Below are 220,358 nucleotides of genomic sequence, written 5' to 3'. Positions count from 1 at the left end.
CGCACCTCGACCCGCTCGGCGAGGCCCTTGCACCGGGCGAGTTCAGCGCGCACCGCCGGCTCGTCCCCGTGCAGCAGGAAGCGCACGTTCGGCGGCAGCGCCTGGGCGGCCCTGGCGACGCCGGGCACCACCACGGGCGGCCCGTGGTCTCCGCCCATGGCGTCGATCGAAATCACCAGTGTTTGGGTCAAATGGCGCCTGGTCCCTGGGCCGCGCGGAATCGCTGCGAACGATACCGCCCGGCGTGTCTCCGTTGCAAACCGGACACCGGATTAGTCCTTGGTCTCTTTCAGCTTCTTCAACACCGCGAAGGGGGATTCCTCCTGAGTCGGCGGCGTGTACTCGAACTCGGCGCCCGGCTTGCGCGGGAAGGGATCCACCTCCAGCGCCAAGTGCTCCACCACATAGCCGGCCGCGTCGATGGCGTCCCCCGGCAGGACGTCCGGCGGATCCTCGGCGTCGGGGTCGAGCTCCACCTCGCCGCCTTCGTCGGCGGCCGCGTGCGGGCTGCCGGCGGGCACGACCCGCACGTGGATGTCGCCCGACAGCGGTTGTTCGAAGGGCTCCAGGGTGATCGAGCAGATCTGCTCCACCGTGGCCTCGAAGCGGCCGGTCACCTCGGCCCCGTCCAGCCAGGGCTTGACGGTGACCCGGGCGGTCAGCGCAGGCAGGCTCTCCAGGCGGAGGTCCTGGGCGACCTTGGCGCGCTGCGCCTCGTCGGGCCGGAACTCCAGGGTCACCGGGCCGCGGGCGACCTCGTGCAGGCGCACGGGCTTGGTCCAGTCGGCGCTCATGGGGCGCTCCAGGCGACGTCGGCGGCCAGCAGGCGCTCGATGGGTTGGGCGGCCAGCGCCTCGCGCTGGCGCACGGCGTAGCGCGCCAGCGCCGGGGCGTGCGCGGCGTCGCCGTCGGCGTAGACGGTGCGGGCGATCACCGCCTCCAGGTCGCCGTGGTCGGGCAGGCTCGCAAAGGCCGCCTGATAGTTCTTCACCCGGCCGAAGAAGGCCTCGCCCAGCCGGCGCATCTTCTTGCCCACCGACAGGTCGCCCACGCCCATCTCGCGCAGGGCGTCGTCCAGCGACTTCACGAAGGTGTCGAACACCGCCTGGGAGGTTTCGGCCGCCACCGGCCCCTCCCCCTGCAGCCGGTCGAGCAGCAGGATCACGTGGAGGCTGTAGGCCTCGAACCGGCCCTCGACGGTGTCGGGGACGCCGTACTCGCCGTAGAGGGCGGGCGCGCGCGACTGCGCCACCGCGCTGGCGTAGAGCGCCCGGCCCTTGTCGCGGGCGGGTCTTGGTCGGAACAGGCGCTGGAGCATGCGCGGCCTCGATTTCGCCCCAGGGGCGCGGCTAAAGCAGCCGTTGAACTAAGGGGCGGCGACGGATAGGTCAAAGCCTCGAACCAGGATTGGGTCCACACCGCACATGTTTCGCCGCGCCGCCTTCGCCGCCGTCGCCCTGGGTCTCCTGACCACGGCCGCCTGCGCGCCCATCACGACCTACTCGGGCTTCCAGGCCATCGAATCGGATCCGAAGGACGTGGCGATCGGCACGGACACCAAGTCCACGGTCCGCGCCAAGCTGGGCTCGCCGTCCACCACCTCGACCTTCGACCCGAACGTCTGGTTCTACATGAACCAGATCAAGCAGCGCGTGGCGTTCCGCAAGCCGCAGGTGACCGCCCGCAACGTGACGGCCATCACCTTCAACAAGGACACCGAGGTGGTCGAGAGCGTGAACCTCTACACGCTCAAGGACGGCAAGGTGATCGCCTACAACAACCGCGAAACCCCGACCCGCGGCCGCGAGATGACGGTGCTGGAGCAGCTGCTCGGCTCGGTCGGCCGCGGCGGCATGCTGCCCCGCGACGACGAGGGCGTCCCCGGCACTCGCCCGGGCGACCGCCGCTAGCGCCCGCGCGACCCCGCCTCACGGCCCTCAGGACCAAAGAGAACGCCCCGGAGATCGCTCTCCGGGGCGTTCGCCGTTTCAGGCTGCCACCGCCCCCGCGCGCCGGCGCGCGGGGGCGGCGCGGTCTAGCCGATCACCCCGTGGGCGAGCACTGCGAGCAGCAGCAGGGCCACGATGTTGGTGATCTTGATCATCGGGTTCACGGCGGGGCCCGCCGTGTCCTTGTAGGGGTCGCCGACGGTGTCGCCGGTGACCGCCGCCTTGTGGGCGTCGGACCCCTTACCGCCGAAGTGACCTTCCTCGATCAGCTTCTTGGCGTTGTCCCAGGCGCCGCCGCCGGAGGTCATCGAGATGGCCACGAAGAGGCCGGTCACGATGACGCCCATCAGCATGGCGCCCAGCGAGGCGAAGGCGTCAGCCTTGCCGGCGATGGCGTTGATCACGAAGAACAGCAGGATCGGCGAGACCACCGGCAGCAGCGATGGCACGATCATCTCGCGGATCGCCGAGCGGGTGAGGATGTCCACCGCACGGCCGTACTCCGGCTTCACCTCGCCGGTCATGATGCCCGGGTTCTCCCGGAACTGGCGGCGCACCTCGGCGACCACCGATTCCGCCGCCCGGCCGACCGCGGTCATGGACATGCCGCCGAACAGGAAGGGCAGCAGGCCGCCGAACAGCAGACCGACCACCACGTACGGGTTGGAGAGGTCGAACAGCACGTCGCCCAGGCCCTCGAAGAACGAGCCGGGCTCGGCGTTGGCCGAGAAGTACCGCAGGTCCTCGGTGTAGGCGGCGAACAGCACCAGCGCGCCGAGGCCCGCCGAGCCGATCGCATAGCCCTTGGTCACCGCCTTGGTGGTGTTGCCGACCGCGTCGAGGGCGTCGGTGGAGACGCGGACCTCGGGCGGCAGGCCCGCCATCTCGGCGATGCCCCCGGCGTTGTCGGTCACCGGGCCGAAGGCGTCGAGGGCGACGATGAAGCCGGCCAGCGACAGCATGGCGGTCGTGGCGATGGCGATGCCGAACAGGCCGGCGAGGCCATAGGTCACGATGATGCCGATGATGATCACCAGCGCCGGCAGGGCGGTGGACTCCAGGCTCATGGCGAGGCCCTGGATGACGTTGGTGCCGTGGCCGGAGACCGAGGCCTTGGCCACCGACTTCACCGGCCGGAAGCCGGTGCCGGTGTAGTATTCGGTGATCACGACGATGGCCGCGGTGACGGCCAGGCCGACCACGCTGCACCAGAACAGCTCCATGGCCCCGAAGGTCTCGCCGTCGGCCCGGGCGACGCTGTCGGGCGTCAGGCCGTTGATGACGAACCACAGGGCGACCAGCGAGGTCAGGCCGGTGACGACCAAGCCCTGGTAGAGCGCGCCCATGATGTTGCGGCTCTTGCCCAGCCGCACGAAGAAGGTGCCGATGATCGAGGTCACGATGCAGGCGGCGCAGATGGCCAGCGGCAGCAGCATCATGTTGCCGACCACGTCCGTGCCGCGGAAGAAGATCGCCGCCAGGACCATGGTGGCGACCGTGGTCACCGCATAGGTCTCGAACAGGTCGGCGGCCATGCCGGCGCAGTCGCCCACGTTGTCGCCCACGTTGTCGGCGATGGTGGCGGCGTTGCGCGGGTCATCCTCGGGGATGCCGGCCTCCACCTTGCCCACCATGTCGCCGCCGACGTCCGCGCCCTTGGTGAAGATCCCGCCGCCGAGGCGCGCGAAGATCGAGATCAGGGAGGCGCCGAAGCCGAGGGCGACGAGGCTGTCGACCACGTCGCGGCTGGTGGGATCGAGGTCGAGCACGCCCGTGAGGAAGGCGAAGTAGCCGGCGACGCCCAGCAGGGCGAGACCCGCGACCAGCATGCCGGTGACCGCGCCCGAGCGGAACGCCAGGGAGAGGCCCTTGTCGAGGCTCTCCGACGCGGCCTGGGCGGTGCGCACGTTGGCCCGCACCGAGATCAGCATTCCGGCGAAGCCCGCGAGCCCCGACAGGATCGCGCCGATGGCGAAGCCGACGGCCGCCAGCGGCCCGATCAGCAGGGCCACGATGATGAGGATGACGATGCCGACGATGGCGATCGTGGTGTATTGCCGCTTCAGGTAGGCCTGCGCCCCTTCCTGGATGGCGGCGGCGATCTCCTGCATGCGCGCCGAGCCGGCCGAAGCCTTCAGCAGCGCGCTGGTCTGCACCGCTGCGTAGAGGACAGCGAGCAGGCCGGCGATGATCACCAGCGTAAGCGTACTCATGTGTAGCGCACCCCTTTGCGTGTTGCGCGGAGGGGGACCTTGCCGGCGTGACCGTTGGGGCCCGCCGGGCTCTCCCTACCCCTGTGTTTCCCCTCGAACGGGGCGCGTCTTCTAAGCGGCGCCCCTGAACAGACGGCGGGACAGTGCCAAGGAAAGCCGGGCGGCGCAACGGGCGCGAGCAGCGCTCGGCGAACGCCCGTCAGACGGTGGGCGCGTTCTGGCGCGGCGCCGCGGGCCTGGGCGCCGACGCCCGGCCGCGCGGCGCCTGCGAGGTGACCACCACCGACTGCACCACGCCTGGACCGGCGATCCGCGCCGCGTCCTGCTTCAGCGAAGCGCTGAGCCGGACCGTGTCGATCTTCTGGTAGTCGTCCTTCAGCGTGAACGGCGTGCGGTGGCCCGCCCGCACCAGGGCGTCGCGGAAGTACGGCTCGCGGGCCCGCCACTGCGAGGTGTTGGCGCTCCCCGTCAGGTTGATGCGCACGTAGACGAAGACGTAGTTCACCAGGCGACCGTCCGCGACGATGGGCAGGCCCACCGGGGCGAGGTCGACGTACTGGCCCACCTCGACCTTCGCCTCCTTGGGCTTCTCCCCGCCGCCGGAGGCGACGGCCGGCCCGGCGGCGATCAGGACGAGGGCGGCGGTGACGGCGTGGCGCAGCATGCGTGAAGCCTGCCGCAATATGGTTGCCGCGCGGTTGAGACGGACCGGCGCGTGACCGGGCGACATAACGATGGTATTCCTCGCTTAGAAGATCCAGGGAGGATCCGGGGCCATGTCTCCCACCAGGCGTCAGGCGACGGCGGGCCTGTTCGCGGCGGCCGGCGCGGTCGCGCTCGGCGGGTCGGCGCGGGCCCAGGAGCCCGTGATCGAGGCCTCCGATGATCCCGGCGCGCCGCCGGTGGAGCTCGGCGCGGGCCAGACCCGCAACGAGCACCTGCTGGCGCCCGTCAGCATCAATGGCCACGGCCCCTATCACTTCCTGCTGGACACGGGAGCCAACGCCTCCTGCGTGTCGCACCGGCTGATGACCGAGCTCGCCCTCACCCCGGGTCCGCCGACCCGGGTGCACACCGTCGTCGGCGTGCGGACCCGGCCGAGCGTCCTTATCGACCGCCTGCAGGTCGGCCAGCGGGACCGGCGCAAGGTCAAGGCGCCCGCCCTGCCGATTCGCGGTTCGGAAGTGGACGGCGTGCTGGGGGTCGACTGGCTGAAGGGCCAGCGCCTGGTCCTCGACTTCAAGCGCAGCGCCATCGAGATCACCGCCAGCCGCGCCGAGCGCACCGAGACGGGCAGCGTCGTGGTTCCCGCCAAGCGGCGTCTGGGCCAGCTGACCATCGTCGACGCCGACCTGCGCGGCGAGCGGATCAGCGCGATGATCGATTCAGGCGCCCACGTCAGCCTCTGCAACGCCGCGCTGAGGCAGCTCGTGCTGGCCGCCGAGGCGAAGCAGGGCGTCGCCCAGCCGCCGCAGAAGGTGGAGCTGGAGACCCTGGCCGGCGAGCGGTTTGAGGGGCAGCTCTTCTACCTGCCGTTCCTGCGGCTGGGCGGGCTGCACCTGGGGAATGTGCCGGTGGTCTATGCCGACATGCACGTCTTCAAGGTCTGGGGCCTGGAGAGCACGCCCGCCCTGGTGCTCGGCATGGACCTCCTGAAGCAGTTCGACGCGGTCTCGCTCGACTTCGGCCGTTCGCGCGTGCGGTTCGACGTCTCGGAGACTCAGCGGCTGGCCGAAGCCTCCCGCAGCGCCGCGTCCTCGGTGCGGATCCGCACCCAAAGCACGGTGGCGTTCAGCGCCGAAAACGCGGCGGCGTAGGCGGGCAGGCCGAACACCAGCGGCAGGACGGCGATCTCCGCCACCACCACGGCGTAGTTGGGGTGCGGCAACAGCCGAAACGGACCTTTGGCCACCAAGGACTCACCGGGCAAGGTGATGATGCGCGTGGTCCAACGCTCGCCCAGGGTGGCGATAACCCAGACCCTCAGGGCCTGCAGCACGGCGAAGGCGGCCAGCCAGGCGAGGCTCGCCGGCCGGTCCCAGGCAAGCCACCACAGCCCCACCAGCCAGGCGGCGTGCAGGCCGACGATCAGCGGATAGTGCGAGGCGCCGCTCTCCACCCCGCCCCGGGCCAGCAGCCGCCGCGTGTTCCTCTGGGCCAGCGCCAGCTCGCCCAGCCGCTGCAGGGTGACAAAGGCCAGGATGGCGAGCGACAGGGTCATGCGGCGGCGAGCGTCACCGTGCTGGCCGTGAAGCCGGGGCCGAGGGCGGTGGCCACCGAGCGGCGCGGCAGGCCAGCCCGCCGTGCGCGGTCCAGAACGTAGAGCACCGTGGGCGCCGACATGTTGCCGTGGTCGGCCAGCACCGCCCGTTCGTGGTCCAGGGCCCCCTGGCCGAGATCGAGCGAGCCTTCCAGCGCCTCGATCACCTTCACCCCGCCGGGGTGGCAGACGAAGCGGTCCACGTCCTCGACGCCAAGCCCCTGCCCCGCCAGCATGGCGTCCATGGCCGGGCGCAGGTGCTGGCGGGCGAACGGCGGGATGGCGCGCGCGAAGATCACGCCCAGGCCCTGCGGGTCCACGCGCCAGCCCATGATGTCGAGGGTGTCGGGCCAGGTGTGCTCGGCGCTGGCCTCCACCTGCGCGAAGCCGTCGGCGCCGGCCTGCAGGACGCAGGCGGCCGCCCCGTCGCCGAACAGGGCCGTGGCCACGATGTCGGCCTTCGACGGCTCATCCATGCGGAACGACAGGGTGCAGAGCTCAACGGTGACGAACAGCACGCGGCAGCCCGGCTGGGCCGCCGCCAGGCGGGCCGCCAGGGCAAGCCCCGTCGCACCGCCCGCGCAGCCCAGGCCGAAGACCGGCACGCGGGCGGCGTCGGGCCGGAAGCCCAGAGCGCCCATGGCGCGGGCCTCGAGGCTCGGCGTGGCGATCCCGGTGGACGAGACCGTGACGATCACGTCGATGTCCGCGCCGGTCAGCCCCGCCTCGTCGAGCGCGGCGGCCGCGGCGCGGGTGAAGAGGTCCACCGCCGCTTCGGTGTAGGCGGCCGTCCGTTCGGGCCAGCCGCGCGGCTCCAGGTACCACTCCATCGGCATGGCCGCTTGCCGGCGGCGGATGCCGACGGTCTCGAACACGGGCGCCATGCGTTCGAACTGCGGGAAGCGGTCGAGGAACACCCCGCGCGCCGCTGCGGCCACGTCGGATTGCAGCAGCTCGTGCCGCGGCTCCGCCGTTGCGAGCGAGATCAGCCCCACGGGCCTTGGCATCGGACGGCCTCCCCGGCGCACACCGGCGCCGAAGCAGCAACCCTCCCGTGAGAACGTGGTTCCGCCCTATATCAAAGGTGACGCCAGCCGCCGTGGCCGATGTCAAGGAAGCGCCCGCCCATGCGGGTGGAGACCCCCTCCCCCACCGAGACCTCACCGATCACCGTGAAGCCAGCCGGCTTCGGCGCGTCGGCCGGCGCCGTGCAGATCACCTCGTAGTCGTCGCCCCCGGTGGCCAGGCGCACGAGCGCGGCCGTCGGGTCGGGCTGCGCCTCCAGCCAGGTGGCCGCGCCGCGCGACAGCGGGATCCGTTCCAGGTCGAGGGTCAGCCGCACGCCGCTGGCGCGAGCGATATGACGGGCGTCGGCCACCAGGCCGTCGGAGATGTCGGCCGCGGCCGTCGCATGCCGGCGCAGAGCCTGGCGCACGTCCAGCCTCGGCTGCGGCAGCTGATATCGGAACACCAGGTCCCCCTCGGGATCCTCGATCTCGCTCTTGAGGGCGGCGAGCCCGAGGACGCCATCGCCGATGGTGCCGGTGACCAGCACCAGGTCGCCGGGCCGGGCGCCCTTGCGCCGCACCATGCCGCCTTCGGGGACCCAGCCCATGGCCGTCAGGCTGGCCGTGAACGGACCGGTGGTGGAGACGGTGTCGCCGCCCAGCAGGTCGACCCCGAAGCCCTCGAGGTCCGCCGCCAGCCCCTTGGCGAAGCGCTCCCGGTCGCGCGGCTCGAAGCCCGTCGGCCAGCCCACCGCCAGGAAGCAGCCGAACGGCTCGGCCGCCTTGGCCGCCAGGTCCGACAGGTTCACCCGCAGGAGCTTGCGGGCCACCAGGTCCGGCGCCTCGCCATGCGGGAAGTGGACGCCTTCCACCAGGGCGTCCTTGGTGACCACCAGGTCGAAGCCGGGCCGCGCCGGGATCACCGCGGCGTCGTCGAGCAGGTCGAAGGCGCCGGCGGCGCCGTGGGTCAGCGGCCGGAAGAGCCGCTCGATCTCCCCGAACTCGTCAGCTCCGGACATCCTGGGCCACCGCGTCGAGGGCGCCGTTCACGAAGCCGGGCTCCGGCCCCTCGAAGAAGGACTTGGCGAGTTCCACGTACTCGTCGATGGCCACTTCGGTCGGCACGTCGGGCCGGTTCGCGAGCTCGAAGACGCCCGCCCGCAGGATGGCGCGGACCGTGGCGTCGAGCCGCTCGAGCCGCCAGCCCTGGGCGAGCCGCCGAGCGATGGCCGCGTCCACCCGCTTCTGCTCGGCGACGACGCCGCGGACGAGGTCGGCGAAGAAGGCCTCGTCCGCGCCGGCCAGCGTCATGTCCTCCACCCCGCGGTCGAAGCGGTGGTCGGAGAACTCGCGGATCACCGCCTCAGCCCCAGCCGACGAGAGCTCCATCTGGTAGAGCGCCTGCACCGCCGCCAGCCGGGCGACGGAGCGGGCTTGGCGCGGCGGGCTCATCGGCGGCCGCCCATCAGCTGCTGCTTCAGCTCGACCATGGTGAGGCAGGCGCGGGCCGCGCCGCCTCCCTTGTCGCCCTCGCTGATCCGGGCGCGCGCCCAGGCCTGCTCCTCGTCCTCGGTGGTGAGGATGCCGTTGCCGATGGCGAGGCGCTTGCCGACCGTCAGGTCCATGATCCCGCGGGCGCTCTCGTTCGAGACGATCTCGAAGTGGTAGGTCTCGCCGCGGATGACGGTTCCGAGCGCCACGTAGCCGTCGTAGTGCACGCCCTCGCGACCCCCCTCGGCGGCGAAGGCGATGGCCCCGGGAATCTCCAGGGCGCCCGGGACGGTGACGACGTCGTACTGCGCGCCGAACGCCTTGAGGGCGTCGGTCGCGCCCTCCAGCAGGGCGTCGGCCAGGTCGTCGTAGAAGCGCGCCTCCACGATCAGGATGCGGATCGGCTCGTCGCTCATCAGGGTCCCTTGCGAAGTTGGGAGGTCCCTTTAGGCCGTTTCGCGCCAGCGGGCGAGATAGCGCGCCAGCATATCGATCTCCAGATTGACGCGCGCTCCTGGGGCCAGCTGGCCGAGGGTTGTCACCTCCCAGGTGTGCGGGATCAGGTTCACCCCGAACACGTCGTCCTCCACCTCGTTCACCGTCAGGGACACCCCCTCGACGGTGATCGAGCCCTTTGGCGCGATGTAGCGGTGCAGCGGCCGCGGAACGCGGATGCGGACGCGGTGCGAGCCGCCCTCCTCCGACACTGAGACCACCTCGCCCACGCCGTCCACGTGACCGGAGACGATGTGCCCGCCCAGTTCGTCCCCGACGCGGGCGGCGCGCTCCAGGTTGACCCGCCGGCCCTCGGCCCAGTCGGCGAGCGTGGTCTTGTCGAGGGTCTCGCCCGACACCTCCACGGCGAACCACCCCTGGCCCTTCTCCACGACGGTCAGGCAGCAGCCCGCGTGGGCGATGGACGCGCCGATGTCGACCGTCGAAAGGTCGAACGCGGTCTCGATCTCGTACCGGCGGTCGCGGTTGGTCTCGCGCACGCTGCGGACGCGACCGACGTCGGTGACGATGCCCGTGAACATTCTAGATCCTCTCGTACCGCTCCCACAGGTCGTCGCCGACCTCACGGACCTCGACCCTGCGGAAATGGGGCGCGTCGGAAAGCCCGGCAATGGCCAGGGCGCCGACGCCCGGCCGCCCTTCGCCGCCGATCACGATCGGAGCCCGGAACCATTCGATGGCGTCCACCAGGCCGCAGCGCAGGAAGCTCGCCGCCACCTGGCCGCCGCCCTCGACGAACAGCCGCTGGAGACCCTCAGCCGCCAGGGTCTCGACAACCGTCTTCAGCTCGGGCCGGTCCTCGCCCACAGCCCGGACGTGCAGGACGCGCACGCCCAGCTCGACTAGCGCCGGATCGGGCTCGGTGGTCGCCACGACGTAGGTCGGGGTCTCGCGCGCTGTGGCGACCAGCTTGCACTCGGGCGACAGGCGCTGGCGGCTGTCCAGCACCACCCGCGCCGGCTGCGGCCCGTTGTAGCCCGGCGTGCGGACCGTCAGCTCAGGGTCGTCGGCGAGCGCCGTTTCCACGCCCACCAGCACCGCGTCATGCTCGGCCCTGAGGCGATGCACCTGCTCGCGGGCGGGCTGGCCGGTGATCCAGCGGCTCTGGCCCGAGGCGGTGGCGATGCGTCCGTCGAGCGACGTTGCGAGCTTCAGGGTGACGGACACGGCCTCAGCGCTCGTCCTGCTCGTTCAGCCCCTCCTCGCCCAGGAAGCGGGCGAAGTCGCCGGTCTCGCGGAAGTCGCGGTACACCGACGCGTAGCGGACATAGGCCACGTCATCGAGCTGCTTCAGCTGTTTCATGACCAGCTCCCCGATGGTGGAGGACGGCAGCTCGGTCTCGCCCATGCTCTCCAGCTGGCGCACGATGGTGGAGATCATCTTCTCCATCCGATCCGGCTCCACCGGCCGCTTGCGCAGCGCGATGGAGAGTGAGCGGGCGAGCTTGTCCCGGTCGAAGGGCGTGCGCCGCCCCGACCGCTTCAGGATGGTGATCTCGCGCAGCTGGACGCGCTCGAAGGTGGTGAAGCGTCCGGCGCACACCGGGCAGAGCCTGCGCCGCCGGATCGCCGCGCCGTCTTCCGACGGACGGCTGTCCTTCACCTGGGTTTCATCGTGGCTGCAGAACGGGCAACGCATATCTAGCCCCTTTCGCGGCCATCTACCCCAATTAGGAGTAGATGGGGAAGCGCCGCGTCAAGGCCACCACCTCGCTTCGCACCTTCTGTTCCACCGCCGTGTTGTCGGCGCCGGTGCCCAGGCCGTCGAGGACCTCGCCGATCCACTTGCCGACCTGCCGGAACTCGCCGGGCCCGAAGCCGCGGCTGGTGCCGGCCGGCGAGCCGACGCGCAGGCCCGAGGTCTGCATCGGCGGCAGGGGATCGCCGGGGATCGAGTTCTTGTTGGTGGTGATGCCCGCCCGCTCGAGCGCCACCTCGGCGTCGGCCCCCGACACGCCCTTCGGCGTCAGGTCGACCAGCATCAGGTGGCTGTCGGTGCCGTTCGAGACGATCTTGAAGCCGGCCTGCTGCAGGCTGTCGGCGAGCGCGCGGGCGTTTTCCACCACCTGCCGGGCGTAGAGCTTGAACTCCGGCTTGAGGGCCTCGCCGAACGCCACGGCCTTGGCCGCGATGACGTGCATGAGAGGTCCGCCCTGCAGGCCGGGGAAGACGGCGCTGTCGATCTTCTTCGCCAGCTTCTTGTCGTTCGTCATGATCATGCCGCCGCGCGGCCCGCGCAGGGTCTTGTGCGTCGTGGTGGTGACCACGTGGGCGTGCGGGAACGGGTTCGGATACTCGCCCGCCGCCACCAGGCCCGCGTAGTGGGCGATGTCGCACATCAGGATCGCACCGACGCTGTCGGCGATCTCGCGGAAGCGTGCGAAGTCGATATGCCGTGAATAGGCCGAGCCGCCGGCGATCACCACCTTGGGTTTGTGCTCGAGGGCCACGGCCGCGGCCTCGTCGTAGTCGATCAGGTGGTCCTGGGTGCGCACCCCGTAGGCCACCGGCCGGAACCACTTGCCCGACTGGTTGACGCTCTTGCCGTGGGTCAGGTGGCCGCCGTGGTCCAGGTTCATGCCCATGAAGGTGTCGCCCGGCGCCATGGTCGCCATGAACACCGCTTGGTTCGCCTGGCTGCCCGAGTGCGGCTGGACGTTGACGTACTCGCATCCGAACAGTCGCTTCGCCCGCTCGATCGCCAGGCTCTCGGCCTCGTCCACCACCTCGCAGCCGCCGTAGTAGCGCTTGCCGGGATAGCCCTCGGCGTACTTGTTGGTGAGCACCGAGCCCTGCGCCTCCAGCACCGCCTTCGAGACGATGTTCTCGGAAGCGATCAGCTCGATCTGCTCCTGCTGCCGTGTCATTTCGCGCCCGACGATGGCGGCGATGTCGGGGTCGCCGGCGGCCAGCGATTGGGTGAAGAACTCGTCGGTGGTGGCTTGCGGAGCGTGCACGTTCAAGGGCGTCGCCTTTCGAGCGGGGAGAATCCAGGGCGGGCGGAGTGGGCTGTTTACTCCGAACGCCGCTCGCTTCCAACGCCGGAACCAAAGCCCCGCCTGCTGCGTTCCCAGCTAACCCGACGTGCATGTGCAAGGCGGCGTGGGGGGTGTGCTGCGTATGACAAGGGGGACTGAATGAGCGTTGGACCCGACCCCGACAGCCGCTCGGGCGAGGAAATTCTGCGTCTGGGGGCCGGTATCGTCGCCGCCTATGTCAGCCGTAACGCCGTCTCGGCCGAGGCGGTGCCCGACATCATCCGCACCGTGCACCAGACGCTGGAAGGCCTGACCCGCGGCGGCGCGGCGGCCCAGCCGCAGCCCGAGGAGCGGCCCAAGCCCGCCGTGCCGATCAGCCGCTCGGTCCAGCACGACTACATCGTCTGCCTCGAGGACGGTAAGCGCCTGAAGATGCTGAAGCGCTACCTCCGCTCCCGCTACAACATGAGCCCCGACGAATATCGCCGGCGCTGGGGCCTGCCCCCGGACTACCCGATGGTGGCGCCCGCCTACGCCGCGCGCCGTTCCGACTTCGCCAAACAGATCGGCCTTGGCCGTGGCGTCCGGAGGCGCAAATGACCCAGAAGCTTCGCGACGCCGAGCTGCGGCCGTTCTCCAAGAGCGGCTACGAAATCCTCGACGAAGACCTGCACACCCGCGGTGAGGTGGTGATCTGGTCGGTCAGCCCGCTGACGCCGCGGCTGGGCGATTTCTTCACCATCGAGAGCGAGGGCGCGGTCCACGAAGTGGCGGTGGAAGAGCTGACCACCTTCAAGGGCGGCTGGTCCGCCCGCTGCCGTCTCGAGCAGGCCTACTGATCGGCCCCTCGCCCCAGGCGGCGCGCCCGGACCCAATCTGGGTCTCCCGGCGCGCGCGCCGCAGTTGAATAGGGACGACCCGGCGTTATCTCTCAGTCTGCTTCGGCGAGCCGGTCCGGGTCTTGTGAGTACGGCGACGGCCTGATCAACCGTCCCACCCGGCAAACGCCGCCAAGCCAGCCAGAACAGCGCGCAGCGGTGTTGGACCCGCCTCGTCCCGCCTCGGGATGCCGCTTGTTCTGGCGATGGCCGATCTTCCGACCACAACCAGCTGTCATCCCGGTTTCGCGAAGCGAAGACCGGGACCTCTGACGGCCCTGGTCCAGAGGTTCACACAAGCATCGCCGCCGCGGCGCGCCGGCAGCGCCTCGCTGGAGGTCCCGGTCTTCGGCTGCGCCGAAACCGGGATGACAGCCTGAGCTGTGGCGCCGGACGGCCTAGGCCGCGACGCCGCCGACGCGCTTGATGTTGCAGTGGACCCAGAGGGTCTCGAGCGCATCAGCCAGCTTGTCCATCATCTCGTCGGTGTGGGCCGGAGACGGCGTGAACCGCAGCCGCTCCGTGCCGCGCGGCACCGTCGGGTAGTTGATCGGCTGGACATAGATCCCGTGCTCCTCGAGCAGGATGTCCGAGATCATCTTGCAGTGGACCGGGTCGCCCACCAGCACCGGCACGATGTGGCTGACGCTCGGCATGACCGGCAGACCGGCCTTGGTCAGGCGTGTCTTGAGGGTCGCCGCGCGCTCCTGGTGGGCCCGGCGGACCTCGTCGTGCTCCTTGAGGTAGCGGATCGAGGCCACCGCGCCGGCGGCGAGCGCCGGCGGCAGGGAGGTGGTGAAGATGAAGCCGTCGGCGTAGCTGCGGATGGCGTCGACGATCACCGCGTCGGCGGCGATGTAACCGCCCATGACGCCGAACGCCTTGCCCAGCGTGCCTTCGATGATGTCGATCTCGGCCATCAGGCCGTCGCGCTCGGCGACGCCGGCTCCGCGCGGGCCGTACATGCCGACCGCGTGGACCTCGTCGATGTAGGTCATGGCGCCGTACTTCTTGGCCAGGGCCACGGTGCCGGCGATGTCGGCGATGTCGCCGTCCATGGAGTAGACGCTTTCGAAGGCGATCAGCTTCGGCGCGTCGGGGTCCGCCTCGATCAGCAGCTGTTCCAGGTGCTCGAGGTCGTTGTGCCGGAAGACCTTGCGCTGCTCGCGCTTGCCGGCCCGGATCCCCGAGATCATCGAGTTGTGGTTCAGCTCGTCGGAGAAGACGATCAGCCCCGGCAGGATCTTGTAGAGCGTCGACAGGGACGCCTCGTTGGACACGTAGCCCGAGGTGAACAGCAGGGCGGCTTCCTTGCCGTGCAGGTCGGCGAGCTCGCGCTCCAGCTCCACGTGATAGTGGGTCGTGCCCGAGATGTTGCGGGTGCCGCCAGAGCCGGCGCCGGCTTCCTCGATGGCCTGGTGCATGGCGTCCAGGACCACGGGGTTCTGGCCCTGGCCAAGGTAGTCGTTGGAGCACCAGACGGTGATTTCGGCGGTCGTGCCGTCCGCGCGCGTCCAGGTGGCGTTCGGGAACTCCCCGCGGTGCCGCTTCAGGTCGGCGAACACCCGGTAACGGCCCTCGGCGCGGACCTTCTCCAGCGCGGTGCGGAACGCGTCTCTGTAATCCATCGACCTGCAATCCCGTCGGCCAAGCACATAGTGCGCCCACGGTCCCCTTGAATCTAGCCGCGCTTTTCGCATCGCGGGTTCCGGATGTCTACTCGGCGGGCCGGCCCGGGCATTGACCTGGGTCAAGTCCGCGCCCGTCCGTGGACGGCGATATCGAAGCCGCTCCTCTCGCGATCAAGGACACAGAACCTGCGGCGCGCTGACGCGCTTTAGGTCCGGACCCACCACAGCACAGCAGAGGCGTGACCTTGGCGACCGTGATCCGCATCTACCCTGAGGCCGGGGACGCCGGCATTGGTCCGCACCTCGAGTTCAACCTCTCGGATTTCGGCGGCCAGTTGCCCAACTGCGGCGACCTGATCATCAAGCCGCAAGGCCAGGGCGCGCCGGGCGACGAGGTCTGGGAGGTCTCCACCCGCTACTTCGATCCGGGCCCGGGCTTCGACGCCGGCGCCTGCCTGCATGTCCTGGTGCGCAGCCGGCCGATGTCGCCTTCCGAACGCGCCCTGCACCAGGGGCTCTCGCCGCCGCTCCGGTCTTGACCGGGGCCGCCACGGCGTCGTCTCTGCGCGGCGGGAGGACGGATCGAGATGCGCGGAAGCTGTCACTGCGGGCGGATCGCCTACACCCTGGATGAGACGCCGACCCAGGCGATCGAGTGCAACTGCTCCATCTGCCGCCGGCGCGGGAGCATCCTCGCCTTCGCAAAGCCGGAGGGCTTTCACCTGGAGACCTCCCGGGACGAGATCGCCGTCTACACCTGGAACACGGGCGTCATCCGCCACCAGTTCTGCCGGACCTGCGGCTGCGCGCCCTTCGCCGAGGGGCTCGGCCCGAACGGCCCGATGGTGGCGATCAACTTGCGCTGCGCCGAGGACCTGGACCTCTCGTCCGTGACCGTCACCGCGTTCGACGGCGCCCACCAGATCCCCGGACCGGCGGATCAGCCCTAGGCCACGCTGCGGCCGCGCAGCATCTCGAGGATGGCGCTGAAGTCCTTGCCGCCGCCCCCCAGGCGGTCGAACAGGGCGTAGAGCCCCTCGGCCGCGGCGCCCAGCGGCGCGGCCGCGCCGGCGCGGGCGGCGGCCTCCTGGGCGAGCTTGAGGTCCTTCAGCATCATGGCGGTGGCGAAGCCGCCCTCGTACCCGCGGTTGGAGGGCGCCGTCGGCACCGGCCCGGGCCAGGGGCAGTAGCTGGTCAGGCTCCAGCACTGGCCGGACGACTGGGAGCTGATCTCGAAGAACTTCGCCGGATCGAGCCCCAGCTTCTCCGCCAGCGCCAGGGCCTCGCAGACCCCGATCATCGAGATGCCCAGCACCATGTTGTTGCAGATCTTGGCCGCCTGCCCTGCGCCGTGGTCGCCGGCCCGGAACACGACCCGGGCCATGGGCGAGATGGCGTGTTCGATCGCCGGGTAGTCCGGCTCGTCGCAGCCGACCATGAAGGCCAGCGTCCCGGCCTCGGCCGCCGCCGTGCCGCCGGAGACCGGGGCGTCGGCGAAGCGGAAGCCGGCCTCGCGGGCCTGGGCCGCCACGGCCCGGGCGCTGTCCACATCGATGGTGGAGCAGTCGATCAGCAGGGCGCCCTTCGGGGCGTGGGGGAACACCTGCTCGGCGTAGACCTGCCGCACGTGCGGGCCGGCCGGCAGCATGGTGATCACCACCTCGGCCTCACGCACCGCTTCCACGACCGACCCGGCGGCCGAGCAGCCGGCGGCGACGGCCTTGTCCACCGCCGCGGGGCTGAGGTCGAAGGCGCTCACGACCCGCCCGTCCTTCGCCTGGTTGGCGGCCATGCCGCCGCCCATGTTGCCGAGGCCGATGAAGGCGATGCGGGTCATGAGAACCTCTGACGCTGGAATGACTTACTTGGGTTTGCGGAACTTGTAGACGAACTGGTCCGTATGACCGCGCAGGGCCGGGTCGAACACCCCCTTGCTGCGGTCGTCCGCCGGGTTGGCGAGCGCCTTGCTCTCGCCCTCGAAGCGGAACCCCGCCGCTTCCAGATTGCGGCGCACGGCGGCCGGATCGATCCGGTGGAGGGTGTTGGCCGTCTCGGCCACCGGGGCCCCGGCCCTGGCCGCGTGGTCGAGGATGATCAGCACGCCGCCCGGCTTCACGGCGTTGAAGATCGCCTTGTCCACGGCGGGGACGTCGAGGTTGAAGCGGGTCAGGTAGAGGTCGTGGTAGTTCTGCGAGGTCCAGAACACATCCACCGGCTCAGGCAGGCTGAAGCTGCCGATCCCCGTCTGCACCAGCTTGATGTTGCCGTAGGCCGGATCCGCGGCGATGGCGGCGATCGGCGGCGGGCTGGCGGCGTTGGCCGGCGGCGGGTTGGTGACCGCGTAGACCACGCCCTTCGGACCCACCGCCTTGGCGAAGATGCGGGTGAAGTAGCCGCCGCCGGGGATGAAGTCCGCCACCCTATGGCCGGCCTTCACCCCTGCGAACTCCAGCATCTCGGCAGGCTTGCGATCGGCGTCGCGCCGGGTGTCGGCCTCGGGCCGGGCCTTGTCGGCGACGGCGGCGGCGACGTGCTTGCCGGGTTTGGCCTCGGCCACGCCGGCGGAGAGCGCCAGCGCCGCGCAGGCTGCGAGCAGCAGCTTGGTGTTCATGTTGCAACCTCCCAGGGCGGCCGGCCGGCCGCCATGCGGTCAAGGTAGAGGGGTCCAGGCCTCACCGGAAGGCAGGGGCGCGAAGATCTCGTCCAGCATGGCCTCCGTGACGCCCTCCACCGTGGCGGGCTCCCATCGCGGCTGGTTGTCCTTCTCCACGATGACCGCCCGCACGCCTTCCAGGAAGTCGTGCCGCTGCACCACCCGCGCGCCGATCCGGTATTCCAGCGCCATGTTCTCGGCGAACGACCGGGCCGCCCCGCCCAGCTTCAGCTGCCGGAAGGCGACCTTCATGGTCTGCGGCGACTTGGTCCCCATGACGGCCAGCTGCTCGCGCGCCCAGTCGCTGTCCTCGGCCCGCAGGGCGGCGAGGATCGCCTCCACCGAGCCCAGGCCGAAGATGCGCTTGATCTCGTCCTGGTGGGCGGCGAGCGGCGGCCGGCCGGGTTCGCCCTCGAGTTCGGTGAGCAGGGTCTCCATGGCGGCCGGGTCGGCGACCACCCCGGCCTTGAACCGCTCGACGTCCTTGCTCTCCAGATAGTCGGTGGCCACCCCCACCAGCTCGCAGTCGGCGGCCTTGATCCGGGCGCCGGTGAGCGCCAGCCACAGGCCGATGTGGTCCGGCATCCGCGGCAGGTACCAGCCGCCGCCCACGTCGGGGAACAGGCCGATGCCGGTCTCGGGCATGGCGAACACCGTCCGCTCGGTGGCGATCCGGAAGCGGCAGGGCCGCGACAGGCCCACGCCGCCGCCCATGGTCACCCCGTCCATCACCGCCACCGTGTATTTGGGGTAGTGGAACAGCAGGTGGTTCAGCCGGTATTCGGTGTGGAAGAACTCGCGGGCGGCCGCCCCGTCCCCCGCCCCGCTCTCGGCCAGCATGCGGATGTCGCCGCCGGCGCAGAAGCCGCGCTCGCCCGCGTGGTCGATCAGCACCAGCTTCACCGCCGGCTCGTCGCGCCAGGCCGCCAGCGCCTCGATCATCAGCCGGCACATGTTCGTCGTCAGCGCGTGCAGGGCCTTCGGGCGGTTCAGGGTGATCCGGCCGACGCCGTTCTCGATCCGCGTGAGGACTTCGGGCTCTTCGCTCATTGCCTAAGCAGCTCCCGCGCGGTGATCACGCGCATGATCTCGTTGGTGCCTTCAAGGATCTGGTGGACCCGCAGGTCGCGCACGATGCGCTCCAGCGGGAAGTCGCGCAGGTAGCCATAGCCGCCGTGCAGCTGGAGCGCCTGGTTGGCCACCTCGAACCCGGCGTCGGTGGCGAACCGCTTGGCCATGGCGCAATAGCGCGTGGCGTTGGGGTCGCGCTTGTCCAGGGCGTCGGCCGCCCGGCGGACCATCAGCCGCGCCGCCTCCAGCTCGGTGGCCATGTCCGCGAGCCGCCACTGCAGGCCCTGGAAGTCCTTCAGCGGGCTGCCGAACTGCTTGCGGGTCTCGAGGTGCGCCTTGGCGGTGTCCAGCGCCAGCCCGGCGCCGCCCAGGCTGCACGAGGCGATATTGATCCGCCCGCCGTCCAGGCCGGCCATGGCGAAGCGGAATCCCTCGCCCTCCTGGCCGATGCGGTTGGCCTCCGGCACCCGGCAGTCGTCGAAGTTCACCTGGGCGGTCGGCTGGGCGTTCCAGCCCATCTTGCGCTCCTGCGCCCCGAAGGACAGGCCGGCGGAGCCCTTCTCCACCACGAAGGCTGAGACGCCCTTGGGGCCCGGCCCGCCTGTCCGGGCCATCACCACATAGACGTCCGAGGTCCCCGCCCCCGAGATGAAAGCCTTGGAGCCGTTCAGCACATAGGCGTCGCCGTCCTTGCGCGCCGTCGTCTGCAGGGCCGCGGCGTCCGAGCCGGAGCCTGGCTCGGTGAGGCAGTAGGAGGCGATCAGCTCCATGGTGGTGAGCCGCGGGAGGTACCTGCGCCGCAGCTCGTCCGCACCGAAGCGGTCGATCATCCAGGCGGCCATGTTGTGGATCGAGATGAACGCCGCCGTGGCCACGTCGCCGTAGCTCAGCTGTTCGAAGACGATGGAGGCGTCCAGGCGGGTGAGGCCCGAGCCGCCGACGTCCTCCTGGACGTAGAGGCCGGCGAATCCCAGCTCGGCCGCCTTGCGCAGGACATCGACCGGAAAGTGCTTTTCCTCGTCCCAACGGGCGGAGTGGGGGGCGAGCTCTTCTGCGGCAAAGGCGCGCGCGGCGTCCTCGATCGCCCTCTGATCGTCGGTGAGGCTGAAGTCCATGATGTCGGGGTTCGATTGACGGGATTGAGGAATTCGCGCCAGTGACGCACCCTGTCAACATCGGACCGGTTGGCTTTGGGGGGCCACCATGACGACGGACTACCTCGCCGCCCCCGCGGGCGACAATTCGCAGAACCTGGCCATGTTGGGCTACGCGCTGCTGTTCGCCTCGATTTTCTTCGCCGGCTTCCCGGCGTTGATCGCGGTGGTGATCGCCTATTCGCAACGCGGCGCCGCGCGCTGCATGGTCAGCAGCCACTTCGCCTTCCAGATTCGCATCTTCTGGGTGGCCTTCGTCCTCAGCCTGGCCGCGGCGGGCTGCGCCCTGGCCGGGGTCATCGGCGGCCTGGGCGAGGTGCTCAGCATGGCCAGCATCACCGGCTGGGAGCACCTGGAGACGCTGCAGATCCAGCTGCAGGACATCACCATCGGCGCCCGGGTCATCGCGCTCCTGGCGCTCGCCGTGCTGCTGGGCTTCCTGTCCAGCCTGTGGCTGCTGATCGCGCCCGCCATCGGCTTCATCCGGCTTGCGTCCGAGCGCGGCATGGGCGACAGCGCGGCGGCATGAGCCCCGCCCCCCTCGCCGCCTATCCCGCCCTCCGTCTTCGCCGCCTGCGCCAGGCCGACTGGGTCCGCCGCCTGGTCCGCGAGACGGTGCTCACGCCGGCCGACCTGATCTGGTCCATGGTGGTGCATGAGGGCGAGGGCGAGGTCCCGGTGGGCTCGATGCCGGGCGTGGCCCGCCTGTCGGTGAAGGGCGCCGCCGCCGCCGCGAAGGAGGCCCGGGCGCTGGGCATTCCCGCCATCGCCGTCTTCCCGCACATCGACGGCGCCAAGAAGGACGCCCTAGGCACGCTGGCTCACGATCCGAACGGCCTCGTCTGCAACGCCGTCAAGGCGATGAAGGACGCCGCCCCTGAGGTAGGGATCATGTGCGACGTGGCCCTCGACCCCTTCACGGACCACGGCCACGATGGCCTGGTGGAAGGCGGCCGGATCCTCAACGACGCCACCATCGAGCGGCTCGTCATGCAGGGCCTCGTCCAGGCCAAGGCCGGTTGCGACATCCTCGCCCCTTCCGACATGATGGACGGCCGCTGTGGCGCGCTGCGCACGGCGCTCGAGGCCGAGGGCCTGCAGGACGTGATGATCATGTCCTACGCCGCCAAGTACGCTTCGGCCTTTTACGGCCCCTACCGGGAGGCCATCGGCTCAGGAAAGCTCGGCACGGGCTCGGTGGACAACCCCGGCGACAAGAAGACCTATCAGATGGACCCGGCGAACACCGAGGAGGCCCTGCGCGAGGTCGCCCTCGATATCGCCGAGGGGGCGGACATGGTCATGGTGAAGCCCGGCCTGCCCTACCTCGACATCGTCCGCCGCGTGGTCGACGAGTTCCGCCTGCCGACCTTCGCCTTCCAGGTCTCGGGCGAGTACGCCATGCTCATGGCCGCCGCCCAGAACGGCTGGCTCGACGAGGAGCGCGCCATCCTCGAGAGCCTGGGCGCCTTCAAGCGCGCCGGCGCCGCCGGGATCATCAGCTACTTCGCGCCCCGCGCTGCGCGCCTGCTCGGCGCATGACCATCGAGCCGCGGAAACCCGCCCTGCCTCACCCCATCACCGCTCTTCCCGGCGAAAGCCGGGATGAGCGGATTTTGGCCTAGGACCTCAGCCAGCCCTCCAGGATGGCGTTGACCCGCTCGGGCGCTTCCTGCTGCACCCAGTGGGAGACGCCGGGCAGGCGCTCGATGCGAAGGTCACGAACGAACGCCTCCGTCCCCTCGAGCGTCTCGAGCCCCAGTGCGGCGTCCTCCTCGCCCCAGACAATCAGCGTCGGGGTCTCGATCGCCGGCCACTGGCGATCCTGCACGCGATAGCGCACCGCCGCCCGGTACCAGTTGATCATCGCCCGCATGGCGCCCGGCCGGAGCGCATTGGCGGCGTAGCGGTCGAGGACCTCGTCGGGGAAGCGGCTCTTGTCCACCGCCATGCCGTGGAAGGCCCGGCGGATCGCCTGCGCCCTGCGCGCGGTCATCATCCGCTCCGGCAGCCAGGGGAGCTGGAAGAAGGCCACGTACCACGACCGCTTGCGCTGCGCCGGGGAGGTGCGGATCACGCGGGCGAACACCGCCGGGTGCGGCACGTTCATGATCACCAGCTGCTTCAGCGGCCGTACGCGGTCGGCGGCGAAGGTCCAGGCGACCAGTGCGCCCCAGTCGTGCGCCAGCAGGGTGACCTCCCTGGCGCCGCTGGCGTCGATCAGGGCGGCGACATCGTCCACCAGCCGGTCGATCCGATAGCTCGCCACGTCCTGCGGCCGGGGCGTGGTGTCGCCATAGCCCCGCAGGTCCGGCGCCCACGCGCGGTAACCCAGGCCCGCCAGCAGCGGCATCTGGTGGCGCCAGGAATAGCGGCTCTCCGGAAAGCCGTGCAGGCACAACGCCAGCCGATCCCCCTGCCCCGCCTCGTCCACGGCGAACCGGAAGCCGTTCGCCTCGACCGTGCGGGTGGTGATCATGCGGGCCTCCTAGATCACGAAGTAGGCGCTGGGCTCCTCCGACCCGGGCAGGTTGATCATCTGGACGAAGCGGAAGCCAAGCTTTTCCAGCACCCGCTGCGAGGCGGTGTTGGTGGGCGTGGTGATGGCGGCCAGCTTGGTCAGTCCCATGGTCTCGCGGGCGTGGCGCAGGACCGCCGCGGCGGCCTCGGTGGCGTAGCCCTGGCCCGAGTGCCGAGCCAGGAAGGCGTAGCCGATGTCGGGGGAGTCCAGGCCGTCGCGGCCGACGACGACGCCGCACATGCCAAGCGGCTGGCCCGCCGCGTCGCGGACCACGAACCAGGGGCTCTTCGAAAAGCGCTCCTCGATGTAGGCGCGCGCCCCGTCGAGGGTGCGCACGCCCCGGTCGCCGATGTTGGCGATCCAGCCCGGATCGTTCAGCAGCTCGAGCACGAAGCCCGCGTCGTCGGCGACCGGCGGCGTCAGCGTGAGGCGTTCGGTCCTCAACGCGGCGGCTCCAGCCGCGCCACCAGGCTGGAGGTGTCCCAGCGGCTTCCCCCAAGCGCCTGCACCTCGCCGTAGAAGCCATCCACCAGCGCCGTCATATCGAGCTTGGCGCCGTTGCGGCCGGCCTCCTCCAGCACCAAGCCCAGATCCTTCCGCATCCAGTCCACGGCGAAGCCGAAGTCGAACTTGCCCTCCGCCATGGTCTTCCAGCGGTTGTCCATCTGCCAGGACTGGGCGGCGCCCTTGGAGATCGCCTCATAGACGTCCTGCGGCTCCAGCCCCGCCCGCTTGGCGAAGTGCAGCGCCTCGGCCAGCCCCTGGACCACGCCGGCGATGCAGATCTGGTTGCACATCTTGGTCAGTTGGCCGGCCCCGGCCTCGCCCATTAGGCGGATCGCCTTCGTATAGGGGCCGACGACCGGCTGGATGCGGGCGAAGGCCTCGGCCGCGCCGCCGCACATGATGGTCAGCTGGCCGTTCTCCGCGCCGGCCTGGCCGCCGGACACCGGGGCGTCCACGAAGCCCACGCTGCGCTCGGCGGCCTTGGCCGCCATCTCGCGCGCCACCGCGGCGGACGCCGTGGTGTGGTCGACGATGATCGCGCCGGGCGCCAGCGCCGGCAACGCCTCGCCGACCACCTGGCGGACGTCGTCGTCGGCGCCCACGCAGAGCAGGAAGACCTCGGCGCCGCTCGCCGCCTCGGCCACGGTGGGCGCCGAGCGGCCGCCGTAGGTCTCCACCCAGCGGGCGGCCTTGTCGGGGCTGCGGTTGTAGACGGTGACCTCATGGCCGGCCCGGGCCAGGTGTCCCGCCATGGGGAAGCCCATCACCCCCAGGCCCGCGAACGCGACCTTCATCCCCTCGCACTCTCCGTAACCTTAGCCGCATCTTAACTGGCGGCCTTCACCTTGCTCCCCCTGTAACAGGCCCAGGTGGGGTGAGCCATGGCGGGTATGGGCGACCAGCCGATCGTCATCAAAAAGGTCAAGAAGGGGGGCGGACACGGCCACCACGGCGGCGCGTGGAAGGTCGCCTACGCCGACTTCGTGACCGCCATGATGGCCTTCTTCCTGCTGATGTGGCTGATCAACACCACCAGCCCCGAGCAGAAGCGCGGCATCGCCGACTACTTCGCGCCGGCCAGCGTGTCGGAGACCACCTCCGGCTCCGGCGGCATCCTGGGCGGCACGGCGCTGGGCGACGACGGCGCCAAGAGCGAAGGCTCCATGCCGATCATCGAGGCGCTGTCGCCCGAGAGCCCGAACCCCGACAACGGCAAGACCAGCGACGAGGGCTCCCCCGCCTCCGCCGACGAACTGACCACGGACGCCCTCCGCGACGCCCTGCAGAAGCGCGAGGAAGCCGCCTTCCAGTCGGCCGCCATGTCGCTGCGCCAGGCGCTCCAGGACATGCCCGAGCTCACGGAGCTGTCGAAGAACATCATCATCGACCAGACCCCCGAGGGCCTGCGCATCCAGCTGGTCGACCAGGAGGGGCGCTCGATGTTCAACCAGGGCTCCGCCCAGCTGAACGGCCGGGCGCAGCTGCTGCTGCGGGCCGTGTCGAAGGTGGTCAACCAGCTGCCCAACCGGGTGAACATCTACGGCCACACCAGCGCCAACGCCAACGGCGCCAAGGCGGAGGGGGACTGGAGCCTGTCGGCGGCCCGCGCGGACTCCGCCCGCCGGATCCTGCAGGGCTCAGGCGTCGATCCCGATCGCATCTACCAGGTGGCCGGGCGGGCCACGTCCGAGCCGCTCTACCCAGACGATCCCACGCTGCCCGGCAACCGTCGCATCGCCATCGTGTTGTTGCGTGAGGCGCCGGTCCTGCCGCCGGACCGCGGCCTTTAGCGCAGGCGCCTTGCGCTGGAGGCCCGCATGACGCCTAAATGGTTTCAGGCGCAGAGTTTTGGGGCAAGCGCAGGTCCGTGACGCAGCATTTCCCGACCCGACAGCTCAGGTTCTTCCTGACCGCGCCATCGCCCTGCCCCTATCTGCCCGAGCGGTTCGAACGGAAGGTGTTCGCCCACCTGCCCCTGTCGGACGGCGCCTCGGTCAACGACAGCCTGACCCAGGTGGGCTTCCGGCGCAGCCAGAACATCGCCTACCGCCCGGCTTGCGAGGCCTGCGCGGCGTGCGTCTCGGCGCGCATCCCGGCCGGCGACTACGTCTTCTCCCGCTCGGAGCGGAAGACGCTGTCGCGCAACGACGATCTCGAGCGCCACCTAGTGGAGGCCGAGGCCACGATGGAGCAGTTCGACCTGCTTCGCCGCTACCTCACCGCCCGCCACGCCGACGGCGGCATGGCCGAGATGACCTGGCCTGACTACGTGGCCATGGTCGAGGACACCGCTGTCCGCACCCACATCATCGAATACCGCACCCGCTCCCGGGATGGCGGCCCCGGCGACCTGATCGCCTGTGCGCTCGTGGACCTCATGAGCGACGGCCTGTCGCTGGTCTACAGCTTCTACGATCCCACCATGGCGCGCCGCAGCCTGGGCTCGTTCATGATCCTGGACCACGTGATCCAGGCCGGCCTGACCAGCCTGCCCTACGTCTACCTGGGCTACTGGGTGAGGGGTTCGGAGAAGATGGACTACAAGGTCCGCTTCACGCCCATCGAGCTGCTGAAGCCCGAGGGCTGGACGCTGCTGGCGGCGCGGGACATCAAGAGCGCCGGCAAGGCGGCCTGAGGCGCGCCTGTGTGACACGGGGATCGTTTCCCGGCCCCGCTGGCGGCCGCTCGCCGCCGCCGCTAGAACGCCGGCCGTGATCTCCGCAGCAGGACATGCGCATGGCGCGACAGCTCCGGCTGAGCCTTAGCGGCCCCACCTCCTACGCCCGTGACGCCTTCGTCCACGGGGACTCCAACCGTGAGGCCCGGCGCGCGGTGGAGGGTTGGCCGGCGTGGCACGGCGGCTGCCTCGTGCTGGCTGGGCCCGAAGGAGTCGGCAAGACCCACCTCGCGCGCGCCTGGGCCGACACGGCGGGCGCCGTCGTCCTCGACCGCTCGGCCCCGGAGGTGGACGCCGCCCGCGGCCGGCCCGTGCTGCTGGAGGACGTGGACCGGGGCGTGCCGGACGAGGCCCTGTTCCACCTGATCAACCTGGCGGCCCAGCCCGGCGGCGGCTTGCTGATGACGGCGCGCACGGCGCCCGCCGCCTGGCCCGCCGCCCTGCCCGACCTGCGCTCGCGCCTCAACGCCCTGCCCGTCGCCGAGATCGAGCCTCCCTGTGACCGGGTGCTGGAGGGGGTGCTGGAGAAATTCTTCCGGGAGAGGAGTATCCGCCCCCCCAAGGAGGTCTACGCCTATCTGCTCCGGCGCATGGAGCGGTCGATCCCGGGCGCGCGAGAGATCGTCCGCAGGCTCGACGAGGGCATCGACGGCGAACTTCGGCCGATCTCACGGGTTCTCGCCCGGGAGATCCTGGACGGCGATAATCAGAATTTAGACCTTTTCGAGTGATGACTTGCGGGTGTCACAGGCGAGGTCCAGATACGCTTGACCGCCTGGGACTGTCCGGAGCCGTCACGAGATGAGCCTTGCCGCGCCGATCGCCTCGAACCCCGCGACCGAGGCCGTGCGCGACCGTCTGGACTGGAACGAGGAGCTGGCCAGCTCGCCCGCCCGCTTCTTCAACCGTGAGCTCTCCTGGCTGGCGTTCAACCGCCGGGTGCTCGCCGAGAGCCAGAACCCGCGTCATCCGCTGCTGGAGCAGCTGAGATTCCTGGCCATCAGCGCCAGCAACCTCGACGAATTCTACATGGTCCGGGTGGCGGGCCTTAAGGCGCAGGTCCGCGAGGCCGTGCGAGTGGTCAGCCAGGACGGCCTGACCCCGGCCGAGCAGCTGGAACGCATCAACGCCGAGGCCGCCGACCTGATGGCTGACCAGCAGACCCGGTGGGCCGAGCTGCGCGACGGCCTGGCTCGGGAAGGCCTGCAGGTGGCGGTGATGGGCGACGTCACCGAGCCCGAGAAGGCGGCGCTGGAAGAGGCCTTCCTGGGTCAGCTGTTCCCGGTGCTGACGCCGATGGCCATCGATCCGGCCCACCCCTTCCCCTTCATCCCGAACCTGGCGTTCTCGCTGGTGCTGAAGCTGAAGCGGCTGTCCGACGGGCGGCTGCTCTACGCCCTGGTGCCGATCCCGGCCCAGGTGGCCAGGTTCTGGGAGATCTCGTCGCGCGGCCGCGGCCGCAAGGTGGAGCGGCGGGTGATTGCGCTGGAGAGCCTGGTCGCCCTCTTCCTCGACCACCTGTTCCCGGGCTGCGAGACCCTCGGCATGGGCGTGTTCCGGCTGATCCGCGACAGCGACGTGGAGATCGAGGAAGAAGCCGAGGACCTGGTCCGCGAGTTCGAGGCGGCGCTGAAGCAGCGGCGCATGGGCTCGGTGGTCCGCGTCGAGGTCGAGGCCGCCATGCCCGAAGAGCTGCGCGGCTTCATCTGCGAGAACCTGCACGCCCAGTCGGACGACATCGTGCTCATCGACGGGCTGCTGGGGCTGAACGAGCTGTCCCAGCTGATCCCCCGGGACCGCCCCGACCTGAAGTTCAAGCCGTTCGAGCCGCGCTTCCCCGAGCGCATCCGCGACCACGGCGGCGACTGCTTTGCGGCGATCCGCGAGAAGGACATCCTGGTCCACCACCCGTTCGAGAGCTTCGACGTGGTGGTCCAGTTCCTGCGGCAGGCGGCGCGGGACCCGAACGTGCTGGCGATCAAGCAGACCCTCTACCGGACCTCGTCCGACAGCCCGGTCGTCGCCGCCCTGATTGACGCCGCCGAAAACGGCAAGAACGTCACCGCTCTGGTGGAGATCAAGGCCCGGTTCGACGAGGCCGCGAACCTGAAGTGGGCGCGTGACCTGGAGCGCGCCGGGGTCCACGTCGTCTTTGGCTTCGTGGAATACAAGACCCACGCCAAGCTCTCGATGGTCGTGCGCAAGGAGGGCGACGGCCTGCGCACCTACTGCCACTTCGGGACCGGCAACTACCACCCGATCACCGCGCGCAGCTACACCGACCTGTCGCTGTTCACCACTGACCCGGCCCTGGGTCGCGACTCCGCCCGGCTGTTCAACTATGTCACCGGCTACGCCCGGCCCGAGCGGCTGGAGAAGCTGTCGTTCTCGCCGGTCACCATGAAGCGCGACCTGCTGGCCCTGATCGGCGCCGAGGTGGAGAACGCCCGCACCGGAAAGCCCGCCGCCATCTGGGCCAAGTTGAACTCCCTGGTGGACGCCCAGGTGATCGACGCCCTCTACGACGCGAGCCAGGCGGGCGTGGCCATCGACCTGGTGGTGCGCGGCATCTGCTGCCTTCGCCCTGGCGTGCCGGGGCTCTCGGAGAACATCCGGGTGAAGTCGATCGTCGGCCGCTTCCTGGAGCACTCCCGCATCGTGGCCTTCGCCAACGGGGCGCCCATGCCCTCGTCGGAAGCCCGCGTGTTCATCTCCTCGGCGGACTGGATGCCGAGAAATCTCGACCGCCGCGTCGAATGCCTGACGCCCATCGAGAACCCGACCGTCCACCAGCAGGTTCTCCAGCAGATCATGCTGGCGAACCTGAAGGACGAAGCGCAGAGCTGGACCTTGGATGCGGACGGCCGCTATAGGCGGGACCCGTCCTGGGACCACCCGAGCGCCTTTTCCGCGCACGAGTACTTCATGACCAACCCCAGCCTGTCCGGACGAGGCCAGAAGGTGAAGGACATGCCGCGCGCGATCGACCATGTGGCTTCGCGAGGATAGGCCCGAGCCGCGCCAGGCCGCGGTCATCGACCTGGGTTCCAACTCCGTCCGCCTCGTCGTTTACCGCATCGACGGCCGTGCGCTGTGGACGGTGTTCAACGAGAAGGCCCTGGCGGGCCTCGGCCGCGACCTGCCGGCCACCGGACGCCTCTCGCCGGATGGCGTTCGCACCGCCATGACCGCGCTTCGCCGCTTCCGAGTCCTGCTGGAAGGCTGGCCCGCGCAGGACATCACCGTGGCCGCCACCGCCGCCGTGCGCGAGGCGGCCGACGGGGCTGACTTCATCCGCCAGGTCAAGGCCGAGACCGGCTTTGACGTGCGCGTGCTCTCCGGCGAGGAGGAGGCCCACTACGCCGCCCTCGGGGTGCTGGCTGGCCATCCCGGCGCCAAGGGCGTGGTCGGCGACCTCGGCGGGTCGAGCCTGGAACTGGTGCGGCTGAAGGACGGCGGCGCGCAGGAGGGCGTGACCCTGCCGCTCGGCCCGTTCGCGCTCGGCGCGCCGCGGCCGCTGGACATCGATCGCACCTGGCGGGCCATCGGCAAGGCGCTGTCCCCCGTCGCCGGCCGCTTCGCCTCGAAAGAGTTCCACGCGGTCGGCGGGGCCTGGCGGAACATCGCGCTCCTGCACATGCAGCTCGCCGACTACCCGCTGCACGTCGCCCACCAGTACGAGATGAGCGCGTCCGACGCGGTCCAGCTCGCTCGCTTCGTCGAGCGGCAGTCGAAATCCTCGCTGGAGCGTATCGAGGGCGTCTCCAAGAAGCGCTTCGACACCCTGCCCTATTCCGCGCTCGTGCTGGACGCCCTCATCGAGCTGCTGGGCATCGAGCGCCTGGTGATCTCGGCCTATGGCGTGCGCGAAGGCCTGCTGCTCGACGCCATGCCGCCCGAGGTCCGCCGGCAGGACCCGCTGATCGCCGGCTGCGAGGCGCTCACCGCCGTCCGCGGCCTCTCGCCCGACCTGGGCGGGGCGCTGGAGGCCTGGCTGTCGCCGGTCTTCGAGCAGCTTTCGCCCTCGTTCGGCGACCGCGACCGTGTCCTGCTCGCCGCCGCCTGCCGGCTCGCCGACCTGGGGGCCCGGCTCCACCCCGACCACCGGGCCGACATCGCCTTCGAGCAGGTGCTGCGCGCGCCGATCGCCGGCATGACCCACCCCGAGCGCGCCTTCCTGGCCTGCGTGGCCTTCTCGCGCCACACCACCGCCACGACCACGCCCGAGCAGGGCGTCGTCGCCAAGCTGCTGACCGGCGAGCGGCAGAAGCGGGCCCGCGCGCTGGGCGCCGCGATCCGCCTGGGCTGCGACATCTCCGGGCGAAACGCCGGCCTGCTGGAGAAGTCCGCCCTGGTCTGCAAGGGCGACCGCCTGCGGCTGGCCGCGGCGCCCGGCTACGAGGACCTGCTGCTCGGCGAACAGACCCCCAAGCGCGCCCAGGCCCTGGCCCAGGCGTTGAAGCTCAAGCTCGAGCTGGGCTGAGCCCCATAGCAAGAGGGCGGCGCCCGGGTCGCCCCGAACACCGCCCGCTCAAACCAGATCCGTTGGGGGATCCAGGCCTTCAAGGTGGAGGGGGAGATCCCCTGGCGCCGGTCGCCCGCCGCCTGGTTGCCCGCCTCCGACACCCCGGGTCCGTTGAGATCGAGGTCGCCCTCTCCCTCGCCGCCTCCGGAGCCTACTGCCCGCTTCGGGTCCGGTGTCCCGGTCCGCCGCGCCGCAGTTCCTCTCGGCAAGGAGAGGTTCGCCCGATCCCGGCCGGCCGGCAAGCGACCGGCGTTCTCCCGATGTGGGAAACCCCGGCCGGACCTGTGCAGCGGCGGTGGACAACCCTGTGCAGCGGCCGAAAAGCCTCGCGGCGTCAGAGGCTTGCCTTATCCACAGTAAGCTTGGCGGCTCAGCCGGCGGCGGCCGCCTTGGGCGCACGCCGGACCTCGACCACCCGCACCCGGGTTCCGTCCAGCACCAGGGCCAGTTCGCCCCGCTTCAGCTTGAGCGCGTCCTCGCCGAACGCCTCGCGCCGCCAGCCCTTGAGGGCCGGCGTCGGCGCCTCGTCGTCGTTGGCGATCTGCTCCAGGTCGGCCACCGTCGCGATCAGCTTGGAGGCGACGCCGGCCTCCTCCGCCCGCGCCTTCAGCAGCACCTTCAGCAGCTCCACCACCGCGCCCGCGGCCGGCGACGGCGGCGTCTTGCTGCGCTCGATCACCGGCGCATAGGCCTCCGGGTCCTTCAGCGCCTCGCGCACCGCGCCCAGCAGGTCCGGCCCGAACCGGGAGCCGGAGAAGCCCTTGGGCACCGAGCGCAGCCGGTCGAGGGCGTCGGCGTCCGTGGGGGCCTGGGTGGCGATCTCGTCGATCGCCTCGTCCTTCAGGATCCGGCCGCGCGGCTGGTCGCGCAGCTGCGCCGTGCGCTCGCGCCAGGCGGCCACCGCCCGATAGACCGCCAGGTACTTGGCCGTATGCCGGCGCGGGCGCAGCCGCTTCCAGGCGTTGTCCGGCTCCACGTCGTAGTTGGCCGGGTCGGTCAGGCCCGACATCTCGTCGGTGACCCAGCCCAGCCGGCCCTCCTTCTCCAGCCGCTGGCGCAGCAGGGGGTAGAGGTCGGCCAGGTGGGTGACGTCGGCCAGGGCGTAGGTCAGCTGGTTGTCCGACAGCGGCCGGCGCGCCCAGTCGGTGAACCTGGAGCTCTTGTCGAGCTCGATCTTCAGCATCTGGCGGACAAGCGCGTCATAGGCGATCTGCTCGCCGAACCCGGCGGCCATCCCGGCCACCTGGGTGTCGAAAAGCGGCCGCGGCATGGCCTTCAGGTTGTTGAAGATCTCAACGTCCTGGCGCGCGGCGTGGAACACCTTCAGGATCGTCTCGTCGCGGAGGATCTCGAGGAAGGGCTCCAGGTCCATGCCGTCGGCCAGCGGGTCGATCACCGCGTGCGCGTTCGGCGCCGCGGCCTGGATCAGGCACAGCTTGGGCCAATAGGTCGTCTCGCGCATGAACTCGGTGTCCACGGCGACGAAGGGCTGGCCTTTGAGCTTGTCGCAAAACACCGCGAGTTCCGCGGTGGTCGTAATCGGCGTCATCGATTAGCTATAGCCCCGCGCGCGGCCGAGTCTGCAAGTCCGCGATACCGGCTCGTGCAAGTTTCTCAAGGGCTTTCCGTCATGTCAGAGCGGCCGAACGGTCTCACCTATGCGCAAGCCGGCGTCGACATCGACGCGGGCAACCAGCTGGTGGAACGCATCAAGCCGCTGGCCAGGTCCACCCGCCGCCCGGGCGCGGAGGCCTCGCTGGGCGGCTTCGGCGCGCTGTTTGACCTCAAGGCCGCCGGCTACGACGACCCGCTGCTGGTCACCACCACCGACGGCGTCGGCACCAAGCTCAAGGTGGCCATCGAGACCGGGATCCACGACACCGTGGGCGTCGACCTCGTGGGCATGTGCGTCAACGACCTGCTGGCGCAGGGCGCAGAGCCCCTGATGTTCCTGGACTACTTCGCCACCGGCAAGCTGGACGTCGAGGCCGCCGCCACCGTGGTCGAGGGGATCGCCGAGGGCTGCCGCCAAGCCGGCTGCGCCCTTGTGGGCGGCGAGACGGCCGAGATGCCGGGGATGTACGCCGCCGGCGACTACGACATGGCGGGCTTCTGCGTCGGCGCGGTCGACCGCGACAAGGTGCTGCCGAAGTTCGACGCGCAGAAGCCGGGCGACATCCTGATCGGCCTCGCCTCCACCGGCCCACACTCGAACGGATATTCGCTGGTCCGTCGGATCGTCGAGCGCTCGGGCCTGGCCTGGGACGCGCCGGCCCCCTTCGCCGACGGCCAGAGCCTCGCCCAGGCCCTGCTCGCCCCCACCCGGATCTATGTGAAGACCGTCCTGCCGCACTTGAAGGCCGGCCGGCTGTCCGGCCTCGCCCACATCACCGGCGGCGGCCTGGTCGAGAACCCGCCGCGCGCCATCCGCCCGGGCCTCATCCCCCGCTTCGACTGGAACGCCTGGGCGCCCCCGCCGGTCTTCCAGTGGCTGCAGGAGGTGGGCGGCGTCGCCGAGCACGAGATGCGCCGCACCTTCAACTGCGGCGTGGGCCTGATGCTGATCGTCGACCCGCACGACCTGCCCGACGTCCTGGAGGGCCTGGTCCGCGACGGCGAGGAGGCCTTCGTGATTGGCGAACTCGCCGGGGCCTGACGCGGCGGAAACAGGCGTCGCGCGTTGAGGTTGCAGACCTCCGTCGCGCGAAGGACCGTCATGAAAGCCGCCCTCGCCCTGCCCCTGCTCCTCGCGCTGGCCGCCTGCGCCACCCCGGCCCGGCAGTCCGGCTTCCTCACCACCTACAGTGGTCTGGCGCCGCGTGAAGGCACGCTGCGCGCCGCTATCCTGGAGAAGAAGGCGGGGCCAGAAGCGGCGACCATCCGCACCGTGCGCCTGCTGCCCAGCGAAGTCCGGGCCGCCACCGACTGGCTGAGCGATGGCGAGCGGCGCCTGCTGCAGCGCGAGGTGGACGCCCAGCTCTGCTTCGAGGTCTCCGAGCGCTACGCCATCGCCACGACCGAGCCCGCCGATGCCGAGGTCCGCGCCGCGATCACCCGGGTCGGCCGCACCGGCCGCGCCGGGTCGGTGGCCTCGGCCGCCGCCTCCTTCTTCATCCCCGGCCCGATCGGCCTGCGCGCGCCGGGGACCACCGGCGGGCTCACCGCCGAGGCCGAGATGGTGGCGAGCGACGGCCGCCAGTTCGCCGCCCTCGTCTGGAGTCGCGACGCGACGCCCATTGGCACCGACAACCCGTCGCTCAGCCGGGTCGGCGACGCCCTGCAGTTCGCCGAGCCCTTCGCCGACGCCGCCGCCGCGGCCATGACCCCGCCTGACGTGAAGCCGCCGGGTCCGGCCAAGCCCGACCCCTGCGCCGAATACGGCCCGCGGATCCGCCCTGAAGGCTGGCTCGCCAGGTTCGCCACCGGCCTCTACGTGCCCGAGATGAGCGGCGCCCGGCCGGAGACCCAGCCGTGAAGGATTACCACGGCGCCCTCTCGCGCGGCTGCTCAAGCTCGGCGTGATCGCCGTCGCTGTCTTGGCGATCGGATCGCCGATCCTGCAGGCGCAGCAGGACCTTGGGCTTTCCCCCGCCGAATTCGCCGACGGTGGCGACGAGACGCTGCGAGCGGCGGGTTACGCCTTCTCGATCTGGGGCCTCATCTATGCCGGTCTCCTGGCCTTCGCCGTCTACCAAGCCCTGCCTGGGCGCGCGTCTAGGGCGCTAGACGCCGCCTATGTTCCAGCCATCGGCGCCATGGGCCTGATCGGGGCCTGGATCTGGTGGAGCGCGACCGACCGCGGCTGGCTCAGCGTCGCCACCATCCTGCTGGCGACGATTTCAGCTATGTCTGCGGCTCGACGGGCGAGCGCGACCGCCGATTCTCGGACAGACCGGCTTCTCATCGCCTGGCCGTTCGCCGCACTCGCAGGCTGGCTGACGGTCGCCTCCGTCATTAATCTGCTGACCGTGCTGACCAAGAACGATCTCATCGCGCGGTCGGCCGCGACGCCGGCGGCGCTCGTCGGCCTGGTTTTCGCGGCGGGTGTTGCGCTCGGCTACCTGCGCTGGACACGCCTGTGGCTCTACGGCCTGCCGGTGGCTTGGGGGCTGGTGGCCGTGTTCGTCGCCGAGCGCGCCGACGCCCCGATCCCCGCCTGGACCGCCTTTGTCCTGGCTCTGGTGGTGCTCGCCGCCGCCTGGGTCTGGCGCAGGCCTACCGCAACGCGGCGTTGATCCGCTCCAGCGCCCCCTGGCCCGGGACCAGGTCGGCCGTCCCAAGCTCGTTCAGCGGCGTGTCCACGGTCTGCAGCCCGTCATGCAGATCTGAGGCGTCCGGGTCCACATAGAGCAGGCCGGTCACGATCTGCCCCCGCGCCTGCCGGGCCTGCAGGTAGCCCAGCGCCTGGGCGCGGTTGTTCGGGTTGTAGAGCTCGGCCAGCTTGTGGAGGCTGAGGATCGAGCCGTCGTGCTGCTGCACGCGGACGCTCTCGCCCGGCGCATAGTCCACCTGGATCGGCGCCCGGGGGCTGATCACGTCCAGCCGGTTCACCGCCTCGTTGTGCTCGCGCACATAGTCGAAACTCTTGGTCGAGCCGGGGTGGTTGTTGAACTGCACGCACGGGCTGATGCAGTCGATGAAGGCCGGCCCCTTGTGCGTCAGCCCCGCCTTGATCAGGGGCACCAGCTGCGCCTTGTCGCCGGAGAACGACCGGGCCACGTAGGTCGCGCCCAGTTGGAGGGCGATGGACACCAGGTCGATCCCGGCGTCGTGGTTCACCACCCCGCGCTTGGACTTCGAGCCCTTGTCGGAGGTCGCCGAGAACTGGCCCTTGGTGAGGCCGTACACCCCGTTGTTCTCGACGATGTAGAGCATGTTCACGCCGCGCCGCACCGCGTGCGCGAACTGCCCCAGCCCGATGGAGGCGGTATCCCCGTCGCCCGAGACGCCCAGGTAGACCAGATCCTTGTTCGCCAGGTTCGCCCCGGTCAGCACCGAGGGCATCCGCCCGTGCACGGTGTTGAAGCCGTGCGAGTTGCCCAGGAAGTAGTCCGGCGTCTTCGACGAGCAGCCGATCCCCGACAGCTTGGCGATCCGGTGCGGCGGGATCTCCAGCTCGTAGACCGCCTGGATGATCGCCGCCGAGATGCTGTCGTGGCCGCAGCCGGCGCACAGGGTCGAGACCGAGCCCTCGTAGTCGCGCCGGGTGTAGCCCAGGGCGTTCTTGGCGAGCAGCGGGTGGTGCAGCTGGGGCTTGGTGATCCAGGTCATTCCGCGGCCTCGGTGATGGAGCCCATGGCCATCAGCTGGCCGATCTCGCCGGCGATGAAGCGCGCGGTGATGGGGGTGCCGTCGTAGTGCAGCACCGGGACCAGCTTCGCGGGATCCGCCCCCAGCTCCGTGGTCAGCAGGGTGCGAAGCTGCGCGTCGCGGTTCTGCTCGACCACGAACACCCGCTCGTGACTGGCGATGAAGTCCTCCACCGCCTGTGGGAACGGGAAGGCGCGTAGCCTCAGCGCGTCCAGCCGCTTCCCCTGCCCCTCCAGGGCCTCCAGGGCCTCGTGCATGGCCGGGGTGGTGGAGCCGAAGTAGATCACCCCGTCCGGCGTCTTCCGCTTGGCCGGCGTGAGGATCGGCTGCGGAACCAGCGCCTTGGCCGTCTCGAACTTGCGCAGCAGGCGCTGCATGTTGTCGACGTAGACCGCGCCTTCCTCGGAATAGCGCGCATAGGGGTTGCGCGAGGTGCCGCGGGTGAAATACGCGCCCCGTGTCGGGTGGACGCCCGGATAGGTGCGGTACGGGATGCCGTCGCCGTCCACCTCCTTGTAGCGGCCGAAGTCCGCCCCGGCGTCCAGCGCCTCGAAGCTCATCACCTTGCCCCGGTCGAGCTGGCGCGTGTCGTCCCAGGCGAAGGGCCTGGTCAGCCACTCGTTCATGCCGATGTCGAGGTCGAGCATCACGAAGACGGTGGTCTGCAGCCGGTCCGCGAGGTCGAAGGCCTGGGCGCCCATCTCGAAGCACTCGCCGGGATCGGCCGGCAGCAGCAGCGGATGCTTGGTGTCCCCGTGGCTGGCGTAGGCCGCGGCCAGCAGGTCGGCCTGCTGGGTGCGCGTCGGCATCCCCGTGGAGGGTCCGCCCCGCTGCACGTCGAAGATCACCGCCGGGATCTCGGCGAAATAGGACAGGCCGATGAACTCGGTCATCAGCGAGATGCCCGGCCCGGAGGTCGCCGTGAAGGCGCGGCAGCCGTTCCAGCCGGCGCCCACCACCATCCCAATCGAGGCGATCTCGTCCTCGGCCTGCACGATCGCAAAGCGCGCCTTGCCGGTCTCCGGATCGGTCCGCAGGTCCTGGCAGTAGCCGCTGAAGGCCTCCGCCAGCGAGGTGGACGGCGTGATCGGGTACCAGGCGCAGACCGTCGCGCCGCCATAGACCGCCCCCAGGGCCGCCGCGGCGTTGCCCTCCACATAGATCCGGTCGCCCACCGCGTCGGCCGGCGCCACCCGCAGGCTCAGCGGCTCAAGCTCCTGCCTTGCGTAGTCGTAGCCCATGGCCAGCGCGGCCACGTTGGCGTCGATCAGCTTCTGGCGGCCGGCGAAGTCCTCCGCCAGCAACGCCTCGATGACCCGCGGGTCGATCCCCAGCAGGGCGCCCAGCGCCCCCACATAGACGATGTTCTTGAACAGCTGGCGCTCGCGCGGGACCTGATAGGCCCGATTGCACATGGCGGTCAGCGGCACGCCGATCACCGTCACGTCGTCGCGGAATCTCTCCGGCGGCAGGGGCTTGGTGCTGTCGTAGAAGAGGTAGCCACCGGGCTCGATCTCGGCCACGTCGCGGTCCCAGGTCTGCGGGTTCATGGCCACCATCAGGTCGACCCCGCCGCGGCGCCCGAGCCAGCCGGCCTCGGTGATCCGCACCTCGTACCAGGTGGGCAGGCCCTGGATGTTTGACGGGAAGATGTTGCGCGCCGCCACGGGCACGCCCATCCGGATGATCGAGCGGGCGAAGAGGCCGTTGGCGCTGGCTGAGCCCGATCCGTTGACGTTGGCGAACTTGACCACGAAGTCGTTCACGCGGGGCCCAGGCCCGTTCACTACCGGCTCGGGCATGCGTGCTCCGCCTGGGTGGTTTCGAGGAAGAACTTCTGCATGTCCCAGGCGCCGGTGGGACAGCGCTCGGCGCACAGCCCGCAGTGCAGGCAGACGTCCTCGTCCTTGACCATCACGCGGCCCGTCGGCAGGGCGCCGGACACATAGAGGTCCTGCGTCAGGTTCGGCGCGGGCGCCTTCAGCCGGGTGCGCAGCTCGCCCTCCTGCCCGCCCTCGGTGAAGGTGATGCAGTCCACGGGGCAGATGTCCGCGCAGGCGTCGCATTCGATGCACAGCGGGTCGGCGAAGACCGTCTGCACGTCACAGTTCAGGCACCGCTGCGCCTCGCGGAGGCCAAGCTCCCGGTCGAAGCCCAGCTCCACCTCCAGGCGCACGTCGCGCAGGGCCTCCGCTTTCGGGCGCAGCGGCACGCGGTAGCGGCGATCGTTGGAGACGTCGTTGTCGTAGCTCCACTCGTGGATGCCCATCTTCTGGCTGGTCAGACTCGCGGCCGGCCGTGGGCGCAGCTGCACGTCGTGGCCCTCGCAGAAGCGGTGGATCGAGACCGCCGCCTCGTGCCCATGCGCCACCGCCCAGATGATGTTCTTCGGTCCGAAGGCGGCGTCGCCGCCGAAGAAGACGTCGGGCCGGGTGGACTGGAAGGTGATCGGGTTCACCTTCGGCATGCCCCACTCGTCGAACTCGAGGCCGATGTCGCGCTCGATCCAGGGGAAGGCGTTCTCCTGGCCGACCGCCACCAGGACGTCGTCGCACTCGTGGTGCTCGTCGGGCGCGCCGGCCGGGACCAGGCGGCGGCGGCCGGCCTCGTCATAGACCGCCTCCACCACCTCGAAGAGCACGCCGGTGAGGCGGCCGCCTTCGTGGGTGAAGGCCTTGGGGACGCGGTAGTTGAGGATCGGGATGTCCTCGTGAAGCGCGTCCTCCTTCTCCCAGGGGGACGCCTTCATCTCCTCGAACCCGGAGCGGACGATGACCTTCACGTCCTCGCCGCCCAGGCGGCGAGAGGTGCGGCAGCAGTCCATGGCGGTGTTGCCGCCGCCCAGCACGATCACCCGGCGGCCGATCCGGTCGATGTGGCCGAACGAGACGGACGAGAGCCAGTCGATGCCGATGTGGATGTTGGCCGCCGCCTCGGCGCGGCCCGGCAGGTCCAGGTCGCGGCCGCGCGGCGCGCCCGAGCCCACGAAGACCGCGTCGTAGCCCGCCTCCAGCAGCGCCTGCAGGCTGTCCACCCGCTGGCCTAGACGCAGCTCGACGCCGCCGAGCCTAGTGACGTAGCCCACCTCCTCGTCGATCACCTCTTCCGGCAGGCGGAAGCGGGGGATCTGCGAGCGGATCATGCCGCCGCTCTTGGTCTCCGCGTCGAAGAGGGTGAGCTGGTAGCCCAGCGGGGCCAGGTCGCGGACCACGGTCAGCGACGCGGGCCCGCAGCCCACCAGGGCGATGCGGCGACCGTTCGGCGCTGCGGCGGGCTCGGGCATCAGGTCGGCCACGTCGCCCTTGTTGTCGGCCGCCACCCGCTTCAGCCGGCAGATCGCCACCGGCTCGTCCTCCACCCGTCGGCGGCGGCAGGCGGGCTCGCACGGCCGGTCGCAGGTGCGGCCCAGGACGCCCGGGAAGACGTTGGAGCGCCAGTTCACCATGTAGGCGTCGGCGTAGCGGCCGTCGGCGATCAGGCGGATGTATTCGGGGACGGGGGTGTGGGCCGGACAGGCCCACTGGCAATCGACGACCTTGTGGAAGTACTCCGGGGTCTCGGTACGCGTGCGCTGCAAGGCGGCTTCCTTCCCGACACGCTCTACTCCCGCGGCGGCGAAGGCGAACTCTGGTTGAACCAGAGAGGGCCCGCCGTCACGACGCGGCGTCCAGGAGAAAGGTTACGTCCCGTTTTCGAGCGAAGCCAACCGGAATCTGATCGGCGTTCGCCGATTTCTGTTCGAGGTTCGGCAAGAACCTGCCAGGGCGTGGCTCACAGCCTCGTCATGCGAGCGCGGTAAGCGGCGCTAGGCGGCAGGCTGCGGTAAATGATACCTTAAGGTCGGGAACCCCTTGAGGGAGGGGTCAGGGAGATCTGCCGATGAACGCCCCCAACGACGTCATCCCCGTGCCTGCGTCCCCCGCCATTCCGCCGATCGCGCCGCCCGCGGCGGAGGACCGCGTCCCGCCGAGCCTGTTCCAGGAGATCAACGCGCGCCGCGCCCAGGTCGAGAACCCCGAACTCCTCCGCCGCCTCCGCGGCCTCTGAGGGCCCCCGCCGAGGCGCTCCTGCCTGTCATCCCGGTTTCGCGGAACGCGAAGACCGGGACCTCCAGCTCCGCATTCGCTGTCTTCACGCCACCGCCCCCGCCACACCCACCATCGCCCGCCGCGTAGAGGAGTCCCGGTCTTCGGCTGCGCCGTAACCTGAATGACAGCCGAGGCGGCAGAGCGCGTGCGCGCCCTTCGTGATCTTGGTGTCCTTGGTGGTCCCCCTCACACACAAGCGCACACACGAAAACGCCCCCGACCTCAGGCCGGGGGCGCTTCGTTGTCGGCGGGGAACTCGCCCTTAGGCGGAATAGCCTTCCGGCAGGTCGTCGTCCTTCATCAGCTCGTCCTTGGACACCGGCTTGTCGGTGACCGAGGCCTTCTCGACGATCAGGTCCACCACCTTGTCCTCGAAGATCGGGGCGCGCAGCTGGGCCTGGGCGTTGGGGTTCTGGCGGAACAGGTCGAACACCTGCTGGGCCTGCGGGCCGTAGCGCATGGCCTCGCGGCGCATGGCCTCGGCGAGCTCCTGGTCGGTCACCTGGACATTGTTGGCCCGGCCGATCTCGGCCAGCACCAGGCCCAGGCGCACGCGGCGCTCGGCGATCTTGCGGTACTCGGTCTGCAGCTGCTCGTCCGTCTTGCCGGCGTCGTCTTCCGGCAGCGAGCCCTGCTCTTTGTCCTGCTGCACCTGTTGCCAGATCGAGGCGAACTCGGCCTCCACCATCTTCGGCGGCAGCGGGAAGTCGTGCTTGGTGTCCAGTTGGTCCAGCAGGGCGCGCTTCAGCTTGAAGCGGCTGGCGCCGGCGTACTGCTGCTCGAGGTTGGTCTTGATCAGCTCGCGAAGCTTCTCGAGGTTCTCGACCCCCAGGCGCTCGGCGAACGCGTCGTCAGCCGCGGACTCGGCCGGGGCCTTCACTTCCTTCACCTTGACCTCGAAGACGGCTTCCTTACCGGCCAGGTTGGCGGCCTGGTAGTTCTCGGGGAAGGTGACCTTCACCTCCACGTCGCTGTCCGGCTTGGCGCCGACCAGCTGCTCCTCGAAGCCCGGGATGAACTGGCCCGAGCCCAGCACCAGCTCGGCGTCGGTGGCCGTGCCGCCGGCGAAGGCCTCGCCATCCAGCTTGCCGACAAAGTCGATTACGACCATGTCGCCGTCCTGCGCCTTCACCGCCTTGCCGGTGCGCGGCTCGTAGGTCTTGTTCTGCGAGGCCAGCTCGTTCACCGCCTCGGTGACTTCCTCGTCGCTCGGCTCGTACACCGGGCGCTCCAGGGTCAGGGTCGCGGGGTCCACGGGCTCGAATTCCGGCATCAGGTCGACGGCGATCTCGTAGGTCAGGTCGGCCTTGCCCTCGATGACATCGTTGATGTCGCCTTCCGGCTTCAGGTCCGGGTCGCCCGCCGGCCGCAGGTTGTTGTCGGTCAGCACCTTCTGGGTGGTTTCGGTCAGCGTCTGCTCGACCACCTCGCCCATCAGGGCCTTGCCATAGAGGCGGCGGACGTGGGCCGGCGGCACCTTGCCCGGGCGGAAGCCCTTGATGTTGAGCGTCGGCGTGATCTCGGCGATCCGCGCCTCCAGCTTCTCGGTCAGGTCCTGCACCGGCACCGTCACGCCATAGACGCGGCTCAGGCCTTCACCGGACTTCTCAACGATCTGCATCGACATTCTGGAACTTCCGGACCGCCGCGTCGTCCCACGCGTTGCGTCCGCCTTCAGTGTGAAATGGTGAGCGCCGCCGGAGGGGCTCCAGCGGCGGGGCGGCGACTTATGTCACGCGCCACGCCCGTGTCCAAGTCTTTAGGCGCGGCCGGGCTGGCGGCCGCCGGGCTTCTGCCCTATGGGGGCGGGGTCGCCCCATGCGGATGTGGCGGAACTGGTAGACGCACTGGATTTAGGTTCCAGCGCCTAGAGGCGTGGAGGTTCGAGTCCTCTCATCCGCACCAGGGGCGGCCCTCACCCTGCGGGGTGACACCGCCGCCGGCGGCGCTATGAAGGCCTCATGGGGTCCAGCGTCCTCTTCGTGCACAACAACTTCCCGGCCCAGTTCCGGGCGCTTGCCGAGGACCTCATGGGCCGCGGCGTCACTTGCGCCGCCATCGGCGCCGCCGCTTCCCCCGGCCTGCCCGGCGTGATGCAGATGCGCTACAAGCTCGGCCGCGGCAGCACGCCCAACCTCCTGCCGCTGGCGGTGCGCGCCGAGGCCGATATGCTGCGCGGCCGGGGCGCCTACCAGGCGGCCAAGGGACTGAAGGCCGAGGGCTTCACGCCTGACGTGATCATCGCCCATTCGGGGTGGGGCGAGCCGCTGTTCCTGGACGAGGTCTGGCCCGACGCCCGGCGGGTGATGTTCGCCGAGTTCTTCTACCGCGGCCGCGGCCTCGACATCGGCTTCGACACCGAGTTCTTCGAGCACACCGAGCAGTCGATCCTGCTGGGCAAGACCAAGAACGCGGTCATGGCCCTGTGCTACAGCGACGCGCACGCCATCGTGGCCCCGACCCCCTTCCAGGCCTCGACCCTGCCCGCCGCCTTCCAGCCGCTGGCCCGCGTCATCCACGAAGGCGTCGACGTCGACGCCATCCGTCCCGGGCCGCCCCAGCCCTTCGCCCTGCCCGACGGGCGGGTGATCCAGCCGGGAACGCCGGTGATCACCCACATCAACAACCAGATGGAGCCCATGCGCGGGCTGCACATCTTCGCCCGCGCACTGCCCGAGCTGCTGCGCGCGGTGCCCGAGGCGCAGGTGCTGGTGATCGGAGAGGCGCGGCAGCAGGGCTACGGCGGCACGGCGCCGGACGGCCTGACCTGGAAGGACGTCTGCTTCCGAGGGGTGGAGATCGACCCGGCCCGCGTGCACTTCCTCGGCCGCGTGCCGCATCCGGTGATGCTCGCCGCCCTGCAGATCTCCACCGCCCACGTCTATTACAGCTACCCCTTCGTGCTCTCCTGGTCGTTGTCCGAGGCCATGGCCAGCGGCTGCTACGTCATCGGCTCGGACACCGCGCCGCTGCGCGACGCCGTCGAGGACGGGGTGAGCGGCCGGCTGCTGCCGTTCTTCGACCACCAGGCGCTGTCGCAGGCGATGATCGAAGCCTGCCGCGATCCGGCCGCCAGCGCGCCGATGCGGGCGGCCGCCCGCGCCGCCGCCGTTGAGAAGTTCGACCGCAACAAGGGCCGTGCGGCCTGGCTTGACCTGCTGCGCGACCTGGGCGTGCAGCTCCCCTAGCCGCAGCGGATCTCGCGGATCAGCCCCGTGTGTGCGTCGAAGAAGAAGTTCAGCCGGTCCGCCCGGAGGTCCTCGGTCACCGGGCAGGTGGTGCAGGCCACCCGCTGCCGCTCGGGGTGAACGGGCACAGGGATCTCGGACCGCGGACGGCCGACCAGCTTCTGCAGCTCGGCGGCGCCGCAACGATCGCGCGCCGGCGTGGCGACCGGCGGCGGGGTGGTGACGGTCCGCACGGGCGGCGGCGGCGCCTCGGCCGGCGGCGCGGCGCAGGCCGCCAGGGCCAGCAGGCCGATGACCGGAAGCGTCCTCATGCCTGTCGTTCCCACCCCCTCGCCTGCTGCTTCCAGTACGACACCGGCGCCCCGGTCGCCTTGATCCGGCTCCACTGCGCCCGGGCGGCGGCGAGCTGGGCCTCGTCGCCGCCGTCGAACAGCACGACGCAGCGGGCATAGCCGGTGAGGTCGCCGGCCTCCGCCCCGTCGACCAGGAAGAGCGCATGAGCCCCGTTGGGGTTCTCCTCGCCTGTGGTCAGCAGCACAGGCTGGCGGGCGGCGTTCGGCTCCCCGGCGGCCCCGTGCGCAAGAAAGCTCTCGTCACGATAGCTCCAGAGCCAGCCGTCGAGGTGCTCGACCCTGTCAGGAAGCGGCGTGCGCACGAGCGCGCGCCAACCCCGCTGCAGCGTCTTCTCCAGCAGCTCCGGCAGGGCCTGGTCGAGCCCGGTGCGCTCCAGGTGGTAGAACCAGACCTCGCAGGGTGTGTCGGTCATGCGCCTTCATACCGCCCTTTCCGGCGGCTGGGGAGGTCAGGCGGCGCGCGTGCGCGGCTTGGACCGGGCCGGCGCCGCGCGGTGCAGGGCGGCGAACAGGGCCTCGGCCTCCACGGGCTTGGTCACCAATCCCGCGAAGCCAAGCGCCCGGTACTCCGCCTCGCCGCGGGACACGACGTCGGCGGTCAGTGCGATCACCGGGGTGACGCGGTTGGCGCCTTCGGCGGTGCGCAGCGACTTCAACGCCTGCATGCCGCTCATCCGCGGCAGGTGGATGTCCATCAGGATCACGTCGAAGGCTTCGGCGCCGGCCAGCTTCAGGGCCTCGGCCGCCGTGGCCGCCTTGCTGACCCGGTGGCCTTGCGGGGACAGCAGCTGCTCCAGGACGAGCAGGTTCACGGCGTGATCGTCCACCGCGAGGATCCGCAGCCGGCGCTGGCGCCCGCGCCCTTTGGCGGGCCCCAAACCGCGCCGGTCAGGCGCCGCCACCTCGAGGACGAGGTCGAGCTGGAACGTGGAGCCAAGGCCAACGGCGCTCTCCGCCCGGATGCGGCCGCCCATCAACTCGGTGAGCTGCTGGCTGACCGCGAGGCCAAGGCCGGCGCCGTCGCGACGGGCGCGGGCGTCACCCTGGGCGTAGCGGTCGAAGATGGTCGGGAGGACTTCCGCGGGGATGCCCGTCCCCGTGTCGACGACCGCGATGGAGACGCGGCACCGGCCGTCACGCACCGGGCCGGCGCGGGCGCTGAGCGTGACGGAGCCCCCCTCCGTGAACTTCACCGCATTGCCGATCAGGTTGAACAGCACCTGCCGCAGGCGAACCGGGTCGAGTCGCACCACCGGCGGCAGGTCATCGGCAAGTTCGAGGCGCAGCTGGAGGCCTTTTGCCTCGGCTTGAGGCCGCCAGAACTCGGCCGTCTTGGCCAGCAGCCCGGGCAGGTCGGCGGGCTCGAACACCAGTTCCAGGCGACCGGCCTCAATGCGCGACATGTCGAGGACGTCATTGAGGATGGAGAGCAGGTACTCCCCGGAGTCGGTGAGGGTCTCCAGCCGCCGCAGCTGGTCAGGATCCGTCTCGGCGCGGCGGAGCACCTGGGCCATGCCGAGCACGCCGTTCATCGGGGTGCGGATCTCGTGCGACATGGTCGCCAGGAAGTTGGCCTTCGCCTGGCCGGCGCGGCGCGCTTCCTCCCGGGCGGCGTCGGCTGCGATGCGCTCGGCAAGCGCCCGGTCGCGGGCAAGCTCGAGGTCACGGATCAGCTCCACCGACGCGTCGTGGGTCCGCCGCCAGACGTCCAGCGACTGGCGCCAGGTGAGCGAGACCATGGCCAGCACCCAGACCGAGGCGGTGAGCGCGCCCATTAGAGCGAGCGCCGGTCCGACGCCCAGCAGGTCGATGGTGGCGACTGCGAACCCCACCAGCGGGGGGACCGCGAAGCCCCAGAACACCTTGGGCGAGAAGGCGCCATACGACAGCGCCACGGGCAGCAGCGAATAGCCGCCGATCACCGCCAGGAAGAGGATCTCGGCGACCTCGCCGGTCTGCAGGGCTGCGGCCACCGGCGCGGACATGTAAAGCGTCGAGCGGAATGCAGCCAGCAGGGTCATGGCCCAGGGGACCGTCGCCTGGCCGGTCTGGCGGGCCTGGCGGCTCCAATGGCCGAGGATCGCCTGGACGGCGATGTCGCCGGCCCAGGACGCCAGCATCCAGGCCAGCGCCAGCAGCGGGTGGCCGAGCAGCGCCAGGCATCCGGCGCGGACGGCTCCCAGCAGGCACATGCGCCAAGCCGGATAGGTCATGCCGGCGAGCGTCAGATGGTAGGTGTTGAACAGGTGCTCGCGATCGGGCTGCACGCGTGGGGCCCACCCCAGCCGCGCGGTTCCGCTCTCCGATCTTCCGCCCTGCGTTTCCACGCGCGGGAGGCTGGCCCGGAAAGGTGAAGATTTACGGAACGGCGTTCACTTACCGCTGGGCGGCAGGGCGGCCGCGAGGCTCGCGACAGCGGCGGCCACAGCGTCGGGTTGGGTGAGGATCGCCAGGTGGTTGAGCGGCAGGCGCACCACCGGCCAGCCCTGACGGCCAGCCAGCATGGCCTCGGTCTCGTAGGCGCCGCTCAGGCGCAGATAGGCCTGGGGTCCGTCGTAAGCGGCCTCGGGGGCGGGTTCCTCGAAGTAGTCGACCGGCAGGGGCTCCAGCTCCGCCAGCAGGCGCTCGCGAAGACAGTCGTCAGGCACCAGCCGATCCAGGGCGCCGGGCGGCCACCACTGGTCCCAGGCCGGCAGCCGCCCATCCTCAGCGCCGGAGCGCAGGTGGGCCCGCATCTCCGCCGGCGCGGTGTCGAACCAGCTCTGGCCGGGATGCGGCAGGATCGCGTCGCAGAAGACCACGCCCGACACGTGGCCGAGCCTGGCCGAGAGCGCCGGGATCAGGGCCCCCGCCCCGCTGTGCGCCACCAGCAGCGGCGGCTCCCCCGTCTGCGGCAGGCCGCCCGCCAAGCTGTCCGCAAGCGTGCGGTAGAAGTCGGACGACACGGAGGAGAGCCGCGGCCACGCGGCGGCTTCGGCCGTGTGGCCTGCGGCGTGCAGCGCCGCCGCCACGGCCCGCCAGCTCGACGGCCCGAGCAGCGGGCTGTGCAGCAGGACGAAGCGCATCAGCCCTCGTACTTGTCCTGCACCATGCGGTTCAGCAGGCGCACGCCGTAGCCGGTCGCGCCATCCGGGATGGTCGGAACGGCCGAGGGCTTCTTCCAGGCGGTGGACGCGATGTCGAGGTGCGCCCACGGGTAGTTGTTGACGAACTTCTGCAGGAACAGGGCCGCGGTGATCGAGCCGCCGGGACGGCCGCCGGTGTTCTTCACGTCGGCGATCATCGAGTCGATCTGCTTGTTGTACTGCTCGGGCAGCGGCATGCGCCAAAGCGGCTCGCCCTCCTTTGAGGAGGCGTCCAGCAGGTTGCCCGCCAGTTCGTCGTTGTTCGAGAAGCAGCCGGCGTAGTCGTTGCCCAGGCTGATGATGATCGCCCCGGTCAGCGTCGCCAGGTCGACCATGAACTTCGGCTTGAAGCGCTCCTGGCAGTACCAGAGCGCGTCGGCCAGCACGAGGCGGCCCTCGGCGTCGGTGTTGATGATCTCGATGGTCTGGCCGCTCATAGACGTGACCACGTCGCCCGGACGCTGGGCGTTGCCGTCGGGCATGTTCTCGACCAGGCCGAGGATGCCGATCGCGTTGACCTTCGCCTTGCGCCCGGCGAGGACGTGCATGAGGCCGGCGACCGCGCCCGCGCCGCCCATGTCCCACTTCATGTCTTCCATGCCGTCGGCGGGCTTGATGGAGATGCCGCCGGTGTCGAAGCAGACGCCCTTGCCGACGAACGCCACCGGCTGGGCGTTCGGGTCATCGGCGCCATTCCAGCGGATGATCACCAGCTGGCTCTCGCGGACCGACCCCTGGCCGACCCCCAGCAGGCTGCCCATGCCGAGTTCGGTCATCTCGGCTTCGCCGAGCACCTCGACCTCCAGGCCAAGCGTCTCGAGATCCTTCACCCGGCGGGCGAACTCGGCGGGGTAGAGCACATTGGCGGGTTCCGAGACCAGGTCGCGGGTGAAGCTCACCGCGTCGGCGAGAGCGGCCAGCGGCGGGAAGGCGGCGAGCGCGGCGTCGCCGTCCGCGGAGACCACCTGCGCCTTAGCCAGGGACGGCTTCTTGTCCGCGGTCTCCTTGGTCCGGTACTTGTCGAAGCGGTAGCACGCCAGCCGCACGCCGAGGGCGGCCCGGGCGGCGAGCTCCGGCCCCGCCTGCGGCAGCTCGATGCGCAGGGTCTCGAGGCCGGAGACGCTCATCGCCTTGTAGGCCGTGGCTGCGGCGTGCTCGGCCGCGATCGCGTCGAAACCGTCGGCCTTGCCCGCCCCGACCAGCACCAGACGATCGGCCCCACCCTCAGGCGCGAGCACGTCGAGGGTCTGACCCTTCGCGCCGGTGAAGCGGCTGGCGGCCACCGCACGGGCCAGGGCGCCCTCTTGGGCCTGCCCCTCGAACACGACGCGCGCCACAGCGGTCTTCGGACCCAGCGGGGCGTCGGCGGCGACGAACTCGATCTCCATCGGAACTCTCTTCTTCTGTCGTCTTCTGGCTTCAAGGCGCAGCCGCAGGCGGCCGGCGGGGGCGGCGGTTGTGCGCCGCGGCGACGCATGGTTTAGAACAGCTCCGCGGCCGGGGCGCGCCAAAATCTCCGGGTGAGCCGTAAATTTCGACGATGCGCCTGATCGACCGTTACCTGCTGCGCCAGCTCGCCGGCCCCACCCTGCTCGCCACTCTGGCGCTGACGGGCGTGGCGCTGCTGAGCCAGAGCCTGGCCGGGCTGGACCTGATCGTGAACCAGCGGCAGAGCGGGCTCGTTTTCCTCAAGATCACGCTGCTGTACATGCCGCAGCTGATCAACATCATCCTGCCCGTCGCCGTCTTCGTCGCCGCCTTGGTGGCGCTGAACCGCCTGCACACCGAGCAGGAGATCGTCGTCTGCTTCGCAGGCGGGATGAGCCGCTGGCGGGTGATCTCGCCGGCCATGCGGCTGGCCTGCACGATCGCCTTCGCCGCCCTGGTGATGAACCTCTTCGTGCAGCCGGCGGCCTTCCGGGAACTGCGGCGCGAGCTCTTCCAGGTGCGCACCGACCTGGCCTCCACCCTGGTGCGAGAAGGGGAGTTCACCGAGCCGGCAAAGGGGCTGACAGTCTACGCCCAGACGGTCGAGGGCGACGGCGACTTCCGGAACCTGTTCATCCACCAGGAGAAGGCGGACGGGACTTCCACCGTCTACACCGCCGACGAGGGCCGCATCGACACCCGCGCGGGGCGCACCGTGCTGCTGATGCGCAACGGCACCACCCAGGAGTTCTCCGAGCGCGGGGTGCTGAACTACCTGACCTTCAACGAGTACCCCTTCGAGCTCTCGGCCCTCACCGACTCCACCGAGCTGATCCACTACAAGCCGTCGGACCGCTGGCTCCACGAGCTGTTCTTCCCCGACCTGGCGCAGGACTGGGAGAAGAAAAACCGGCTGAGCCTGCTGGCGGAGGGGCACGCGCGCATCTCCACGCCGCTCTACAACATCGCTTTCATGGCCCTGGCGCTCTCGGCGATCATCGGCGGCGGGTTCTCACGGCTGGGCTACGCCCGCCGGATCGCCATGATGGGCGCGGTCGCGGCCGTCACCCGCATCTTCGGCTTCGTGGTGCAAGCCGCCTGCGAGGAGAACGCCTGGCTGAACGTCTTGCAGTACGTGATCCCCCTTGGCGCCATGGCCTTCGGCCTGAGGGCGATCTTCAAGCAGCGGGTGAGCCGCTTCATCGACATCCGCAGGCGCGCGCAGCCGGCGTTCGGAGCCGCCGCGTGATCCGCTTCGGCCGCCTGGAACGGTATGTGCTGGCCCGCACCATGGCCGGCGTCGGCGCGGCCCTGGCCGTCATCGGGGCGGTGATCCTGCTGATCCAGTTCGTGGACCTGTCGCGCTCGGTGGGCACCCGCGCCGATGTCGGCCCCGCCACCATCTTCGGCCTCACCCTGCTGCGGACGCCGTCGCTGCTGCAGGTGCTGCTGCCCTTCGTCGTGCTGTTCGGCGGGATCAGCGCCTATGTGGGTCTGAACCGGAAGAGCGAGCTGGTGGCCATGCGCGCCGCGGGGGTCTCGGCCTGGCGGTTCATCCTGCCCTTCGCCCTGGCGGCCTTCGTCGGCGGCGTGCTGGCGGTGACGGTGATCAACCCGCTCGCCGCCGCATTCAACGCCCGCTTCGAGGCGCAGCGCGCGCGGCTGATGGAGAACTACCTGGGCGACACGCCCGAGGACATCTGGCTGCGGCAGGGCGACGAGCGCACCCAGATCGTCATCCACGCGCGGGCCCGTGACACGGTGGACGGCTCGGTGCGGCTGCGGCGGGTGTCGCTGTTCGTCTATCAGAAGAGCCCGTCCGGCACCCTGGAGTTCCGCCGCCGGCTCGAGGCGGCCGAGGCGCGCCTGATGCCGGGCTTCTGGCAACTGAAGGACGTGCGCGAGGCCACGGCCGGAGAGAGTTCCGTGCGCTCGGAGAGCCTCTCCATCCGCTCCGCCCTGGACGCCGAGTCGGCCATGGAGCGTTTCGCCTCGCCCGAGGCGATCGCCTTCTGGCGCCTGCCTGCGGCGATCCGGCTCACCGAGCAGGCGGGTTTTTCGGCCTACGGCTACCGCCTGCGGTTCCAGCAGCTCCTGGCCACGCCGCTGCTGTTCGCCGCCATGGCCGTGCTGGCGGCGGCGTTCTCGCTCCGGCTGGCTCGTCTTGGCGGCCTGGCGGGCCTTGCGGGCGCGGGCGTCGGGCTCGGCTTTGTGATCTTCTTCTTCAATCAGTTCGCCGGGGCCCTGGCCCGGGCCGACATCATCCCGCTGTTCGCGGCGGCCTGGGCGCCGGCGGTGGTCGCCCTGCTGTCCGGACTCACCCTGTTGTTCTACACCGAAGACGGTTGAATTAGCGGCCTGCGCGGCTATGCATCGCGCAAGCCTTGCCGATGGCCCGGCCCTGCGCCGGAAAAGGGGATCTGAAGCGTAATGAGTCCGGGCCGGCGCATGCCGTCGAAAGCCAAGCGCGCCCTTCTCGCGGGGGCCGCCGTCGCCGCGGCCTGGGCGCACGGCCTGCCGCTCCACGCCCAGGCGGCCTCCCCCGCCCCGGCCGCCGCCGCCGCGCCCGACGGGCTCGCGCCTGGCGAGCTCTACCTGGAGGCGGACGAGATCGTCCGCGACGACGAGAACAAGATCACCACGGCCACGGGCAACGTCGAGGTGCGTTACGAAGGCCGCACGCTGCGCTCGGATCGCATGATCTACGAGGAAGGCGAGCAGGCCGGCCAGGGCGTGATCCGCGCCCGCGGCAACGTGCAGATCATCAACGACGACGGCAGCGTAGAATTCGCCGACGAGTTCGTGCTCGACGACGAGATGCGGGCGGGCGTGGCGCTGGGCTTCTCCGCGCGCATGCAGGAGAACATCAAGGTCGCCGCCGCCAGCGCCGCCCGGCGCAACGAGAACGTCCAGGAGCTGCGGCGGGCGATCTACACGCCGTGCGAGATTTGCGCCGCCGACGGCTCGCCGAAGACCCCCACCTGGTCGATCGCCGCCGAGCGGGTGATCCAGGACAAGAAGCGCCGGCTCGTCTACTACCGCAACGCCCGCATGCGGGTGTTCGGCGCCACGGTCCTCTACCTGCCCGTCTTCTGGCACGCCGATCCGCAGGCGCCGCGGACCTCGGGTTTCCTGGTGCCGCACGTCTCGGCCTCGGACCGGCGCGGGCTTTCATACGAGCAGCCCTACTACTGGGCGATCAGCCCCTACTCCGACCTGGTGATCAGCCCGCAGATCAACACCAGCGTGAACCCCTTCCTGAACGGGCAGTACCGCCGGCGCTTCTACTCGGGCGATATCGATTTCCGGTTCGGCTACACCTACGAGCAGGACTTCGACGGCCGCGGGGACCGGTTCGGAGAGACGACGCACCGCAGCTACATCCTCGGCCGCGGCAGCTTCCGACCGACCGAGAAGTGGCGCTGGGGCTTCACCGCCGAGCGCGCCTCCGACGACCTGATCTTCGACAAGTACGAGATCGGCGACGCCTTCGAATCGCGTGGCCCTTACGTGGCGGACGACCGCCGGCTGATCTCCCAGCTCTACGCGATCCGGCAGGATCGCCGCTCCTACGCTTCCGTGGCCGCCATGAGCATCCAGGGCCTGCGTCGCGGCGGCGACGAGACCAACAGCCTCGACGACGACAACGACCGCACCTTCCCGCTGATCGCGCCTCTGATCGAGACCCACTACGAGCCGCTGGCGACCCTGGCCGGCGGACGGCTGCGCTTCCACGGAAGCGCGGTGGCTCTGACCCGCGAACAGGCGCCCCTGCCCCTCGGCACGCGCCTCCCGGGGATCGACAGCCGCCGGGTGACCGGCGAGGTGGACTGGCAGCGGACCTTCACGTCGCAGGCCGGCCTGCGGGTCGAGCCCTTCGTGACCCTGCGGGCCGACGCCTACAGCCTATCGGATGTCCTGACGGGCGTGGGCGCGGAGACCACCGCCCGCAACACGTCCCGGGCGCTGGCCACCGCGGGCGCGACGGTGTCTTATCCGGTGTTCCGCCGCTTCAAGGACTCCACCGTGGTTCTCGAGCCCGTGGTGCAGGCGGCGGTCTCGCCCAACGCCAAGCAGGTCGTGGTGGGGCGGCGGGCCGACGGCTCGCCCGTCTACCTCAACGAGGACACGGTGGCGTTCGAGTTCGACGAGACCACCCTGTTCCGGGCCAACAAGTTCCCGGGCTTCGACCTCTATGAAGATGGCGCGCGGCTGAACGTCGCGGGCCGGGCCTCGGTGCTGTGGGATGACGGCCGCCGCGCCAACCTGCTCGTGGGCCGCAGCTTCCGCTCGGAAGAGAATGCGGTGTTCAGCGCGCGCTCCGGCCTGCGCCAGAAGGCGTCGGACTGGATCGTCGCCGCAGACGCCCAGCCGGTGCGCGGCGTCTCGGTGTTCGCCCGTACCCGGCTGGACAGCGACAGCCTGGACATCCACCGACTGGAAGCGGGGGCCAACGTCAATCGCCGCTGGGGCTCGGGCTTCGTCCGCTACTTCACCGACGATCTCGACATCAACGCCGACCGCCGCGAGAACCTGGATCTCGGCGGCGAGCTGTATCTGCGCAAGAACTGGGGCGTCTCGTTCTACGGCAACCGCGACCTGCAGCAGGAAGCCTGGGTGATCCGCGACGCGGGCGTGTTCTACCGCGACGATTGCCTGCGAGTCGACGTGATCTACAGGCGCGAGGACACCGTGATCGGCCGCCTCGGCCCCAGCGACTCCATCAACGTACGCCTAACGCTCGCCACATTGGGCGGACCACTTTATGGCAGGTAGGATCACGGGCCGTGGCTCGGGGAATGACCGACGGCTCCACCAGGGAATGACTTCGTCCATGATGCATCTGCGTTACGTCTCGGGCCGGGCGGCGCGCGGCGCGGCGGCCGTCGCCGCCTTGCTGTCGGCGCTGGCGCCCGTGGCGGCCGACGCCCAGGCCATGCGCGGCCCGATCGGCGGGCGGCAGGCCCCCGCGCCCGCGCAGGCGCCCGCCGCCGCCCAGCCGCCGGCGACCGCGCCGGCCCGGCCCCAGGGGCCCCAGCCGCTCTCGGAATCCGTCGCGGCCGTGGTCAACGACGAGATCATCTCCACCTACGACCTCGGCCAGCGTATGCGGCTGCTGATCGCCACCTCGGGCGTGCAGCCGACCGAACAGACCCTGCCGCAGTTCCAGCGCGAGGCGCTGATCTCCCTCGTGGACGAGCGCCTGCAGCTGCAGGAGCTCCGCCGCCAGGAGAAGGAGCAGAAGATCGACATCGTCGTCTCCGACCAGGAGGTGAACGAGGAGCTGGCCTCCATGGCCCAGCAGAACAACATGCGCGCCGAGCAATTCCTGGCCGCGCTGCGCGCCCAGGGTATCGGGGCCGACACCCTCCACCAGCAGATCCGCGCCCAGATGAGCTGGCAGCGCTGGATCCGCGGCCGCTACGGCTCGCGCCTGCGGATCGGCGAAGACCAGATCACCGCCACCCTGCAGCGCCTGCAGGCTGCGGCCTCCAAACCGCAGTACCAGGTGTCGGAAGTGTTCATCGACGCGAACCGCGTCGGCGGCATGCAGACCGCGGTGCAAGGCGCCCAGCAGCTGGTCACCCAGATGCAGCAGGGCGCGCCGTTCCCGGCGGTGGCTCGACAGTTCTCGGCGTCGGCGACGGCCGCTGCCGGCGGCGACGTGGGCTGGATCAGCCCGGGTGAGATGCCGCCGGAGGTGGATGCCGTGCTCGAACAGCTGCGCCCCGGTCAGCTGTCGCAGCCGATCCCCGTGCGCGACGGCGTTTACATCGTCTACCTGCGCGACAAGCGCTCCGGCGGCTCGGCCACCCTGGTGAGCCTGAAGCAGGCCGCCGTGCCGCTGGCCCAGGGCGCCAGCGCGGGCGACGAAGCCGCCGCCAGGGTGAAACTGGAGGCCGTGCGTGCGGCCGCCACGGGCTGCGGCGACATCGAGGCGGTGGCCCAGCGCACCCAGGGCGTGGTCGGGGGCGACCTCGGCGAAGCTGAAATCGCAGACCTGGCGCCGGCCTTCCGAGAGGCGGCCGAAGGCCTGCAGGTGGGCCAGGTGTCGGCGCCGATCCGTACCGCGGCCGGGCTCCACGTTCTGGCGGTCTGCGGCAAGCGCGGGGCGGGCGAGGCCCAGCTGAACCGCGACCAGATCGAGAACCGGCTCTACGGCCAGCAGCTTTCGATGATCGCCCGGCGTTACATGCGCGACCTGCGCAACTCCGCCACCATCGAGACCAGGTGAAGACAGGCCCGCTCGCGCTCACCCTCGGAGACCCGGCCGGCGTCGGCCCGGAGATCGTCGTCAAGGCGTGGGCCGAACTGCGCGGCAAGGGGCCGGCCTTCCTGGCCGTCGGCGACGCACAGGCCCTGGCCTCGGCGCCCGGCGGCGCCGCCGGGCTGGTGCGCCGGATCACCCGACCCGAGGAAGCGCTGCGGGTGTTCCCGGAGGCGCTTCCCGTCCTGGACCTGCCCCTGAAAGCCCCGGTGGTTGCGGGCCAGCCCTCGTCGTCCGCAGCGCCCGCGATCATCCAGTGGATCGAGACGGCCGTCGGCCTCGCCCTGCGCGGCGTCGTGGCCGGCCTGGTCACCGCGCCCATCGCCAAGGCGCCGCTCTACGACGCCGGCTTCCGTTTCCCCGGCCATACCGAGTTCCTGGGCGAGCTGACCCAGGCGGCGAGCTGGGACGGGGCGCGCGGCCCGATCATGATGCTCACCGCCCGGGACCTGCGGGTCACCCTGGTCACGGTGCACGAGCCGATCGCGCGGGTGTCGTCCCTGCTCACGGTGGAAAGGATCGTCAACGCCGGCCTCGTGACCGCCCAGGCCCTGCGCCGCGACTTCGGGGTGCGCGAGCCTCGGCTGGCGGTCGCGGGGCTCAACCCCCACGCCGGCGAGAGCGGAGCCATCGGGCGCGAGGAGGTGGAGATCGTCGAGCCGGCGATCCGCGCGTTGCGGGACCTGGGCGTCGACGCCGCCGGCCCCTACCCCGCCGACACCATGTTCCCGGACGCCATGCGGGCGCTCTACGACGCGGCGCTCTGCCTCTATCACGACCAGGCGCTGATCCCGGTGAAGATGCTCGACTTCTGGGGCGGCGTGAACGTGACCCTGGGCCTGCCGATCGTGCGCACCTCCCCCGATCATGGGACCGCCTTCGACATCGCCGGGCGGGGCGTCGCGCGGCCGGACAGCCTGATCGCCGCCATTCGCCTGGCGGACGAGATCGCCCGCACCCGGGGCGGCTGATGACCCTCGACGACCTGCCGCCGCTGCGCGATGTGCTCGCCGACCATGGGCTGATGGCGAAGAAGTCCTTCGGGCAGCACTTCCTGCTCGACCTCAACATCACGCGCAAGATCGCCCGCCTGGCGCAGGTCGGCGACGGGGATCGGGTCATCGAGGTGGGGCCGGGTCCCGGAGGCCTCACCCGCGCCCTGCTGGAGACCGGCGCCCGCGTGACCGTCGTGGAGAAGGACGAGCGCTTCCGCCCGCTGCTCGAGGAACTTGGGACCGTCGCGTCCAATCTGACGCTAGTGATGGCTGATGCACTCGAGGCGGACGAGGCGGCGCTGGCCGACGGGGCGCCGGCGCACCTGGTCTCGAACCTGCCCTACAACGTCGGCACGCCGCTGCTGATCAAGTGGCTGACGGGTCCGTGGCGGCCCGCCTCGCTGACCCTGATGTTCCAGAAGGAAGTGGCCGACCGGATCGTGGCGCGGCCCGACACCTCGGCGTACGGCCGCCTGGGGGTGATCGCCCAGGCGACGTGCCAAGCCCAGCTGGTGATGGACGTGCCGGCGCGCGCCTTCACCCCGCCGCCCAAGATCGACTCGGCGGTGGTGCGCCTGGTCCCGCGGCCTGACCGGCCGGCGCCGGACAGGCTGGACGCGCTGCAGAAGCTGACGGCCGCGGCCTTCGGTCAGCGCCGCAAGATGCTGCGGGCGAGCCTGAAGCCCCTGGGCGGCGAGGACTTGATCCGCGCCGCGGGCCTAGACCCTCAGGCCCGGGCCGAAGTGGTGGACGTGGACGGCTTCCTGCGCCTCGCCGACGCCTGGCTCGCGCGCCGCTAGCGCCACCGATCCAGGCCGCCTCACCTCGGCCGTTGCCGAAGCGGCCGGCAACGGCTCCTATGCCTGCCCGTCAGACGCAAGGAGCCCACATGTGGACGCTTGCGGGCGTGGCCGTGGTGGTCCTCGGCTTCGCCCTCCGCTTCAACCCGCTGCTAGTCGTGGTCGCCGCCGCCCTCGTCACCGGGCTCGCCGCCGGTCTTGGGCCGCTGGAGGTGCTCGCCGCCTTCGGCAAGGCGTTCAACGAGAACCGCTACGTCAGCGTCGCCCTGTTGGTCCTGCCTGTCGTCGGCGTCGTCGAGCGGGCCGGGCTGCAGGAGCGGGCGCGGACGCTGATCGGCCGGTTCCGCGGCGTCTCGGTCGGGCCACTGCTGATCGGCTACCTGGCGTTCCGGCAGATCACCTCGGCCCTGGGGCTGACCTCGATCGCCGGCCAGGCGCAGAGCATCCGGCCCATGGTCGCGCCCATGGCCGAAGGCGCCGTGGAGGTCCGCACGGGCGAGCTCAGCCCAGAGACCCGTCAGGCGGTCCGCGCCCAGGCGGCGGCCACTGACAACATCGGCCTGTTCTTCGGCGAGGACATCTTCATCGCCATCGGCTCGATCCTGCTGATGGTCGGCTTCCTCGAGGCCAGCGGGATCACCATGGATCCCATCCACCTCTCCATCTGGGCGATCCCGGCCGCGATCGCCGCCTTCCTGATCCATGGGGCGCGGCTGGTGCTGTTCGACAGGCGGCTGCGGCGCGAGGCCGGCCGGTGATCAAGCTCTCCGCCGTCTATGTGCTGGCCGGCTTGGTGTTCGCCGCCTTTGCGGTGCTGAGCGCCGGCGACCGCAACAACCCGAAGCGTTTCGGCAACGCGGCGTTCTGGGGGCTCGTGGCGCTGAGCTTCCTGGCCGGCGACCGACTGGGCGATCTCGGCAACGGCCTGCTGGTGGTGGGGCTGGCGCTGATCGCCGGCTTCGGCCTGCTCGGCCGCGGACAGCCGGCCACCACGTCCCCGGAAGAGCGTCGGGCTCTGGCGGAGCGATTCGGGGAAAAGCTGTTCATCCCCGCCCTCACCCTGCCGCTGGTGGTGATCTTCGGGGTGTTGGCGCTGAAGCCTCTGACCTTCGGCGGCCAGCCGCTGCTGGATCCGAAGCAAGCCACCCTGCTCTCGCTGGCTCTGGCGACCCTCGTCGCCGTGGCGGTTGGGCTCGTCCTGCTGCGCCAGCCGCTGATCAGCCCGCTGCAGGAGGGCCGTCGGCTGATGGACACCGTCGGCTGGGCGGCGCTGCTGCCGCAGACGCTTGCGGCCCTTGGAGCGGTGTTCGCCCTGGCCGGCGTGGGACAGGTGATCGGCGACCTGGTGACCGCCTCCATCCCCATGGACACCCGGCTGGCGGCGGTGGCGGTCTACTGCCTGGGAATGGCGGGCTTCACCATGATCATGGGCAACGCCTTCGCCGCCTTCCCGGTGCTGACCGCCGGGGTCGGACTGCCCATCCTGATCCGGCAGTTCGGCGGCGACCCGGCGGTGGTCTGCGCGATGGGCATGCTGTCGGGGTTCTGCGGGACGCTGATGACCCCGCTGGCGGCCAATTTCAACCTGGTGCCCCCGGCGCTGCTCGAACTGCCGGACCGCTATGCAGTGATCAAGGCCCAGATCCCGACGGCGCTTCCCCTCCTCCTGGCCAATGTAGGGCTGATGTATGTCTTCGCGTTCTGAGCGGCTGAACGCCGAACAGGCCTCGCTGTTCGCCAGGCTGGCCCTTTCCCACGTTGCCCGCGAATACCCGAACAAGCTCGATCATGTGCTGGATGGGCCCCAGGACGTGCGCGGTCCTCGCGACCTGCACCCGATCTTCTATGGCAGCTTCGACTGGCACTCCTGCGTGCACGGCTACTGGACGCTGGCCACGGTTCTGCGCCGCTTCCCGGCGCTCCCCGAGGCCGCCGAGATCCGGGACCTGTTCGATGACGCGTTCACCGACGGCAAGGTGGCCGCGGAGACCGCCTACCTGGCGCGGCCGTCGGCGCGCGGCTTTGAGCGGCCCTATGGCTGGGGCTGGCTGCTCAAGCTGCAGGCCGAGCTGATGGCGCACGACGCGCCGTGGGCCTCCGTGATGACCCCCCTGGCGCTGGCGTTCGCCGACCGGTTCCGGGACTTCCTGCCCAGAGCGGCCTACCCGATCCGCACGGGTGTGCATTCCTCGACGGCGTTCGCCCTGGCCCTGGCCAGCGACTATGCGAAGGCGGCCGGGGACCAGAGCCTGCTGCAGCTGTTCGCGGACACCGCCCGAAGCTGGTACCTGGCCGACGCCGACGCCCAGGCCTGGGAGCCTTCCGGGGACGACTTCCTGTCACCGACGCTGCTGGAGGCCGAGTGCCTACGCCGCCTGTTGCCCGCGGAGGAATTCCGTCCGTGGCTGGCCGACTACCTGCCGCACGCGGCGCAGCGGCGACCGGCCAGCCTCTTTGCGCCGGCGACGGTCACCGACCGCACGGACGGCAAGATCGTCCACCTGGACGGCTTGAACCTGTCTCGCGCCTGGTGCTGGCGCGAACTCGCGAACGCCTTGCCGAGCCATGCGGCCGCGGCCGCCGAGGCCGCCGCCTCCGCCCACCTGGCCGCCAGCCTGCCACACGTCGCAGGCGACTACATGGGCGAGCATTGGCTGGCCTCGTTCGCCCTGCTGGCCCTGACAGCGGGCGAGGCCGGCTGAGGGATCGCTCCGGCTCCAGGCGCGTTTGGGCCGCCTGGGACGCCATAAGGAGTTGGAAAGCCATGCGTACGCATGCCCTCGCCCTGGCGGCCACCGCCGCCGCACTCACCACCACCGCCGCCCCGCTCCCCGCCGCCGCGCAGGGGATGGGCCTGGACCGGGTCTTCTCGTGCTCGGGCAACCGCGGGACCACGGGCGCCGTGGTCGGCGGCCTGGCCGGCGCCTTGGCCGGGGCCAAGGTCGCCAAGAACGACACGCTCGGCGCCGTCGTCGGCGCGGGCCTCGGTGCCTGGGCCGGCAACCAGATCGCCTGCCGCATGAACGATCAGGGCCGCGACCGGGCCGAGACCGCCTTCCAGCGGGCGCTGGACACCGGCCGCGCCCAGAGCTGGTCGGACCCGCGCACCGGCGCCACGGGCCGGGTGGAGGTGCTCTCCAGCGGTTATGACAGCCGCCACGCCGCCTATGCGGGCGAATACTCCCGTCCGGTCTCGGCGACCGACCTGCGCTTCGCCCCTGGCGTGCAGCGCGTGCGGACCGGCTTGCAGGCGGCCGCCCCCATGTATGTGGCCAATGCTCGCGTGAACATGCGCGCCGCGCCCAACACGGCCGCGCCTGTGGTCGAGCGCTTGTCGAGCGGCCAGCAGGTCCGCGTGGCCGGGATGACCCGCGACGGCTGGCTGGCGATCGAGAACGACGGCTGGGTGCAGGGCTACGTGGCCGCCTCCACCATGCGGCCGCTGCCGGCGGTGAGCTACGTCCGCAACATGGACAGCAGCTACGATTGCCGGCTCGTGCAGCAGACCGTCAGCATGCGCGGCTACCGCACCGAGACGCAGCGCTTCAACGCCTGCCGTGACACCGGCGGCGAATGGCGGATCGAGCCCATCTGAGGGAGCGGGCCGCGCCCTGGTGGCGCGGCCCTCGTCCTAAGCTGCCTCCGCCTCGCGGCGGCCGGCCAGCACTTCAAGCGCTTGCACGGTCAGCGCCCAGCGACTGGCGCAGGCGGCGCCCTGGGAAGGCTCGCCCTCCCAGCCTTTGAAGCTCAGCCATCCGCGTTCGCCGAGCGCAAAGCAGCGGCGATCGCGCGCGAACCCGAGTTCGACACGGGCGCCATCCTTGTAGAGCACATTGACGACTTCGCCGGCCGGCAGGGCCTGCAGCAGGAGGTCCCGGCTCGCCGGCGAGAGGCGTTCGACATCCATCGACCTTCTCCCCCCGATACGCCCCAAAGGTCACGCTGAGTCCCGCGTGGCGCAAAGCCCTCGGCGCACCGTGCTGTGGATTTACCTACCCGATCTGGGGACAACCGCCCGGGGTCTGTGGACAGGCCGCGCGCGGCATGAACGCGAGTTAATTGTGACCGCGTCGATTCCTATGGTTCGTTCCCGGGCAGCGGAGCGTAACCGTATGGCTTTTCCCCTCGACCGTCTCGACATCCAGATCCTTACGGCCCTGCAGGAGAACAACCAGGCGACCGCCCAGGAGCTCGCCGCGCGGGTCCCTCTGTCGCCCTCCGCTATCCTGCGCCGTATCCGTCAGTACCGCGAGGACGGCGTGATCGCCGCAGACGTGTCCGTACTGGCCCCGGCGACGGTTGGCGACCGGCTGTCGGCCCTCCTCATGGTGCAGCTGGACCGCCACTCCCCCGCCGACGTGGCGGCGTTCCGACAGCACCTGTGCCGCTCGCCGCATGTGCAGGTCTGCATCGAGATCTCCGGCAGCTACGACATCTCGTGCATCGCCATCTTCCGCGGGATGGAGGAGTTCAACGCCTTTACCGACGCCGAGATCGCCGGCCATCCCGCGGTGCGGCGCTACGAAGCCAGCTTCATCAAGAAGCGGGTGAAGTTCACCACCGCCGTGCCGCTTTGAGGGTCCGCGTCCTGAGAACAAGAAACGCGCGCCCCGTTCGATGCACAGTCGACTACGTTATAGCGAACTTCGAGTAGAATAGACTTTGTGTCTATAACGAGACAGCGACGGCGCAACTTCGAAACATATGCGTTTCGTCTTTGACCATCCTTTCCGCAGCCAAGTAACTCCAGCGTAACCGCGCCGCCCCGGCGGCTCGGGACCTGACCTTTTGTGGGGAGCAGGCCGACGCCAGGCGACGGCTGCTGGAGGATGTAGACCTTGAAAACCATGTCCATGCGGGAGCGCCTGCTGGCGTCTTCCATGATCTGCAGCGCGGCCATGACCGCTGTCGCCGCCACGCCCGCCCTCGCCCAGGAGGACGGCGAGGTGGCCGAGGTGGTCGTCACCGGGACGCGCATCCCGTCGCCGAACCTGACCAGCGTCAGCCCTGTGACCGCCATCGGCTCGGCCGAGATCAAGGCTCAGGGCGTGACCCGCGTCGAGGACATGGTCAACAGCCTGCCGCAGGCCTTCGCCGCCCAGGGCGCGGCCCTCTCCAACGGGTCCACCGGCACCGCCACGGTGAACCTGCGCGGCCTTGGCCCGACCCGGACCATGGTGCTGATCGACGGACGGCGGCTGATGCCGGGCACGCCGAACACCACGGGTAACAGCCTGGCTCCCGACCTGAACTTCATTCCGACCGCTCTCGTCGAGCGTGTGGACGTGCTGACCGGCGGCGCCTCGGCCGTGTATGGCGCCGACGCCGTCGCTGGCGTCGTGAACTTCATCATGCAGAAGAATTTCGAGGGTGTCCGGATCGACACCCAGTACGGGATCTATAACCACAAGAACGACAACGGCGTGGCCGAGGTGATCCGCCAGGCTGCGGCTGCCTCCCCCACCCCGCAGTTCTTCCAGCTTCCGGACGAGAACGTCTGGGACGGCGAGAGCTCCGAAGTGACCCTGGTGCTGGGCGTCAACGCCCCTGACGGACAGGGCAACATCACCGCCTACGCCGGCTACCGCCACTTCGAGCCGATCCTGCAGTCGAACCGCGACTTCAGCTCGTGCACCCTGGATTCGGGCGCCACCTTCCTGGCGGCAGGCTGCGGGGGCTCCGGCACCGCCTTCCCGACGCGGGTCGGCACCCAGATCGTCGACGTGACCGGCCCGGGCAACACCTTCCGCGATCGCGTCGCCACGCGCGACGTCTACAACTTCGGCCCGCTGAACTACTACCAGCGGCCGGACGACCGTTACGTGATGGGCGCTTTCGCCCGTTATGAGCTCGCCGACTGGGCCGAGGCCTATGCAGACGTGATGTTCATGGACGACCGCTCGACCTACCAGATCGCGCCGGGCGGCATCTTCGCGGGCACCTTCTCGATCAACTGCGCCAACCCGTTCCTGTCCGCCCAGCAGGCGGGCCGCCTGAACGCCACCGCGGCCTCGGGCGGCGGCACCTGCGCCACCAACCCGGCCGGCACCTGGACCGGCACCGTCGCGCGCCGGAACGTCGAAGGCGGCGGCCGTCAGGGCACCACCGAGCACATGCAGTACCGCTACGTGGTCGGCCTGCGCGGCGACATCAACGAGAACTGGAACTACGACGCCTACCTTCAGTACGGGCGGGTCCAGTTCAACCAGGTGCAGACGGGCTTCTTCCGCACTGCCGCGATCCAGAACGCGCTGAACGTCGTCAACGTGAACGGCGTGCCGACCTGCGCCTCCGTCGTCAACGGCACCGACGCGGCCTGCGTGCCGTACAACATCTTCTCGCTGAACGGCGTGACCCAGGCGGCTCTCAACTACCTCGAGACCCCGTCCAGCCAGGCCGGGAACCTGCACGAGCGGGTCGCCAACGTGTCCTTCGGCGGCAACCTGACCGACTACGGCCTGAAGACCCCCTGGGCGGAAGACGGCGTCGGCGTCTCGTTCGGCGCGGAATACCGCCGCGAGCAGCTGGATTACGCCGCCGACTTCATCTCGCGGTCGGGCCAGCTGAACGGCGCGGGCGGCGCCTCGCCGACCGTGAACGGCAGCTTCGACGTGTACGACCTGTTCGCCGAGGCGCGCGTGCCGCTGGTTCAGGACATGCCCTTCGCCCGCTCGCTGACCTTCGAGACTGCCTATCGCTTCTCGGACTACAGCTCGGTGGGCACCACCCACACCTACAAGTTCGCCGGCGATTGGGAGCCCATCGAAGACCTGCGTATCCGCGCCAGCTATCAGCGCGCGGTGCGTGCGCCGCACGTGCTCGAGCTGTTCAGCCCCCAGAACGTCCAGCTCGACGGCACCCAGGACCCCTGCGCCGGGCTCGAGGCGAGCGACCCGCTGGTCGCCCGCTGCGCCCAGGCCTTCGGTCTGACCACGGCGCAGGTGCTGGCCATCGAGGACAACCCGGCCAACCAGTACAATGGCCGGCGCGAGGGCAACCCGAACCTGGATCCGGAAAGCTCCGACACCTACTCGCTGGGCTTCATCTACCAGCCGTCCTACCTGCCGGGGCTCAACCTCTCGGTCGACTGGTTCGACATCAAGGTGAAGGACTACATCTCGCCCATCGGCGCCGACCTGATCATCAACCGGTGCCTGGAGACGCTCGACCCGTTCTTCTGCGGCAAGGTGGTGCGCGACCAGCAGGGCTCGCTCTACCTGTCGCCGCAGGGGTTCATCATCAACCAGACCCTGAACACGGGCTCCCTGCGGACCAGCGGCGTCGACATCAACGCGGGCTACCGCACCGATCTCGACCGGTTCGGCCTGGCTGACATGGGCGGCGTGTCGCTGTCCTTCGTCGGCACCTGGCTCGACAAGCTCGAGACCCAGTCCCTGCCCGAACTGGAACCCTTCGACTGCACGGGCCTCTACGGCACGATCTGCTCGGTCTCGGGCGGTCTGTCGTCACCGAACCCGGAATGGCGGCACAAGGCGCGGGTCACCTGGAACACCCCGTTCGCCTGGGGTGACTGGATCAACAGCGTGGGCGTGTCCCTGCAGTGGCGCCACTTCTCCAGCGTCACGCTCGACGCCTATTCCGACGACCCGCAGTTGAACAACCCGGCGCTGCAGTTCGAGACCGATCGTAAGCTCGCCTCGCGGGACTACTTCGATCTGACGGCCACCTGGACCGTGAAGGACTCGGTCAACTTCCGGGCGGGCGTCAACAACCTGTTCGACAAGGATCCGCCGCTGAACGGTTCATCGAACTGCCCGACCGGGCCGTGCAACGGGAACACCTGGCCGCAGGTGTACGACGCCTTCGGCCGGTACGTGTTCATCGGGCTGTCGGCCGACTTCTAGGCTGCCCCCGACGGGTGACAGGAAGGGGCGGTGGAGCGATCCACCGCCCTTTTTTTCAGGCGAGGTTGCTCAGGCGGCGGGCTCGCTGAGCCGGCGGGTCACAAGCCGCTTGCCGAGCCAGAGCTCCGCGCGGCCGGGCGGCAGCGGCAACTGGGCGAACTTGGCTTTCGCCGCGGCGTCGTCGACGCAGTTCAAAGTCGCGCCCACCACAAGCCCACCGTCGTCGTCCAGAACCTGGACCCGGTACGCCGCCACGATTCGCCCCCTCCGAGGGGCGGAAGCTAGCGGAGCGACGCCACGGGCCTTTGTACGGCAGCCGACAAAGCGCTGCTGGACCGGCTATTTTTTGTGGTCGAGGAGGATCTGCCCCTCCTTCTGGAGCCGCCCCTTCAACTTGCCGGCGACCAGCGCGAGCAGGTTCGGCAACAGAACCTCGAGCCGGACGGAAGCTTCCTCGACGTCTATGGAGCCGGAGATCGCCTGGCCCATGGCCTGGACTGCGAAGCTCAGCCGGTTTCCATCCCAGCTTTTCGTGAAAGCCCCGGCGGCTCCGCCCATCTGGGCGGAGAATCGCTCGAAACCCTCCTCGATCCGCCGGCGCGCCTCGGCGCGGCCGAGCTCATGGGGGATGTTGACGGTGATGGCCTTGGTCATGTCCTTGAAACGCGTCGGCGCCGCTTGGGGGTTCCGCCACGCCAGCTTCGCCCCTAGGCTCGGCGCCGCACGGAGGGAGGCCGCGTGAGCGAAGACCGCACGCTGTTTGGAGATGGGCGCTACCCGGAGTCGGGCCCCCTCGCGGTGCTCGCCCGGCTCGCCGTGCTTGCCGCTGCGGCGGCGATCATCATCGCCAAGTTCCTGCCGCCCGAGCTGGTGCCTGACTTCGTCCGGTCACCCAACCTGCAGCACTTCGCCGCCTTCTACGTGCTGATGCTCTGCGCCCTCGCTGCGATGCCGCGCATGCGGCTGCGCAGCGTCACGCTCGCGGTAGGCGGCTTCGCCACCTTCCTTGAGGCGCTGCACCTCGCCGCCGGCGCGCCGCTGGGGCCGTTGTCCGACAACTGGGTGGCCGATCTCGGCGGGCTGACCGCGGCGGTCGCGCCCGTGCTGGTCGAGCGCTTTCGCCGGCGATTTCCGCGGAGCTAGATGAAGGTCCAGCCTCGGTCGCGGTCCCGTACGCGCAGGTTGTTCTGCACGTGGCGGACCCCGTCGATGTCGGCGATGTCCTCGATCCGGCGCTTGTCCTCCTTGCGCCGGACTGTGCCGTTCAAGGTGACCTCACCGTCCTCGACCAGGACGTCGACATCGCGCAGATCGAGCCGTCGCTCGTCCTCCAGTCGCTCGACGATCACCGCCCATAGCACCCGGTCGGATGGGCCGCGGCGGCGCGCCTGACGCTCATCCTCGTGCCCGCGGCCGCCGAACAGGCCCCCGGCCCGCTCTCGCCAGGAACGACCGTCGTGGCGTTCCGGGCCATGTCGCCGCGCATCGTCCCGACGCTCGCTACGGTAGTCGCCGCTGTCAGTCGGCCCAGCTTGGTCGGTCCGATCGCCATCGGCAAAGCGGCGGTAGCCGACGCCGCGCTCCCGATCGTAGGCGAAGTCGGTCGAGTAGTCCGCCTGCCCGAAGTCCTCACGACGGAAGCTGGCGTCCTCCTCGACCCGATAACCGGCGCGGCGGCGTGGGTCGTAGCTGTAGTCCGTGGAGTAGTCCGCCTGTCCGAAGTCGTCGCGCTCGCGCGGCCGGCTCTGGCGCTCCCAGCGCCCCTCATCGCGGTCCCGCCAATCGTCGCGCGCCATGGCTCGTCTCCTCCTCGCTGAAACGGGGTCCGCGGCGAAAACCTGCGCCATGACCTTCGGTTCCCGCCGCCGCGTGACGCCCCGCCCGACTCCTGAGACATCAGACGCGTGCAGCCCTCCGTTCCGCCGCCGGACCGTGCGCCCTCGCGGGACCACCCGCTGGAGGACGAACTTGCCGAAGCGCTGCCGGACCGCGGCACCACGCTCGGGACGCTTCTGCGTCGCTGGGTGTTGCGGCTGGTGCCGCTCATCCTGCTTGGAGCCGCGGGTTACGTCCTGTGGCGGGACTACCATCACCTGGCGCTGCAGGACCTGCTGACCGAAGTCCGCAGGTGGGGACCAGGGTCCATCGTGGCCGCCCTGCTGTTCTCGGCGTTGAGCTTCCTGCTCATGGGTGTCGTCGAGAAGGTCGGCCTCACCTGGACCGGCGCCCGCCTCCCCTGGCGGCCCACGCTCGGCGCAGCCTTCATCGCCAACGCCATCGCGCACTCTCTCGGCGCCAATCTCCTCGTCTCGGGCGCCGTGCGCGCCCGGCTCTACGAACGTTACGGGGTCAGCCTGACCCAGGTGGCCGGCGCCACGCTGTTCCAGGGTTTCTCGTTCGCCGTGGGCATCTCCACCCTGGCGGGAGTTGGCCTGCTGCTGGCGACGCCCCAGGCGCTGGCCGCCAGCGCGATCGCGACGCCGGTCGCCCGAACGACCGGCGCCGTTCTGCTCAGTGGCGTCGGGGCCTATCTCGCCACCTGCGCCTTCCACCGGACGCCGCTGCACGCGCTCGGCCGCACCCTGGTCCTGCCCTCCGCGGGCAAGGCGCTCGTCCAGCTGGTGGTGGGGGCCGCCGACAACGCGACGGCCGCCGCGATCATCTGGATCCTCCTGCCGCCCGGCGCGGTGGATTATCTGGCGTTCATCGGCGCCTACGCCATCGCCTGCGTGGCGGGCCTGATCTCCACCGTCCCGGCCGGCGCCGGCGTGTTCGAGGGCACGCTCTCCGCGCTGCTTCCCAGGGTTCCGGCCGCGGCCCTGGCCGCCGCCTTCCTGGGCTACCGGCTCGCCTACTTCCTGTTGCCGCTGCTGCTGGCGGTGCTGGCGCTAGCCGGACACACCCTGCGCCGTGCGCAGGCGGAGCGAGGTGAGCCGTAGGAACTGGTCAGGTTCACATTTGTTGTAGGCCCACTGGGGCGGGCTCCACGACCGCGGGAGGCGGCGCATGGACCTAAACACGGCAAGCTTGGCCGGCCTGACCAAGCTCGTTGGGCTGGAAAGCGCCTACGACCTGATCCTCTGGCGTCCTTATCTCAGCTGGGGCGAGGTGGCGTGCGTGCCGGGTTTTGACGAGCGCCGTGTCGCGGAGCTGCGCGCCGCGGGGGCGACCGTCAAGCTGCCGGGCGACCCGCGAACCTTCCGTGACGACGGCGCAGCCCGGCTCTAGCTGTCCAGCAGGCGACGCACGCGCTGGGCGAGCTCCAGAGCGTCGAAAGGCTTCGGGAACATCAGCGCATCCTCCACGCCCTGCCGGGCCAGATGGGCGGCGTGTCCGGTGATGTAGACGACCTTGATGCCGGCGTTCAGCTCGCGCGCCTTTCGAGCCACCTCGAAGCCGGTGGCGCCAGGGCCGAGGTTGATGTCCGTGACCACGGCGGCGAAGCTGCGCGCGTCCCCCTCCAGCACGGCCACCGCGGAGCGGTGATCCCGCGCCACCTTCACCTGGAGCCCAGCGTCGCTGAGGGCCTCCTCCACAAGTTCGGCCACGAACGGCTCGTCCTCCACGAGGAGAATGCTGGCCATGCTGACGGCTCCTACGCCCGCGGCGGCTCCCGCCGCACCCCGTCACCCACAAAACGAGACCCCGTCGCTCGCCTGACGAGCGACGGGGTCTTGCTGCGGCTTACCGGCTCGGGGGGAGCGCCTGCCGCTGCACCGTTCTAAGCGCCGTGTGCGGGCCCCGGTTCCTCAAAGCCAGCGAGATTGCTTGAACCGCGCATAGAGGACGCCGCAGACGACGGCGATCGCCGCCAGGACCGCGTAGTAGCCGTAGCGGGCCCGCAGCTCGGGCATGTTCTCGAAGTTCATGCCGTAGATCCCGGCGATGGCGGTGGGCACGGCCAGGATCGCGGCCCAGGCGGCCAGCTTGCGGGTGATGGCCCCCTGCCGCTGCTGCTCCAGCAGGTTAGCCACCTCGAACACTGACGAGAGCACCTCGCGCAGGCCCTCGACCCGCAGGGCGACGCGGCGGACGTGATCGAGGACGTCGCGGAAATAGGGCCGCGCCTCAGCGTCGATGCAAGGAAGCTCGAGGTGCTCGAGCCGGGCGGCCATCTCCTCTGTGGGCCCAAGGATCCGGCGGAAGCGCATCAGTTCGCGCCTCAGCGCGAAAATGCGGGTGATCTCGTCGCGGGTGAGGAAGGCGTCCAGCGTCTGGCGTTCCATCGCCAGCACCTCGTCCTCGATCTGGTCGACGATCGGCAGGTAGCCGTCGACCACGAAGTCCAGGATGGCGTGAAGAACATAGTCGCCGCCGTGGGCGAGCAGCCGTGGCGCGGCCTCGAGCTGGACGCGCAGGTCGGTGTGGGCGCGGGCGGAGCCGTGGCGGACGGTGACGATGTGCTGCGGGCCGAGGAACACATGGGTCTCGCCGTAGAGGATCTCGTTGTCCTCGATGCGAGCGGTCTTGGCGACAACGAAGAGTTGCGAGTCATAGGCCTCGGCCTTCGGCAACTGGTGGGCCTTGAGGGCGTCCTCCACGGCCAGGGGGTGCAGGCCGAACCGGTCGGCCACCACCCGGAGCTCCTCGGCGGACGGCTCGAAGAGGCCGATCCAGGCGAACTCGTCCGGGGCGAGCGCCAGGCCGGCCGGCTCGTCGAGCGAGAGGCTCCGGACGGGGACCCCGTTTCGATAGGCGTAGGCGGCGACGACGCTCATGGGCGAGGCCTAGCAGGCCGGCGCCGCCTGCGCCAAGCGGGTTGGCGCAGGCGGCGCGCCCGGCTGCGCAATGGCGCGCAGCGCGCGACTGGGGACTTAGGAAGCTAAGCCCATTTCGAGCCCCGCGAAGGTTGCAGGAGTTCCCGCGGCGCGCGAGTCTCGCCGCCTCGGTTTCACCTCCGAAGGGTAGCCGAACGGTAAGCGGGTCAGAGCCGAAGACATCGCCCGCAGTCGGCTACGTCCCCCCGGACAGGGAGCCGGCCGCCGCCGGGGAGCGAGATCCCCGGCCTCCCCTTCCCTCCACCAGCCAAGCCCGCTAGGCGTGGCGCAAGAGTGGAGACCCCGATGCCGATTTCCCGACGCGAGTTCAGCCTGTCCCTGCTGGGCGCCACCGCCCTGGCGGGCCCCGCCCTGGCGCAGGGCGCCAGCGAGGCGGACCGGCGGCTGACCGCCTTCCTCGACGCTCAGTTCGAGGAGGAGGTCCGCATGGACCCCGAGTGGCTGACCCGGCTGGGGCGCAAGGAGCGCTATTCGGAGCTCACCGACCGCAGCGAGGCCTTTCTCGATCGGCAGCTGGCCTGGCGCCGGCAGAGCGTGGCCAAGATGAAGGCGCAGTTCGCCGGGACGAAGCTCAGCGACGAGGCGCGCACCTCGTACGACATGTGGGCCCTGGAGCTGGAGCGCGCCGAGACGGACGCCCGCTGGCGGCGGCGGAACTACATCTTCGTGCGCGGCGGCCCGCAGAGCGGCCTGCCCAACTTCCTGATCAACGAGCACGCTGTCGCCGACGCGGCCGACATGGAGGCCTATGTCGCCCGGACCCGGGCGATCGGCCCGGCCCTGGACCAGGCCCTGGTCCGCGCGCGCCGGGCGGCCGCCGAAGGCGTGCGGCCGCCCCGCTTCGCCTTCGACCAGGCGTTGGAGGAGGTGAAGCGCCTGACCACCGGGGCGCCGTTCGACGGCGGCGGGGACTCCGCCCTGTTCGCGGACGCCAAGGCCAAGGTGGCCGCCCTGCGCAAGGCGGGAAAGATCGACCAGGCGCGCGCCGACCGGCTGCTGGGCTCCCAGGCCCAGGCGATGACGGGTTCGATGAAGCCCGCCTATGAGCGGGTGGCCGCCTGGCTGACGGCCGAGCGGGAGAAGACCACAGCCGAGCCGCAGGGGGCGCACGCCCTGCCGAACGGCCGCGACTATTACCAGGCCCTGGTGCGCCTGCAGACCACCACCGGCATGACGCCGGACCAGATCCACGAACTCGGCCTGTCCGAGGTGAAGCGGATCCGGGCCGAGATGGAGACGCTGAAGGCAAAGATCGGCTTCACAGGTTCGCTCGAGGAATTCTTCGCCCACATGCGGACCGAAAAGAGCTTCTTCCTGCCGAACACGGAGGCCGGCCGCGCGACCTACCTCAAGGCGGCCGAGGACTACCTGGCGGGGATCCACGCGCGCCTGCCGGAACAGTTCGGGCGGCTGCCGAAGGCGCCGTTGATCGTGAAGCGGGTGGAAGCCTTCCGCGAGGAGGCCGGCGGCGCGGCGCACTACAACTCCGGCGCCCCCGAGGCTTCGCGCCCGGGGATCTTCTATGTCCACCTGGCCGACATGGGCGGCACGCCGACGTTCGAGCTGGAGGGCACCGCCTACCACGAGGGTTGGCCGGGGCATCACATGCAGATCATGCTGGCCCAGGAGATGACCGGCCAGCCCGCCTTCCGCGGCCACTACGGCTACGGCGCCTACATCGAGGGCTGGGGCCTCTACTCCGAGCTGCTGGCCAAGGAGATGGGCTTCTACAAGGACCCCTACAGCGACTTCGGCCGGCTGGGCCGCGAGATCTGGCGGGCGATCCGCCTGGTGGTCGACACCGGCCTGCATCACAAGGGCTGGAGCGAGGCCCAGGCGCTGGAGTTCTACACCGCCAACTCTCCACAGCCGGCCTCGAAGATCCGCTCCGAAATCCGCCGCTACCTCGTGAACCCCGGCCAGGCGACCTCCTACAAGGTGGGGATGGTCAAGATCCTGGAGCTACGCGCCCGGGCCCGTCAGGCGCTGGGCCCCCGATACGACCAGAAGGGCTTCCACGAGGCTGTGCTTGGCGCAGGCTCCCTGCCGCTCGACATCCTGGAAGCCCGGGTGGACCGGTGGATCGCGAGCCGACGCGTCTAGAGCGCGGCGGCTCCCGTCTCCTCAGCGCGGCGATGCGGCGTCCGGCCAGGCGCCCTTCCGGTGCTGCGGCTTGTCCGTGACCTTCACGAAGTGTTCCTGGTAGGCCTTGGACTTGCCTTCCGGGCTCTTGCTGATGCCGCGGCGCACGGCGGTCTTGCCGTCCTTGCTGAAGGTCCAGAACTCGCCAGCGATGACGTCGCCGTCCTTCATCTTGAGCACCTGCAGCTCGTGCGGCTCGGTCAGCAGGGTGGAGATCTGATTGAACCGCGTCTGGTTCGGGAACGGCGCCACCGCCCCGTCCAGCTTGGACACGTGCTCGCTGATGTAGGGCTTCTCGGCGTTGGTGGTGTTCTCGGAATAGTAGTGGAGCGTGTCGCCCTCCACCTTCATCCAGATCGTCAGCTTGAACCCGGCCGGGGTGGTGATCCCCGGCGTATCGTTGTGCTGTTCCTTCCAGGCTCCGTCCACCGGATGGGCGAAGACCGGGGCGGCGAGCGCGGCGCTGAGCGCGAGGCCAGCGGCGATGGCGCGGATGTTCATCTCAGACGTCCTCCAAACGGCGGGTCAGTACGCGACCCGAGATTCCAGATTGCTCTCGACCTCGGCGCGGGTGGTCCAGAGCGTGCGGTAGGTCTTCTGCGACAGGAACTCGAGCTGGTCGCTGCGGTGGGGCGAGCCCGGCTGGGTGGAGTTGCCGTAGCTCATCAGGCCCTTGGCCTTCACCGGCGTGGAGAACTCCACCATCGAGACCCAGGTCTCCCCGTGGTTGGGCATGCGGCGGCCGTCCTTCAGCCCGCTCCAGGTGATCACGTTGAACACCCCCATGTTGCCGAAGCCGCCGGACCCCGGCAGGTCTACTTGGCCCAAGGCGAAGCGGGAGACCTCGCCGAAGGGGCGGTCGAGGGCGCCGTACTGGGCCCGCGCCTCGATGGCAGCCTCCTTGAGCATGGCCACCGCGCCGGCGGGATCCTTGATCCCGATGGGCGTGTCGATCGGCCGGGCCGGGTCCCACCGGACCTTGTAGTTGGCGTCGCTCTGGAAGTTGGGGCCGGCGAACTTGCGGGCCCAGGTCTCGAACAGCAGGGCTCCCCGCGAGCCGGCGTCCACCTTGCGGTCCCACGCGCGCAGCACGGCGGCGGCCTGCTGGACGTCGGCGTCCGCGCTGCCCGCGGCGGCGGTGAGCAGCTCGTCCAGCACACGGTCGGCCATGAGCACGTGAGTGGACGCCTTGCTGCGCACGAAATCGTCGAAGGTGAGCTTCGGCGGGTCGGCCATCAGGTGCGACGAGTGCTGGGCCCGCAGCGACATGGGCCCGGGCGGCGCCACATAGGCCGGGTAGTCCTGGGCGCGGATCGCCTGGGGCCAGGTGGAGACCCACGGCGGATCGTTGGTGTTCTGGACGTAGCCGGTGGGCGGGTCGACCACCTTGGGCAGGTCCTCGTAGGGGTGGATGTCCGTCCAGAGGGTGGCCGAGGTGTCTCCCGGGACCAGGCCGCTCCAGGTGCGGACGTCGCCGTCCTTCCGCTTGGGCAGGATGCCGTTCAGCAGATATTGGACGTGACCTTCCCGGTCGGCGTAGACGATGTTGAAGGACGGCACCTGCAGCCGCTTCATGACCTGCTGGTACTCGGCGAAGCTCTTCGACTTGCCCATGTCCCAGTACTGGCGAAGGCCGCCCGGCCGGTCGAGGCCCGCCACCCGCACCGCCACGGTCTTGCCGTCGGCCCGCGCAAAGGCTGGGCCGTGGACCGAGCTGCGGATCTCCAGCGTCTCGGCCTTCAGGCTCCCGTCGGGCTGGCGGACCTTGAAGGTCTTGGTCTTCACCGCGAAGGGACGGACCTTGCCGTCGAACAGATAGCCGCCGGGCGCGAGCTTCAGCTCGTAGTTGGTGGCCCCCAGGATGTTGTTGACCGTATTGGTGAAGCCCATCCGCTCGTTGAAGGCGAAGCGCAGGACCGGAAGGCCCACCTGGGTGGCGCCATACATCTTGAAGCCGGGCCCGTTCAGGTCCGCCTCGAAGTAGGTGAGCTGGCTCGGCGCCCAGGGCAGGTGCGGATTGGCCAGGAGCAGGGTGTTCCCGCTCGCGGACTTCTTCGGCATCACCGCCCAGGCGTTGGAGCCCGCGTCCGCGTTGCCGCCCAGGGTGCGCTGGGCGGGCGCGACGTACTGGTAGTTCATCAGCTTGTGGGCGTGCGCCATGACGTCTACGCCGCTGATCGGCAGCACCTGGCGGACCGAGGGATCCAGCTTGTCCGGATGGGCCCGAGCGTAGGCGTTCATCCCCTCGGCGAAGGCGTCGAGGTTCCGCCGGAAGGCGGCGGGCTCCTTCAGGTACCACTGGCGGGCGCGCTCGTAGACGTCGTTGGAGATCACCCAGCGATCTGACTCGATCTCGGAGGCGCCCCAATACTCCGCCGCCCGGCCGCGGGCCTGGCCGTAGAGCCGCAGCACCACGTCGCCATGGTTCTGTGCGGTGGCGTAGCCGAAGCCGTAGAACACGGCCGCCTCGTCCTTCCCGTAGACGTGCGGCACGCCGAAGGTGTCGTAGAGGATCTCGCCCCGCACAGCCTTGGCCGGGGCGCTGGCAGCTCCCTGCGCAGCCGCCGGAGACAGGGGCAGAGCCCCGGCCCCCGCCAGCGCCGCCAGGGCGATGAGGGTCCTGCGCTTCATCATCACTCCCCTCCCCCGCCCTTAGAAGCTGTACTGCAGGCGCGCGTAGTAGAAGCCGCCGGTGAAGCCGAACGGCGAGGTGCCCGGATACTGCCCCGACCCGAGGTTGGCGTTGAACGTCCCGTTCGGGCTTGGATAGACATTGAAGAGGTTGTTGGCGCCCACGGCGACGTTGACCTGGTCGTTTACGTCGAAGCCCACCTCCAGGTCGGTGATCCACTTCGGCCCGAAGCTGCGGTCGTTGGCCGGAATGTTCTGCCAGACGGTGAAGCCGCCATAGCGGGTCGCCCGCAGGTTCACCGTCCAGCGGTCGAGCTCATAGTTGGCGTTGGCGGACACCTTGCTCTTCGGGAAGGCCTCGGTGAGGTTGCCGCGGCTCAACCGATCGAACAGCACGAAGCCAGAGCCCAGGGCGGTCAGCTCCGGCGGGTTGGGGATGACGCCGGTGATCTTCGTCTCGTTCCAGTTGTAGCCGAGGCTCCAGCGCAGGTTTCCGTACGCCCCCAGGTCGTTGCGCCAGGTGGCGACCACGTCCACCCCGCGGGTCCGGGTGTCGATCGCGTTGGTGTAGTACTGGGCGCTGAGGTCGCCCGAGAGGCCGTTGGCGATCAGGATATTGCTGACGGCCGTCCCGGTGAGCGTGCTGGTGATGGCGATCCGGCCATCCACCTCGATCTGATAGGCGTCCACCGTGACATTGAGGCTGGGCAGCGGCTGCAGGGTCACGCCCACGCTGTAGTTGGTGGACTCCTCCGGCTGCAGGGGCTCGGCGCCCAGCGCAATGGCCTCGGGCGAGCCGACCCGCAGGGTCTTGATCTGCAGGAGGGTGAGGACGCCGCCCACCTGCCGGAACTGGCTGGAGCTGGCGGCATAGTTCTGCTGCGCCAGGCCAGGCGCCCGGAAGCCGGTGCTGATCGCGCCGCGCACCCCCAGCCATTCCGTGAGGTCGTAACGGGCGTTGACCTTGCCCACCAGGGTGTCGCCCGAGGCGTCGTCATAGTCCTCGTAGCGGGCCGCGGCCCCCAGGAAGAAGCGGTCGCTGACGTTCCAGCCGAGCTCGGCGTAGGCCGCATAGTTATTGCGCGACGACTTGCTGGCGTCGCTCGGCTGGAAACCCGGGGCGGCCTGCGCGCCCGTGGCGGGACGCTGGCCCGCGAAGGGCTGGCCAGCCGGGATGACGTAAAGGCCAGCCGCGTAGCTCGCGGGCTCGCCGGCCTCGACCTCATAGGTCTCGCGGCGGTGCTGCAGGCCGAAGGAGACCTGCAGGTCGCTGGCCTCCGAGAGCTGGAAACCACGGGTCACGTCCAAGGAGTTCACCCACTCCGAGGATTCCAGGGCGCCCACGTAGAAGCTGGTCGGGCTGCTGGGGCCGAGGCTGGCGTTGATGCTCTCAGCCACGTTCTCCTCGGCGCGGTTGCGGCCATAGGTGGTGGACACGTCCCAGGACCAGCCCGCCGTTTCGCCGCGGGCGCCGAGGGCCAGCTCGTAGTCCTTCTCGTCGATCACCAGGTTGGGCCGGAAGCCCTCCGGATAGACCTGTGGCAGCGCGTTGACGCTGTTGGGCGCGCGGAAAGTGAAGGGGAGGTCCGACACGCGCTTGCTGTAGGTGCCGAAGCTGTACAGCTCCGCCGCGCCCGCCTGGTAGCTGCCGTTGAAGCCGACGTTGACGCCCCACTGGGGCAGGACGCCGTAGTTGCGGGTGATCCGGCTGCGGTCGACGGTGAGCTCGCGCGGGTCCGGCTGGCCGCCGATCCGCGGATAGATCTGGATGTTGGACGCCACCGGCACGGCGCGGTTGGAGAGCGCCTGGTCCTTGGTGTTGAAGAACAGCTTCAGGAAGCCGCTGTCGCCGAATTCGAGGCCGTAGTCACCCTGGACCTGCAGCAGGTCGCCGTCGCCACGATCGAAGTTCTCCCCATAGGTGACCGCCAGCTGGCCGCCCTTGTTCTTCTTCAGCATGATGTTGATCACGCCGGCGATGGCGTCGGAGCCGTACTGGGCCGCGGCTCCGTCGCGCAGCACCTCGATCCGATCGATGCCGGACACCGGGATCAGGTCGAGATCGGCCGGCACCGAACCATTGTAGAGCGAGGAGACGGAGTTGATCAGCGACGTCTTGTGGCGGCGCTTGCCGTTGACCAGCACCAGGGTCTGATCAGGATTGAGGCCGCGCAGCCCGCCGGTGGCGATCACCGTTGACGTGCCGCCGCCTGCCCTGGCCGGCAGGTTGAACGAGGGCACCAGGGTCTGCAGGGCCTGGAAGGCGCCGGCCCGGCCGGTGCGCTCCAGTTCGGCGGCCGAGATGACGTCGATGGGTGTCGGGCTGTCGATCACGGTGCGCGGCTGGCCGCGAGTGCCGGTGACCACCAGTTCGCCGACTTCCGCATCCTGCGCCAGCACCGGAAACGCCGCCGCCGCCGCGCCGACCGCCAGGATCGCCGCGCCCATGCGTGCACCGCCGCCGCCTGCGCCCTTGCTGTACTTCGCCATACTAACCCCCTCGCGCCGGCCCCCGGCGCTGCTGTCGCACGACCGCCGGAGCGGTCCCCCAAGATCCGCCGGGTGCTCCGCCGACCGCCGAGCGACCGTCCGTGCGGTCACCCTTGGGCGGTCCTGGCCTGTCGACGGTGAGGCGACGGCGCAGCGAGACGGCAGGCCTCGTCCGGCCCCGGCGTCGCCCCCGCTGTCCTTGGCGCCTGAGAGATTTCGGAGGGCCTCGCCCGCCTTGCTCCTTCGGCGAGGGCGGCCAGGCCGCCCTGCTTTCCAGCGTTTAGAGGCTCTGGCGGTCCTTCTGCTTGAGCGTTTCCGGGGCGGTTGCGCCTTCAGCGCCGGGCGCGAAGCCCGGTCTCTCCCGCGAGAGCCCGGCCAGCTTGGGCGCTGACGTAAGGGCGCCGCAAGGACACAAAACTGTCGCGCTTGATGGAATTTCTAACTCGCGCAGGGGAAACGTTGCGCGCGAAGCGGCCGCAGCCTGAAATTTGTGCAGGGGCGCGGCGGCGGCGTGATCAGATCTTCTCGTCCAGGAGGTCCTGCACGAAGGGCGGCAGCCAGGGGTTGCGCACCGGCTTCATCCGCTCCGACCGGTAGATGTGGATCAGGTCGGCGTATGCGCGGTCGAAGTCCTTGTTGACGATGACGTAGTCGTACTCGTTCCAGTGGGTGATCTCGCGCTTGCCCAGCGCCAGGCGCTGATTGATCACCTGGATGCTGTCCTGAGCGCGAGCGTGAAGACGGCGCGACAGGTCGGCCCAGGATGGCGGCAGGACGAAGATGCGCACCGAGTCGTCCGGCTGCTTCTCGGCGATCTGCCGGGCGCCCTGCCAATCGATGTCGAACATCACGTCCTTGCCGGCCTCGAGCGCCGCCAGCACCGGGCCCTTGGGCGTGCCATAGAGGTGGCCGTTCACCTCCGCCCACTCCAGGAGCTCGCCACCCTCGATCATCGCCTCGAACTCGGGACGGGTCTTGAAGAAGTACTCGCGCCCCTCCTCCTCGCCCGGCCGCGGAGCGCGCGTGGTCGCCGAGATGGAGAGGATCATGCTGCCGTAGTCGGCGACCAGGCGGCGCGACAGAGACGTCTTGCCGGCCCCCGCGGGGCTGGAAACCAGCATCAACAGGCCGCGCCGGACGGTCTCCCAAGGCTTAACGTGATGGTCGTCGTGGGGGAACAAGGGCGCCTCGGCTGTTACTCGACGTTCTGGACCTGTTCGCGGAACTGCTCGATCACGGCCTTCAGGTCCAGTCCCACGGTCGTGAGCGCGGCGATCGCCGACTTGGAGCACAGGGTGTTGGCCTCGCGCATGAACTCCTGGGTCAGGAAGTCCAGGCGGCGGCCCACGGCGCTGTCGTCGACTAGCTGGCGCGCCGCCTGGACGTGACCGGCCAGGCGGTCGAGTTCCTCGCGCACGTCGGCCTTCACGGCCAGGGCGGCGGCCTCCTGCAGGACGCGATCCTCCGGAACGGCCTCGCCGGCCAGTTCGGCCATCCGGCGGGCGAACCGGTCCTTGATGGCGGCGGGCTGGGCCGCCGCGTGGCTCTCGGCGTCGGCGACCAAATGGCCGATGCGGTCGAGCAGGCTCGACAGCACGCCGTGCAGCGCCCGGCCCTCTTCGCGCCGCGCGGCGAGAAGGCCGTCGAAGGCGGCGGCCACTGAAGCCGCCACAGCCGCCTCAAGCTCGGCCTGGGCCTCCCCGTCCTCGGCCGCATCGGCGGCCTCGATCACGCCCCTGAGGGACAGCAGGCCGTCGAGTCTCGGCGGCGCGACCATGCCGGTTGCGACATAGGGCGCGCCGGCCTGGAGGTAGCGCTCCAACTGTTCGACGTTGATGCGCACCGCGGCGCCGCCCTCGGCGCGCTTGGCCTGGACGCCGACCGTGAGTTGGCCGCGCTGGAAGCGGGCCTGGGCGCCTTCCCGGGCCGTACGCTCCAGGCCATCGAGCCCGGGCGGGCCGCGGAAACGAACCTCGAGGTTGCGGCCGTTCACCGAGCGGGCCTCGACGGCCCAGCTCCACGGCCCCAGCGCCCCCTCCGCTCGGCCGAAGCCGGTCATTCCGGATATCGCCATCAGCGTCCCGCCCCCGCCTGCACGGCGCGCTGCCGCTCCAGCTGGCGCCAGCGGGCTACGTTGCGCTGGTGGTCGGCATAGGTGGTGGCGAACACGTGCCCGCCCGTGCCGTCGGCCACGAAAAACAGCTCCGTGCTCTGCGGCGGGTTCAGCACCGCCTCGATGGAGGCCCGCCCGGGATTGGCGATCGGCGTCGGCGGCAGGCCGTCGATGCGGTAGGTGTTGTAGGGCGTTGCGGTAGCGATCTCGGTCACCGCCAGCCCGCGGCCGAGCGGCCTCCCCTTCGATACGCCGTAGATGATGGTGGGATCGCTCTCCAGACGCATGCCCTGGCGCAGCCGGTTGACAAAGACGGCGGCGATCCGCGGGCGCTCCGCGGCGACGCCGGTCTCCTTTTCAACAATCGAAGCGAGCGTCAGCGCCTCGTCAGGCGTGTCAAACGGCAGGCCGGACTGCCGCTTTGGCCAAAGCTCGGCCATGAGCTCGTCCTGCGCCTGGGCCATCCGCTGGAGCACCGCGGAGCGGCTGTCGCCGCGCTGGACTTGATAGGTGTCGGGCAGCAGCGTGCCCTCGGCGGGGACCGGGGCGTCGCCCGCCAGCACAGGCTGGCGCTGCACCGCTTCCCAGGCCATCTCGCTGGTCCAGCCCTCGGGGATGGTGACCAGGTGGCGAACGACCCGGCCGTCGCGGATGTCGTCGAGAATGCGCGCCATGGAGGCGCCGCTCTTCACCTCGTACTCGCCGGCCTTCAACGCTCCGGCCACCCCGCTCAGCCGGGCGGCGGCCATGAACACCGTGCGCGAGCGGATGACCCCAGCGCCGGCCAGTTCGCCGGCAATGCTAGCGAGTCCGGAGCCGCGCTCCAGCACCACGGTCGTGACCTTGCCCTCGCGCGCCTCAGGACCTGGGCCGCTGTAGGTCCACAGGACCCAGCCGCCGGCGACGAGCACGAAGGCGCCCAGGGCGAACAGCACGCCGCCCAGCATCCGCAGGGGTCCGGGCGGCGCCTTGCGCGGCACGGGACGTCGGCGCGGGCGCGGTCGCCGGCTCACGCGACCTTCTTGAAGACCACCGAGGCGTTCGTGCCGCCAAAGCCGAAGGAGTTGGACATGGCGATGTTGATCTCGCGCGGCACGGCCTTGTGCGGGGCGAGGTCAATGGGCGTCTCCACCGAGGGGTTGTCGAGGTTGATGGTCGGCGGCGCGATCTGGTCGCGGATCGCGAGGACGGTGAACGCCGCCTCGATGGCGCCAGCGGCGCCGAGCAGGTGCCCGGTGGCCGACTTGGTCGAGCTCATGGTCACCTTGGACGCCGCATTGCCGAGCAGGCGCTCGACCGCGGCTAGCTCGATCTCGTCGCCGAGCGGCGTCGAGGTGCCGTGGGCGTTGATATAGTCGAGGTCGGCCGGGTCGATGCCGGCGTCCTTGATGGCCGCCTTCATAGCGCGGAAGCCGCCGTCGCCGTCCTCGGCCGGGGCCGTGATGTGGTAGGCGTCGCCGGCCATGCCGTAGCCGAGCACCTCGGCGTAGATCTTCGCGCCGCGGGCCTTGGCGTGCTCGTATTCCTCCAGCACCAGGATGCCGGCGCCCTCGCCCATGACGAAGCCGTCGCGATCCTTGTCGTAGGGGCGGCTGGCCTTGGTGGGCGTGTCGTTGAAGCCGGTGGACATCGCTCGACAGGCGATGAAGCCGGCGATGCCGATCGGCACCACCGAGCTCTCAGCCCCGCCGGCGACCATCACGTCGGCGTCGCCGTACTTGATCATCCGGGCTGCGTCGCCGATGGCGTGGGCGCCGGTGGCGCAGGCGGTGACCACCGCATGGTTGGGCCCCTTGAAGCCGTGGCGGATCGAGACCTGGCCGCTGGCCAGGTTGATCAGGGCCGAGGGGATGAAGAAGGGGCTGATCCGCCGGGGCCCCTTCTCGTGCAGCTCGATGGCCGTCTCGGCGATCGGACCGAGGCCGCCGATGCCCGAGCCGATCATCACGCCGGTGCGTTCGCGGCCTTCCGGGTCGTCCTCGCCTGGCGCCCAGCCGGAGTCCTTCACCGCCTCGTCGGCGGCGGCGATGGCATAGAGGATGAAGTCGTCGACGCGGCGCCGATCCTTGGCGCTCATGGTCTGGTCGGGGTCGAAGGAGCCCGGCACATCGGGCCCGCCGCCGCCGCGGCCATTTACGCGAGGCACCTCGCAGGCCACCTGGCAGGCGTAGGCCGCAGGGTCGAAGGCGGTGATCCGGCCCGCGCCGGAAGCGCCGGCGAGGATCTGCTTCCAGGTGTGCTCGACACCCACGCCCAGGGGGGTGACCAGGCCGATTCCGGTGACGACGACTCGACGCATGGCTGACCTCAAACGAGAACCGCCGCGGCTAAGGGGTGTCCCTCGGCGACGCGGCGGCCAAATTTCAGAGCATGGACAGGCGCTTAGGCGCCCAGGCGCTCCTGGATGAACTTCACGGCGTCGCCGACGGTCTGAATGTGCTCAGCGGCGTCGTCCGGGATCTCGATGTCGAACTCTTCTTCGAAGGCCATCACCAGCTCGACGTTGTCGAGGCTATCGGCGCCCAGGTCGTCGATGAAGCTCGCCTTCTCGGTGACCTTTTCGGGATCGGCGTCGAGGTGCTCGATGACGATCTTACGGACGCGTTCAAGGACGTCGGACATTAGGTAGGTCCCTCAGGGCTAGTCAGTCTTTGCATTCGGCGACAGCGACGCTGGTGTCAACTGCCGCCGACGCCGTTTGGTTCGGGCCGCCGGGTAGCATGTTCGCTCCCCGGACTCTAGGGCTAGATCATCACCATGCCGCCGTTCACGTGCAGCGTCTGGCCGGTGACGTAGGCGGCCTCGTCACTGGCGAGGTAGACGCAGGCGCTGGCGATTTCCTGGCCCTGACCAAGGCGGCCGGCCGGGATCGTCCCCATGATCTGCGCCTTCTGCTGCTCGTTGAGCGCGTCGGTCATCGGGCTCTCGATGAAGCCGGGCGCGACGCAGTTCACGGTGATGCCGCGGCTCGCCACTTCCTGGGCCAACGCCTTGGAGAACCCGATCATGCCGGCCTTCGAAGCGGCGTAGTTCGCCTGTCCGGGGTTGCCCGTCACCCCTACCACCGACGTGATGCCGATGATGCGGCCGTGCCGACGCTTCATCATCCCGCGCATGCTGGCCCGCGCGAGGCGGAAATAGCTCTCCAGGTTGACCTTGATGACGGCCTCCCAGTCCTCGTCCTTCATCCGCATCAGCAAGCCGTCGCGGGTGATGCCGGCGTTGGCGACAAGTATGTCGAGGGGCGCACCGGCCGCCTTCTCGGCGGCCTCGATCAGGCCGTCCACGGCGGCGGGGTCAGAGAGGTTTGCGGCAGCCACCGCCGCCCGATCGCCCAGCTGGCCGGCGAGCTCCTGCAGAACCGCTTCGCGCGTGCCGGACAGCACCACTTGCGCGCCCTGGGCGTGGAGGGCGCGGGCGATCTCGGCTCCGATGCCGCCAGTGGCGCCGGTGACAAGCGCGGTCTTGCCGCTGAGGTCGAACATGGGCGGTCCTCTTCTAGAGCGTCTTGGCGAAGGCTTCGATGTCGGCCGGGCTGTTCAGGGGCACGGCCTCCGCGTCAGGCGCGATGCGCTTGACCATGCCGGACAGCACCTTGCCAGAGCCGGCTTCGGCGAAGCGCGTCACCCCGCCCTCCCCGGCCAGCCAAAGCACGCTCTCGCGCCAACGCACCCGGCCGGTCACCTGCTCGACCAGCAGGCGACGGATGGCCTCGGGATCATTGGTCGGGCGAGCGGTGACGTTCGCCACCACCGGCGCCCGGGGCGCAACGATCGCGGCGCCGGCCAGAGCCTCGGCCATTTCGTCGGCCGCCGGCTTCATCAGCGGGCAGTGGAAGGGCGCCGAAACGTTCAGAGGGATGGCGCGCGCGCCGAGCTCCTTGGCTTTCTCGATCGCCCGGTCGACGGCGGCCTTGGCGCCGGAGATCACCACATTGCCCTGGTTGTTGTCGTTGGCCACGACACAGACCCCGAGCTCGGCGCCGGCCGCAGCGGCCTCCTCAGCCAGCGCAACGTCGGTCTTCGGCCCGATCAGCGAGGCCATGGCGCCCGCGCCGACCGGGACCGCGCGCTGCATGGCCTGCCCACGAAGCTTGAGCAGTCGCGCAGTGTCAGCGAGGCCAAGCGCGCCGGCGGCGGCCAGCGCGGAGTATTCGCCGAGGCTGTGGCCCGCCACGAACGCCGCCTTGTCCATGCCTACGCCGAACTCGCGCTCCAGAACCCGAGCCACCGCCACGCTCAGCGCCATCAGAGCCGGTTGGGCGTTCTCGGTGAGGGTGAGTTGGTCCTCGGGACCTTCCCTCATCAACCGGAAGAGGCCCTGCCCCAGCGCATCGTCCACCTCCTGGAACGCCTCGCGCGCGACGGGGAAAGCGTTGGCCAGTTCCGAACCCATGCCGACGGCCTGACTGCCCTGGCCGGGGAAGATGAACGCAAGGCTCATGGGGTCCCGCTCCTGCCTGAAGAATCCGAGCGGCGAGGGTTAGGGGATAAGGCTAATGTGGGCAAGCACACGGGGAGGACGCCATGAGAGCGGTCGTGCGGCGCGAGAAGCGGCTGGTCTGCGACGAGATTCCGGAGCTGCAGCCCGCGGAGGGACAGGCGCTGGTCCGCACCCTCGCCTGCGGCATCTGCGGCTCGGACCTGCATGCGCTGCACCACATGGAGCACATGATCGAGCTGACCCGTCGGGCCGGCGGCGGGGACAACGGCTTCGACCCCTCGGCCGACACGGTGTTCGGCCATGAGTTCTGCGCCGAGGTGCTCGACTTCGGACCCGGGACCCCGCGCAGGCTGAAGGCCGGCGCGCGGGTGGTGAGCATCCCCGTGACCATGACCGCCTCGGGCGTGGAGATGCTCGGCTTTTCGAACCGGCTGCCCGGCGGCTTCTCAGAATGCATGCTGCTCTCTGAGGCCATGCTGCTGGAAGTCCCAAACGGGCTCCCCACCGATCACGCGGCGATGACCGAGCCCTTCGCCGTCGGACTGCACGCCGTGGCCAAGGCGCGGCTCGAGCCCAAGTCCGTGTGCCTGGTGGTGGGCTGCGGGCCCGTGGGGCTCGCGGTTATCGCCGCGCTGAAAGCCCAGGGCCACGGCCCCGTGATCGCCGCGGACTTCTCGCCCCGCCGCCGAGCCGCGGCGGAGCGCCTCGGCGCCGACGTCCTCGTCGATCCGGCGGTGGAAGATCCGCACGGCCGCTGGGAGGCTTTCGGCGTGCCCAAGGCCCGCGCCGCGCAACAGATGGTCCGCATGATGGGCGGCGGCTTCGCCCGTCCTGTGGTTTTTGAATGCGTGGGCGCCCCGGGCGTGCTGCAGAATCTGATCGAGGCGGCCCCGGCTGGCGCGCAGATCGTCGTCGCCGGCGTCTGCATGGAGACCGACCGCATCGAGCCCTCCATCGCCATCACCAAGGAAATCGAGCTCACCTTCGTCTTCGGCTACACGCCGGAGGAGTTCGCCCTGACGCTGCGCAGGCTGGCCGAGGGCGTTGTCGATGTCTCGCACCTGGTCACCGGTCGCGTCAGCCTCTCCGAGGTGGCCGGCGCATTCGACGCGCTCGGCGATCCGGAAGCCCACGTAAAGATCGTCGTCGATCCCACCGCCTAGCCATCAAGCTTCACATTACGTTAAGCAAACTCGGCCGTACGAGGCGTTACAGCGAAGGTCGGCGCCACATTTGGGTCGCGATCTGACCTGCTCACCAAGAATATCCAACTGCGCGTGGCGGATTGTCGCGGACCGAATACTACCTCGGTCAACCCTGGGTCGGCGGCGAGCAGGATTCGACGAACTTCGGTACGCCATTCACTATACTTCTACACCGGGGAGTTGCCGAGCGCGATTCCGGCGCCACTCGAAGCTGAGCGCAGAAGTATTAGGCGGCTCTCGTCCGGGCCCGCAAAACATGCGGGCACTAAGAGGGCGACAAAGCTCTTCCTCTCCTTGTGCGCACGTGTCTTGCAAAAGCTGGTGGGCGTCCGGGACAGTGTTCCAGATCGGGACTTTGACCTTGACGCCCCACTATTGTGGTTACTGCCGAGCTTCATTCTTGACACTGGGCAACCGCCGCCGTAGAGGGCCATGGATAATCGTCGGTTAAATGGGCGACCTGCAACCAAAGGTTACAAAGGTTTTCGCCGCTCGCTGCGGCGCTCCCTCGAACACCTGCAAGTCTCCAGCAAGACAAGTTCACGCGTTCAACAGACAACTCTCACGCCAGGGGCGAACATGACTACCCTTCGGAACCTCCTCATCGCCGCCGGCAGCGCCGCCGTCCTGGCGAGCCTCGCCACCACCGCCGCCGCGCAGCAGTCGACCTCCTCGGCCAGCGCGACCGTGGGCGCCAGCATCATTCAGCCGATCGCCATCACGAAGAACAACGACGTGAGCTTCGGCACGATCACTCGGCCGAACACCGCCACCACCTCGCAGGTGGTGCTGAGCACGACCAACACCACCACCCCGGTGTCGATTGTCGGCGGTACGGCGCTCGTGCAGGCCCAGGGCAGCCGCGGTCAGTTCACCATCACCGGTGACGGCGGCCGCGCCTACACCCTCAGCGGCTCGACTACGGCGTTCAACCTGACGGGCTCGGGCTCCGCCTCCGGCCAGAACATCTCCTTCACGCCGGCCTTCTCGGTCGACAGCGGCAGCCTCTCGGGCACCGCCGGCGTCCTTCCGGGCACCCAGTTCACGGCGGCCACCCAGCTGCTGTACGCGGGCGGATCGTTCAACGTCACCAACGAAACCACCCCGGGTCCGTACACCGGGACCATGTCGCTGACGGTCACCTACAACTAAGCGACGACGGGCTCGCCGGGGCTGAGCGCGCGCCGTTCAGCCTCGGTAAACCCGTCACCGCTAAGTTCGACGCATGAACCGCGCCCCCCTCATGATCGGTGTCGGCCTGGCGGCCCTGGCGTGCTGCGCCCAGGCCTTCGCGCTCAGCCGCGCCGACGCCAAGGTGGGCGGACGCATCGTTCAGAGCGCGAGCATCCAGGTCATCACGCCCATGGTGCTCCCCAGCGTTACGGCCACGGCGGTGTCGCCAAATGCCGCATTCGCTGGGACCGTGCCTTCCGCGGGAACCGGTGGTACAACCGCTGGTGTAGGCAACGCCACCTTAACCATTCGGAGCGAGGTTGGCGACGCATTGTCGATGGCCGTGCCCGAAAGCTTCACGGTCGTCCGCAACGGGGGGACCGAAGCCTTGACCGTCAGAACCAACACCCGCGCCGAATACGGCCTCCAAGACGGCGGCGTGATCCTGGGCGGCGCCGTCATGGGCTCCAACAGCATGAGCGTGAACGTCGGGGGCGCGCTGTCGCTGGCCTCGGCCGATCGGCTGGAGCCGGGCGCCTACGAGGGCCTGCTGGTAGTCGTGGTCCAGTACAATTGAGCCGGATCTCCCTCTCCGTCGCGATCGCCGCCCTTGCGGTCCTCGCCGCGCCGCAGGCTCCGGCCCAGCCCGCCGCCCCCGCCACGCCTGCCGTGACGGCCAATGTCACCACCGTCGGCGCCAACCTGAACATCTCCCCCAAGCGGGTGACCTTCGACCGCAACCGGCGGAGCGCGACGGTCTACATCTATAACCAGGGCAATGCGGCGGCGACGTTCGACGTCAGCCTCGTGGACCGCGCCATGCTGCCGGACGGCCAGATCGTCGCGCTCTCCGACGCCGAGAGCCGTCCTGAGGCCAAGCCTTACGCCGAGCAGGTAAAGTCGGCCTCGTCCATGCTGCTGGTGTCGCCCCGGCGGGTGACGCTTGCGCCCGGCCAGGGCCAGACGATCCGCCTGCGCGCCAATCCGCAGGACTCCGCGGCGGCCGAGTACCGCAGCCACCTGACCATCACCACGATCCCGCCGCGCGACGCGGGCCTTACGGCGGAGGCCGCAGCGGGCGTCGGCCCCAACGAGCTCCGCTTCCAGATCAATTCGGTGTTCGGCCTCAGCATCCCGGCCATCATCCGCACCGGCGACGCCGACGTGCGCGCCGGGATCGAGAACGTGCGCCTTGAGTACGCCGAAGTCACGCCGCAGGGCCAGACCACGCCGCGGCGCACCGCCGTGGCGGTGTTCGACATCGTCCGACTTGGGACCAACTCGCTGTTCGGCAACATCGAGATCCGCCCCACCGGCGCAAAGAACAGCGAGGTGATCGGCCTCGCCCGCGGCGTCGGCGTGTACCCGGAGGTCGGCCGGCGCACCCTGCGGATCCCGCTGAACAGGCCGCTGGCCGCCGGAGAGAAGCTCGAGGTCACGTTCACCGACGACGACACATCTCCGGGCAAACTCCTTGCGAAACAGGCGTCGTAGGTGCGCCGCGTGGTCTGCCACCGCCGCGCTTGCCATCATCCGCGCCTCCCCCGGGGCGGCCGCCGAGCCGCTCGCACCGGCCGCGAGCGCGCCGCCTGAAGCCGCACAACCTGCCGCCGCCTCGCCGGTCCTCGATCCGGCCTCCCTGCTGCTGTTCTCGGTCGATCTCGACGAGCTGACGCTCACAGATGGTCTGAGCGCTTACGACGCGCCGGAAGACCCACTCCTCCCGGTCGGCGAACTGACCCGGTTGCTCGAGATGGACGTGGAGGTGCTGCCCAGCGAGCGGCGCATCATCGGCCGCCTGGGCGAAGCCCGCCGCTCCCTGGTCGTCGACCTCGCCACCGGCACCGCCAAGGACGGTCCGCGCAATGTGCCGCTGGCGGCCAGCGACGTGGCGGTCACGGACACCGAGATCTACATCCGGGCCTCGGCGCTCCAAAGGCTGCTGCCCCTGACGCTGCAGGTCGATCCCGAGAGCCTGGCGTTGAAGATCACCGCCACGGAGCTGCTGCCGATCCAGGGCCGGATCCAGCGTCTTGCGCGCAAGCGCGACAACTTCGAGGGCTTCCAGCAGAAGGACGAGGTTCTCAAGGTCGAAACGCCCTACCGGCTGTTGAGCCTGCCGGCTTTCGATATGGCCATCGGGGCCGGCATCGAGTCCGATAACCGCTTCCCGTTGCGCTACGACATCCGCGTCGGCGCCGACCTGCTGTACACCGGGTTCCAGGGCTATCTCGGCTCGAACGAGAGCGGGGACCCCTCCACCGCCCGTTTCGTCTTCGAGCGACGCTCGGTAGGCGGGGGGCTCCTCGGGCCGCTCAAGGCGCGCACCATCGCCGTTGGCGACGTCTTCACGCCGGGTCTGTCGCTCGGCCCTCGCAGCCTCGGCGGCCGCGGCTTCATGCTGTCCACGGTCCCGCTCGACCAGACGAACATCTTCAACCGTATCGACCTGCGCGGCGAACTTCCGCTTGGCTACGACGTGGAGCTGTACGTCAACGACGTCCTGCGCAGTGGCCAGAACACGCCCGCCAAGGGGCGCTACGAATTCCTCAATGTGCCGCTGAGCCAGGGCATCAACGTGGTCCGGGTGGTGACCTACGGGCCGCGCGGCGAGCGCAGCGAGAACACGCGCATCATCAACGTCGGCGGCGGCGTGCTGCGACGCGGCGAGGCCACGTTCGAGCTGGGGGTGGTCCAGCAGGAGGAGCCGCTGCTGCTGCTCCAGAAGCCGCTGCCGGAGGAGCGGGTGAACCCGGGGCGCGGCGGGCTGCGCGCCGTTGTCTCGGCCAACTATGGCCTGACGTCCACCCTGACAATCGCCGGCGCCGCGGCCTACCTGCCGTTGGACGACGACGACTATCGGCAGCTCTACACCCTCGGCGCGCGGACCTCCCTCTTCGGCTTCGCCACCCAACTCGACCTCGCCTACGACAGCCGCGGCAGTTCGGCCGTGTCGCTGGGCATGGCCGGCAATGTCTTTGGCCTGTCCACAGTGCTGCGGCACGCCGAATTCCAGGGCGGCTTCCTCGACGAGAACGGCCCCGGCGCCGACATCAGCCGCGCCATGCTGCGTCGTAGCGAACTCACCTTCGACGGCAACCTGCAGTTCCGCGGCCAGGTCGTTCCCGTGTCGGTCCGCACCTTGCGCAACGAGTATGCCGACGGGCTTATCGACATCGCCTCCTCGCTGCGCGCCTCCACGACGGCGTCGAGCTTCCTGATCTCGGCGGGTGTGGAGTACGAGCGCAACATCACCCCACAGCAGACCGTCCAGCGGCTGAACGGCTATTTCGCGGGCTCCACCTTCAGGGGCTACAAGTGGCAGCTGCGCTCCACCCTCGACTTCGAGATCCTGCCCGAGCTGCGGGCCCGCTCGCTGGCCATCACCGCGGATCGCGACATCAGCGAGACCGTGGCCCTGCGGTTCGGGGTGGGCCAGGCGCTGGACGATGTCTCGAGCTTCAACCTGACAGCCGCCAGCATCTTCAAACTGCGGTTCGCGGACCTGTCGATCAACGGCGACTACAACAACGCCGACCAGAGCTGGCGGCTTGGCGCCCAGCTGAACTTCGGGCTGGGCTATAACCCCGCCCTTGGGCGCTATCAGGTGACGCGGCCCGGCCCCGGCTCCGGCGGCAGCCTGTTGTTCGAGGCGTTCCTGGACAAGAACGGAAACGGCATCTTCGACAGCGACGACGTGGCGGTGCCCAACGTCACGCTGGAAGGCGCCGAGACCAAGATTCGCACCGGTCCCGACGGCCGAGCCTTCGTCACCGGCGTCGGCGCGGGCCCGACCAGCCGCATTCTCGTCGGTCTCGACGAGGTCGAAAACACCCAGGTGCAGGCGCCGCCAAGCACAATTCAGTTCTCACCCCGGGCCGGCAGCTTCACCACCGTCCGCTACCCCATGAAGCCGACCGGCGAGGTGCTGGTCAGCATAAACCTGCGCCGGCCGGACGGGACGTTGGTTGGGCTGTCCGCCGCCCAGGTCCGGCTCGTCGGCGACAACGGCTACACCGCAGAAGCGAATACCGAGTTCGATGGCTCGGCCAACTTCCAGAACCTGCCGATCGGCAAGTACCGTTTGGAACTCGATCCCGACCAGGCCAGGCGGCTCCGGATGACGCTGGTGGAGACCCCCACCATCGAGATCAAGGGCGATGGCGGCTTCGCACCCGACGTGCACGCCGAGGTGAAGTTCGCTCCCCGCCCCGCGGCCGCAGCGTCCGAGGGAGAGATGCCCGCCCCTCCTACGGCCGAGCCCGCAGGCCAGCAGAAGAGCGAAGACTCTCAGTAACTTTGCCGCGGTATCTTCCGGTGCAATCGGTCAGCCGAAAGTGTTATTGAGCACGACCATGCGACGCGCCAGTATATCGCAACTCTTGATTGCCGGGCTTCTCGCCTTTTCCGCGAGCGCCGCCGGGGCGCAGACCTATGGCGTCGGCGTACCCTCCAGCAGTCCCAACCTCGGCGAGGTGGCCTCTGCCGCCTCTGGTACGACGACCTTCCGGATCTCGGCCAGCACCGGAACGGTGACCAAGTTGAGCGGCTCCGGCGCGCGGGTGAGCACGGGGAGCACCCGGCCCATGGTGACGATCAGCTGCGGCAACGAGGGCGCGTGCAACACCAAGAGCGTCAACATCCGCATCGGCTCCGGGACGACGTCGGGTCGGGGCGGGACGCTGACCAACTTTACCGTCTCGATGGGCACGGCGTCGTTGACGGTCTCCCCGACCGGAACGAACCCGATCAACTTCCGCATTGGACCGATCGGCAAGAACAGCTCGAAGACCTTCTACGTGGGCATGGACTTCCCGATCGGCGGGGACACCTCCGGGTCGCCCACCGGCGCGGCGCAATCGTCGTTCTACGTCTGGGCGGATGATGCCCCCAACACGCCGAACGGCTCGCAGGGCGACAGCGGCGAGGCGGTGGCCACCGTCTTCCGTTCGATCTCACTGACCAAGAACAGTGACCTGGAGTTCGGGCGCATCGTAAAGCCGTCGAGCGGCAGCGGCACGATCGCGCTGGCGGCCGCAGACGCTTCCAAGAGCTTCCCGCCCGGTACGGCCTGGCTGAACCTGCCGATCGCCAAACGTGCGAGCTACACCGTCACTGGCGAGGGCGGTCAGACCTTGTCGATCACCGTCCCGGCCACCTTCCCCATGACGGGTCCAAACGCCTCCTCTTTGACGGTGACGACCAACAACAACCTGGTCGCCAGCCCGCTGTTGAGTTCGATCCTGGGCAACAGCGGGACCTACAGCTTCTTTGTCGGCGGCTCGTTCCCGATCTCCGCCAGCACCCAGAACGGCGCCTATACCGGCACGTTCAATGTGACTGTCGCCTACAACTAGGAGGCGGCCCGGCTCTTGCTTTTGCTGCGCTAAATGACCGCGTCGCCGCCCACAAGGTTGCCGACCGGATAGTCAAGCTGTACCAGAACGGGCCACTGAGGGGCGACACGATGCCGACCATCCAATTCGAGAGCGTGCCGGCCGGCCTGTTCCCGGTCTATTCGGAGCAGGGCTTCCAGTTCTCGACCCTGACGACCCAGCAGAACGGGTTCAACGACGCGTTCTGGAACCGGGCGCAGGTGAACAACCTCGGGACCGGCGGCTATCTGATCAACCAGTACACCGGCGACACCGTACTGGTGAAACCTGTGGCGGGCGGCGCGTTCGGCGCAACATCCGTCCAGGTGAACGGCTTCAGCTTCGAAGGCTGGAACGGGACGGCGCCGGTGACCGGCACCTCCGTGCTGACCTATTACTTCACCGGCGTGAAGTCCGACGGCAACGTCGTCACCCACGAGTTCACCACCGACAGCATCGACGGGTTCCAGACGGTGAACCTGCCCGGGGGCTTCGGCGCCGGGCTGGTGCGGCTTGAGTGGTTCACGGTTGGCGGAACGGGCTGGGGCGCGTTCGACAACCTGGCGCTCACCCTGAACACCGCGCCGGTCGCGCAGCCGTTCAGCGGCGCTATCCTGGCCGGGCAGACGTTCACAGGCCAGCTGCTGGCCACCGACGCGGACGGCCAAGCCCTCACCTTCCAACCTGTCGGGACTCTCCCTGCGGGAGTGGTCGTCGACGCCGACGGCAAGTTCTACGTCCAGCCGCTGGCCGGCGACGAGGACATCACGGCGGCGCGGGTCGTGTCGTTCCAGTACCGCGCCTTCGACGGGACGGACTATTCGGCGACCAAGACGGCCTCGGTGACGCTGAACCCGGTGGGCGTCGGTCCCGACATCGTCGGCGGAAACCACCCGCAGATCATCATGGGCACCGCCCGCGGGGAACGCATCTGGGGCGGGAACAGCGGCGACACGCTTTGTGGCGGCGGCGGCGCCGACACGGTGGACGGCGCCAATGGCAAGGACTCGCTGTGCGGCGGGGCCGGCGCGGACAAGCTGATCGGCGGGAACGGCAGCGACTGGCTAGACGGCGAGGCCGGCAACGACACGCTCGACGGCGGCAACAGCCCTGACACCCTTGCGGGGGGCGCCGGCGACGACCGCATCACCGGAGGCGGCAGCCCCGACTACTTCATCTTCGGCAAGGACTTCGGCCGCGACACGATCACCGACTTCGACCTGAAGAACGAGGTGATCCAGATGTCGCCGGCGATGTTCGGCAGCTTTGATGACCTGAAGGCCCACGCCCAGCAGGTCGGCGCCAACGTGGTGATCACGTTCGACGCCCAGAATGCCCTCACCTTGCAGAACGTGAAGCTCTCCGCCCTCAGCGACGGCAACTTCCTGTTCTTCTAGGCCTCGCCTCCGGTCGTCCCCGGGGCTAACCTGTCGCTCAAAGACATCGGGGAGCCTCTGGAGACCCACCATGAAACGCCTTGCCTGCCTCGCCGCGCTGACCGCGCTCGCCGCCACGCCCGCCTTCGCCGCCTTGAAGGCCGGGGACAAGGCTCCCGACTTCACCGCCCCGGGCTTCCAGGCCGGCAAGTCCCTCACCTTCTCGCTCGCCCAGGCGCGCAAAAAGGGGCCGGTGGTGCTGTACTTCTTCCCCGCCGCAGACACCAAGGGCTGCAATCTCGAGGCGAAGATGTTCGCTGACGCGATGCCGAAGTTCACCGCCGCCGGGGCGACGGTGATTGGCGTCACGGCCGGCAACCTGGACAAGCTGCAGCAGATCTCCGCGGACACCGACAAGTGCTCGGGCAAGTTCCCGGTGGCGGCCGATCCAGGCGCCAAGATCGCCCGGCAGTACGACGCGATCCTGGCAGCCAAGCCCGATTGGTCCGACCGCACCTCCTACGTGATTTCGCGCTCCGGCCAGGTGGTCCACGCCTATTCCAAGATGGACCCCAACGAGCACGTGTCCGAGACACTGGCCGCCGTGCAGTCGATGAAGAAGAAGTAGCGCGTCCGCGCTACTTCAATCCGAGCTTGCTGCAGTCGACCTTGCGGCAGAAGCGGGCTTGCATGTCCGCCTGCATCTCCGGGATGAGCGGCTGCATAGCCGGCATGGCCTTCGACATCATGGCCGGCGACTTGGCCATGAACGAGCGCCCTTCCGGGCTTTCCATGTAGGCCACCGCGGCGCGCAGCTCGGCCTCGGTGAAGCCGCTCGCCAGGACTGGCGCCATGGCGTCCATCATTCGCGGCGTCATCGCGACCACCGCTTCCGTCGTGCTGGTCACCAGGGCGTCCCGAACGTCGCTGGGCAGCGACTGACCGAGCCGCTTCTCCATGTCCTGCAGCATGGCCGGCGTCATGGACTCCATCATGGCCTTCATCATCGAAGGCATGTCGATCGCCGCCATGTAGCGACGGACAAGCGTCATCTGGGCGGCGCTCGGCTGCTGGGCCGCAGCCGGGCCGGCCAGGAGGCTCAACGCCACAGCCGCGGCGGTCAGGGACTTCAGGAACATGGAAAGCCTCGGCTCTAAGACGTCAGGGACTTGATCAGCAGGTAGAGCCCTGCCCCGAGGCCCGCCGACAACACGGCGGCCAGGATCCGGTTGCGTCGCATGGCCCCTCCCCGTTGAACCTCCAGCATGCGCCCCACAGGCGCAAGGGGCGAAAATCCTTGCTCCGCCAGAGGTTTTCGCCTATTTGCGCGCCTCTTCACGGAATGCGGTCTCACGCGGAACGCGAATGGGTCGGGAAACTCCCGGCCGCCGCGCTGAGAGCCATCGTATCCGGCGGACCTTCCGCCGCCGGACGCGCCGCCTTCCACAGCGGAAGAAGGATAGAATGGCCCTCTACGAACACGTGGTCATCTCGCGGCAGGATATCTCGCCGCAGCAGGCCGAAGCCCTCAACGACCAGCTCAAGGCCCTCATCGAGCAAGGCGGCGGGAACGTCGCGAAGATCGAGTACTGGGGTCTGCGCAACCTGACCTACCGGATCAAGAAGAACCGCAAGGGTCACTACTCCCTGCTCGCCATCGACGCCCCGGCCGACGCCGTGAAGGAGATGGAGCGCCAGCTTTCGATCAACGAAGACGTGCTGCGCTACATGACCGTCCGCGTCGAAGAGCTGGACCTCGAGCTCTCCCCGATTCTCGCCCGCCGCGATCGCGACCGCGAACGCCGCGACGACGCCCCGCAATTCTAAGAAAGGGAGGCTCATCGCATGACCGACGAAACCTCCGCCGCCCCGGCTCCGTCCGCGGCCGCTTCCTCGGGCGGCGCGCGCCGTCCGTTCTTCCGCCGCCGCAAGGTGTGCCCGTTCTCCGGCGCCAACGCCCCGAAGATCGACTACAAGGACGTCAAGCTCCTGCAGCGCTACGTTTCCGAGCGCGGCAAGATCGTGCCGTCGCGCATCACCGCGGTGTCCGCCAAGAAGCAGCGTGAACTGGCCAAGGCCATCAAGCGCGCCCGCTTCCTGGCGCTGCTCCCCTACGTCGTGAAGTAAGGGAGACGACGCACATGAAAGTCATTCTGCTCGAACGCGTGGAAGGCTGGGGCGGTCTCGGCGACGTGGTCACCGTCAAGGACGGCTACGCCCGCAACTTCCTCCTGCCGCGCAACAAGGCGCTCCGCGCCAACGCCGCCAACATGAAGGTCTTCGACGCCCAGCGCGCCGAGATCGAGGCGCGCAACGCCAAGGCCAAGGCCGCGGCCGAGAAGTCGGGCGAAGCGCTCGACGGCTCGACCTACGTCCTGATCCGTCAGGCGGGCGAATCTGGCCAGCTGTACGGCTCCGTCGCCGGCCGCGACGTGGCCGATGCGATCAACGCCGAAGGCGGCAAGGTCGAGCGCGCCCAGGTGGTCCTGGACAAGCCGATCAAGACCCTGGGCATGCACGAGGTGAAGATCCGCCTGCACGCGGAAGTCGCCGTCACCGTGACGCTCAACATCGCCCGCAGCCAGGACGAAGCCGATCGTCAGGCCCGGGGCGAGAACGTGATCAACGCTCAGTTCGAAGAAGAGCGCATGGCTGCCGAGCAGGCCGCCGCCGACCTTCTCGAAGGCGGCGCGGGTCAGCTCGAGGGCGGCTACGCCGACGCCTGAGCTCCCGGCTCATAGTTCCGAAGGCGGCGCGGAGAGCGATCTCCGCGCCGTTTTCGTTCAGCGCTCCTCGTAGAGCCGACGGAGCACCCGAGGCGTCAAGCCGGGCAGGTCCTCCGCGATCAGCCCTGGGCCGTGCAGTCCCGCGGCCTCCGCGTGGATCCAGGCGGCGGCGCACGCCGCCTCAAAGCTTTCCATTCCCTGAGCCACGAGCCCACCGATGAAGCCGGCCAGCACGTCGCCTGAGCCCGCGGTGGCGAGCCAGGGCGAGCCGTTCAGGTTGACCGCGGCCCGACCATCCGGCGCGGCGACAACCGTGTCCGCGCCCTTCAGCAGGACGACCGCGCCGGCGCGCTCAGCGGCGCGTCGGGCCGCGCTGATCCGGTCCGTCGAGGTCGCAAGCAGGCCCGGGAAAAGCCTCTCGAACTCGCCCGCATGCGGCGTGAGCACGTCGTCCCGATCGAGGACCGAGAACAGCTCTTCGGGGTCGTCGCGAAAAACGGTGATGGCGTCGGCGTCCAGAACCAGGGCGGCGCCCGTCCGGGCGAGCGCCAGGACGTTCAGCAGGGTGGTCTCGCCGACTCCGGCGGCGGGCCCGACGACCGCCGCATCGACGCTGCCGGCCGCCTGCTCCAGCTCCAGATCGGTCTCGAAGGGCCGCAGCATCACGGCCTCCAGGTGGGCGGCGTTCGAGGCGAGCGACTCCGGCGGCGACAGGATCGTAACGAGCCCTGAGCCGATCCGAAGGCCGGCGCGGGCGGCGAGCCGGGCCGCGCCCGTGCTCCAGGCGTCGCCGCTGACGACGATCAGCCGACCACGGGCGTGCTTATGCGAGGCGCTGTCAGGCCAGGGGAAGCGGTCCAGCCAGAGTTCGGGGCCGTTCTCAAAGATCCGGCCCTGCGTCTCGCCCAAGCCGATGTCGGCCACCAGGACTTCGCCGCAATGGCTTCGGCCGGGCTCGAGCGCGTGCGCCGGCTTGCGGGCGTGGAAGGTGACCGTCAGCCCGGCGCAGAACGCCGCCTCCCCCACCTGCCGCCCCGTGTCGCCGGTGATCCCGCTGGGCAGGTCCACGGCTACGAAGCGGTCACGCAGCCGCTGCGAGACGCGAGCCAAGCGCGCGGCTTCGCCCTCGAGGGGCTTGGAGAGACCCGCGCCGAACAAGGCGTCGACGAACAGCTCGGGGCGATCGCCGCCCTCCCCTTCGCCGATGGCCATGGTCCGGCCGGCCCAGAGGGCGGCTGCCGCCTGCGAGTCGGCGGTTGCGGGAGGGGCCAACTGCTCCACCCAAACGTCCCAGCCGCGCTCGGCGAGCAGGCGGGCGATCACGTAGCCGTCGCCACCGTTGTTTCCAGGCCCGCAGAACACCACGGTCGGACAGGGATCGAAGCGATCCACGACGGCGTCCGCCACCGCTCTGCCGGCGCGCTCCATGAGCACGGTCCCTGGGGTTCCGGCCTCGATGGCGGCCTGGTCGGCGGCTGCGGTCTCCGCAACGGTAAGGATCTGCCGCGCCGCCAATCAGGTCTCCTTGCCGGGTTAGAGCACTCCCGTGGTGGCTTCGCGCCCCTTGGCCACCAAGGTCAAGCGGTCTCCGTCGGTTTCGAGGATGGTGATGGACGCGTGGTCCGGCCGGAAACAGACCACCCGATCGTCGCCGGTCAGGCGGGACACCACGGCGTTGATGGCCACGAAGTGCGAGAAGACCGCCGTTCCTCCGCGCGCGTGCAGGGAGGCCACGATCTCGCGACGCCAGGCGTCATAGTCGAGGTCGCTGTCGATCTCGCCCCAGGCGCCTTGGAAGGCCTGCCGCAGCCACGCGGGCCGCTCCTCCGCGGCAAGGGCCTTCGGCGTCGGGATCTCGCCCACCCTGGAATCGACCTCAACCGTGACCCCAAGCGCGAGGGCCGTCGGCTGCGCCGTTTCCTGGCAGCGACGAAGGGGCGAACTCACCACCCGCTCCGGCCGTTCGCCCGGCGGCAGCGCCAGCAGCCAGTCGCGCGCGGCCTCCGCCTGGCTGCGCCCCGCCTCGTCGAGGCCTGGATCGTCGTCCGCGCCGCCCCAGGTGGACGCAGGTTTCCCGTGTCGGATCAGATAGAGGCGCGGCATGTGTCAGTCCGGTGTGAAGAGGTTGATCTGGCCGTCGTCGGCTTGGCGCACGGTCCCGCTGCGCCCGATCTGCTCCTGCGCCTCGAAGGCCGCGAGGAAGGCGGGATCGGCTGGGGTGTTGGCGACGAACCGCCGCCCGGCCTCGTCACGACCCACCACGATGCCCAGGAACGGTCCCTCGCGCTTGTGAACGACGGTGTAGGTCTCGATCATGCCACGCCCGCTTGGCCGCTCGACAATCTCGGGATGCGGCAGGGCGTCGATCTCGCGCTGGAGCACGGCCGGGTCCTCGCGCTCGAAGGGCCTGTCCGGCCGCTTCGTCGAATAGACCCCGGTGGACTGCTTGGTGAGGTACCAGCCGTTGCCCGTGACGAGGCCATAGGCCCCGCGGCGGTCACGCAGCCGCTGCAGCATCACCGCCACCGAGTGCATGACGTAATTGTTCCCCGGGCCGCCCGCGTACGGCAGGCCGCCCGTAACGGTCAGACCGCGAGGGTCGTCGAGGGCGATGCCCAGAGCCTCCGCCCCGATCTCCACGGCGATCGGGAAGCAGGAATAGAGGTCGATCAGGTCGACGTCGTCGATGCCGATCCCGGCCATCTCCAGCGCCTTCTGCCCGGTGCGCCGCATGGCGGGGCTGGAGTGGAAGTCCTGCCGGTCCAGCGGATGCCACAGGTCGGCGGCGTCGGCGCACCCGTGCAGATATACCCACCTGTCCTCAGGCACCCCGAGTTCACGGGCCTTCTTCTCACTGGCCACGATCACGGCGGCCGACTGGTCCACCTCCATGATGGCGTTGAGGAGCTTCGGATAAGGGAAGCCGATCATCCGGTTCTTGTCCGAAACGGTGACAATCTCCTCCGCCGTGCGCTTGGTGCGGAACCACGCTTCGGGATTGTCGGCCGCCACCTCAGAGAACCGCGCGAAAAGCTCGCCCATTCGCCGCTGGTGATCGGCGATGGAGCGGCCGTCGCGGGCGCGCAGGGCGTTCTCGAAGATCGGATAGATGTTGATCGGCCGCGAAAGCCCGTGGCGGATCTCGTAGGGCGTGCTGCCGTTGCGCGGGTCGCCGATCCGCTGTGGGGCCGGCAGGTCCTCGTCCTCGTCGGCGGACCAGTCGTCGAAGGAGAGCCCCTGCCCCGCCCGCTTCATGGCCGAGCCGAGGAATTCGCAGCCTACGGTGAGGGCGAGCTCGGCCTCTCCGCGCGCGATGCGCGCGCAAAGGGTGTTGATCAGGTACTGGGGCGTGTTGCCGCCCATCTCGGAATAGACGCTCCAGCCCGGCCGCGCGCCGATCTGGCGGGCAAGGTTCGCGGGCGGGTTGGTCGAGTGCGGGATCATGCCTCGCTTCGAGCCGGGCGCGTCGATGGTGTAGCCCACCACCGCCAGCGCATCGATCGCCGCAAGGCCCTGGGCCCCGATGCCCGCATCCAGCGCCGCCCGTTCCGCTGCAATCTTCAGCAACGACGTGGGCGACGGGGAATCAGCCGGAGCGCCCCTGTACGTGAATTGACCCGCTCCAATCAGAACTGGCGTGTTTTCGCTGCCCACAGGCTCTCTCCCGACGCTCGGCGCCCGCGATCCTAGGGTCGGAAAGCGCCCTCACAAGTCGATTTCCGGCGTGATGCTTTTTTGATCCGCCGGCGCCCAATTCCTAGGCGCCTGCTAATTTTCCCAACCGGCCGCTGCGGCAGGCAACCGGTTCGGCTTGTGGCGGCAGGGCGGGCCGTGCTCCGTCCCCGCCAAGCGCCGGGGCGGCGCATTCCTGTCTCCAAGCCGGGCCCATGAAAAAGATCGAAGCCGTCATCAAGCCGTTCAAGCTCGACGAAGTGAAGGAGGCCCTGCAGGAGCTGGGCGTCCAGGGCATGACGGTGATCGAGGCCAAGGGCTACGGGCGCCAGAAGGGGCAGACCGAGCTCTACCGCGGCGCGGAGTACGTCGTGGACTTCCTGCCCAAGATCAAGATCGAGGTGGTGGTCGCCGACGATCAGCTGGATCGCGCGCTGGAGGCGATTTCCACCGCAGCCCGCACCGGCCGCATCGGTGATGGCAAGATCTTCGTCTCCGACGTGATCGACGTCATGCGCATCCGCACCGGCGAGACCGGACCCGCGGCCGTCTAAGCCTCAAGATACCATCGAGACCGGACCAACAAGGGGATCATCGACATGGCTTCCGCTCAGGACATCCTGAACCAGATCAAGGAGAAGGACGTCAAATACGTGGACGTCCGCTTCAGCGACGTGCGTGGCAAGATGCATCACGTCACGTTCGACATCGACCTGGTGGACGAGGAATTCCTCACCGACGGCACCATGTTCGACGGCTCATCGATCGCTGGCTGGAAGGCGATCAACGAGTCCGACATGAAGCTGCGGCCGGACCTCAACTCGGCCCACATCGACCCTTTCTATCAGCAGACCACCCTTGTGCTGTTCTGCGACGTCCTGAACCCGGACACCAACACCCCGTACAACCGCGACCCGCGCTCGATCGCCAAGGCCGCCCTGAACTACGTGAAGTCGGCCGGCGTGGGCGACACCGTGTTCTTCGGCCCCGAGGCCGAGTTCTTCGTGTTCGACGACGTGCGCTGGAACACGGCCGCGCACGACACCTCGTACAGCTTCGACTCCACCGAGCTGCCGGTCAGCTCGAGCAAGGTCTACCCCGAGGGCAACATGGGCCACCGCCCGGGCCCGAAGGGCGGCTACTTCCCGGTCAACCCGGTGGACAGCGGCCAGGACCTGCGGGGCGAGATGCTGGCGGTCATGGGCGAGCTCGGCATGCAGCCCGAGAAGCACCACCACGAGGTCGCGCCCGCCCAGCACGAACTCGGCCTGAAGTTCTCCGATCTGCTGACCATGGCCGACCGGATGCAGCTCTATAAGTACGTCATCCAGAACGTCGCCCACGCCTACGGCAAGACGGCCACCTTCATGGCCAAGCCGATGTTCGGTGACAACGGCTCGGGCATGCACGTGCACCAGTCGATCTGGCTGAACGGCAAGCCGCTGTTCGCCGGCGACAAGTACGCGGGCCTGTCCGACATGTGCCTCTGGTACATCGGCGGCATCATCAAGCACGCCAAGGCGATCAACGCCTTCTCGAACTCGACCACCAACTCCTACAAGCGCCTGGTGCCGGGCTACGAAGCTCCGGTGAAGCTGGCCTACTCGTCGCGCAACCGCTCGGCGTCCATCCGCATCCCGCACGTGGACAGCCCGAAGGCCAAGCGCATCGAGGCCCGCTTCCCCGATCCCATGGGCAACCCCTACCTGACGTTCGTGGCCCTGCTGATGGCCGGCCTCGACGGGATCGAGAACAAGATCGATCCAGGCCCGGCCATGGACAAGAACCTCTACGACCTCCCGCCGCGCGAGCAGAAGAAGGTCCCCGAGGTCTGCGGCTCGCTGCGCGAAGCCCTTGAGAGCCTCGACAAGGACCGGGCCTTCCTCAAGAAGGGCGGCGTCATGGATGACGATTTCATCGATAGCTACATCGAGCTGAAGATGGAGGAGGTCATGCGCCTCCAGCTCCACCCGCACCCGGTGGAGTTCGCGATGTACTACGCCTGCTAGGCGCAGCTCGACACGAGACGAGATCAGGCCCGCGGAGCGATCCGCGGGCCTTTTCCGTGGGCGCTCAGGCGGGACGGCACTCGCCCTGGCGGTCCACGCCGACGCCCGCCGCGCCGGCCTCGCAGGCGTTGCCGTAGGTCTTGCCGTCGCAGCCGCACACCGGGGCGTAGATCTTCGTGCACATCGGCGTCCTGGGCGTGCAGACGCCGGCGCCGTCGGCCACCCGGCACTGGCCCTCCGGATGCTTGCAGTAGTCCTCGGCGCTGGCGCAGGCGAACCCCGCGATGCCCCCGCACATGCCGCCGGTCTGTGACGCCCGGCCCGGGGCCGGCGCCTCGCTGCGCGGCGGCGGCGCGGGACCGGGGCCCGCCTCGGCCGCCGACTGCTGGCAGCCGGCCAGCATCAGGGCGCTCAGGGACAGCACGAAAAGAGCGGGGCGCAGCATGGGCGTCTCCTCCGGGGACGAACGATTGCCGTTTGCGGCGACGGCTCTACAACGCAACGCATGAGCCTTCGCAAGCGCGCCCTCGCCTCCGCCGCCGCCCTGGCCTTCGCGGCCGCCCTCCCCGTCTTCGCCCAGCCGTCGCCGGGGCCGCAGCCCTCGGCCCTGCCGCCGCCGATCCCGGCGCCGCAGGACGTGGCCTATCCTGGCGTGCTCAAGCTGGAGGTGGACGCCACCGACCTGGAGCGGCGGATCTTCCGCGTCCGCCAGACGGTGCCGGTGACCGGGCCCGGGCCGCTGACCCTGCTCTATCCGCAGTGGGTGCCGGGCGGGCATTCGCCCCGCAACGCCATCTGGGCGGTGGCCGGGCTGGTGGTCCGCGCCAACGGCCAGCCGATCCCGTGGACGCGCGACCCGGTGCAGGTGTTCGCCTTCCACGTGACGCCGCCCGCGGGCGCGACTAGCGTCGAGGTGGAGTTCCAGTACGTCTCACCGACGGCCTCCGACCAGGGTCGGGTGGTCATGACCCCAGAGATGCTGAACGCCCAGTGGATTTCGCTGGCCATGTACCCGGCCGGCTACTTCGTGCGGCGCATCCCCGTCGAGGCGGCGATCAAGCTGCCGGACGGGTGGGGCTACGGCGTGGCTCTCGACGTGGACCGCACCGAGGGCGGCTGGGTGCGCTTCAAGCGCACCGATTTCGAGACCCTGATGGACTCGCCGATGTTCGCCGGGCGCTATTTCCAGCGCTACGACCTGGACACCAGCGGCAAGTCGCCGGTGCGCCTGAACATCGTCGCCGACCGGCCCGAGTTGCTGGCCGCCACCCCCGAGCAGATCGAGAAGCATCGCGAGCTGGTGCGCCAGGCCGACAAGCTGTTCGGCGCGCGCCACTTCGACCGCTACGAGTTCCTGCTGGCGCTGACTGACCGAATGGGCGGCATCGGGCTCGAGCACCATCGCTCCAGCGAGAACGGCACCGACCCGGAATACTTCACCGAGTGGACCAAGAACGCCCCGGCCCGGAACCTGCTGCCGCACGAGTACAGCCACTCCTGGGACGGCAAGTTCCGCCGCCCGGCGGACCTCTGGACGCCCAACTACAACGTTCCCATGCGCGGCAACCTGCTGTGGGTCTACGAGGGGCAGGACCAGTACTGGGGCTTTGTGCTGGGGGCCCGCTCGGGCCTGGTCACCAAGCAGCAGACGCTGGACGCGCTCGCCATGACGGCGGCGACCTATTCGACGGGCCGGCCCGGCCGCGAGTGGCGCTCGGTCGAGGACACCGGCCACGATCCCACCATCGCCGGACGCCGGCCCATCCCCTGGACCAGCTGGCAACGCAGCGAGGACTACTATTCCGAGGGCCAGCTGGTCTGGCTCGACGCCGACACCCTCATTCGCGAGAAGACCAATGGTAAGAAGTCGCTGGACGACTTCGCCCGGGTGTTCTTCGGCATCAATGACGGCAGCTGGACGCCGGTCACCTACACCTTCGAGGACGTGGCGGCGGCCCTCAACAAGGTCGTGCCCCACGACTGGAACGGCTTCCTGAGCCAGCGCCTGCGCGACGTGGCGCCCACCTATCCGCTGGAGGGGATCACCCGTGGGGGCTACCGGCTGATCTACACTCAGGCCCCGACCGACTACTGGAAGGACAACGAGGCCTCCCGCAAGATCGTGGACCTGACCTACTCCGTCGGCTTCACCGTGAACCGAGACGCCAACCTGACCTCGGTGCTCTGGAACGGCCCGGCCTTCAAGGCGGGGCTCACCGTCGGCGACAAGCTGATCGCGGTGAACGGCATCGCCTACGACAGCGAGCGGCTGAAGGAGGCGATCACAGCGGCGAAGGGGGGTCAGCCGCTAAGTCTGCTGGTCAAGGACGGCGACCACTACCGCACCGTCTCCCTCGACTACCGCGGCGGGCTCCGCTACCCGCGCCTGGAGCGGATCCCGGGCGCGCCTGACCGGCTGAGCGCCATCTACGCGCCGCGTAAGTAGCCGCGGGCGCAGTGGGTGCGGGTGGCCGGCCGCCGCCCACGGAGCATTGTCATGCTTCCGTAGCCTGCCTTTCGCGGCGCCGTCATAGACGCCGCCTAAGCCCCGCCCCGACCGGCGACCCACGCCGGCGAAGGGGACAGACATGCATTCGATGATGAAGGGCGCGCGGGGCGCGCGCCTGTGGGCGACGGCCGCGGCCGCCGCCCTGCTCGCCACCTCCGCCCAAGCCGCGGACGCCGCCGACGCCGCCGACGCGGCGGCCGAGGCGACGGGCGTGCAGGAGGTGGTGGTGACCGGCCTGCGCACGACCCGCTCGGCCGTGGCGCTCGAGGCGCAGGAAATCCAGAAGGTCCTGCCGGGCGCGAGCCCGCTCAAGGCCGTCCAGACCCTGCCCGGCGTGCTGTTCCGCACCGCCGACCCCTGGGGCAACAACGAGCAGAACCTGTCGCTGTTCGTGCACGGCTTCTCGACCCAGCAGCTCGGCTACACCCTGGACGGCGTCCCGCTGGGCGACCAGCAGTACGGCAACTACAATGGCCTGAGCGTCTCGCGAGCGATCTCGAGTGAGAACGTCGGCCGGGTGACCCTGTCCACAGGCACCGGCTCGCTGCGGGTGCCTTCCACAAGCATGCTGGGCGGAGCGATCGAGACCTTCTCGCGCGATCCGCTCGACGAGCGGACCCTGCACGCTGCCCTGACGCTCGGCAGCTACAAGGCCAACCGTACCTTCGTGCGTCTCGACTCCGGCGAACTCGCCGGCGGCGCCCGCGGCTACCTCTCCTACCTGAGACAGGACCAGGAGGCGTGGGACTTCAACGGCCACCAGCGTGGGCACCAGGTGAACCTGAAACTGGTCAGCGAGCCGGGTCCTGGCACGCTCACCTTCTATGCCGACTGGCAGATGAAGGTGGAGCCGAACGAGGACGCCACCGCCTTCGGGAACCAGCAGACTGCGCTCGGCCAGGGCTACTTCCCCTACACCCGCGCCTTCCTCTACCCCAACCTGCAGGCCTGCACGGCGACGCTGACCGGTGGCCCGGGCACGCCGCCGCCGGGCCAGGGCAACAACTTCTCGAACTGCTTCAGCGCCGCCCAGCGCGAGGACATCCTGTCCTACGTCCGCCACGACTGGGAGCCTGCCCGGGGCTTCACCTGGAGCAACACAGCCTACTACCACTATAACTTCGGCCGCGGGATCGTGGCGGGCCCCGTGAACACAGCAGGCCTGCCGGGCCTCTTCGCCACCTACTACCCGAACCTTGTGGTCGGCTCGGCCACCAGCACCGCCACGCTGCAGAACATCGTCAACCTGTTCGGCGGCAGTGGAAACGCGGTCCGCACGACCGAATACCGGATCAACCGCGGCGGGGTGATTTCGAACCTCACCTGGGAGATCGGCGACCACCAGGTCGAGGCGGGCGGCTGGTTCGAGCACAACGAGCCCGCCCAGCACCGGGTCTGGTACCCGATGACCGCAGCCAACAACAATCTGTCGCCTTACGACGTGCCCCGCGGCCCCAAGGCGCTTACCCAGTACGCCGGCGAGTTCTTCATCAACGACATCCAGCTGCACATCCAGGACCAGTGGCGGATCGTGCCGCGGCTCCTCCTGCAGGCCGGGGTGAAGGCTTCGATCCAGGACGCCACCGGCAAGTTCCCGATCAATCAGCGCAATCTGCCGACCGTCGCGGTGCCGGTGCGCTATCCCACCGGCAGCATCAAGACCGAGGAGTGGTTCCTCCCGCAGGTCGGTCTGCTGTGGGAGCCGACCGACAATGAGCAGGTATTCTTCAACGCCCAGAAGAACCTGCGCCAGTTCATCCCGTATGGCGCCGGCAGCGGCTTCTACGGCTTCTCGCCCTGGAGCCTCGGCACCCAGGCGGCCTTCGACCTCTTCAAGGAGACGGTGAAGCCGGAAACGTCCTGGACCTACGAGGGCGGCGTGCGCACCCGCCGCTCGTTCGACGGCTCGCTGATCTCCGGCGTCGATGGCCAGGTCAGCGTCTACCTGGTGGAGTTCCGCAACCGGCTGCTGAACATCGCACCCTACAACTTCATCAACCCCGCGCCGGCCATCCTGGCCAACGTGGGCGGGGTGACGTCGAAGGGCGTGGACATCTCGGGCACGGTCAACTTCGGCCCGAACTTCAGCGTCTACAACGCGCTCTCGTACAACGACACCGAGTACGACGACGACTACCAAAGCGGCGTGCAGGTGGTGAACGGCGTCACCGTGCCCGTGACCGTGGCCACCGCCGGCAAGCAGGTGCCGCTTACCTCCAAGTGGCTCAACAAGACGATCCTGCGCGCCAGCTACGGGAACTTCGAGGCGCAGCTCAGCGGCGACTACGTGGGCAAGCGCTACGTCACCTACCTCAACGACCTGTCGGTGAAATCGAGCCTGCTGATCGGTCTCCAGGCGAGCTACGCCTTCGACATGCCCGCCGACAGCCGGCTGAAGCGCGGGCGGATTAGCCTCAACATCACCAACGTCACCGACGAGAAGGGCGTCTCCACCGCCGGCGTGACCAGCAACTCAGGCGGCTACACGGCCTTCCCGATCGCGCCGAGGATGGCCTTCGTCACCCTGGAAGCCGACTTCTAGGCAGGACGGTCAGCATGCAGACCTGCGGCCGCGCGACGCCGGTGTCGCGCGGCCGCATTGCGTTCGGGTCTCGGCCGATTCATACCCGACCAGAATCCCCTTACCGTCACCGAGTCATGCCGAATTCCGCCGCCCAGTCCGCCCTGCCCGACCTGTTCGACGACGCGCTGAACCCGGCGCCCGCGGCTCCGCTCGCCGAGAGTCACGAGCCGCGGCCGGATCCTGCGGTGGTGGGCGTGAAGACCTCCGGCTATTCCGCCAAGGACATCGAGGTCCTCGAGGGCCTGGAGCCGGTCCGCAAGCGACCGGGCATGTACATCGGCGGCACCGACGAACGCGCGCTGCACCACCTCTTCGCCGAGGTGCTGGACAACTCGATGGACGAGGCCGTCGCCGGCCACGCCAAGGTGATCGAAGTGTCCCTGGACGCCGAGGGCCAGCTGACGGTGAAGGACGACGGACGCGGCATCCCCGTCGACCCGCACCCCAAGCACCCCGGGAAGTCGGCCCTGGAAGTCATCATGACCGTCCTGCACTCGGGCGGGAAGTTCTCCGGCAAGGCCTACGAGACGTCGGGCGGCCTGCACGGCGTCGGCGTCTCAGTCGTGAATGCGCTGTCGGAGCGGGTCGAGGTGACCGTCTGGAAGGACGGGTTCGAATGGCGCCAGACCTTCACCCGCGGCAAGCCGCTGGGCTCCATCGAGAAGCTGGGACCGACCCGGAAGAAGGGCACCCAGATCGCCTTCATCCCCGACCCGATCATCTTCGGCGAGGGGGCGGCCTTCAAGCCGGCCCGGCTCTACCGGATGGCGCGGTCCAAGGCCTACCTGTTCGGCGGCGTCGAGATCCGCTGGAAGTGCGATCCCTCGCGAATCCAGGACCAGACGCCGGCCGAAGCGGTGTTCCGATTCCCCAACGGCCTGGCCGACTTCCTCGCCGAGCGCGTTAAGAGCGTCGAGACGGTGACGCCGGAGCCGTTCGCCGGCCGCTACGAGCGCCCGGGCGAGACCGGCAAGGTCGAATGGGCGCTCACCTGGACGCCGCAGGGCTTCGGCGAGGCCGACGGCTTCATGCAGTCCTACTGCAACACCGTGCCGACCCCTGAAGGCGGGACGCACGAGGCCGGTCTGCGCGCGGCGCTGACGCGCGGCCTGAAGCAGTACGCCGAGCTGGTGGGCGAAAAGCGCGGCGGCCTGATCACCGCCGAGGACGTCGTGGCCCAGGCTGGCTGCCTGATCAGCGTGTTCATCGCCAACCCCGAGTTCCAGGGGCAGACCAAGGAGAAGCTCTCCTCTTCTGAAGCCCAGCGGCTGGTGGAGAAGGCGCTGGCTGATCCGTTCGACCACTGGCTGACCGGCCAGCCAAAATCCGCCAGCGCGCTCCTGCAGTTCGTCATCGAACGCGCCGAGGAACGCCTCAAGCGCCGCCGCGATAAGGAGGTCGCCCGCGCGTCGGCCACCCGCAAGCTTCGGCTGCCCGGGAAGCTCGCGGACTGCTCGGGGCAGGCCACCGACGGCACCGAGCTGTTCCTGGTCGAGGGCGACTCGGCCGGCGGTTCGGCGAAGCAGGCGCGTGACCGCCGCACCCAAGCGATCCTGCCGCTCCGCGGCAAGATCCTGAACGTCGCGTCCGCCTCCCTCGACAAGCTGGGACAGAACAAGGAGCTGGCCGACCTGCTGCTGGCGCTGGGCGTGCAGGGCGGCTCGAAGTTTAAGGAAGAAGAGCTCCGCTACGAGCGGATCATCATCATGACGGACGCCGACGTTGACGGCGCCCACATCGCCAGCCTGCTGATCACCTTCTTCTACAAGACCATGCCAGGCTTGATCCGCGCCGGCCGCCTCTACCTGGCCCTGCCGCCGCTCTACCGGATCAGCCACGGGGGCAAGTCGCTCTACGCGCGCGACGATGCGCACCGCGACGAGCTGCTGGCGACCGAGTTCAAGGGCAAGAAGCCCGAGATCAGCCGGTTCAAGGGCCTGGGCGAGATGATGCCCGCGCAGCTGAAGGAGACCACCATGGATCCCGCCAAGCGGATCCTGGCCAAGGTCACCCTGCCCCGCGCCGAGGAGACGGTGGAAAGCTTGGTGGAGGCGCTCATGGGCCGCAAGCCTGAGCTGCGCTTCCGCTTCATCCAGGAGAACGCCGAGTTCGCCGCCGCCGACCTCGACGTCTGATCCCGTTCAGGCTCAGCCGTTTACGCCGTGCCGGTGTAGGTGGTCGGCGGCCGAGCCCAGCATCTGGAGGAACATCCGATCGCCACGCTCGGTCTGCGTGACGATCATCGCGGCGAAGAAGGCGGTGCCGAACAGCAGATACGCCCCACGTCCGTAGTGCCGCTGCAGGTCCGCCAAGGGGTAATCCGAAACCCCGAGGCTCTGCAGGGTTCGTAGGTAGAGCTCCAGAAGCTCGGGTTCATGCGCCTTCAACACCTCTGGCGGCAGCGCGCCGGCGAGGAAATAGGCGAGGTCCGTGGCTCCAGCGCCGTAGGCGAACGACTGCCAATCGAGCACCGTCACCGCGTGGCCTCCGCGCGCCGTTCCGAACATCATGTTGTCGGGCCGGAAATCATTGTGCGTCAGGCAGCGCGGACCGTCGTGCGCCGCCCCAAAACTCGTGAAGTCGCGACACAACCAATCGCCGACCTCTACCCAGTCAGCCTTCAGGCGAGGACCGTAGCGGTCCTTGAACGCACCCCAGAGCGCGATCACCGTCTCGTCGGTGGCCATGCTCGGCGGCGCGGCCCTGGAGCCCGAGACCCACGGCAGCGTGTCCAGCCGATCGTCGGCCCAATGAGAGGCGTGCAGGCGGGCCGCTTCGACCACCACAAGCCGCGCCTGGTCGAGGGTCACGCCGGCCAGCTGGTCGCCCTGCTCGGCGGGCGCCAGGTCTTCCATGATCAAGACAAAGTCGCTGGTCGCTTCGTCGACGTCGGCGAAGTAGCAGCGCGGCGTCCGCACCAAGGCGCGAGGCGCCAGCTCCTGGTAGAAGCGCACCTCACGCAGGTAGTTGCCAAGGGCGTGGCCCGTGGCGCGGCTCTCGGGGCCGGCAGCGGGGAACTTGCCAACGACGCTCGTCGGCGCGCCTGGGCCGCGCCGGCCGTAGTCCAGGTGGAAGCGGACGCTGTCGCCGATCTGGCCGGTGCCCACCGGCTCGGCGCGCACGCCGGACACGACGGCGTCGAGACCGGCCTCGCGCAGCACGGCCGTCAGCCAGGGGCCGTCCACGGCGGCCGGCGGGCGGATTTCAGGACGGGCGAGCAGAGTCACAACGTGTGCACGTACACTTCGTTGAGCACGATCTCCTCGCCCTCGAGCAGGACCAGATCGAAGCCGCGAAGGCGGCCGCCCCCTTGGACGTCGCAGTACCAGCGGCCGCAGAAGCCGCCGGGAATCGGCCAGGTTTGGTCGGGCGTGTAGGTCATCGGCGGCGTAGCTGCGAACAAGCCCAGCAAGTAGGTCCGCAGGGCCGTGCGGCCCGTGAGCCCCTGCGCCGTCTGAGGGTCCTTGTAGGTGCAGCCGTCCGCGTAGAAGCTAACGAGGCGGTCGACGTCCTTGTCGCTCCAGGCCTTGAGCCAGCGGGCGTTGAAGTCGGAGATGTCCAGCCGAACGGGCTGCGCGAGCGTCATGCCGCTTCCTCCTGCTCGCCCAGCACGCGGGCGCGGTGTTGTTCAGTGAAGAGCTCGGGCGGCAGGGTCTCGGGCCCCGCCATCACTGCGAAGGCGTGCGCCTTCAGTCCTGGTTCGCGCGCGGAGCGCTCGAAAAGGCTGCGGCGCCGGGCCTTGGCGGCCTCGCCGAATTCCATGTCGAGGGCCGCCTGGATCTTGGCTACGAAGCGCAGTCGGCGCAGGCGCTCCGCCCGCTCCTCCGCGTAGGGCTCGAAGTCCAGCGCCGTCCACTCGGCTTCGGCCTTCAGGATGTCTGAGACGATGCGTACGTCGCGGTAGGTGATGGAGAGCCCCAGGCCGAGGATCGGATCGTTCCAGCCCGCAGCGTCGCCCACCAGAACCACCCCGTCGGCGTAGGGGCGTTCCGTCCAGGAGTCGGCGTTGACGTAGGCGAACAGCGGGCCCGCCGGTCGGCCGGCCACGAGGGCGCGGTTGTTGGGGCTGCAGCTCAGGGCGAAAGCGTCGAGGAACCGGCGGGGCCCGTCCGGCCCCTTGAAGCGTCGCATTTGGTGGAGCGGGTATCCGCCGTAGACGCGCACCCGCCCCTGTCCCTGCGGGAAGGCGAGGAAGCCGAACTCGTCCTCGGTGCCGATCGCCTGCAGCTCCGGGTTCCAGCCGTCCACGCCGTCGACCAGCAAACCCGCGAACCAGTGGTGCGGCGTGTCCTGGTGGAGCGGGATGCCCACGGCGTCGCGCACCTGCGAGGTGCGACCGTCGGCGCCGACGAGCAGGCGGGCGCGGGCCTCGCGCAGGACGCCGTCGTGCTCGAAACTCACGGACGGGGCGGCCCCGCCCCGCACCTCGGCGACGCGCACCCCGCGCCGCCCCACCGCCCCGGCCGCGACGGCCGCTTCGAAGAGCGTCTGGCAGTGGCTCGGGTGGCCGAGGCAGAGCGGCCCGGGGACGCCTTCCTTGAAGATGCCCAACGGCAGGGCCGAGGCCTCGGCCGCGGCGGGATCAAGGGTCTCGTCACAGGTGACGTGGCGCGTGATGTGATGGCCGCCGGCGCCCATCAGAAGGTCGTACAGGCCCAGCCGCCGGACCTCGGCGACGCCCCAGGGCGCGATCCACTCGCCCCGCACCCGGTCCTCGTAGACCTCCGACTGTTCGAGGAGCAGGACCGAGCGCCCGGCCTGCGCCATGACCGTCGCCAGGGCCGAGCCGCCGATGCCGCCGCCGACGATGATGAGGTCGTAAGCGTCCACCGGCGCCCTCGCTGAGGCGGCTTTGGGCCGCCGTTCAACGGCAGGTTGGGCGTGGAGCCCGAGCCGGTCCAATCAATTGGCTTGGTTGATCTATAGCCGGGTCTTATCAATGCGGCATGGACCGGAGAGACGCGGTCGAGCTGCGCCTGCTGCGCGCCTTCGTGGTGCTGGCCGAGGAGCTGAACTTCGGCCGGGCGGCCGAGCGCCTGCACGTGACCCAGCCGGCGCTGTCGGCCCAGTTACGCCAGGTGGAGACGAGGCTCGGCTTCCCGCTCTTCGAGCGCAGCACCCGCCGGGTGTCGCTGACCGCTCAGGGCGCCGCGCTGATCGCGCCGGCCCAGGCGCTGCTGGCGGAGAGCGGCCGGTTCTCCGATGTGGTGGCGCAGATGCAGGGCCGGCGCGAGCGGCGCGTGGTCTTCGGCGCGGCGCTCTACACCCTGGAGATCCGCGAGCGGCAGACCGTGCTGGAGGCCTTCTTCCGGCGCTATCCGGACAAGCCGCTCACGGTCTCGCCCCTGTGGCAGCGGGAGGTGATACGGGCCCTCCTGCGGGAGGAAGCTGACCTGGCGCTGATGCTGGGCGTGCCGGTTCCGCTGGAGCAGTGGCAGGCCGAGCCGCTCGCCGAGGTCATGTTCCCCGAGACCCTGCCCCGGATGGTGCTGAGCGAGCGGCGCACGGAGCTGCTGGTGCCCAAGGAATCGCCGCTGGCCGCCTATGAGGTGATCCCGCCCGAGGCGTTGCGCGACGCGACGGTGGCGATGGTGGGAGGCACCCACGGCAGCCCGATCCTGGGGCCGCTGCGCGCCACCCTGGGACGGGCCGGCGCACGCCTGGTCGTGCCGCCGGAGCCGCACGCGATCGGCGTCGAGCGGTACGGGCGTCAGTTCCGGATGCCGGCGGTGTCGCTCGGCTGGTTCAACACCGGCGGCGAGACCGACCCCGACATGGTCCGCCGCCCGCTCGAGGGGCTGGAGCTCACGACGCAGTTCGTGCTGGTCCGCTCGCCGGGCCGAAGCAACCCGGCGGCGGAGCCGTTCTGGCAGGAGGCGCGCCTGCAGTTCCCGCAGGCGCGCCTCGTGGCGACCGTCGACTAGGCGGCCTTGCCCAAGGTCGGGCCGCCGAGGCGCTCGCAGGCCTGGGAGAGGGTCTGCATGGCGTTGTCGAGCTCCTGGCGCTCGGCCTCCAGGGCGGCGAGCCGCTGCTTGAAGATCCGCAGCGCGAGCGCGTTCTGAGCCTCCTCGCCCTCGGCCTCATAGGCCTCGAGGATGTCGCGGATCTCGGCCAGCGTGAGCCCGACCTTACGGCCGCGGACGATCAGCTGGAGACGGGCGCGGTCCTTGTAGGAATAGACCCGCTGCATCTGGTGGCGGCGCGGGTAGAGCAGGCCCTGTTCCTCGTAGAACCGAAGGGCCCGGGTGGTGCATCCGAACTCCCGGCAGAGCTGGGTGATCGAATAGGTGCGGAACGGAGCAAGGCGACGCAGCTTTTCCACGGAGCGCTCCTCCTAGAGCGTGGTTGTTTCCCCCACGCTGGAGAGTGCGGAGCCGCCTGTCAGCCGTCCAATCAATGTCTGCAATGGATTGATCAGCGTTCGTGATCAATCACAGCCTGAGCCCGAATTTATGCGTCCACGTGACGATGACGCGGCTCCAGTGGACGCGCCGGGTGACCGGCGCCGACAAGGTCTCACGGGACCAGCCGGACGCCAAAACTTTGCACCATAAATGTTCCGGCTCAGGCGGGCGGAGGGCGGCGGCCGGAACAGGGCCAAGGCGACGTTCGTTTGTGGGGCGGACGAGGAGCCCTCGATGGCCAAGAAGAAGCGCAAGACGAAGAGCCTGCTGCCGAAGCGGATCGCCGGGGTGAAGGTGCCCAAGGCTGTCCGCAAGGGCCGCTTCGCCGAGCTGCTCGCCTCGCGCACCGGCCAGATGCTGATCGCCGAGGCGATCATGGCCGTAGGCGCGCTCGGCGGGGCCAAGAAGGCGGGACAGAGCCCGAGCGCCCGCAGCTTCCTGCATGACGCCGCCGAACATGTGCGCGCCCGCGGCGACGGCCGCGTGGAGGCCGGCGCAGCCGGCGGGGCCCTGGCCTACGCCCTGGGCGAGGCCGCCCGCTCGTTCGCCGACGCCCTGCGCTCGGGCGCCCCGCAGGCCGACAGCAGCCGCCGCTCGGCCGAGCCCGACTGGGAGCCGGCCCCCGCCTACGCCGAGGGCGACGCTGAAAAAAAAAGCGAGACCAAGTACGAGGCCGGCCCGCTCTGAGCGCGCCGCCCGCGTCGGTCGCCGCCCTGCCCTACGCCGGACCGCGTCCGACGCTGAGCGGAACGCTGGCGGCGGTGAGCACGCGCGGCCTGGTCCGCATCGCCCAGTGGCGCGGGCGGCGGCAGGCGCAGGCCGACCTGGCGCGGTCCAACGGCCAGGTTTTCCGCGGCCTGATCCAGATAAACCTGATCCGGCCCCATTGATCTTCGGGCCCGGCGGCACGATCTGTGAACGTCGGGGGCCGCCCGTGCGTTGACTTGGGCGTTGCTGCCCGTATCTTCCGCGCGCGCGTCGATCTCCGTTCGCGCCGCCGCGGTACGCCAGCCAAGTTCTCGTCCAGGGATCGGCGGGCCGCCGCTTTACTCGTATCAGATGACCGAATTCACAGAACTGGGCCTCTCGCCCGCGACGCTCCAAGCCGTCGCAGACACCGGCTACACCACCGCCACGCCGATCCAAGCCGAGGCCATTCCGGTCGCGCTGCAGGGCCGCGACGTGCTGGGCATCGCCCAGACCGGCACCGGCAAGACCGCCGCCTTCACTCTGCCGATGGTCGACCGCCTGAAGGCGGGCCGCTCCAAGGCGCGCATGCCGCGGGCCCTGGTGATCGCGCCGACGCGCGAACTGGCCGACCAGGTCGCCGCCTCCTTCGAGAAGTACGCCAAGGGCCAGAAGCTCTCGTGGGCGCTGCTGATCGGCGGCGTTTCGTTCTCGGACCAGGAGCAGAAGCTGGACCGCGGCGTGGACGTGCTGATCGCCACCCCGGGCCGCCTGCTCGACCACTTCGAGCGCGGCAAGCTGCTGATGACCGGCGTCCAGATCATGGTGGTCGACGAGGCCGACCGGATGCTCGACATGGGCTTCATCCCGGACCTCGAGCGCATCTTCAAGCTCACGCCGGCCAAGAAGCAGACGCTGTTCTTCTCGGCCACCATGCCGCCCGAGATCACCCGGCTGACCAAGCAGTTCCTGCACGACCCCGTGCGGATTGAGGCCTCGCGGCCGGCGACCACGGCCGAGACCATCACCCAGTACATGGTCAAGATGCCGGTCTCGGACCCGAAGGCGAAGCGCACGGCCCTGCGCACCCTGATCGAGCGCAGCGACGTCACCAATGGCATCGTCTTCTGCAACCGCAAGTCGGAAGTGGACATCGTCGCCAAGTCGCTGAAGACCCACGGCTTCGACGCCGCCCCGATCCACGGCGACCTCGACCAGCAGACCCGGATGCGGACCCTCGAGAGCTTCCGCAACGGCGAGCTGAAGCTGCTGGTGGCCTCCGACGTGGCGGCCCGCGGCCTGGACATCCCGGCGGTGGGCCACGTGTTCAACTACGACGTGCCGCACCATGCCGACGACTACGTCCACCGGATCGGCCGGACCGGCCGCGCCGGGCGCAAGGGCGAGGCGTTCATGCTGGTCACCCCGGCCGACGCCAAGAACATCGACAAGGTCATCAAGCTGATCGGCAAGACCCCCGAGGAGATCGCGCTCGATCTCGACTGGGGCAGCCTGAAGGACGAGCCGCGCGCCGGCCGCGGCGACCGCAAGGGCCGCGGCGGCGAACGTTCCGGCCGCGACCGTGACCGAGATCGTGATCGCCGACCACGCGCCATCAAGGAGCACGGCGAGCGGGCGGCCATGGAGCCGCTGCAGCCCACCGCCGCGCCGGAGGGCGAAGAGGCCCCTCCCCCCAAGCGCAGCCGCAGCCGCAAGGCGGCGGAGCCCGCGCCGCAGGTGGAAGCCGCCGCCGCGGAGGCGCAGGAGGCGCGTCCCCGGCGCGCGCGCGACGAGCGCCCGCCGCGCAGCGAGCGACCGGAACGCGAGGAGCGTGGCGAGCGCGCCGCTCGTAGCGAACGCCCCGCCTACGGCGATCGGCCCGAGCGTGGCGAACGGCCGGCGTACGGCGACCGGCCCGAGCGGGCCGCTCGACCCGAGCGTCGCGACGAGCACCGCGAGCCGGACGAGCGTCGGCGGCGGGACGACCGGCGTGACCGCGGCCGCGACCGCGACCGCGACCGCGAGGATCGGGTGGTCGGCTTCGGCTCCGACGTGCCGGCCTTCCTCCTGCGCAGCGCCGCGCTCCCCCCGGTCAGCGAAGACTGAGGCGCCTTCGGCAGGCGAGCTTAAGGCCTCTTAACGACCCGGTTTAACCGGTCGTTTGGCCCCTGGAGCTAGGCTGCTTCGCACGAGAGGACCTGCCGTGTGACGCACGGGAAGGTTCCGGTTGACGGAAGCTGGAGCCCCATGTCGACGGACGTCGAGAGCCTGTTGCGTGCGCCTACGGCCTACGCCCTCGCCCGCAAGGCGATCGCGGCCATGGAGCAGCACAAGGTCTGGCCGACGCCGGTCAACTTCGAGATCTGGCTGCACTACGTCGCCGACAAGGAAAGCCCGCTGGCGGTGGAAATCGACCAGCTGATCGAGGCCGGCGAGGCGTTCACTGACGCGGTCGGCGAGCAGCTGGCCGAGAAGCACCTGCCCAAGGCCAAGCTGAACGGCGAGATCCTGGAGGCCGGCGACGCCCTGGCCCAGGAGCTGGACAGCGTGTCCCGGGCCATCGAGAGCGCGCGCGAGACCAGCGAGGCGTACGGCCAACAGCTGGCCACGGCCTCCAAGTCGCTCGAGAACGAGGACGCCACGGCCATCAAGACGATGGTCGAGACCCTGACCACCGCCACCCAGCGCGTGCAGCGCGAGAACCGCACCCTGGAGACCCAGCTCGCCGACACGACGGCCGAGGTGACCCGTTTGCGCGAACACCTGGAGCTGGTCCGCCGCGACGCCATGACCGACGGGCTGACGCACCTGGCCAACCGCAAGGCCTTCGACGAGGCGCTGGAGAAGGCCTGCGCCGAGGCCGAGGCCGAGGGGCGGACGCTGACCCTGGCGGTGCTCGACATCGACCACTTCAAGAGCTTCAACGACACCTGGGGCCACCAGACCGGCGACCAGGTGATCCGCTATGTGGCCTCGGTGATCGGCCGCGCGGGCGCCGCGCCGCGCGTCGCGGCCCGCTACGGCGGCGAGGAGTTCGCCCTGATCTTCCCCGGCGAGGCCGGCGAGACCGCGCTGACCGTGCTGGAGGAGATCCGCGAAGAGGTCTCCTCGCGCGTGCTCAAGCGGCGCTCCACCAACGAAGACCTGGGCGCTATCACCATCTCGGCGGGCCTAGCCGAGCGGAAGGCCGGCGAGGCCATGTCGAGCCTCGTGGAGCGCGCCGACGCGGCGCTCTACGCCTCGAAACGCGGCGGCCGCAACCGGACGACCGCGGCTGACAAGGTCGCGGCGCAGGCCGCCTGACGGGCGGGGCAGTCCCGCAAGGGCCCGCGTACGTGAGCGCCGGGTGAGTAAGCGGACATTCCCACCCGCAGCGCCGGCAGCGACCATCGGAAGGTCAGCTCGGGGTGGAAGCCGACCTACCTCCCCCATCGCGGTAGCGATGGCGGGAGGGGGACCGCCGAGCAAGCCCACGCTCAGCGCCTGCCGCAGCCGCCCGAACGCGGCGTCTGAAGCTCGCCCCCTCCACCCCCCGCTCTTCCGCCCGCTGGCGCGGGCGTCGGCGGGCGGTCCCCCTCCCGCCGCTTCGCGGGGGAGGTAAGAGGGCGCAACGGGTCGACAGCGGGCACCAGCTCAGAGCCTGATAGCGGACTTTCGCCCGACTGCCGACGCGCGGACCTCCCGAACGTCGGCGCAAGCGGGGCCGCCTCCGCAAGAAACCGGACGCGCGGCCTGCCGTTCGGATAAGCTGTACTTCCCACCGCACGGAAGCGAGCGCCGCTGATGCGGAGCTCGCCCCTGGCACGACCAAGGCCCATGAATAACCAGTACCAGACCGACATGCCGGACACCGCGGACCGCACCCGCGCGGGCCGCTATGTCGACGCGGTAGAGCAGCAGGGCGGGCTCTTCGTGGAAGCGGTCCGCCGGACCCGCATGCCGATGCTGGTCACCGACGCGACGCTGCCAGGGAACCCGATCACCTTCGCCAACCCGGCGTTCACCGAGCTCAGCGGCTATTCCCTGGAGGAGCTGCTGGGCCAGGACCCCCATTTCATGAACGGGGCCGGCACAGACCCCGAGGCGATCGCGCAATACACCGAAGCCATGGACGAACGCCGGGATTGCACCTTGGAGATCGTCCAGTACCGGAAAGACGGCTCGGCGTTCCGCGCCATGCTGTTCGCGAGTCCGGTCGACGACGGCCAAGGGGTCATCACCAGCCATTTCCTCTCGTATCTGGACATCACCGGGCGCTGGGAGGCCGAGGAAGGCCTGCGGATCCTGACGAGCGAGCTCGAGTCGCGCGTGGCGGACCGCACCGCGGCGCTGGAGGCGGCGAACGCGCGCCTGACCGAGCTGCTCGCCGAGCGGGATCTGCTGATGACCGAGGTGAACCACCGGGCCAAGAACAGTCTGACCGTCGCCACCGGCCTGCTCGCCGTCCAAGGGCGGCGGCAGTCGGACCCGGCCGTGCGCGCGGAATTCGAGGCCGCCCAGGAACGGCTGCACGCCATGGCCAAGGTGCATGACCTGCTCAGCAAGTCCGAGACGGGGCAGCGGGTGGACCTCGCCACCTATCTGGCGCAGCTGTGCGACGCCTTGGGCGGCATCGCCGATCGCGGGCGCGTTCGGGTGCGGGCCGAGGCGGACGCGGGGATACTGCTCGACGCCGACACCGCCTTCCCGGTCGGCATCATCCTGACCGAGCTGATCACGAACGCCTTGAAGTACGCCTTCCCCGACGGCCGGGCCGGCCTCGTGCTTGCGCAGGCGCAGCGGACGGGCGCCGGGCAGGTGGAGCTTCTGGTGCGGGACGACGGGGTCGGGATGGGCCAGCTGCGCGAGGGCTCCCTCGGCTACGGGCTCGTCCGCTCCCTGGTGACCCAGATCGGCGGGGTCCTGACCATCGAAACTGCGCCGGGCGTCACCGTCCGGATCACCTTCCAGAACACCGCCGGCTGAAGGCTGGCCGGTGCGCCCGCGCGCCCAGGCTTGAGCGCCGCTGGGGAGCGCACCGTCCAGCCGGCGCCGTGGAGGTCAGGCGAGCGCCGGCGCGCGGGGGCGGCGCAGGGCGGCGGCCTCCACGAGCGCGAGCACCGTGACGGCTCCGGCCTGGCCCAGGACGAAGGCGTAGCCCAGCGGGTTCGGTTGCGTGAGGGCCAGGACGGCGAGGCTTGCGGCCACCCAGGCGGCGTTGCCGAGCACCGCCACCCGGACATGGAACGCGCCGAGCCGGCGCGTGCGGGACATCCAGGCGAACAGGGCCGCCACGGGGAAGAGGCTGGCGCCGGCGGCGAGCAGCAGCGGCGCGGGCAGCGCCGTGATCCCGGAGAGCGGTCCGGCGGCGCCGGCCATCAGGGCGCCGGCGGCGGCGCACGTCAGGGCGTCGACGGCCAGAACGCGGCGGGCGAAGGCGAGGTCGGCGGGGGTGGTCATGGGAAGTCCTCCGTGGCTGATGGCGCGAGCATCGGGCGGCGGCGGAGGCCGGTCGATTACCGCGGAGGTAAGGGCGAGGGCGTGGGGCCGGGCCCCGGCCGACTTCCCAAGCGGGGCTGGCGCGCTCATGCTGGCCGGGTTCTGGGGGGCGCAGATGGCGAGGCTTCAGCCGTTCGGCGAGGAAATCTGGCTGGCGGACGGGCCGCAGGCGGCGGTGGCGGGGTTCGCCTATCCCACCCGGATGGCGGTGATCCGGCTCGGCGGGCGGCGGCTGTTCGTCTGGTCGCCGGTCGCGCTGGACGCGGCGCTGCGGGTTGAGGTGGAGGCGCTGGGCGACGTGCGCTGGCTCGCCGCCCCCAATTCGCTGCACCACCTGTTCCTCGCCGAGTGGAAGGCGGCCTACCCCGCGGCGGCGCTGTGGGCCGCGCCCGGGCTGCGCGGCAAGCGACCGGACCTCGCGTTCGACGGCGACCTCGGGGAGACGGCGCCGCCCGACTGGGCGGACGAGATCGACCAGGCTCCGGTGCACGGCAACCTGATCACCACGGAGGTGGTGTTCTTCCACCGGCGCAGCCGCACGGTGCTGTTCACCGACCTGATCCAGCATTTCCCCGGCGGCTGGTTCCGCGGCTGGCGGGCGTTGGTCGCGGGGCTGGACCTGATGACCGCTGCGGAGCCGCAGGTCCCGCGGAAATTCCGGACCGGCTTCGTGCGCCGGCGTGCGGCGCGGGACTCGCTGGCGCGTATCCTCGACTGGCCCGCCGAGAAGGTGGTGATGGCCCACGGGGCGCCCGTGCAGGCGGACGGCGCCGCCTTCCTGCGTAGCGCCTTCCGCTGGCTGGGCGCGCAGCCCGCGGGCCGCGCGGCGGACGGCGCCTAGCTGGGCGGCCGCGCGGCCGCCGGGCGATCGAGGAGGTCGCGGACCCTCACCGCCAGCTGCTCGAAGGTGAAGGGCTTGCTGATCAGCTCGACGCCGGCGTCCAGCCGCCCGTGATGGACGATGGCGTTGCGCGAGTAGCCGGTGGTGTAGAGGACCTTCAGGCCGGGCCGCAGTCGGCTCGCCTCGTCGGCGAGGACCCGGCCGCTGTCGCCCGGCAGCACGACGTCGGTGAACAGCAGGTCGATGCGCTGCGGCGACCTAAGGACCTGCAGAGCGGCGTCGGCGTCGCCGGCTTCGCGCACCACGTAGCCCAGCTCCGTGAGGATCAGGGCGCTGTAGGCGCGGACGTCCTCGTTATCCTCGACGAGCAGCACGACCTCCCCCTTGCTGGCCCGAGGCGTCTCGGCGACGGCCGGCCGCTCGTCGACGGCGGCGGCGCCCTTGAAGCGGGGGAAGTAGAGCTTAACGGTCGTCCCCTGCCCTTCCTCGCTGTAGAGGGTGACGTGGCCGCCGGACTGCTTCACGAAGCCGTAGACCATGCTGAGGCCCAGGCCGGTGCCGCGGCCCACCTCCTTGGTGGTGAAGAACGGCTCGAAGACCTTGGCGAGGGTCGCCTTGTCCATGCCACAGCCGGTGTCGCTGACGCTGATGACGGCGTACTGGCCCGGCACCACCTCGGCGTCCAAGGCGGCGTAGGTCTCGTCGAGGGCGGTGTTGGCCGTCTCGATCGTCAGCTTGCCGCCATCCGGCATGGCGTCGCGCGCGTTGACGGCCAGGTTCAGGATCGCGCTTTCGAGCTGGTTCTGGTCCACCTCCACCTGCCAGAGGCGCGGCGCCAGCACCCCCTCCAGCTCGATCTGCTCGCCGAGCGTCCGGTGCAGCAGGTCGGTCATGTCGCGCACGACGGCGTTCAGCTCGAGGGGCTTGGGCGCGAGCGGCTGGCGGCGGGAGAAGGCCAGCAGGCGGCTGGTCAGGCTGGCGGCCCGTTCGGCGCCCTTGGTGGCCATGTCCACCGCGCGGCGGATGCGGGCCACGTCCTCGGGCGCGCTGCGGCGGATGGTGTCCAGGCCGCCCATGATCACGGTGAGCAGGTTGTTGAAGTCGTGCGCCACCCCGCCGGTGAGCTGGCCGATGGCTTCCATCTTCTGGGCCTGGCGCAGGGCGGCCTCGGCCTTGGTCCGCTCGGCCACCTCCGAGGCGACGCGCTCCTCGAGGCGGGCGTTCAGGGCCTGCAGGTCGGCCTCCGCGCGGCGACGGGCCTCCAGCTCCCACTGCGAGGCCTGGAAGAGCCGGGCGTTGTCGATGGCGATGGCCGCCTGGCCGGCCAGGCCGACGATGCGTTCCTCGTCGAGGGCGCTGAACATGCCGGGCTGGGAGTGGCCGAAGAAGAGGCCGCCCAGAACCTCCCCGTCGCGCGACCTCACCGGGACGGCGAGGTAGCTGCGCACCGGCAGGTGGCCGGCCGGCATGCCGTGGTGCGGCGCCGAGTGGCCGTAGCGGGGATCCTTGGTGATGTCGTCCGAGCGCATGACCCCCGTGCCTTCGAACGTCGGCTGGAAGACCGCGGTGTTGCGCGGCATGGGGAACTTGGAGAACGCCTCCCGGGGCACCCCGGAGATCGTATAGAGCGTGTAGCGCCCGCCGGCCTCGTCGAGGACATTGTAGAAGAAGGCGCCGAACTCGGCGCCCGTCAGCTCCACGGCCGCGTCGGTGACGGTCTGCACGACCCGTTCGAGATCGAGGTCGCCGGAGATGGCGGCCGAGGCGGCGTTCAGGACCCGCAGGGCGCGGGTCTGTTCCTCGAGCGCGGCGGTCTTCTCCTCGATCTCGCGCTGGGCGGCCAGCCGGTCGGAGATGTCGAAGAACGTGCAGATCGCGCCGCGCAGCTCGCCGCCGACCACGATGGGCTGGGCGCGGTACTCCACCGGGACCGCCGAGCCGTCGAGACGGTAGAACAGCTCGCCCTCGACGTGCGCCGGAACGCCCTCGTTGGCCGCCTTGTAGATGGGGCAGTCCTCGGCCTCGTAGTGGCGGCCGTCGGCGTGCGTGTGGTGGATGATCCCGTGGAGCTTTCGACCCAGGGCCTGGCTCTCGTCGGCGAAGCCCAGCAGCTGCAGGAAGGCGGGGTTGACCAGAGTGGTGACGCCGTCCCGGTCGACCGCATAGAAGGCCTCGCCCGTGCTGTTGAGCAGCTCGCGCAGGAATTCGCGGCCCTCCCGCAGCTGGCGCTCGCGGGTCCGCTCGTCGGCGATCGGCCGCACCTCGATCACCGTGCCGACGGTCTTGGAAGCCTCGTCGCGCAGGGGCGAGGCGGTGAAGGCCACGGGATAGAAGCTGCCGTCCGCGTGGACGAAGATCTCCTCGCCTTCGGTCTGGTTGTCCTCAGGGAACGCCCGGTCGATGGGGCACTCCTCGAGCGGGTATGGACGCCCGTCGGGCCGGGTGTGGTGGACCACGTCGTGCAGGGGCCGCCCCTGCATCTCCGAGAAGCTGTAACCCGTCAGGGCCTCGGCGGCGGAGTTGGCGTAGACGCAATGCTGGCGTTCATCCATCAGGAAGACCGCCATGCGGGTGTTGTCGAAGACGGCGTTCAGCCGCCGCTCGCTCATCTTCAGCGCGTCCTCGGCGGCGCGCTGGGCGGTCACGTCCCGGGCCGCCACAAGGGCGCCGGCGATTCGTCCCTGGGGGTCCCGAAGGGGCGAGCCGTCGAAGCAGATCCGCTTCAGCTCGCCACCGCCGATCCGCACATTGATCTCGAAGTCGCGGACTTCCTGCCCGCGCAGGGCTTTGGGCACGGGGGTGTCGGCGAACTCGATGGGCGAGCCGTCCACCTGGCTCACCTCGATCGGCGGCTGGTCGTAGGGTCGGCCCTCGAAGGTGGAGCGGCCGAGCTGGAACAGCGCCTCGGCCGCGGCATTGGCGTGGCGGGTGACGCCCTGGAGGTCCGTGCGGAACACCGGGAACGGCAGACCGTCCAGTAACTGGTCCACCCGCCGCTCGAACTCGGCCGAAGGCTCGGTCTGAACAGGGGTTCCCATGCGTCGCCTCTCCAGCTTCGCACCCCCCGGAGGCTGCGCTTAACGAGTTTCCCCAACCGCCTCAACGGGTTTGACGCCGCCTTGGAGCCCCCGCCCGCCCCCGGGCCATTTTCCGCTAGGCTGACGCCGGGGTATCGTGCCTCCAATCCCCAGACGAGCTGGCAGGAGGATCCCGATGGACGGCGGGCAGGCGCAAGCCAAGGTGAAGACCTCGGTCGAGGACAAGATCGGCGTCATCACGCTTTCCGATCCCGGCACGCTCAACGCGGCCGGGCTCGACCTGATGGGGGAACTGCGGGCGGCCTTCGAGGAGTTCGCCTACGGCGACGAGGTGCGCGCCATCGTGATCACCGGCGAAGGCCGCGGCTTCTGCTCGGGGGCCAACCTGACGAGCGGCGGCGGCCGCGCGCCGTCGAAGGCCAGCGTCAACGGCCCGAACGAGGCGCTGCTTTCCACCTACAACCCGTTCGTCTCGCTGGTCCGCAGGTCGCCCAAGCCGATCGTCTCGGCGGTGAACGGCGTGGCGGCCGGGGTCGGCGTGTCGCTGGCTCTGATGGGCGACCTGATCGTGGCGGCCGAGAGCGCCTATTTCCTGCTGGCCTTCCGACGCATCGGCCTGGTGCCCGACGGCGGCGCCACCTGGCTGCTGCCGCGCCACATCGGCAAGGCGCGCGCCATGGAGCTGATGCTGCTGGGCGAGAAGCTGCCGGCGAAGACCGCTCAGGAATGGGGCCTGATCAACAAGTGCGTGCCCGACGCCGAGCTGATGGGCGCGGCCATGACCTACGCGCGCGCGCTGGCCGACGGCCCCGCCTCGCTGGGCCTGACGCGCAACCTGGTGTGGGACGCGCTGGACGCGCCATGGCACCTGCAACTCGAAGCCGAGGCCTACGGCCAGGGCGAGGCCGGCCGGACGGAAGACTCCCGCGAGGGCGTCATGGCCTTCGTCCAGAAGCGGCAGGCCGAGTTCAAGGGCCGCTAGGCCCCGGGGCTCAGCGGCGCTCGCGCAGCCGCTGCAGCTCCTGCTGGACCAGCCGCTCGCGGGTGTCGCCCAGGTAGCCGAACGTCGCCGAGGCGTGGGCCGCCAGCCCGATGCCCCAGCCGATGGCTGGCCAGAACGCCCAATCGATGCCAGGCGACGTGGCCCAGTCGATGGCGAACAGCCCCGCGTTGACGATGAGATAGGCGGCCAGGTGGCTGCGGAACGCGAGCTTCATGTCGGCGCGCCGCTCGGCCTGGCGGCGCAGGGTCGTATCGTCGGTCATCGGTCCCTCCCTCGGACCGACAACATAACACGGGTCTTCAGCCCTGGAACTCGGCGTCCGTGCGCGGGGCCGCGGGGGCCTGCTCATCAAGCGACTGACGGTAGCGGATGCAGCCGCGCATGAACTGGGGCCAGGCGGGGACCTCCGGCTGCGGGTCCGTCTTTTCGGGAAGCAGCCCCCAGAGCTGCGGATGATGCCAGCAGAGCTCGTGGAGGGTGGCGTCCCGGTGAGCGCGGATGGCGGCGCGGAGCTTGCCGACCTCCTCCACGAGGGCTTCGCGGCTCATGGTCAGGAGGTCGTCGTCCATCTCCGGGCTCCGTCAGATGTCCGTGGCGGGCTGGATGGTGACGCTCTCGCCGCAGCCGCACGCGTCGGTTTCGTTGGGGTTCCGGAACACGAACTTGGCCGAGAGCTTGTTCACCTCGTAGTCGATCTCCGTGCCGATCAGGAACAGCACGGCCTTGGGCTCCACCAGGATGGTGACGCCCTTGTCCTCGACCACTTCGTCCATGGGGTTGGCCGCCTCGGCGTACTGCAGGACGTACTCCTGGCCGGCGCAGCCGCCGTTCTTCACGCCCACGCGCAGGCCGACGTACGGCTGCTCGGCCTTGGCCATGATCTCGCGGACGCGTTCGGCGGCGCGGTCGGTCAGGCTGACCACCTTGGGCCGGGGGCGGCGGGCGCGGGGTTGGGGGGTGACGGAGAGCTCGGCCATCAGAACATGTTCAGCTGCAGCTTGGCCTCGTCGGACATCCGCGACGGGTCCCACGGCGGATCGAACACCAGCTCGACCTTGCACGAGCGGATCTCGGGGATCTCCTTCACCGCGTCCTCGACCCAGCCGGGCATGTCGCCGGCCACCGGGCAGCCGGGCGCCGTCAGGGTCATGTCGATGACCACGTCCTTGTCGTCGGAGACGTCGACCTTATAGATCAGGCCGAGCTCGTAGATGTCGACCGGGATCTCCGGGTCGTACACCGTCTTGAGCTTGTCGATGAGCTGGTCCGTCAGGACGTCGAGCTCCGCCTGGGTCAGCGGGGTCGTCGTCTTCGGATCCAGGGATGCGGCGTCGTCCATGTCCATCACTTAAGCGAAGAAGGCCTGAGCCTTGGTCAGGGCCTGGACGAAGGCGTCCGCCTCGTCCTGGGTGTTATATAGGGCGAAGGAGGCCCGAGCGCTCGACGTGACGCCAAAGCGCTTCATCAGCGGCTCGGCGCAATGGGTCCCGGCGCGGACGGCCACCCCGTAGCGGTCGAGGATCTGGGCCACGTCGTGGGCGTGAGCGCCCTCCACCGTGAACGAGAGGATGGCGCCCTTGTCGGGCGTGTCGCCGATGATCTTCAGCCAGTTGGCGCCGGCCAGGCCGTCGCGGACCCGGTCGTAGAGCGCCTTCTCGTGCGCGGCGACCGCCACCCGGTCGAGGCCGGAGAGCCAGTCCAGGGCCGCGCCCAGGCCGATAGCCTCGAGGATCGGCGGGGTGCCGGCCTCGAAGCGGTGCGGCGGGTCGGCGTAGGTGATGGCGTCCATGGCGACCGTGCCGATCATCTCGCCGCCGCCCTGGTAGGGCGGCAGGGCCGCGAGCCTGTCGGCCTTGCCGTACAGAATGCCGATGCCGGTGGGGCCATAGAGTTTGTGGCCGGAGAAGACGTAGAAGTCGGCGTCGATCGCCTTCACGTCGATCGGCTTGTGGACGATCGCCTGGCAGCCGTCGAACAGCACGATGGCGCCCGCTTCATGGGCCATGCGCGCCAGCTCCTGGGCCGGGTTGATGGTCCCGAGCACGTTGGACATGTGGCTGAGGGCCACGACCTTGGTTCGCGGGCCCAGCAGGCTCTGGAAGTGCTCGAGGTCGAGGTCGCCCTGGTCGGTCACCCGCACCCACTTCAGCACCACGCCCTTGCGTTCGCGCAGGAAGTGCCAGGGGACGATGTTGGCGTGGTGCTCCATCTCGGAGATCACCACCTCGTCGCCGGCGTGCAGGTCGGCGCCGAGGCCGGCGGCGACCAGGTTGACGGCCTCGGTGCCGCCCTTGGTGAAGACCACCTCGTTCTCGGAGGCCCCGATGAAGGCGGCGGCCTTGCGGCGGGCCGCCTCGTAGGCGTCGGTGGTCTCGTTGGCCAGGGTATGCAGGCCGCGGTGGACGTTGGCGTAGGAGTGCTCCATCGCCCGGGTCATGGCCTCGATCACCGCCCGCGGCTTCTGGGCCGAGGCGGCGCTGTCGAGGTAGACCAGAGGCTTGCCGTGCACCTGGCGCTGGAGGATCGGGAACTCGGCGCGGACCGCCTCGGCGTCGAAGGCCATGCTTACCCCCTCAGCCGCGCAGCGATGGCGGCGGCGACCAGCTCGCGGGCCGGCTCGTTCCAGATGCGGTCGGCCACCTCGGCCACGAAGGCTTGGGTCAGCATGGCCCGGGCCTCATCGGTCGGGATGCCGCGCTGCTCGGCGTAGAACAGGGCGTCCTCGTCGAGGGCGCCCACCGTGTTGCCGTGGGCGCAGGAGACGTCGTCGGCGTAGATCTCGAGCTCGGGCTTGGCGTCCACCTCGGCGCGGTCGGAGAGGATCAGGGCATGGTGGCCCATCCGCGCGTCCGTGCGGTCGGCGCCCTCGGCGACCACGATCTTGCCCTGGAAGACGCCGCGGGCCTGGTCGCGGACCACGCCCTTGGTGAGCTGCTGGGTCGCGCCGTCCAGACCCTCGTGGGCGACCACGGTGGTCAGGTCGGCGTGGCGCTTGCCCGCCAGGAGGTAGGCGCCGTCGAGGCGCAGGATGGCGTGGCCGCCCGGATGGGTGACGCGGGTCTCCAGCCGCTGGCGGCGGGCGCCGGTGGCGACCACCGTTTGGCCGTACTCGGAATGGGGCGAGAGCCTCACCTCGGCGTGGCTGACGGCGACGGCCTCGGCGTCCTCGTCCGCGAGGACGATCCGCTCCATGGCCGCACCTTCGGCGAGTTCGACGGAGATCGAGGTCTGGGCGAGATAGCTCCCCTGCCCCTCATAGCTCTCGAAGAGCCGCAGGCGACCGCCGGTCGCCACCGTGATGCGCACCCCGGCCGCGTGGGCGCCGTCGCCGCGCGAAACGATCCGGAGGGCGAGCGAGGCCGTCTCTCCGGCCGCAACCTCGATCACCTGATCGTCGCGGCCGTTGGCGATGACGAGCACGCGCTCGGCCAGGGCGTCAAAGGGACCGGCGCCCAGATCGCGGTCCACGGGCGCAGAGGGCTCGGGCAGCACCCGGACCAGGCCGCGCAGGTCGGTCCAGCGCCAGTCCTCCTGCCGCTTGCCAGGCAGGTCGGCGACGTCACGCGTCTTCAGGGCCAGTGCGAGGCTCAAGCGGCCCTCGCGTACTTGTCGTAGCCTTCGGCCTCGAGCTGAAGCGCCAGCTCCGGCCCGCCGGAGGCGACGATGCGGCCCGCCGCCAGCACGTGAACCCGGTCGGGTTTGATGTAGTCGAGCAGGCGCTGGTAGTGGGTGATGACCAGCATGGAGCGCTCGGGCGAGCGGAGCGCATTGACCCCGTCGGCGACGATCTTGAGCGCGTCGATGTCGAGGCCGGAGTCGGTCTCGTCGAGGATCAAGAAGCGGGGCGAAAGCATCGCCATCTGAAGGATTTCCATCCGCTTCTTCTCACCGCCCGAGAAGCCGACGTTGAGCGGGCGCTTCAGCATGTCGAAGTCGATCTTGAGCTCGGCGGCCTTGGCGCGGGCGAGCTTCAGGAACTCGGGCGCCGTGACCTCCGGCTCCCCGCGCGCCTTGCGCTGGGCGTTGAGGGCCGTGCGAATGAAGGTGAGCGCCGGGACACCCGGAATTTCCAGCGGGTACTGGAAGGACAGGAAGACGCCCCTGGCCGCGCGTTCGTGCGGCTCCAGCGCCAGCAGGTCCTCCCCGTCTAGGTTGGCGGTTCCCTCGCTGACCGCGTAGCCCTGGCGGCCGGTGAGGACGTAGGACAGCGTCGACTTGCCCGCCCCGTTCGGCCCCATGATGGCGTGCACCTCGCCGGCCGGGACATCGAGGGTCAGGCCCTTGATGATTTCCTTGTCCTCGACGGAGGCGCGCAGGTTCTGGATGGAAAGCATCAGCGGGTCTCGTCGACGAGGAACTGGGCCATGACGCGCAGGGCGTCGTCGACGCTCTCCACGGTCTCTTGCTTGCGGGGCGCGGCCGAACCGGGAACGGTGGTGCGCTTGTCGGAGGAGGTGACGCTGCCCTTGCCGGCTTCCCAGTAGGCGGCGATGCGGAAGTTCTGGTGGTCGATGTTCACCGTGTAGCGGCGGCGATCGACCGTCAGGTCGTGCTTGGCCAGGAACTCCGGGTCGGCCGAAAGCGCGTTGAACAGCGTCTCGGCGTTGGCGAGGTCGGCCTCCTGCTGGCGGCGCTCCTCCTCGTCGCGCTTGCGGCGCTCCATCTCGCGACGGGCGTACTCGACCTCGAAGGCTTCCCGCAGGTTCAGGGCCTTGGCCGGCTTCTTGGTCTTCGACGTCATCCGACACTCCCCTCCAGCGAGATGGCCACCAGCTTCTGGGCCTCCACGGCGAACTCCATGGGCAGCTCCTGCAGCACGTCCTTGACGAAGCCGTTGACCAGCAGCTGCACCGCCTCTTCCTGGCTGAGGCCGCGCTGCATGGCGTAGAACAGCTGGTCTTCGGACAGGCGGGTGGTCGTCGCCTCGTGCTCGAACACCGCCTGGCCGTTGCGGGCCTCGATGTAGGGCACGGTGTGGGCCGCGCAGTGCTTGCCGATCAGCAAGGAGTCGCACTGGGTGAAGTTGCGGGCGCCCTTGGCCCTGGGGTGGGCCGAGACCAGGCCGCGGTAGGTGTTGGTGCTCTTCCCCGCGCTGATGCCCTTGGAGATGATCCGCGAGCGGGTGTTGGCGCCCAGGTGGATCATCTTGGTGCCGGTGTCAGCCTGCTGGCGGCCGTTGGTGATGGCGATGGAGTAGAACTCGCCGACGCTCTCGTTCCCGCGCAGGATGCAGGACGGGTACTTCCAGGTCACCGACGAGCCGGTCTCCACCTGGGTCCAGCTGACCTTGGAGCGGTCGCCGCGGCAGTCGGCCCGCTTGGTGACGAAGTTGTAGATGCCGCCCTTCCCGGTCTCGGGGTCGCCCGGATACCAGTTCTGGACGGTGGAGTACTTGATCTCGGCGTCGTCCAGGACGACCAGCTCGACCACGGCGGCGTGCAGCTGGTTCTCGTCCCGCATGGGCGCGGTGCAGCCCTCCAGATAGGAGACGTAGGCGCCCTTGTCGGCGATGATCAGCGTGCGCTCGAACTGGCCGGAGTTCTCGGCATTGATCCGGAAATAGGTGGAGAGCTCCATCGGGCAGCGCACGCCCGGCGGCACATAGACGAAGCTGCCGTCCGAGAAGACCGCCGCGTTCAGGCAGGCGTAGTAGTTGTCCGAGGTCGGCACCACGGTTCCGAGGTAGCGGCGCACGAGCTCAGGATGCTCGCGGATCGCCTCGCTCATGGAGCAGAAGATCACCCCGGCCTCGGCCAGCTCCTTCTTGAAGGTGGTGACCACGCTGACGCTGTCGAAGACGGCGTCCACGGCGTAGCGCGGCGCGCCTTCGACACCGGCCAGGACCTCCTGCTCGCGAAGCGGGATGCCGAGCTTCTTGTAGGTCTCCAGGAGCTCCGGATCGACCTCGTCGAGGCTCTTGGGCCCCTCCTTCTTCTTCGGCGCGGCGTAGTAGTAGCTGTCCTGGTAGTCGATGCGCGGGAAGTTCACCTTGGCCCAGGCGGGCTCTTCCATCGCGAGCCAGCGCTCGAACGCCTCGAGCCGCCACTGGAGCATCCACTCGGGCTCATCCTTTTTGGCCGAGATGAAGCGCACGATGTCGGCGTTGAGGCCCTTGGGCGCGTACTCCTGCTCGATCTCCGTGACGAAGCCGTGCTTGTACTTCTCCAGGCTCTGGACGTGTTCGACGGTCTGTTTGACGGCGGCCATATCTACGCAACTCCAACGGCGGCAGGCGCGCGTCGCGCCGCGTGCCGGGCATGGGCCTCGAACCAGGCGTCTGCGAACCTGTTCCAGTCGGCTTCGGTGGTGTTCCAGCCCCCGCTGACGCGCAGGGCGCAGCCGGCGAGGTCCCCCTGCCCCATGGCGGTGAGGACATGGCTCGCCTTGACCTTGCCCGACGAGCAGGCCGAGCCGGCGCTGACCATGACGCCTGCGAGATCGAGGGCCATGACCTGCAGCTCGGAGGCGTAGCCGGGGGCGGCGAAACAGAGGGTCTGAGGCAGGCGATCGGCGCCCTCGCCCATGATCACGCAGCCGGCGGCCTTCAGGCGGGCGGCGACGGCGTCGCGCCAGGCGGCCTGCGGCGCCAGTTCCTTGGCGTTGGCCCGCTTGGCGGCTGCGCCGAAGCCGACGATCCCGGGGACGTTCTCGGTGCCGGCGCGCCGGCCGCGCTCCTGCCCACCGCCATGCAGACGGCGGGAGAGGACCGCGCGGGGCCCGAAGGTGAGCGCGCCGACGCCCTGCGGCCCGCCAAGCTTGTGGGCGGACACGGTGAGCGTGTCAGCGCCGATCCCGCGGCTGTCGATCACGAGCTTGCCCGCCGCCTGGATGGCGTCGACGTGCAGCCAGCCGTCGGCGGCGCGGACGATCTCGGAGGCGGCCTGCACCGGCTGGACCACGCCGGTCTCGTTGTTCGCCAGCATCAGGGCGACGAAGGGCCGGCCGTCGACCGTGTCCCAGCGGCCCAGGCGCTCGGCGAGCCAGCCGAGATCGGCGACCCCCTCTGCGGCGACCGGCAGGACCTCCACCGCGACGCCGCTCGCCTTGGCGGCCTCCAGGATGCTGTCGTGCTCGATGGCCGACACGATCAGGCGCCGGGTTCCGGCCGCCACGGCGCTCTCGATGGCCAGGGCGTTGGCCTCCGTGCCGCCCGAGGTGAAGACCACCGTGGACGCCGGCGCAGCGATCAGCTCGGCCACGGCGGCGCGGGCCTGCTCGACCGCGGCGCGGGCGCCGCGGCCGGAGGCATGCACCGAAGAGGGATTGCCGCCGGCCTCGAGCGCGCGCACGACCGCAGCCGTCGCCTCCGGGCGGACCGGCGTCGTCGCGTTGCAGTCGAGGTAGACGGGGCTGTTCATGCGGCCTGCTGACGGGCGCCCAGGCGGCCGCCGATGACGTCGGCAAGGCTCACCGAGGCGAGATAGGTCTCGATCTGCTGGCCGAGGTCTTCCCACAGGTCGTGGGTCAGGCAGCGTTCGCCCTTCAGCATGCAGCCCTTGGCCTCGGCGCAGCGGGTGGCGCGCAGCGGCTCGTCCACGGCGTGGACGATCTCGGCGATGGTGGTGGCGCCGGGGTCGCGAGCCAGGCGATAGCCGCCGCCGGGGCCGCGGGCGCTCTTCACCAGGCCCTTGCGGCGCAGGCGGGCGAACAGCTGCTCCAGATAGCTCAGCGAGATCTCCTGGCGGGCGGCGATGTCGGCCAGGGCCACGGCCCGTTCGGCCTCGTCCTGACGCCGCGCGAGGTCGGCCATCGCCATGACGGCGTAGCGACCTTTCGTGGAGAGACGCATGGCGTTGACCCAGTGCAGTTTTCGCGCGCATCCGGGCTCGCCTGTGCTACAAGCCGCCGCCTTGCGCGCGGGGCTCATGCGTGTCGTCCGGATGGGCGGGACTTAGGAAGACCTAGCGCAGCAGTCAAGTATTCGGGCTGAAGAGGATCTCGATGCCAGAGGTGGTTCTGACCGGCGCGGCCGGGCGGATCGAAGGCCGTTACACGCAGGGCAAGAGCGAGACGGCCCCCGTCGCGCTGATCCTGCACCCGCACCCGAAGGCGGGCGGCCAGATGAACAACCCCGTCACCGTGCAGCTCTTCCACCTGTTCATGAAGCGAGGGTTCTCGGTGCTGCGGTTCAATTTCCGCGGCGTGGGACGCTCGCAGGGCGAGTTCGACAGCGGCATCGGCGAACTGGCCGACGCAGCGACGGCCCTGGACTGGCTGCAGTCGACCAATCCGGCGGCTTCGCAGTGCTGGGTGGCCGGCTACTCGTTCGGCGCCTGGGTGGGCATGCAGCTCCTGATGCGGCGGCCCGAGACGGACGGCTTCATCTCGGTGTCGCCGCCGACCAACGCCTATGACTTCTCCTTCCTGGCCCCCTGCCCGGCGTCGGGCCTGATCCTGCACGGCGGATCGGACACGGTGGTGCCGCCGGTGGAGGTGGAGCGCGTGGTGTCCAAGCTGCGCACCCAGAAGGGCATCGTCATCGACTACGACGTGGTCGAGGGCGCCAGCCACTTCTGGATGGAGAACCTGCCCGACGTGGAGACCCGCGTGGGCGCCTATCTCGACAAGCGCCTGGCCGCCGAGCCGGCGTAAGCGCCTTCCCTTCCCACCACTTGGGAAGGGGCGACCGTCCGCCGAGGCGCAGCCGAAGAGCGGATGGGGGAAGGGCAAGCGGCCGGCAGGGAGCCTCCGTTCGCATGATCCAGACGCAGCGTGTGAGGCTTGCCCTCTTCACCACCCGCTCTTCGGCGGGCGGTCTCCCTCTCTCACTTCGTGGGAAAGGAAGATGACCGCCGCCGAGGACGCGATCCGCGCGCGCCGGCGGCTCACCAACAAGCTGATCGCCAGCCACGAGGCGGGGCGGCTGAGGCCGTTCTTCGCCGCGGATGCGCGGCTGATCGCCGGGGACGGCGGGCTGATCCTGGGCGCCGAGCAGATCGTGGCGGCGTTCGACGGGCAGTTCCGGGATCCCGACTTCATCGACTATGTGCGCACGCCTGCGACGGTGGAGGTGGATGCGGCCGGCGAGCGGGCGGCGGAGACCGGACGCTGGATGGCGCACTGGAAGAGCGGTGAGATGAGCGGGAGCTACATGGCCTGCTGGCGGCGGCAGACGGGCCAGTGGGTGATCGAGAGCGAGCTCTTCGTCACGCTCGGGTCGTAGCGGCCCTACGGCGTGAAGTGGGGCGCCATCCTGCGGCCCAGAGGCGTCAGGATTGTCCACGAACCACACGAACGAGGGACGTCCGAGCGGTCCACAGATGGCAGGCCGGTCCGTCCTGTTGCCCGCCGAAGGCGGGCGATTTGGTCATGCGCCGAGCGTAGCTCTCTCGTGTTCGTGTGGTTCGTGTGGTTCGTGGACAATCCTGCGGCGGCGCGACCGCCGCAGCCTGACCGATCAAGCTCTGGGGAGGGAAAGGTCGAAGCGGGCGCCGTGCGGTGAGGGGGCGAGGTCGAGGCGCGCCTGGCTGGCCGCCAGGAGGGAGCGGGCGATGGGGAGGCCCAGGCCCGTGCCGCCCTCGGCGCGGCGGCTGGTGAAGAACGGTTCGAAGAGGCGCTCGCGGTCGGCGGCGGGCACGCCGGGGCCGTCGTCGGCGACGCTGAGCACGAGCTCCACGCCGGTGACTTCCGCAACGATCCGGACGTTGGCGGCGCCGGCCTGACGGGCGTTCTGCAGCAGGATCGCGAGCACGGCGTCGAGGGTGGCTTCAGGAACGGCGGCGGGGGGCAGGTCCGGAGGCAGGTCGACCTCCATCCGGAAGCCGGGCGCCGCCTGGCCGTCGGCGGCGCGGCGCACGGCGGCCTCGACGGAGACGGCGACACCGGCCTCGGGGCTGGCCATGTCGGCCCGCGCCAGGTCGAGCAGCCGCCCGACCAGCTGGGACAGCCGCCCAGCGTCGGCGGTGATATTGGAGAGGAAGCGCTGGCGCTCCTCCGGGCTCATGGTCTCCAGGTGGTCCTGCAGCAGCTCGACCGCGCCGCTGATGCCGGCCAGCGGGGTCTTGAACTCGTGGCTGACGGCGGCGGCGAAGTCGCGCAGGTAGCCGGAACGGCGCTCGATCCGCTCGGCCATGGCGCGGAAGTCCTCGTAGAGCTGGCGGATCTCCACGGCGGCGGTGGCGGGCGTCTCGGGGATGCCCCCTCCCCCCGCCGCGACCTGCCGCGAGGCGGCGCTGAGCGCCTCGATGGGGCGGGTGACGCCGCGCGAGACGAGCCCGGCCATCAGCACCAGCAGGCCGAAGATCACCCCGACGCCGATGGCGATCTTGCCCCGGTCCTCGTAGAGGCCGCGGAACAGGGCGCGGGGCGAGCGCGAGAGCAGCAGGACGCCGACCACCCGGCCGTCGGCGACGATGGGGCGGGCATGGTGCAGGCGCAGCGACGAGGCCCGGCTCAGCCACTCGAAGGAATAGACCGGCCGGTAGTCGCCGTTCTGGCGGAAGACGGTGCGGGGGCGGCCGGCCAGCGCAGCGCGCACCTCCGGCAGGCCGGCGAGCTCGCGCCCGTAGCCGCGGCCGCGGACGATCACCCCGTGGCGGTCGAGCAGCAGGATGGAGGCCAGCGTCGTGCGGGTGGTCTGCTCGATCACCGGGTCGAGATTGTAGGCGACGGTGAGCGCGGCCCGGTCCGCCGCGCGCCGCGTGCGGGCCGGCGGCGGCCGCTCGGGCAGCACCGGCGAGTTGCGCAGGTCGATGCTGGTGGGCTCGGGGACGTAGTAGTTGAGCGCGCGGCGGTTGAAGGGCCGGCGGTCCGGGGTGGTCCCCGGCCACTGCTGGGCGGCGGCGGCGGCGAGCGCGGCGCCCTGGGCCACCAGCTCGGCCTCGGTCTGGCGCACCAGGGTGTTCTCGTAGACCCGCAGGGAGATGGCGGCGACCCCGGGGAGTGCGGCGACAAGCAAGAGGACGCCGAACAGGATGACCCGCAGGCGCAGGGGCGGCCAGCGGCGGCGAACAGCCTCCTTCAGGTTCACGCCGCCGGGCCGAGGCAGGCGCCCAGCCGATAGCCGACGCCGGCCCGGGTCTCGACCACGTCGTGGCCGCCCAGGGCTGCGAACTTCCCGCGGAGGTTCCGGACGTGGCTGTCGATGGTCCGGTCGGTGATGGCGAAGCCCGGGCCGTGAAGACGGTCGATGATCGCGTCGCGGGTGAAGACGCGGCTGGGGGCGCCCATCAGCGTCTTGAGGATGGTGAACTCGGTGACGGTGAGCGGGGCCTCCTGCCCGGCCCACCGGGCTGTCCAGCTCTCCGGGTCCAGGGTCAGGCGGCCGTGGGTCATGACGGCGCCGCTCGCAGCCGGGGCGGCTGGGGCCGGCGGCCGGGCGCGGCGCAGGATGGCCTGGACGCGGGCGACCACCTCGCGCGGGCTGAACGGCTTCACCACATAGTCGTCGCCGCCCAGCTCGATCCCCAGCACCCGGTCGATCTCGTCGTCGCGGGAGGACAGGAAGAGGATGGGCAGCTCGCCCTGGGCGCGCAGGCGGCGGCAGACGTCGAGGCCGTTCAGCTTGGGCATGTTGATGTCGAGGACCACGAGGTCAGGCGCAGCCTCGCCGACAGCGGCGAGCGCCGCCTCGCCGTCTTCCGCCTCGCGGGTGGCGAGGCCAGCCTTCTCCAAGGCGAAGACAAGCAGCTGGCGGATGTGCGGGTCGTCGTCGACGACGAGGACGGTCTGGGACATCGGGCTCATGTTCTCGGTTGCGCGGGCGCGGTCAACGGCGCCGTAGGACGCGCCGGCGCGGCCGGCGGGGGGGCCGGCGGCGCGGCCACAGCCGGCGAACGGCCGGCGCAGCCCCAGGAGACGCCGGGCGGCAATGGGGTGACGCCCGCCGCCAGCTGCTGGACGCGGGCGAGCCGGCGCGCGCCGCGGAAGCTCCAGCCGCGCCAGTCCGCCTGCCGCAGGGCGAGCCTCGTCTGGCCACGCTCGCGCACCCCCTGAACCCGCAGGCGAAGGTCGGCCGGCAGCGGCCGGCGCTCGAGCTCGGCCAGAGAGACCAAGGCGGCCTCGCCCACCCGCTCGAGGTAGCAGACGTCCAGGGGCGCGCCGCGACCGCCCGCTTCACGGGCGTGGCGGACGTTCCAGGCGGCGGCGACCGCGCTGAGATCGATAACGCTGCAGAGGGCGAGAACCCCGGCGGCCGCGGCGACATTGGCGTTGATCAGCCAGCTGGTGCTCTTCCCGCGAACCAGCCGCCAGCCCACCAGGCCGAGCCCCACGGCCACCAGGCCCATCCAGAGCAGGGCCGCGATCCTGAGCGTCGTCAGCGAGTACGCGTCGACATAGGCGAGCGTGCGCAGGATGGTGGAGGCCACCAGCAGCAGGTTCTGGGCGACCCAGAGCATCACCAGCCGGCGCACCAGCGGCAGGCTGGCGGTGGGCGAGCCGGGACGCAGAAAAACCAGGACGAAGAGGCCGGCCAGGAGGGCGGTGAACACCAGCGGATAGGCGCCGCGGTGGGCGTACTCGGCGTGCGTCATCCCCTCCGGCAGGGCGGCCCCGCTCCACAGGAAGGCGATGTCGAGGCCGTTCTGCAGAGCGAAGAGCGCGTTGAAGACGATCAGCGAAAGCGTGATGGAGGCCGGGGTGACCCCGGGCAGCAGGAGGTCTCCCGCAGCCTCGGCGACGTCGCGCGGGCGGCGCAGGAAACGGGGCCTCAGAATTCCCCAGACGGCGACGGAGGCCATGGCCCAGAAGACCCAGCGGGCGGGCTCGATCCGCGGCAGGCCGAGTTCCGGCAGCAGGCCTTGGATCACCGGGTTGGCGACCCCGAACAGCCACAGGAAGAGAAGGCCGCCCGCCAGCGGCAGGACCGCGTTGGCCGCCACGGCCCCGAGCCCCGGCGCACGCCGGCGCAGGCGCGGCGCGCCGAGCCGGCGGAAGTCCAACAACGGACCCCCCAGCCCTTTGAGGCCCTGCAGGAGCACCCGCTGGAGCCAGCGCCAGGCGTCCTCGGCCGGCCCGGCCCGCGGGGCGAGCACCGCCACGCCAAGGCTGAGGCCGAAGAGCAGCCAGCCCACCAGGGTCGGACGCTCCAGGTTGACGGCGGCGAAGGCCACCGCCCAAAGCAGGGCCAGCCGCCCCGTCGGGTCGCGGAGCACGGCCGGCGTCGCCAGGGCCGCGGCGGCGGACCAGGCGAGGGCGAAGAGGCCGAGGCTCGTCCCTACCGCGTCGGCGTCGAAGAACAGCCGGTCGGCGGCGATCACCAGGGCGGCGGCCAGGGCCGCCTTGATCCAGAAGGTCGGCGGGCGAAGGACGGCGGCGGACATTGCGGACGCTCCGGAGCTACTGGCGCCCAGAGTGGCGGGGGCGCGTCCAGCCGCGCCGGACCCTCCGTGCATCCGCAGACCCGCTCAGGTGCAGATCGCGTGCATTTGGAGAGGCTCAGGCCCTGCCGGTCAGCATCGCCCGCTCATGCGGCTGGAGCACCCGCCAGCGGCCCTCGGGCAGGTCGCCCAGAACCAGGCCGCCGATCCGGATGCGGACCAGGTCCATGACGTGCATGCCGACGAGCTCGCACATCCGGCGGATCTGCCGATTGCGCCCTTCCTTGAGGATGAACCGAAGCTCCTGGCCCTGGACGTGGCTGACGCGGGCGGGCTTGAGCGGCCGGCCGTCGAGCTTCAGTCCATGGCAGAGGAGCTTGATCTTCTCCGGCGTGATCTTGCCGGTGACCTTGACCAGGTACTCCTTCTCGAGATCGCTCTCCGGCCCGATGATCGCCTTGGCGAGAACCCCGTCCTCGGAGAGGATCAGCAGGCCGCGGCTGTCCATGTCCAGCCGGCCAAGCGGGGCGAGCCGGGTGTCGCGGCCGGGGATCTGCGGGCTGTCCCCCACCAGGGCCTCCCGGGTCAGCAGGCGCACGGCGGGGATCTGGCCCGCCTCGGGCTGGGCCGAGACATAGCCCATCGGCTTGTGCAGCACGACGCTGAGCGGCCCTGCCCCGCCGGCGTCGGCGAGCGTGAGGGTCTGGCCGGGCAGGATCTTGCGGCCGGCGTCGGCCACCGTCTCGCCGTCGATGGCGACCAGGCCCTGGGCGATCAAGGCCTCGGCCTCGCGCCGTGAGCAGACCCCGCTCTGAGCCAGCCACTTGTTGACCCGCTGGGGCTCGTCGCCGTCGTAGCGGCCGCTCCAGGCCATCAGGCGTCCCCTTCCCGACCCGAGTGCGGCGGATAGGCGTGACGGACGCCGCGGAAGTCCTCCACCTCGCCGCCACTCAGAAAGCTCGGGCCCACGGGCGCCTTGCCGTGTCCGCCGGGAATGTCGAGGACGTAGGTGGGCTGACAGAGGCCGGAGACATGGCCGCGGAGCGCCTTCATCAGCGCCTGGCCGTCTTCGATCGTCGTCCGCAGGTGGCCTGTCCCGGGAGCCAGGTCCCCGTGGTGCAGGTAGTAGGGCTTGATGCGGGTCTCGACCATGGCGCGCAGCAGGGCTGTCAGGCTTGCGGGGTCGTCGTTGACGCCCTTCAGCAGCACCGTCTGGCCGAGCAGCGGGATCCCGGCGTCAACCAGCCTGGCGCAGGCGGCGCGCGCGACGGGGGTCAGCTCGCGGGCGTGGTTGGCGTGAACCGCGACATAGACCGCCTTGGCCGATGTCCTGAGCGCGGCCACCAGTTCGTCGCTGATGAACTCAGGTTCGACGGCTGGGACACGGGTGTGGAAGCGGACGACCTTGACGTGGTCGACGGCGTCGAGCCGGGCCATCAGGTCGGCGATCCGGCGGGGAGAAAGCACGAAGGGGTCGCCGCCGGTGACGATCACCTCCCAGACCTCGGGCCGGCCCGCGATGTAGGCAAAGGCGGCGTCCAGAGCCTGCGGCGACAGCGGGCGCAGGCCTTCCGGACCGACCATCTCGCGGCGGAAGCAGAAGCGGCAGTAGACCGCGCAGTTGTGGTTCACCTTGAGCAGCAGCCGGTCGGGGTAGCGGTGGACGATCCCCTCCAGCGGACTGTGGGCGTGGTCGCCGACCGGATCGCCATGCTCGAGCGGCAGGTGGACCAGCTCGGCCTCGGCCGGCACGAACTGGCGGGCGATGGGGTCGGCGGGATCGGCGGCGTCGACCAGCTCGGCCATGGCCGGTGTGATGGCCACCGCGTACTGGGCCGCCACCCGCTCCAGCGCCGGTAGGGCCTCGGCCGCGACCAGGCCCGCCTCGGCGAGGTCGGGCAGGCGGCGAAGGGTGCGCTGGGCGGTCATCGGGCGCGGATATGGCCCAAGGTCGCGCCCGACGCCATCCCTCGCGCGTTACCTGGCCATGGCCATCTCCCAGACCGTGGCGCTCGACGCCGAGCGAAGCCTGCACCTTATCCGGGAGGGCGACGGCCTTCCCATCGTGCTGATCCACGGTGCGCTCGCCACCCATGTGGACTGGCTGGAGGCGCCGCTGGCCGCCTTCGCGCAGCGGGGACTGGCGCTCGCGGTCGATCGGCCGGGGCACGGTTCCAGTGCGCGCCCGCGCTACGACGCGACCCCGCTGGCCCAGGCGCGCCAGATCCGGGCGGGGCTGACCGCGCTCGGCGTAGACGTCGCGGGCGTACGGCTGGTCGGGCACTCGTTCGGCGGAATGGTGGCCATGACCTGGGCCGCCGCCTGGCCGGAGGAGGTGCGCTCGCTGCTCCTGCTGTCGCCGATCACACGTCCCGAGTTCCGCGTGACGGAGCATCTCATGCTGGGACCACGCGCCCTGCCCGTGTTCGGGCCGGTGATCGCGGAGGTGGCCCGCTGGAGCCTCGATCCGGTTCTCCTGAAGATGGTGCAGAAGCTGATGTTCTCGCCCGGCCAGCCGCCCGTGGACTGGCTGGAGCGCTACCCCGCGGAGGTGGTGCTTCGCCCCTCGCAGATGGTGCAGGAGGGCGAGGACGCCGCGACGCTGACGCCCGGCTCACTGGCGGGCCTGGTGGACATCAGAGCCATCCGCTGCCCGGTCGCCCTGGTCAGCGGAATGGGCGACAAGATCGTCGAGCACCGACAGCACGCCGCCCTCATGGCGGCGGTGATGCCGCAGGCGGCGCTCACCCTCGTAGAGGGGATCGGGCACATGCCGCACCACCAGGCTCTGGATCAGGTGCTGGCGGCGTTCGACGGGCTCAGCGCTCAGGAACCGGCGTCCACAGCACCTGCTCAATCCGCTGAGCGCCCGTCGCCAGCATGACGAGGCGGTCGAAGCCAAGCGCCCCGCCGCTCGCCTCCGGCATGGCGGCCAGCGCCTCCAGCAGCTCCTCGTCGAGGGGATAGCGCTCCCCGTAGACCCGGGCCTTCTCGGCCATTTCGGCTTCAAATCGGCGGCGCTGCTCGTGCGGATCGGTGAGTTCGCCGAAGCAGTTGGCCAGCTCCACCCCGCAGGCATAGAGCTCGAAGCGCTCGGCGACGCGGCCGTCGCTCGCCGCCGGGCGGGCCAGGGCGGCCTCGGCCGTGGGGTACTCATAGAGGATGGTCGGCCGGCCGAAGCCGAGCTGCGGCTCCACCCTCTCGACGATGATGCGGCTGAAGACGTCGGCCCAGGTGTCGTCGGCGGCGACCCGGACGGGAGCGTCGGCGGCCAGTCGGTCTCGGTCGGTGGAGCCGTCCGGAGCCACACTGGCCAGCAGGTCGACGGCGGCGTAGCGGGCGAAGGCCTCTGCAACGGTGAGGCGCTCGGGGTCTGCGAACGGGTCGGCGTCGCGGCCCCTCCAGGTCAGGGCCTTCACCCCTGCCGTCTCCGCGGCGAGCGCCAGGAGAGCGGCGCAGTCGCCCATCAGAAACGCGTACGGCTCCCCGACCCGGTACCACTCCAGCATGGTGAACTCGGGATGGTGGAGCGGCCCGCGCTCCCCGTTCCGCCACACCTTGCCCAGGCTGAAGATCCGCCGCTCGCCGGCCGCGAGCAGCTTCTTGCAGGCGAACTCCGGGGAGGTGTGCAGGTAGAGGGTGGAGGCCTCGCCGGCGGTGGTCAGGGCCTCGGTGGCGAAGGCGTGCAGGTGCGCCTCGTTGCCCGGGGAGACGGCGAGTGCGGCGACCTCCACCTCCTCGAACGCGCGGCTCTCGAACCAGCCGCGAACCGCCCGGGTGATCGCGTTGCGCGCCAGCAGGAACGGCCGGCGGTCGGCGTGGCGGTGGGGCGCCCACCAGGGGGAAGGACGAGGCTCAGGCAAGGGGTGCGACCGGGGTGGGGCTGGCGATTTCGGCGGAGGTCGCTATAGGGGCGCGACAACAATTCGAACACCGGAATCGCGCAGGGCTCCCCTGCCCGCTCCGCCGCATCCTCGAGGATAGAACGTGAAGGTCATCGCCAGCTCGCTCCGCAAGGGCAACGTCGTCGACATCGACGGCAAGCTCTACGTCGTGCTCAGCGCCCAGAACATCCACCCCGGCAAGGGTACGCCGGTCACCCAGCTCGACATGCGCCGCATCTCGGACGGGGTGAAGATCTCGGAACGTTATCGGACCACCGAGACGGTGGAGCGGGCCGTGGTGGACGACCGCCCCTACACCTTCCTCTACCAGGACGGCGAAGGCTTCCACTTCATGAACCCGGACACCTACGACCAGGTGGTGGCCTCCGAGGACGTGATCGGCGACGCCGCGGCCTATCTGACGGACGGCGTGCAGGTGTCGCTGTCGACCCACGAGGGCGTGCCCATCGCCATCGACCTGCCGCGCCTGGCCACGTTCGAGGTGGTCGAGACCGAGCCGTCCGTGAAGGGCCAGACCGCCTCGTCCTCCTACAAGCCGGCGATCCTGTCGAACGGCATGAAGACCATGGTTCCGCCGTACATCACCGTCGGCACGAAGATCGTGGTCCTCACCGAGGACGGCTCCTACCAGGAACGCGCCAAGGACTGAGGTCCTTAGCTCCGCGCCAGCGGGGATAGCGGTTGATATGGCAGGCGCCCGCGAACAGTTCGATGTGGTGATCATCGGCGCGGGCGCGGCCGGGATGTTCTGCGCCATCGAGGCGGGCAAGCGCGGCCGGCGCGTGCTCGTTCTCGACCATGCCAAGGCGCCCGGCGAGAAGATTCGCATCTCTGGCGGCGGGCGCTGCAACTTCACCAACATCCACGCCGGGCCGGCGAATTTCCTCTCGCAGAACCCGAAGTTCGCGGTCTCGGCGCTCCGCCGCTACCGGCCTGCCGATTTCGTGGCCTGGGTGGAGCGGCACGGCGTCGCCTGGCACGAGAAGACGCTGGGCCAGCTGTTCTGCGACGGTTCGGCCAAGGAGATCATCCAGGCGCTCGTGGATGACATGGCCGCCGCCGGCGTGGAGCTGCGGCTGGGCCAAGCCGTCACGTCCATCGAAAAGGCAGAGACGGGCTTTCGCCTGAACGGCCACATCGGGTGCGCCTCGCTGGTGATCGCCACGGGCGGCAAGTCGATCCCGAAGATGGCCGCGACCGGCTTCGGCTACGACGTCGCCCGGCAGTTTGGCTTGAAGGTCACCGAGACCCGCCCGGCGCTGGTCCCCCTCACGTTCGACGTCTCTCTGCTGGAGCGGCTGAAGCCCCTGGCCGGGGTGGCGGTGGACGCGCGGGTGTCGTCCGGCAAGGCGCGCTTCGACGAGGCGATGCTGTTCACCCACCGAGGCGTGTCGGGCCCGGCGATCCTGCAGATCTCGTCCTACTGGCGCGAGGGCCAGGAGATCGAGGTGGACATGGCGCCGGGCGAGGACGTGTTCGAGGCGCTGCGCAACGCGCGGACCAGCTCCGGGCGCCAGGCCGTGACCACCGTGCTGGCGCGTTTCGTCCCCCAGCGGCTGGGCCAGACGCTGGCCGGCGACCTGCCAGGCAATGTGGCGGACGCCTCCGACAAGACACTGCGGCGCGTGGCCGACGCCGTGAACCGCTGGCGGGTGAAGCCCGTGGGTTCGGAGGGCTACCGCACGGCGGAGGTGACGCTCGGCGGCGTGGACACCGACGAGCTCGACAGCCGGACCTTGGCGGCCAAGGCGGTCCCAGGGCTCTACTTCGTGGGCGAGGTGGTGGACGTGACCGGCTGGCTCGGCGGGTACAATTTCCAGTGGGCCTGGGCGAGCGGCTGGTGCGCGGGCCAGGCGGTCTGAACGGAACAGGGCCGTAAGCGGCCGCGTTCGCGGCGCTGATGGACAACCTCGACAATCTGCAGGGCTTCGTCCTGTTCGCGATCGGGCGGACGCCCGTCACCCTGGGCGGCGTGATCACAGGCTTGCTGATCATCCTCGCCGGTTTCGCGGTGGCGCGGCTGGCCAAGCTGGCCATCGAACGGGTGCGCGGACGCTCACGGCACGGGCAGGCGGCGCTCTACATCGTCGAGAAGCTGATCACCTACGGCGTCGTGATCCTCGCCTTCGTGGTTGGGATGAGTTCGATCGGCCTCAACCTGTCCTCCCTGGCGGTGTTCGCCGGCGCGATCGGGGTGGGCGTGGGCCTTGGCCTGCAAGGCGTGGTGAAGGAGTTCGTTTCCGGCCTGGTGCTGATCTTCGACCGGGTCCTCAACGTCGGCGACTATGTGGAGCTGGAGGACGGCCGCCGCGGGCTGGTGCAGGAGATCGGGCCGCGGGCGGTTCGGATCCGGACGAACGACAACATCGACCTCATCGTGCCGAACTCCAAGTTCATCGAGGGGCCGGTGATCAACTGGACGCTGCACAACCGGGGCCGGCGCATCCACATCCCGTTCAGCGTCGCCTACGGCAGCGACCGGGAGCAGGTCCGGCAGGTGGTGCTGGAGGCGGCGCGCTCCGTGCCCTTCACCCTTCCGGAGACGGAGACCGAGAAGACCCAGGTCTGGCTCGTGGAGATGGGCGAGTCGGGCCTGAACTTCGAGCTCCTGGTCTGGCCGACGCTGGACGCCGTGAAACGCCCCGCCGCCATGCAGGCCGCCTACACCTGGGCGATCGCCGACGCCCTGGAGTGCGCCGGCATCGAGGTGCCGTTCCCGCAGATGGACGTGCGGCTGCGCAGCCTGTTCGGCCAGGAAGGCGACCGGGCGCTGGACGCCCTGCGGCTGGAGCATCCCGAAGCCGCGGCCCGCAAACGCGCCGGTGCTCCCAATCCGATGACCACCAACGACGCGGCCGAGGACCTGGCCCGGCCGCTGCCGCCGGCGGACGAGCCGGTTATGGAGTCGAGGTCCGAAGGAAATCCAGCGCCGTAAGCGCCTGGGCGCGCACCCCGGTCTCCAGGGCGCGCTCGTCAATGGTGAAGAATGGCGAGTGGTTCACCCCCGGCGGGTCGCCGATGCCCAGGTCGTAGAACAGCCCGGGCACCTTCAGCTGGTAGTAGGAGAAGTCTTCCGCGCCGGTGATGTAGTCGATGTCGTCCTGGATGCGGCCGCCCTCGGCGGCGCGCTGCAGGGTCGGCTTCATCCGGGCGGTGAGTTCGCGGTGGTTGTTGGTCACCGGATTGGGCGTGCCCCAGGTGAAGGTCGCCTTGGCGCCATAGCGCTCGGCGATGGAGGCGACCGCCTTCTCGGCCCGGGCCATGACGTCCTTGCGCATGGCCGGGTCGAAGGTGCGCAGGGTGCCCGCCATCTCGAGGTCTTCGGGAATGATGTTGTAGCGCAGGCCGCCGTGGATCGTGCCGACGGTGAGCACCGTGGGCGACTTGGCGACGTTCACCTGGCGCGCGGCGATCTGGTTGAAGGCGGTGACGATGTCTGCGGTGAGGGAGGCCATGTCGATGCCCGACCAGGGCTGGGCGCCGTGGGTCTGCTTGCCCTTCAGCTTGATCTCGTAGCGGTCCGACGCCGCCATCATCGGGCCGGGCCGCCAGAAGAGCGATCCCACGGGCCCGGGCACGACGTGCAGGCCGAAGACAGCGTCCACCTTCGGGTTCTCGAGCACGCCCTGCTCGACCATGACCTTGGCGCCCCCCTCCTCGCCGTTGGGCGCGCCCTCCTCCGCCGGCTGGAAGATGAACACCACCGTCCCGGGGATCTCCGCCTTCATGGACGCGAGCAGCTCGGCGGCGCCCATCAGGATGGCGACGTGGGCGTCGTGGCCGCAGGCGTGCATCACCGGCACCGTCTGCCCGTTGTATTCGGCGGTCGCTTTCGAGGCGAAGGGCAGGCCCGTCCGCTCCGCCACCGGCAGGGCGTCCATGTCGGCGCGCAGCGCCACCACCTTGCCCGGCCTGCCGCCGCGGAGCACGCCGACCACGCCCGTCTTGGCGACGCCGGTCTTCACTTCGAAACCGAGCTTGCGCAGGTGGTCGGCCACCAGCTTGGACGTGCGCGCCTCGCGGTTGCCGAGTTCCGGGTTCTGGTGGATGTCGCGCCGCCAGGCGACGACCTTCGGCTGCAGCGCCTTGGCTTTGGCGAACACCGTCGCGTCGTAGGGCGCGGCGACGGGCGCCTGGGCCAGCGCCGGGGCGGCGACGGAGACGGCGACGGCGGCGCTGGCCGCCAGGAGAAGCTTACGCATTGGCAGGTCCCTCGGGGCTGGTCGGTCGGACGATGCGGCCGCCGGTCATCGGCTGGCGCACGCCCGTGGTCTTGGGGAATGAGATGGGCAGGCCGCGCGCCGTGCGGGCGGCCAGATAGGCGAAGGCTTCGGCCTCGATGGAGTCGCCGCGCCAGCCGTGATCCTCGGAGGTGGCGACCCGGCAAGTCAGGCGGGCGGCGAGCGCCTTCATGATCTCGGGATTGTGCCGTCCGCCGCCGGTGACCACCACCTCACGCGGCGTCTCGCCCATCAGGTCGAAGGCGCGTCGAACGCCCTCGGCCGTGAACGCCACCAGAGTGGCGGCCGCGTCCTCCAGCTCCATCCGCGCCAGGGGCTCGAGCGAGAAGTCGTAGCGGTCCAGCGACTTGGGGGGCGGCGCCTGGAAGTAGGGATGGGCGAGCAGCGCCCTCAGCACCGGCTCGTTCACCTGGCCGACGCTGGCGTAACGGCCCTTGTCGTCGAAGCGGCCGGCGCCGCGATCCTGGACCAGCAGGTCGATCATGCCGTTGCCGGGACCCGTGTCGAAGGCGGCGATCTCGTCCCCGCCCGACCAGAAGGTGACGTTGGCGACCCCGCCGATATTGAGCACCGCCAGCGGCGGCGCCAGGCCCGAAGCCGCCGCGCGCGCCAGGTGGTAGATGGGCGCCAGCGGCGCGCCCTCCCCGCCCGCGGCCACGTCGGCCGTGCGGAAGTCGCAGGCCACAGGCCGGCCGGTGCGGTCGGCGAACCACTGGGCGTCGAAGAGCTGCACGGTGCGGCCGGTCTGGCCCGCCTGCGGCCGCTCGTGCAGCACGGTCTGGCCATGCACGCCAAGCAGGTCGAAGTCGGACCAGGCGAGATCGTTGGCCGCCAGGAACTCCTCGGCCGCCACGGCGTGCTCCACGGCGCCCGCCCGAGCGGCTTCGGCGAAGATCGCAGGTTCGGGCGCGCCGCGGGGCCACTTCAGCGCCTGGCGCGTCGCCTCCAGCATGATCTCCCGCGTAGGCTCGCTGAGCTTGCGTTCGCCCGCCGCGCCGAACGCCTGAATCGCCTCGCCGTCGGTCTCCAGCACCGCCATGTCGACGGCGTCGAGGGAGGTCCCGGTCATGAATCCCAGCACGCGCATGCGGCTTGACTGCCATGCCGGCGCGGACGTAGCTAGCCGCATGATCGGACGCGCCGCCCTCTTCGGCCGCTATTACCGTCTGCCCCTCTAGCAGGCGATCGATCCTTCGCGCCTGCCCCACCCGGCCGGCGCCATCCCCGATCAGACCCGAACGGACGCCCGGCCTCCCAGCCCCTCAAGGAGCCGCCATGTCCCTCGAAATCCTCGCTTCCCCCGTGCTAGAGCCCGGCCACCGAAGTCCCGGGAATCCCCAGATGTCCGACGCGCCGTTCAAGTCCGAGTTCCTGAAGACCCTGCAGGCGCGCGGCTACATCCACCAGATCACTCATCCGGAGGAGCTGGACGAGGCGGCGACCGGCGGGACCATCGCCGCCTACATTGGGTTCGACGCCACGGCGCCGAGCCTGCACGTCGGCAGCCTGATCCAGATCATGATGCTGCGCCGGCTGCAGCAGGCCGGCCACAAGCCGATCGTGCTCATGGGCGGCGGCACCACGAAGGTCGGCGATCCAACCGGCAAGGACGAAGCCCGCAAGCTGCTGAGCGAAGTTGACATCCAGGCGAACATCGCCTCGATCAAGACCGTCTTCGCCAAGTTCCTGACCTTCGGCGACGGGCCGACCGACGCCGTGATGGTCGACAACGACGAGTGGCTGTCGAAGTTCGGCTACGTCCAGTTCCTGCGCGACTACGGGGTGCACTTCACCATCAACCGGATGCTGGCCTTCGACTCCGTGAAGCTGCGGCTGGAGCGCGAGCAGCCGATGACCTTTCTCGAGTTCAACTACATGCTGATGCAGTCGGTGGACTTCCTGGAGCTCCATCGGAGCCGAGGCTGCGTCCTGCAGATGGGCGGCTCGGACCAGTGGGGGAACATCCTCAACGGCGTCGAGCTGATCCGCCGCGTCGATCAGAAGCCGGCGTTCGGCCTGACCACGCCCCTGCTCTCCACCGCCTCGGGCCAAAAGATGGGCAAGACCATGTCGGGCGCGGTCTGGCTGAACGCCGACATGCGCAGCCCCTACGACTACTGGCAGTTCTGGCGGAACACCGAGGACGCCGACGTCGGCCGGTTCCTGCGGCTGTTCACCGACCTGCCGCTGGACGAGATCGCCCGGCTGGAGGCCCTGCCCGGCGCCGAGATCAACGAGGCCAAGAAGGTGCTGGCCAACGAGGCCACGCGCCTTCTGCACGGAGCAGACGAGGCGGCGAAAGCCGCGGCGGCCGCCCAGGCCGCGTTCGAGCAGGGCGGGCTGTCGGCCGACTTGCCGACGCACGAGACGCCTTCCGCCGAATTGGAGGCCGGCGTCCAGCTTGCGGATCTGGCGGTGGCGGCGGGTCTCGCCAGCTCCAAGGGCGAGGCGCGACGCTTGGCGCAGGGCGGCGGCCTTCGCGTCAACGACAAGCCGGAAGCCGACGCCAATCGCGCGGTCACATCGGCTGACCTGGTGGACGGTGTGGTCAAGCTGTCGGCCGGCAAGAAGAAGATCGTCCTAGTGAAGCCGGTCTGAGACCAAGGAGCGCGGATGAGCGAGATCGTGGAGGGCGCCAAGGCGCCGGACTTCGACCTGGAAACCGCAGAGGGACCCGTGCGGCTGGCGGACTTCGCCGGCCGCACCCTCGTGCTCTACTTCTATCCGAAGGACGACACGCCCGGCTGCACACGCGAGGCGCAGGAATTCTCGGCCCTGGCCAGCGAATTCGAGGCGGCCGGCGCCACGGTTCTGGGCGTGTCGAAGGACAGCGTGAAGCGGCATGCCAACTTCGCGAAAAAGTACGAGTTGGCCGTGCGCCTGGGCGCCGATCCTGAAGGCGAGGTGATCGCCCGGTATGGCAGCTGGGTGGAGAAGAGCCTCTACGGCCGGCAGTACATGGGCATCGACCGTTCCACCTTCCTGATCAGTGACGGCGTGGTGCGGAAGGCCTGGCGCAAGGTGAAGGTGCCCAACCACGCCCAGCAGGTGCTCGAGGCGGTGAAGGCCCTCTGAGGCGCAGCGTCGCAGCCGGGCTGCACGACCCGGCGGCGCCTGTTGCAGCTTTGCCGCGCCCAAAAGCTTTGTTCTCCGAGGGCCGAACGCGCTGTGGACGGCGCCCGCCGGGGCGTTCACCCTGACTTAACCGACGCTGCGAACACTCGCATTGTGCGGACCTGCGTCCGTTCGCCCGGCCGCGGCGCCTTGCGCGCCCGAAAATTCTCAGCCCATATCTCCCCCGTCGATGGGGCTGGGGACTTAGCGACAGCATGCAACGCCTGGCGCGGCTTCGCCGCTCGCTCGAAGACCTGTTTCCGGAACGTCACCTCTATGTCCGCTCCGGCGGCGAGATGAAGGGCTTCGTGCTCACGCCGCGCAAGCAGATGGCGGCGGCGAGCGTGGTCGCGGGCGCCGCGCTGTGGATGGGCGTCTCCACCGCGGCGATGCTGGTCAATGTCTTCTCGGCGTCGGCCGCCGACCGCGAGATTGCCCGCACCCAGGCGAAGTACGAGCGCTGGATCGCCGACCGGCAGGCCCGGCTCAACTCGGCCGTGGCCCAGTTGAACGCCACCTCAGGCTCCAACAGCGACGTGGCCACCACGATCGAGAAGCGCCACGCCGCCCTAGCCCTGCTGCTCACCGATATGAAAGGAGCGCCCGGCGCAGCCGAGGCCCTGACCCCGGCGATCAGCCGGGCGCTGTCCACCGGCGACGCCAACCCCGCCCGACGCGTCGAGATGGTGCGGATCAGCCAGGAACAGCTGCTGGACGCCGCCGACGGCTATGCCAAGAGCCGCGCCGACCGGCTGCGCCTCGCCTTCCGTCTGGCGGGGCTGACGCCCTCCTCCTATGTGCCGAAGGGTGGCTCGCTGGGCGGGCCCTTGATTGAATCCCGCGATCCCCGCGCCCTGGCCGCGGTGCTGGACGTCGACGAGCAGTTCGCGCAACGCGTGCAGCGGGCCGCCACCGACCTCTCTGAGGCCCGCGCCCTGTCCGCCGCGGCCGAGAAGCTGCCGCTCGCTGCGCCGACCGCGGCGGCGGCCCAGACCAGCCGGTTCGGCGTGCGTTTCGATCCGTTCACGCGTCGGCCGGCCTTCCACTCGGGCCTAGACTTCGCCGGCGCGACCATGACTCCGATCTACGCCACAGGCCCTGGCGTGGTGAGCTTCACCGGCGTCCGCTCAGGCTATGGCAACGTCGTCGAGATCGACCACGGGCGCGGGCTCAAGACGCGCTACGCCCACCTAGCCGCGATCGCCGTCCGGCCCGGCCAGGCGGTGGGTGTCGGCCAACGGGTCGGCGGCATGGGCTCCACCGGCCGCTCCACCGGCACGCACCTGCACTATGAGGTGTGGGTCAACGGCCGGGCGCAGAACCCCGACCGATTCCTCAAGGCAGGTTCCTATGTTCTCCAAGCCGGCTAGGTCCCCCGCGCCGCGCCCTGACGCGCCTGAGAGCCCAGGTCTTGGCCGAAAGGCGATCGCCGCCTCGCTGATCGCAGAGAACGTGACCATCGCCGGGGACCTCGCCAGCGATGGCGACGTGCAGCTGGACGGCGTGCTGCGCGGCGACCTGCGCGTGGGGCGGTTGACCATCGGCGAAAGCGGCCAGGTGGAAGGCGCCATCGAGGCCGAAGCGGTGGACATCCGCGGCCGTGTCACAGGCTCGATCACCGCCCAAAGCGTACGGTTGCACGCCTCGGCGCAGGTGCTGGGCGACATCACTCACACCCAGTTGGCGGTGGACGCCGGCGCGCGCTTCGAGGGCCGGAGCCTGCGCTTCGAGGCGCCTGCGGCGGCCCTGCTGGAAGCGCCGGTCGCCGAGCCGGCGGAGTAGGCCGCCCCTACGCGTCGACGGTCGCGCCGCGGGTGGCTCCCACCCGCTGGGCCAGCGCCGCGCCCATGAACTCGTCCAGATCGCCGTCGAGGACGCCACCGGTGTCGGAGGTCTCCACTTCGGTGCGCAGGTCCTTCACCATCTGGTACGGCTGCAGGACGTAGCTGCGGATCTGGTGGCCCCAACCGATGTCGGTCTTCTGGTCCTCGATGGCGGCCTGAGCGGCCTCGCGCTTCTCCAGCTCGAGCTCGTAGAGACGGGCGCGCAGCATCTTCCACGCCTGCTCGCGGTTCTGGTGCTGCGAACGCTGGGTCTGACAGGCCACCGCGATGCCGGTCGGGATGTGCGTCAGGCGCACCGCCGAGTCGGTCTTGTTGACGTGCTGGCCGCCGGCGCCCGAGGCCCGATAGGTGTCGGTGCGCACATCCGACGGGTTGATCTCGATCTCGATGTTGTCGTCGATCACCGGATAGACCCACACCGAGGCGAAGGAGGTGTGCCGGCGCGCGCTGGAGTCGAAGGGGCTGATGCGCACCAGGCGGTGGACGCCCGCCTCGGTCTTCAGCCAGCCGTAGGCGTTGGTCCCCTTGATCTGCAGCGTGATCGACTTGATGCCGGCCTGTTCGCCCGGTGTCTCTTCGATGACCTCGACGCTCATGCCGTGGGCCTGCGCCCAACGGGTGTACATCCGCAGCAGCATGCCGGCCCAGTCGTTAGACTCGGTGCCGCCCGCCCCGGAGTTGATCTCCATGTAGGCGTCGTTGCCGTCGGCTTCGCCGGACAGCAGGGCTTCGAGCTCCGCACGTCCGGCGCGGTCCTTGATCGCCTTCAGCTGGGCGCGGGCCTCGTCCAGCGAGCCCTCGTCGCCCTCCTCCTCGGCCAGCTCCGCGTACCCCAGAGCGTCAGCCAGGTCGCGTTCGAGCGACTGCACGGCCTCCACCTGAGCGGCGAGCCGGGAGCGCTCGCGGCTGACCGCCTGGGCCTGGTCAGGGTCGTTCCAAAGGCTAGGGTCTTCGACCCGGGCGTTCAGCTCGTCGAGCTTACGGAGCGCTGGCTCCCAGTCAAAGACGCCTCCTGAGCAGTTCGATCGACTGCTCGATGTCGGCCTTCGCGGCCTCGACATCCGCTCTCATGGGAGAACTCCGGTGAATGACAGGGCGCGGCAGATAGCCCGCGCCGGGGATCAGAACAAGCCGGCCGTGTCGTCCGGCGGCCGCTTGGGCGGCGGCGGGTTCACGGCCGAGCCCGCATTCGGCGCGCCGGTGACGCCGTTGCGCCATACCTCGTTGTAGGGCTGAGGCCCGCGCAGCACCCGCGGGCCCCCTGCCCCGCCGGCGGGCGCCGTGGCGACGCGCGGCTCAGTGCCCGGCCGGAACGCCTCGCGAATGCCGCGCACCAGGGCGAACTTGGCGTTCTTGGGCGCCTTGAATTCCTTCTTCTCGACGCCTTCCAGGGCGACCTTCATGAAGTCGATGAAGATCGGCACCGCCGACTGCGACCCGGTCTCACCGTCGCCCAGGCTGCGGTTGTCGTCGAAGCCGACGTAGATGCCCACGACCAGGTCGGGGGAGAAGCCCATGAACCAGGCGGAGCGATAGTCGTTGGTGGTCCCCGTCTTGCCGCCGAGCGGATAGCCGAGCGAAGAGGCCGAGGCGGCGGTGCCGCGCTGGACCACGCCCTGCAGCATGGAGGTGATCTGGTAGGCGGTGATCGGGTCCATGACCTGGGCCCCGGACGGCGGGATGCGGGGACTCTCCGCCCCGGAGAAGCCGGCGTCACAGCGCGGGCAGTCGCGGCCGTCGTGGCGGTAGATGACCTTGCCCTCGCGGTCTTGCACCAGCTCGATGAGGTGCGGCTCGACCTTGCGGCCGCCGTTCACGAAGGAGGAGTAGGCGCCGGCCATGCGGAACACGGTGGTCTCGCCCGACCCGAGCGCCATGGCGAGCACCCGGTCCATCTTCTTCGTCACGCCGAGCCGCTCCGCCAGCCCGGAGATCTTGGTCATCCCGACGCCCTGGGCCAGTCGCACCGTCATGGCGTTCCGCGACAGCTCCAGGCCTTTCCGCAGCTGCAGCGGCCCGTAGTACTTCTTCTCGTAGTTCTCGGGCGTCCACGCCTGGCCGCCGGCGCCGGCGAGCGTGATCGGCGCGTCCATGACAACGCTGGCGGGCGTGTAGCCGTTCTCGAGCGCCGCGGCGTAGACGATCGGCTTGATGGCCGAGCCGGGCTGGCGCATCGCCTGGGTGGCTCGGTTGAAGCTGGACAGGGAGAAGGAGTAGCCGCCGACCATCGCCAGAACCCGGCCGGAGTGCGGCTCCATGGCCACCAGCGCGCCGTTCACCGCCGGCACCTGCTTGAGGCGGAAGCCCGGCTGGCCGTTCTCGGCGGCGGCCACGAAGATCAGGTCCCCCGTCCCGATGCCCTTGCCGCGACGGGCCCAGGCCACATCCTCGGCGGCGATGGCGCCCTTCTGGCCATCGATGGTCTGAACCTGCACCGTACCGCCGGCCACCGAGGTGACCACCGCCTGCAGCCAGGTGCGCCGTTCGGCGGGCCGGGTGCGCTTGCGGGCGATCTGCTCCCAACCGGCCAGGGTGGTGACGTTGCCCCAAGCGCCGCGCCAGCCGTGCCGGCGGTCGTAGGCCTCGAGGCCATTCATCAGCGCCAGGCGTGCGGCGCTTTGCAGCCGCGGGTCCAGCGTGGTGCGCATGTAGTAGCCGCCCTCGGTCAGCTTGTCCCCGAGGGTGTTCAGCCCGCGCCGGCGGACCTCCTCCACGAAGTAGTCGGCGTCGCGGTACTTGGCGCGGGTGGGCTCGCCCTGCACGCGCAGGTCCTCGGCCTTCGCCAGGCGGGCTTCCTCACGGCTGATCCAGCCGTGGCCGGCCATCTGGTCGATGACCCAGTTGCGGCGCTCCAGCGCCTGACGCTTGCGGCGGATCGGGTGGTAGTTGTCGGGCCCCTTGGGCACAGCCGCCAGGTAGGCCGCCTCGGCGATGCTGAGCTCCGAGATCGACTTGCCGAAGTAGTTGTAGGCGGCCGCGCCCACGCCGTAGGAGCGGTAGCCGAGCCAGATCTCGTTCAGGTACAGCTCGAGGATCCGCTCCTTGGAGAGCGTCTGCTCCAGCCGGCTGGCGAGGATCGCCTCCTTCAGCTTGCGGCCGATGGTCTGGTCGTTGGTCAGCAGGATGTTCTTGGCCACCTGCTGGGTGATGGTGGAGCCGCCTTCCAGCCGCCGGCCCTGCGCCACATTGAAGACGTTGCGCGCCATGGCGCGGCCGAAGCCGGAGACGTCCACGCCGCTGTGCTTGAAGAAGTTGTGGTCCTCGGCGGACAGGAACGCCTGGGCGAGCCTCGGCGGGATGGCGTCGTACGGAACGTAGATGCGACGCTCGCGGGAGAATTCACCGATCAGGGTGCCGTCCCAGGCGTAGGCGCGGGTGGCGGTGGGCGGGTGGTAGTCGGCCAGGTCGGCGGCGTCCGGCATGTCGTGGAACAGCCACGCCGCCCAGATGGCCGCGGCGAACCCGGCCACCGCGATGGCGCTCAGCACCACCACGCCGGCGATCGCGACCCAACGCTCGGGCCTGCTCTCAGTCGGATCCAACGCCAGAAGCCTCCAGGGGCGCGGGCGGCCCCCCTGCCGTCCCGTCTAGCGTGCGTCGGGGCAGGCGCCAACGGGCCGCCGCCCCCGCCGCGTCAGCGCGCCGCAAGCCTCACGGACTCGGCGAAGTAGTCGTCGATGGCGTCGCCGACGGCGTTCATCAGCTCCCCGCGGCGAACGGGGTCGCGCAGGAGCTGCTCGTCCTCGGGGTTGGAGACGAAGCCCATCTCGAGCAACACAGCCGGCACGTCAGGGGCCAGCAGGACCATGAAGCCGGCGTCGCGATGGCTGCGGCGCAGCATGGGGGACTTGCCCTCGATATTGGCCACCAGGGTCTGGGCGAAAGCAGCCGAGCGGTTGCGCGTCGCGCGCTGGGTCAGGTCGAGCAGAATGTCGCTCACGCCGCGGTCGCCGGTGAGGCTGGCCTTCATGAACCAGTCGTCGCGGCTGACGAACTGGGCGGCGCGGGCGCTGGCCTTGTCGGACAGGGTGTAGACGCTGGCGCCGCGCAGGCCAGGCTCCGGCCCGCTGTCGGCGTGCAGCGAGATGAACAGGTCGGCGTCCGCGCGCTGGGCGATCCGCACGCGGCTGGCCAGGCCCACGTAGGCGTCGGTCTCGCGGGTCATGATGACCTTGTAGCGACCGGTCTTCTCGAGCCGCGCCCGCAGGGCCTTGGCGGCGAGGAGGTTGATCTCCTTCTCGTGGCCGAGCGCGCCATGGGCCCCGGGATCGTGGCCGCCGTGCCCGGCGTCGATCACCACCACCTTCTTGAGGCTGAGCTCGGACTTCACCGGCAGCAGCTTGGTGCGCAGGGTCGGGGCGCTGGCCTTGGCGAGCTTCACGTCGGCGGGCCCCAGGGGCGCGACGTCGACGACGTAGCGGTAGTGGTCCACGCCGTCGGCCGGGGGCAGCAGGAAGCGGCGCTTCACCTTGGCGTCGGCGGCGAGGTCCATCTGCAGGCGCGCGCCGGCCGCCGTCTGGTCGACCATCCAGGCCTGCACGAGGCCATGGCCGCCGCCCTGCAGGCCGGCCGTGGCGGTGACGCCCGGCAGCACGACGGTGACCCGCCGGTCGGCGGCGCCGTCGGACACGAGCTTGGCCGTGGCGGACCGATCGAGGTCGATGACGATGCGGGTCTGTTCGGAATCGCCCCCCAGCCGGACCTTCAGCAGGTCGGTGGAGGCCGCGGCGGCGTGGCCGACGGCGGCGCCCGCCGCGCACAGCAGGACGGCGGCCGAGGCCACCACGGCCCAGCCCTTATGCCTCCACAGTCCTTGCCTCATACGCACCAGCATTTTGTCTGGGCCCAGCCTACGGATTTGAGCAAACGGATTGAAGCGCCATATAGACGCGGGCCCGGTGGACAAACGGTTAACCAGACCTTTCGCACCGTGGGCGTGGCGGTTCGGCTTTCCTTTTGCGGGCCGCTGTTGCAAAGTCCGGCCCGCGCGCCGCAGCGGCGCCTGTCCGCTTCTGGACAGGACCCGGACGCGCGACCTCAAGCCCGCGTCGGCTTAGACCGTATCCTCGGTGACGACGCATCATCCGATCCGCGCCCATTCCGGACGCGCCTGGGAACACACCTGATGGGCTGCGCAGCTCACGCCGATACCGGCCCCATGGCCTCCCGAGACGCCGTCTGCGGCGTCTTCCCGGGCGGCGCGCGCGCCCGTCCCATGCACCGGCAGCGCTCAGCGCGCCGTGGAGATTCACTTAATGTCCAAGACCATGCTGATCGACGCAGCGCACGCGGAAGAAACGCGTGTGGTCGTCGTCGACGGAAACCGCGTTGAAGAGTTCGACTTCGAGAGCCAGAACCGCAAGCAGCTCAGAGGGAACATCTATCTCGCCAAGGTGACGCGCGTTGAGCCGTCCCTGCAGGCGGCCTTCATCGAGTACGGCGGCAACCGCCACGGCTTCCTCGCCTTCAACGAGATCCATCCGGACTATTACCAGATCCCGGTCGCCGACCGCGAAGCCTTGCTGCGCGAGGAGGCCGAGGAGGACGAGGAGGACGAGCGCCCCGCCCGCGGCCGCCGCGCCGCCGCCTCGGAGGACAGCGCCGGCGAGGAGGGTGAGGACGAGGAGACCGTCGCGGCCTCCGATGACGACGACGACGATGTCATGGAAGAGGAGCTCGCCCGGCGCCGCCGGCGGCTCATGCGCAAGTACAAGATCCAGGAAGTGATCCGCCGCCGGCAGATCATGCTGGTGCAGGTGGTCAAGGAAGAGCGCGGCAACAAGGGCGCCGCCCTGACCACCTACCTGTCGCTGGCCGGCCGCTACGGCGTCCTGATGCCGAACACCGCGCGCGGCGGCGGCATTTCGCGCAAGATCACCACGGCGACGGACCGCAAGCGCCTGAAGAGCGTCGTCCAGAGCCTGGACGTGCCGCAGGGGATGGGCCTGATCGTCCGCACGGCCGGGGCCAAGCGCACCAAGGCCGAGATCAAGCGCGACTACGACTACCTGCTGCGGCTGTGGGAGAACATCCGCGAGACGACCCTGCACTCCATCGCGCCGGCCCTGATCTACGAGGAAGAGGACCTCGTGAAGCGGGCCATCCGCGACCTCTACGACAAGGACATCGACAACGTCTTCGTGGAGGGCGAAGGCGGCTTCAAGGAAGCGCGCGACTTCATGCGCATGCTGATGCCCAGCCAGGCGAAGAAGGTGCAGCTCTACCGCGAGCCCACGCCGCTGTTCGTCAAGCACCGCGTCGAGGACCACCTCAGCCAGATCTACACCCCGGTCGTTCCCCTGCGCTCGGGCGGCTACCTGGTGATCAATCAGACCGAGGCCCTGGTGGCCATCGACGTGAACTCGGGCCGCTCCACCCGCGAGCGGAACATCGAGGCCACGGCGCTGAAGACCAACATGGAGGCGGCCGAGGAGGCCGCCCGCCAGCTGCGCCTGCGCGACCTGGCAGGCCTGATCGTCATCGACTTCATCGACATGGATGAGGCGAAGAACAACCGGGCCGTCGAGAAGAGGCTGAAGGACTGCCTGAAGGACGACCGCGCGCGGGTCCAGATGGGCAAGATCAGCCCGTTCGGCCTGATGGAGATCAGCCGTCAGCGCCGCCGCACCGGCGTACTCGAAGGCACCACCCACGTGTGCGAGCACTGCCAGGGCACCGGCCGTGTGCGCTCGGTGGAGTCGAGCGCCCTGGCGGCCCTGCGGGCGCTGGAGATCGAAGCGCTGAAGGGCGGCGGCGAAGCCTGCCTGACCGTGCCGCGCGCTGTCGGGCTCTACATCCTGAACGAAAAGCGCGGTCACCTGGCCCGCCTGCACCAGGCTTTCGGCCTGTTCGTGACCGTCCTGATCGACGACGACATGGCGCACTCGGACCACGGGATCGAACGGACGGCCAGCGAGGCCCGGCCCGACCACGCGGCCATCGTCCAGGCGGTCCCGGCCCCGGCCTACGAGCCCGTCGCCGACGACTTCGATGACGAAGCCTATGAGGACGAGGACGAAGACGAGGAAGACGAGGACGAGGACGCGGAGGACGGCGAAACCGACGCCCGGGAAGCCTCGGCCGGCGCGCCGCAGCGCCGCAGCCGCGAGGACGAGGGCCGCTACGACGACAGCGAAGGCGGCCGGCGCGGTCGCCGCCGCCGCCGGCGTGGGCGGCGCGGCGACGATCGCGAGCCGCGCGAAGGCGGCGCCGAGGCCCGCGAGCCTCGTGAAGCCCGCGAACCGCGCGAGGCCGAGCCGCGTCCCGAAGCCAACGACGACGAGGACGGCGCCCATGGCGGCCGCCGTCGCCGGCGCGGTCGCCGCGGCGGCCGGCGGATGCGCGACGACGGGCGTCCGCAGGACGTCTTCGCCTGGACCCGGCCGTGGGTGCCCTACGGCGAGGATCCGTTCGTCTGGTTCGATCCGGCCGAGGACCTGAAGCGCAACGCCGCCCCGGCCCCCTCGCCGGCGCCGGCCAACGACGAGCGCCCCGCGCCCGTCGCGGCCGAGGCTCCGGCCCCTGCCGCGGAAGCCGTCGCTGCGGCCCCTGCGGTGGCGGCGCCGTCCAGCGGGACCGAAGAGGACATCTGGGTCGAGCTGCCGCCGGTGGAGGAGAAGCCCAAGCGCGCCCGCCGGACGCGCAGCCGCGGCAAGGCCGCCGAGACCGAGGCTGTCGCCGTGGCGGAGGCGGTGACGGCCGAGCCCGCGGCCACCGAGGCGGCGGTGAGCGAGCCCGCGCCGCAACCGGCTCCGGAGCCGGTTGCGGAAGCTCCCGCCCCGCAGCCGGAGCCGGAGCCCGTTCAAGCGGCCGAGCCCGAGCCCCAGCCTCAATCGGAGCCGGAGCCCGTCGCGGCCGAGGCGCCTGTGGAGAGCAGCAGCCGCAAAGCTGCCGCAACTGCCGCGCAGGATCCCGCCGAGATCTCGGCCCCGCCCGCGGCCCCGCGGCGTGGCTGGTGGCGGCGCGGCTGACGGGTTAGATTCCGACCGGGGATGCGGGGCTTTGTAGGACGTTCAGCATGGTCTCCCTTTCCCGGTCGGTCTCCCGCTTCGCCCTGGCCCTGACGGTCGCGGCGAGCCTGGTCGTCCGGCCGGCGCCCGCCGTCGCGCAGGACAGCGGCATGTCGCTTATCCGCGACACGGAGATCGAGGAGATCCTGCGCCGGGACTCGGCGCCGATCCTCGAGGCCGCCGGCATCGACGCCAAGGAGGTGGACATCCTGCTGATCGGCTCGAAGGAGCTGAACGCCTTCGCCGCGCCGCGGACCATGGGGGTGTTCACCGGCCTGATCCTGGAATCGAAGACGCCCAACGAGCTTCAGGGGGTGATCGGGCACGAGGTCGGCCACCTCGCGGCCGGCCACAGCGCCCGGTCGGGCGAGATGAGCCGGGCCGGCCTGAAGCCCTTCCTGCTGACCATGGGGCTCGGGGTGCTGGCCGCGCTGGCCGGTTCGCCCGAGGCGGCGGCGGGCCTGGCGGGCTCGGCGGGCTACTTCGGCACCCTCGGCGCCCTCGGCTACAGCCGCGAGCAGGAGAGCCGCGCCGACCAGGCCGGCGCAACCCTGCTCGAGAAGGCGGGCATCTCCGGCAAGGGCCTGGCCGACTTCTTCGACAACTTCCGCTACCAGGAGGTGTTCAGCGAGGGCCGGCGGTTCGCCTACTTCCGCAGCCACCCGCTGTCGTCCGACCGGATCGAGGCGCTGCGCCGCCGGGTGACGACGCTGTCGAACTACGACAAGCCCGACAGTCCCGAGGCGATGGCCGAACACGCCATCATGCAGGCCAAGCTGCAGGGCTTCCTGAACCCCCAGGTCGCGGTGGTGAAGTACGCCGAGACGGACAAGTCCTATCCGGCGCGCTACGCACGGGCGATCGCCTATTACCAGATGAAGGAGCCGGACAGGGCGCTGCGGATGATCGACGCCCTACTGCAGGAGCAGCCGGAGAATCCGTACCTGTGGGAGCTGAAGGGCCAGGTGCTGTTCGAGTTCGCCCGCGCCCCCGAGGCCGAGGCGCCGCAGCGCAAGTCGGTCGCCCTGAAGCCCGACGCGCCCCTGCTGCGGGTCAATCTGGGCCAGACCCTGATCGCGCTCGATGACAAGGCCAAGGTGGCCGAAGGGATCGTCGAGCTGCGCAAGGCGCTCACCCAGGAGGAAGACAACGCGGTCGCCTGGCGGCTGCTGGCCGAGGCCTATGACAAGCAGGGCGAGGACGGCCTCGCTCGCCTGGCCACCGCCGAATACAACTACTACGTGGGCGACATGCGGCAGGCCCGGGTGTTCGCCATGCGGGCCCGCGAGATGCTCGACAAGTCCTCGCCGCAGTGGCGTCGGGCCACCGACATCGTGCTGGCGTCGAACCCCGACAAGGCGGACCTGAAGGACCTGGCGCGCGAGGGATCGATCTCGCGCGGCCAGATGCGCTAGCCGCCGACGCCGCCACGCCCTATCTGAGCCCCATGCGTCTTCCTGCCCGCGCCCTCCTCGCGCTTTCCGCCGCCCTCGCCCTCGCCGCCTGCGAGCGGCAGCCCGACGCCGCCTTCGGAGAGAAGGTGCGCGCCTACCTCCTCGCGCACCCCGAGGTGCTCGAAGAGACGGCGATGAAGCTGAACGAAAAGAAGCAGCTGGAGGCCCAGAAGGCGTCCACCGCCGCCATCGACAAGAACCGCGCGGCGCTGGAGCGCGATCCGCGGGACTTCGTGGCCAACCCGGGCGGCCGGGTGACAGTGGTGGAATTCTACGACTATCGCTGCGGCTACTGTAAGGTCGTGGCGCCCGAGGTGACGCGCCTGATCCGCGAAAACCCCGACGTCCGCTTCGTCTTCAAGGAGCTGCCGATCTTCGGGGAGGTGTCGGACACCGCGGCCCGGCTCGCCCTCACCCCCATGGTCAAGGCCAAGGGCGTGGACATCTACAACCGCTGGATGGCCGACAAAGGGCTGACCGAGGCCGGGCTCGACCGGCACCTGCGGGAGGTCGGCATCGACCCCGCGCGGGCCCGGAGCGCGGCCCAGAGCCCGCAGATCGCGCAGCACCTGGCGGACACCCAGGCGCTCGCGCGGTCGCTGAACATCCAGGGCACGCCGGCCTTCGTGGTCGGCGACATCCTGATCCCCGGCGCGGACGTGAACGCACTGAAGGCCGCGATCATCCAGGCCAAGGCCGGCGACCTGAAGCGGATCAGCTGATCCAGGGCCGCTTCCTTTCCCACCGCAGGTGGGAAAACAGCGGCGGTGGCGGCTCAGGTCGGGCGCGACGGTCCTGCGCCCACCCACGCCAGCTGCGGCGCCGCTGCGGCCACACCACCACCAAACCCTCCTCCATCGAGGAGGAGGGCTTAGGGAGGCGCGGCGCTTGGGGCCTGCCCTCTCCACCACCGGCTCTTCGGCTCCGCCTCGGCCGGCGGTCCCCCTCTCCCACTTCGTGGGAAAGGAAGGGGCTGCGGCCGCAGCGGCACCCAACCCTCCTTCCGCAGTGGAGGGCCATGGGGCGGCCGCCAGGCCTGCGCCGGGATCTCATGGCGGCAGTTTGCCTGCGGGATCCGGTCTCTCAAGGACCGGCCGGAGGCCGGCCGCGGGGCGGCGCGCCCGCAGGGCGCGTCCTTGACTGATCGGAGCCCGCAGGCTCGCATCAACCGTGAGATCCGAGGCGGGGAAGCCTCTGCCCAGGGCCTCCCTGGGGCGGTGAACGGATCCGCCAGCGCGACGCGAACGACCGGCCCGCGCCGGCCCTCCGTCCGTTGACCGCCGTTACGGCAAGCGCGGAGATTCGCACCCGGCTGAGTTGAGCGCGCGGAGCAGGCGGATGTCCGAGAAGATCCTGGTGATCGGGGCCGGCATGGCGGGCTTGTGGACGGCGCTGGCGCTCGCCCCGACCGGTCGCCAGGTGATCCTGCTGGAGCGCGACCCGCCGCCGCCGGAAGGCGGGCCGGAGGCGGCCTTCACCGACTGGAGCCGGCGCGGGGTCGGCCAGCTGCGGCACAGCCATGCGTTTCTCGCCCGCCTCCGCAACCTGATCCGCGACGAGCACCCGGCACTGCTGGCCGACCTGCTGGCGGCAGGCTGCCGCGAGCTGACGTTCCAGGACAATCTGACGGCGGCCCAACGCCAGAGCTATCAGCCCAAGCCCGTGGACCAGGACCTGGTGATCCTGACCAGCCGGCGCACCACGCTGGAGTTCGTCATTCGCCGCTACGTGGAGGCGCTGCCGAACGTGACGCTTCGGCCAGAGACCTTCGTCCAGGGCCTGTTGGTCGAACCCGGCGATCCGCCGCGGGTCACCGGCGTGCGGCTGCAGGACGGCGGCGAACTCACCGGCGACGTGGTCGTAGACGCCGGCGGGCGCACGTCCGGGGCGACGGACGACCTGGCGGCTATCGGCGTCGCCCTGCCGCAGGAGGTGGAGCCCAGCGGGGTGGTCTACTTCACCCGCCATTATCGGCTGCGCCCGGGCGCGGAGGAGCCGCCGCGCGGCAAGACCCCCGCCACGGGCGACCTGGACTACCTGAAGTTCGGCGTCTTTCCGGGCGACAACGGCTGCTTCTCCATCACCCTATGCTGCCCCGAGGTGGAGGAGGAGCTGCGCAAAGCGATCGTCGACCCGCAGGTGTTCGACGCGGTCTGCAACGCCCTGCCCGGCCTGGTCCCCTGGGTGGATCCGCAGCGCAGCGAGGCCACCAGCCGGGTGTTCGGCATGGGCGACCTGCTGAGCCGCTGGATCGACCTGGCGCCGGAGGGCCGCCCTCTGGTGCTGGGCTATGTGGCGGTAGGCGACAGCCTGGTGCGGACCAATCCGCTGTACGGCCGCGGCTGTTCGTTCGCGGCGGTAAGCGCCGTGGCGCTGCGCGACGCCCTGCGCGCCACCCCCGACCCGGCCGGTCGGCTGCTCGGCTACCAGGCCCGCATCCGGCAGGAGCTGCGCCCCTACTACGACGTCATGCGCGACACCGACCGGCAGGGCATCCGCCGGGCCCGGCGCGCGATGCAGCCGGCCTACCAGCCGTCGCTGCGCGCGCGGCTGACCCGCAGCTTCGTGGAGGACGGGGTGACGGTGGCGCTGCGCTCCGACCCCGACCTGATGCGCGCCTTCCTGCGCGGCTTCCATATGCTGGAACACCCGCAGGCCTGGCTGAAGCGGCCGGAGAACCTCGCCCGGGTGCTGGGCTACTGGGCGCGCGGGCGGCGGCGCAACGCCGAGGCCTACCGGCCGCCCGCCGGACCCGGACGCCGCGAGATGCTGGAGCGGCTGGGCCTGTCGCCCGACGCCGATCCCCGGCGCCTCGCCGCCGCCTAGGCGGGATCGCCGAACAGGGAGTTCTGCGCCATCTGCTCGCGCATGGCCTCCGGGGCCAGGGTCGCGGCCTTGTCGAGCTCGGCGATCTCCTCCGGCACGTACCAGTGCAGCTTGTCGGACTGGTAGGCCTCCCAGACCACTTGGGCGACAGAGCTGGGCGGCATGGCCCGCCACATGCCCTCCTTGGGAGCGGCCGCCACGGCTCCGGGCGGCAGGATGGGCGTGTCGATCAGGCCGGGCAGCACGTCGGCGACCCGCACCCCGATGGCCTTGAACTCCACCGACAGCGCCTCGGTGAGCCCCTTCACCGCGTGCTTGGTCGCCGAATAGACGGCGATGCCGGCCATGCCGAAGGTGGCCGACGACGAGGAGGTGGTGAAGCAGAGCGAATTCGGCGTCGCCTTCAGCAGGGGCACGGCCTCGTAGATGCCGATCAGCACGCCCATCAGGTTGACCTGCACGACGGCGACGATGTCCTCCCACGGCTGCTTGTCGAAGCGGCCGCCGCGGCCGATGCCGGCGTTGTTGAACAGGATGTCGAGCCGGCCGCCGGCGGCCGGGGCGAAGGCGTCGAGGGCCGCGCGGTAGTCCTCGCGGTCGGTGACGTCGAGCCGGCGGATCAGGCAGGCCTCGGCCCCAAGCTCAGCCTGCAGGTCCTTCAGGCCCGCCTCGTTGACGTCGTGCGCGCCGACGAACCAGCCCTTGGCGGCGAACAGGCGGGCCGTTTCGCGGCCCATGCCCGAGGCGGCCCCGGTGATGAAGATCGACTTGCGCTGGGTGGCCATGCCTCAGATCAGTCCGGACAAGGGAGACGACGGATCAGCATACATCCGCTTTCCCATACGTCCGGCAAGCCAGGCTTCGCGCCCGGCGATCACCGCGTGCCTCATGGCGGTGGCCATGCGGATCGGGTCCTTGGCCTCGGCGATCGCGGTGTTCATCAGCACCGCGTCGCAGCCGATCTCCATGGCCAGAACTGCGTCGGAGGCGGTGCCGACGCCGGCGTCCACCAGCACCGGGACCTTGGCCTGCTCGATGATCAGGCCGAGGTTGAGGAAGTTCTGGATTCCCCGGCCGGAGCCGATGGGTGCGGCGGCGGGCATGATGGCGGCGGCGCCGGCGTCCTCCAGCTTCTGGGCGTAGACCGGGTCGTCGGAGCAGTAGACCATCACCTGGAAGCCGTCGGCGACCAGCAGCTTGAGCGCGCGGAGGGTCTCCTCCATGTCGGGCAGCAGGTGCTTGGTGGAGGAGAGCACCTCCAGCTTGACGAGGTCCCAGCCCCCAGCCTCGCGGGCGAGCCTGAGCGTGCGCACGGCGTCCTCGCCGGTGAAGCAGCCGGCGGTGTTGGGCAGGAAGGTGAAGCGATCGGGCTTCACATAGTCCACCAGCATCGGCTGGCTGGGGTCGGAGAGGTTCACCCGGCGCAGCGCCACGGTGACGATCTCGGCGCCCGCCGCTTCGGCGGCGGCGGCGTTCTGGGCGTAGTCCTTGTACTTGCCGGTGCCGACGATCAGCCGCGAGCGGAAGGTGCGGCCAGCCACCGTCCAGGTGTCGTCCTGCGCATGCGTGGACCCGTCCATGTCAGCCGCCTCCGATGAAGTGCACGATCTCGATCCGGTCGCCGTCGGTGAGCTCGGTGGCGGCATAGGCCGATCGGGGCACGATCTCCAGGTTCCGTTCCACGGCCACCTTGCGTGCGTCCAGGCCCAGCGCCGCCACCAGACCCGCGACGTCGCCGACACCCTGGAAGGCGCGCGCTTCGCCGTTGAGGATCAGGTTCATAAGCGGCCTCCAGTCACCCTGCTTGTGACCCGCTGTCCCGCCCGTTACAAGACGCCGGATTCGACGGCGGAGCCCAATGTCGAGACCGATCCATGTGCTGAGCGCCCCGGGCGCCACGGCCCCCGCGGCCCGGCGCCGCGGGACCCAGGGTCATCACCCGCTCGACGCGGCCGCCGGCCACAAAGAAGAACAAGGAACCCTCGATGGCTAGCAGTCCCAAGGCTCCCGCCGATCCGTTCGACGCGCGCCTGGTGCGCAAACTGGCCGACATCCTCACCGACACCGGGCTGTCGGAGATCGAGGTCGAGCACGGCGAGCTGAAGATCCGGGTGGCCAAGACCCTGACCGCCGCCCCGGTGCACTATGCCGCAGCGCCCGCGCCGATGGCCGCCGCGCCCGCCCAGGCGCCTGCGCCGGCCGCCGCTGGAGCTCCTGCCGCCGCGGAGGCCGCCCCCGCCCCGGCGGCGCGCGGCGACGCGGTCAAGTCGCCGATGGTGGGCACCGTCTACATGTCGCCCCAACCCGGCGCAGAGCCCTTCATCAAGGTGGGCGACACAGTGAACGCCGGCCAGACGCTGATGATCGTCGAGGCCATGAAGACCATGAACCCGATCCCGGCGCCCAAGGGCGGGAAGGTGGTGGAGATCCTCGTGGAGGACGCCCAGCCCGTGGAGTTCGGCGAACCGCTCGTGATCGTCGAGTAGGTCGATGTTCGAGAAGATCCTGATCGCCAACCGTGGCGAGATCGCGCTGCGCGTCCACCGGGCCTGCAAGGAGATGGGCATCGCCACCGTGGCCGTGCACTCCGAGGCCGATTCCGGCGCCATGTGGGTGCGGCTGGCCGACGAGAGCGTCTGCATCGGCCCGGCGCCGGCGGCGAAGAGCTACCTGAACATCCCCTCGATCATCGCCGCGGCCGAGATCACCGGCGCCCAGGCGATCCACCCGGGCTACGGCTTCCTCTCCGAGAACGCCCGGTTCGCCGAGATCGTGAACGCCCACGGCTTCACCTTCATCGGGCCGAAGCCGGAGCACATCCGGATCATGGGCGACAAGATCACCGCCAAGCAGACGGTGAAGGACGCCGGCATCCCCGTGGTGCCGGGCTCCGACGGCGGGGTGACGACCGAGGAGGAGGCCTTCGAGGCCGCCCGGGCGATCGGCTTCCCGGTGCTGATCAAGGCGGCCGCCGGCGGCGGCGGGCGCGGCATGAAGGTGGCGAAGACCGAGGCGGACCTGGCCGAGGCGGTGGGCACCGCGCGCTCCGAGGCCAAGGCGGCGTTCGGCGACGACGCGGTCTACATGGAGCGCTACCTCCAGCGGCCGCGGCACATCGAGCTGCAGGTGATCGCCGACAGCCACGGCAATGTGGCGCACCTGGGCGAGCGCGACTGCTCGCTGCAGCGCCGCCACCAGAAGGTGCTGGAGGAGGCCCCCTCCCCGGTCATCGACGCCGCCGAGCGCAAGAAGATCGGACAGGTGGTGGTCGAGGCGGTGCGCGCCATCGGCTACCTGGGCGTGGGCACCATCGAATTCCTGTACGAGGACGGCGAGTTCTTCTTCATCGAGATGAACACCCGGCTGCAGGTGGAGCACCCGGTGACCGAGGCGATCACCGGCATCGACCTGGTGCGCGAGCAGATCCGCATCGCCGCCGGCCTGCCGCTGTCGTTCCGGCAGGAGGACGTGGTCTTCGAGGGCCACGCCATCGAGTGCCGGATCAACGCCGAGAACCCGAAGACCTTCGCCCCCTCGCCGGGGCTGGTCACCGACTTCCACGCGCCGGGCGGGCTGGGCGTGCGGATGGATAGCGCGCTCTACGCCGGCTATTCGATCCCGCCCTACTACGACAGCCTGATCGGCAAGCTGATCGTGCACGGCCGCGACCGGGAGGAGTGCATCGCCCGGCTCTGCCGCTGCCTGAACGAGGTGGTGGTGGCCGGCATCGACACCAACATCCCGCTCTTCCAGGAGCTGATGACCAATCCGGACATCATCAAGGGCGACTACAACATCCATTGGCTCGAGAACTGGATGAAGGCCCAGGCCCAGGCCTGAGGCGGCGCATGCGGGCGATCCTCGCCGCCCTGGCCCTCCTGCTGCTGGCGGCGGGCGCGGCGCGGGCTCAGGCGCCGGTCTCGCGCTATGTGACGGCGTCGGACGGCGTCCGGCTGCACGTGCTGGAGGCCGGCCAGGGCCCGGCGGTGGTCCTGCTGCATGGCGCGACGGGCAGCGCCGAGGCCAACTACGTGCGCACCGGCATCCTGCAGGCGCTGGCGGCCCGCCACCGGGTGATCGCCCTCGACTGGCGCGGCCACGGCGAGAGCCAGCGGCCGCACTCGCCCCGCCGCTACGCCGCCGACCGGTTCCCCAGGGACGTGCTCGAGGTGATGGACCAGCTGGGCGTGGAGCGCGCCCATGTGGCCGGCTATTCCCTGGGCGGGGAGATGCTGGCGCCGCTGCTGGCGCTGGCCCCGGAACGGCTGCTCAGCGCCACCTTCGGCGGCTCGGGCCTGCTCGACCCGGACCCGGCCCGCGACGCGGCCGCCGCCGCGAAGGACGCCGCCGGCCGCGACCGCGACCCGCCGCCGCTGGCCGCGCGGCTGTGGACCGGGCCCGACGCCGAGGCCATGCGGGCGATGTTCGAAGGCCGCCGGCTGCAGCCGCCCACCACCCCGCCACTGGACCCGGCCCGCGTGGGTTTCCCGGTGCTGGGGATCATCGGCGAGTACGACCGGCCGCACCGGCTGTCGACGTTGCTGGAGAGGACCCTGCCCGACTTCCGGCTGGTGGTGCTGAAGGGCCGCGACCACGGAACCGCCCTGGCCGATCCCGCGTACCGGGAGACCCTCGTCGAGTTCATCAACGCCCACGACCCATGAGCAGCGGCTTCGGACCCCGCGACCTGCTCGCCTGCTACGCGCGCGGGGTGTTCCCGATGGCGGACGCCCGCGACGACCTGCGGGTGTTCCTGATCGACCCGCAGCACCGCGGCGTGATCCCTCTGGAGCGCTTCCACGTGCCCAGACGCCTGGCGCGGACGGTGCGGGGCGACACCTTCGAGGTCAGGGTGGACACCGCCTTCCACCAGGTCGTGCAGCTCTGCGCGGAGGCCCAGCCCGGCCGCACCCAGACCTGGATCAACCACCCGATCGAGCGGCTCTACGTCCAGCTGCACGAGCAGGGCTTCGCCCACAGCGTCGAGTGCTGGGCGCAGGGCCAGCTGGTCGGCGGCCTCTACGGCGTGGCGCTGAAGGGCGCCTTCTTCGGCGAGAGCATGTTCAGCCGGGCGCGAGACGCCTCGAAGGTGGCGCTGGTGCACCTGGTGGCGCGGCTGATCGCCGGCGGCTTCCGGCTGCTCGACACCCAGTTCATGACCGAGCACCTGGGGCAGTTCGGGGCCGAGGAAATCGCCCGGCGCGAGTACCTGAAGCGCCTGGACCGGGCGATGCAGGCGGACGCCGACTTCTACGTGACGGGCTCTTCCGCCGGCGGCGGGGCGGCGGGGACCGGCTCGGGCCGCGGCGGCGCCGGGCTCGCCTTGGACGGCACGGGCGGGACAGCCTTGGGCGCGGGCGCGGCGGGGGCCGACGCGGTCGCCGGCGGCGAGGCCTTGGCCGCAGGCGCGGCGGCGGCCACGGCCCGGGGCGGCGCGGCGGCGGGCGTGGACTGGGGCGCCGGCGGCGGCGTCAGCGGACGGGCCGCCCTGCAGGTGATCAGCCAGGCGTCGTAGCCGGCGTGCTGCAGCGGGTTGAGGCCCGGCGATGAGGCGTACATCCAGCCCTTGAAGGCCTGGCGCGCCGGCGGCGCCGGCTTGCCGCGTTCCGGCCTGGGCTGGGAATCCACCGTCAGGTAGGCGATGGAATCCTCCACCGGCTCGTCCGGGGCGGAGCGCTCGCAAGCCCGCACGGTGAAGATCAGGTTCTTGTAGCGGACTGGCCGGCCGACGGCGGCCTCGAAGCGCAGGGTCTCGGCCGTCACCTTGTCCAGCGCCTGCAGGATGGCGACGTCGTAGCGGGCGCGGCGGACCGGCGTCTCGATGGGCGTCTCCACCACCTGGGCCTTGGGGGCCGGCGCGGGCGCGACTTCCTTCTCGGAGATCGGCGGCACGACGATGGGCGCCGGCGCGGGCACGTCGATCGGCGGCGCCTCCTCGGCCACCGTCCCGGGCGCCGGCATGGGGCCGGGCTCAGGCTCGCCCGGCGGCTGCGCAGGCTGCGCCGAGACCAGGCCTGCGGCGGCGGCCGCCGTGATCGCCGCCGCCCAGGCGGTGCGCTTCAGCAGGCGGGGTGGAACGACTCGCATGCGCGATTATTCGGGGGTCCAGGCCTCGTAGTCGCCTGTGGCCCTCTGCCGCTCCCCGCCACGGGCCAGCGAGCCCTTGGGCCGGTAGGCGTAGATGGTGCCCGACAGGTTCGGCCGGTGCTCCTTCTCCCACGCCTTGCGCGGCAGGGGCGCCTCGGTCGGCGGCTCCACGAAGGTGTGGTGCAGCCAGCCGTGCCAGTCCGGCGGCACCTTCGAGGCCTCGGCGTAGCCGTTGAAGATCACCCAGCGACGCTTGTTCTTGTCGAAGCTGTCCTTGTGGTCCTTGGCCTCGTAGTAGCGATTGCCGAACTCGTCGGTCCCCACCAGCACGCCGCGGCGGGCCACGGTGAAGTGGATGCCGGCGGTCGCGCCGTTCCACCAGGTGAAAATCGTCTTCAGGAGGTTCGACAAGGGACCGCTCGACTGCTCTTCCGGGGAGTAACGGGCGCGGACTATAGGCGGCGCCCTCCGCACCGTCCAGCGGCGGAGAAGTACGGGAATCCAGCAAGATGTTGGGGATTAACCGGACCTTCACCGCAACATCTATTTCGGCCGAATCGAACGCGCCCCTAGGCTCACGCCAAGGGAGTCGGATGATGGGCGAAGGTGCGTGGCAGGCCGGGTTCGAAGACCGGCTGCTGGAGCGTTCCAGCGGCGCGGTCGAGGCGCGCGCGCCCGTCGGCTGGACCGACGCCCGGGCCGAGGCCTGGGTCGACTGGGCGGACGGGGAGGCGGACGTGACTGAGGCGATCACCCACTATGTGGAGGCGCTGGCGCTGCAGGCGCAGGCGCGCGGGATCGTGAAGGACGCCCGGGCCCGCGGCCGCTTCCGGGACGAGCTGGCGGACGCCCTGGCCGGCGGCGTGCTGGCCCTGTCCGCGGCGCCGCACGGCCCCCGGCCGCTGGCGCTGGCGGCCTCGTCCCCTCACCTGTCGGCGGCGCTTGGAACCCTCACCGCGCAGCATCGCGGCGAGACGGCGGCGCGGGCCGCAGCCGTGGCGCTCGGCCAGCGGCTGCAGGCGGTCATGGACGCCATCCTGCGGTGCGAGGGCGACGCCGAGGCCTGCGCGGACCTGACGAAGAACACCAGCCTAGCCCGCGCGGCCGAGGCGGCGCGCGGCGCCGGCGCCACCGACGCCATGATTCTCGAGGCCATCGCGCTCGCCCGCACTGGAGAGAACAGCTGGGCGTGCGAGCCGCCGCCGGAAGCCGCCCAGGGCGGCCTGCGCCTGGCGGTCGGAGCCTCGAAGCGTGAGCTGAAGGGCGAGCTCGGCGACCAGCTGGCCCTGGCGGCCTGGTCGACCGGCGCGATCGCTGTGGCGCCCAACGCGGCGGCGGCAGAGCAGGTCGCCGCCCAATCCGCGGCCGCACGGGCCGGCGTGAACCTGATGGCGCTGTGGACCGACGAGGCCTTCGACATCGAGGGCTTCGAGGCGGCGGTGCGCCTCGGCGGTCATGCCCTCGCGGCGGCGGCCGACGGGCCGGCCGTCCTTGGCCTCGCCGGCCTGGCGGAGTGGCTGGCGGCCCACGGCCTCGACTACGACAGCCCGGAAGGTCGCGAGACCGCGCGCGAGCTCTACATGGCCGCGGCCAAGGCGCTGGAGGAGGCCGGCGTCCGCCTGGAGGGCGGTCTGGGGCTCTTCGACGATCGCGAGCTGTCCCTGCGTCTGGGCGGCGGCCGGCTGGACGCCGCGCCCCTGGCCGCGGTGGTGGTCCACGCCCAGACGGCCGACGGCGAGGCCGTGCGCGCCGTGGCTGAAGGCGTGCTGCGGGGCCTCACGGTCCTGGGCGCGGACCTCGGCGAGGCCCGGGCCGCCCTGCTGGGCGTAGGCGACCTGGCCGGCGCGCCGGCCGTCGACCACCGCGCCCTGGCGGCGCGGGGCTTCACCGAGCACGAGGTCACGGCCGCCGAGGCGGCCCTGCCGTTCGTTAGCCGGCTCGAACACGCCTTCGTGCCGGCGGTGGTCGGCGAGGGCTTCGTGCGCGACGTGCTGGGCGCGACCGCCGAGCAGCTGGCGGACCCCTGCCTCGACGTCCTGGCGCTGGCGGGCTTTTCCGCCGAGGAGATCGCACAGGCCCAGGCCCATGCGCTGGGCGTGGAAACCCTAGCAGGCGCCGTCTTCCTGACGGAGGCCCAGCAGCGGGTGTTCCGCACCGCCGAGGAGATCGGCGAGGCCCCGCGGCTGGCGATGCTGAGCGCGCTGGAGCCCACCCTGGCCGCCGCGCCGCTGGTGGAGACGGTCCTTCCCTGGTCCGCGACTGTCGCCGACGTGCGCGCCGCCCTCGCCAGCGGCCTGCCGGTGCGGGTGCGCCGCGCCGCTGCGCCGGCCGACCTGGTGCTGGAGATCCCGGCGCGCGCCGAGGCGCGGCCGCCTCGCCAGGCGGCTCCGCAGCCGGAGGAGCGGATCGTCGAGCGAGTGGTCGAACGCGAGCGGGTGCGCCGCAAGCTGCCTGACCGCCGCAAGGGCTACATCCAGAAGGCCGCCGTCGGCGGCCACAAGGTCTACATCCACACCGGCGAGTACGACGACGGCGAGCTGGGCGAGATCTTCATCGACATGCACAAGGAGGGCGCCGCCTTCCGCTCGCTGATGAACAACTTCGCCATCGCGATCTCCATCGGGCTGCAGTACGGCGTGCCGCTCGACGAGTTCGTGGACGCTTTCGTGTTCACCCGGTTCGAGCCGGCCGGCCCGGTGACCGGCAACGACACGGTGAAGTCGGCGACCTCGATCCTGGACTACATCTTCCGGGAGCTCGGCGTGTCGTACCTTGGCCGGGACGACCTCGCCAGCGACGACCCCGCCGGCCTGAACGCCGACGGCTTGGGGCATGGCAAGGCGGACCGCGTGCCGACCGACGAGCCGCAGCCCGCCTCTCGCTTCATCTCGCGCGGGTTCTCCCGGGGGACGGCGCCCGACAACCTGGTGTTCCTGCCGTCCGCGCGAGGCGCCCGGGAGTCGGCCGACGTCTGCGCGGCCTGTGGCGACTTCGCCGTGGTGCGCAAGGGACAGGCGATGATCTGCGAGACCTGCGGGGCCCGCGCCAGCCGCACGGGTGAGGACGCCGGCGGCTAATCCTCCAAGAATTACCGCGAATTAAGTGGCGGCGGGTCGGGGTTGGGCTCAGATGGACCCGTTCTGGTTAGGATCTGTCCGCGTATGAGCCGTCCCCTGTTCCTGCTCGCAGCCGCCGTCGCCGTGGCGCTCGCCGCCCCGGGCGCCGTCTCCGCGCTGACGCTCGGCGACAAGGAGGTCGCCCGGGTGAACTCCTTCGGCGGATCCTGCGTGAAATGCGAACTGTCGGGGCGCAACATGGAAGGCGCCCGCATCATGGGGGCGAACTTCAGCGGCGCCGCCCTGGTGGGCGCGAACCTGCGCAACGCGCGCTTCCACGCCTCCAACTTCGCCGGCGCCGACCTGTCGCGGGCCGACCTCTCGGACGCCTCGATGATGGGCGCGGTGTTCACCGGGGCCAATCTCTCCAGCGCCAAGCTGCGCGCGACCGAAGCCACCGGCGTGGCGTTCGGGTCAGCCAACCTGACGCGTGCGGACCTCTCCGACGCCCAGGCCACCGGCGCCAACTTCTCGAAGGCGGTGCTGAGCCACGCCGTGCTGCGTTCCGTCGAGATGCACGGCGGCTCGTTCAGCGACGCCGACCTCAGCCGGGCCAACCTGTCCGACGCCTCCATCAGCGGCGGAAACTTCGCCCGGGCCAGGCTGCCCGGCGCGGTGTTGCGCTCCGCCGAGCTGAACGGCGCGAACTTCAAGTTCGTCGACGCCAGGGGCGCGGACTTCCGCGACAGCGAACTGGTGGGCGCGGTGCTGTCGCACGGTCAGTTCGCCAAGGCCTCGTTCCGGGGCGCGGACCTGAATGCGGCGGTGCTGGTGGACGGCGAGTTCGACGGCGCCGACTTCCGCGACGCCGACCTCAGCCGCACGATGATCGCCGGCGTGGACCTGTCCAAGGTCCGCGGCCTGACCCAGGACCAGCTCGACCAAGCCTGCGGCGACTCGCGCACCCGCCTGCCGCCGGGACTGTCCGTGTCCAAGGGCTGCAGCGGCATGCGGGTGATTGTGCACCGCAAGCCGGCGAAGCCGGCTCCCCCGGCCCCGCCCGCGCCGCGCTACATCGTGGCGATCGACCCCTAGGCCTTGATCGGCGGGGCGAGCCGGATGTGCAGTTCCCTGAGCTGCTTGTCGCTCACCTCGGACGGGGCGTTCATCAACAGGTCCTGACCCTGCTGGTTCAGCGGGAAGGCGATGACCTCGCGGATCGCGGTCTCGCCCGCCAGCAGCATGACGATGCGGTCGATGCCGGGGGCCAGGCCGCCGTGCGGCGGGGCGCCGTGCCGGAAGGCGTTCAGCATGCCGCCGAACTGCTCCTCGACGACGTTCGGGCCGTAGCCGGCGATCTCGAAGGCGCGGATCATGATCTCCGGGAGGTGGTTCCGGATCGCGCCCGAGCACAGCTCGTAGCCGTTGCAGACGATGTCGTACTGGTAGGCGAGGATCTCGAGCGGATCCTTGCTGTTCAGCGCCTCGAGCTCGCCCTGCGGCATGGAGAACGGGTTGTGCGAGAAGTCGACGCGCTTCTCCTCCTCGTTCCACTCGAACATCGGGAAGTCGACGATCCAGACGAACTCGAAGCGGTTCTCGTCGACCAGGCTGAGGTCCGTGCCGACCTTGGTGCGGGCGGCGCCGGCGAACTTGTAGAAGACCTTCGGGTCCCCCGCGACGAAGAAGGCCGCATCGCCCTTGCCCAGGCCGAGCTGGCCCATGACCGCCTCGGTCTTTTCCGCGCCGAGGTTCTTGGCGATCGGGCCGCCCCAGCCGCCCTGGTCCTCGCTCCAGAAGATGTAGCCCAGGCCCGGCTGGCCCTCGCCCTGCGCCCAGCTGTTCATGCGGTCGCAGAAGGCGCGGCTGCCGCCCTTCGGCCCCGGGATCGCCCAGACGGCGTTCTTGGTGTCCTCGAGGATGCGGGCGAAGAGGCCGAAGCCGCCGCCGCGGAAGTGGTCGGACACGTCCTGCATGACCAGCGGGTTGCGCAGGTCCGGCTTGTCGGAGCCGTACTTCGCGATGGCCTCCCGATAGGGGATGCGCGGGAAGGGGTACGGCGTCACCGGCTTGCCGTTGGCGAACTCCTCGAAGACGCCGTGCATGACGGGCTCGATGGCCGCGAAAACGTCCTCTTGGGTGACGAAGCTCATCTCCACGTCGAGCTGGTAGAACTCGAGGGAGCGGTCGGCGCGCAGGTCTTCGTCGCGGAAGCAGGGCGCGATCTGGAAGTAGCGGTCGAAGCCGGCCACCATCAGCAGCTGCTTGAACTGCTGGGGCGCCTGCGGCAGCGCATAGAACTTCGACGGGTGCAGGCGGGACGGCACCAGGAAGTCGCGCGCGCCTTCCGGCGACGAGGCTGTGAGGATCGGCGTCTGGTACTCCAGGAAGCCCTGCCCGATCATGCGGTTTCGGATCGACTGGATGACCTTGGAGCGCAGCACGATGTTGCGGTGCAGGGTCTCGCGCCGCAGGTCGAGGAAGCGGTTCTTGAGCCGGATCTCCTCCGGGTACTCGGGCTCGCCGAAGACCGGCAGGGGCAGCTCCGCGGCTTCCGAGAGCACGGTCACGCCGGCCACCTTCACCTCGACCTCCCCGGTCGGCAGGTTCGGGTTCACCGTCTCGGCCGAGCGCTTCACGACCTCGCCATCGACGCGGATCACGCTCTCGGCGCGCAGGTGCTCGACCGTGGCGAAACCGGGCGTGGACGGCGCCAGCACCAGCTGCGTCAGGCCGTAGTGGTCGCGCAGGTCGATGAAGATCAGCCCGCCGTGGTCGCGCTTGCGGTGGATCCAGCCGGAGAGGCGGACGGTCTGGCCTTCATCGGCGGCGCGAAGCTGGCCGCAGGTGTGGGTGCGATAGGCGTGCATAGCTCGCGGAGATCAGGTGATTTGAGAGGCGCGGAAGGGCGCATGCAGACCCCCTGATGTCAAGCATGCGCCCTGGATCGCCGCCGTCGCTGAAGCAGTGACCCGCGTTCCCAGGGGATCCCCGCTTTCGCGGGGATGAGTCGCTGCGCGCTCACTTCTCCGGGTGCGTGAGGGCCTGGTAGGTCAGGGTGCGGGCCATGGAGCCCAGGTCGTCTCCGCCCGTGCCGCCCAGGCGCTGGATCATGCCGACGAAGATCACGTCGTTGGTGGGGTCGACCCAGAACCAGGTGCCGGCCGCGCCGCCCCAGCTCATGCTGCCCTTGCCCTCGAGGGTGCCGGCCACGCGCGGGTCGTTGACCACCATGAAGTCCAGCCCGAAGCCCACCGCCTCGTTGAAGCGGCTGGCGGTCGTGCCGTTGGAGTTCACGAGCACGTTCTTCGGGATGACGTTCGTGCCCATCATCTCCACGGACGCCGGGGAGAGGATGCGCACCCCGTCGAGCTCGCCCTTGCTGGCGATCATCTGGGCGAAGCGGGCGTAGTCCATGGTCGTGCCGACCAGGCCCCCGCCGCCGGATTCCATCCTGGGCGGCGTCAGATAGGTGGGCAGGTCGTTGCCGAACAACCGCCTGGCCTCCTCGATTTTCCCGGTCTCGCGGTTGCCCACGTAGACGGGCGCCAGGCGGGCGGCCTTGGCGGCCGGCACGTAGAAGGCGGTGTCGTTCATCTTCAGCGGCTTGAAGATCCGCTGCTCCATGAACTGGCCGAGGGTCTGGCCCGAGAGCTTCTCGACGATGTAGCCCTGGATGTCGACGGCGGACGAATAGTACCAGTTGGTCCCCGGCTGATACATCAGCGGGATCTCGGCCGTGCGGTTGATCATCTCCTGGAGGCTGTTCGCGCCCAGGACCGCCTTCTCGCGATAGAGCTTGTCCACCGGGTGCTCATCGTTGAGCCCGTATCCGAAGCCGGCGGTGTGGCTCATGATCTCGCGCATGGTCGGCGGACGGCGCATGTCCTCGAGCGTCATCTTGCCGTTGGCGTCGATGCTCTTGACCACCTTCAGGTTCTTGAACTCGGGGACGTACTTGGTCACCGGGTCGTCCAGCCGCCAGCGGCCCTCTTCGAAGAGGATCATCATGGCCACGCCGGTGATCGGCTTGGTCATGGAGTAGATGCGGAAGATGGTGTCGCGGCTCATGGGCTCGCCGGTGGCGAGGCTCTTCTTGCCGTAGGTCTTGTAGCTGACGACCTTGCCGTGGCGGGCCAGCAGGGTGGTCATGCCGGCCACGCGGCCGTCGGCGACCACCTTGGCCATGTAGGCGTCGAGCTTGGCGAGGCGTTGGCTGTCGAAGCCGACCTGCTCGGGGCGCACCGCGACGCTGAGGGCGGGCGCGGCGGCGGCCGCCGACGGCTTGCGCGCCTGGCCGAAGGCGCCCTGGGCCGGCGCCAGCACGAGCGCGACGGCGGTCATCGCCGCCGCGAGGCGGTGGTTGGTAAGCATGGTGATCCCCCCGAACAACTGTTGGGCGCGAGCTTACGGGGCGGCCGAGCCTTCGCAAGCGTGGTTGCGTTTCAGCGCCGCAATCCGGCTCAGCGGCGCGACTGGGTGACCAGCTTCACCCGCCGCCCCGGGCTGAGCGGGTCGCCGCGGCGCAGGCCGTTGATCAGTTCGAACCGCTCCAGGCGGAGGTCTTCGAAGGCCATGCGCTGGGCGAGCGACTGGGCCGTCTCCCCGGGCCTGACGGTGACCACCTCGATGCGGCGAGGCCGCAGCGCCCTCGCCTCCTCCGCCGTCAGGCGGCGGAAGGAGTCGATCAGCGGGTCGAAGCCGCGGCTGCGGCCGGCGGGCGCCAGGGCGGCGAAGTGGAAGGCCTGGCCGCCGCCTAGGGTATAGGCGGCGATGGTGACCTCGACGACGCCCGAGCGGGTGCTGGCGACGGCCGGCAGGACCACGGCCTCGACGCCGTTGATGCGGGTCCGCTGCGGCCGGTCGGCCTGCACCGGCGTCTGGCCGGCCAGGCGGCGCAGGGCGTCGTCGGCGTAGGTCTCCAGGTCGCCCGTCATCCGGCCGGAGGAGAACTCGGCGGCGAGTTGGGATCCGGCCGGCCCCTCCACCTTCACGGCCCGGGGGGTGTTGGCGAGGGTGAAGCCGGGCGGCGCCTCGAAGGCGATGGCCATGCCCGGATGGGCGAAGCGGCGGCCGTCGACGAAGCCCTGCTCGGGATCGTCGCCGTAGATCATGCCGTCCACCTGGGCCAGGAACTCCGCCTCGCGTTCCGGAGCCCCCGGCGGCCCCGAGCGGCGGGCGAGGTCGACGGCGCGGGCGATGCGGTCGGCGGTGAGCGGGTGGGTGCGGCCCCAGACCGGCGTGGTCTTGGGCTCGGCGGCGCCGCGCAGCCGGGCCTCCAGCTGGTCCTCGGACTGCAGGGCGGAGAGCAGGTCGGCGAGCGCGTCGGGCGCGTAGCCGGTCTGCCCCAGGTAGCGCAGGCCCAGGCTGTCGGCCTCGAACTCCTGGTTGCGGGAGTAGCTCAGCACGTTCAGCTGGCCCACCTGGCCGGCGATGCGGGCGAGGTCCGACGAGCCGGTGAGGATGCCGACGGCGAGCGCGCCCAGGCCGGTGAACAGCGAGCGCTGCTGGCGACGGCCGGAGTGGTTGGCGGCGACGTGGCCCACCTCGTGGCCGAGCACGGCGGCCAGCTCGTCCTCGCTGTTAAGGATCGCGAGCAGGCCGCGGGTCACATAGACATAGCAGCCCGGCGGGGCGGCGAAGGCGTTGACCACGTCGGAGTTCAGGACCGTGAAGCGGCACTGGCCGGGCTTGCCCGCCGCGCCGGCCACCCGCTCGCCCACCCGGGCGACATAGGCCTGCAGCGGGCCCTCGTAGGGGCCGCCGAGCTGGGCCACAAGCTCCGCCTGCTGCTGGGCGGGCGAACTGCGCGACTGGGCGAGCGCCGGGACCGCCGGGACCGCCATCGCGAGCGCCATTCCCGCCGCCACAAGTCCTCGCCAGGTCCGCGTCGTCCTGCCCATCGGGTCTCCTCCACCGCCGTGTCGCCGGCATTGTGCCCAACGCGGCAGCGCCGCGCGAGGGTTCGCGGAACCGTGCGCCGGCCGCTCCCTTTACGGCGCGGCGGCTTGCCCCTAACCAAGCCGCTCCGGGCGCGGACCTGCGCCAGCGAACGCGAGGGAGTTTCGATGGCGTCCGGTCTGGTGGCCCTGCTCGACGACGTGGCGGGCATCGCCAAGCTGGCGGCGGCCAGCCTCGACGACATGAGCGCGGCGGCGGGCAAGGCCGGCTCCAAGGCCGTGGGCGTGGTGGTCGACGACACGGCGGTGACGCCGGGCTACGCCATGGGCTTCAGCCCCGAGCGCGAGCTGCCGATCGTCGGCAAGATCGCCCTGGGGAGCCTGTTCAACAAGTTCGTCATCCTGCTGCCGGGCGCCCTGCTGCTCTCGGCCTTCGCGCCCTGGGCGGTGACGCCGCTGCTGATGCTGGGCGGCGCCTTCCTCTGCTTCGAGGCCACCGAGAAGGTGGTCGAGCGGCTGTTCCACCACCACGAGGCCTCCGACCACCCGGAGGAGCTGGCGCTGAGCTCCACGGAGCTGGAGAAGCAGAAGATCAAGGGCGCGATCCGCACCGACCTGATCCTGTCGGCCGAGATCATGGCCATCTCCCTGGCCGAGGTGGCTGACGACCCCATCGCCCTGCAGGCCGGCGCCCTGGCGCTGGTGGCCATCGGCATCACCGTCGCGGTCTACGGCGTGGTCGCCCTGATCGTGAAGATGGACGACATCGGCCTGGCGCTCTCCGCCCGCGGCCAGCCGGGGCTGGCGCCGCTGGGCCGCGGCATGGTCAAGGCCATGCCGGTGATCATGACCTCGCTGGCCAAGCTGGGCACCGCGGCCATGCTGTGGGTCGGCGGCGGGATCATCGTGCACGGCCTGGAGCATTACCACCTGACCCCGATCCCGCACTGGGTGGAGGGCGCGCGCCACGCGGCCGAGCAGCTGCCGGGCGTCGGCGGGGCGGCCGGCTGGCTGGCGTTCGCGCTGGGCTCGGCGGTGGTCGGCCTGGTGGTGGGCGGGATCATCGTCGCCGTCCTGCACCTGCTGCCCAAGCGCAAGGGGGCGGCGGCGCACTGATCGCGGCGGTCGGATCCCCGGGCGGGGAACGACCGCGGGCCTTTCCGGTTTTCTATCCCGCCGCAGAGAGGGAAAGCCGCCATGCCCACACCCGCCGAGCTCACCGACAGGTTCTGGAGCGCGCTGAAGTCGGACCGCACCGTCATGCTGGGGCTCGTGGGCGTCGAGGACGGCCTCTCCCAGCCGATGACCGCCCTGGTGGACGACGACGCCGCGCCGGGGACCATCTGGATCTTCTCGTCGGTGGAGACCGACCTGGTGCAGGAGGCCGGCGCCCGGCACCCCGCCCTCCTCCACTTCGCGGCCAAGGGCCACGGCCTGTTCGCCACGGTGGAGGGCGACCTGGTGGCCGACAACGACCGGGAGATGATCGAGCGGCTGTGGAACCCGTTCGTCGCCGCCTGGTACCAGGGCGGCAAGGACGACCCCAAGCTGCAGCTGCTCCGGTTCGAGCCCGAGCACGCCAAAATCTGGCTGAACGAGAGCAGCGCCTTCGCCGGCCTGAAGGTGCTGATGGGCCGCGATCCCAAGCAGGACTACAACGGCAAGGTCGCCGAGGTGCGGCTCTGACCGCCCCCCGGGTCCTGTCGGGCGCCGAGGCCGGCGAGGCCCCGCCGTTCGACGTCTGGGTGCGCGCCCTGACCTCCGACGGCGCCTTCGCCGACGTGGAGCTGGACGTGGACAGCGCCGGCGACGCCCTGACGGTCGCCCTGTCCGTGCAGAGCCCGCGCGGCCACCTGCTGGTGGTCGACGGCCGCTTCGTCGCCGGCTTCACCGCCGCCTGGGTCGAGCTGGTGCGCGGAGAGGACCCCGCGGCCGACGGCGGCGGCGGGTGGGACGAGGACGACGGGGAGGATTGCGACCTGTCGGACGGGGCGGGCTGAGGCCGGGGCGGGTTGGGGGCACCACGGAAGACACGGAATACACGGACGGGTCCGTGCTGAACGGGCCTCTTCGGTGAGGTGTGGGAATGGGAACCGCGCGCCGCAGGCGCGCAGGGGTCATGAGGCGCGGCCTGTGGGAGGGCCCGCCATCCGTGTGGTTCTGTGTGGGTCTGTGGGTCTTCGCGCGGAGCGCGCCTGCGGATTCGGCTTGGGTCCCGGCGTTCGCCGGGATGAGCGGGGGAGTTAGCTGGAGTCGGCGCTAGGGGGCGCTTCGGCGAGCGCAGGATCGTCTTCGTCCTCGTCCTCGTCGGGCTCGAAGAGAACGGCGGGGTCGACGCCGGCGACGCGGCAGGCCTCCACGAGGAGGCCGTCCAGGGGCGTGGTGGCGAAGTCGGGGCGGGTGGCGGCGTCCTGCAGCCAGAGGCCATAGGTGTGGAAGCGGCGGCCGATCTCGGCCTCCTCGAGGTCGGAGAGCTCGGGCTCGTCCTCGTCGGCCTCAACCTCGCCCCAGATCAGCCTGTCCATGACCTGGCCGATCTCTTCCTTGCGCCGCCAGATGGACGCGGGGATGCCGCCGATGGTCTCCTCCCCGCGCCGGGGCGGCGGCGGGGGCGGCTTGGCATCCCTCTCCAGCTCGGCCTTGAAGCGGATCAGCTTCATCTCCAGCGCGAGCGTCTGGCGAAGGCCCCGGGAGACCTGGTGGAAGGCCGAGGCGAGGCGGGTGGCCTCTTCGGTGGTCTCGGCCTCAAGCGCGCGGTTGGAGAGGTCCCGCGCCAGCTCGAACGCCATGCCGGCCAGCTGCGCGAGCATCTGACTGGGGCGGTCGTTCGCGGCGGTGGGGTCGTGCGCCATGAACAAAACAGGAACACACATTCCGCCGAATAGCAAGGTTCTTGGTTGTCGCAGGTCGCGTCGGCGGCGAGGCCGCGGGTTTGTCCACGAACCACACGAACCGCACGAACAGGGTGGGGAACCACGGAAGGCACGGAAGACACGGAGGGGCGTGGTGCTGAACGCGCCCGGCTGGCGAGGCGAGCGGGCTCACATCGCCCGCCTCTGGCGGGCCTTCAGCCGTAGCTCGGACCTGTTCGTGTGCTTCGTGTGGTTCGTGGACAATCAGCCCGCCCCCTGCCCGCTGCAGCGCCGCCATGGGAACCTCAGCCGCCGGGGCGGACTCCAGATTCCCGCACCACGGAGTCCCCCTTGCCCGCCCGCGCCCGAGACGCCCTGCCGCCGTCCAAGCGGCAGTATGTGGCCCAGCCGATGCCGAGGTTCGCCGACTTCCAGCACGCCCGGCTGGTGGCCGCCCCGCCCACCGGCCAGGCCTGGCTGCACGAGGTGAAGCTGGACGGCTACCGGATGCAGCTGCGGGTGGAGCGCGGCGAGGCCCAGGTGTTCACCCGCAACGGCCACGACTGGACCCACCAGCTGCCGGAGCTCGTCGAGGACGCCGCCGAGCTGGGCTTCGAGGGCATACTGGACGGCGAGCTGTGCTTCCTGGACCCGCGCGGCCAGCCCACCTTCTCCGGCCTGCGATCGGCCATCGGCCGGCGCCAGACCGCGCCCCTCGTGTTCTTCGCCTTTGACGTGCTGTGGCGCGGCGACACCGACCTTCGCACCTTCCAGCTGAAGGACCGCAAGGCGATCCTGCTGGAAGCCCTGGCCCACGCGCCGACGGCGCGGATCCGGGCCGTGGAGCCCCTGCCCCACGCCATGACCGGCGGGGCGGGCCCGGCGCTGCTGGAGGCCGCCTGCCGGCTCGGGCTGGAGGGCATCGTCTCCAAGCGGCGCGACAGCCGCTATGTGCCAGGGCGCAGCGAGACCTGGGTGAAGTCCAAGTGCCGGCTGGCCCAGGAGTTCGTCATCGGCGGCTGGACCCAGGAGCCCGGCCGCCACTTCAAGGGGCTGCTGGTGGGCGTCCACGAGGCCGGCAAGCTGCGCTACGTCGGCAGCCTGGAGCGGGGCTTCGCCAAGACCCCGGGCTTGCTCAAGCGGCTGCAGCCGCTGGCCCAGGCCAAGAGCCCGTTCGCCCTGGAAGGCCCGCGCAAGACGCTGGAGGTCAACTGGGTGCGGCCCGAGCTGGTGGCCCAGGCCGAGTTCCAGGAATGGACCGCCAGCGGCATGATCCGCCACGCGAGCTTCGTGGGCCTGCGCGACGACAAGGCCGCGGCCGAGGTGGTGCGCGAGCAGCCGGGCGAGCCGCCGCTCTAGCGGGCGGGGCTCACGAGGCGGGCGGCGGCGGCACCTGGCCGACGGCCTCGTCGCGCATCAGGGCGCGCTCGTGCCGCAGCCGGACCATGCAGCCCAGGAAGGCATGGACCTCCCCCTCGCTGAGCCGGCGCTTGGGGTCGTCGTTGGCCACCTGTGACCGGAAGCAGAACTCGAGGCAGCGGTCGACGAGCGCCAGGGCGGCGGAGTTGCCGCGCAACCGCGCGCGGATCTGGACCAGCTGGGCGATCTCGACCTGCATGCGCCCATTATGGGTAGGTCTCGCATAACACGCTACGTATTATGAGGCGAATGGTCGCAGCCGCAGGTGGCAAATGGCCTGGGTCTCACCTTGGGTAAGGGGGAGGAAGACCACAGACCCACACAGACCCACAGAGATGGTCGGCGCCCGCCGCGCAGCCCCGCCAGGGGGCAGAGCCGAGTCGCGCGCCTCAGGCGCGCAAGGTCGCTTCAGGCCCGGGCCGTGGAGGGACCGGCCATCCGTGTGGGTCTGTGTGGGTCCGTGGTTTCCCGATCCCTGCGCCCAGCCGCTCAGGCCGGGGCGTAGCCCAGGCCGCGGGTGAAGTCGGTGGGCCGCGCCACCGGGGTCCAGCCGCCGATGACGGGCGCGGGCTCCGCCGGGGCGGCCGGCGCCGGCTCGGGCTCCGGCAGCGGCACGGCGCCCACCTGCAGCACCGCCACCGCCGCGCCGTCCAGGCGCACGGCGCTCAGCACGCCGGTCTCGTAGGCGCCGGTGTCGAGGCCGATGCGCTGGGGCGTCAGCGCCACCCGCGGGCCGGTCCAGGTGTGGCCGTGGACGATCACGTGGCCGGTGGGGGTGAAGCCGGCGGCCGGCGGGGTCCCTGCCCCGCCCTTGCCGCCCGCGCCCTTGCCCAGGAACTCGTCGCGGATCCACAGGAGGTCGTTCTCGTGCTGGTCCTCCAGGGGGACGCCCGGCGCGACGCCGGCGTGCACGAAGGCGTAGTCGCCGACCACGGCCAGGGTCTCCAAGGTCTGCAGGCGGTGCAGGTGGGCGGCGGGCATGGCGGCCAGCAGCTCGTCGCGGGCCCGGACCAGGCCCGCCGTCCCCTCGGCTTCGGCCGGCGGGGCGACGCCGTAGGAGGCCAGCGTCGCGGCCCCGCCAAACCCCAGCCACTGGGCCGACAGCTGCGGCTCGGCGACGAAGCGCAGCAGGGCCTGTTCGTGGTTGCCCTTCAGCGCCACGACGCGCCAGTCGGCGGCCCGGGGCAGCTGGACCAGCGCCTCCAGCACGAGGGCGCTGTCCGGCCCGCGGTCCACATAGTCGCCCAGCAGCACCAGCACCGGCTGGCGGCCGAGCGCATTGGCGGCGGCGTCGGCGGCCAGCCGCTCGACGAGCTCGACGAAGAGGTCGTAGCGCCCGTGGACGTCGCCCACGGCATAGACCAGCTGGCCGGCCGTGGTGGCGGCCGTGTGGGGACGCCGCGCCGGGATGCGGCGGCGCACGGCGTTGCGGGCCGGACGCTGGCCGGGCGTCAGGGTGCGGACCGCCTCGCCCGAGGGCGCCAGCGGCGGCAGGTGCGCCGGCCGCGGCGGCCCGCAGGCGGCGGCCAGGTCGGCGCGGACATGGGCCAGCGCATGCGGCAGGTCGGCCGTGGCGGCGGCGGCGCCCGCGGGGCGCAGGTCAGCGGTCGTGGGGGCTCCGAGCATGGGCAGATGATGCCGGAGCCGCGTTGAACCGGGGGTGAACTAGGGTGGAGGTGGGGGGGGATGCTGCCAGGAGTAGAACTTGGCGCGGGTCCGCAGAACGGACAGGAGCGGATGCCATCGCACCAAGCTGCCCCACGTGGTGCCGGCCGCTCGCCCCCTCCACCATCGGCTCTTCGGCTGCGCCTCGGCCGATGGTCCCCCTCCCCCGTTCGCTGGCGCTCACAGGGGAGGTAGTGGCCCCGCGGTGGTGGGGGTCAGGATTTGGGGCGGAACCGCTTCGTGGCCGGGAAGCCCTTGGGCGCCAGCTTGCCCGCCGCCGCCCGCCGGCCGACCCACTCGCGCCACTCGGGCCACTGTCTCGTGCGGCCGTCGGAGGTGGTCCAGGCGGCGCCGTCGTCGGCGTTGAAGATCAGGGCGTCGCGCAGGCCGCGTTCCCGGCAGGTCTGGAGCTTGACGCCCTTGCCGCGGGGCATCTCGGGACCTCGGAACAAGGACGCGCGTCGCGCCTCCCGACCAACCCGCAATCTGCAGGCCGTCGCGAGGCGCCAGGAGCGGACGTTTACGGGCCTCCCGGAACGCCGTTGAAGCCGGTCGCCGTGCTCAGCGCATCAGCCCGGCTGCCCCAAGCGCCTTGGCTATCACCTGCTGGATGTCTTGGGGCACATGGGGCGCGACGGAGGCCATCACCTGTTCGCCGACAGGCGCTCTGCGGCCCCCGGCCTGGTGCGGATCCTCCGCCGGCGCCGTGTTCCAGCCGCGATCTGGTGTGGCCGGGGACGCGATGCCCCAGAACCGGCTGATCTCCAGGGACGAGGACACGTTGGCTTCGAGCATGAAGGGCGCGACGACGCCCAGCGGGTCGTCGCCCGTCGTCGCCAGCGGGACCCCGTGGCCAAGCCCGGCCACGACGTTCATCTCGACCAGGACCTCTCCGTCGCGGCCTCGCCAGACCGACCGCACTCGGCCGGCCCGCTCCTCGACCTCGTCCGGCTGCCCAAGACCGTGAACGCCCGCCCACTGGCGGGCCAAGGCGACGCCGTTGCTGGGTTTGACCGTCTGATCAGCGCCGCCGTGCCAGACGGAGAGGCGCGGCGCGCGCCCTGGCCAGGGCGCCGCGCTCGTCACCAGGTCGACGAGCTCACGGTCGCTGCGCGAGCCTCCCCCGTGCATCGCGCCGAACGCTTCGTGCATGCCCTGGGCGACGCCGTACGGCAGGCCCGCGATCACCGCGCCCGCCGCGAAAAGCTCGGGATAGGTCGCCAGCATCACCGCCGCCATCGCGCCGCCGGCGGACAGGCCGGTCACGAACACCCGCGCCGGGTCGACGTCGTGGGTCCTCATCATGTGCTGAACCATCGCGTGGATCGAGGCCGCCTCGCCTGCCCCGCGGGTGATGTCGCCCGTTTCGAACCAATTGAAGCAACGGTTGGGATTGTTCTGGCTTTCCTGCTCCGGCGCCACGACCACGAAGCCGAGGCGGTCCGCCAAGGTCAGCCACCCGGCCGCTGCGGCGTGCGCGCCCGCGCGTTGGGTGCAACCGTGCAGGACGACGACCAGCGGAGCGCCGGTCGGACAGCCCTGGGGAACGTAGGCCAGCATCCGCAGAGCCCCCGGGTTGAACCCGAAGCCTCGGACTTCAACCATCCGCGCATCGCCGCTCTCCCCGGATTTGTCGGGCTTCACCCGACCGGCTTTCCGGAGCCTGCCGATCGTCTCTGCGAGTCCCGCCATCACTGCTTCCCTGAAGGCCGGAGCGAGCCGGCTGGAGGGATAATGTTGCAGTGCAGCATTGGCTCCCGACGAACGGCGTCCTGTTTGATCCCGCGGGGCAGGTTCCGCCGAACACGGCCGAGCGTGACGTGTCGGCCCCCAGCTGGCGCACGTCTCGCTCGCCGCTCGCCCCCTCCAACATCCCCCGCTTGCGGGGGAGGCGCGGACGGGGGTCAGCCCTTCGGGCGGAACCGCTTCGTCGCCGGGAAGCCCTTGGGCGCGAGCTTGCCCGCCGCCGCGCGGCGGCCGACCCATTCGCGCCATTCAGGCCACTGGCGGGTGCGGCCGTCGGAGGTGGTCCAGGCGGCGCCGTCGTCGGCGTTGAAGATCAGGGCGTCGCGCAGGCCGCCTTCCCGGTAGGTCTGGAGCTTGACACCCTTGCCGCGGGGCATCTCGGGGAGCTCGGCGGTGGGGAAGATCAGGATCTTGCTGTTGTCGCCCACGACGGCCACGTGGTCGCCGGTGACGGGCAGGCAGACCTGGGCGACGTTCTTGCCGTTTCCGCCGGCCACGTTGAGGACCTGCTTGCCGGCGCGGCGGAAGGCGATGGCCTCCTCCTCCGGCAGGATGAAGCCGTAGCCCTCCTTGGAGGCCAGGAGGCGCTTTGAGCCGGCGCGGTGCACGAAGACGTCCACCAGGCCCACCTTGTCGTCGAGGTCGATCATCAGGCGCAGCGGCTCGCCGTGACCCCGCGCGCCCGGGAGCTTGTCGCAGGCGAGCGTGAAGAAGCGGCCGTCGGAGGCGAGGATCAGCAGCTTGTCGGTGGTCTCGGCGGGGACCAGGAACTGGAGCTTGTCGCCCTCCTTGAACTTCAGCTCGGAGGGGTCCTCCACCCGGCCCTTGGCGGCGCGGATCCAGCCGCGCTCGGACAGGATGATGGTGATCGGCTCGCGCACGATGGTGGCGGCGAGCGCGGCCTCGGTGTCGACCTGGGGCGCGTCGGCGAAGATCGAGCGGCGGTCGTTGAGCTTGCCCAGCTGGGCCTTGGTGTCCTTGAGGCCGCGGCCGACCAGCTTCCACTGGGCCTTGTCGGAGGCCAGCATGGCCATGATGCCGTCGCGCTCCTCGGAGAGCTCGGCGTGCTCGCGGCGCAGCTCCATCTCCTCCAGGCGGGCGAGCTGGCGCAGGCGGGTGTTGAGGATGGCCTCGGCCTGGATCTCGGTGAGCTGGAAGGCCTCGATCAGCTTCGCCTTGGGCTCGTCCTCGTAGCGGACGATGCGGATCACCTCGTCGAGGTTGAGGTAGGCGATGACCAGGCCGTCGAGGATGTGCAGCCGGGCCTCGATCTTGGCCAGGCGGTTGCGGGCCCGGCGGACCAGCACCTCGCGCCGGTGGTCGAGGAAGGCCTGCAGCGCCTGCTTCAGGTTCATCACGCCGGGCGTGCCGCGGGCGTCGAGGACGTTGAGGTTGACGCTGAAGCGGGTCTCGAGGTCGGAGAGCTTGAAGAGGCTCTCCATGAGCACTTCCGGCTCCACGTTGCGGCTCTTGGGCTCGAGCACCAGGCGGACGTCCTCGGCGGACTCGTCGCGCACGTCGCCCAGCAGCGGGGCCTTCTTGCTCTCGATCAGGTCGGCCAGCTGCTCCACCAGGTCGGCCTTCTTCACCTGGTAGGGGATCTGGGTGACGACGATCTGGTAGGTCCCCTTGCCGAGGTCCTCCTTCTCCCAGAAGGCCCGCACGCGGACGCCGCCGCGGCCCGTCTCGTAGGTGTCGAGCAGGCTGGCGCGGGGCTCGACGATGACGCCGCCCGTGGGGAAATCCGGGCCCTGGACGTGGGTCATCAGGGCCTCGGTGGAGGCGGCGGGATCGTCCAGCAGCAGGAGGCAGGCGTCGAGCAGCTCGCCAGCGTTGTGCGGCGGGATCGAGGTGGCCATGCCGACCGCGATCCCGGTGGTGCCGTTGGCGAGCAGGTTGGGGAAGCCGGTGGGCAGCACCATCGGCTCGGTGTCGGCGCCGTCGTAGGTCGGCTTGAAGTCGACGGCGTCCTCGTCGATGCCGTCGAGCAGCAGCATGGCCGCGGCCGTCAGCTTGGCCTCGGTGTAGCGCATGGCGGCGGGGTTATCGCCGTCGATGTTGCCGAAGTTGCCCTGGCCGTCGACCAGCGGATAGCGCTGGGCGAACTCCTGGGCCATGCGCACCAGGGTGTCGTAGATCGACTGGTCGCCGTGCGGGTGGTAGCCGCCCATCACCTCGCCGACCACCTTGGCGCACTTGCGGGCGGCGGCCTCGGGGTTCAGGCGCATCTCGCGCATGGCGTAGAGCACGCGGCGCTGCACGGGCTTCAGGCCATCGCGCACGTCCGGCAGGGCGCGGTCGGTGATGACGCTGAGCGCGTAGGCCAGGTAGCGGCGGCTGAGCGCCTCGGCCAGGGGCTCGCGAATGATGCCCGGGCCGTCGTCGGCGGGGCCGTCGTCTTCGGGCTCGGGAGGCGGGACGTCGAGGGGCATGGGCGATCGGCCGTGCTGGAATCAGTGCGGATTGACCCGCAGTCATAGCGGTTGGGGGGCGCGGGCGCGATGCGGCGAGGGGCGCGGGTCCACAGGTATGCCTGCCGCCTCACATCCCCCGATCGTCATGGCCGGGCTTGTCCCGGCCACCCATGATCTCCGTGGCTGAGGGAGAGGTGCCGGCGGCGCCGTTCGCGTCCCCTGAGCCGGTGCGGAGATCATGGGTCCCCGGGACAAGCCCGGGGATGACGGTTGATTTGGGAATGGTCGTCGCGGGAGGGCTTCGGCCCCTCCCCGCCTTAAACCTCATGGTGGATGCGAGCCTGCCGGACCAGGCGTGTCAAGGACGACGCCGGAGGCGTCGCCGCGGAGCGGCCGGCCGGAGGCCGGTCCTTGAGACGCCTGGTCCGGCAGGCAGACATGGCTGCCATGAGCTTTAAGCAGCCGACCCTCCTCACGGAGGTCAGAACGGGAGCGGCTGGAGGTCGGGGTCGAGCCAGGCGCGGCGGGCTTCGGGGCTGAACAGGCGGTCGCGGGTCCAATAGCTCAGCAGCCAATCGGAGCGGCCGCAGGGGCCTTGCAGCAGGTGGGCCAGAGCCTCCGCCCGGGTGCGGCCGGCGAGCGCCGCGCGGGCGGCGCGGAGCGAGGCCTGGGTGATGGTCTCGTGGTAGCCCTCGGTGTCGGTGTTCCGGCCGCCCGTGGCCTCGTTGTAGGCGCGGATCAGGCCCGGCATCTCGGCCGGCGCGTCGCGGCCGGGCTGCGCCAGCAGCCAGAGCGCGGCGGCGAAGTGGGCGGCGTGGGTCCACTCGGCCTTGGGCAGGGTGCGGTCGGCCATGCCTCGGCCGATCCGGGTGATCTCGTCTTCGGTGAACATGGGAGCTCCTTCAGGGTCCGGGGCTCGGGCGGGGCGGCGCGCAGCAAAAACCCCGCCGGAGCGGGGTTTGCGGGGTCGAAGGCTGGCGAAGGCTTCAGACGCGCGCGAACACCGCCCGGAAGGGGCGTTGCTGTTGCCGGGTCTGATTGGCGCGCCGAAGCATGGCAGCGCTTCTATCAGAGCCGTCCGGCCTCGGCCAGGCGGTCGACCAGCCACAGGCGGGCGGGCGGCAGGGGGCGGTTCAGGGGGTTGAAGATGAAGGCCTCGAGGAAGTGGGCGGTGAGGTCGAGGCCGGCCTTGACGTCGCCGGGGGCCAACCCGGCCTGGCTGGCCAGCAGGAAGCCCGGCAAGGGCAGCAGGCGGTCGGCGTAGGGCTGGCCGGCCTCGCGGCTGACGGCGCGGCCAGTGCGGGGGCTGACCCAGACGAGGTCGTCGACCGCGCCGGTGGCGGCGCACTTGGAGAGGTCGAGGCCGAAGCCCAGGTCCTGCAGCAAACCGGCCTCGAAGCGCACGAAGACCGCCGGCCAGATCTCCGGATGGACGAGGGCGCGGGTGAGCGCCTCGAAGGCGTAGTAGGCGCCCGGGTGCGGCTCGCGCTCGGGGAGCGCCCCGGCCGCCACGGCCGCGGCGGCCTGCAGGCCCGCCAGCGCCAGGCGGTCGTCGAACAGGGCGGCCGGCCCCTCCCCCACTGGCTCCAGGGCCGCCGAGCCCAGCTGGTCGGAGACCCGGGCGCGGTAGCGGGCGCTCACCTGGGCGCCGGGCTGCAGGAAGGGCTTGATCCGGCGCGAGCCGCCGCCGGCCACGTGGGCCGCGTACTTGCCGTGATGCTCGGTGAGCAGCTCGACGATCGCGCCGGACTCGCCGTGCGAGCGGGCGGAGAGCACGAAGGCGTCGTCCTCGAATTCCATCCGCCCCTAGGTGCGGGGTTCAGACGTCGTAGTCGAGCCCCATGTCGCCGTAGAACTCGCGCTTGTCGGCCCACCGTTCGTCCACCTGGACGTGGAGGAAAAGGTGCACGGGGCGGTCGAGGATGACGGTGAGCTCCTCGCGGGCCTTCTGGCCGATCCACTTCAGCGTCTGGCCGCCCTTGCCGAGCAGGATCGGGCGCTGGCTCTCGCGCTCCACGTAGATGGTCTGCTCGATGCGCACGCCGCCGTCCTTGCGCTCCTCGAACTTGGTGGTCTCCACCGAGGCCGAGTAGGGCAGCTCCTCGTGGACGCGGAGGTAGACCTTCTCGCGCGTGATCTCGGCGGCCAGCAGGCGGGCCGGCAGGTCGGCGGTCTGGTCCTCCGGGTAGAGCCAGGGCCCCTCCGGCATCAGCTCGGCCATCCGCGCCTTGAGGTCGTCCACGCCGGAGCCGGTGACGGCGGAGATCATGAAGACCTCCTCGTAGACGCCGGTGTCATAGAGCTTCTGGGAGAGGCCCAGCAGGCTCTCGCGCGGCACGCCGTCGATCTTGTTGAGCGCCAGGATGACCTTCCGGCCCGCCGCCTTCAGGCCCTCGACGATGGCTTCCACGTCCTGGACGGCGCGGCGGTCGGCAGGCTTGGCCTCCGGCGTGCCCACCGCCAGCTCGGCGGCCGAATCCACCAGATGCACCACCGCGTCCGCGTCCTCCGCCCCGCCCCAGGCGGCGCGGACCATGGCCCGGTCGAGCCGGCGGCGCGGCTGGAAGATCCCCGGCGTGTCCACGAGGACGATCTGGGCGTCGCCGTGCATCGCCACGCCGCGCACCGGGAAGCGGGTGGTCTGCACCTTCTGGGTGACGATGGACACCTTGGCGCCCACCAGGCGGTTGGTGAGCGTGGACTTGCCCGCGTTGGGCGCGCCGATGATGGCGCAGAAGCCGGCGCGGCTCATTCGTCACCCATCTGGGGTTCGGGTCCTTCGCGTTTGAGCAGCATCTGCTGGGCGGCGGCCTTCTCGGCGTCCTGCCGCGAGCGGCCCTGGGCCTGCTCGGGCGGGAAGCCCTCCACCGTCACCTGAACGGTGAAACAGGGCGCGTGATCCGGGCCGTCGCGGGAAATGATCTCGTAGTTCGGCAGCGGCAGGCCCTGGCCCTGGGCCCACTCCTGGAGCTGGGTCTTGGAGTCCTTGGAGCGCGGCTCGTCGAGGCGGGCGAACTCCTCCTCCCAGAACTTGAGGAAGAAGGCGCGGGCGCACTCGAGGCCGCCGTCGATGTAGAGGGCGGCGATCAGCGCCTCGCAGGCGTCGCCCAGGACGGCGTCGGACTTTCGGGCCCCGACCTTGGTGGCCGAGGCGCTCATCCGCAGGGCCTCCGGCAGGCCGGCCCGCTTCGCCGCCCGCGCGCAGGCGTGGTAGTTCACGAGGCTGGCCAGCAGGCGGCTCATCTCGCCCTCGCGGGCGTCGGGATCCAGCGCCATCAGCCGCTCGGCGGCGCACAGGTTCAGCACCCGGTCGCCGAGAAACTCCAGCCGCTCGTTGTGGCGCACCGACCGGGCGCCGTCGCCGACGCTGGCGTGGGTCAGAGAGCGCTCGAGCAGGTCGCGGTCGTGGAACTGATAGCCGATACGCCGTTCGAGCTCGGCGACGGCGGCTTCGCGGGTGTTCATCGGCTACTTCAGCAGGTGGACGAAGCGGCTCGGCCGGGCGTCGAGCACCCAGGTCCAAGGCTTCAGGATCGACGCGCCGGCGTGCCAGGACAGCAGGATGATCTGCGCCTTGCCGACCAGGTTCTCGGCGGGGACGTAGCCCACGCCGCCGGCCTCGGGCAGGACGCGGCTGTCCGAGGAATTGTCGCGGTTGTCGCCCATCATGAAGTAGTGGCCCTGGGGGACGACGTAGACGGGCGTGTCGTCCAGATCGTGCTCCGGGCCGAAGTCGTTGGTCATGAAGGTGCGGCCTCCCGGCAGGGTCTCCTGGTAGCGCGTGACGTCGCGCTGGAAGCCGTAGCCGGAGTCCTCGCGGAAGGTCCCCTTCGCCTGGCGGCGGACCTGCTCGCCGTTCAGGTAGAGCCGCCCCTGGCGCATCTCGATGCGGTCGCCAGGCAGGCCGATCACCCGCTTCACATAGTCCGTGTGCCCGTCGCGGGGCAGCTTGAAGACCACGATGTCGCCGCGCTGGGGCGACTTGCCCACGATCCGCCCCTCGAACAGCGGCGGGCTGAACGGGATCGAGTGGCGCGAGTAGCCGTAGCTGTACTTGGAGACGATGATGTAGTCGCCCTCGTAGAGGTTGGGCTCCATGGAGGCCGACGGGATGGTGAAGGGCTGGAAAAACAGCACGCGCAGGAAGAGCGCAATCGCCAGGGCGTAGACCACCGTCTTGATGATCTCGACGATCTCCGCGACGGCGCCGGACTTTCCGGGGTGCGCGGCCTGCACGTTCTCGCTCATGGTGGTCCCTGCGTGGTGTCCGGCGCGCGGACGGGGTGTGGTTACGCGCTGGCGGGGGCCGGAGCAAGACGGGGGCGGCGGCGGAGGCGCGAGGCCACGCCCCCTACTTCAGCGGCTTGAAGAACCTGTCGGTGTCGAGGCTGAGCCAGGTCCACGGCTTGAGGATGGAGGCGCCGGGCTTCCAGGAGACGAGGACGATGCGGGCGCGGCCGACGAGGTTCTCGGCCGGCAGATACCCGACGCCGTTCGCCGCGACCGGCACCCGGCTGTCGGAGGAGTTGTCCCGGTTGTCGCCCATCATGAAGTAGTGGCCCTCGGGGACCACATAGACGTCAGTTTCGTCGAGGCCGCCGTCGGGCCCATAGTCCTGGGTCAGGTAGCTGCGGCCGCCGGGCAGGGTCTCCACGAACAGCTCGCCGCCGCCGCCGCGCTCCTGCATGGAGCGGGCGAGCGCCTGGGACGGCTGGATGGGCGTGCGACGGATGCGTTCGCCGTTCAGGAACAGCTCGCCGCCCTTCATCTGGATGCGGTCGCCGGGCAGGCCGATGACCCGCTTGATCAGGTCCGTGCGGTTGTCGCGCGGGGTCTTGAACACCGCCACGTCGCCGCGTTCGGGCGACTTGCCGGCGATGCGGCCCTCGAACAACGGCGGGCTGAAGGGCGCGGAGTGCTTCGAGTAGCCGTAGCTCCACTTGGTGACCACGATGTAGTCGCCTTCGTAGAGGTTGGGCTCCATGGACGCCGAGGGGATGGTGTAGGGCTGCAGCAGGAAGACCCTGAGCACGAGGGCGATGGCCAGCGCCCAGACGATGGTCTTCACCACCTCGGCGAACTCGTTGGCGGCGCCCGCCTGCGACCTTGCCTTGCTCAAACGGCGATCCTCCCGCTCCGCCGGCGATTCCGGCTCCGCTCGTGTACGACACGGCGGGGGCCGGCGCCCATGACCTTGTGGTCACACGCAGGCGGCTAGGCCCGCCCAGCAGCGCCAGGGCGCTGGCCAAACAGCCCAGCTCCCGCCATATCGCGCGAATGACGCGCCCTCACCTGCCGCCGCTGCACGCCCTGCTCGCGCTCGCCGTGGTGGCGGTGTGGGGGACGAACTTCGTGGTGATCCGATGGGGGCTGGACGACCTGCCGCCCCTGACCTTCGCGGCGCTCCGGTTCACCTTTGCGGTGCTGCCGGCGGTGTTCTTCCTCAAGCGACCCGCCGTCCCGTGGTGGAACCTGGCGGCCTATGGGGTGCTGATCGGCGTCGGCCAGTTCGGCATGCTCTACATCGCGATGACCCAGTGGATCTCGCCAGGGCTGGCCTCGCTGGTGGTGCAGACCCAGGCCTTCTTCACCATCGGCTTCGCCATGCTGCTGGCGGGCGAGCGGGTCCAGCGCTTCCAGCTGGCGGCGCTTGGCCTGGCGGCCACCGGCCTGGCCTCGCTGATGATCCACGCCAACGCCGACGCCCAGCCGCTGGGCATCGCGCTGGTGCTGGTGGCCGCCCTGTCGTGGGCGGGCGGGAACACCGTCGCCCGGCAGGCGGGCGCGGTGAACATGCTGGCCTATGTGGTGTGGGCGTCGATCTTCTCGGCCCCGCCGCTGTTCGCGCTCGCCATCGGCTTCGAGGGCTGGCCGCGGGTCAGTGGGGCGATCGCCAATGCCGACGCCGGCGCCTGGGCGGCGGTGCTCTGGCAGTCGGTGGGCAACACGATCTTCGGCTACACCGTCTGGGCCTGGCTGCTGGCCAGGCACCCGGCGGCCACCATCGCGCCGCTGTCGCTGCTGGTGCCGGTGTTCGGGATGGGCGCCTCGGCGATCATGCTCGGCGAGGCGCTGACGCCCTGGAAGCTGGGCGCGGCGGCGCTGGTCCTGGCGGGCCTGGCCCTCAATACCCTGTGGCCGGCCTGGAAGCGGCGCGGGGTCCCCTCCGGCGAACCGGCCTAGGCTTCGCCGGGACCGACGCGCTGCAGGTCGCTTTCGGAAATGCCGCCCTGCTGAACCTCGACGCCAAGGAACCGCATCACCCCCTCGGCGAAGCCGATGTCGGCCACGGAGACGCTGGGGTCGCGGCGCAGGCGGTTCAGGTCGCCGAGCGTGAGCCGCAGCTTGAGCTGGTCGGGCGAGGTCCCCTCGGCCAAGGCGACCTCGATCTCGCGGCGGAAGCGCTCGGCGATGGACGCGCGGGTCGGGGCGCGGCTCATGAGCTGAAGTACCCCAGCTCGCCCATCACCTTGACCTGGCAGGCGCGGCCGCCGTCCTGCATGTCGCGGGCGCGCCGGTTGGCGGCCGCCTTGCAGACTTCCTTGTCCGTCGAGTGGCCGAACAGCTCACCGTCGAGCTGGACGGCCCAGGCGCCGTCGTGCCGCACGACCGTGATAACGGTCCGTTCCTGTGTCATTCGCATAGGACATCCTAGCACAACCGTGGCGCCGCGTAAGTTTTTTCCAAATATTCCCTGGCCGCCCTCAGCGCACGAACCATCCTCGCAAACCTGAATTCGCGCACATGTGCAAAATAGCACGTCCCTCAGCGAAATCATCCGCGCCGGAACAAGGCGGGGCCCTCCCGACAAAATGCGTTCTTCGGCCCACCGAAGCCCGCGAGAACTTTCGTCCGGAAAGGACAGCCCGAGGAGATCGTCGCAGTAAGATGGTATAACGGCGGCAGGAGCTATGGGTTCATCGCCGCCGAGCCGCCCGGCGCGATTACTTTCCGGCCAACGCCGCGTCCGCCGTCCCGCTCCAAAGCTCGCCTTTGAGGTGGAGGTAGTTGGGGCGGAAGTCGGCGAACTCGGCCAAGGCCCGAGGGTCGTGGACGGTGAGCGTCCTGTCGCTCCAGTCGATCAGCCCGTCCGCGCGCAGCTGCTGGACCACGCGGTTGACGTGGACGGCGGTCAGGCCGGCGGCGTCGGCGAGGTCCCCTTGGGTGATCGGCAGCTCGATGCGGTTCCCGTCCGCCAGACCGACCGACTGCAGGCGCACGAGCAGCTCGCAGAACAGGTGGGCGACCTGCCGGTCGGCGGGGCGGCGCCCCATGGTCACCAGCCACTCGCGCAGGATGGCCTCGTCCACCAAGGTGGCCCACCACAGCGCACGCGACAGCGCCGGGCTGGTGCGGGAGAGGCGGTCCACGTCGGCGGGCGGTATCGTCCCCAGCCGCGACGGGGTGAGTGTAGCGATGCCGTGGTCCATCGCCCCGAGGATCGCCACATGCAGGTCGCAGAAGTCGCCGGGGACCAGCCAAGCCATGATCTGCCGGCCGCCGTCCGGCAGGATCTTGTATCGGCAGGCGAAGCCGTCGAGGATAACGTGCACGTCCCGCGGCCGGTCGCCCTCGGACACCACGGTTTGACGAGCGGCCAAGCGCTTTCCGTCGTGGATCGCGCCGACGAGCGCCGCCTCGTCCAAGGGCGAAAGCTCCGCACCGTGGCGAAGTTTGCGGACGAGGATGTGGCTCATCGGGCGCCTGCGAATTCTCCGCCGACCTTGATCTATGTGAAGCGGGTTCTCCAACTTAACGCGTAGAGATGTCCGGAGGTCCACAGACCAGCCGCTCCGGCGCTCGGACGTCGCGCCTCGCGGAGACTCCGTGACATCCCCTGAAATGCGAAAGCGCGAGCTGTCCAGGCTCGTGGTGAAGCTGCGCACCATTGCGGACCTCAGCCCGACGGCCGAACAGGCCCTGCTGGCCCTCCCCCTCAGGCTGAAAGTCTTCGAGGAGAACGCCGACATCGTCAGCCAGGGCGACGAGCCCAGCGAGTGCGCCCTGGTGGTGGACGGCTTCGCCTGCCGCTACAAGGTGCTTGGCGAAGGCCAGCGGCAGATCATGTCGTTCCACTCCTCCGGCGATATCCCCGACCTGCAGAGCCTGCACCTGCGGGTGATGGACCATAGCCTGCTGGCCCTCACGCCGGCGACCATAGCCTTCCTCCCGCATGGACCGCTGCTGGCGCTGACCCGCGAGCATCCGGACATCGCCGCCGCCTTCTGGCGCGATACCCTGATCGATGCGGCTGTGTTTCGGGAGTGGCTGGCGGGCGTCGGCCGGCGCAGCGCCCGCCAGCGGATTGCACACCTGATCTGCGAACTCTACACCCGGATGCGCGCCGTGGGCCTGACGGACGGATCGAGCTTCGAGCTGCCGGTGACCCAGGCGGAACTGGGCGATGCGCTCGGGCTTTCCTCCGTGCATGTGAACCGCGTCATGCAGGAGCTGCGGCGCGACGACCTGATCGTTTCCCGGGGCCGCCACATCGCCATCGGGGAATGGGAACGCCTGCAGGCGGCCGGGGATTTCGACCCCGAATACCTGCACCTCAGGGAACAGCGCGCTGCGTGAAGCTCTCCTTCGAACCGGCTTTGGTCGCCAGTGGCGAGGACGGCGAGGGACGGCTGGTCTATCGGGGCGACTACCTTGTCGCCGTGCTGGTGAGGCTGTCGGCGGCCCATGAGGCAGAGGCCGGCGGCTGGTTCCTGGAGAAGGGTTTCGGCCCGCTGGACGGCCCAAACCCGCCGACATTCGCCGGTCTGGATGAAGCCCGCGCCTGGATCGCCGCGCAGCTGGCGCACCATTTCGACGGAAAGTACTGGCCGTGATCGCACAGCGCAGGCGCGCCGGGCGGCCAGCTTAACCCAGTTAATTCGGGTTGTGACGAAGGCGTGGTCTGCCAAGCGCCAATGGCCGGGCGATTCATTGCAAACCTCGAGAACTATGGACGGCTGGACGAAGCGGCGCGCCAGGCGCTGGCGGGACTGGCGGGGCCGAGCCGCGGATTCCGGGCGGGCTCCGACCTCATCGAGGAAGGTCATCCCAGCGACAGCCTGCTTGTGCTCCTCAAAGGTCAGGCGTTTCGCCACCAGACGCTGCCCGACGGCCGGCGCCAGATCCTTTCCTTTCACGTGCCGGGCGACCCCCTGGACCTGCAGCGGCTGTTCGCCGAACCGGACTACAGCGTCAGCGCGTTGAGCGCGGTCGAGGTGGCTCAGGTCTCGCGCTCCGGGCTGCTCCAGGTCATGGACGAGCATCCGCAGGTCTGGCGCGCCCTCTGGCGCCTGAGCCTGATGGAGGGGGCCATCTACCGCGCCTGGATGGTCGGCATGGGCCGGCGGTCCGCCTACGCCAGGGTCGCCCACCTGCTGTGCGAAGTGTTCACCCGGCTGGCCTCGGTGGGGGAGAGCGAGGGGTGGCGGTGCCCCTTCCCGGCCACGCAGGCGCACATCAGCGACAGCCTTGGGCTTTCCGTCGTGCACACGAACCGCGTGCTCCGCGCCCTGCAGCGGGATGGCCTGGTGTCAGTGCAGCGCCGGCAGATCCGGGTGCAGAACTGGGCCGGGCTCGTGGCGGCGGGCGAATTCGACCCCGGCTACCTGCAGCTCGACGCGGCCTAGGAGGCGAGCCGCCCCAGGACACTGGGCGCCGCGGCCGAGCGGCGGGCGAGCACCCGGGAGCCGCGCCGCAGCTCGGCTTGGCCTGGCGGCAGAGGCAGCTCCTCAAACCGCCGAAGCGCCGCCGCGCCGTCGGGGCATTGCAGCGTGGCGCCGCAGACCAGCTGACCGTTCGCAGCCTTCACCGTGACTTCGTAGCGCAACCTCGACCCTCCGCCCGCGAAGCCCCTCCCACGTCCACAGTGGACCGGCCTGAGGGGAGCCGAAATAAAACAGGTTAAGACCGCAGCCTCAGGCGCCCCGCGCCGCCGCCGGGACCAGGGCCTGGTCGAAGAGGGTGTGCAAGGCCTGGACGTGGCCGGTGACGCCGCGGGCCGCCGGGTCGGAGGTCATCACCACGGTCAACGCCAGGCTCGGGACGACGTAGACCATCTGCCCGCCGTAGCCCCAGGCGAAGTAGACCGGATGACCGGCGCTCTCGCGAATCCACCAGCCGAGGCCGTAGGTGTAGCCCGTCCAGGGCGAACGGCCGCCGCGCGAGACCCAGGCGTCACGCACGAAATCCGCGGGAAGGATGCGGGCGCCCGCGTGCAGCCCGTCGTTCCTGTGCATCTCGCCGAAGCGCAGCAGGGCGCGCGGCGAGAGGGCCATCTCGTTGCCGCCGAAGTAGATCCCCTGGGGGTCGCGGGTCCAGGCCGGGACCTCCACGTCCAGAGGCTGGCCCAGCCAAGCGCGGGTGAGCTCCAGGGTGGAACGGCCCGTGGCGGCGGTGAGCACGGCCGAGAGGATGTGCGAGGTCCCGGTGGAATAGAGCATGCGCCCGCCGGGCCGGTCGACGAAGGGGCGGGTCAGCGCATAGCCCACCCAATCGCGGCTAGAGACCCAGGCCCCGTAGTTGCGGCCCGACGTGGGCTCCAGGCCGGCCGCCATGGCGAGCAGGTGCTCGACCGTGATGGTCCGCACGCGCCGGTCGGCGGCGGCGGGCACCCGCCGGCCGAGGATCGGGGCGACCGGCTGGTCGAGCGCCAGCTCGCCCCGGGCGATGGCCGCGCCGGCGACCGAGGCGAGCACTGTCTTGGACGCCGACTTGATGTTGACGGGCCTATCGAGCCCGGGGCCGCGGAAGGCCTGCTCGAAGGCTGACCGGCCGTGGCGCGCGACGATCAGGCTGCGCAGCTGCGGCAGAGCGCGGGCGGCGTCGACGCCTTGCGCCAGCAGCGCTGCGTCGAGGCCCGGCCGGCCTCCGCCCTGGCCTGGAGCCGCGGCGACGGCGGGAAGGGTCGAGGCCTCGCCGCAGCCGGCCACGGCCGCGGAAACAAGGCCGGCGGAGACGGCGCGGCGGGAGAGCATCCTGCCTAGATAGGCAGGGCCTCGATGATCACGAAGGCCTGGGCGTAGGGATGGTCGTCGGTGAGGGAGAGGTGGATCACCGCCTTCATCCCGGGCGGCGTCATCTCCTCCAGCCGCTTCAGGGCGCCGCCCGTCAGCGCCATGGTGGGCTGGCCGGAGCGCATGTTGACCACGCCCATGTCGCGCCAGAAGACGCCCCGGCGCATGCCGGTGCCGAGCGCCTTGGCGCACGCCTCCTTGGCGGCGAAGCGCTTGGCGTAGCTGGACGCGGCGTCGGGCTTGCGTTCCGAGCGGGCGCGCTCCAGTTCCGTGAAGATGCGGTGGGTGAAGCGCTGGCCGAAGCGATCCAGGCTGGCCTGGATGCGGCGGATGTCGGAGAGGTCCGAACCGATGCCGATGATCATGCGGCTTGCACCGCGCGCGCTTCGTCCATGAGGGCGCGCATGCGCTGGATGGCGGGCCCAAGGCCGATGAAGATCGCTTCGCCGATCAGGAAGTGGCCGATGTTCAGCTCCATCACCTCAGGAATGGCTGCGATCGGCTTCACCGTCTCGTAGTCGATGCCGTGGCCGGCGTGGACCTCGAGGCCCAGGCGTGAGGCCTCGGCCGCGGCGGCCTTGAGGCCGGCGAGGATCTCGGGCGCGCGGGGGTCGCGATGACGCACGGCCTCGCACCAGGCGCCGGTGTGCAGCTCCACCACCTGGGCGCCGGCCGACCGGGCGGCCTGCACCTGCGCAGGGTCAGCGTCGATGAAGCAGGAGACCCGGATGCCGGCGCCGGCCAGGCGGCCGATCACCGGGGCGATGGCGTGGTGGCCGCGGACCACGTCCAGGCCGCCCTCGGTGGTCACCTCCTCGCGCCGCTCGGGCACCAGGCAAGCGGCGTGCGGGACGTGGGCGAGCGCGATGGCCTCCATCTCCGGGGTCACGGCGCATTCGAAATTCAGCGGTCGGCCCCGCCGGCGGCAGGTGGCGGCGAGCGCATCGATGTCGGCGTCCGAGATGTGCCGGCGGTCCTCGCGCAGGTGCGCCGTGATTCCATCGGCGCCCGCGGCGAGCGCCACCTCGGCGGCGCGCACGGGGTCGGGATAGCTCTCGCCGCGGGCGTTCCTGACCGTGGCCACGTGGTCGATGTTGACGCCGAGCCTGAGCGTGGACCTGGTGATCATCCGCGCAACCTCTTGGATCCGGGCTCCTCCGCGGGGATGGCGGCCAGCTCCGGCGGGATCTCGTCAGGAGCGTAGGAGGGCACGTCCACGGTGGCGAGCGCCACCAGCGGGAAGCCGACATCGGCCTTCCCGCCGGAACGGTCGACGATGCAGGCGCAGCAGAGCACCGTGCCGCCCGCCTCGGCGATCGGCTCCACCGCCTCGCGGAAAGAGCCGCCGGTGGTGATCACGTCCTCGACGACGACGACCTTGGCGCCCGGCTCGATCTTGAAAGCGCGGCGCAGGCGGAACTTGCCCTCTTCGCGCTCCACGTAGATCGAGGGCACGCCCAGCGCGCGGCCCACCTCGTAACCCGGGATGATCGCGCCCACTGCCGGCGCGACCACCACGTCCGGCTTGCCGAAGCGCTCGACGATCTTGTCGGCCAGGGCCCGGCAGAGCCGCTCGGTGCGGTCGGCGTACTGGAAGACCAGGTTCTTCTGCAGGAACATCGGCGAATGGCGGCCGGACGCCAGGATGAAATGGCCTTCGCGCAGGGCGCCGGCGCCGCGGAACTCGTCAAGGACGTCTTCGGTGTTCATGGCCTCTGCAGATAATCCCGTTCGGGCGCCTTAGAAAGGTCGCGGCGGGCCGGCAAGGCGGCGCCTGCTGCCGACGTCACGCGATCACCGGGACCCTGACCAACCGGGTGACCGCCAAGGGCCTGTTCGCCACCGGCGCCGTGCCGCTGGAGCCCGGCCAGGTCGTCGAGCGCGGCCCGGCCGAGATCGACGCTCCGCTGAGCGTGGAATACCGGCTGGCCGGCTGGAACAAGCGCTACGCCCTGCTGGAGCTGCATGTGGCGACCCCGTCCGGCTCGGGCATGGCCACCTATGTGACGCCCGTTCGCGGGCCGGACGGCTCGGCCGAGCTGGCGATCATGGGCGGCCGGCTGAAGCTGGCCCCGACGGCCAACGGCAAGGACCTGGTGGTCAGCATCGCCCAGCCGCTGCAGGCCGAGGGGCGGGTGCCGTACTAGCCCTTCACGCGGTCGACGGTTTCGACGCTGGGGTTGGCCCGCAGGGCCGCGGCGATGTGGGTGAGGTGGCGGGCGTCGTTGACGTCGATCTCGAAGTCCACGTCGAAGAAGTCGGATTGCCGGTGGTGCATGCGCAGGCCGACGATGTTGCCGCCGGCGTCCCCGATCACCGTGCAGGTCTGGCCGAGCACGCCGGGCGCATTGCGGATGGTGGCGGTGAGCCGGGCGCGGGCGATGGAGTTGCGCTCCGCCTCCGGCGTCCACTGCAGGTCGCGCCAGAGCTCCTCCTGGTCCTCGTAGGCCTCGAGCCGCTCGCAATCGATGGTGTGGACGGTGAGCCCCGAGCCGTCGCTCTCCAGGATGCCGACGATGCGGTCTCCGGGAACGGGCGAGCAGCAGCCGCCGAAGTGGATGGAGACGCCGGGGGTGAGACCGCCGCCGCGCACGTAAAGCCGGGCCGCCTTGCCGTCCTCGATGCGCCGGCGGGCCGACGCCGCCTCACGCTCGGTGGGCTTCAGGCCCGGGAAGACGGTCTCCAGCACCTGGGGCGGCAAGACGCGGCCACGGCCGACAGCCTCGAACAGTTCCTCCTCGGTGTGGACCGCGTAGCGCTCCATGGCCGGACGCAGGGAGACTTCCTTGCGGCTCTTGCCCGCCGACTCGAAGGTCTGGTCGACGGTCGCCCGGCCGAGGCGGATGAACTCCTCCTTCTCGGTCTGGCGGATGTGGCGGCGGATCGCCGAGCGGGCGCGGCCAGTGACGGTGAGCGAGCGCCAGTCGGGCGGCACGGTGGGCTTGCCGCCGCGGATCACCTCCACCACGTCGCCGTTCTGCAGCACGGTGCGCAGCGGCTTCAGCTCGCCGTTGATCTTCACGCCAATGGCGGTGTCGCCGATGTCGGTGTGCACCGCGTAGGCGAAGTCCAGCGGCATCGCTCCGCGCGGCAGGCTGACCAGCTGGCCCTTGGGCGTGAAGACGAACACCTGGTCGAGGAACATCTCGAGCTTGGCGTGCTCGACGAGCTCCTCGGCGTCGCCGCCGTGCTCCAGCACCTGGACGAGGTGGCGCAGGTTGACCAGCGGGTCGCGGCCGCCGGCCTCCTTCTGGGCGTCCTGGTCGAAGCCGTACGACTGGTCCTTGTAGCGCCAGTGGGCGGCGACGCCCTCCTCCGCCACCCGGTCCATGGCCTCTGTGCGGATCTGCATCTCGATGCGCATGCCCTTGGGCCCCACGACCGTGGTGTGGAGCGAGCGGTAGTTGTTGCGCTTGGGCGTGGAGATGAAGTCCTTGAACCGCTCGGGCACGGCCGGCCAGGCGCGGTGGATGACGCCCAGCGCCCGGTAGCAGTCCTCCTCGGTGTCGACGATCACCCGGAAGGCGTAGATGTCGGAGAGCTGGGAGAAGCCGATCGACTTCCTCTGGAGCTTCCGCCAGATCGAATAGGGGTGCTTCTCGCGGCCGAACACGCGGGCCGGGATGCCGCCGGCCTCCAGCTTGTTGGCCACTTCCTGGCTGACCAGGGCCACCGCCCCGCCCTGATCGTGGCGGAGCGCGTCGAGGCGCCGGTAGATGGCGTCGCGGGCCACCGGGTTGAGGTGCTCGAAGGCCAGCTCCTCGAGCTCGGTGCAGATCCGGTGGACGCCGATGGAGCGCGCCAGCGGCGCATAGATGTCGAGGGTCTCGCGGGCGATCCGCTCGCGCTTGGCCGGGCTGCCGATGAAGTGCAGCGTGCGCATGTTGTGCAGCCGGTCGGCCAGCTTCACCAGCAGCACCCGCACGTCGCGGGAGATCGCCAGGATGAACTTGCGGAGGTTCTCGGCCTGGCGCAGGTGCTCGGAGGAGAGCTCCAGCTTGGAGAGCTTGGTGACGCCCTCGACGAGCTCGGCGATCTCCGAGCCGAACAGTTCCTCGATCTCCTTGCGGGTGACCGGGGTGTCCTCGATGACATCGTGCAGCAGAGCCGTGACGATGGTCTCGGTGTCGAGCCGGTAGTCGGTGAGGATGCCCGCCACCTCGATGGGGTGGGCGAAGTAGGGGTCGCCGGACGCCCGCTTCTGGGCCCCATGCATCCGCATGGCGTAGACATAGGCGCGATTGAGCAGCGCCTCGTCGGCGGTGGGGTCGTACGAGCGGACCTTCTCGATCAGCTCGAACTGGCGGAGGAACTTGGGGCGCTTCGCCGCCGCCTGGGCTGCAGGCGGCGGGAGGGCGTCCTTGGACGTTGCGGCGGGCTTGTCCGCCGCAGGGGCAATGAGGGGGTCTGCGCCTTCGGGGCTCAGTACCGCTCCTCCTGGCCGCCGTCGCGGTCGCTCTGCAGGGCGCGAACCAGCTCCAGCTCGCTCATCTGCATGTGGGTCGGGTCGGCCAGCAGGGCGAGGGTCTCGGCCTCTTCCTCGGCTTCCGAACGCTCATCGACGCGCTGCAGGGAGGCGATCACGCTCTCGCGCAGCTCGTCCCCGTCGACCACGTCGTCGGCGATCTCGCGGAGGGCCACGACCGGGTTCTTGTCGTTGTCGCGGTCGACCAGCAGCTGCGAGCCGGCCGAAATGGCCCGGGCGCGATGGGCCGACAGCAGCACGAGGGCGAACCGGTTCGGAACCTTTTCGATGCAGTCTTCGACAGTGACGCGGGCCATGGAGCTCTCTTGCGGGAGGATAGAACCGGCGAAAATAGAGGTTCGGGGCTCATTGTGCAACGCCGCAAAACAAGCCTCAGCGTCGCGCTGCCTTCGCCTGGAAAATGCGGGGCCTTAACTCAGTTGATTTCGGCGAACCCCCACAGGTGAGACCTTACCGCCAGGGAGAGGCGGCCATGCGTACATTCACCTGCCTGGTCACGGACCGGCGTTATTCCATACCCACGCTCACCTTCTATCTGGCGGCGGACGAGAACCGGGCGCGCGAGTTCGCGCGGTGGGACCTAGCGCTGAACCCACAGCATTCCGCGTTCGAGGTCCGCGAAGGCGATCGACTGCTGTTCGTGGAGGAACGACCGCAGGCCGCAGGCTGAGGGAGCTCCACCGTCGCCGGGGATCCTCACGAGCACGGAATCTTCCGGCAGCGGACAAGCGGGGCCAGGTGGTCGGCGCCGCTCTCCACGTTCCGCAGCCAGGCTTTGTCCTCGCTCACCGCCACGACGGTGAAGTGCGGGAAGAGGTTCTGGCCGGTGCGGACCAGATCCCCCACTCCGATTGTCTCGGCCTGCGTTCGATCCAGGTCGAGCCCGAAGACATCCGAAAAGCTGGTCGGCATTCGCCAGACCCCCAAGTTGCACGCTTCGCAGACGCAGATGGGCGCTGATGGACGGTCCGCCACCCGCCACGGGAAACGGACGGCCCGTTTCGGGCCTCCCCTCCTCCAAGGCGTCGTTTAAGCCTGACCGCGCCTGCGAGAGCGACGCCGGCCCCACACCCGCACCACGGCCCCGACCAGCGCCCCCGCCGCCGCCAACGGCCAGGCCACGGCGGCCAGCCGGCCGAAGCCGGCCAGCGCGCCCTGCAGGACACCGGAGGCGTCGGCCGCGCGCCCCCCTTCCAGCCTGCCCACCAGGAACGACGCCGCAGCAGCCAGCAGGAACCAGAAGGCGACGCTGGCCAGGAGACCGAGGCCAAATCCGCTCCGGCCGTGGCGCGCCGTCAGCCAGGCCAGCGCCAGGGCTTCGGCGGTCAGGGCGAGCTGCAGCCAGAGCGGAGCGTCCGAGAGGCTCACGCCGGCTGCCGTGCCCCGCCGAGGCCGATGCCGTCGGCTTTTGCCTTGAGCTCGTCGTCGAAGGCGTCGCCGAAGTCCTCGATGTCGTAGACCGGACGCACCTCGAGGATGAGGCCGTCGCCGCCATCGCACTCGGCCGGCCACTTCTTGGCCCACTCCAGCACCTGCTCGAGGCTTTCGGCCTCGACGAGGGTGTAGCCGGCGATCAGCTCCTTGGTCTCGGCGAAGGGGCCGTCGATCACCAGGGGCTTGCCGCCCTGGAAGTGGACGCGGGCGCCGGTGGAGGTGGGCTTCAGCCCGTTGCCGTCGAGCACCTTCAGGTGCTTCGCCATCTCCTCGTGGTAGGCGATCATGGTGGCGGCCAGCTCCCGGTCGGGCGCCTTGCCGGCCTCGGTGTCGGCGTCGGCCTTGCGGATGATCATGTAGCGCACGGCGGCTCTCCTGCTCGGGCCGCCCCGATGGCGGCCTCCCGCGAAGGACGGCCAAGCCAAGACCGGCCCGACATTTTCGTCAAACCGGCCTGGCGTCGGCGCCGACGATGGCAGCCGCGGCCAGATCCGCCGCCGTGCGGCCGAGCACCGGGTGGCGCCAGCCCGGCAGGATCTCGGCGAGCGGGCCCATGACGAACCGGCGCTCGTGGGCCCGCGGGTGCGGCAGGGTTAGCCCGGGCGTGTCGATCACCTGGCGTCCGTAGGAAACGAGGTCGAGATCCAGGGTGCGCGGCGCGTTACGGACGCTGCGCTCACGCCCCAAGGCGGTTTCGATGCGCAGCAGGGCGTCCAACACGCTCTGCGGGTCTTCGTGCGCCTCGACAATCGCGATTCCGTTGCGATACTCAGGCGCAGAGGGGTCGGGCCAGGCGGCGGATCGCCACCAGCCGGATCTCGCCACGACCGCCAATCCCGCCCGGGGGAACTGCGCCAGAGCCGCTTCGAGCAGCGCCTCGCACGAGGCGAACCGCCCCGCCAGGTTGCCGCCGAGCGCCACCACCACCGCCTCGTCCGGCCGGATCTTCAGGAACTTCGCGTCTATGACCTTCTACCCCACGGACCGGCTGGCGCTCTTCATAGACGGGGCCAACCTCTATTCGGCCGCCAAGGGCCTGGGCTTCGACATCGACTACCGCAAGCTGCTGGAGGAGTTCCGCAAGCGCGGCGTCCTCGTGCGGGCCTACTACTACACCGCACTGGTGGAGCAGGAGGAGTATTCGCCGATCCGCCCGCTGGTCGACTGGCTGGACTACAACGGCTACCGCCTGGTGACGAAATCGGCGCGGGAATACACCGACGCCTCGGGGCGCAAGCGCTGGCGCGGCGACATGGACGTGGAGATCGCCGTCGACATGATGGAGATGGCCGCGCACGCCGACCACCTGGTTCTGTTCTCAGGTGACGGCGATTTCCGCTGCCTGGTGGAGGCGGTGCAGCGCAAGGGCTGCCGGGTGACCGTGGTCTCCACCGTCAAGTCGCAGCCGCCCATGGCCTCCGACGACCTGCGGCGGCAGGCCGACACCTTTGTGGACCTGGCGGATCTCGCCGACATCATCGGCCGGCCCTCGCGCCTGCCGCGCTTCATCCAGGAGAGCCGCGGCGCCGAGCGCGACGCGAGCCGCGACCTCGACCCGGCGACCGATGCCGAAGCTTGAGGCGGACCTGGTCGCGGTCGCCCCCGAGGCGCCCCGCGACTGCCCGCTCTGCCCGAGGCTGGTGGCCTACCGGGCGGCGAACGCGGCGGGCAACCCGGACTGGTTCAACGGTGCGGTGGCCTCGTTCGGCGACGAGGACGCGCGCCTGCTGGTGGCGGGCCTCGCGCCCGGGCGCACGGGCGCGAACCGGACCGGGCGGCCGTTCACCGGCGACCACGCCGGCCGGCTGCTCTACGACACCCTGCTGAAGATGGGCTTCGCCACCGGCTTCTACGACCCGGACGGCGACGACGACCTGAAGCTGGTGGACTGCATGATCAGCAACGCCGTCCGCTGCGCCCCGCCCGGCAACAAGCCGGAGACGGTGGAGGAGGCCAACTGCCGGCCCTTCCTGCAGGCCAGGCTGGCCGCCCTCCCCCGGCTGAAGGTGATTGTCACCCTGGGGGACGTGTCGCGGCGCAACGTGCTGCGGGCGCTGGGCCTCAAGGCGTCCGCCGGGATCGCCGGCCACGGGACCGAGTTCCAGGCCGGACCCTACGTGGTGCTGAACAGCTACCATTGCTCCCGGCTGAACACGAACACCGGCCGGCTGACGCCCGAGATGTTCGAGGCGGTGTTCGCCCGCGCCCAGAAACTGATCGGCGACTGAGCTTCCGGCGCGCTAAGGCAGCTGCCGATGAAGTGCCTGATGATCAACCGCGAGGCCGCCGTGGACCGGCGGCGGAACGTGGAAGCTAGTTTCGCGGCCTGCGCGCCCGCCGGTTGGGACCTCGTGCGCGTGCCGGCGCGGGAAGCGGCGGACGTGGCCGGCGAGGCCGGAGGCCTGAAGCCTGCCGAGCGGGCCTGCTACTTGAGCCATCTGGACGCGCTCGCGGCGGCCGGCGGCGAAGACGCGCTGATCGTCGAGGACGACACCCGCTTCTCGCCGCGCACGTTCGAGACGGCGGCGGGGATGCTGGCGGCGGCGGCCGACTGCGATGTGCTCTTCACCGAGCTGATGCCGACGGACATCCGGCTGCTCGCGGACCTCGCGCGGCAGTGGCCGAAGCTCGCCCGGGAGCGCAACTTCCTGCTGCCCGGCCTGGCCAAGAGCGGCTTCATCGGCGCCAGCGCCTACCTCGTGCGCGGCCAGGCGAACGCGAAGCTGCGCGAAGCCCTGGCGGCCGCCGAGCTGGCGGACACGCCCTACGACCTGGCGCTTGGCCGACTGGCGCGCGAGGGCCGCATCCAGGCGCGGTTCGCCTTCCCCTTCCTGACGGCGCCCAGCGCCGACGCCGACCGCTCGCAGATCCAGTCCGAGCAGGTGGACCTCAGGCAGGCGACGCTGCACGCCTTCCGCCGCCTGATGTTCGTGGACCGCGACCTGGCGGCCTCTGGCCAGGAGATGCAGCGCCTGGGCGCAGCCCACGGGGATGCGGGCGCGAGCCTGATGGGCGCGGTGTTCGCGGCCCTGATCTCGGAGGCCTTCCCCGACGAATATTGACGGCGCGCCGCGGTTTACTCGCCCCTCGCCGCATGACAGGAACCCCGGATGAACGAGAGCGTCCTGGGCCTGCTGCGCGAGGGCGACGCCCACTATGCGGCCGGCCGCTTCGACGCCGCCGCAGCGGCCTACCACCAGGCGTTCGCCGTCGATCCCACCAGCCTGGCGGCCGGCTTCAACGCCGGCAATGCGCTTAAGCAGGCGGGCCGGCCCCGCGAGGCGATCGCAGCCTATGACGCGGTGCTGGCCATCGCCCCCGGCTTCGCCATGGCGCACCACAACCGCGCCACCTGCCTTCTCCAGGTCGGCGACCTCGCGGCGGGGTTCCGCGAATACGAGTGGCGCAAGGTCTCGCCCGGATTCGCCGACGACTCGCGCTACGAGCTGCCGCGCCAGTGGCGGAACGAGAACCCCGCCGGCAAGACGGTCTACATCTACCCCGAGCTGTTCCAGGGCGACCTGATCCAGTTCGGCCGCTACGCGGCGGTCGTGGAGCGGCTGGGAGCCAAGGTGCTGCTGGGCGCCCCCAAGGCGATGCACGCGCTGTTGTCCACCATGAGCCCGACGCTCACCCTGGTGGACAGCGACGGCCCGCCGCCCGACTACGACCTGTGCGTGGCGCTGATGAGCCTGCCCGGCCTGTTCGGCACGACGCTGGAGACGGTCCCCAAGGCCCCGCGCTACCTGCAGGCCCAGGCCGAGCGCGTGGCCCGGTGGCGTCCGCAGATCGGCACGGAGGGCGTGAAGGTGGGCGTCGCCTGGCAGGGCAGCGCCAACGCGGCCCAGCGCTCCTTCCCGCTCGCCGTGGCCGCCGAGCGACTGGCCCGGGTCCCCGGCGTGCGGCTGGTCAGCCTGCAGAAGGTGAACGGGCTGGAACAGCTGGCCGCCCTCCCCGCCGGCCTGGTGCAGGACCTCGGAGCCGAGTTCGACCCGGGGCCTGACCTGTTCGTCGACACCGCCGCGGCGATGATATGTTGCGACCTGGTGGTGAGCGCAGACACCAGCCCGGCCCATGTGGCGGCCGCCCTCAGCCGGCCCACCTGGCTGGCCATCCCGACGCCCGGCGACTGGCGCTGGCTGGACGACCGCGCGGACAGCCCCTGGTACCCGAGCGTGCGCATCTTCCGCCAGCCCGCGCCCGGGGACTGGGCCGGCCTGTTCGACGCCATGGCGCAGGCCCTGGCCAGCGCCGTGGCGACGCGGCAGACCTGATCTCGCGGCGCCATGCTGCCATGACCGTGGCAGCAGGGCTCGGGTAGCCTGCGCCACATGACACCGATCAATGGAAGCTGTCTCTGTGGGGCCGTCCGGTTCGAGATCATCGGCCGTCCGCGCTCGCTGAGCTATTGCCACTGCAGCCGCTGCCGCAAGCAGGCCGGCGTGTTCGCCGCCGTGCTGATGGTGCGACGGGAGGACTTCCGCCTGCTCAGCGGGGCGGACGAGATTCGCCGCTACACGCCCGAGCCGCCCTGGAAGCACGTGCGCGCGTTCTGTGGCCGCTGCGGCTCCCCGCTGGGGGAGCCTTCGGACGAGCACGAGCTGTTCCCGATCGCCGCCTCGTCGCTCGACGACGATCCGGGCGTGCGACCGGTGCTGCACATGAACGTGGAGAGCAAGCCTGCCTGGTATGAGATCACCGACGGGGTGAAGCAGATCGCCGGGACCTACGGGGGCTAGCGTCCCGCCGGATTTGCGGCGTAGCGTCCCCGCCTGCGTTCAAGCGGGAGTTCCTGACGTTGCGTCCGATGAAGTCCGCGGCCCTGGCGGCCGTGATCCTGAGCCTGGCGGCGCCCGCCGCGGCCAAGCCCGATCCGAAGCTGCATGCCGAGGCCCTGGAGATCCTGACGAAGGGCGTCGCCTATCGGACGGTCATCGGCCATCAGGATCAGACGGTGGCCTATGCGACCTACCTGAAGGACGTGCTGGTGAAGGCCGGCTTCAACGCCGCCGACATCCGAGTCACCCCGTCAGACGGGACGGCCTACCTCACCGCCCGGTACCCCGGCCGCGACCGAACCCAAAAGCCGATCGTCGTCCTTGGCCACATGGACGTGGTGGAGGCCAAGCGCGAGGACTGGACCCGCGACCCGTTCGTTCCGGTGGTGGAGAACGGCTACGTCTACGGCCGCGGGGCCGTGGACAACAAGTTCGACGTCTCCATGGCCGTGGCCACCCTGGCCAAGCTGAAGCGCGAGGGCTGGGTCCCCGGCCGGGACATCGTGCTGGCGCTTTCCGGCGACGAAGAGACGTCCATGGCCACGACCCAGAAGCTGGCCGCCGAGCTGAAGGGCGCCGAGCTGGCGCTGAACGCCGACGGTGGCGGCGGCCTGCTGGACGAGGCCGGCAAGCCGGTGGTTTACGGCCTGCAGGCCGGCGAAAAGACCTATGCCGACTTCACCCTGACGGTCACCGATCCGGGCGGGCACTCGAGCCGCCCGGGCAAGACCAACGCCATCAACACCCTGGCCACCGCTCTGGGGAAGATCGGGGCCTACCAGTTCCCGGTCATGCGCTCGGAGCTGACCGACGCCTACTTCAGGGCGAGCGCGCCGCGCACCGAGGGCCCGGTGGGCGAGGCGATGAAGCGCTATGTGGCGAACCCCAACGACCAGGCGGCGGTCGCCGTCCTGGCGGCCGATCCCGAGTATGTGGGCCAGCTGCGCACCACCTGCGTGTCCACCATGGTCAGCGGCGGCCATGCGCCGAACGCCCTGCCCCAGCGGGCCACCGCCAACATCAACTGCCGGATCTTCCCCGGTACGCCCTCCGAGCAGGTGCGCCAGGAGCTGGCGCGGGTGATGGGCGATCCTTCGGTGAAGATCGAGCGGGTGCTGGGCGACGGGGCTATCGACAGCCCGGCCTCGCCGCTGCGGCCGGACGTCATGGCCGCGGTGAAGGCGGCGGTGAACGCCCGCTACCCTGGGCTGGCCATCGTGCCGTCGATGTCTGCGGGGGCGACCGACTCGATGCACTTCCGGGCGCAGGGGGTGCCGAGCTACGGCGTGGCGGGCCTGTTCATGAAGTCGTCCGACGACTTCTCTCACGGTTTGAACGAGCGGGCGCCAGTGGCGGCGATCGACGGGTCGCTGGCCCACTGGGAGAGCCTGCTGAAGACCCTGGCCAAGTAGCCGGTCGCGGAGAACGGACGTCACGTCTCAGCGAAGCTGGACCGCGCCTGGCCCCGCGGTATCTCTGGGCCATGACGTCCCGCCACCCGCTCGACCGTCCGATCTGGACCGCTCTATCCGGGCGCCAGGCGCCCTTCGCCCTGGGCGCTGGGCCGGCCCGGCGCATCGCCACCGATGTTGGCGTGTTCATCGCCGCCGAGGACGACGGTCCGGACAGCCTGGCCGCCATGGCCGAGCTGGTGCGGACGCATGGCGAGTCCTGGCGGCTGGAGGTGGGGGCGGCGGCCGTGCCCGGGACGGCGGTGGTGGCCGAGGCGGTCTGCGTCCAGATGATCGCCGACGCCCTCACTCCTGCCCCGCCGCCGGCCTTCGCCTTCGAGCCGCTGACGGAGGCCGACGCGCCCGCCATGCTGGCCCTGGCGACCCTCACCAAGCCGGGGCCGTTCGCGGCGCGCACCCACCAGCTCGGCGACTTCGTCGGCGTGAAGCGCAACGGGGAGCTGATCGCCATGGCCGGGGAGCGGCTGCGCCCGGACGGCTACACCGAGGTCAGCGGGGTCTGCACCCACCCCGAGCATCGCGGCCAAGGCTATGCGGCCGGGCTGATGCGCCATGTGGCGGGCAAGATCCTGGATCGCGGAGAGACGCCGTTCCTCCACGCCTACGCCACGAACACCGGCGCCATCGGCCTCTATGAGACCCTGGGCTTCCGAGTGCGCACGCAGGTGACGATGACAGCGCTCAGGCCGGCCTAGTCACGCCTTGCACCACCCTTCCACCAGGGCGATGGCGCCCGGCTGGCCCGTGGCCCGGACGGCGGGCCGCGCCGCCTCGCATCTGCCGGCCCGGACCAGGGCCTCGATGCGGCGGAACTCGTCGTGGAAGGCGCGCCACTGCACGCGCACCCGGTCCGCGCAGCCGGCCTCGTCCGGCGGGCAGAAGATCATCGGCACAAGGAAATGGTCGCCGGCCTCCACGGGCCTGTCGCTGGCCCAGGGCGGCCGGTAGATGAACTCGCGCGCCACCACGCCGGTGCGCGCTCTCAGGGCGCCGGCCCCGAAGCCCCAGCCCTGAGGCGCCTCGCCCAGGACCATGCAGGCCTCGGCCGTCGCGCCCTGCCCGGCGCGGCAGGCGAGCAGCACCCAGCCGGAGACCCGCTGACGGATCGCCGCGTCGGGCATCAGCTCCTGCCCGGCGGGGGTGGTCGCCGGTCCCATCCAGCTGGCGCCGGACACCGTCTCAGGCGTGGTCGTGCAGGCGGCGAGCAGAATGCTCGCGGCGGCGACGGCGGTGAACGCGCGGACGATCAAGAGCGGCCTCCCAGGGGCGTCAACCGTCCAACGCTCAAGCTTGGGCCGGGTTCGGCTCAAGGGGTCCAGTAGTGGTAGGACCAGGCGCGCTCGAAGCCGGCCTTGCGGTAGAGGCTTCGGGCGGGATTTAGCTCTTCCACCTGCAGGAAGGCCCGGCGGACCCCGCGCTCCGCCGCAAGGCGTCCGAAGGCCGCCAGGATGCGGCCTGCGTAGCCGAGCCCGCGCTCGGTGGCGGCGGTGCGCATGCCGTGGATCCCCATCCAGCCGTGACCGAAGCTGGCGACCCCGACCGCCACCGGCCGCCCCGCCTCGCGCACCACGCCGAACGCCGCGCCGGGCGAGCGGCTGAGCACCTTCACCCGGTGGGCGCCGTCCACCGGATCGAAGCCTGGGCCGAGGAACACCTCGCCCCAGGCGGCGTCGGGTCGATCGAGGATCTCGGCCGCCCCGTCGGCGAATGCGGCGAGCCGGGCGGTGTCGCCGACCTTCACCAGGGTGGGCTTGCCCGGGGCAAGGCCGCGAGCCGCCAGGCGGGCGCGCAGCGGCGACAGGGCCTGGGTGTCAGGGATGCGGAAGCCGGGCGGCAGGCCACGGCTCTCGTAGGCGGCAAGGATCTCCGGAACGGCCTCATCGCTGACGTCGTGGGAGAGCGGCACGGCGCACTTGGCCCGCCCGATCGTCCCGTTGTCGAAGGAGGCCAGCCAACCGCGGATCTCGAGCACCTCGGGCGGGGCGACCGCCGCCACCGTGGCGCGCTCCAGGCTCTCAACGAGGCCGGCGTCCAACTCAGCCCTTCTCCCGCATCAGGCGGGCCTTGTCCCGCTGCCAGTCGCGTTCGGCCACCGTCTCGCGCTTGTCGTGCGCCTTCTTGCCCTTGGCCAGCGCCAGCTCCAGCTTCGCCAGGCCCTTGTCGTTCCAGTAGAGCCGGGTCGGGATGATCGTGCGCCCTTCCCGGTTCACCGCCCCGATCAGCTTGTCCAGCTCGCGCCGGTGCAGCAGCAGCTTCCGCGGCCGCCGGGGCTCGTGGTTGAAGTGCGGCCCGGCCTGGGCGTACTTCGGGATGTCGGCGTTGATCAGCACGACCTCGTCGCCCTCCACCGCCGCATAGCTCTCGGCGATGTTGGCCTTGCCGTTGCGCAGCGACTTAACTTCCGAGCCGACCAGGGTGATGCCGGCCTCAAAGGTGTCTTCCAGGAAATAGTCGAACCGGGCGCGGCGGTTCTCGGCGATGAGTTTCTGGGCCATGACGGGATAACGCTCAGATCACGCCAGCGGCGCGCATCGCCTCCAGCACCTCGCGGCGAGCGGGCTCGGAGGCCGGCACGATGGGGAGGCGCACGTCCTCGGCGCAGAGGCCCAGGTGGGCCAAGGCGTACTTGGTGGGCGACGGCGAAGCGTCGGCGAAGAGCGCCTTGTGCAGGCGCACCAGCCGGTCCTGGTGCTGCAGGGCGCCGGCCCAGTCGCCTGACATCGCGGCCTCGTAGAGGGCGGCGGTCTGCTCCGGAGCGACGTTGGCGGTGACCGAGATGCAGCCGTGGCCGCCATGCGCCATGTAGCCGAGGCCGGACCCGTCGTCGCCCGACAGCATCACCCAGTCCTCGCCGCACTCCACGCGCTGCAGGCTGGCGCGGGTGAGGTCGGAGGTGGCGTCCTTGATGCCGACGATGTTCGGCAGCTTGGCCAGCCGAGCGAGAACCTCGTTGGAGATGTCGACGCCGGTGCGGCCGGGCACGTTGTAGACCAGCACCGGCAGCTGCACGGCCTCGGCGATGGCGGCGTAATGGGCGTAGAGGCCCTCCTGGCTCGGCCGGTTGTAGTAGGGCGTCACCACCAGGGCCGCGTCGGCGCCGATGGTCTTGGCGTGGCGGACGAGTTCGATGGCCTCGTCCGTGGAGTTGGAGCCGGCGCCGGCCACCACCGGCACGCGCCCCCTCGCCGTCTGGACGCAGAGCTCGACGACCCGACGATGCTCCTCGTGGCTGAGTGTCGCGGTTTCACCGGTCGTGCCCACGGGTACAAGGCCGTGGACTCCCCCTGCGATCTGCCGCTCGACGAGCGCCACGAAGGCGTCCTCGTCCACCCGGCCGTCGCGGAAGGGGGTCACAAGCGCCGGAAGGACGCCCCTGAACAAAGGGTCGGTCATGGTCTGCAAAATGCCGTGAATAGTGCGCTTGTTAAGCGACGTTCAGAATTTGCCGGACAATATCGGGTTGCGGGTGACGCCCGCAATGACGATGTCCGCGTCCAGTCGGGGGGCGAGAGTTGCACGCCAAGGTTCGTAAAGCGTTGCTCCTGTCGAGCGTGGTCCTGCTGGCCGGCACGTTGGCCCGGGCGCAAAGCACGGATCCCGTTGGGGATTTGCTGCTGCAGCAGGCGCCCGCCGAGGCCCCCGCGCCGGTCACCCAGCACCAGACGGTGCGCCGCCCGCTGTCCGACGCCGACGCCGCGAATTTCCGGCGCGCGGTCGATTCGGCCCGCCGCGCCGACGTGACCGGCGCGCGTACCGCCATGGCCGCCATCCAGAACGGGGTGGCGAAGAAGGCGGCCCTGTGGGCGCTGGTGGACGCCAACGCCACATCGGTCAGCTTCTTCGAGGCCGACAACGCGCGGCGCGAGCTGGCCGGCTGGCCGCGCGAGACCCGCCGCCTGCAGGCTGCCGAGCGGCTGATCGAGACCTCGGGCAAGTCGACCCACCAGGTGGTCGAGTGGTTCGGCGGCCGCGAGCCCACGACCGCCGAGGGCGCCATGGCGCTGGCCTCGGCCTGGCGCGTGCAGGGCAAGACGGCCGAGGCCCAGGCGCTGATCCGGCGCTGGTGGCGTGACAAGAGCTTCGAGGCGGACGCCCAGCGCAGCATGCTGGCTCGCTTCGGCGACCTGCTGACCATCGACGACCACGTGCGCCGGGCCGACATCCTGCTGTACGGGCCGCAAGGCCCCGCCACCCGCGAGATCGTCGCCCTGCTGCCGGCGGACCAGCAGCAGGCCGCCATGGCGCGCATCGCCCTCCGCTCGGGCGCCGGCAACGCCACGGACCTGGTCAACGCCCTGCCGCCGCACCTGGCGACCAGCCCCGGCGTGGCGGTCGAGCGGGCGAGCTTCCTGCGCCGCGGCGGACTGGACACCCTGGCCGCCCAGCACCTCGTCAACTTCCCACGCGAGGTCGTCACTGACGAGCAGGCGGACAAGGTCTGGGACGAGCGGCGCCGGCTGGTGCTGACCGCCCTGCGCAACGGCGACGCCAACGCCGCCTATGCGGCTGTCGCCAACAGCGGCCTGACCAGCGGCAGCGACGCCACCGATGCGGAGTTCTACGCCGGCTGGATCGCGCTATCGAAGCTGAAGGACCCGGATCGGGCCGCCAGGCACTTCGCCGCCATCGAGCGGATCGGCGCCTCGCCGATCACCCGCGGTCGGGCCTTCTACTGGCTGGGCCGGGCGGCCGAGGCCAAGGGCGACCACGCCGCCGCCCAGGAGCACTACGCCCAGGGCGCGCAGTACTACACCACCTTCTATGGCCAGCTGGCCGGCGAGAAGCTTGGCCAGCAACTGGTGCTGCCGAAGGATCCCACCCTGACCTCGGCTCATCGCGCCCGGTTCGAGGGTCGCGACACGGTCCAGGCCATGCGGCTGTTCTATGACCAGGGCTATCGCGACCTGTTCCGCACCTTCGCGCTGTCCCTGGACGACACCCTGCCGACCCTGGAGGACCAGGCGCTGCTGGTGGACCTGGTGCGCGGCTATGGCGACCAGGACACCTCGATGAAGGTGGTCCGCGGCGCCGCGCAGCGCGGCATGATCCTCGCCGACCGCGGCTATCCCTTCCGGACCCCGCCCCAGGTGGCCAATGCGCCCGAGCCGGCGCTGGTGTTGGGGATCACCCGCCAGGAGAGCGGCTTCGACCCGCTGGTCCGCTCCGGCGTCGGCGCGCGCGGCATGATGCAGCTGATGCCGGCCACGGCGCAGATCGTCGCCCGGCGGATGGGCGTCTCCTACTCGCCCGGCATGCTGGACGAGCCGGAGTACAACATGCGCCTCGGCTCGAGCTTCCTCGGCCAGCTGATCGGCCAGTTCTCGGGCTCGTACATCATGGCGACCGCCGGCTACAACGCAGGCCCCGGACGGCCCACGCAGTGGACCGCCTTCTGCGGGGACCCGCGGGGCGGCACGGGCGACCCGTTGGACTTCATCGAGTGCATCCCGTTCTCCGAGACCCGCAACTACGTGATGCGGGTGCTGGAAGGCATGCAGGTCTACCGGGCCAAGCTGCACGGCGGCGCCGTGCCGATCACGCTGTCGAATGACCTACGCCGCGGCGGCTACGGCTATCCCGCGCCGGCCAGCACGGTGGTGACCAGCGCCCGCTAGGACGGCTGTCCGCGGGTCCGCCACCAGGCCACGACGAAGAGCGCCGCCAGCAGGAGGTCGGGGCTGGCCAGCAGGGCGACTTGCGGGTCGAGCCGCCCGGAGAAGGTCAGCCAGGCGCTCAGGCCGACGAACATCGTCTTGCCGAGCGCGCCCAGCAGCATGATCGGGCGATAGGGCGCCGGGTTTCGACCGATCACCAGGTAGACGAGCTGCCAGGCGAAGGTGACGGCGAGGAAGCCGTAGTAGTGCTCGGGGTTGCTGAGCGGCGCGCCGCTCAGCGCCGCCATGCGCCCCTCCAGGAAGAACAGCGGCGTGATCATCAGCAGGCCAAACAGGCCCGCCCCGGTGAACACCCAGCGCGCAAATCTCATTTCGCCGCCCTCCCCGCCGCCAGAACCGGCCCGTAAGGCGACGCTTCCAAGCGCCCGTCGAGATCAAAGGCGCGGGCGAGCACGTCGGCGCTCAGCGCCTGCGCCGGGGGAGCGTCAGCGACCACCCGGCCCTCGTGCAGCACCACAAGACGATCACAGGCCCGGGCGGCGAGGCCGAGGTCGTGCAGGGTAAGGACCACGGCGGCCCCGCGCGCCGACTCTTCGCGAAACAGCTCGAGCGCCAGCAGCTGGGCGTCGGGATCGAGGCCGGCCGCCGGCTCGTCGGCCACCAGCAGCGGCGCGCCGGCCACCAGGAGCCGGGCCAGCAGCGCCCGGGCCCGCTCGCCGCCGGACATCTCCAACACCCCGCGGGTCTCCAGGCCCTGCAGGCCGACCCGGCCGAGCGCCGCGTAGGCCAGGTCGCGGGCGGCCTTCGGGGGCCGCTGGTAAGCGCCGAGGCTCGCCACCCGCCAGGCGGGCAGGTTCCAGCCGACCCGGCGGTCCTGCGGGAGGTAGGCGGCGCGCGCGGCGCGCTTCATCTCCGAGAGGCTCCCCACAGGGTCACCGCCGAGCTCCGCGACTCCGCTATGAAGGCGAGCCAGTCCCAGGGCCGCCCGCAGCAGAGTGGTCTTGCCGGCGCCGTTCCCGCCCACGACGCCGACCAGCTCTCCCGGCGCCACGGCAAGGCCCACGCCGTCAAGGACGGTGCGAGCGCCGCGGCGAACCACGGCGTCCTGGAGGCGCAGTGCGGGCGTCATCCGCGCCAGCTCCGGGCGGCGCGCCAGGCGATCAGGGCGAACAGCGGGCCGCCGAACAGGGCGGTCACCACGCCCAGCTTCAGCTCGAGGTCCGTGGGGATCAGCCGGGCGGCGAGGTCGGCGGCCACCAGCAGGGCCGCGCCGGCCAGGGCCGAGGGCGCCAGCACTCGCCCGGGATCCGAGCCCGCGCCGGCGCGGACCAGGTGCGGAGCGGCCAGGCCCACGAAGCCGACGATCCCGGCGACGGCGACGGCCGCGCCGGTGAGGAGCGAGGCGCCGGCGACCGCCGCGGTCCGCAGCCGCTGCATGGGCAGGCCGGACAGCGCGGCGGTCTCCTCGCCCAGGGTCAGCATCACCAGCCCGCGGGCTGCGTAGAGGCAGAGGCCGGCGCCGACCGCCATGGGGACCAGCGCGCGGCCGATGTCTTCCCAGTCGCGGTTCTGCACCGAGCCGAGCAGCCAGGCGAACACCTCGGCCAGGGTGACCGGCGACGGAGCCAGGTTGAAGACCAGCGAGGTCAAGGCCCCGCAGAAGGCCGACAGCGCCACGCCGAACAGGATCAGGGTCTCGGGCTCGCGGAAGCGCGCGGCCACGGCGGTGAGCAGCAGGCCGACCAGCAGGGCGGCGGCCAGGGCGGCGAGCTCCACCCCGCCGGGCACGGCGGCGAGCCCGAGGGCGATGGCGAGGGCCGCGCCCAGGCCGGCCCCGCCGGCCACCCCCAGCACGCCGGGGTCGGCCAGGGGGTTGCGCAGCAGGCCCTGCAGCACGGCGCCCGACAGGCCGAGCGCGGCGCCGACCACCGCGGCGCAGACGGTGCGCGGCAGGCGGATGGCGAACAGCACCTCGTGCGGTCCCGAGGCGGGGTCGGAGAGCGCCTCGGCGAACTGGGCGGCGGTGAGCTGGGTCTCCCCAAGCAGCAGCCCGGCGGCCATGAGCGCCAGCAGGCCGGCGACGAGCCCGAGGTTGAGCGCCATCGGCCTCATCGGGGCGCGCTCCGGACCAGCAGTTCGACAGCTTCCGCCGCACCCCAGTCGGGGCAGCCGAGCATGGACCCGGGCAGGCTGGCGACGGCGCGCTCGGCCGCGACCCGCTTCAGCACGCGATGGCGGCCCGGTCCCCAGGCGTCGCCGGAGGCCTGCACGCTGTCGAAGAAGCCGAGCACCACCGCGTTCGGCGGCGCGAGCGTCAGGCGTTCCAGCGACACGGTCTGGTAGCCGGCGCGGGTCTCCGCGTTGCGCAGGCCGGTCGCCGTGAGAATGGCGTGAACCAGGGTGCCCGGCCCGGCGGTGACGCCGCTGGGCGTGAGATAGAGCGCGCTGCGGCCGCTCCAGGCGCCTGCGGCGCGGGAAAGCCGGGCGTCCATCTGGCGCACGAGGGCCTCGCCGCGCGCCGGCTGGCCGAGCGCAGCGGCGACCGCACGGACATTGCGGCGCACGCCGGCGAAATCGCTCGCCTCGCCGATGGTGACCACGCGGACGCCGCGCCTCTCCAGGGCCGCCAGCAGGCGGGGGTCCCCGCCCCAGTAGCGGACCACCACGTCGGGGCGGAGGGAGAGCACGGTCTCCAGGTCCGCCCGCCGCCGCGGCAGGCCCGCGGCGTAGCGGCGCAGGCGCGAGTCGCGGTCGTCGGCGCGGGTGGAGAGGCCGACGATGGCCTCGCGCGGGCTCAGACCCAGCACGTACTGGTCAGCGCACTGGTCGAAGGCCAGCACGCGTGGGGCCGCGCGGGCGGCCGGCGCGGCGCAGAGCGCCAGCGCCACGGCGGCCAGGATCAGTCGACCACGAGGCCGTTCAGCAGCCCGTCGAGGGTCACCTGGATCAGCTCGCCCGCCTCGCACCAGCCGAACCGCGGCCGCGACGCCAGCAGGGCCACGACGCCATGGCACGACATCCACAGCGCCTGGGCGGCCGAGTCGGCCGTGCCCGTGCGCAGCCGCCCGGAGGCGGCGATCTCGCGGACCACCTTGGCGAAGCTCTGGTAGCATTGGGTGGATAGGTCGACCGTGTCCTCGGGCCAGGTCCCCGCCGATACCGGACGCGGCGCCGAATAGACAAGCTGATAGGCGTTGGGATGCTCCAGGCCCCAGCGCATGTAGCCCTCGAGCATCATCTTCACCCGGACCACCGGGTCGAGCGGCTTGGCGGCGATCTCGTTGTTGCGCTCGAGCAGCTGGCGCAGCGTGCGCTCGCAGATCTCCAGCAGGATGCAGCCCTTGTCGGGGAAGTGCATGTAGAGGGCGGTCGAGGAGACGCCGACCTCGTCGGCGATCCGGCGGATGGTCGCGCCCTCGTAGCCCTCGGCGATGAAGATGCGTTCGGCGGCCTCGAGGATCTCGGCGCGCCGCAGATGGCCGTCGCCCTTGGCCTTGCGCGCCGAACGGCGCGCGGTCGTGGCAGCAGACAAAGCGTTTCCCCCAGTACTCTTGTTACGCGTAGCGGACCCCAAATCACTGGCCGTGACAAGTGCGCGAACGCCTTGAGCTTGCTCAGGGAATGCGGCGGACTGGACGCGGACGGCGCATTCCGCGTAAGGCCGCGGCCCATGAGCGCACGCGATCCCGTCGTGGCCGACGCGCCCGGTGTCATGCGCACGCGGGGCTGGGCCGATTACGCCCTGGTGGACTCAGGCGGCGGCCGGAAGCTTGAACGCTACGGCCCCTACACCGTGGTGCGGCCCGAGCCGCAGTGCCTCTGGAGCCCCCGCCTGCCCGCCGCCGCCTGGGATGCGGCCGACGCCGTGTTCGACCCGACCCACGACGACGAGGACGCCGGCCGCTGGCGGTTCCGCGGCAAGCCCGCGGAGACCTGGCCGCTGGCTTACGGGGACGTGCGGTTCAAGGGCCGCTTCACCGCCTTCCGCCACCTGGCCTTCTTTCCCGAGCAGGCCGCCAACTGGGCGTGGCTCGACGCCCGCGTGCGGCAGGCGGGCCAGCCCAAGGTGCTGAACCTGTTCGGCTACACCGGCGTGGCGAGCCTGGTGATGGCCGCGGCGGGCGCGCATGTGACGCACGTGGACGCGTCGAAGAAGGCGGTGGCCCTGGCGCGCGAGAACGCCGAGCTATCGGGCCTGGCCGACCGGCCGATCCGCTGGATCACCGAGGATGCCCGCAAGTACGTGGCCCGCGAGGTGCGCCGCGGCTCCAGGTACGACGGGATCATCCTCGATCCGCCCAAGTACGGCCGCGGCCCCACCGGCGAGGTCTGGCGGCTGTTCGAGGACCTGCCCGAGCTGGCCGGCCTCTGCGCCGAACTCCTCTCGGACAACGCCCAGTTCCTGATTCTCAACGCCTATGCGGAGCGGATCAGCGGGGCGGCCCTGGCCGGCCTGCTCGCCCACACGCTGAAAGGCCGCGGCGGGTCGATCGAATGGGGCGAGCTGGCCCTCGAGCAGGACGGCGGCGAGCGCGCCATCGGCATGAGCTTCTACGCCCGTTGGGCCTCGGGAACGGCGGCGTCGTGAGCGCGCGGACAATCAGCTCCCTGCAGAACCCGACGGTGAAGGCCGTCCGCGCCCTGCACATGCGCAAGGCCCGCGACGAGACCGGGCTGTTTGTCGCCGAGGGGCTGAAGAACGTCATCGAGGGGATCGACACCGGCCACGCCCCGAAGATCCTCATGCACGGGCCGGACGCCGCCGCTCACCCGATGATGAAGAAGGCGGTGCAGGCCACCCTGGCCGCGCGCGGCGAGGTCATCGAGGTGACCCAGGACATCCTGGCCAAAGTCTCCCGGCGCGAGAACCCGCAGGCGGTGGTCGGCGTCTTCCCGCAGGTGTTCCACCCGCTGGAGACGGTGCGGCCCGGGCCGGCGCAATGCGTGGTGGCCCTGCACCGGGTGCGCGACCCTGGCAACCTGGGGACGATCGTGCGCACGGCGGACGCCGCCGGTTGCGGAGCGGTGATCCTGGTGGGCGAGTGCTGCGACCCGTACTCCGTCGAAGCCGTGCGCGCGACCATGGGCTCGATCTTCGCCGTGCCGCTCGCCCGCGTCAGCGAGGCCGAGTTCGCCGCCTGGCGGCCGGGCTGGCCTGGGTCCGTGGTCGGCACCCTGCTCACGGCGACCGCCACTCACGCCGAGGCGCAATACCGGAAGCCGGCGCTGATCCTCATGGGCAACGAGCAGCAGGGGCTGACGCCCGAGATGGCCGCCCTGCCCGACCTGAACGTGAAGATCCCCATGCGCGGCCGCGCCGACAGCCTGAACCTGTCGGTGGCCACCGGCGTGATGATCTACGCGGCCACGGCCTGAGGCCGGGCACCGGCGCCGCCCTCGAAGGTTAAGCTCAAGGCGGGCGAGCGCCAGGGACGGGAAGGACAAGCCGGATGGGACGGACGGAGCTTGCAGCGCTGGCGGTCGTGACGGCGCTGGCGGCGGGACTGGCCGGATGCGGCGAGCAGGCTGCCGAGGCGGAGGCCCCGCCCCCGCTCCCCACCGGCCGGGTTCAACTGCTCGCCTCCGGGGTCAGCGAAAGCCGCTTCCTCGCGCTGGACGACCTGAAGACCGGAGACGGCGCG

The 220,358-nt window shown here is 70.4% G+C and carries 221 protein-coding genes, 1 tRNA gene, 2 pseudogenes and 2 riboswitches (2 of these 226 running past the window's edge); of the genes and pseudogenes, 100 read left to right on the top strand and 124 right to left on the bottom strand.

Going from position 1 to position 220,358, the window contains the following annotated elements; all coding sequences use genetic code 11:
- From plsX to VIL67_RS16635, 3 genes are all read right to left on the bottom strand, one after another.
- Positions 1-191: the 5' portion of a phosphate acyltransferase PlsX gene (gene plsX / locus VIL67_RS16645; RefSeq protein ID WP_332050031.1), read on the bottom strand. Its footprint begins 886 nt before the window's first position; only the first 191 of its 1,077 coding nucleotides appear in the window; it begins with the start codon at positions 189-191; its stop codon lies off the left edge, out of view.
- Positions 192-272: 81 nt separating this feature from the next.
- Complete coding sequence (locus VIL67_RS16640) at positions 273-794, bottom strand: YceD family protein (RefSeq protein ID WP_332050030.1); 522 nt, start codon at positions 792-794, stop codon at positions 273-275.
- On the bottom strand, positions 791-1,318 hold the full coding sequence (locus VIL67_RS16635) for a ubiquinol-cytochrome C chaperone family protein (RefSeq protein WP_332050029.1): 528 nt from the start codon (positions 1,316-1,318) through the stop codon (positions 791-793). The genes VIL67_RS16640 and VIL67_RS16635 overlap by 4 nt, the downstream gene beginning before the upstream one ends.
- A gap of 106 nt (positions 1,319-1,424) precedes the next feature.
- Between VIL67_RS16635 and VIL67_RS16630 the strand changes: the two genes are divergently transcribed.
- Positions 1,425-1,910 carry an outer membrane protein assembly factor BamE gene (locus VIL67_RS16630; protein ID WP_332050028.1) on the top strand — a complete coding sequence of 162 codons (486 nt, stop codon included), beginning with the start codon at positions 1,425-1,427 and terminating at the stop codon, positions 1,908-1,910.
- A gap of 125 nt (positions 1,911-2,035) precedes the next feature.
- On the opposite strand, the gene VIL67_RS16625 is transcribed toward VIL67_RS16630, so the two are convergent.
- Both VIL67_RS16625 and VIL67_RS16620 read right to left on the bottom strand, forming a co-directional pair.
- A complete protein-coding gene (locus VIL67_RS16625; protein WP_332050027.1) occupies positions 2,036-4,162 on the bottom strand; it encodes a sodium-translocating pyrophosphatase in 2,127 nt (708 codons plus the stop codon).
- Between the two features lie 199 nt (positions 4,163-4,361).
- On the bottom strand, positions 4,362-4,826 hold the full coding sequence (locus VIL67_RS16620) for a hypothetical protein (protein ID WP_332050026.1): 465 nt from the start codon (positions 4,824-4,826) through the stop codon (positions 4,362-4,364).
- A 112-nt stretch (positions 4,827-4,938) separates the two neighbouring features.
- On the opposite strand from VIL67_RS16620, the gene VIL67_RS16615 reads away from it, so the two are divergent.
- On the top strand, positions 4,939-5,979 hold the full coding sequence (locus tag VIL67_RS16615) for a retroviral-like aspartic protease family protein (protein ID WP_332050025.1): 1,041 nt from the start codon (positions 4,939-4,941) through the stop codon (positions 5,977-5,979).
- On the opposite strand, the gene VIL67_RS16610 is transcribed toward VIL67_RS16615, so the two are convergent.
- The 9 genes from VIL67_RS16610 to glyA form a co-directional block, all read right to left on the bottom strand.
- Positions 5,883-6,383: an isoprenylcysteine carboxyl methyltransferase family protein gene (locus VIL67_RS16610; protein WP_332050024.1), complete on the bottom strand. Its 501-nt coding sequence runs from the start codon at positions 6,381-6,383 to the stop codon at positions 5,883-5,885. The genes VIL67_RS16615 and VIL67_RS16610 overlap by 97 nt on opposite strands.
- The gene (locus tag VIL67_RS16605; RefSeq protein ID WP_332050023.1) at positions 6,380-7,429 is read right to left on the bottom strand and encodes a type III polyketide synthase; all 1,050 of its coding nucleotides are present in this window, start codon (positions 7,427-7,429) and stop codon (positions 6,380-6,382) included. Before VIL67_RS16605 ends, VIL67_RS16610 begins: the two co-directional genes overlap by 4 nt.
- Positions 7,430-7,500: 71 nt before the next feature.
- Entirely contained in the window at positions 7,501-8,448 is a 948-nt protein-coding gene (thiL, locus tag VIL67_RS16600) for a thiamine-phosphate kinase (RefSeq protein ID WP_332050022.1), read from the bottom strand.
- Complete coding sequence (gene nusB, locus VIL67_RS16595) at positions 8,435-8,881, bottom strand: transcription antitermination factor NusB (protein ID WP_332050021.1); 447 nt, start codon at positions 8,879-8,881, stop codon at positions 8,435-8,437. The genes thiL and nusB overlap by 14 nt, the downstream gene beginning before the upstream one ends.
- Entirely contained in the window at positions 8,878-9,336 is a 459-nt protein-coding gene (gene ribH / locus VIL67_RS16590) for a 6,7-dimethyl-8-ribityllumazine synthase (protein WP_332050020.1), read from the bottom strand. Before ribH ends, nusB begins: the two co-directional genes overlap by 4 nt.
- Before the next feature lie 30 nt (positions 9,337-9,366).
- Positions 9,367-9,957 (bottom strand): riboflavin synthase, encoded by a 591-nt coding sequence (locus tag VIL67_RS16585; protein WP_332050019.1) that lies wholly within the window; start codon positions 9,955-9,957, stop codon positions 9,367-9,369.
- A 1-nt stretch (position 9,958) separates the two neighbouring features.
- Positions 9,959-10,603: a RibD family protein gene (locus VIL67_RS16580; protein WP_332050018.1), complete on the bottom strand. Its 645-nt coding sequence runs from the start codon at positions 10,601-10,603 to the stop codon at positions 9,959-9,961.
- Between the two features lie 4 nt (positions 10,604-10,607).
- On the bottom strand, positions 10,608-11,075 hold the full coding sequence (nrdR, locus tag VIL67_RS16575; protein WP_332050017.1) for a transcriptional regulator NrdR: 468 nt from the start codon (positions 11,073-11,075) through the stop codon (positions 10,608-10,610).
- A gap of 31 nt (positions 11,076-11,106) precedes the next feature.
- The gene (glyA, locus tag VIL67_RS16570) at positions 11,107-12,393 is read right to left on the bottom strand and encodes a serine hydroxymethyltransferase (RefSeq protein WP_414696220.1); all 1,287 of its coding nucleotides are present in this window, start codon (positions 12,391-12,393) and stop codon (positions 11,107-11,109) included.
- Positions 12,394-12,573: 180 nt separating this feature from the next.
- Between glyA and VIL67_RS16565 the strand changes: the two genes are divergently transcribed.
- Entirely contained in the window at positions 12,574-13,014 is a 441-nt protein-coding gene (locus tag VIL67_RS16565) for a Ros/MucR family transcriptional regulator (protein ID WP_332050016.1), read from the top strand.
- A complete protein-coding gene (locus VIL67_RS16560; protein WP_332050015.1) occupies positions 13,011-13,253 on the top strand; it encodes a hypothetical protein in 243 nt (80 codons plus the stop codon). The genes VIL67_RS16565 and VIL67_RS16560 overlap by 4 nt, the downstream gene beginning before the upstream one ends.
- Before the next feature lie 437 nt (positions 13,254-13,690).
- Here the strand turns inward: VIL67_RS16560 and hemA are convergent, their stop codons facing one another.
- Positions 13,691-14,920 (bottom strand): 5-aminolevulinate synthase, encoded by a 1,230-nt coding sequence (hemA, locus tag VIL67_RS16555; RefSeq protein ID WP_332050014.1) that lies wholly within the window; start codon positions 14,918-14,920, stop codon positions 13,691-13,693.
- Positions 14,921-15,168: 248 nt separating this feature from the next.
- Here hemA and VIL67_RS16550 point away from each other — a divergent pair, with 248 nt between their 5' ends.
- Positions 15,169-15,462 carry a hypothetical protein gene (locus tag VIL67_RS16550; protein WP_332050013.1) on the top strand — a complete coding sequence of 98 codons (294 nt, stop codon included), beginning with the start codon at positions 15,169-15,171 and terminating at the stop codon, positions 15,460-15,462.
- Positions 15,463-15,510: 48 nt separating this feature from the next.
- Positions 15,511-15,873, top strand: coding sequence for a GFA family protein (locus tag VIL67_RS16545; RefSeq protein WP_332050012.1), 363 nt, complete (start codon positions 15,511-15,513; stop codon positions 15,871-15,873).
- On the opposite strand, the gene mmsB is transcribed toward VIL67_RS16545, so the two are convergent.
- The 4 genes from mmsB to VIL67_RS16525 are packed head-to-tail and all read right to left on the bottom strand — an operon-like array spanning position 15,870 to position 19,762.
- Positions 15,870-16,760, bottom strand: coding sequence for a 3-hydroxyisobutyrate dehydrogenase (gene mmsB, locus VIL67_RS16540; RefSeq protein WP_332050011.1), 891 nt, complete (start codon positions 16,758-16,760; stop codon positions 15,870-15,872). The genes VIL67_RS16545 and mmsB overlap by 4 nt on opposite strands.
- Before the next feature lie 24 nt (positions 16,761-16,784).
- Positions 16,785-17,534 carry a class I SAM-dependent methyltransferase gene (locus VIL67_RS16535; RefSeq protein WP_332050010.1) on the bottom strand — a complete coding sequence of 250 codons (750 nt, stop codon included), beginning with the start codon at positions 17,532-17,534 and terminating at the stop codon, positions 16,785-16,787.
- Positions 17,535-17,573: 39 nt separating this feature from the next.
- Positions 17,574-18,626, bottom strand: coding sequence for an enoyl-CoA hydratase/isomerase family protein (locus VIL67_RS16530; protein WP_332050009.1), 1,053 nt, complete (start codon positions 18,624-18,626; stop codon positions 17,574-17,576).
- Positions 18,623-19,762, bottom strand: a complete 1,140-nt coding sequence (locus VIL67_RS16525) for an isobutyryl-CoA dehydrogenase (RefSeq protein WP_332050008.1) — start codon at positions 19,760-19,762, stop codon at positions 18,623-18,625. Before VIL67_RS16525 ends, VIL67_RS16530 begins: the two co-directional genes overlap by 4 nt.
- Before the next feature lie 88 nt (positions 19,763-19,850).
- On the opposite strand from VIL67_RS16525, the gene VIL67_RS16520 reads away from it, so the two are divergent.
- Both VIL67_RS16520 and hemB read left to right on the top strand, forming a co-directional pair.
- The gene (locus VIL67_RS16520) at positions 19,851-20,330 is read left to right on the top strand and encodes a hypothetical protein (protein ID WP_332050007.1); all 480 of its coding nucleotides are present in this window, start codon (positions 19,851-19,853) and stop codon (positions 20,328-20,330) included.
- Positions 20,327-21,343, top strand: coding sequence for a porphobilinogen synthase (hemB, locus tag VIL67_RS16515; RefSeq protein WP_332050006.1), 1,017 nt, complete (start codon positions 20,327-20,329; stop codon positions 21,341-21,343). The genes VIL67_RS16520 and hemB overlap by 4 nt, the downstream gene beginning before the upstream one ends.
- 79 nt (positions 21,344-21,422) lie before the next feature.
- On the opposite strand, the gene VIL67_RS16510 is transcribed toward hemB, so the two are convergent.
- From VIL67_RS16510 to VIL67_RS16500, 3 genes are read right to left on the bottom strand one after another with little or no spacing between them, the layout of a single operon-like run.
- Positions 21,423-22,280: an alpha/beta fold hydrolase gene (locus VIL67_RS16510; RefSeq protein ID WP_332050005.1), complete on the bottom strand. Its 858-nt coding sequence runs from the start codon at positions 22,278-22,280 to the stop codon at positions 21,423-21,425.
- Between the two features lie 9 nt (positions 22,281-22,289).
- On the bottom strand, positions 22,290-22,766 hold the full coding sequence (locus VIL67_RS16505) for a GNAT family N-acetyltransferase (RefSeq protein WP_332050004.1): 477 nt from the start codon (positions 22,764-22,766) through the stop codon (positions 22,290-22,292).
- Positions 22,763-23,623, bottom strand: coding sequence for an NAD(P)-dependent oxidoreductase (locus VIL67_RS16500; protein ID WP_332050003.1), 861 nt, complete (start codon positions 23,621-23,623; stop codon positions 22,763-22,765). Before VIL67_RS16500 ends, VIL67_RS16505 begins: the two co-directional genes overlap by 4 nt.
- Before the next feature lie 87 nt (positions 23,624-23,710).
- Here VIL67_RS16500 and VIL67_RS16495 point away from each other — a divergent pair, with 87 nt between their 5' ends.
- From VIL67_RS16495 to VIL67_RS16475, 5 genes are all read left to right on the top strand, one after another.
- Positions 23,711-24,619: a flagellar motor protein MotB gene (locus VIL67_RS16495; protein WP_332050002.1), complete on the top strand. Its 909-nt coding sequence runs from the start codon at positions 23,711-23,713 to the stop codon at positions 24,617-24,619.
- 77 nt (positions 24,620-24,696) lie between these two features.
- On the top strand, positions 24,697-25,464 hold the full coding sequence (locus VIL67_RS16490; protein WP_332050001.1) for an arginyltransferase: 768 nt from the start codon (positions 24,697-24,699) through the stop codon (positions 25,462-25,464).
- A gap of 101 nt (positions 25,465-25,565) precedes the next feature.
- Entirely contained in the window at positions 25,566-26,237 is a 672-nt protein-coding gene (locus tag VIL67_RS16485) for a P-loop NTPase family protein (RefSeq protein ID WP_332050000.1), read from the top strand.
- A 70-nt stretch (positions 26,238-26,307) separates the two neighbouring features.
- A complete protein-coding gene (locus tag VIL67_RS16480; RefSeq protein WP_332049999.1) occupies positions 26,308-28,515 on the top strand; it encodes an RNA degradosome polyphosphate kinase in 2,208 nt (735 codons plus the stop codon).
- Positions 28,496-29,989 (top strand): Ppx/GppA phosphatase family protein, encoded by a 1,494-nt coding sequence (locus VIL67_RS16475; RefSeq protein ID WP_332049998.1) that lies wholly within the window; start codon positions 28,496-28,498, stop codon positions 29,987-29,989. The genes VIL67_RS16480 and VIL67_RS16475 overlap by 20 nt, the downstream gene beginning before the upstream one ends.
- A 412-nt stretch (positions 29,990-30,401) precedes the next feature.
- On the opposite strand, the gene rnd is transcribed toward VIL67_RS16475, so the two are convergent.
- The gene (rnd, locus tag VIL67_RS16470) at positions 30,402-31,580 is read right to left on the bottom strand and encodes a ribonuclease D (RefSeq protein ID WP_332049997.1); all 1,179 of its coding nucleotides are present in this window, start codon (positions 31,578-31,580) and stop codon (positions 30,402-30,404) included.
- 81 nt (positions 31,581-31,661) lie between these two features.
- Here rnd and purM point away from each other — a divergent pair, with 81 nt between their 5' ends.
- From purM to VIL67_RS16455, 3 genes are read left to right on the top strand one after another with little or no spacing between them, the layout of a single operon-like run.
- Positions 31,662-32,687, top strand: coding sequence for a phosphoribosylformylglycinamidine cyclo-ligase (gene purM, locus VIL67_RS16465; protein ID WP_332049996.1), 1,026 nt, complete (start codon positions 31,662-31,664; stop codon positions 32,685-32,687).
- Between the two features lie 60 nt (positions 32,688-32,747).
- The gene (locus tag VIL67_RS16460; RefSeq protein WP_332049995.1) at positions 32,748-33,506 is read left to right on the top strand and encodes a DUF3313 domain-containing protein; all 759 of its coding nucleotides are present in this window, start codon (positions 32,748-32,750) and stop codon (positions 33,504-33,506) included.
- 43 nt (positions 33,507-33,549) lie between these two features.
- Entirely contained in the window at positions 33,550-34,266 is a 717-nt protein-coding gene (locus VIL67_RS16455) for a hypothetical protein (RefSeq protein WP_332049994.1), read from the top strand.
- Here VIL67_RS16455 and VIL67_RS16450 read toward each other — a convergent pair.
- The 3 genes from VIL67_RS16450 to VIL67_RS16440 are packed head-to-tail and all read right to left on the bottom strand — an operon-like array spanning position 34,247 to position 38,918.
- Positions 34,247-35,302 (bottom strand): 2-oxoacid:ferredoxin oxidoreductase subunit beta, encoded by a 1,056-nt coding sequence (locus tag VIL67_RS16450; RefSeq protein ID WP_332049993.1) that lies wholly within the window; start codon positions 35,300-35,302, stop codon positions 34,247-34,249. The genes VIL67_RS16455 and VIL67_RS16450 overlap by 20 nt on opposite strands.
- Positions 35,299-37,143 (bottom strand): 2-oxoacid:acceptor oxidoreductase subunit alpha, encoded by a 1,845-nt coding sequence (locus VIL67_RS16445; RefSeq protein WP_332049992.1) that lies wholly within the window; start codon positions 37,141-37,143, stop codon positions 35,299-35,301. Before VIL67_RS16445 ends, VIL67_RS16450 begins: the two co-directional genes overlap by 4 nt.
- Positions 37,128-38,918, bottom strand: coding sequence for an FAD-dependent oxidoreductase (locus VIL67_RS16440; RefSeq protein ID WP_332049991.1), 1,791 nt, complete (start codon positions 38,916-38,918; stop codon positions 37,128-37,130). Before VIL67_RS16440 ends, VIL67_RS16445 begins: the two co-directional genes overlap by 16 nt.
- A 302-nt stretch (positions 38,919-39,220) precedes the next feature.
- On the opposite strand from VIL67_RS16440, the gene VIL67_RS16435 reads away from it, so the two are divergent.
- Positions 39,221-39,388, top strand: a complete 168-nt coding sequence (locus VIL67_RS16435; protein ID WP_332049990.1) for a hypothetical protein — start codon at positions 39,221-39,223, stop codon at positions 39,386-39,388.
- Positions 39,389-39,691: 303 nt separating this feature from the next.
- Here the strand turns inward: VIL67_RS16435 and tig are convergent, their stop codons facing one another.
- Positions 39,692-41,050, bottom strand: coding sequence for a trigger factor (tig, locus tag VIL67_RS16430; protein ID WP_332050206.1), 1,359 nt, complete (start codon positions 41,048-41,050; stop codon positions 39,692-39,694).
- Between the two features lie 199 nt (positions 41,051-41,249).
- On the opposite strand from tig, the gene VIL67_RS16425 reads away from it, so the two are divergent.
- A tRNA-Leu gene (locus VIL67_RS16425) sits at positions 41,250-41,334 on the top strand.
- Positions 41,335-41,390: 56 nt separating this feature from the next.
- Positions 41,391-42,617, top strand: coding sequence for a glycosyltransferase (locus VIL67_RS16420; RefSeq protein WP_332049989.1), 1,227 nt, complete (start codon positions 41,391-41,393; stop codon positions 42,615-42,617).
- Here VIL67_RS16420 and VIL67_RS16415 read toward each other — a convergent pair.
- The 5 genes from VIL67_RS16415 to VIL67_RS16395 all read right to left on the bottom strand — a co-directional run bounded on the left by VIL67_RS16415 (position 42,614) and on the right by VIL67_RS16395 (position 47,483).
- Entirely contained in the window at positions 42,614-42,928 is a 315-nt protein-coding gene (locus VIL67_RS16415; RefSeq protein ID WP_332049988.1) for a peptidase inhibitor I78, read from the bottom strand. The genes VIL67_RS16420 and VIL67_RS16415 overlap by 4 nt on opposite strands.
- Complete coding sequence (locus tag VIL67_RS16410; protein ID WP_332049987.1) at positions 42,925-43,383, bottom strand: DNA polymerase III subunit chi; 459 nt, start codon at positions 43,381-43,383, stop codon at positions 42,925-42,927. Before VIL67_RS16410 ends, VIL67_RS16415 begins: the two co-directional genes overlap by 4 nt.
- Before the next feature lie 36 nt (positions 43,384-43,419).
- Positions 43,420-45,237: an ATP-binding protein gene (locus tag VIL67_RS16405; RefSeq protein WP_332049986.1), complete on the bottom strand. Its 1,818-nt coding sequence runs from the start codon at positions 45,235-45,237 to the stop codon at positions 43,420-43,422.
- A 105-nt stretch (positions 45,238-45,342) separates the two neighbouring features.
- Positions 45,343-46,035 (bottom strand): alpha/beta fold hydrolase, encoded by a 693-nt coding sequence (locus tag VIL67_RS16400; protein WP_332049985.1) that lies wholly within the window; start codon positions 46,033-46,035, stop codon positions 45,343-45,345.
- A complete protein-coding gene (locus VIL67_RS16395) occupies positions 46,035-47,483 on the bottom strand; it encodes a leucyl aminopeptidase (protein ID WP_332049984.1) in 1,449 nt (482 codons plus the stop codon). Before VIL67_RS16395 ends, VIL67_RS16400 begins: the two co-directional genes overlap by 1 nt.
- A 152-nt stretch (positions 47,484-47,635) precedes the next feature.
- Between VIL67_RS16395 and lptF the strand changes: the two genes are divergently transcribed.
- The 10 genes from lptF (at position 47,636) to VIL67_RS16345 (ending at position 59,181) form a co-directional block, all read left to right on the top strand.
- Positions 47,636-48,772, top strand: a complete 1,137-nt coding sequence (lptF, locus tag VIL67_RS16390; RefSeq protein ID WP_332049983.1) for an LPS export ABC transporter permease LptF — start codon at positions 47,636-47,638, stop codon at positions 48,770-48,772.
- Positions 48,769-49,872, top strand: coding sequence for an LptF/LptG family permease (locus VIL67_RS16385; RefSeq protein ID WP_332049982.1), 1,104 nt, complete (start codon positions 48,769-48,771; stop codon positions 49,870-49,872). The genes lptF and VIL67_RS16385 overlap by 4 nt, the downstream gene beginning before the upstream one ends.
- Before the next feature lie 99 nt (positions 49,873-49,971).
- Positions 49,972-52,299, top strand: a complete 2,328-nt coding sequence (locus VIL67_RS16380; RefSeq protein WP_332049981.1) for an LPS-assembly protein LptD — start codon at positions 49,972-49,974, stop codon at positions 52,297-52,299.
- 58 nt (positions 52,300-52,357) lie between these two features.
- Positions 52,358-53,758: a peptidylprolyl isomerase gene (locus VIL67_RS16375; RefSeq protein WP_332049980.1), complete on the top strand. Its 1,401-nt coding sequence runs from the start codon at positions 52,358-52,360 to the stop codon at positions 53,756-53,758.
- Positions 53,755-54,762, top strand: a complete 1,008-nt coding sequence (pdxA, locus tag VIL67_RS16370) for a 4-hydroxythreonine-4-phosphate dehydrogenase PdxA (protein ID WP_332049979.1) — start codon at positions 53,755-53,757, stop codon at positions 54,760-54,762. The genes VIL67_RS16375 and pdxA overlap by 4 nt, the downstream gene beginning before the upstream one ends.
- The gene (rsmA, locus tag VIL67_RS16365; protein WP_332049978.1) at positions 54,762-55,586 is read left to right on the top strand and encodes a 16S rRNA (adenine(1518)-N(6)/adenine(1519)-N(6))-dimethyltransferase RsmA; all 825 of its coding nucleotides are present in this window, start codon (positions 54,762-54,764) and stop codon (positions 55,584-55,586) included. Before pdxA ends, rsmA begins: the two co-directional genes overlap by 1 nt.
- Positions 55,587-55,675: 89 nt before the next feature.
- Positions 55,676-56,344: a 5-oxoproline transporter, DUF969 family subunit gene (locus VIL67_RS16360; protein WP_332049977.1), complete on the top strand. Its 669-nt coding sequence runs from the start codon at positions 55,676-55,678 to the stop codon at positions 56,342-56,344.
- Positions 56,341-57,291: a DUF979 domain-containing protein gene (locus VIL67_RS16355; protein ID WP_332049976.1), complete on the top strand. Its 951-nt coding sequence runs from the start codon at positions 56,341-56,343 to the stop codon at positions 57,289-57,291. Before VIL67_RS16360 ends, VIL67_RS16355 begins: the two co-directional genes overlap by 4 nt.
- Positions 57,275-58,288, top strand: coding sequence for a DUF2891 domain-containing protein (locus VIL67_RS16350; protein WP_332049975.1), 1,014 nt, complete (start codon positions 57,275-57,277; stop codon positions 58,286-58,288). The genes VIL67_RS16355 and VIL67_RS16350 overlap by 17 nt, the downstream gene beginning before the upstream one ends.
- Positions 58,289-58,350: 62 nt before the next feature.
- Positions 58,351-59,181, top strand: a complete 831-nt coding sequence (locus VIL67_RS16345) for an SH3 domain-containing protein (protein WP_332049974.1) — start codon at positions 58,351-58,353, stop codon at positions 59,179-59,181.
- 36 nt (positions 59,182-59,217) lie between these two features.
- On the opposite strand, the gene VIL67_RS16340 is transcribed toward VIL67_RS16345, so the two are convergent.
- Positions 59,218-59,493 carry a hypothetical protein gene (locus tag VIL67_RS16340; protein WP_332049973.1) on the bottom strand — a complete coding sequence of 92 codons (276 nt, stop codon included), beginning with the start codon at positions 59,491-59,493 and terminating at the stop codon, positions 59,218-59,220.
- A gap of 205 nt (positions 59,494-59,698) precedes the next feature.
- Between VIL67_RS16340 and VIL67_RS16335 the strand changes: the two genes are divergently transcribed.
- A complete protein-coding gene (locus VIL67_RS16335; protein ID WP_332049972.1) occupies positions 59,699-60,163 on the top strand; it encodes an Lrp/AsnC family transcriptional regulator in 465 nt (154 codons plus the stop codon).
- A 270-nt stretch (positions 60,164-60,433) separates the two neighbouring features.
- Positions 60,434-63,451: a TonB-dependent receptor plug domain-containing protein gene (locus VIL67_RS16330; RefSeq protein WP_332050205.1), complete on the top strand. Its 3,018-nt coding sequence runs from the start codon at positions 60,434-60,436 to the stop codon at positions 63,449-63,451.
- Between the two features lie 69 nt (positions 63,452-63,520).
- Here the strand turns inward: VIL67_RS16330 and VIL67_RS16325 are convergent, their stop codons facing one another.
- Together VIL67_RS16325 and VIL67_RS16320 are read right to left on the bottom strand one after the other, a co-directional pair.
- On the bottom strand, positions 63,521-63,706 hold the full coding sequence (locus VIL67_RS16325; protein ID WP_332049971.1) for a hypothetical protein: 186 nt from the start codon (positions 63,704-63,706) through the stop codon (positions 63,521-63,523).
- Between the two features lie 84 nt (positions 63,707-63,790).
- Positions 63,791-64,105: a polyhydroxyalkanoic acid system family protein gene (locus VIL67_RS16320; protein ID WP_332049970.1), complete on the bottom strand. Its 315-nt coding sequence runs from the start codon at positions 64,103-64,105 to the stop codon at positions 63,791-63,793.
- A gap of 84 nt (positions 64,106-64,189) precedes the next feature.
- Here VIL67_RS16320 and VIL67_RS16315 point away from each other — a divergent pair, with 84 nt between their 5' ends.
- Complete coding sequence (locus VIL67_RS16315) at positions 64,190-64,594, top strand: hypothetical protein (protein ID WP_332049969.1); 405 nt, start codon at positions 64,190-64,192, stop codon at positions 64,592-64,594.
- Here the strand turns inward: VIL67_RS16315 and VIL67_RS16310 are convergent.
- Entirely contained in the window at positions 64,591-65,247 is a 657-nt protein-coding gene (locus tag VIL67_RS16310) for a BON domain-containing protein (RefSeq protein WP_332049968.1), read from the bottom strand. The two genes, VIL67_RS16315 and VIL67_RS16310, sit on opposite strands and share 4 nt — an antisense overlap.
- 108 nt (positions 65,248-65,355) lie before the next feature.
- Between VIL67_RS16310 and VIL67_RS16305 the strand changes: the two genes are divergently transcribed.
- Together VIL67_RS16305 and VIL67_RS16300 are read left to right on the top strand one after the other, a co-directional pair.
- Positions 65,356-66,390 (top strand): lysylphosphatidylglycerol synthase transmembrane domain-containing protein, encoded by a 1,035-nt coding sequence (locus VIL67_RS16305; protein WP_332049967.1) that lies wholly within the window; start codon positions 65,356-65,358, stop codon positions 66,388-66,390.
- 67 nt (positions 66,391-66,457) lie between these two features.
- On the top strand, positions 66,458-66,679 hold the full coding sequence (locus VIL67_RS16300; protein WP_332049966.1) for a ComEA family DNA-binding protein: 222 nt from the start codon (positions 66,458-66,460) through the stop codon (positions 66,677-66,679).
- Here the strand turns inward: VIL67_RS16300 and VIL67_RS16295 are convergent.
- Positions 66,676-67,035, bottom strand: a complete 360-nt coding sequence (locus tag VIL67_RS16295) for a response regulator (RefSeq protein WP_332049965.1) — start codon at positions 67,033-67,035, stop codon at positions 66,676-66,678. The genes VIL67_RS16300 and VIL67_RS16295 overlap by 4 nt on opposite strands.
- Positions 67,036-67,200: 165 nt before the next feature.
- The gene (locus VIL67_RS16290) at positions 67,201-68,169 is read right to left on the bottom strand and encodes a magnesium and cobalt transport protein CorA (RefSeq protein WP_332049964.1); all 969 of its coding nucleotides are present in this window, start codon (positions 68,167-68,169) and stop codon (positions 67,201-67,203) included.
- Between the two features lie 345 nt (positions 68,170-68,514).
- On the opposite strand from VIL67_RS16290, the gene VIL67_RS16285 reads away from it, so the two are divergent.
- Positions 68,515-70,332 (top strand): DUF885 domain-containing protein, encoded by a 1,818-nt coding sequence (locus VIL67_RS16285; RefSeq protein ID WP_332049963.1) that lies wholly within the window; start codon positions 68,515-68,517, stop codon positions 70,330-70,332.
- Between the two features lie 21 nt (positions 70,333-70,353).
- On the opposite strand, the gene VIL67_RS16280 is transcribed toward VIL67_RS16285, so the two are convergent.
- From VIL67_RS16280 to fabD, 10 genes are all read right to left on the bottom strand, one after another.
- Positions 70,354-70,872, bottom strand: coding sequence for a hypothetical protein (locus VIL67_RS16280; protein ID WP_332049962.1), 519 nt, complete (start codon positions 70,870-70,872; stop codon positions 70,354-70,356).
- Between the two features lie 24 nt (positions 70,873-70,896).
- The gene (locus VIL67_RS16275; RefSeq protein ID WP_332049961.1) at positions 70,897-73,005 is read right to left on the bottom strand and encodes a penicillin acylase family protein; all 2,109 of its coding nucleotides are present in this window, start codon (positions 73,003-73,005) and stop codon (positions 70,897-70,899) included.
- 18 nt (positions 73,006-73,023) lie between these two features.
- On the bottom strand, positions 73,024-75,492 hold the full coding sequence (locus VIL67_RS16270; protein WP_332049960.1) for a TonB-dependent receptor plug domain-containing protein: 2,469 nt from the start codon (positions 75,490-75,492) through the stop codon (positions 73,024-73,026).
- A 191-nt stretch (positions 75,493-75,683) separates the two neighbouring features.
- A riboswitch (glycine riboswitch) is annotated at positions 75,684-75,771 on the bottom strand.
- Between the two features lie 4 nt (positions 75,772-75,775).
- Positions 75,776-75,866, bottom strand: a riboswitch (glycine riboswitch).
- Positions 75,867-76,007: 141 nt separating this feature from the next.
- Complete coding sequence (gene gmk / locus VIL67_RS16265; RefSeq protein ID WP_332050204.1) at positions 76,008-76,613, bottom strand: guanylate kinase; 606 nt, start codon at positions 76,611-76,613, stop codon at positions 76,008-76,010.
- A gap of 74 nt (positions 76,614-76,687) precedes the next feature.
- Positions 76,688-77,566, bottom strand: a complete 879-nt coding sequence (locus tag VIL67_RS16260) for a YicC/YloC family endoribonuclease (RefSeq protein ID WP_332049959.1) — start codon at positions 77,564-77,566, stop codon at positions 76,688-76,690.
- The gene (gene mltG, locus VIL67_RS16255; protein ID WP_332049958.1) at positions 77,566-78,618 is read right to left on the bottom strand and encodes an endolytic transglycosylase MltG; all 1,053 of its coding nucleotides are present in this window, start codon (positions 78,616-78,618) and stop codon (positions 77,566-77,568) included. Before mltG ends, VIL67_RS16260 begins: the two co-directional genes overlap by 1 nt.
- A complete protein-coding gene (gene fabF / locus VIL67_RS16250) occupies positions 78,615-79,904 on the bottom strand; it encodes a beta-ketoacyl-ACP synthase II (RefSeq protein ID WP_332049957.1) in 1,290 nt (429 codons plus the stop codon). Before fabF ends, mltG begins: the two co-directional genes overlap by 4 nt.
- 83 nt (positions 79,905-79,987) lie before the next feature.
- Positions 79,988-80,227 (bottom strand): acyl carrier protein, encoded by a 240-nt coding sequence (locus VIL67_RS16245; protein WP_012522113.1) that lies wholly within the window; start codon positions 80,225-80,227, stop codon positions 79,988-79,990.
- A gap of 122 nt (positions 80,228-80,349) precedes the next feature.
- A complete protein-coding gene (gene fabG, locus VIL67_RS16240) occupies positions 80,350-81,090 on the bottom strand; it encodes a 3-oxoacyl-[acyl-carrier-protein] reductase (protein WP_332049956.1) in 741 nt (246 codons plus the stop codon).
- Positions 81,091-81,103: 13 nt separating this feature from the next.
- A complete protein-coding gene (fabD, locus tag VIL67_RS16235) occupies positions 81,104-82,048 on the bottom strand; it encodes an ACP S-malonyltransferase (RefSeq protein ID WP_332049955.1) in 945 nt (314 codons plus the stop codon).
- Between the two features lie 83 nt (positions 82,049-82,131).
- Here fabD and VIL67_RS16230 point away from each other — a divergent pair, with 83 nt between their 5' ends.
- The 8 genes from VIL67_RS16230 (at position 82,132) to VIL67_RS16195 (ending at position 91,805) form a co-directional block, all read left to right on the top strand.
- Positions 82,132-83,211, top strand: coding sequence for a zinc-binding dehydrogenase (locus tag VIL67_RS16230; protein ID WP_332049954.1), 1,080 nt, complete (start codon positions 82,132-82,134; stop codon positions 83,209-83,211).
- Between the two features lie 621 nt (positions 83,212-83,832).
- On the top strand, positions 83,833-84,405 hold the full coding sequence (locus tag VIL67_RS16225) for a DUF4402 domain-containing protein (protein WP_332049953.1): 573 nt from the start codon (positions 83,833-83,835) through the stop codon (positions 84,403-84,405).
- A gap of 73 nt (positions 84,406-84,478) precedes the next feature.
- Positions 84,479-85,003: a DUF4402 domain-containing protein gene (locus tag VIL67_RS16220; RefSeq protein WP_332049952.1), complete on the top strand. Its 525-nt coding sequence runs from the start codon at positions 84,479-84,481 to the stop codon at positions 85,001-85,003.
- Positions 85,000-85,920 carry a fimbrial biogenesis chaperone gene (locus tag VIL67_RS16215; protein WP_332049951.1) on the top strand — a complete coding sequence of 307 codons (921 nt, stop codon included), beginning with the start codon at positions 85,000-85,002 and terminating at the stop codon, positions 85,918-85,920. The genes VIL67_RS16220 and VIL67_RS16215 overlap by 4 nt, the downstream gene beginning before the upstream one ends.
- A complete protein-coding gene (locus VIL67_RS16210; protein ID WP_332049950.1) occupies positions 85,901-88,723 on the top strand; it encodes a hypothetical protein in 2,823 nt (940 codons plus the stop codon). Before VIL67_RS16215 ends, VIL67_RS16210 begins: the two co-directional genes overlap by 20 nt.
- A 46-nt stretch (positions 88,724-88,769) precedes the next feature.
- A complete protein-coding gene (locus VIL67_RS16205) occupies positions 88,770-89,783 on the top strand; it encodes a DUF4402 domain-containing protein (protein WP_332049949.1) in 1,014 nt (337 codons plus the stop codon).
- A gap of 110 nt (positions 89,784-89,893) precedes the next feature.
- Positions 89,894-91,198, top strand: a complete 1,305-nt coding sequence (locus VIL67_RS16200; protein WP_332049948.1) for a calcium-binding protein — start codon at positions 89,894-89,896, stop codon at positions 91,196-91,198.
- A 70-nt stretch (positions 91,199-91,268) separates the two neighbouring features.
- Positions 91,269-91,805, top strand: coding sequence for a peroxiredoxin (locus VIL67_RS16195; protein WP_332049947.1), 537 nt, complete (start codon positions 91,269-91,271; stop codon positions 91,803-91,805).
- A 10-nt stretch (positions 91,806-91,815) separates the two neighbouring features.
- Here VIL67_RS16195 and VIL67_RS16190 read toward each other — a convergent pair whose 3' ends face one another.
- Positions 91,816-92,316 (bottom strand): DUF2059 domain-containing protein, encoded by a 501-nt coding sequence (locus tag VIL67_RS16190; RefSeq protein WP_332049946.1) that lies wholly within the window; start codon positions 92,314-92,316, stop codon positions 91,816-91,818.
- A 325-nt stretch (positions 92,317-92,641) separates the two neighbouring features.
- Here VIL67_RS16190 and rpsF point away from each other — a divergent pair, with 325 nt between their 5' ends.
- From rpsF to rplI, 3 genes are read left to right on the top strand one after another with little or no spacing between them, the layout of a single operon-like run.
- Entirely contained in the window at positions 92,642-93,004 is a 363-nt protein-coding gene (rpsF, locus tag VIL67_RS16185) for a 30S ribosomal protein S6 (protein WP_257838433.1), read from the top strand.
- An 18-nt stretch (positions 93,005-93,022) separates the two neighbouring features.
- The gene (gene rpsR / locus VIL67_RS16180; RefSeq protein ID WP_332049945.1) at positions 93,023-93,304 is read left to right on the top strand and encodes a 30S ribosomal protein S18; all 282 of its coding nucleotides are present in this window, start codon (positions 93,023-93,025) and stop codon (positions 93,302-93,304) included.
- Positions 93,305-93,318: 14 nt separating this feature from the next.
- Positions 93,319-93,903 (top strand): 50S ribosomal protein L9, encoded by a 585-nt coding sequence (rplI, locus tag VIL67_RS16175; protein WP_332049944.1) that lies wholly within the window; start codon positions 93,319-93,321, stop codon positions 93,901-93,903.
- 57 nt (positions 93,904-93,960) lie between these two features.
- On the opposite strand, the gene VIL67_RS16170 is transcribed toward rplI, so the two are convergent.
- Genes VIL67_RS16170 through VIL67_RS16160 form a run of 3 tightly spaced genes read right to left on the bottom strand, consistent with a single transcriptional unit; the run spans position 93,961 to position 97,557 of the window.
- A complete protein-coding gene (locus VIL67_RS16170) occupies positions 93,961-95,418 on the bottom strand; it encodes an NAD(P)H-hydrate dehydratase (RefSeq protein ID WP_332049943.1) in 1,458 nt (485 codons plus the stop codon).
- A gap of 18 nt (positions 95,419-95,436) precedes the next feature.
- Positions 95,437-96,006 carry a histidine phosphatase family protein gene (locus tag VIL67_RS16165; protein ID WP_332049942.1) on the bottom strand — a complete coding sequence of 190 codons (570 nt, stop codon included), beginning with the start codon at positions 96,004-96,006 and terminating at the stop codon, positions 95,437-95,439.
- A 3-nt stretch (positions 96,007-96,009) separates the two neighbouring features.
- Positions 96,010-97,557, bottom strand: coding sequence for an acetyl-CoA acetyltransferase (locus tag VIL67_RS16160; RefSeq protein WP_332049941.1), 1,548 nt, complete (start codon positions 97,555-97,557; stop codon positions 96,010-96,012).
- Positions 97,558-97,790: 233 nt separating this feature from the next.
- Between VIL67_RS16160 and VIL67_RS16155 the strand changes: the two genes are divergently transcribed.
- Together VIL67_RS16155 and glnA are read left to right on the top strand one after the other, a co-directional pair.
- Positions 97,791-98,129, top strand: a complete 339-nt coding sequence (locus VIL67_RS16155) for a P-II family nitrogen regulator (RefSeq protein ID WP_332049940.1) — start codon at positions 97,791-97,793, stop codon at positions 98,127-98,129.
- A gap of 45 nt (positions 98,130-98,174) precedes the next feature.
- Complete coding sequence (glnA, locus tag VIL67_RS16150; RefSeq protein ID WP_332049939.1) at positions 98,175-99,584, top strand: type I glutamate--ammonia ligase; 1,410 nt, start codon at positions 98,175-98,177, stop codon at positions 99,582-99,584.
- Positions 99,585-99,648: 64 nt separating this feature from the next.
- On the opposite strand, the gene VIL67_RS16145 is transcribed toward glnA, so the two are convergent.
- Complete coding sequence (locus tag VIL67_RS16145; protein ID WP_332049938.1) at positions 99,649-100,029, bottom strand: Kazal-type serine protease inhibitor family protein; 381 nt, start codon at positions 100,027-100,029, stop codon at positions 99,649-99,651.
- Positions 100,030-100,089: 60 nt separating this feature from the next.
- Between VIL67_RS16145 and VIL67_RS16140 the strand changes: the two genes are divergently transcribed.
- From VIL67_RS16140 to parE, 3 genes are all read left to right on the top strand, one after another.
- Positions 100,090-102,030 carry a M61 family metallopeptidase gene (locus tag VIL67_RS16140; protein WP_332049937.1) on the top strand — a complete coding sequence of 647 codons (1,941 nt, stop codon included), beginning with the start codon at positions 100,090-100,092 and terminating at the stop codon, positions 102,028-102,030.
- 142 nt (positions 102,031-102,172) lie between these two features.
- Entirely contained in the window at positions 102,173-104,635 is a 2,463-nt protein-coding gene (locus VIL67_RS16135) for a TonB-dependent receptor (RefSeq protein ID WP_332049936.1), read from the top strand.
- 116 nt (positions 104,636-104,751) lie between these two features.
- On the top strand, positions 104,752-106,812 hold the full coding sequence (gene parE / locus VIL67_RS16130) for a DNA topoisomerase IV subunit B (RefSeq protein WP_332049935.1): 2,061 nt from the start codon (positions 104,752-104,754) through the stop codon (positions 106,810-106,812).
- 12 nt (positions 106,813-106,824) lie between these two features.
- Here the strand turns inward: parE and VIL67_RS16125 are convergent, their stop codons facing one another.
- From VIL67_RS16125 to VIL67_RS16115, 3 genes are read right to left on the bottom strand one after another with little or no spacing between them, the layout of a single operon-like run.
- Complete coding sequence (locus VIL67_RS16125; protein WP_332049934.1) at positions 106,825-107,904, bottom strand: phosphotransferase; 1,080 nt, start codon at positions 107,902-107,904, stop codon at positions 106,825-106,827.
- The gene (locus tag VIL67_RS16120) at positions 107,901-108,263 is read right to left on the bottom strand and encodes a YybH family protein (protein WP_332049933.1); all 363 of its coding nucleotides are present in this window, start codon (positions 108,261-108,263) and stop codon (positions 107,901-107,903) included. Before VIL67_RS16120 ends, VIL67_RS16125 begins: the two co-directional genes overlap by 4 nt.
- Positions 108,260-109,507, bottom strand: a complete 1,248-nt coding sequence (locus VIL67_RS16115) for an FAD-dependent oxidoreductase (RefSeq protein ID WP_332049932.1) — start codon at positions 109,505-109,507, stop codon at positions 108,260-108,262. The genes VIL67_RS16120 and VIL67_RS16115 overlap by 4 nt, the downstream gene beginning before the upstream one ends.
- Before the next feature lie 116 nt (positions 109,508-109,623).
- Between VIL67_RS16115 and VIL67_RS16110 the strand changes: the two genes are divergently transcribed.
- Positions 109,624-110,601: a LysR family transcriptional regulator gene (locus tag VIL67_RS16110; RefSeq protein WP_332049931.1), complete on the top strand. Its 978-nt coding sequence runs from the start codon at positions 109,624-109,626 to the stop codon at positions 110,599-110,601.
- On the opposite strand, the gene VIL67_RS16105 is transcribed toward VIL67_RS16110, so the two are convergent.
- Entirely contained in the window at positions 110,598-110,999 is a 402-nt protein-coding gene (locus tag VIL67_RS16105; RefSeq protein ID WP_332049930.1) for a MerR family transcriptional regulator, read from the bottom strand. The two genes, VIL67_RS16110 and VIL67_RS16105, sit on opposite strands and share 4 nt — an antisense overlap.
- Positions 111,000-111,315: 316 nt before the next feature.
- On the opposite strand from VIL67_RS16105, the gene VIL67_RS16100 reads away from it, so the two are divergent.
- The 5 genes from VIL67_RS16100 (at position 111,316) to VIL67_RS16080 (ending at position 116,733) form a co-directional block, all read left to right on the top strand.
- Positions 111,316-111,768 carry a hypothetical protein gene (locus tag VIL67_RS16100; RefSeq protein WP_332049929.1) on the top strand — a complete coding sequence of 151 codons (453 nt, stop codon included), beginning with the start codon at positions 111,316-111,318 and terminating at the stop codon, positions 111,766-111,768.
- Positions 111,769-111,842: 74 nt separating this feature from the next.
- Positions 111,843-111,971, top strand: a complete 129-nt coding sequence (locus VIL67_RS16095; RefSeq protein WP_332049928.1) for a hypothetical protein — start codon at positions 111,843-111,845, stop codon at positions 111,969-111,971.
- Positions 111,972-112,140: 169 nt separating this feature from the next.
- Complete coding sequence (locus tag VIL67_RS16090; RefSeq protein WP_332049927.1) at positions 112,141-113,874, top strand: DEAD/DEAH box helicase; 1,734 nt, start codon at positions 112,141-112,143, stop codon at positions 113,872-113,874.
- A 141-nt stretch (positions 113,875-114,015) separates the two neighbouring features.
- A complete protein-coding gene (locus VIL67_RS16085) occupies positions 114,016-115,071 on the top strand; it encodes a GGDEF domain-containing protein (RefSeq protein WP_332049926.1) in 1,056 nt (351 codons plus the stop codon).
- Between the two features lie 513 nt (positions 115,072-115,584).
- Positions 115,585-116,733: a histidine kinase dimerization/phosphoacceptor domain -containing protein gene (locus VIL67_RS16080; RefSeq protein WP_332049925.1), complete on the top strand. Its 1,149-nt coding sequence runs from the start codon at positions 115,585-115,587 to the stop codon at positions 116,731-116,733.
- Positions 116,734-116,808: 75 nt separating this feature from the next.
- Here VIL67_RS16080 and VIL67_RS16075 read toward each other — a convergent pair whose 3' ends face one another.
- Positions 116,809-117,207 (bottom strand): hypothetical protein, encoded by a 399-nt coding sequence (locus VIL67_RS16075; RefSeq protein ID WP_332049924.1) that lies wholly within the window; start codon positions 117,205-117,207, stop codon positions 116,809-116,811.
- A gap of 154 nt (positions 117,208-117,361) precedes the next feature.
- On the opposite strand from VIL67_RS16075, the gene VIL67_RS16070 reads away from it, so the two are divergent.
- Positions 117,362-118,087, top strand: coding sequence for a DUF4336 domain-containing protein (locus VIL67_RS16070; protein ID WP_332049923.1), 726 nt, complete (start codon positions 117,362-117,364; stop codon positions 118,085-118,087).
- On the opposite strand, the gene VIL67_RS16065 is transcribed toward VIL67_RS16070, so the two are convergent.
- Positions 118,084-121,125 (bottom strand): PAS domain-containing hybrid sensor histidine kinase/response regulator, encoded by a 3,042-nt coding sequence (locus VIL67_RS16065; RefSeq protein WP_332049922.1) that lies wholly within the window; start codon positions 121,123-121,125, stop codon positions 118,084-118,086. The two genes, VIL67_RS16070 and VIL67_RS16065, sit on opposite strands and share 4 nt — an antisense overlap.
- 175 nt (positions 121,126-121,300) lie before the next feature.
- On the opposite strand from VIL67_RS16065, the gene VIL67_RS16060 reads away from it, so the two are divergent.
- The gene (locus VIL67_RS16060; protein WP_332049921.1) at positions 121,301-122,107 is read left to right on the top strand and encodes an enoyl-CoA hydratase/isomerase; all 807 of its coding nucleotides are present in this window, start codon (positions 121,301-121,303) and stop codon (positions 122,105-122,107) included.
- 10 nt (positions 122,108-122,117) lie between these two features.
- Here VIL67_RS16060 and VIL67_RS16055 read toward each other — a convergent pair whose 3' ends face one another.
- From VIL67_RS16055 to VIL67_RS16005, 11 genes are read right to left on the bottom strand one after another with little or no spacing between them, the layout of a single operon-like run.
- Complete coding sequence (locus tag VIL67_RS16055) at positions 122,118-122,390, bottom strand: 2TM domain-containing protein (protein ID WP_332049920.1); 273 nt, start codon at positions 122,388-122,390, stop codon at positions 122,118-122,120.
- A 37-nt stretch (positions 122,391-122,427) separates the two neighbouring features.
- Entirely contained in the window at positions 122,428-122,697 is a 270-nt protein-coding gene (locus VIL67_RS16050) for a hypothetical protein (protein ID WP_332049919.1), read from the bottom strand.
- Between the two features lie 12 nt (positions 122,698-122,709).
- On the bottom strand, positions 122,710-123,105 hold the full coding sequence (locus tag VIL67_RS16045; RefSeq protein ID WP_332049918.1) for a HesB/IscA family protein: 396 nt from the start codon (positions 123,103-123,105) through the stop codon (positions 122,710-122,712).
- Positions 123,105-123,467, bottom strand: a complete 363-nt coding sequence (locus VIL67_RS16040) for an SUF system Fe-S cluster assembly protein (protein ID WP_332049917.1) — start codon at positions 123,465-123,467, stop codon at positions 123,105-123,107. The genes VIL67_RS16045 and VIL67_RS16040 overlap by 1 nt, the downstream gene beginning before the upstream one ends.
- A gap of 9 nt (positions 123,468-123,476) precedes the next feature.
- Positions 123,477-124,691 (bottom strand): cysteine desulfurase, encoded by a 1,215-nt coding sequence (locus VIL67_RS16035; RefSeq protein WP_332049916.1) that lies wholly within the window; start codon positions 124,689-124,691, stop codon positions 123,477-123,479.
- 2 nt (positions 124,692-124,693) lie between these two features.
- Positions 124,694-125,719, bottom strand: coding sequence for a Fe-S cluster assembly protein SufD (sufD, locus tag VIL67_RS16030; protein WP_332049915.1), 1,026 nt, complete (start codon positions 125,717-125,719; stop codon positions 124,694-124,696).
- The gene (gene sufC, locus VIL67_RS16025) at positions 125,716-126,462 is read right to left on the bottom strand and encodes a Fe-S cluster assembly ATPase SufC (protein WP_332049914.1); all 747 of its coding nucleotides are present in this window, start codon (positions 126,460-126,462) and stop codon (positions 125,716-125,718) included. Before sufC ends, sufD begins: the two co-directional genes overlap by 4 nt.
- Positions 126,462-126,869 carry a hypothetical protein gene (locus VIL67_RS16020; RefSeq protein ID WP_332049913.1) on the bottom strand — a complete coding sequence of 136 codons (408 nt, stop codon included), beginning with the start codon at positions 126,867-126,869 and terminating at the stop codon, positions 126,462-126,464. Before VIL67_RS16020 ends, sufC begins: the two co-directional genes overlap by 1 nt.
- The gene (gene sufB, locus VIL67_RS16015) at positions 126,866-128,335 is read right to left on the bottom strand and encodes a Fe-S cluster assembly protein SufB (protein ID WP_332049912.1); all 1,470 of its coding nucleotides are present in this window, start codon (positions 128,333-128,335) and stop codon (positions 126,866-126,868) included. The genes VIL67_RS16020 and sufB overlap by 4 nt, the downstream gene beginning before the upstream one ends.
- Before the next feature lie 2 nt (positions 128,336-128,337).
- Positions 128,338-129,486 (bottom strand): cysteine desulfurase family protein, encoded by a 1,149-nt coding sequence (locus VIL67_RS16010; RefSeq protein ID WP_332049911.1) that lies wholly within the window; start codon positions 129,484-129,486, stop codon positions 128,338-128,340.
- Positions 129,483-129,917, bottom strand: coding sequence for an Rrf2 family transcriptional regulator (locus tag VIL67_RS16005; protein WP_332049910.1), 435 nt, complete (start codon positions 129,915-129,917; stop codon positions 129,483-129,485). The genes VIL67_RS16010 and VIL67_RS16005 overlap by 4 nt, the downstream gene beginning before the upstream one ends.
- A 152-nt stretch (positions 129,918-130,069) precedes the next feature.
- On the opposite strand from VIL67_RS16005, the gene VIL67_RS16000 reads away from it, so the two are divergent.
- A complete protein-coding gene (locus VIL67_RS16000) occupies positions 130,070-130,720 on the top strand; it encodes an alpha/beta hydrolase (protein ID WP_332049909.1) in 651 nt (216 codons plus the stop codon).
- 193 nt (positions 130,721-130,913) lie between these two features.
- Positions 130,914-131,291, top strand: coding sequence for a YybH family protein (locus tag VIL67_RS15995; RefSeq protein ID WP_332049908.1), 378 nt, complete (start codon positions 130,914-130,916; stop codon positions 131,289-131,291).
- Between the two features lie 234 nt (positions 131,292-131,525).
- Here the strand turns inward: VIL67_RS15995 and VIL67_RS15990 are convergent, their stop codons facing one another.
- The 5 genes from VIL67_RS15990 to VIL67_RS15970 form a co-directional block, all read right to left on the bottom strand.
- Positions 131,526-133,097, bottom strand: a complete 1,572-nt coding sequence (locus tag VIL67_RS15990) for a sensor histidine kinase (RefSeq protein ID WP_332049907.1) — start codon at positions 133,095-133,097, stop codon at positions 131,526-131,528.
- Entirely contained in the window at positions 133,094-133,804 is a 711-nt protein-coding gene (locus VIL67_RS15985) for a response regulator transcription factor (RefSeq protein ID WP_332049906.1), read from the bottom strand. Before VIL67_RS15985 ends, VIL67_RS15990 begins: the two co-directional genes overlap by 4 nt.
- Before the next feature lie 5 nt (positions 133,805-133,809).
- Positions 133,810-135,390, bottom strand: a complete 1,581-nt coding sequence (locus VIL67_RS15980; RefSeq protein ID WP_332049905.1) for a DUF4153 domain-containing protein — start codon at positions 135,388-135,390, stop codon at positions 133,810-133,812.
- Between the two features lie 115 nt (positions 135,391-135,505).
- Positions 135,506-136,261, bottom strand: coding sequence for a pseudouridine synthase (locus tag VIL67_RS15975; protein ID WP_332049904.1), 756 nt, complete (start codon positions 136,259-136,261; stop codon positions 135,506-135,508).
- Complete coding sequence (locus VIL67_RS15970; protein WP_332049903.1) at positions 136,261-137,316, bottom strand: lysine-2,3-aminomutase-like protein; 1,056 nt, start codon at positions 137,314-137,316, stop codon at positions 136,261-136,263. The genes VIL67_RS15975 and VIL67_RS15970 overlap by 1 nt, the downstream gene beginning before the upstream one ends.
- Before the next feature lie 58 nt (positions 137,317-137,374).
- Between VIL67_RS15970 and VIL67_RS15965 the strand changes: the two genes are divergently transcribed.
- A complete protein-coding gene (locus tag VIL67_RS15965; RefSeq protein WP_332049902.1) occupies positions 137,375-138,271 on the top strand; it encodes an alpha/beta fold hydrolase in 897 nt (298 codons plus the stop codon).
- Here VIL67_RS15965 and epmA read toward each other — a convergent pair.
- Positions 138,207-139,250: an EF-P lysine aminoacylase EpmA gene (gene epmA / locus VIL67_RS15960; RefSeq protein ID WP_332049901.1), complete on the bottom strand. Its 1,044-nt coding sequence runs from the start codon at positions 139,248-139,250 to the stop codon at positions 138,207-138,209. The two genes, VIL67_RS15965 and epmA, sit on opposite strands and share 65 nt — an antisense overlap.
- Before the next feature lie 124 nt (positions 139,251-139,374).
- Between epmA and efp the strand changes: the two genes are divergently transcribed.
- The 3 genes from efp to VIL67_RS15945 are packed head-to-tail and all read left to right on the top strand — an operon-like array spanning position 139,375 to position 142,227.
- Positions 139,375-139,941: an elongation factor P gene (gene efp, locus VIL67_RS15955; RefSeq protein WP_332049900.1), complete on the top strand. Its 567-nt coding sequence runs from the start codon at positions 139,375-139,377 to the stop codon at positions 139,939-139,941.
- Positions 139,942-139,978: 37 nt separating this feature from the next.
- Positions 139,979-141,154, top strand: a complete 1,176-nt coding sequence (locus VIL67_RS15950; RefSeq protein WP_332049899.1) for a BaiN/RdsA family NAD(P)/FAD-dependent oxidoreductase — start codon at positions 139,979-139,981, stop codon at positions 141,152-141,154.
- A 38-nt stretch (positions 141,155-141,192) separates the two neighbouring features.
- Positions 141,193-142,227: a mechanosensitive ion channel family protein gene (locus VIL67_RS15945; protein ID WP_332049898.1), complete on the top strand. Its 1,035-nt coding sequence runs from the start codon at positions 141,193-141,195 to the stop codon at positions 142,225-142,227.
- Here the strand turns inward: VIL67_RS15945 and VIL67_RS15940 are convergent.
- Both VIL67_RS15940 and VIL67_RS15935 read right to left on the bottom strand, forming a co-directional pair.
- Positions 142,190-143,494, bottom strand: a complete 1,305-nt coding sequence (locus VIL67_RS15940; protein ID WP_332049897.1) for an amidohydrolase — start codon at positions 143,492-143,494, stop codon at positions 142,190-142,192. The two genes, VIL67_RS15945 and VIL67_RS15940, sit on opposite strands and share 38 nt — an antisense overlap.
- Positions 143,487-144,620, bottom strand: a complete 1,134-nt coding sequence (locus tag VIL67_RS15935; protein ID WP_332049896.1) for an anhydro-N-acetylmuramic acid kinase — start codon at positions 144,618-144,620, stop codon at positions 143,487-143,489. The genes VIL67_RS15940 and VIL67_RS15935 overlap by 8 nt, the downstream gene beginning before the upstream one ends.
- A gap of 254 nt (positions 144,621-144,874) precedes the next feature.
- Between VIL67_RS15935 and tyrS the strand changes: the two genes are divergently transcribed.
- The 4 genes from tyrS (at position 144,875) to VIL67_RS15915 (ending at position 148,429) form a co-directional block, all read left to right on the top strand.
- Positions 144,875-146,131: a tyrosine--tRNA ligase gene (tyrS, locus tag VIL67_RS15930; RefSeq protein ID WP_332049895.1), complete on the top strand. Its 1,257-nt coding sequence runs from the start codon at positions 144,875-144,877 to the stop codon at positions 146,129-146,131.
- 15 nt (positions 146,132-146,146) lie between these two features.
- Positions 146,147-146,608 (top strand): peroxiredoxin, encoded by a 462-nt coding sequence (locus VIL67_RS15925; RefSeq protein ID WP_332049894.1) that lies wholly within the window; start codon positions 146,147-146,149, stop codon positions 146,606-146,608.
- A gap of 254 nt (positions 146,609-146,862) precedes the next feature.
- The gene (locus tag VIL67_RS15920; protein ID WP_332049893.1) at positions 146,863-148,017 is read left to right on the top strand and encodes a M23 family metallopeptidase; all 1,155 of its coding nucleotides are present in this window, start codon (positions 146,863-146,865) and stop codon (positions 148,015-148,017) included.
- Positions 147,938-148,429 carry a bactofilin family protein gene (locus VIL67_RS15915; RefSeq protein ID WP_332049892.1) on the top strand — a complete coding sequence of 164 codons (492 nt, stop codon included), beginning with the start codon at positions 147,938-147,940 and terminating at the stop codon, positions 148,427-148,429. The genes VIL67_RS15920 and VIL67_RS15915 overlap by 80 nt, the downstream gene beginning before the upstream one ends.
- A gap of 7 nt (positions 148,430-148,436) precedes the next feature.
- On the opposite strand, the gene prfB is transcribed toward VIL67_RS15915, so the two are convergent.
- From prfB to VIL67_RS15900, 3 genes are all read right to left on the bottom strand, one after another.
- Positions 148,437-149,562, bottom strand: a protein-coding gene (gene prfB / locus VIL67_RS15910) for a peptide chain release factor 2 (protein WP_332049891.1) whose coding sequence is annotated in 2 segments (ribosomal slippage) — positions 148,437-149,492 and positions 149,494-149,562 — 1,125 coding nt in all. Because the reading frame shifts where the segments join, the coding sequence is not laid out codon by codon here.
- Between the two features lie 50 nt (positions 149,563-149,612).
- Complete coding sequence (locus VIL67_RS15905; protein WP_414696219.1) at positions 149,613-152,039, bottom strand: penicillin-binding protein 1A; 2,427 nt, start codon at positions 152,037-152,039, stop codon at positions 149,613-149,615.
- 86 nt (positions 152,040-152,125) lie between these two features.
- A complete protein-coding gene (locus tag VIL67_RS15900) occupies positions 152,126-153,313 on the bottom strand; it encodes an N-acetylmuramoyl-L-alanine amidase family protein (protein ID WP_332049889.1) in 1,188 nt (395 codons plus the stop codon).
- A 433-nt stretch (positions 153,314-153,746) separates the two neighbouring features.
- Here VIL67_RS15900 and VIL67_RS15895 point away from each other — a divergent pair, with 433 nt between their 5' ends.
- From VIL67_RS15895 to VIL67_RS15880, 4 genes are all read left to right on the top strand, one after another.
- Entirely contained in the window at positions 153,747-156,461 is a 2,715-nt protein-coding gene (locus VIL67_RS15895) for an Rne/Rng family ribonuclease (protein ID WP_332049888.1), read from the top strand.
- Between the two features lie 47 nt (positions 156,462-156,508).
- Entirely contained in the window at positions 156,509-157,915 is a 1,407-nt protein-coding gene (locus VIL67_RS15890) for a M48 family metalloprotease (protein ID WP_332049887.1), read from the top strand.
- A gap of 32 nt (positions 157,916-157,947) precedes the next feature.
- A complete protein-coding gene (locus tag VIL67_RS15885) occupies positions 157,948-158,676 on the top strand; it encodes a DsbA family protein (RefSeq protein ID WP_332049886.1) in 729 nt (242 codons plus the stop codon).
- Positions 158,677-159,292: 616 nt separating this feature from the next.
- Positions 159,293-160,780 (top strand): NAD(P)/FAD-dependent oxidoreductase, encoded by a 1,488-nt coding sequence (locus tag VIL67_RS15880; protein ID WP_332049885.1) that lies wholly within the window; start codon positions 159,293-159,295, stop codon positions 160,778-160,780.
- Here the strand turns inward: VIL67_RS15880 and VIL67_RS15875 are convergent.
- Genes VIL67_RS15875 through thiS form a run of 3 tightly spaced genes read right to left on the bottom strand, consistent with a single transcriptional unit; the run spans position 160,777 to position 162,562 of the window.
- Positions 160,777-161,565: an SDR family oxidoreductase gene (locus tag VIL67_RS15875; protein WP_332049884.1), complete on the bottom strand. Its 789-nt coding sequence runs from the start codon at positions 161,563-161,565 to the stop codon at positions 160,777-160,779. The genes VIL67_RS15880 and VIL67_RS15875 overlap by 4 nt on opposite strands.
- Positions 161,566-161,568: 3 nt before the next feature.
- On the bottom strand, positions 161,569-162,360 hold the full coding sequence (locus tag VIL67_RS15870) for a thiazole synthase (RefSeq protein ID WP_332049883.1): 792 nt from the start codon (positions 162,358-162,360) through the stop codon (positions 161,569-161,571).
- A 1-nt stretch (position 162,361) separates the two neighbouring features.
- Positions 162,362-162,562 (bottom strand): sulfur carrier protein ThiS, encoded by a 201-nt coding sequence (thiS, locus tag VIL67_RS15865; protein ID WP_332049882.1) that lies wholly within the window; start codon positions 162,560-162,562, stop codon positions 162,362-162,364.
- Between the two features lie 203 nt (positions 162,563-162,765).
- On the opposite strand from thiS, the gene accB reads away from it, so the two are divergent.
- The 4 genes and pseudogenes from accB to aat all read left to right on the top strand — a co-directional run.
- Positions 162,766-163,266 (top strand): acetyl-CoA carboxylase biotin carboxyl carrier protein, encoded by a 501-nt coding sequence (gene accB / locus VIL67_RS15860; protein WP_332049881.1) that lies wholly within the window; start codon positions 162,766-162,768, stop codon positions 163,264-163,266.
- Between the two features lie 4 nt (positions 163,267-163,270).
- Positions 163,271-164,620: an acetyl-CoA carboxylase biotin carboxylase subunit gene (gene accC, locus VIL67_RS15855; RefSeq protein WP_332049880.1), complete on the top strand. Its 1,350-nt coding sequence runs from the start codon at positions 163,271-163,273 to the stop codon at positions 164,618-164,620.
- 8 nt (positions 164,621-164,628) lie between these two features.
- The gene (locus VIL67_RS15850) at positions 164,629-165,444 is read left to right on the top strand and encodes an alpha/beta fold hydrolase (RefSeq protein WP_332049879.1); all 816 of its coding nucleotides are present in this window, start codon (positions 164,629-164,631) and stop codon (positions 165,442-165,444) included.
- Positions 165,441-166,058, top strand: a pseudogene (gene aat, locus VIL67_RS15845) (leucyl/phenylalanyl-tRNA--protein transferase); the annotation flags it as partial. The gene VIL67_RS15850 and the pseudogene aat, both read left to right, overlap by 4 nt.
- On the opposite strand, the gene VIL67_RS15840 reads toward aat, so the two are convergent.
- Positions 166,031-166,741, bottom strand: coding sequence for a DUF2155 domain-containing protein (locus VIL67_RS15840; RefSeq protein WP_414696218.1), 711 nt, complete (start codon positions 166,739-166,741; stop codon positions 166,031-166,033). The pseudogene aat and the gene VIL67_RS15840 overlap by 28 nt on opposite strands.
- Positions 166,742-166,873: 132 nt before the next feature.
- A complete protein-coding gene (locus VIL67_RS15835; RefSeq protein ID WP_332049877.1) occupies positions 166,874-167,278 on the bottom strand; it encodes an NADH:ubiquinone oxidoreductase subunit NDUFA12 in 405 nt (134 codons plus the stop codon).
- Positions 167,279-167,463: 185 nt separating this feature from the next.
- On the opposite strand from VIL67_RS15835, the gene VIL67_RS15830 reads away from it, so the two are divergent.
- Both VIL67_RS15830 and VIL67_RS15825 read left to right on the top strand, forming a co-directional pair.
- Positions 167,464-169,944 (top strand): TSCPD domain-containing protein, encoded by a 2,481-nt coding sequence (locus VIL67_RS15830; protein WP_332049876.1) that lies wholly within the window; start codon positions 167,464-167,466, stop codon positions 169,942-169,944.
- Positions 169,945-170,028: 84 nt separating this feature from the next.
- Positions 170,029-171,018, top strand: a complete 990-nt coding sequence (locus VIL67_RS15825; protein ID WP_332049875.1) for a pentapeptide repeat-containing protein — start codon at positions 170,029-170,031, stop codon at positions 171,016-171,018.
- On the opposite strand, the gene aspS is transcribed toward VIL67_RS15825, so the two are convergent.
- From aspS to VIL67_RS15810, 3 genes are all read right to left on the bottom strand, one after another.
- Positions 171,015-172,793, bottom strand: a complete 1,779-nt coding sequence (aspS, locus tag VIL67_RS15820; protein WP_332049874.1) for an aspartate--tRNA ligase — start codon at positions 172,791-172,793, stop codon at positions 171,015-171,017. The genes VIL67_RS15825 and aspS overlap by 4 nt on opposite strands.
- A 151-nt stretch (positions 172,794-172,944) precedes the next feature.
- Complete coding sequence (locus VIL67_RS15815; protein WP_332049873.1) at positions 172,945-174,297, bottom strand: serine hydrolase domain-containing protein; 1,353 nt, start codon at positions 174,295-174,297, stop codon at positions 172,945-172,947.
- 89 nt (positions 174,298-174,386) lie between these two features.
- Complete coding sequence (locus tag VIL67_RS15810) at positions 174,387-175,826, bottom strand: M48 family metalloprotease (RefSeq protein ID WP_332049872.1); 1,440 nt, start codon at positions 175,824-175,826, stop codon at positions 174,387-174,389.
- A gap of 165 nt (positions 175,827-175,991) precedes the next feature.
- On the opposite strand from VIL67_RS15810, the gene VIL67_RS15805 reads away from it, so the two are divergent.
- The 3 genes from VIL67_RS15805 (at position 175,992) to VIL67_RS15795 (ending at position 177,823) form a co-directional block, all read left to right on the top strand.
- Positions 175,992-176,939 (top strand): DUF808 domain-containing protein, encoded by a 948-nt coding sequence (locus VIL67_RS15805; protein ID WP_332049871.1) that lies wholly within the window; start codon positions 175,992-175,994, stop codon positions 176,937-176,939.
- A gap of 81 nt (positions 176,940-177,020) precedes the next feature.
- Positions 177,021-177,509: a pyridoxamine 5'-phosphate oxidase family protein gene (locus tag VIL67_RS15800; protein ID WP_332049870.1), complete on the top strand. Its 489-nt coding sequence runs from the start codon at positions 177,021-177,023 to the stop codon at positions 177,507-177,509.
- 59 nt (positions 177,510-177,568) lie between these two features.
- The gene (locus VIL67_RS15795; RefSeq protein ID WP_332049869.1) at positions 177,569-177,823 is read left to right on the top strand and encodes a hypothetical protein; all 255 of its coding nucleotides are present in this window, start codon (positions 177,569-177,571) and stop codon (positions 177,821-177,823) included.
- 243 nt (positions 177,824-178,066) lie between these two features.
- Here VIL67_RS15795 and VIL67_RS15790 read toward each other — a convergent pair whose 3' ends face one another.
- The gene (locus VIL67_RS15790) at positions 178,067-178,675 is read right to left on the bottom strand and encodes a hypothetical protein (protein ID WP_332049868.1); all 609 of its coding nucleotides are present in this window, start codon (positions 178,673-178,675) and stop codon (positions 178,067-178,069) included.
- A gap of 351 nt (positions 178,676-179,026) precedes the next feature.
- Here VIL67_RS15790 and ligD point away from each other — a divergent pair, with 351 nt between their 5' ends.
- Entirely contained in the window at positions 179,027-180,034 is a 1,008-nt protein-coding gene (ligD, locus tag VIL67_RS15785) for a non-homologous end-joining DNA ligase (RefSeq protein WP_332049867.1), read from the top strand.
- Between the two features lie 10 nt (positions 180,035-180,044).
- On the opposite strand, the gene VIL67_RS15780 is transcribed toward ligD, so the two are convergent.
- The 11 genes and pseudogenes from VIL67_RS15780 to lepB (VIL67_RS15730) form a co-directional block, all read right to left on the bottom strand.
- On the bottom strand, positions 180,045-180,293 hold the full coding sequence (locus VIL67_RS15780; RefSeq protein ID WP_332049866.1) for a hypothetical protein: 249 nt from the start codon (positions 180,291-180,293) through the stop codon (positions 180,045-180,047).
- A gap of 290 nt (positions 180,294-180,583) precedes the next feature.
- Entirely contained in the window at positions 180,584-181,720 is a 1,137-nt protein-coding gene (locus VIL67_RS15775; protein WP_332049865.1) for a metallophosphoesterase family protein, read from the bottom strand.
- Positions 181,721-181,974: 254 nt separating this feature from the next.
- Positions 181,975-182,199: pseudogene (locus tag VIL67_RS15770) on the bottom strand (hypothetical protein); the annotation flags it as partial.
- Between the two features lie 121 nt (positions 182,200-182,320).
- Complete coding sequence (locus VIL67_RS15765) at positions 182,321-183,364, bottom strand: extracellular catalytic domain type 1 short-chain-length polyhydroxyalkanoate depolymerase (protein WP_332049863.1); 1,044 nt, start codon at positions 183,362-183,364, stop codon at positions 182,321-182,323.
- Between the two features lie 299 nt (positions 183,365-183,663).
- Entirely contained in the window at positions 183,664-185,937 is a 2,274-nt protein-coding gene (gene parC, locus VIL67_RS15760; RefSeq protein WP_332049862.1) for a DNA topoisomerase IV subunit A, read from the bottom strand.
- 463 nt (positions 185,938-186,400) lie between these two features.
- On the bottom strand, positions 186,401-186,811 hold the full coding sequence (locus tag VIL67_RS15755) for a hypothetical protein (RefSeq protein ID WP_332049861.1): 411 nt from the start codon (positions 186,809-186,811) through the stop codon (positions 186,401-186,403).
- A 176-nt stretch (positions 186,812-186,987) separates the two neighbouring features.
- Positions 186,988-187,719 (bottom strand): DNA repair protein RecO, encoded by a 732-nt coding sequence (recO, locus tag VIL67_RS15750; protein ID WP_332049860.1) that lies wholly within the window; start codon positions 187,717-187,719, stop codon positions 186,988-186,990.
- A gap of 19 nt (positions 187,720-187,738) precedes the next feature.
- On the bottom strand, positions 187,739-188,671 hold the full coding sequence (gene era, locus VIL67_RS15745) for a GTPase Era (protein WP_332049859.1): 933 nt from the start codon (positions 188,669-188,671) through the stop codon (positions 187,739-187,741).
- The gene (gene rnc, locus VIL67_RS15740) at positions 188,668-189,384 is read right to left on the bottom strand and encodes a ribonuclease III (protein ID WP_332049858.1); all 717 of its coding nucleotides are present in this window, start codon (positions 189,382-189,384) and stop codon (positions 188,668-188,670) included. The genes era and rnc overlap by 4 nt, the downstream gene beginning before the upstream one ends.
- Positions 189,385-189,387: 3 nt before the next feature.
- Positions 189,388-190,167 carry a signal peptidase I gene (gene lepB, locus VIL67_RS15735; protein WP_332049857.1) on the bottom strand — a complete coding sequence of 260 codons (780 nt, stop codon included), beginning with the start codon at positions 190,165-190,167 and terminating at the stop codon, positions 189,388-189,390.
- A 103-nt stretch (positions 190,168-190,270) separates the two neighbouring features.
- A complete protein-coding gene (gene lepB, locus VIL67_RS15730) occupies positions 190,271-191,038 on the bottom strand; it encodes a signal peptidase I (RefSeq protein WP_332049856.1) in 768 nt (255 codons plus the stop codon).
- 158 nt (positions 191,039-191,196) lie between these two features.
- Between lepB (VIL67_RS15730) and VIL67_RS15725 the strand changes: the two genes are divergently transcribed.
- Positions 191,197-192,102 (top strand): EamA family transporter, encoded by a 906-nt coding sequence (locus VIL67_RS15725; RefSeq protein WP_332049855.1) that lies wholly within the window; start codon positions 191,197-191,199, stop codon positions 192,100-192,102.
- Here the strand turns inward: VIL67_RS15725 and VIL67_RS15720 are convergent.
- The 3 genes from VIL67_RS15720 to VIL67_RS15710 form a co-directional block, all read right to left on the bottom strand.
- Complete coding sequence (locus VIL67_RS15720) at positions 192,099-192,359, bottom strand: hypothetical protein (RefSeq protein ID WP_332049854.1); 261 nt, start codon at positions 192,357-192,359, stop codon at positions 192,099-192,101. The genes VIL67_RS15725 and VIL67_RS15720 overlap by 4 nt on opposite strands.
- Positions 192,356-192,556 (bottom strand): hypothetical protein, encoded by a 201-nt coding sequence (locus VIL67_RS15715; RefSeq protein ID WP_332049853.1) that lies wholly within the window; start codon positions 192,554-192,556, stop codon positions 192,356-192,358. The genes VIL67_RS15720 and VIL67_RS15715 overlap by 4 nt, the downstream gene beginning before the upstream one ends.
- 307 nt (positions 192,557-192,863) lie before the next feature.
- Positions 192,864-193,616, bottom strand: coding sequence for a Crp/Fnr family transcriptional regulator (locus VIL67_RS15710; protein WP_332049852.1), 753 nt, complete (start codon positions 193,614-193,616; stop codon positions 192,864-192,866).
- Positions 193,617-193,746: 130 nt separating this feature from the next.
- On the opposite strand from VIL67_RS15710, the gene VIL67_RS15705 reads away from it, so the two are divergent.
- From VIL67_RS15705 to VIL67_RS15695, 3 genes are all read left to right on the top strand, one after another.
- Positions 193,747-194,496, top strand: a complete 750-nt coding sequence (locus VIL67_RS15705; protein ID WP_332049851.1) for a Crp/Fnr family transcriptional regulator — start codon at positions 193,747-193,749, stop codon at positions 194,494-194,496.
- Entirely contained in the window at positions 194,493-194,753 is a 261-nt protein-coding gene (locus tag VIL67_RS15700) for a hypothetical protein (protein WP_332049850.1), read from the top strand. The genes VIL67_RS15705 and VIL67_RS15700 overlap by 4 nt, the downstream gene beginning before the upstream one ends.
- 81 nt (positions 194,754-194,834) lie before the next feature.
- Complete coding sequence (locus VIL67_RS15695; protein ID WP_332049849.1) at positions 194,835-195,545, top strand: Crp/Fnr family transcriptional regulator; 711 nt, start codon at positions 194,835-194,837, stop codon at positions 195,543-195,545.
- Here VIL67_RS15695 and VIL67_RS15690 read toward each other — a convergent pair.
- The 5 genes from VIL67_RS15690 to pyrE all read right to left on the bottom strand — a co-directional run bounded on the left by VIL67_RS15690 (position 195,542) and on the right by pyrE (position 198,641).
- On the bottom strand, positions 195,542-195,745 hold the full coding sequence (locus VIL67_RS15690) for a hypothetical protein (RefSeq protein WP_332049848.1): 204 nt from the start codon (positions 195,743-195,745) through the stop codon (positions 195,542-195,544). The genes VIL67_RS15695 and VIL67_RS15690 overlap by 4 nt on opposite strands.
- A gap of 88 nt (positions 195,746-195,833) precedes the next feature.
- Positions 195,834-196,892 carry a serine hydrolase domain-containing protein gene (locus VIL67_RS15685; RefSeq protein WP_332049847.1) on the bottom strand — a complete coding sequence of 353 codons (1,059 nt, stop codon included), beginning with the start codon at positions 196,890-196,892 and terminating at the stop codon, positions 195,834-195,836.
- 5 nt (positions 196,893-196,897) lie between these two features.
- The gene (gene acpS / locus VIL67_RS15680; RefSeq protein WP_332049846.1) at positions 196,898-197,296 is read right to left on the bottom strand and encodes a holo-ACP synthase; all 399 of its coding nucleotides are present in this window, start codon (positions 197,294-197,296) and stop codon (positions 196,898-196,900) included.
- Positions 197,293-198,060 (bottom strand): pyridoxine 5'-phosphate synthase, encoded by a 768-nt coding sequence (locus VIL67_RS15675; protein ID WP_332049845.1) that lies wholly within the window; start codon positions 198,058-198,060, stop codon positions 197,293-197,295. The genes acpS and VIL67_RS15675 overlap by 4 nt, the downstream gene beginning before the upstream one ends.
- Positions 198,057-198,641 carry an orotate phosphoribosyltransferase gene (gene pyrE, locus VIL67_RS15670; protein ID WP_332049844.1) on the bottom strand — a complete coding sequence of 195 codons (585 nt, stop codon included), beginning with the start codon at positions 198,639-198,641 and terminating at the stop codon, positions 198,057-198,059. The genes VIL67_RS15675 and pyrE overlap by 4 nt, the downstream gene beginning before the upstream one ends.
- A 107-nt stretch (positions 198,642-198,748) precedes the next feature.
- On the opposite strand from pyrE, the gene VIL67_RS15665 reads away from it, so the two are divergent.
- Entirely contained in the window at positions 198,749-199,078 is a 330-nt protein-coding gene (locus tag VIL67_RS15665; protein ID WP_332049843.1) for a hypothetical protein, read from the top strand.
- Here the strand turns inward: VIL67_RS15665 and VIL67_RS15660 are convergent.
- Positions 199,075-201,225 (bottom strand): RelA/SpoT family protein, encoded by a 2,151-nt coding sequence (locus tag VIL67_RS15660; RefSeq protein ID WP_332050203.1) that lies wholly within the window; start codon positions 201,223-201,225, stop codon positions 199,075-199,077. The two genes, VIL67_RS15665 and VIL67_RS15660, sit on opposite strands and share 4 nt — an antisense overlap.
- A gap of 128 nt (positions 201,226-201,353) precedes the next feature.
- On the bottom strand, positions 201,354-201,713 hold the full coding sequence (gene rpoZ, locus VIL67_RS15655; protein WP_332049842.1) for a DNA-directed RNA polymerase subunit omega: 360 nt from the start codon (positions 201,711-201,713) through the stop codon (positions 201,354-201,356).
- Between the two features lie 176 nt (positions 201,714-201,889).
- Here rpoZ and VIL67_RS15650 point away from each other — a divergent pair, with 176 nt between their 5' ends.
- On the top strand, positions 201,890-202,087 hold the full coding sequence (locus tag VIL67_RS15650) for a hypothetical protein (RefSeq protein ID WP_332049841.1): 198 nt from the start codon (positions 201,890-201,892) through the stop codon (positions 202,085-202,087).
- Positions 202,088-202,113: 26 nt separating this feature from the next.
- Here the strand turns inward: VIL67_RS15650 and VIL67_RS15645 are convergent, their stop codons facing one another.
- The 4 genes from VIL67_RS15645 to folK form a co-directional block, all read right to left on the bottom strand.
- The gene (locus VIL67_RS15645; RefSeq protein WP_332049840.1) at positions 202,114-202,329 is read right to left on the bottom strand and encodes a hypothetical protein; all 216 of its coding nucleotides are present in this window, start codon (positions 202,327-202,329) and stop codon (positions 202,114-202,116) included.
- A 117-nt stretch (positions 202,330-202,446) separates the two neighbouring features.
- The gene (locus VIL67_RS15640) at positions 202,447-202,785 is read right to left on the bottom strand and encodes a hypothetical protein (RefSeq protein ID WP_332049839.1); all 339 of its coding nucleotides are present in this window, start codon (positions 202,783-202,785) and stop codon (positions 202,447-202,449) included.
- Complete coding sequence (locus VIL67_RS15635) at positions 202,782-203,207, bottom strand: YciI family protein (RefSeq protein WP_332050202.1); 426 nt, start codon at positions 203,205-203,207, stop codon at positions 202,782-202,784. Before VIL67_RS15635 ends, VIL67_RS15640 begins: the two co-directional genes overlap by 4 nt.
- A gap of 88 nt (positions 203,208-203,295) precedes the next feature.
- Positions 203,296-203,778, bottom strand: coding sequence for a 2-amino-4-hydroxy-6-hydroxymethyldihydropteridine diphosphokinase (gene folK, locus VIL67_RS15630; protein ID WP_332049838.1), 483 nt, complete (start codon positions 203,776-203,778; stop codon positions 203,296-203,298).
- A 37-nt stretch (positions 203,779-203,815) separates the two neighbouring features.
- Between folK and VIL67_RS15625 the strand changes: the two genes are divergently transcribed.
- The 7 genes from VIL67_RS15625 (at position 203,816) to VIL67_RS15595 (ending at position 209,796) form a co-directional block, all read left to right on the top strand.
- The gene (locus VIL67_RS15625) at positions 203,816-204,430 is read left to right on the top strand and encodes a LabA-like NYN domain-containing protein (protein WP_332049837.1); all 615 of its coding nucleotides are present in this window, start codon (positions 203,816-203,818) and stop codon (positions 204,428-204,430) included.
- On the top strand, positions 204,417-205,079 hold the full coding sequence (locus VIL67_RS15620; protein ID WP_332049836.1) for a uracil-DNA glycosylase: 663 nt from the start codon (positions 204,417-204,419) through the stop codon (positions 205,077-205,079). The genes VIL67_RS15625 and VIL67_RS15620 overlap by 14 nt, the downstream gene beginning before the upstream one ends.
- A gap of 39 nt (positions 205,080-205,118) precedes the next feature.
- Positions 205,119-205,913: a hypothetical protein gene (locus tag VIL67_RS15615; RefSeq protein WP_332049835.1), complete on the top strand. Its 795-nt coding sequence runs from the start codon at positions 205,119-205,121 to the stop codon at positions 205,911-205,913.
- A 48-nt stretch (positions 205,914-205,961) separates the two neighbouring features.
- Entirely contained in the window at positions 205,962-207,125 is a 1,164-nt protein-coding gene (locus VIL67_RS15610; protein WP_332049834.1) for a tetratricopeptide repeat protein, read from the top strand.
- Positions 207,126-207,182: 57 nt separating this feature from the next.
- A complete protein-coding gene (locus VIL67_RS15605) occupies positions 207,183-207,590 on the top strand; it encodes a GFA family protein (RefSeq protein ID WP_332049833.1) in 408 nt (135 codons plus the stop codon).
- Between the two features lie 68 nt (positions 207,591-207,658).
- Complete coding sequence (locus VIL67_RS15600) at positions 207,659-209,041, top strand: M20/M25/M40 family metallo-hydrolase (protein WP_332049832.1); 1,383 nt, start codon at positions 207,659-207,661, stop codon at positions 209,039-209,041.
- A gap of 71 nt (positions 209,042-209,112) precedes the next feature.
- Positions 209,113-209,796 (top strand): GNAT family N-acetyltransferase, encoded by a 684-nt coding sequence (locus VIL67_RS15595; RefSeq protein ID WP_332049831.1) that lies wholly within the window; start codon positions 209,113-209,115, stop codon positions 209,794-209,796.
- On the opposite strand, the gene VIL67_RS15590 is transcribed toward VIL67_RS15595, so the two are convergent.
- Genes VIL67_RS15590 through dapA form a run of 4 tightly spaced genes read right to left on the bottom strand, consistent with a single transcriptional unit; the run spans position 209,797 to position 212,494 of the window.
- Positions 209,797-210,351, bottom strand: coding sequence for a hypothetical protein (locus tag VIL67_RS15590; RefSeq protein WP_332049830.1), 555 nt, complete (start codon positions 210,349-210,351; stop codon positions 209,797-209,799). It abuts the gene before it with no gap.
- Positions 210,352-210,407: 56 nt separating this feature from the next.
- On the bottom strand, positions 210,408-211,136 hold the full coding sequence (locus tag VIL67_RS15585) for a GNAT family N-acetyltransferase (protein ID WP_332049829.1): 729 nt from the start codon (positions 211,134-211,136) through the stop codon (positions 210,408-210,410).
- Between the two features lies 1 nt (position 211,137).
- On the bottom strand, positions 211,138-211,596 hold the full coding sequence (gene smpB / locus VIL67_RS15580) for an SsrA-binding protein SmpB (protein WP_332049828.1): 459 nt from the start codon (positions 211,594-211,596) through the stop codon (positions 211,138-211,140).
- 13 nt (positions 211,597-211,609) lie between these two features.
- Positions 211,610-212,494, bottom strand: coding sequence for a 4-hydroxy-tetrahydrodipicolinate synthase (gene dapA / locus VIL67_RS15575; RefSeq protein WP_332049827.1), 885 nt, complete (start codon positions 212,492-212,494; stop codon positions 211,610-211,612).
- Between the two features lie 143 nt (positions 212,495-212,637).
- On the opposite strand from dapA, the gene VIL67_RS15570 reads away from it, so the two are divergent.
- Positions 212,638-214,716, top strand: coding sequence for a lytic transglycosylase domain-containing protein (locus tag VIL67_RS15570; protein WP_332049826.1), 2,079 nt, complete (start codon positions 212,638-212,640; stop codon positions 214,714-214,716).
- Here VIL67_RS15570 and VIL67_RS15565 read toward each other — a convergent pair.
- Genes VIL67_RS15565 through VIL67_RS15545 form a run of 5 tightly spaced genes read right to left on the bottom strand, consistent with a single transcriptional unit; the run spans position 214,713 to position 218,248 of the window.
- The gene (locus VIL67_RS15565) at positions 214,713-215,087 is read right to left on the bottom strand and encodes a hypothetical protein (RefSeq protein ID WP_332049825.1); all 375 of its coding nucleotides are present in this window, start codon (positions 215,085-215,087) and stop codon (positions 214,713-214,715) included. The two genes, VIL67_RS15570 and VIL67_RS15565, sit on opposite strands and share 4 nt — an antisense overlap.
- Complete coding sequence (locus VIL67_RS15560) at positions 215,084-215,845, bottom strand: ABC transporter ATP-binding protein (protein WP_332049824.1); 762 nt, start codon at positions 215,843-215,845, stop codon at positions 215,084-215,086. Before VIL67_RS15560 ends, VIL67_RS15565 begins: the two co-directional genes overlap by 4 nt.
- Entirely contained in the window at positions 215,842-216,828 is a 987-nt protein-coding gene (locus VIL67_RS15555) for a FecCD family ABC transporter permease (protein WP_332049823.1), read from the bottom strand. Before VIL67_RS15555 ends, VIL67_RS15560 begins: the two co-directional genes overlap by 4 nt.
- A complete protein-coding gene (locus VIL67_RS15550) occupies positions 216,825-217,604 on the bottom strand; it encodes an ABC transporter substrate-binding protein (protein ID WP_332049822.1) in 780 nt (259 codons plus the stop codon). Before VIL67_RS15550 ends, VIL67_RS15555 begins: the two co-directional genes overlap by 4 nt.
- 11 nt (positions 217,605-217,615) lie before the next feature.
- The gene (locus VIL67_RS15545; protein WP_332049821.1) at positions 217,616-218,248 is read right to left on the bottom strand and encodes a TetR/AcrR family transcriptional regulator; all 633 of its coding nucleotides are present in this window, start codon (positions 218,246-218,248) and stop codon (positions 217,616-217,618) included.
- A 138-nt stretch (positions 218,249-218,386) separates the two neighbouring features.
- On the opposite strand from VIL67_RS15545, the gene VIL67_RS15540 reads away from it, so the two are divergent.
- The 3 genes from VIL67_RS15540 to VIL67_RS15530 all read left to right on the top strand — a co-directional run.
- Positions 218,387-219,304, top strand: coding sequence for a class I SAM-dependent methyltransferase (locus tag VIL67_RS15540; RefSeq protein ID WP_332049820.1), 918 nt, complete (start codon positions 218,387-218,389; stop codon positions 219,302-219,304).
- Complete coding sequence (locus VIL67_RS15535; RefSeq protein ID WP_332049819.1) at positions 219,301-220,092, top strand: TrmH family RNA methyltransferase; 792 nt, start codon at positions 219,301-219,303, stop codon at positions 220,090-220,092. Before VIL67_RS15540 ends, VIL67_RS15535 begins: the two co-directional genes overlap by 4 nt.
- Positions 220,093-220,166: 74 nt before the next feature.
- Positions 220,167-220,358: the beginning of a tetratricopeptide repeat protein gene (locus VIL67_RS15530; RefSeq protein ID WP_332049818.1), read on the top strand. Its footprint extends 687 nt past the window's final position; only the first 192 of its 879 coding nucleotides appear in the window; it begins with the start codon at positions 220,167-220,169; its stop codon lies beyond the right edge, outside the window.

It is taken from the genome of Phenylobacterium sp., from assembly GCF_036563385.1.
In the GTDB taxonomy this organism is placed as follows: domain Bacteria; phylum Pseudomonadota; class Alphaproteobacteria; order Caulobacterales; family Caulobacteraceae; genus Phenylobacterium.
The sequence above is the reverse complement of the archived record's forward strand: the minus strand, read 5'-3'. Positions and strand labels throughout refer to the sequence as shown.

Bases quoted from the DNA above. Each gene is read 5' to 3' on its own strand.
- VIL67_RS16375 (WP_332049980.1), top strand. From the start codon at position 52,358: ATGATGCATCTGCGTTACGTCTCGGGCCGGGCGGCGCGCGGCGCGGCG.
- VIL67_RS16450 (WP_332049993.1), bottom strand. From the start codon at position 35,302: ATGACCTGGATCACCAAGCCCCAGCTGCACCACCCGCTGCTCGCCAAG.
- VIL67_RS15915 (WP_332049892.1), top strand. From the start codon at position 147,938: ATGAGGTGTGGGTCAACGGCCGGGCGCAGAACCCCGACCGATTCCTCA.
- VIL67_RS16345 (WP_332049974.1), top strand. From the start codon at position 58,351: ATGCGTACGCATGCCCTCGCCCTGGCGGCCACCGCCGCCGCACTCACC.
- rpsF (WP_257838433.1), top strand. From the start codon at position 92,642: ATGGCCCTCTACGAACACGTGGTCATCTCGCGGCAGGATATCTCGCCG.
- thiS (WP_332049882.1), bottom strand. From the start codon at position 162,562: ATGAACCTGATCCTCAACGGCGAAGCGCGCGCCTTCCAGGGTGTCGGC.
- parE (WP_332049935.1), top strand. From the start codon at position 104,752: ATGCCGAATTCCGCCGCCCAGTCCGCCCTGCCCGACCTGTTCGACGAC.
- VIL67_RS16020 (WP_332049913.1), bottom strand. From the start codon at position 126,869: ATGACGTCGAAGACCAAGAAGCCGGCCAAGGCCCTGAACCTGCGGGAA.
- VIL67_RS15830 (WP_332049876.1), top strand. From the start codon at position 167,464: ATGGGCGAAGGTGCGTGGCAGGCCGGGTTCGAAGACCGGCTGCTGGAG.
- rsmA (WP_332049978.1), top strand. From the start codon at position 54,762: ATGACCCTCGACGACCTGCCGCCGCTGCGCGATGTGCTCGCCGACCAT.
- rpoZ (WP_332049842.1), bottom strand. From the start codon at position 201,713: ATGGCCCGCGTCACTGTCGAAGACTGCATCGAAAAGGTTCCGAACCGG.
- VIL67_RS16330 (WP_332050205.1), top strand. From the start codon at position 60,434: ATGTCCATGCGGGAGCGCCTGCTGGCGTCTTCCATGATCTGCAGCGCG.
- VIL67_RS16230 (WP_332049954.1), top strand. From the start codon at position 82,132: ATGAGAGCGGTCGTGCGGCGCGAGAAGCGGCTGGTCTGCGACGAGATT.
- VIL67_RS15715 (WP_332049853.1), bottom strand. From the start codon at position 192,556: ATGACACAGGAACGGACCGTTATCACGGTCGTGCGGCACGACGGCGCC.
- VIL67_RS15790 (WP_332049868.1), bottom strand. From the start codon at position 178,675: ATGGCGCACGACCCCACCGCCGCGAACGACCGCCCCAGTCAGATGCTC.
- VIL67_RS16495 (WP_332050002.1), top strand. From the start codon at position 23,711: ATGGCGGGTATGGGCGACCAGCCGATCGTCATCAAAAAGGTCAAGAAG.
- VIL67_RS15970 (WP_332049903.1), bottom strand. From the start codon at position 137,316: ATGACCGCCCAGCGCACCCTTCGCCGCCTGCCCGACCTCGCCGAGGCG.
- VIL67_RS15710 (WP_332049852.1), bottom strand. From the start codon at position 193,616: ATGAGCCACATCCTCGTCCGCAAACTTCGCCACGGTGCGGAGCTTTCG.
- tyrS (WP_332049895.1), top strand. From the start codon at position 144,875: ATGTCCGACGCGCCGTTCAAGTCCGAGTTCCTGAAGACCCTGCAGGCG.
- VIL67_RS15610 (WP_332049834.1), top strand. From the start codon at position 205,962: ATGAACGAGAGCGTCCTGGGCCTGCTGCGCGAGGGCGACGCCCACTAT.
- fabG (WP_332049956.1), bottom strand. From the start codon at position 81,090: ATGTTCGACCTCAGCGGCAAGACCGCGCTTGTCACCGGCGCCACTGGC.
- VIL67_RS16225 (WP_332049953.1), top strand. From the start codon at position 83,833: ATGACTACCCTTCGGAACCTCCTCATCGCCGCCGGCAGCGCCGCCGTC.
- acpS (WP_332049846.1), bottom strand. From the start codon at position 197,296: ATGATCATCGGCATCGGTTCGGACCTCTCCGACATCCGCCGCATCCAG.
- VIL67_RS15765 (WP_332049863.1), bottom strand. From the start codon at position 183,364: ATGGTTGAAGTCCGAGGCTTCGGGTTCAACCCGGGGGCTCTGCGGATG.
- nrdR (WP_332050017.1), bottom strand. From the start codon at position 11,075: ATGCGTTGCCCGTTCTGCAGCCACGATGAAACCCAGGTGAAGGACAGC.
- gmk (WP_332050204.1), bottom strand. From the start codon at position 76,613: ATGCTGGTTTCCAGCCCCGCGGGGGCCGGCAAGACGTCTCTGTCGCGC.
- VIL67_RS16460 (WP_332049995.1), top strand. From the start codon at position 32,748: ATGAAAGCCGCCCTCGCCCTGCCCCTGCTCCTCGCGCTGGCCGCCTGC.
- smpB (WP_332049828.1), bottom strand. From the start codon at position 211,596: ATGGCCCAGAAACTCATCGCCGAGAACCGCCGCGCCCGGTTCGACTAT.
- VIL67_RS16245 (WP_012522113.1), bottom strand. From the start codon at position 80,227: ATGTCCGACGTCCTTGAACGCGTCCGTAAGATCGTCATCGAGCACCTC.
- aspS (WP_332049874.1), bottom strand. From the start codon at position 172,793: ATGCACGCCTATCGCACCCACACCTGCGGCCAGCTTCGCGCCGCCGAT.
- VIL67_RS16280 (WP_332049962.1), bottom strand. From the start codon at position 70,872: ATGAACATCCGCGCCATCGCCGCTGGCCTCGCGCTCAGCGCCGCGCTC.
- sufB (WP_332049912.1), bottom strand. From the start codon at position 128,335: ATGGCCGCCGTCAAACAGACCGTCGAACACGTCCAGAGCCTGGAGAAG.
- rplI (WP_332049944.1), top strand. From the start codon at position 93,319: ATGAAAGTCATTCTGCTCGAACGCGTGGAAGGCTGGGGCGGTCTCGGC.
- VIL67_RS16060 (WP_332049921.1), top strand. From the start codon at position 121,301: ATGGACGGCGGGCAGGCGCAAGCCAAGGTGAAGACCTCGGTCGAGGAC.
- VIL67_RS16350 (WP_332049975.1), top strand. From the start codon at position 57,275: ATGTCTTCGCGTTCTGAGCGGCTGAACGCCGAACAGGCCTCGCTGTTC.
- VIL67_RS16055 (WP_332049920.1), bottom strand. From the start codon at position 122,390: ATGACCGACGATACGACCCTGCGCCGCCAGGCCGAGCGGCGCGCCGAC.
- VIL67_RS15540 (WP_332049820.1), top strand. From the start codon at position 218,387: ATGAGCGCACGCGATCCCGTCGTGGCCGACGCGCCCGGTGTCATGCGC.
- VIL67_RS15725 (WP_332049855.1), top strand. From the start codon at position 191,197: ATGACGCGCCCTCACCTGCCGCCGCTGCACGCCCTGCTCGCGCTCGCC.
- VIL67_RS16525 (WP_332050008.1), bottom strand. From the start codon at position 19,762: ATGGACTTCAGCCTCACCGACGATCAGAGGGCGATCGAGGACGCCGCG.
- VIL67_RS15645 (WP_332049840.1), bottom strand. From the start codon at position 202,329: ATGCCGACCAGCTTTTCGGATGTCTTCGGGCTCGACCTGGATCGAACG.
- lepB (WP_332049857.1), bottom strand. From the start codon at position 190,167: ATGAGCGAGAACGTGCAGGCCGCGCACCCCGGAAAGTCCGGCGCCGTC.
- VIL67_RS15695 (WP_332049849.1), top strand. From the start codon at position 194,835: ATGGCCGGGCGATTCATTGCAAACCTCGAGAACTATGGACGGCTGGAC.
- VIL67_RS15935 (WP_332049896.1), bottom strand. From the start codon at position 144,620: ATGCGCGTGCTGGGATTCATGACCGGGACCTCCCTCGACGCCGTCGAC.
- VIL67_RS16075 (WP_332049924.1), bottom strand. From the start codon at position 117,207: ATGACCACCCCCGCCGACCTCGCCTTCGCCCGCCGCGTTCTGGCCGTC.
- dapA (WP_332049827.1), bottom strand. From the start codon at position 212,494: ATGACCGACCCTTTGTTCAGGGGCGTCCTTCCGGCGCTTGTGACCCCC.
- VIL67_RS16270 (WP_332049960.1), bottom strand. From the start codon at position 75,492: ATGGCGAAGTACAGCAAGGGCGCAGGCGGCGGCGGTGCACGCATGGGC.
- VIL67_RS15755 (WP_332049861.1), bottom strand. From the start codon at position 186,811: ATGTTCACCGAAGACGAGATCACCCGGATCGGCCGAGGCATGGCCGAC.
- VIL67_RS15805 (WP_332049871.1), top strand. From the start codon at position 175,992: ATGGCGTCCGGTCTGGTGGCCCTGCTCGACGACGTGGCGGGCATCGCC.
- VIL67_RS16195 (WP_332049947.1), top strand. From the start codon at position 91,269: ATGAAACGCCTTGCCTGCCTCGCCGCGCTGACCGCGCTCGCCGCCACG.
- VIL67_RS15840 (WP_414696218.1), bottom strand. From the start codon at position 166,741: ATGCCGGCGCCCGGGACGGTGGCCGAGGAGGCGCCGCCGATCGACGTG.
- ribH (WP_332050020.1), bottom strand. From the start codon at position 9,336: ATGAGCGACGAGCCGATCCGCATCCTGATCGTGGAGGCGCGCTTCTAC.
- VIL67_RS15965 (WP_332049902.1), top strand. From the start codon at position 137,375: ATGGCCATCTCCCAGACCGTGGCGCTCGACGCCGAGCGAAGCCTGCAC.
- VIL67_RS16220 (WP_332049952.1), top strand. From the start codon at position 84,479: ATGAACCGCGCCCCCCTCATGATCGGTGTCGGCCTGGCGGCCCTGGCG.
- VIL67_RS16010 (WP_332049911.1), bottom strand. From the start codon at position 129,486: ATGAACAGCCCCGTCTACCTCGACTGCAACGCGACGACGCCGGTCCGC.
- VIL67_RS15800 (WP_332049870.1), top strand. From the start codon at position 177,021: ATGCCCACACCCGCCGAGCTCACCGACAGGTTCTGGAGCGCGCTGAAG.
- VIL67_RS16320 (WP_332049970.1), bottom strand. From the start codon at position 64,105: ATGACCAAGGCCATCACCGTCAACATCCCCCATGAGCTCGGCCGCGCC.
- VIL67_RS16165 (WP_332049942.1), bottom strand. From the start codon at position 96,006: ATGCCGCGCCTCTATCTGATCCGACACGGGAAACCTGCGTCCACCTGG.
- VIL67_RS15940 (WP_332049897.1), bottom strand. From the start codon at position 143,494: ATGCGTAAGCTTCTCCTGGCGGCCAGCGCCGCCGTCGCCGTCTCCGTC.
- VIL67_RS15920 (WP_332049893.1), top strand. From the start codon at position 146,863: ATGCAACGCCTGGCGCGGCTTCGCCGCTCGCTCGAAGACCTGTTTCCG.
- VIL67_RS15895 (WP_332049888.1), top strand. From the start codon at position 153,747: ATGTCCAAGACCATGCTGATCGACGCAGCGCACGCGGAAGAAACGCGT.
- VIL67_RS16510 (WP_332050005.1), bottom strand. From the start codon at position 22,280: ATGATCACCACCCGCACGGTCGAGGCGAACGGCTTCCGGTTCGCCGTG.
- VIL67_RS15600 (WP_332049832.1), top strand. From the start codon at position 207,659: ATGAAGTCCGCGGCCCTGGCGGCCGTGATCCTGAGCCTGGCGGCGCCC.
- VIL67_RS16200 (WP_332049948.1), top strand. From the start codon at position 89,894: ATGCCGACCATCCAATTCGAGAGCGTGCCGGCCGGCCTGTTCCCGGTC.
- VIL67_RS16145 (WP_332049938.1), bottom strand. From the start codon at position 100,029: ATGCTGCGCCCCGCTCTTTTCGTGCTGTCCCTGAGCGCCCTGATGCTG.
- VIL67_RS16630 (WP_332050028.1), top strand. From the start codon at position 1,425: ATGTTTCGCCGCGCCGCCTTCGCCGCCGTCGCCCTGGGTCTCCTGACC.
- pyrE (WP_332049844.1), bottom strand. From the start codon at position 198,641: ATGAACACCGAAGACGTCCTTGACGAGTTCCGCGGCGCCGGCGCCCTG.
- VIL67_RS16420 (WP_332049989.1), top strand. From the start codon at position 41,391: ATGGGGTCCAGCGTCCTCTTCGTGCACAACAACTTCCCGGCCCAGTTC.
- VIL67_RS15555 (WP_332049823.1), bottom strand. From the start codon at position 216,828: ATGAGGCCGATGGCGCTCAACCTCGGGCTCGTCGCCGGCCTGCTGGCG.
- VIL67_RS16535 (WP_332050010.1), bottom strand. From the start codon at position 17,534: ATGAACACCAAGCTGCTGCTCGCAGCCTGCGCGGCGCTGGCGCTCTCC.
- VIL67_RS16080 (WP_332049925.1), top strand. From the start codon at position 115,585: ATGAATAACCAGTACCAGACCGACATGCCGGACACCGCGGACCGCACC.
- VIL67_RS16565 (WP_332050016.1), top strand. From the start codon at position 12,574: ATGAGCGTTGGACCCGACCCCGACAGCCGCTCGGGCGAGGAAATTCTG.
- VIL67_RS16005 (WP_332049910.1), bottom strand. From the start codon at position 129,917: ATGCGTCTCTCCACGAAAGGTCGCTACGCCGTCATGGCGATGGCCGAC.
- tig (WP_332050206.1), bottom strand. From the start codon at position 41,050: ATGCAGATCGTTGAGAAGTCCGGTGAAGGCCTGAGCCGCGTCTATGGC.
- VIL67_RS15595 (WP_332049831.1), top strand. From the start codon at position 209,113: ATGACGTCCCGCCACCCGCTCGACCGTCCGATCTGGACCGCTCTATCC.
- VIL67_RS16560 (WP_332050015.1), top strand. From the start codon at position 13,011: ATGACCCAGAAGCTTCGCGACGCCGAGCTGCGGCCGTTCTCCAAGAGC.
- VIL67_RS16620 (WP_332050026.1), bottom strand. From the start codon at position 4,826: ATGCTGCGCCACGCCGTCACCGCCGCCCTCGTCCTGATCGCCGCCGGG.
- VIL67_RS16065 (WP_332049922.1), bottom strand. From the start codon at position 121,125: ATGGGAACCCCTGTTCAGACCGAGCCTTCGGCCGAGTTCGAGCGGCGG.
- VIL67_RS15720 (WP_332049854.1), bottom strand. From the start codon at position 192,359: ATGAGCCGCGCCCCGACCCGCGCGTCCATCGCCGAGCGCTTCCGCCGC.
- VIL67_RS16155 (WP_332049940.1), top strand. From the start codon at position 97,791: ATGAAAAAGATCGAAGCCGTCATCAAGCCGTTCAAGCTCGACGAAGTG.
- VIL67_RS15995 (WP_332049908.1), top strand. From the start codon at position 130,914: ATGACCGCCGCCGAGGACGCGATCCGCGCGCGCCGGCGGCTCACCAAC.
- VIL67_RS16610 (WP_332050024.1), bottom strand. From the start codon at position 6,383: ATGACCCTGTCGCTCGCCATCCTGGCCTTTGTCACCCTGCAGCGGCTG.
- VIL67_RS16100 (WP_332049929.1), top strand. From the start codon at position 111,316: ATGGCCAAGAAGAAGCGCAAGACGAAGAGCCTGCTGCCGAAGCGGATC.
- VIL67_RS16045 (WP_332049918.1), bottom strand. From the start codon at position 123,105: ATGGCCGAGCTCTCCGTCACCCCCCAACCCCGCGCCCGCCGCCCCCGG.
- VIL67_RS16475 (WP_332049998.1), top strand. From the start codon at position 28,496: ATGTGGCTTCGCGAGGATAGGCCCGAGCCGCGCCAGGCCGCGGTCATC.
- VIL67_RS16140 (WP_332049937.1), top strand. From the start codon at position 100,090: ATGAGCCTTCGCAAGCGCGCCCTCGCCTCCGCCGCCGCCCTGGCCTTC.
- VIL67_RS16070 (WP_332049923.1), top strand. From the start codon at position 117,362: ATGGCGAGGCTTCAGCCGTTCGGCGAGGAAATCTGGCTGGCGGACGGG.
- VIL67_RS15980 (WP_332049905.1), bottom strand. From the start codon at position 135,390: ATGTCCGCCGCCGTCCTTCGCCCGCCGACCTTCTGGATCAAGGCGGCC.
- VIL67_RS16040 (WP_332049917.1), bottom strand. From the start codon at position 123,467: ATGGACGACGCCGCATCCCTGGATCCGAAGACGACGACCCCGCTGACC.
- rnc (WP_332049858.1), bottom strand. From the start codon at position 189,384: ATGAACACCCGCGAAGCCGCCGTCGCCGAGCTCGAACGGCGTATCGGC.
- accB (WP_332049881.1), top strand. From the start codon at position 162,766: ATGGCTAGCAGTCCCAAGGCTCCCGCCGATCCGTTCGACGCGCGCCTG.
- VIL67_RS16545 (WP_332050012.1), top strand. From the start codon at position 15,511: ATGCGCGGAAGCTGTCACTGCGGGCGGATCGCCTACACCCTGGATGAG.
- VIL67_RS15675 (WP_332049845.1), bottom strand. From the start codon at position 198,060: ATGATCACCAGGTCCACGCTCAGGCTCGGCGTCAACATCGACCACGTG.
- purM (WP_332049996.1), top strand. From the start codon at position 31,662: ATGTCAGAGCGGCCGAACGGTCTCACCTATGCGCAAGCCGGCGTCGAC.
- VIL67_RS15650 (WP_332049841.1), top strand. From the start codon at position 201,890: ATGCGTACATTCACCTGCCTGGTCACGGACCGGCGTTATTCCATACCC.
- VIL67_RS16640 (WP_332050030.1), bottom strand. From the start codon at position 794: ATGAGCGCCGACTGGACCAAGCCCGTGCGCCTGCACGAGGTCGCCCGC.
- VIL67_RS15945 (WP_332049898.1), top strand. From the start codon at position 141,193: ATGGACAACCTCGACAATCTGCAGGGCTTCGTCCTGTTCGCGATCGGG.
- nusB (WP_332050021.1), bottom strand. From the start codon at position 8,881: ATGAGCCCGCCGCGCCAAGCCCGCTCCGTCGCCCGGCTGGCGGCGGTG.
- VIL67_RS16380 (WP_332049981.1), top strand. From the start codon at position 49,972: ATGCCGTCGAAAGCCAAGCGCGCCCTTCTCGCGGGGGCCGCCGTCGCC.
- VIL67_RS16530 (WP_332050009.1), bottom strand. From the start codon at position 18,626: ATGAGCGAAGAGCCCGAAGTCCTCACGCGGATCGAGAACGGCGTCGGC.
- VIL67_RS16635 (WP_332050029.1), bottom strand. From the start codon at position 1,318: ATGCTCCAGCGCCTGTTCCGACCAAGACCCGCCCGCGACAAGGGCCGG.
- VIL67_RS16605 (WP_332050023.1), bottom strand. From the start codon at position 7,429: ATGCCAAGGCCCGTGGGGCTGATCTCGCTCGCAACGGCGGAGCCGCGG.
- VIL67_RS15605 (WP_332049833.1), top strand. From the start codon at position 207,183: ATGACACCGATCAATGGAAGCTGTCTCTGTGGGGCCGTCCGGTTCGAG.
- VIL67_RS16485 (WP_332050000.1), top strand. From the start codon at position 25,566: ATGGCGCGACAGCTCCGGCTGAGCCTTAGCGGCCCCACCTCCTACGCC.
- VIL67_RS15780 (WP_332049866.1), bottom strand. From the start codon at position 180,293: ATGCAGGTCGAGATCGCCCAGCTGGTCCAGATCCGCGCGCGGTTGCGC.
- VIL67_RS16615 (WP_332050025.1), top strand. From the start codon at position 4,939: ATGTCTCCCACCAGGCGTCAGGCGACGGCGGGCCTGTTCGCGGCGGCC.
- VIL67_RS15900 (WP_332049889.1), bottom strand. From the start codon at position 153,313: ATGAGGCAAGGACTGTGGAGGCATAAGGGCTGGGCCGTGGTGGCCTCG.
- VIL67_RS16285 (WP_332049963.1), top strand. From the start codon at position 68,515: ATGCCGATTTCCCGACGCGAGTTCAGCCTGTCCCTGCTGGGCGCCACC.
- VIL67_RS16415 (WP_332049988.1), bottom strand. From the start codon at position 42,928: ATGAGGACGCTTCCGGTCATCGGCCTGCTGGCCCTGGCGGCCTGCGCC.
- VIL67_RS16410 (WP_332049987.1), bottom strand. From the start codon at position 43,383: ATGACCGACACACCCTGCGAGGTCTGGTTCTACCACCTGGAGCGCACC.
- accC (WP_332049880.1), top strand. From the start codon at position 163,271: ATGTTCGAGAAGATCCTGATCGCCAACCGTGGCGAGATCGCGCTGCGC.
- hemA (WP_332050014.1), bottom strand. From the start codon at position 14,920: ATGGATTACAGAGACGCGTTCCGCACCGCGCTGGAGAAGGTCCGCGCC.
- thiL (WP_332050022.1), bottom strand. From the start codon at position 8,448: ATGTCCGGAGCTGACGAGTTCGGGGAGATCGAGCGGCTCTTCCGGCCG.
- VIL67_RS16090 (WP_332049927.1), top strand. From the start codon at position 112,141: ATGACCGAATTCACAGAACTGGGCCTCTCGCCCGCGACGCTCCAAGCC.
- VIL67_RS16295 (WP_332049965.1), bottom strand. From the start codon at position 67,035: ATGGCCAGCATTCTCCTCGTGGAGGACGAGCCGTTCGTGGCCGAACTT.
- VIL67_RS16445 (WP_332049992.1), bottom strand. From the start codon at position 37,143: ATGCCCGAGCCGGTAGTGAACGGGCCTGGGCCCCGCGTGAACGACTTC.
- VIL67_RS15875 (WP_332049884.1), bottom strand. From the start codon at position 161,565: ATGGCCACCCAGCGCAAGTCGATCTTCATCACCGGGGCCGCCTCGGGC.
- VIL67_RS15685 (WP_332049847.1), bottom strand. From the start codon at position 196,892: ATGCTCTCCCGCCGCGCCGTCTCCGCCGGCCTTGTTTCCGCGGCCGTG.
- VIL67_RS16480 (WP_332049999.1), top strand. From the start codon at position 26,308: ATGAGCCTTGCCGCGCCGATCGCCTCGAACCCCGCGACCGAGGCCGTG.
- VIL67_RS15850 (WP_332049879.1), top strand. From the start codon at position 164,629: ATGCGGGCGATCCTCGCCGCCCTGGCCCTCCTGCTGCTGGCGGCGGGC.
- VIL67_RS15615 (WP_332049835.1), top strand. From the start codon at position 205,119: ATGATCAACCGCGAGGCCGCCGTGGACCGGCGGCGGAACGTGGAAGCT.
- VIL67_RS16120 (WP_332049933.1), bottom strand. From the start codon at position 108,263: ATGACGCTCGCGCAGCCCGTTCGGCTGGACATCTCCGACTTCAACGCC.
- VIL67_RS16110 (WP_332049931.1), top strand. From the start codon at position 109,624: ATGGACCGGAGAGACGCGGTCGAGCTGCGCCTGCTGCGCGCCTTCGTG.
- VIL67_RS15635 (WP_332050202.1), bottom strand. From the start codon at position 203,207: ATGATCATCCGCAAGGCCGACGCCGACACCGAGGCCGGCAAGGCGCCC.
- rpsR (WP_332049945.1), top strand. From the start codon at position 93,023: ATGACCGACGAAACCTCCGCCGCCCCGGCTCCGTCCGCGGCCGCTTCC.
- VIL67_RS16395 (WP_332049984.1), bottom strand. From the start codon at position 47,483: ATGGAGATCGAGTTCGTCGCCGCCGACGCCCCGCTGGGTCCGAAGACC.
- VIL67_RS16435 (WP_332049990.1), top strand. From the start codon at position 39,221: ATGAACGCCCCCAACGACGTCATCCCCGTGCCTGCGTCCCCCGCCATT.
- parC (WP_332049862.1), bottom strand. From the start codon at position 185,937: ATGCCCCTCGACGTCCCGCCTCCCGAGCCCGAAGACGACGGCCCCGCC.
- VIL67_RS15880 (WP_332049885.1), top strand. From the start codon at position 159,293: ATGTCCGAGAAGATCCTGGTGATCGGGGCCGGCATGGCGGGCTTGTGG.
- fabF (WP_332049957.1), bottom strand. From the start codon at position 79,904: ATGCGTCGAGTCGTCGTCACCGGAATCGGCCTGGTCACCCCCCTGGGC.
- VIL67_RS15950 (WP_332049899.1), top strand. From the start codon at position 139,979: ATGGCAGGCGCCCGCGAACAGTTCGATGTGGTGATCATCGGCGCGGGC.
- VIL67_RS16340 (WP_332049973.1), bottom strand. From the start codon at position 59,493: ATGGATGTCGAACGCCTCTCGCCGGCGAGCCGGGACCTCCTGCTGCAG.
- sufC (WP_332049914.1), bottom strand. From the start codon at position 126,462: ATGCTTTCCATCCAGAACCTGCGCGCCTCCGTCGAGGACAAGGAAATC.
- VIL67_RS15625 (WP_332049837.1), top strand. From the start codon at position 203,816: ATGACCTTCTACCCCACGGACCGGCTGGCGCTCTTCATAGACGGGGCC.
- glnA (WP_332049939.1), top strand. From the start codon at position 98,175: ATGGCTTCCGCTCAGGACATCCTGAACCAGATCAAGGAGAAGGACGTC.
- VIL67_RS16290 (WP_332049964.1), bottom strand. From the start codon at position 68,169: ATGAGCGTCGTCGCCGCCTACGCCTATCGAAACGGGGTCCCCGTCCGG.
- VIL67_RS16520 (WP_332050007.1), top strand. From the start codon at position 19,851: ATGACGACGGACTACCTCGCCGCCCCCGCGGGCGACAATTCGCAGAAC.
- VIL67_RS15885 (WP_332049886.1), top strand. From the start codon at position 157,948: ATGCGTCTTCCTGCCCGCGCCCTCCTCGCGCTTTCCGCCGCCCTCGCC.
- VIL67_RS16035 (WP_332049916.1), bottom strand. From the start codon at position 124,691: ATGGCCTTCGACGCCGAGGCGGTCCGCGCCGAGTTCCCGATCCTCCAG.
- VIL67_RS15890 (WP_332049887.1), top strand. From the start codon at position 156,509: ATGGTCTCCCTTTCCCGGTCGGTCTCCCGCTTCGCCCTGGCCCTGACG.
- VIL67_RS15565 (WP_332049825.1), bottom strand. From the start codon at position 215,087: ATGAGATTTGCGCGCTGGGTGTTCACCGGGGCGGGCCTGTTTGGCCTG.
- VIL67_RS15620 (WP_332049836.1), top strand. From the start codon at position 204,417: ATGCCGAAGCTTGAGGCGGACCTGGTCGCGGTCGCCCCCGAGGCGCCC.
- VIL67_RS16500 (WP_332050003.1), bottom strand. From the start codon at position 23,623: ATGAAGGTCGCGTTCGCGGGCCTGGGGGTGATGGGCTTCCCCATGGCG.
- VIL67_RS15925 (WP_332049894.1), top strand. From the start codon at position 146,147: ATGAGCGAGATCGTGGAGGGCGCCAAGGCGCCGGACTTCGACCTGGAA.
- rnd (WP_332049997.1), bottom strand. From the start codon at position 31,580: ATGACGCCGATTACGACCACCGCGGAACTCGCGGTGTTTTGCGACAAG.
- VIL67_RS15985 (WP_332049906.1), bottom strand. From the start codon at position 133,804: ATGTCCCAGACCGTCCTCGTCGTCGACGACGACCCGCACATCCGCCAG.
- VIL67_RS16585 (WP_332050019.1), bottom strand. From the start codon at position 9,957: ATGTTCACGGGCATCGTCACCGACGTCGGTCGCGTCCGCAGCGTGCGC.
- mmsB (WP_332050011.1), bottom strand. From the start codon at position 16,760: ATGACCCGCATCGCCTTCATCGGCCTCGGCAACATGGGCGGCGGCATG.
- VIL67_RS16400 (WP_332049985.1), bottom strand. From the start codon at position 46,035: ATGCGCTTCGTCCTGCTGCACAGCCCGCTGCTCGGGCCGTCGAGCTGG.
- VIL67_RS15870 (WP_332049883.1), bottom strand. From the start codon at position 162,360: ATGGACGGGTCCACGCATGCGCAGGACGACACCTGGACGGTGGCTGGC.
- VIL67_RS16300 (WP_332049966.1), top strand. From the start codon at position 66,458: ATGGACCTAAACACGGCAAGCTTGGCCGGCCTGACCAAGCTCGTTGGG.
- VIL67_RS15975 (WP_332049904.1), bottom strand. From the start codon at position 136,261: ATGGCCTGGAGCGGCCGCTACGACGGCGACGAGCCCCAGCGGGTCAAC.
- VIL67_RS16190 (WP_332049946.1), bottom strand. From the start codon at position 92,316: ATGTTCCTGAAGTCCCTGACCGCCGCGGCTGTGGCGTTGAGCCTCCTG.
- VIL67_RS16000 (WP_332049909.1), top strand. From the start codon at position 130,070: ATGCCAGAGGTGGTTCTGACCGGCGCGGCCGGGCGGATCGAAGGCCGT.
- lptF (WP_332049983.1), top strand. From the start codon at position 47,636: ATGCGCCTGATCGACCGTTACCTGCTGCGCCAGCTCGCCGGCCCCACC.
- VIL67_RS15810 (WP_332049872.1), bottom strand. From the start codon at position 175,826: ATGGGCAGGACGACGCGGACCTGGCGAGGACTTGTGGCGGCGGGAATG.
- recO (WP_332049860.1), bottom strand. From the start codon at position 187,719: ATGGAATTCGAGGACGACGCCTTCGTGCTCTCCGCCCGCTCGCACGGC.
- VIL67_RS16135 (WP_332049936.1), top strand. From the start codon at position 102,173: ATGCATTCGATGATGAAGGGCGCGCGGGGCGCGCGCCTGTGGGCGACG.
- VIL67_RS16335 (WP_332049972.1), top strand. From the start codon at position 59,699: ATGGCTTTTCCCCTCGACCGTCTCGACATCCAGATCCTTACGGCCCTG.
- VIL67_RS15815 (WP_332049873.1), bottom strand. From the start codon at position 174,297: ATGCTTACCAACCACCGCCTCGCGGCGGCGATGACCGCCGTCGCGCTC.
- VIL67_RS16050 (WP_332049919.1), bottom strand. From the start codon at position 122,697: ATGGACGACGACCTCCTGACCATGAGCCGCGAAGCCCTCGTGGAGGAG.
- VIL67_RS16085 (WP_332049926.1), top strand. From the start codon at position 114,016: ATGTCGACGGACGTCGAGAGCCTGTTGCGTGCGCCTACGGCCTACGCC.
- fabD (WP_332049955.1), bottom strand. From the start codon at position 82,048: ATGAGCCTTGCGTTCATCTTCCCCGGCCAGGGCAGTCAGGCCGTCGGC.
- hemB (WP_332050006.1), top strand. From the start codon at position 20,327: ATGAGCCCCGCCCCCCTCGCCGCCTATCCCGCCCTCCGTCTTCGCCGC.
- VIL67_RS16625 (WP_332050027.1), bottom strand. From the start codon at position 4,162: ATGAGTACGCTTACGCTGGTGATCATCGCCGGCCTGCTCGCTGTCCTC.
- VIL67_RS15560 (WP_332049824.1), bottom strand. From the start codon at position 215,845: ATGACGCCCGCACTGCGCCTCCAGGACGCCGTGGTTCGCCGCGGCGCT.
- VIL67_RS15825 (WP_332049875.1), top strand. From the start codon at position 170,029: ATGAGCCGTCCCCTGTTCCTGCTCGCAGCCGCCGTCGCCGTGGCGCTC.
- VIL67_RS16275 (WP_332049961.1), bottom strand. From the start codon at position 73,005: ATGATGAAGCGCAGGACCCTCATCGCCCTGGCGGCGCTGGCGGGGGCC.
- era (WP_332049859.1), bottom strand. From the start codon at position 188,671: ATGAGCCGCGCCGGCTTCTGCGCCATCATCGGCGCGCCCAACGCGGGC.
- VIL67_RS15775 (WP_332049865.1), bottom strand. From the start codon at position 181,720: ATGCTCGGAGCCCCCACGACCGCTGACCTGCGCCCCGCGGGCGCCGCC.
- VIL67_RS16360 (WP_332049977.1), top strand. From the start codon at position 55,676: ATGTGGACGCTTGCGGGCGTGGCCGTGGTGGTCCTCGGCTTCGCCCTC.
- VIL67_RS16260 (WP_332049959.1), bottom strand. From the start codon at position 77,566: ATGGCGATATCCGGAATGACCGGCTTCGGCCGAGCGGAGGGGGCGCTG.
- VIL67_RS16310 (WP_332049968.1), bottom strand. From the start codon at position 65,247: ATGGCGCGCGACGATTGGCGGGACCGCGATGAGGGGCGCTGGGAGCGC.